Annotated in this window: 159 protein-coding genes, 1 tRNA gene and 2 pseudogenes; 74 read left to right on the top strand and 88 right to left on the bottom strand. The window is 72.7% G+C overall.

Annotated elements, in window-relative coordinates; translation table 11 throughout:
- Position 1: 1 nt before the first annotated feature.
- Genes nudC through LO763_RS19465 form a run of 3 tightly spaced genes read right to left on the bottom strand, consistent with a single transcriptional unit; the run spans position 2 to position 3,485 of the window.
- The gene (gene nudC / locus LO763_RS19475) at positions 2-877 is read right to left on the bottom strand and encodes an NAD(+) diphosphatase (protein WP_230787584.1); all 876 of its coding nucleotides are present in this window, start codon (positions 875-877) and stop codon (positions 2-4) included.
- Complete coding sequence (locus LO763_RS19470; protein ID WP_230787582.1) at positions 874-2,184, bottom strand: M16 family metallopeptidase; 1,311 nt, start codon at positions 2,182-2,184, stop codon at positions 874-876. Before LO763_RS19470 ends, nudC begins: the two co-directional genes overlap by 4 nt.
- Positions 2,181-3,485, bottom strand: coding sequence for a M16 family metallopeptidase (locus LO763_RS19465; protein ID WP_230787580.1), 1,305 nt, complete (start codon positions 3,483-3,485; stop codon positions 2,181-2,183). Before LO763_RS19465 ends, LO763_RS19470 begins: the two co-directional genes overlap by 4 nt.
- A 237-nt stretch (positions 3,486-3,722) precedes the next feature.
- Here LO763_RS19465 and LO763_RS19460 point away from each other — a divergent pair, with 237 nt between their 5' ends.
- From LO763_RS19460 to LO763_RS19445, 4 genes are all read left to right on the top strand, one after another.
- Positions 3,723-4,550 carry a methionine ABC transporter ATP-binding protein gene (locus LO763_RS19460; RefSeq protein ID WP_230787576.1) on the top strand — a complete coding sequence of 276 codons (828 nt, stop codon included), beginning with the start codon at positions 3,723-3,725 and terminating at the stop codon, positions 4,548-4,550.
- Positions 4,543-5,196 (top strand): methionine ABC transporter permease, encoded by a 654-nt coding sequence (locus LO763_RS19455; RefSeq protein WP_230787569.1) that lies wholly within the window; start codon positions 4,543-4,545, stop codon positions 5,194-5,196. The genes LO763_RS19460 and LO763_RS19455 overlap by 8 nt, the downstream gene beginning before the upstream one ends.
- A gap of 29 nt (positions 5,197-5,225) precedes the next feature.
- Positions 5,226-6,059 (top strand): MetQ/NlpA family ABC transporter substrate-binding protein, encoded by an 834-nt coding sequence (locus tag LO763_RS19450; RefSeq protein WP_230787566.1) that lies wholly within the window; start codon positions 5,226-5,228, stop codon positions 6,057-6,059.
- Positions 6,060-6,149: 90 nt separating this feature from the next.
- A tRNA-Trp gene (locus tag LO763_RS19445) sits at positions 6,150-6,222 on the top strand.
- Between the two features lie 109 nt (positions 6,223-6,331).
- Here LO763_RS19445 and LO763_RS19440 read toward each other — a convergent pair.
- Complete coding sequence (locus tag LO763_RS19440; RefSeq protein ID WP_230787564.1) at positions 6,332-7,597, bottom strand: ATP-binding protein; 1,266 nt, start codon at positions 7,595-7,597, stop codon at positions 6,332-6,334.
- A 511-nt stretch (positions 7,598-8,108) separates the two neighbouring features.
- Here LO763_RS19440 and LO763_RS19435 point away from each other — a divergent pair.
- Positions 8,109-9,362, top strand: coding sequence for an ATP-binding protein (locus tag LO763_RS19435; RefSeq protein ID WP_230787562.1), 1,254 nt, complete (start codon positions 8,109-8,111; stop codon positions 9,360-9,362).
- A 139-nt stretch (positions 9,363-9,501) separates the two neighbouring features.
- On the opposite strand, the gene LO763_RS19430 is transcribed toward LO763_RS19435, so the two are convergent.
- From LO763_RS19430 to LO763_RS19420, 3 genes are all read right to left on the bottom strand, one after another.
- The gene (locus LO763_RS19430) at positions 9,502-9,933 is read right to left on the bottom strand and encodes a hypothetical protein (RefSeq protein WP_230787560.1); all 432 of its coding nucleotides are present in this window, start codon (positions 9,931-9,933) and stop codon (positions 9,502-9,504) included.
- The gene (locus tag LO763_RS19425) at positions 9,930-10,316 is read right to left on the bottom strand and encodes a hypothetical protein (RefSeq protein WP_230787559.1); all 387 of its coding nucleotides are present in this window, start codon (positions 10,314-10,316) and stop codon (positions 9,930-9,932) included. Before LO763_RS19425 ends, LO763_RS19430 begins: the two co-directional genes overlap by 4 nt.
- Before the next feature lie 131 nt (positions 10,317-10,447).
- A complete protein-coding gene (locus tag LO763_RS19420; protein ID WP_230787557.1) occupies positions 10,448-11,269 on the bottom strand; it encodes a tetratricopeptide repeat protein in 822 nt (273 codons plus the stop codon).
- 193 nt (positions 11,270-11,462) lie between these two features.
- Between LO763_RS19420 and LO763_RS19415 the strand changes: the two genes are divergently transcribed.
- Both LO763_RS19415 and LO763_RS19410 read left to right on the top strand, forming a co-directional pair.
- Complete coding sequence (locus tag LO763_RS19415; protein WP_230787555.1) at positions 11,463-12,980, top strand: DUF1707 domain-containing protein; 1,518 nt, start codon at positions 11,463-11,465, stop codon at positions 12,978-12,980.
- 195 nt (positions 12,981-13,175) lie between these two features.
- On the top strand, positions 13,176-13,322 hold the full coding sequence (locus LO763_RS19410; RefSeq protein ID WP_230787549.1) for a hypothetical protein: 147 nt from the start codon (positions 13,176-13,178) through the stop codon (positions 13,320-13,322).
- Between the two features lie 139 nt (positions 13,323-13,461).
- On the opposite strand, the gene LO763_RS19405 is transcribed toward LO763_RS19410, so the two are convergent.
- Positions 13,462-13,980: a DUF421 domain-containing protein gene (locus LO763_RS19405; protein ID WP_230787547.1), complete on the bottom strand. Its 519-nt coding sequence runs from the start codon at positions 13,978-13,980 to the stop codon at positions 13,462-13,464.
- Between the two features lie 94 nt (positions 13,981-14,074).
- On the opposite strand from LO763_RS19405, the gene LO763_RS19400 reads away from it, so the two are divergent.
- Both LO763_RS19400 and LO763_RS19395 read left to right on the top strand, forming a co-directional pair.
- Entirely contained in the window at positions 14,075-14,320 is a 246-nt protein-coding gene (locus LO763_RS19400) for a hypothetical protein (RefSeq protein ID WP_230787544.1), read from the top strand.
- The gene (locus tag LO763_RS19395) at positions 14,317-14,955 is read left to right on the top strand and encodes a hypothetical protein (protein WP_230787542.1); all 639 of its coding nucleotides are present in this window, start codon (positions 14,317-14,319) and stop codon (positions 14,953-14,955) included. The genes LO763_RS19400 and LO763_RS19395 overlap by 4 nt, the downstream gene beginning before the upstream one ends.
- Before the next feature lie 99 nt (positions 14,956-15,054).
- Here the strand turns inward: LO763_RS19395 and LO763_RS19390 are convergent, their stop codons facing one another.
- The 5 genes from LO763_RS19390 to LO763_RS19370 form a co-directional block, all read right to left on the bottom strand.
- Positions 15,055-15,354: a hypothetical protein gene (locus LO763_RS19390; protein ID WP_230787538.1), complete on the bottom strand. Its 300-nt coding sequence runs from the start codon at positions 15,352-15,354 to the stop codon at positions 15,055-15,057.
- A gap of 149 nt (positions 15,355-15,503) precedes the next feature.
- Positions 15,504-17,192, bottom strand: a complete 1,689-nt coding sequence (locus LO763_RS19385) for a CDP-glycerol glycerophosphotransferase family protein (RefSeq protein WP_230787535.1) — start codon at positions 17,190-17,192, stop codon at positions 15,504-15,506.
- Positions 17,193-17,203: 11 nt separating this feature from the next.
- Positions 17,204-17,911 (bottom strand): SDR family NAD(P)-dependent oxidoreductase, encoded by a 708-nt coding sequence (locus LO763_RS19380; RefSeq protein WP_230787532.1) that lies wholly within the window; start codon positions 17,909-17,911, stop codon positions 17,204-17,206.
- Entirely contained in the window at positions 17,904-18,584 is a 681-nt protein-coding gene (locus LO763_RS19375) for an IspD/TarI family cytidylyltransferase (protein WP_230787528.1), read from the bottom strand. The genes LO763_RS19380 and LO763_RS19375 overlap by 8 nt, the downstream gene beginning before the upstream one ends.
- Positions 18,585-18,988: 404 nt before the next feature.
- On the bottom strand, positions 18,989-19,198 hold the full coding sequence (locus LO763_RS19370; RefSeq protein WP_230787524.1) for a hypothetical protein: 210 nt from the start codon (positions 19,196-19,198) through the stop codon (positions 18,989-18,991).
- Between the two features lie 245 nt (positions 19,199-19,443).
- Here LO763_RS19370 and LO763_RS19365 point away from each other — a divergent pair, with 245 nt between their 5' ends.
- Entirely contained in the window at positions 19,444-22,884 is a 3,441-nt protein-coding gene (locus tag LO763_RS19365) for a BTAD domain-containing putative transcriptional regulator (protein ID WP_230787520.1), read from the top strand.
- Between the two features lie 44 nt (positions 22,885-22,928).
- Here LO763_RS19365 and LO763_RS19360 read toward each other — a convergent pair whose 3' ends face one another.
- Positions 22,929-23,480, bottom strand: a complete 552-nt coding sequence (locus tag LO763_RS19360; RefSeq protein ID WP_230787511.1) for an NlpC/P60 family protein — start codon at positions 23,478-23,480, stop codon at positions 22,929-22,931.
- 356 nt (positions 23,481-23,836) lie between these two features.
- Here LO763_RS19360 and LO763_RS19355 point away from each other — a divergent pair, with 356 nt between their 5' ends.
- Together LO763_RS19355 and LO763_RS19350 are read left to right on the top strand one after the other, a co-directional pair.
- Entirely contained in the window at positions 23,837-24,394 is a 558-nt protein-coding gene (locus LO763_RS19355; protein ID WP_230787509.1) for an EF-hand domain-containing protein, read from the top strand.
- A gap of 236 nt (positions 24,395-24,630) precedes the next feature.
- A complete protein-coding gene (locus LO763_RS19350; protein WP_230787507.1) occupies positions 24,631-24,873 on the top strand; it encodes a hypothetical protein in 243 nt (80 codons plus the stop codon).
- 16 nt (positions 24,874-24,889) lie between these two features.
- Here LO763_RS19350 and LO763_RS19345 read toward each other — a convergent pair whose 3' ends face one another.
- Together LO763_RS19345 and LO763_RS19340 are read right to left on the bottom strand one after the other, a co-directional pair.
- Complete coding sequence (locus tag LO763_RS19345; protein ID WP_230787504.1) at positions 24,890-26,086, bottom strand: FAD-dependent monooxygenase; 1,197 nt, start codon at positions 26,084-26,086, stop codon at positions 24,890-24,892.
- Positions 26,083-27,477 (bottom strand): MFS transporter, encoded by a 1,395-nt coding sequence (locus LO763_RS19340; RefSeq protein ID WP_230787502.1) that lies wholly within the window; start codon positions 27,475-27,477, stop codon positions 26,083-26,085. Before LO763_RS19340 ends, LO763_RS19345 begins: the two co-directional genes overlap by 4 nt.
- Positions 27,478-27,653: 176 nt before the next feature.
- Here LO763_RS19340 and LO763_RS19335 point away from each other — a divergent pair, with 176 nt between their 5' ends.
- Positions 27,654-28,286 carry a TetR/AcrR family transcriptional regulator gene (locus LO763_RS19335; RefSeq protein WP_230787499.1) on the top strand — a complete coding sequence of 211 codons (633 nt, stop codon included), beginning with the start codon at positions 27,654-27,656 and terminating at the stop codon, positions 28,284-28,286.
- Between the two features lie 12 nt (positions 28,287-28,298).
- On the opposite strand, the gene LO763_RS19330 is transcribed toward LO763_RS19335, so the two are convergent.
- A complete protein-coding gene (locus tag LO763_RS19330) occupies positions 28,299-28,682 on the bottom strand; it encodes a winged helix-turn-helix transcriptional regulator (RefSeq protein WP_230787496.1) in 384 nt (127 codons plus the stop codon).
- A gap of 25 nt (positions 28,683-28,707) precedes the next feature.
- On the opposite strand from LO763_RS19330, the gene LO763_RS19325 reads away from it, so the two are divergent.
- The 3 genes from LO763_RS19325 (at position 28,708) to LO763_RS19315 (ending at position 32,450) form a co-directional block, all read left to right on the top strand.
- Positions 28,708-29,127, top strand: coding sequence for a YybH family protein (locus LO763_RS19325; RefSeq protein WP_230787489.1), 420 nt, complete (start codon positions 28,708-28,710; stop codon positions 29,125-29,127).
- A 280-nt stretch (positions 29,128-29,407) separates the two neighbouring features.
- Complete coding sequence (locus LO763_RS19320) at positions 29,408-31,717, top strand: hypothetical protein (protein ID WP_230787487.1); 2,310 nt, start codon at positions 29,408-29,410, stop codon at positions 31,715-31,717.
- A 4-nt stretch (positions 31,718-31,721) separates the two neighbouring features.
- The gene (locus LO763_RS19315; protein WP_230787482.1) at positions 31,722-32,450 is read left to right on the top strand and encodes a GNAT family N-acetyltransferase; all 729 of its coding nucleotides are present in this window, start codon (positions 31,722-31,724) and stop codon (positions 32,448-32,450) included.
- 65 nt (positions 32,451-32,515) lie between these two features.
- Here LO763_RS19315 and LO763_RS19310 read toward each other — a convergent pair whose 3' ends face one another.
- The 3 genes from LO763_RS19310 to LO763_RS19300 all read right to left on the bottom strand — a co-directional run bounded on the left by LO763_RS19310 (position 32,516) and on the right by LO763_RS19300 (position 35,709).
- Positions 32,516-34,144, bottom strand: a complete 1,629-nt coding sequence (locus LO763_RS19310) for an AbeC-like domain-containing protein (RefSeq protein WP_230787479.1) — start codon at positions 34,142-34,144, stop codon at positions 32,516-32,518.
- 342 nt (positions 34,145-34,486) lie between these two features.
- Positions 34,487-35,236: a CHAT domain-containing protein gene (locus LO763_RS19305; RefSeq protein ID WP_230787478.1), complete on the bottom strand. Its 750-nt coding sequence runs from the start codon at positions 35,234-35,236 to the stop codon at positions 34,487-34,489.
- Complete coding sequence (locus tag LO763_RS19300) at positions 35,233-35,709, bottom strand: DUF6232 family protein (RefSeq protein WP_230787476.1); 477 nt, start codon at positions 35,707-35,709, stop codon at positions 35,233-35,235. Before LO763_RS19300 ends, LO763_RS19305 begins: the two co-directional genes overlap by 4 nt.
- Before the next feature lie 517 nt (positions 35,710-36,226).
- On the opposite strand from LO763_RS19300, the gene LO763_RS19295 reads away from it, so the two are divergent.
- Positions 36,227-36,844 carry a hypothetical protein gene (locus LO763_RS19295; protein ID WP_230787474.1) on the top strand — a complete coding sequence of 206 codons (618 nt, stop codon included), beginning with the start codon at positions 36,227-36,229 and terminating at the stop codon, positions 36,842-36,844.
- Positions 36,845-36,997: 153 nt separating this feature from the next.
- Here LO763_RS19295 and LO763_RS19290 read toward each other — a convergent pair whose 3' ends face one another.
- From LO763_RS19290 to LO763_RS19280, 3 genes are all read right to left on the bottom strand, one after another.
- Positions 36,998-38,101, bottom strand: coding sequence for a hypothetical protein (locus LO763_RS19290; protein WP_230787471.1), 1,104 nt, complete (start codon positions 38,099-38,101; stop codon positions 36,998-37,000).
- Between the two features lie 110 nt (positions 38,102-38,211).
- Positions 38,212-38,790, bottom strand: a complete 579-nt coding sequence (locus LO763_RS19285) for a dihydrofolate reductase family protein (protein WP_230787468.1) — start codon at positions 38,788-38,790, stop codon at positions 38,212-38,214.
- Positions 38,791-38,999: 209 nt separating this feature from the next.
- Positions 39,000-39,605 carry a class I SAM-dependent methyltransferase gene (locus LO763_RS19280; protein ID WP_230787465.1) on the bottom strand — a complete coding sequence of 202 codons (606 nt, stop codon included), beginning with the start codon at positions 39,603-39,605 and terminating at the stop codon, positions 39,000-39,002.
- Positions 39,606-39,692: 87 nt separating this feature from the next.
- On the opposite strand from LO763_RS19280, the gene LO763_RS19275 reads away from it, so the two are divergent.
- The 7 genes from LO763_RS19275 (at position 39,693) to LO763_RS19245 (ending at position 44,223) form a co-directional block, all read left to right on the top strand.
- Complete coding sequence (locus LO763_RS19275; protein WP_230787463.1) at positions 39,693-40,139, top strand: MarR family winged helix-turn-helix transcriptional regulator; 447 nt, start codon at positions 39,693-39,695, stop codon at positions 40,137-40,139.
- Between the two features lie 273 nt (positions 40,140-40,412).
- A complete protein-coding gene (locus tag LO763_RS19270) occupies positions 40,413-40,997 on the top strand; it encodes a hypothetical protein (protein WP_230787460.1) in 585 nt (194 codons plus the stop codon).
- Positions 40,998-41,195: 198 nt separating this feature from the next.
- Positions 41,196-41,645: a DUF5980 family protein gene (locus LO763_RS19265; protein WP_230787454.1), complete on the top strand. Its 450-nt coding sequence runs from the start codon at positions 41,196-41,198 to the stop codon at positions 41,643-41,645.
- Positions 41,646-41,945: 300 nt separating this feature from the next.
- Positions 41,946-42,773 carry an alpha/beta fold hydrolase gene (locus LO763_RS19260; RefSeq protein WP_230787452.1) on the top strand — a complete coding sequence of 276 codons (828 nt, stop codon included), beginning with the start codon at positions 41,946-41,948 and terminating at the stop codon, positions 42,771-42,773.
- 273 nt (positions 42,774-43,046) lie between these two features.
- On the top strand, positions 43,047-43,409 hold the full coding sequence (locus LO763_RS19255; protein WP_230787450.1) for a hypothetical protein: 363 nt from the start codon (positions 43,047-43,049) through the stop codon (positions 43,407-43,409).
- Between the two features lie 85 nt (positions 43,410-43,494).
- Positions 43,495-43,656, top strand: a complete 162-nt coding sequence (locus LO763_RS19250) for a hypothetical protein (protein ID WP_230787447.1) — start codon at positions 43,495-43,497, stop codon at positions 43,654-43,656.
- Positions 43,657-43,659: 3 nt separating this feature from the next.
- Positions 43,660-44,223, top strand: coding sequence for a hypothetical protein (locus tag LO763_RS19245; protein ID WP_230787445.1), 564 nt, complete (start codon positions 43,660-43,662; stop codon positions 44,221-44,223).
- An 86-nt stretch (positions 44,224-44,309) separates the two neighbouring features.
- On the opposite strand, the gene LO763_RS19240 is transcribed toward LO763_RS19245, so the two are convergent.
- Genes LO763_RS19240 through LO763_RS19230 form a run of 3 tightly spaced genes read right to left on the bottom strand, consistent with a single transcriptional unit; the run spans position 44,310 to position 46,037 of the window.
- The gene (locus tag LO763_RS19240) at positions 44,310-45,014 is read right to left on the bottom strand and encodes a DNA alkylation repair protein (RefSeq protein WP_230787443.1); all 705 of its coding nucleotides are present in this window, start codon (positions 45,012-45,014) and stop codon (positions 44,310-44,312) included.
- Positions 45,015-45,069: 55 nt separating this feature from the next.
- Positions 45,070-45,546 carry an SRPBCC family protein gene (locus LO763_RS19235; RefSeq protein ID WP_230787439.1) on the bottom strand — a complete coding sequence of 159 codons (477 nt, stop codon included), beginning with the start codon at positions 45,544-45,546 and terminating at the stop codon, positions 45,070-45,072.
- 20 nt (positions 45,547-45,566) lie between these two features.
- On the bottom strand, positions 45,567-46,037 hold the full coding sequence (locus tag LO763_RS19230; RefSeq protein WP_230787438.1) for a DUF1579 family protein: 471 nt from the start codon (positions 46,035-46,037) through the stop codon (positions 45,567-45,569).
- 115 nt (positions 46,038-46,152) lie between these two features.
- Between LO763_RS19230 and LO763_RS19225 the strand changes: the two genes are divergently transcribed.
- Complete coding sequence (locus LO763_RS19225) at positions 46,153-48,756, top strand: helix-turn-helix transcriptional regulator (RefSeq protein WP_230787436.1); 2,604 nt, start codon at positions 46,153-46,155, stop codon at positions 48,754-48,756.
- Positions 48,757-49,039: 283 nt separating this feature from the next.
- Here LO763_RS19225 and LO763_RS19220 read toward each other — a convergent pair whose 3' ends face one another.
- Complete coding sequence (locus LO763_RS19220) at positions 49,040-51,169, bottom strand: alpha/beta hydrolase (protein ID WP_230787435.1); 2,130 nt, start codon at positions 51,167-51,169, stop codon at positions 49,040-49,042.
- 107 nt (positions 51,170-51,276) lie between these two features.
- On the opposite strand from LO763_RS19220, the pseudogene LO763_RS19215 reads away from it, so the two are divergent.
- From LO763_RS19215 to LO763_RS19205, 3 genes and pseudogenes are all read left to right on the top strand, one after another.
- Positions 51,277-51,654 (top strand): annotated as a pseudogene (locus LO763_RS19215) (sensor histidine kinase); the annotation flags it as partial.
- Positions 51,655-51,687: 33 nt separating this feature from the next.
- Positions 51,688-52,350, top strand: a complete 663-nt coding sequence (locus tag LO763_RS19210; protein WP_230787433.1) for a hypothetical protein — start codon at positions 51,688-51,690, stop codon at positions 52,348-52,350.
- A 74-nt stretch (positions 52,351-52,424) separates the two neighbouring features.
- Complete coding sequence (locus LO763_RS19205) at positions 52,425-53,129, top strand: hypothetical protein (RefSeq protein WP_230787432.1); 705 nt, start codon at positions 52,425-52,427, stop codon at positions 53,127-53,129.
- Positions 53,130-53,200: 71 nt separating this feature from the next.
- Here LO763_RS19205 and LO763_RS19200 read toward each other — a convergent pair whose 3' ends face one another.
- Both LO763_RS19200 and LO763_RS19195 read right to left on the bottom strand, forming a co-directional pair.
- Positions 53,201-53,476 carry a response regulator transcription factor gene (locus tag LO763_RS19200; RefSeq protein ID WP_230787429.1) on the bottom strand — a complete coding sequence of 92 codons (276 nt, stop codon included), beginning with the start codon at positions 53,474-53,476 and terminating at the stop codon, positions 53,201-53,203.
- A 211-nt stretch (positions 53,477-53,687) separates the two neighbouring features.
- Positions 53,688-54,032: a DUF5818 domain-containing protein gene (locus LO763_RS19195; RefSeq protein ID WP_230787426.1), complete on the bottom strand. Its 345-nt coding sequence runs from the start codon at positions 54,030-54,032 to the stop codon at positions 53,688-53,690.
- A 220-nt stretch (positions 54,033-54,252) separates the two neighbouring features.
- Between LO763_RS19195 and LO763_RS19190 the strand changes: the two genes are divergently transcribed.
- The 15 genes from LO763_RS19190 to LO763_RS19120 all read left to right on the top strand — a co-directional run bounded on the left by LO763_RS19190 (position 54,253) and on the right by LO763_RS19120 (position 68,161).
- Positions 54,253-57,537: an AfsR/SARP family transcriptional regulator gene (locus LO763_RS19190; RefSeq protein ID WP_230787424.1), complete on the top strand. Its 3,285-nt coding sequence runs from the start codon at positions 54,253-54,255 to the stop codon at positions 57,535-57,537.
- A gap of 226 nt (positions 57,538-57,763) precedes the next feature.
- The gene (locus LO763_RS19185) at positions 57,764-58,033 is read left to right on the top strand and encodes a hypothetical protein (RefSeq protein WP_230787422.1); all 270 of its coding nucleotides are present in this window, start codon (positions 57,764-57,766) and stop codon (positions 58,031-58,033) included.
- A 192-nt stretch (positions 58,034-58,225) separates the two neighbouring features.
- Positions 58,226-58,492: an uberolysin/carnocyclin family circular bacteriocin gene (locus LO763_RS19180; protein WP_230787419.1), complete on the top strand. Its 267-nt coding sequence runs from the start codon at positions 58,226-58,228 to the stop codon at positions 58,490-58,492.
- 107 nt (positions 58,493-58,599) lie between these two features.
- Positions 58,600-58,986 carry a hypothetical protein gene (locus LO763_RS19175; protein WP_230787416.1) on the top strand — a complete coding sequence of 129 codons (387 nt, stop codon included), beginning with the start codon at positions 58,600-58,602 and terminating at the stop codon, positions 58,984-58,986.
- A 165-nt stretch (positions 58,987-59,151) separates the two neighbouring features.
- Positions 59,152-59,418 carry an uberolysin/carnocyclin family circular bacteriocin gene (locus tag LO763_RS19170; RefSeq protein WP_230787414.1) on the top strand — a complete coding sequence of 89 codons (267 nt, stop codon included), beginning with the start codon at positions 59,152-59,154 and terminating at the stop codon, positions 59,416-59,418.
- Between the two features lie 10 nt (positions 59,419-59,428).
- The gene (locus LO763_RS19165; RefSeq protein ID WP_230787410.1) at positions 59,429-59,986 is read left to right on the top strand and encodes a stage II sporulation protein M; all 558 of its coding nucleotides are present in this window, start codon (positions 59,429-59,431) and stop codon (positions 59,984-59,986) included.
- Positions 59,987-59,990: 4 nt separating this feature from the next.
- Positions 59,991-60,590: a hypothetical protein gene (locus tag LO763_RS19160; protein WP_230787407.1), complete on the top strand. Its 600-nt coding sequence runs from the start codon at positions 59,991-59,993 to the stop codon at positions 60,588-60,590.
- A gap of 16 nt (positions 60,591-60,606) precedes the next feature.
- Positions 60,607-62,175, top strand: a complete 1,569-nt coding sequence (locus LO763_RS19155; protein WP_230787404.1) for a hypothetical protein — start codon at positions 60,607-60,609, stop codon at positions 62,173-62,175.
- On the top strand, positions 62,127-62,783 hold the full coding sequence (locus LO763_RS19150; protein WP_230787399.1) for an ABC transporter ATP-binding protein: 657 nt from the start codon (positions 62,127-62,129) through the stop codon (positions 62,781-62,783). The genes LO763_RS19155 and LO763_RS19150 overlap by 49 nt, the downstream gene beginning before the upstream one ends.
- On the top strand, positions 62,783-63,712 hold the full coding sequence (locus LO763_RS19145; RefSeq protein WP_230787397.1) for an ATP-binding cassette domain-containing protein: 930 nt from the start codon (positions 62,783-62,785) through the stop codon (positions 63,710-63,712). The genes LO763_RS19150 and LO763_RS19145 overlap by 1 nt, the downstream gene beginning before the upstream one ends.
- Positions 63,709-64,506, top strand: a complete 798-nt coding sequence (locus LO763_RS19140; protein ID WP_230787395.1) for a hypothetical protein — start codon at positions 63,709-63,711, stop codon at positions 64,504-64,506. The genes LO763_RS19145 and LO763_RS19140 overlap by 4 nt, the downstream gene beginning before the upstream one ends.
- Positions 64,507-64,525: 19 nt before the next feature.
- Positions 64,526-65,029 carry a hypothetical protein gene (locus LO763_RS19135; protein WP_230787394.1) on the top strand — a complete coding sequence of 168 codons (504 nt, stop codon included), beginning with the start codon at positions 64,526-64,528 and terminating at the stop codon, positions 65,027-65,029.
- Positions 65,026-66,075 (top strand): peptidoglycan-binding protein, encoded by a 1,050-nt coding sequence (locus tag LO763_RS19130; RefSeq protein ID WP_230787392.1) that lies wholly within the window; start codon positions 65,026-65,028, stop codon positions 66,073-66,075. The genes LO763_RS19135 and LO763_RS19130 overlap by 4 nt, the downstream gene beginning before the upstream one ends.
- Positions 66,076-66,293: 218 nt before the next feature.
- Complete coding sequence (locus LO763_RS19125) at positions 66,294-66,971, top strand: ABC transporter ATP-binding protein (protein ID WP_369432034.1); 678 nt, start codon at positions 66,294-66,296, stop codon at positions 66,969-66,971.
- Positions 66,968-68,161 (top strand): ABC transporter permease, encoded by a 1,194-nt coding sequence (locus tag LO763_RS19120; RefSeq protein ID WP_230787388.1) that lies wholly within the window; start codon positions 66,968-66,970, stop codon positions 68,159-68,161. The genes LO763_RS19125 and LO763_RS19120 overlap by 4 nt, the downstream gene beginning before the upstream one ends.
- Before the next feature lie 40 nt (positions 68,162-68,201).
- Here the strand turns inward: LO763_RS19120 and LO763_RS19115 are convergent, their stop codons facing one another.
- Both LO763_RS19115 and LO763_RS19110 read right to left on the bottom strand, forming a co-directional pair.
- Entirely contained in the window at positions 68,202-69,257 is a 1,056-nt protein-coding gene (locus tag LO763_RS19115) for a glucose 1-dehydrogenase (protein ID WP_230787385.1), read from the bottom strand.
- 5 nt (positions 69,258-69,262) lie between these two features.
- The gene (locus LO763_RS19110) at positions 69,263-71,059 is read right to left on the bottom strand and encodes a glycoside hydrolase family 15 protein (RefSeq protein ID WP_439650306.1); all 1,797 of its coding nucleotides are present in this window, start codon (positions 71,057-71,059) and stop codon (positions 69,263-69,265) included.
- A 302-nt stretch (positions 71,060-71,361) separates the two neighbouring features.
- Here LO763_RS19110 and LO763_RS19105 point away from each other — a divergent pair, with 302 nt between their 5' ends.
- Positions 71,362-71,829, top strand: coding sequence for an SRPBCC family protein (locus tag LO763_RS19105; protein ID WP_230787379.1), 468 nt, complete (start codon positions 71,362-71,364; stop codon positions 71,827-71,829).
- 72 nt (positions 71,830-71,901) lie between these two features.
- Here the strand turns inward: LO763_RS19105 and LO763_RS19100 are convergent, their stop codons facing one another.
- The 4 genes from LO763_RS19100 to LO763_RS19085 all read right to left on the bottom strand — a co-directional run bounded on the left by LO763_RS19100 (position 71,902) and on the right by LO763_RS19085 (position 75,446).
- On the bottom strand, positions 71,902-73,113 hold the full coding sequence (locus tag LO763_RS19100; RefSeq protein WP_230787374.1) for an RNA polymerase sigma factor: 1,212 nt from the start codon (positions 73,111-73,113) through the stop codon (positions 71,902-71,904).
- Positions 73,113-73,505 (bottom strand): YciI family protein, encoded by a 393-nt coding sequence (locus LO763_RS19095; RefSeq protein ID WP_230787371.1) that lies wholly within the window; start codon positions 73,503-73,505, stop codon positions 73,113-73,115. The genes LO763_RS19100 and LO763_RS19095 overlap by 1 nt, the downstream gene beginning before the upstream one ends.
- A gap of 91 nt (positions 73,506-73,596) precedes the next feature.
- Positions 73,597-74,274 (bottom strand): response regulator, encoded by a 678-nt coding sequence (locus tag LO763_RS19090; protein WP_230787369.1) that lies wholly within the window; start codon positions 74,272-74,274, stop codon positions 73,597-73,599.
- Positions 74,271-75,446, bottom strand: coding sequence for a sensor histidine kinase (locus LO763_RS19085; protein ID WP_230787365.1), 1,176 nt, complete (start codon positions 75,444-75,446; stop codon positions 74,271-74,273). The genes LO763_RS19090 and LO763_RS19085 overlap by 4 nt, the downstream gene beginning before the upstream one ends.
- A 145-nt stretch (positions 75,447-75,591) precedes the next feature.
- On the opposite strand from LO763_RS19085, the gene LO763_RS19080 reads away from it, so the two are divergent.
- From LO763_RS19080 to LO763_RS19065, 4 genes are all read left to right on the top strand, one after another.
- Entirely contained in the window at positions 75,592-76,512 is a 921-nt protein-coding gene (locus tag LO763_RS19080) for an ABC transporter ATP-binding protein (protein WP_230787363.1), read from the top strand.
- Positions 76,509-77,306 (top strand): hypothetical protein, encoded by a 798-nt coding sequence (locus tag LO763_RS19075; RefSeq protein ID WP_230787361.1) that lies wholly within the window; start codon positions 76,509-76,511, stop codon positions 77,304-77,306. The genes LO763_RS19080 and LO763_RS19075 overlap by 4 nt, the downstream gene beginning before the upstream one ends.
- A 100-nt stretch (positions 77,307-77,406) precedes the next feature.
- Entirely contained in the window at positions 77,407-78,627 is a 1,221-nt protein-coding gene (locus LO763_RS19070; RefSeq protein ID WP_230787359.1) for a hypothetical protein, read from the top strand.
- Positions 78,627-79,196, top strand: a complete 570-nt coding sequence (locus LO763_RS19065; RefSeq protein WP_230787357.1) for a hypothetical protein — start codon at positions 78,627-78,629, stop codon at positions 79,194-79,196. Before LO763_RS19070 ends, LO763_RS19065 begins: the two co-directional genes overlap by 1 nt.
- A gap of 6 nt (positions 79,197-79,202) precedes the next feature.
- On the opposite strand, the gene LO763_RS19060 is transcribed toward LO763_RS19065, so the two are convergent.
- The 3 genes from LO763_RS19060 to LO763_RS19050 all read right to left on the bottom strand — a co-directional run bounded on the left by LO763_RS19060 (position 79,203) and on the right by LO763_RS19050 (position 84,322).
- Positions 79,203-82,004 carry an Hsp70 family protein gene (locus LO763_RS19060; RefSeq protein WP_230787355.1) on the bottom strand — a complete coding sequence of 934 codons (2,802 nt, stop codon included), beginning with the start codon at positions 82,002-82,004 and terminating at the stop codon, positions 79,203-79,205.
- 182 nt (positions 82,005-82,186) lie between these two features.
- Positions 82,187-82,978 carry a hypothetical protein gene (locus tag LO763_RS19055; protein ID WP_230787353.1) on the bottom strand — a complete coding sequence of 264 codons (792 nt, stop codon included), beginning with the start codon at positions 82,976-82,978 and terminating at the stop codon, positions 82,187-82,189.
- Positions 82,979-83,050: 72 nt separating this feature from the next.
- Complete coding sequence (locus tag LO763_RS19050; RefSeq protein WP_230787351.1) at positions 83,051-84,322, bottom strand: PA2928 family protein; 1,272 nt, start codon at positions 84,320-84,322, stop codon at positions 83,051-83,053.
- A 132-nt stretch (positions 84,323-84,454) separates the two neighbouring features.
- Here LO763_RS19050 and LO763_RS19045 point away from each other — a divergent pair, with 132 nt between their 5' ends.
- The 6 genes from LO763_RS19045 to LO763_RS19020 all read left to right on the top strand — a co-directional run bounded on the left by LO763_RS19045 (position 84,455) and on the right by LO763_RS19020 (position 94,701).
- Positions 84,455-85,738: a hypothetical protein gene (locus tag LO763_RS19045; RefSeq protein ID WP_230787349.1), complete on the top strand. Its 1,284-nt coding sequence runs from the start codon at positions 84,455-84,457 to the stop codon at positions 85,736-85,738.
- On the top strand, positions 85,735-86,829 hold the full coding sequence (locus LO763_RS19040) for a hypothetical protein (RefSeq protein ID WP_230787347.1): 1,095 nt from the start codon (positions 85,735-85,737) through the stop codon (positions 86,827-86,829). Before LO763_RS19045 ends, LO763_RS19040 begins: the two co-directional genes overlap by 4 nt.
- A gap of 184 nt (positions 86,830-87,013) precedes the next feature.
- Positions 87,014-88,630: a tetratricopeptide repeat protein gene (locus LO763_RS19035; RefSeq protein ID WP_230787345.1), complete on the top strand. Its 1,617-nt coding sequence runs from the start codon at positions 87,014-87,016 to the stop codon at positions 88,628-88,630.
- Entirely contained in the window at positions 88,624-89,838 is a 1,215-nt protein-coding gene (locus tag LO763_RS19030) for a CHAT domain-containing protein (RefSeq protein WP_230787341.1), read from the top strand. The genes LO763_RS19035 and LO763_RS19030 overlap by 7 nt, the downstream gene beginning before the upstream one ends.
- A 562-nt stretch (positions 89,839-90,400) precedes the next feature.
- Positions 90,401-92,440, top strand: coding sequence for an HNH endonuclease signature motif containing protein (locus LO763_RS19025; protein WP_230787339.1), 2,040 nt, complete (start codon positions 90,401-90,403; stop codon positions 92,438-92,440).
- A gap of 647 nt (positions 92,441-93,087) precedes the next feature.
- The gene (locus LO763_RS19020; RefSeq protein WP_230787336.1) at positions 93,088-94,701 is read left to right on the top strand and encodes an SNIPE associated domain-containing protein; all 1,614 of its coding nucleotides are present in this window, start codon (positions 93,088-93,090) and stop codon (positions 94,699-94,701) included.
- Between the two features lie 3 nt (positions 94,702-94,704).
- On the opposite strand, the gene LO763_RS19015 is transcribed toward LO763_RS19020, so the two are convergent.
- Entirely contained in the window at positions 94,705-95,151 is a 447-nt protein-coding gene (locus LO763_RS19015; RefSeq protein ID WP_255672810.1) for a hemerythrin domain-containing protein, read from the bottom strand.
- Positions 95,152-95,265: 114 nt separating this feature from the next.
- Positions 95,266-95,925 carry a helix-turn-helix transcriptional regulator gene (locus LO763_RS19010; protein ID WP_369432033.1) on the bottom strand — a complete coding sequence of 220 codons (660 nt, stop codon included), beginning with the start codon at positions 95,923-95,925 and terminating at the stop codon, positions 95,266-95,268.
- A gap of 67 nt (positions 95,926-95,992) precedes the next feature.
- On the opposite strand from LO763_RS19010, the gene LO763_RS19005 reads away from it, so the two are divergent.
- The 5 genes from LO763_RS19005 to LO763_RS18985 all read left to right on the top strand — a co-directional run bounded on the left by LO763_RS19005 (position 95,993) and on the right by LO763_RS18985 (position 100,279).
- Positions 95,993-96,835: an aldo/keto reductase gene (locus LO763_RS19005; RefSeq protein ID WP_230787332.1), complete on the top strand. Its 843-nt coding sequence runs from the start codon at positions 95,993-95,995 to the stop codon at positions 96,833-96,835.
- Between the two features lie 80 nt (positions 96,836-96,915).
- Positions 96,916-97,524, top strand: a complete 609-nt coding sequence (locus tag LO763_RS19000; RefSeq protein ID WP_230787330.1) for a TIGR03086 family metal-binding protein — start codon at positions 96,916-96,918, stop codon at positions 97,522-97,524.
- A 393-nt stretch (positions 97,525-97,917) separates the two neighbouring features.
- Positions 97,918-99,006: an alcohol dehydrogenase catalytic domain-containing protein gene (locus tag LO763_RS18995; protein ID WP_230787328.1), complete on the top strand. Its 1,089-nt coding sequence runs from the start codon at positions 97,918-97,920 to the stop codon at positions 99,004-99,006.
- Positions 99,007-99,068: 62 nt separating this feature from the next.
- Positions 99,069-99,821 (top strand): 3-oxoacyl-ACP reductase FabG, encoded by a 753-nt coding sequence (gene fabG / locus LO763_RS18990; protein ID WP_230787324.1) that lies wholly within the window; start codon positions 99,069-99,071, stop codon positions 99,819-99,821.
- A complete protein-coding gene (locus tag LO763_RS18985; RefSeq protein WP_230787321.1) occupies positions 99,818-100,279 on the top strand; it encodes a MaoC family dehydratase in 462 nt (153 codons plus the stop codon). The genes fabG and LO763_RS18985 overlap by 4 nt, the downstream gene beginning before the upstream one ends.
- Before the next feature lie 247 nt (positions 100,280-100,526).
- On the opposite strand, the gene LO763_RS18980 is transcribed toward LO763_RS18985, so the two are convergent.
- Complete coding sequence (locus LO763_RS18980; RefSeq protein ID WP_230787318.1) at positions 100,527-101,750, bottom strand: acetyl-CoA C-acetyltransferase; 1,224 nt, start codon at positions 101,748-101,750, stop codon at positions 100,527-100,529.
- Between the two features lie 181 nt (positions 101,751-101,931).
- Complete coding sequence (locus tag LO763_RS18975) at positions 101,932-103,260, bottom strand: acyl-CoA dehydrogenase family protein (protein ID WP_230787315.1); 1,329 nt, start codon at positions 103,258-103,260, stop codon at positions 101,932-101,934.
- A gap of 89 nt (positions 103,261-103,349) precedes the next feature.
- Between LO763_RS18975 and LO763_RS18970 the strand changes: the two genes are divergently transcribed.
- Positions 103,350-103,778: an acyl-CoA thioesterase gene (locus LO763_RS18970; RefSeq protein WP_230787312.1), complete on the top strand. Its 429-nt coding sequence runs from the start codon at positions 103,350-103,352 to the stop codon at positions 103,776-103,778.
- 17 nt (positions 103,779-103,795) lie between these two features.
- Here LO763_RS18970 and LO763_RS18965 read toward each other — a convergent pair whose 3' ends face one another.
- The 12 genes from LO763_RS18965 to LO763_RS18910 form a co-directional block, all read right to left on the bottom strand.
- Positions 103,796-105,382 (bottom strand): AMP-binding protein, encoded by a 1,587-nt coding sequence (locus LO763_RS18965; RefSeq protein ID WP_230787309.1) that lies wholly within the window; start codon positions 105,380-105,382, stop codon positions 103,796-103,798.
- Positions 105,379-106,617 carry an acyl-CoA dehydrogenase family protein gene (locus tag LO763_RS18960; protein ID WP_230787305.1) on the bottom strand — a complete coding sequence of 413 codons (1,239 nt, stop codon included), beginning with the start codon at positions 106,615-106,617 and terminating at the stop codon, positions 105,379-105,381. The genes LO763_RS18965 and LO763_RS18960 overlap by 4 nt, the downstream gene beginning before the upstream one ends.
- On the bottom strand, positions 106,593-107,648 hold the full coding sequence (locus tag LO763_RS18955; protein ID WP_230787302.1) for a phosphotransferase family protein: 1,056 nt from the start codon (positions 107,646-107,648) through the stop codon (positions 106,593-106,595). Before LO763_RS18955 ends, LO763_RS18960 begins: the two co-directional genes overlap by 25 nt.
- 52 nt (positions 107,649-107,700) lie before the next feature.
- Complete coding sequence (locus LO763_RS18950; protein WP_230787299.1) at positions 107,701-108,954, bottom strand: ABC transporter substrate-binding protein; 1,254 nt, start codon at positions 108,952-108,954, stop codon at positions 107,701-107,703.
- Positions 108,955-108,959: 5 nt separating this feature from the next.
- Complete coding sequence (locus LO763_RS18945; protein WP_230787296.1) at positions 108,960-109,973, bottom strand: branched-chain amino acid ABC transporter permease; 1,014 nt, start codon at positions 109,971-109,973, stop codon at positions 108,960-108,962.
- Entirely contained in the window at positions 109,970-110,848 is an 879-nt protein-coding gene (locus LO763_RS18940; RefSeq protein WP_230787293.1) for a branched-chain amino acid ABC transporter permease, read from the bottom strand. The genes LO763_RS18945 and LO763_RS18940 overlap by 4 nt, the downstream gene beginning before the upstream one ends.
- A 226-nt stretch (positions 110,849-111,074) precedes the next feature.
- Complete coding sequence (locus tag LO763_RS18935; protein WP_230787290.1) at positions 111,075-111,791, bottom strand: ABC transporter ATP-binding protein; 717 nt, start codon at positions 111,789-111,791, stop codon at positions 111,075-111,077.
- Entirely contained in the window at positions 111,788-112,675 is an 888-nt protein-coding gene (locus LO763_RS18930) for an ABC transporter ATP-binding protein (protein WP_230787287.1), read from the bottom strand. Before LO763_RS18930 ends, LO763_RS18935 begins: the two co-directional genes overlap by 4 nt.
- Positions 112,676-112,794: 119 nt before the next feature.
- Positions 112,795-113,529: a glucose 1-dehydrogenase gene (locus tag LO763_RS18925; RefSeq protein ID WP_230787283.1), complete on the bottom strand. Its 735-nt coding sequence runs from the start codon at positions 113,527-113,529 to the stop codon at positions 112,795-112,797.
- Complete coding sequence (locus tag LO763_RS18920) at positions 113,526-114,494, bottom strand: NADPH:quinone oxidoreductase family protein (RefSeq protein ID WP_369432032.1); 969 nt, start codon at positions 114,492-114,494, stop codon at positions 113,526-113,528. Before LO763_RS18920 ends, LO763_RS18925 begins: the two co-directional genes overlap by 4 nt.
- A gap of 40 nt (positions 114,495-114,534) precedes the next feature.
- On the bottom strand, positions 114,535-115,119 hold the full coding sequence (locus LO763_RS18915) for a TetR/AcrR family transcriptional regulator (protein WP_230787278.1): 585 nt from the start codon (positions 115,117-115,119) through the stop codon (positions 114,535-114,537).
- Between the two features lie 12 nt (positions 115,120-115,131).
- Positions 115,132-115,872, bottom strand: coding sequence for an SDR family oxidoreductase (locus LO763_RS18910; RefSeq protein WP_230787275.1), 741 nt, complete (start codon positions 115,870-115,872; stop codon positions 115,132-115,134).
- Positions 115,873-116,332: 460 nt separating this feature from the next.
- Here LO763_RS18910 and LO763_RS18905 point away from each other — a divergent pair, with 460 nt between their 5' ends.
- Complete coding sequence (locus LO763_RS18905) at positions 116,333-117,187, top strand: class I SAM-dependent methyltransferase (RefSeq protein ID WP_230787272.1); 855 nt, start codon at positions 116,333-116,335, stop codon at positions 117,185-117,187.
- Positions 117,188-117,355: 168 nt separating this feature from the next.
- Positions 117,356-117,568: pseudogene (locus tag LO763_RS18900) on the top strand (GNAT family N-acetyltransferase); the annotation flags it as partial.
- A 30-nt stretch (positions 117,569-117,598) separates the two neighbouring features.
- On the opposite strand, the gene LO763_RS18895 reads toward LO763_RS18900, so the two are convergent.
- The 8 genes from LO763_RS18895 to LO763_RS18860 all read right to left on the bottom strand — a co-directional run bounded on the left by LO763_RS18895 (position 117,599) and on the right by LO763_RS18860 (position 128,532).
- The gene (locus tag LO763_RS18895; protein WP_230787267.1) at positions 117,599-118,804 is read right to left on the bottom strand and encodes an ROK family transcriptional regulator; all 1,206 of its coding nucleotides are present in this window, start codon (positions 118,802-118,804) and stop codon (positions 117,599-117,601) included.
- Positions 118,801-119,700, bottom strand: a complete 900-nt coding sequence (locus LO763_RS18890) for a DUF6807 domain-containing protein (protein ID WP_230787264.1) — start codon at positions 119,698-119,700, stop codon at positions 118,801-118,803. Before LO763_RS18890 ends, LO763_RS18895 begins: the two co-directional genes overlap by 4 nt.
- Positions 119,701-119,884: 184 nt before the next feature.
- The gene (locus tag LO763_RS18885) at positions 119,885-120,778 is read right to left on the bottom strand and encodes a DUF6807 domain-containing protein (RefSeq protein ID WP_230787261.1); all 894 of its coding nucleotides are present in this window, start codon (positions 120,776-120,778) and stop codon (positions 119,885-119,887) included.
- The gene (locus tag LO763_RS18880) at positions 120,768-122,276 is read right to left on the bottom strand and encodes a glycoside hydrolase family 43 protein (protein ID WP_230787258.1); all 1,509 of its coding nucleotides are present in this window, start codon (positions 122,274-122,276) and stop codon (positions 120,768-120,770) included. The genes LO763_RS18885 and LO763_RS18880 overlap by 11 nt, the downstream gene beginning before the upstream one ends.
- Positions 122,277-122,314: 38 nt before the next feature.
- Complete coding sequence (locus LO763_RS18875) at positions 122,315-123,217, bottom strand: carbohydrate ABC transporter permease (RefSeq protein WP_230787256.1); 903 nt, start codon at positions 123,215-123,217, stop codon at positions 122,315-122,317.
- Positions 123,218-123,227: 10 nt separating this feature from the next.
- Positions 123,228-124,142, bottom strand: coding sequence for a carbohydrate ABC transporter permease (locus tag LO763_RS29135; protein WP_369432031.1), 915 nt, complete (start codon positions 124,140-124,142; stop codon positions 123,228-123,230).
- A 26-nt stretch (positions 124,143-124,168) separates the two neighbouring features.
- Positions 124,169-125,503 carry an ABC transporter substrate-binding protein gene (locus LO763_RS18865; RefSeq protein ID WP_230787252.1) on the bottom strand — a complete coding sequence of 445 codons (1,335 nt, stop codon included), beginning with the start codon at positions 125,501-125,503 and terminating at the stop codon, positions 124,169-124,171.
- A 371-nt stretch (positions 125,504-125,874) separates the two neighbouring features.
- Positions 125,875-128,532 (bottom strand): GNAT family N-acetyltransferase, encoded by a 2,658-nt coding sequence (locus LO763_RS18860; RefSeq protein ID WP_230787250.1) that lies wholly within the window; start codon positions 128,530-128,532, stop codon positions 125,875-125,877.
- Positions 128,533-128,603: 71 nt separating this feature from the next.
- Between LO763_RS18860 and LO763_RS18855 the strand changes: the two genes are divergently transcribed.
- Positions 128,604-129,323, top strand: a complete 720-nt coding sequence (locus LO763_RS18855) for a siderophore-interacting protein (RefSeq protein WP_230787248.1) — start codon at positions 128,604-128,606, stop codon at positions 129,321-129,323.
- Between the two features lie 60 nt (positions 129,324-129,383).
- Here LO763_RS18855 and LO763_RS18850 read toward each other — a convergent pair whose 3' ends face one another.
- From LO763_RS18850 to LO763_RS18825, 6 genes are all read right to left on the bottom strand, one after another.
- Positions 129,384-129,668, bottom strand: coding sequence for a hypothetical protein (locus tag LO763_RS18850; protein ID WP_230787243.1), 285 nt, complete (start codon positions 129,666-129,668; stop codon positions 129,384-129,386).
- Between the two features lie 11 nt (positions 129,669-129,679).
- Positions 129,680-130,111 carry a polymorphic toxin type 17 domain-containing protein gene (locus LO763_RS18845; RefSeq protein ID WP_230787241.1) on the bottom strand — a complete coding sequence of 144 codons (432 nt, stop codon included), beginning with the start codon at positions 130,109-130,111 and terminating at the stop codon, positions 129,680-129,682.
- Positions 130,104-130,598 carry a WXG100 family type VII secretion target gene (locus LO763_RS18840; RefSeq protein WP_230787238.1) on the bottom strand — a complete coding sequence of 165 codons (495 nt, stop codon included), beginning with the start codon at positions 130,596-130,598 and terminating at the stop codon, positions 130,104-130,106. Before LO763_RS18840 ends, LO763_RS18845 begins: the two co-directional genes overlap by 8 nt.
- 33 nt (positions 130,599-130,631) lie before the next feature.
- A complete protein-coding gene (locus LO763_RS18835) occupies positions 130,632-130,958 on the bottom strand; it encodes a WXG100 family type VII secretion target (RefSeq protein WP_230787235.1) in 327 nt (108 codons plus the stop codon).
- Position 130,959: 1 nt separating this feature from the next.
- Positions 130,960-131,361, bottom strand: a complete 402-nt coding sequence (locus LO763_RS18830) for a hypothetical protein (protein WP_230787232.1) — start codon at positions 131,359-131,361, stop codon at positions 130,960-130,962.
- A gap of 87 nt (positions 131,362-131,448) precedes the next feature.
- A complete protein-coding gene (locus LO763_RS18825; RefSeq protein ID WP_230787229.1) occupies positions 131,449-132,315 on the bottom strand; it encodes a GNAT family N-acetyltransferase in 867 nt (288 codons plus the stop codon).
- Between the two features lie 199 nt (positions 132,316-132,514).
- Between LO763_RS18825 and LO763_RS18820 the strand changes: the two genes are divergently transcribed.
- On the top strand, positions 132,515-133,033 hold the full coding sequence (locus LO763_RS18820; RefSeq protein WP_230787224.1) for a hypothetical protein: 519 nt from the start codon (positions 132,515-132,517) through the stop codon (positions 133,031-133,033).
- A 22-nt stretch (positions 133,034-133,055) separates the two neighbouring features.
- Here the strand turns inward: LO763_RS18820 and LO763_RS18815 are convergent, their stop codons facing one another.
- Complete coding sequence (locus LO763_RS18815; protein ID WP_230787222.1) at positions 133,056-133,652, bottom strand: hypothetical protein; 597 nt, start codon at positions 133,650-133,652, stop codon at positions 133,056-133,058.
- A 583-nt stretch (positions 133,653-134,235) separates the two neighbouring features.
- Here LO763_RS18815 and LO763_RS30000 point away from each other — a divergent pair.
- From LO763_RS30000 to LO763_RS18800, 3 genes are read left to right on the top strand one after another with little or no spacing between them, the layout of a single operon-like run.
- Positions 134,236-135,354, top strand: a complete 1,119-nt coding sequence (locus LO763_RS30000; RefSeq protein WP_230787217.1) for a histidine kinase — start codon at positions 134,236-134,238, stop codon at positions 135,352-135,354.
- Positions 135,342-135,995, top strand: coding sequence for a response regulator transcription factor (locus LO763_RS18805; RefSeq protein ID WP_255672776.1), 654 nt, complete (start codon positions 135,342-135,344; stop codon positions 135,993-135,995). Before LO763_RS30000 ends, LO763_RS18805 begins: the two co-directional genes overlap by 13 nt.
- Positions 135,996-136,048: 53 nt before the next feature.
- The gene (locus tag LO763_RS18800) at positions 136,049-136,732 is read left to right on the top strand and encodes a DNA alkylation repair protein (RefSeq protein WP_230787207.1); all 684 of its coding nucleotides are present in this window, start codon (positions 136,049-136,051) and stop codon (positions 136,730-136,732) included.
- Positions 136,733-136,792: 60 nt separating this feature from the next.
- Here LO763_RS18800 and LO763_RS18795 read toward each other — a convergent pair whose 3' ends face one another.
- The 8 genes from LO763_RS18795 to LO763_RS18760 all read right to left on the bottom strand — a co-directional run bounded on the left by LO763_RS18795 (position 136,793) and on the right by LO763_RS18760 (position 141,195).
- Positions 136,793-137,104 (bottom strand): hypothetical protein, encoded by a 312-nt coding sequence (locus LO763_RS18795; RefSeq protein ID WP_230787198.1) that lies wholly within the window; start codon positions 137,102-137,104, stop codon positions 136,793-136,795.
- A complete protein-coding gene (locus LO763_RS18790; RefSeq protein ID WP_230787195.1) occupies positions 137,088-137,540 on the bottom strand; it encodes a DddA-like double-stranded DNA deaminase toxin in 453 nt (150 codons plus the stop codon). Before LO763_RS18790 ends, LO763_RS18795 begins: the two co-directional genes overlap by 17 nt.
- 528 nt (positions 137,541-138,068) lie before the next feature.
- Complete coding sequence (locus LO763_RS18785; RefSeq protein ID WP_230787192.1) at positions 138,069-138,395, bottom strand: hypothetical protein; 327 nt, start codon at positions 138,393-138,395, stop codon at positions 138,069-138,071.
- 177 nt (positions 138,396-138,572) lie between these two features.
- Entirely contained in the window at positions 138,573-139,022 is a 450-nt protein-coding gene (locus LO763_RS18780; RefSeq protein WP_230787189.1) for a hypothetical protein, read from the bottom strand.
- On the bottom strand, positions 139,015-139,821 hold the full coding sequence (locus LO763_RS18775) for a DddA-like double-stranded DNA deaminase toxin (protein ID WP_230787187.1): 807 nt from the start codon (positions 139,819-139,821) through the stop codon (positions 139,015-139,017). The genes LO763_RS18780 and LO763_RS18775 overlap by 8 nt, the downstream gene beginning before the upstream one ends.
- 5 nt (positions 139,822-139,826) lie before the next feature.
- Positions 139,827-140,066: a DUF397 domain-containing protein gene (locus tag LO763_RS18770; protein WP_230787185.1), complete on the bottom strand. Its 240-nt coding sequence runs from the start codon at positions 140,064-140,066 to the stop codon at positions 139,827-139,829.
- Between the two features lie 29 nt (positions 140,067-140,095).
- A complete protein-coding gene (locus tag LO763_RS18765; protein WP_230787184.1) occupies positions 140,096-140,335 on the bottom strand; it encodes a DUF397 domain-containing protein in 240 nt (79 codons plus the stop codon).
- Entirely contained in the window at positions 140,332-141,195 is an 864-nt protein-coding gene (locus LO763_RS18760; protein ID WP_230787182.1) for a helix-turn-helix domain-containing protein, read from the bottom strand. The genes LO763_RS18765 and LO763_RS18760 overlap by 4 nt, the downstream gene beginning before the upstream one ends.
- A 244-nt stretch (positions 141,196-141,439) precedes the next feature.
- Between LO763_RS18760 and LO763_RS18755 the strand changes: the two genes are divergently transcribed.
- On the top strand, positions 141,440-141,820 hold the full coding sequence (locus tag LO763_RS18755; RefSeq protein ID WP_230787181.1) for a hypothetical protein: 381 nt from the start codon (positions 141,440-141,442) through the stop codon (positions 141,818-141,820).
- A complete protein-coding gene (locus tag LO763_RS18750; protein ID WP_230787179.1) occupies positions 141,813-142,205 on the top strand; it encodes a hypothetical protein in 393 nt (130 codons plus the stop codon). Before LO763_RS18755 ends, LO763_RS18750 begins: the two co-directional genes overlap by 8 nt.
- 24 nt (positions 142,206-142,229) lie before the next feature.
- Here LO763_RS18750 and LO763_RS18745 read toward each other — a convergent pair whose 3' ends face one another.
- The 7 genes from LO763_RS18745 to LO763_RS18715 all read right to left on the bottom strand — a co-directional run bounded on the left by LO763_RS18745 (position 142,230) and on the right by LO763_RS18715 (position 147,957).
- The gene (locus LO763_RS18745) at positions 142,230-143,480 is read right to left on the bottom strand and encodes an MFS transporter (protein ID WP_230787177.1); all 1,251 of its coding nucleotides are present in this window, start codon (positions 143,478-143,480) and stop codon (positions 142,230-142,232) included.
- Between the two features lie 153 nt (positions 143,481-143,633).
- On the bottom strand, positions 143,634-144,236 hold the full coding sequence (locus LO763_RS18740) for a TetR/AcrR family transcriptional regulator (RefSeq protein ID WP_230787174.1): 603 nt from the start codon (positions 144,234-144,236) through the stop codon (positions 143,634-143,636).
- A 202-nt stretch (positions 144,237-144,438) separates the two neighbouring features.
- On the bottom strand, positions 144,439-144,813 hold the full coding sequence (locus tag LO763_RS18735; RefSeq protein WP_230787171.1) for a nuclear transport factor 2 family protein: 375 nt from the start codon (positions 144,811-144,813) through the stop codon (positions 144,439-144,441).
- Between the two features lie 107 nt (positions 144,814-144,920).
- A complete protein-coding gene (locus LO763_RS18730; RefSeq protein ID WP_230787168.1) occupies positions 144,921-145,817 on the bottom strand; it encodes a transglutaminase-like domain-containing protein in 897 nt (298 codons plus the stop codon).
- Positions 145,818-146,002: 185 nt separating this feature from the next.
- Positions 146,003-146,878 (bottom strand): alpha/beta fold hydrolase, encoded by an 876-nt coding sequence (locus tag LO763_RS18725; protein ID WP_230787165.1) that lies wholly within the window; start codon positions 146,876-146,878, stop codon positions 146,003-146,005.
- 243 nt (positions 146,879-147,121) lie between these two features.
- Entirely contained in the window at positions 147,122-147,271 is a 150-nt protein-coding gene (locus tag LO763_RS18720) for a hypothetical protein (RefSeq protein WP_230787162.1), read from the bottom strand.
- Positions 147,268-147,957 carry a DUF998 domain-containing protein gene (locus tag LO763_RS18715; protein ID WP_230787160.1) on the bottom strand — a complete coding sequence of 230 codons (690 nt, stop codon included), beginning with the start codon at positions 147,955-147,957 and terminating at the stop codon, positions 147,268-147,270. The genes LO763_RS18720 and LO763_RS18715 overlap by 4 nt, the downstream gene beginning before the upstream one ends.
- 142 nt (positions 147,958-148,099) lie before the next feature.
- Between LO763_RS18715 and LO763_RS29995 the strand changes: the two genes are divergently transcribed.
- The 4 genes from LO763_RS29995 (at position 148,100) to LO763_RS18695 (ending at position 152,551) form a co-directional block, all read left to right on the top strand.
- Positions 148,100-149,416: a sensor histidine kinase gene (locus LO763_RS29995; RefSeq protein ID WP_230787158.1), complete on the top strand. Its 1,317-nt coding sequence runs from the start codon at positions 148,100-148,102 to the stop codon at positions 149,414-149,416.
- Positions 149,413-150,087, top strand: a complete 675-nt coding sequence (locus tag LO763_RS18705; protein WP_230787155.1) for a response regulator — start codon at positions 149,413-149,415, stop codon at positions 150,085-150,087. The genes LO763_RS29995 and LO763_RS18705 overlap by 4 nt, the downstream gene beginning before the upstream one ends.
- A gap of 194 nt (positions 150,088-150,281) precedes the next feature.
- Positions 150,282-151,106 carry an NmrA family NAD(P)-binding protein gene (locus LO763_RS18700; protein ID WP_230787152.1) on the top strand — a complete coding sequence of 275 codons (825 nt, stop codon included), beginning with the start codon at positions 150,282-150,284 and terminating at the stop codon, positions 151,104-151,106.
- Positions 151,107-151,393: 287 nt separating this feature from the next.
- Positions 151,394-152,551: a S1 family peptidase gene (locus LO763_RS18695; protein WP_230787150.1), complete on the top strand. Its 1,158-nt coding sequence runs from the start codon at positions 151,394-151,396 to the stop codon at positions 152,549-152,551.
- Between the two features lie 164 nt (positions 152,552-152,715).
- Here the strand turns inward: LO763_RS18695 and LO763_RS18690 are convergent, their stop codons facing one another.
- From LO763_RS18690 to LO763_RS18675, 4 genes are all read right to left on the bottom strand, one after another.
- A complete protein-coding gene (locus tag LO763_RS18690) occupies positions 152,716-156,183 on the bottom strand; it encodes a lamin tail domain-containing metallophosphoesterase family protein (protein ID WP_230787142.1) in 3,468 nt (1,155 codons plus the stop codon).
- Positions 156,184-156,343: 160 nt separating this feature from the next.
- Positions 156,344-157,480: a DNA glycosylase AlkZ-like family protein gene (locus LO763_RS18685; RefSeq protein ID WP_230787139.1), complete on the bottom strand. Its 1,137-nt coding sequence runs from the start codon at positions 157,478-157,480 to the stop codon at positions 156,344-156,346.
- Between the two features lie 160 nt (positions 157,481-157,640).
- Positions 157,641-159,185 (bottom strand): gamma-glutamyltransferase family protein, encoded by a 1,545-nt coding sequence (locus LO763_RS18680; protein ID WP_230787137.1) that lies wholly within the window; start codon positions 159,183-159,185, stop codon positions 157,641-157,643.
- 128 nt (positions 159,186-159,313) lie between these two features.
- The gene (locus LO763_RS18675) at positions 159,314-160,465 is read right to left on the bottom strand and encodes a tetratricopeptide repeat protein (RefSeq protein ID WP_500811767.1); all 1,152 of its coding nucleotides are present in this window, start codon (positions 160,463-160,465) and stop codon (positions 159,314-159,316) included.
- Positions 160,466-160,691: 226 nt separating this feature from the next.
- Here LO763_RS18675 and LO763_RS18670 point away from each other — a divergent pair, with 226 nt between their 5' ends.
- The gene (locus LO763_RS18670; protein ID WP_230787131.1) at positions 160,692-161,828 is read left to right on the top strand and encodes a hypothetical protein; all 1,137 of its coding nucleotides are present in this window, start codon (positions 160,692-160,694) and stop codon (positions 161,826-161,828) included.
- The last annotated feature ends 140 nt before the right edge of the window (positions 161,829-161,968 follow it).

Raw genomic sequence — 161,968 nt, 5'->3', positions numbered from 1 at the left:
TCTAGGGCGCCTCCTCGAGCCAGCCTTCGATGAGGAAGCGCGCCACCGAGATCCGCACGGCGCTCGGCACGCCGTCGGCGGTCTCGAGCCACATCTCGCGGACCTCGTCGCGCGTGAACCAGCGGGCGTCGGCGATCTCCTCCGTCTGGAGCGTCAGGGGCTGCGAGGCGTCGGCGCTGGCACGGTAGGCGAGCATGAGCGAACGCGGGTAGGGCCACGGCTGGCTGGAGACGTACTCGAGCCGGTCGAGTTTGATCCCGACCTCCTCGCCGACCTCGCGGTGGACCGCGGCCTCGGCGGACTCGCCCGGTTCGACGAACCCGGCGATGCAGGCGTACCGGCCCGAGCGCGTCGAGCCCTTGGGCTGGCCGCCGTACCGCTGGTGCTGGGCGAGGAGGACGCGGTCGGCGCCGTCGTCGATGAGGACGATCACGGCCGGGTCGGTGCGCGGGAAGACCGGGCGGCCCGAGGCCGCGGCCAGTTCCCAGCCGGACTGGCGGGACGCGAGCGGCTCGCCGGTGGTCGGGTGAAACCGGTAGGTCGCGTGCCAGTTGGCGATGCCGATGGCCTGCACGGCGATCGCGAGGTCGCGCCGGTCCCAGTCGGGCCTGATCCCGCGGCCGGGGAGGCCGTCGGGCAGGTCGCCGAGGACGGCGAACACCGGCGGGTCCTCGCCGCCGAGGTAGATCCGCTCGCCGTCGGGCGCGGTCGCCGCGTCGTAGTAGTGGAGGCCCTCCTCGTCGGCGTCGATGCGGTCGTTGCCGGGGTCGCAGACGACGATCTGCGCCTGCTCCCACGCGGCCGCGAGCCACTCGTCGTCGCCGCGGCGCTCGGCGAAGCGGTCGATCACATCGATCGACAGCGGCGGGTGCGTCATCGCGCCTCGATCTCGCCGAACTGGACGAGGTCGTCGCGGATCTCGGCGCCGTCGCCGAGGACGACGGTGACCGCCCGGTCGGGGTCGAGGCGTTCGGCCGCGACGCGCTGGACGTCGGCGGGCGTGACCTCGCGGATGCGCTCGGAGTGCTCGGTGAGCCAGGCGAGCGGCAGGCCCGCGGCGGCGAGCACCGAGATGTAGTTGGCGAGGCCGGCCTGGGTGGCGGTGGCGAGCTTGACCGAGCCGAGCGCGTAGCGGCGGGCCAGGTCGAGCTCCTCGATGCCGGGCGGGCGCTCGGCCATGCCGCGCAGTTCGCCGCGCAGCTCGACGAGGGCCGGGCCGGTGACCTCGGTGGCGACGTCGACGGCGGCGAGCTGGATCGACCCGGCCGGGGCGTGGTCGACGCGCGAGCGCGGCGAGTAGCCGTAGCCCTTGGTCTCGCGCAGGTTCATGACCAGGCGGGAGGAGAAGTAGCCGCCGAAGACGAGGTTCGCCAGGTGCTGGGCGGCGTTGTCGGGGTGGGTGCGGTCGACGGCCGGGTAGGCGACGCGCAGAGCGGACTGGACCGAGCCGGGCCGGTCGACCAGGACGAGCGGTCCGGGAACGGGCTCGGGCAGCGGCTCCATGGCACGCCCCTCGCCCGCGCCGTTCCAGTCGCCGAGGGCCTTCTCGACGGCGGCGCCGGTGGCGTCGGTGTCGATGTCGCCGACGATGACCAGGCGGGCACCGGCCGGGTGGACGCGGGCGGCGTGGAGGGCGCGGACGGCCTCGCGTTCGACGGCGGCGACCTCGGCGGCGGTGGGCTGCTGGTGGCCGTAGGGGTGGTCGCCCCACAGGCGGGCGTCGAGGACGCGGTTGACCTGGAAGTCGGGCTGCTGCTCGGCGACCGAGAGGCCGTCGATCATGCGGGACCGCTCGACCGCGAACGGCCCCTCGGGGTAGTCGGCGGCCTTGAGGAGGTCGCCGAGGACGTCGAGGAGTTCGGGCAGGCCGGTGGCGAGGCTGTTGCCGGAGACGGCGATCCGGTCGGGGTCGGACCCGGCGCCGAGGGCGCCGCCGACTCCTTGGAGGCGCTGGGCGATCTCGGTCATCGAATTGGTCTCGGTGCCGGAGAAGAGCGCGGCGGCGAGCAGGTCGGCGACGGCGAGGTCGGTGTGCGCGGCCGGGACCGACAGGCGCACCTCGGCGAGCGGGACGCCGGGGCGGCGCGCCAGCAGCACCCGGAGGCCGTTCGGGAGGGTCCGCTCGGTCGGGACGGGCAGGGACAGCGGGACTTCCGGTGCGAGACCGGGGACGGCGTTGCTCACTGCTGGGCTCCTCCTGGGACGACTTCGAGGACGGCGCGGCGCTGCGGTGTCAGCGCGGCGGCGGCCTGGGCGACGGATGCGGCGGTGACCTCGCCGAGCAGGGCGGCGAAGCGGGTGGCGAGGCGGGCGTCGCCGTGGAAGATCTCGGCGGTCGCGAGGCGCCGGGAGCGGCCCATGACCGAGTCGTCGCCGCGCAGGAGCTGGGCGGCGACGCGGGCCTTGACGCGGTCGAGCTCGGCCTCGTCGACGCCGGCGGCGACGCGCGCGAGCTCCTCGTCGACCTGCGCGAGGACGGCGTCGACGGCGGTGCCGGGCGGCAGGAACGCCTGGACGAGCATGGCGGTGGGGCCGCGGGAGGCGAAGGGCTCGGCCATGAAGGTGGTGTGCGCGGCGACGGCGGTCGCGGTGCGGTCGGTGTGGATGAGCCGCTCGACGAGGCGGGAGGCGTCGCCGTCGGTGAGGAGTTCGCCGAGGACCACGTACGGGAGGAAGCCGTCGAGTTCGGCGACCGGGTCGGGGACGCGCCAGGCGACGGCGACGGCCGGGAGGGTGGCCCGCTCGTCCACGTAGGAGTGGCGGCGCTCGTCGGTGAGGTCGGGCTCGTCGAAGGGCGGGTGGACCGGGGCGGGGCGGGCCTCGACGTTCCCGAAGTGGCGTTCGACCAGTTCGCGGGCTTCGACGGGGTCGAAGTCGCCCGCGACGCTGAGGACCGCGTTCGAGGCGGCGTAGTAGTCGTCGAAGAACGACTGGGCGTCCTCGACGGTGGCCGCGTCGAGGTCGACGAAGGAGCCGTAGCCGTCGTGGGAGTTCGCGAAGGTGTCGAACATGACCGGCGGGAGCTTGATCCAGGGGAAGCCGCCGTAGGGGCGGTTGAGGACGTTGACCCGGATCTCCTCCTTGACGACGCTGACCTGGTTGGCCAGGTTCTCCTCGGTGATCGCCGGGCCGCGCATGCGGTCGGCCTCGAGGAAGAGGGCCAGTTCGAGGCCGTTGGAGGGCAGGAGGTTGAAGTAGTCGGTGTAGTCGATGTGGGTCGAGCCGTTGAAGGTGCCGCCGGCGGACTGGACGTGCCGCATGTGCTCGGCCTTGCCGACGTTGTGGGAGCCCTGGAACATCATGTGCTCGAACAGGTGGGCGAAACCGGTGCGTCCCTCGGGTTCCGACCGCATCCCCACGTCGTACACCACCGCGACCCCGACCACGGGCGCCCCCGGGTCCGGCGCGAGGACCACTCTCAGGCCGTTGGCGAGCTTGAACCGCTCGATCGCGAACGCCGGGGCGGGAATCGTCGCAACAGTCATGGGCGAACCCTATCTCAGCTCGGTGTCCTTCCGATGACGCGGCGTTCGTCACAGGAACTTGGATTCGGCACGAATCCCTGCTTGACTTCTGGGCTATGAACGCGCAGCACCTCGACCGCCTCAGCGACGCCCCCGGCGCCGCGGCGCCGTGCTGCCGAATGTGCGCCTGCTGAGGGTCCCCGCAACGCCGCGCCCCGAAGCGGCGATCACCCACAGCGAAAGCGATCTTCCCTTCACATGGACTCCAGTCCCAGCATCCGCCTGTCCGGCGTCACCAAGCGCTTCGGCGACACGAAGCATTCCAAGGGCACTGTCGCGCTCGACGCGGTCGACCTCGAGGTCGCCTCGGGCGAGATCTTCGGCATCCTCGGGCGCTCCGGCGCCGGCAAGTCGACGCTCCTGCGCACCGCGAACCTCCTGACCAGTCCCGACGCGGGCACCGTGGAGGTCGACGGCGCGGAGCTGACGGCGCTGCGCGGCCGCGAGCTGCGGGCCGCGCGGTCCAGGACCGCGATGATCTTCCAGCACTTCAACCTCCTGTCGAACCGCAGCGCCGCCGCCAACGTGGGGCTGCCGCTCAGGTTCAGGGGGGCGCCGCGCGCGGCGCGGCACGCCCGGGCGCTCGAACTGCTCGACCTGGTCGGGCTGTCGGACAAGGCGAAGGCCTACCCGGGGCAGCTCTCGGGGGGCCAGCGCCAGCGCCTGGCGATCGCCCGGGCGCTGGCCGCCGACCCGGCCGTCCTGCTCTCGGACGAGGCCACGAGCGCGCTTGACACCGAGACCACGGACGAGATCCTCGACCTGCTGGCGCGGCTCAACCGCGAACTCGGTCTCACCATCCTGCTCATCACGCATGAGCTCGAGGTGATCACCCGGATCTGCCACCGCGCCGCCGTCATGGAGCGGGGCCGGTTCGTGGAGACCGGCCGGGTCCCGGAGCTCCTCGCGGACGCGGACTCGCGCCTCGGGGGCCAGGCGCGACGCCTGGCGGCGCGCCTGCTCGGCGAAGAGGTCGCGCACTCGGAGGCGCCGATCGTGCCGGTCGGAGGCGACCGCGATGTCTGACCGCCTCGTCGAACTGCTCACCGAAGCGTTCTGGGAGACCCTGCACATCGTCGCCGTCTCGGGCGCGTGGACCCTCCTCGGAGGCCTCGTCCTCGGCACGGTCCTCTACGTCACCTCGAAGACCGGCCCGAGGCCGATCCCCGTGGTGAACGCGCCGCTCGGCTTGATCGTCAACATCGGGCGCAGTGCGCCGTTCGTGCTGCTCATGGTCGCGGTCGTGCCGCTGACGCGCCTGATCACGGGCACGAGCATCGGCACCGAGGCGGCGATCGTCCCGCTCACCGTCGCGTCGATCCCGTTCTTCGCGCGCCTCGTCGAGGGCGCCCTCCTCGAAGTCCAGCCGGGCCTCATCGAGGCGGCCCGGTCGATGGGCGCGTCGACGCCCGCGCTCGTGTGGCGGGTGGTCCTGCCCGAGGCGACGCCGGGCCTGATCCGCGGGTTCACCGTGACGCTCGTGGCCGTCGTCTCGTACTCGGCCATGGCCGGGATCGTGGGCGGCGGGGGCCTGGGCGACCTGGCCTACCGCTACGGCTACCAGCGCTTCCAGACCGAGTACATGATCTGGCCCCTGGTGATCCTCGTCGTGCTCGTGCAGCTGTTCCAGATCCTCGGCGACCGGTGCGCCCGCACCCTCGACCGCCGCTGAAGTAATTTCCCCACCTTTAGGAGAACACCGTGTTCAATCGTCGTGCCCTTTTGGGCGCCTCCATCGCCGGCGCCACCGCCCTGACCCTGGCCGCGTGCGGCGAGGACGGAGGCTCGGAGGCCACTGAGACCAACGGCACCGTGGTCGTGGCCGCGACGCCGGTCCCCCACGCCGACATCCTCAACTACATCGCCGAGAACCTGGCCGAGGACGCCGGGCTCACGATCGAGGTGGAGGAGTTCACCGACTACGTGCAGCCGAACGTGGCGACCTCGGACGGCTCCGTGGACGCGAACTTCTTCCAGACCGAGCCCTACCTGGACGAGTACAACGCCGCCAACGGCACCGACCTGGTCACCGTGGCCGCGGTGCACATCGAGCCGCTGGGCCTGTACTCGGACAAGGCCGCCTCGATCGAGGAGATCCCCGAGGGCGGCCAGGTCGCGATCCCGGGCGACGGCTCCAACGGCGGCCGCGCGCTCGCCCTGCTCGCCGACGCGGGGCTGATCACCCTGGCCGAGGGCGTGGACGCGACCCTCGCCACGGAGGACGACATCGCGGAGAACCCGAAGAACCTGGAGTTCGTCCCGCTCGAGGCCGCGCAGCTCGCGCTCTCCCTGCCGGACGTGGACGCCGCGGTGATCAACGGCAACTACGCCCTGGAGGCCGACCTGAGCCCGGCCGAGGACGCGCTCCACTCCGAGTCGCCCGACGGCAACCCGTACGCGAACTACCTGGTGGCGACCGAGGCGAACAAGGACAACGAGGACGTCCAGAAGCTCGCCGAGCTGCTCCAGTCGGACGAGGTGAAGCAGTTCATCCTCGACACCTGGGCGGACGGCTCGGTCGTCCCGGCCTCGTAACCGGCGACGACGCCCACGCCAACCCGGTTGCACCGGCCTGGAAGCGGCACGTAAGATAGTTGCGGCCAGGCCGGGCGACCGGACGGGCGGAGGAGTGTGGCGCAATTGGTAGCGCATCGGTCTCCAAAACCGAGGGTTGCAGGTTCGAGTCCTGTCACTCCTGCAGATTGTGCGAAGGGCCTCTCCGATACGTCGGAGGGGCCCTTCGCTTTCCCTGTTCGAGTTGCCGGGCGTCCCAAGTTGCCGTGGGCTTCAATACGTCGAAGCGGCGGTCACGGCAGGGGCTCCCCGCTCCAGAGCGCGGAGAGGGGAACGGCTGCCATGTCAGGTCCGAACGGCCTCAGCTCCTCGCCCAGGTAGAGGACATAGCCCGCGTGGAACCGGTCACCGAGTCGATCACGGAGCCAATGGAGGTGCTTGAACGAGTCGGACCGCACCGTCGCCGAGGCCTTGACCTCGATGGCCACTACCGCTCCGTCTCTGCGTTCGAGCACGAAGTCGATCTCGCGGCCGTCCCGGTCGCGGTAGAAGTGCAGCCCGGCCCTGATCGCGCTCACCGTCAGCTGCCGGGTCAGCTCGGCGAACACGAAGGTCTCCACCAGCGGCCCTGCGAGCGGGTGTCCAGGGGCGGACACCGAGGCCAGGTCGGCTCCGAGCAGTGATGCCGTCAGACCCGAGTCGGTGACGTAGGCCTTCGGGGTCTTGATGAGCTTCGAGGTCAGGTTGGTCGACCATGTCGGCAGTTTCGCGGTCAGGTAGACGATGTCGAGATAGCCGAGATAGTCGCGGACGGTGGCGTGGTTGAGTTCGAGGCTCTTGGCGAGGTCGGAGAACACCAGGTTCGACCCGCTACGCGCGGCGACCAAGCGCAGGAGCTGCGGCACCAGGTTGGCATGGCGAATGTCTGCGAACTCCGCGACGTCCCGCAGCACCACCGTGGAAACATAGCTGTCGAACCAGTCCGCGCGAAGCGATTCGGACCGGATTCGGATCGCCTCCGGATAGCCTCCCTCGCAGATGAGTTTGAAGTAGTCGCTCCTGCCCCATTGCGATACCGGAGTCGATTGCAACAGTCGCTCCCGATCGAACAGGAGCGCGGGCGCATCGACCTCTGACCTCGTCCGCTCGGCGGCGCTCAACGGCCAGAGGTCGACGAACACCGCTCGCCCCGCCAGTGACTCTGACAATGTCGGTACCGTCAGAAACCGCGTCGAGCCCGACAACACGAACTGGCCGGGCGCATCGTCGAGATCCATGAGCCGCTTGACCGCGAGCAGAAGATCATCGCCACCGCGTTGGACCTCGTCGAAGATCCGCGGCGCCGAACCATATCCAGCGAATCCCGACGGGTCGGCCCGGACCGTCTGGAGAACGGTCGGATCATCGAGTGTCGCGAAGGTCCCGCCTCGTTCAGCATGCAGCTGTCGCAGCAGCGTGGTCTTTCCCGCTTGCCGAGGACCACCGACCACGACCGCTCGAAACACGTCGACGCGCTCGTTCAGATGGGTGAGCGCCCGACGGGGCAGCAGGTTCGGCATGCGGTGACGATACCAGACGGATCAACGACCATAATAACAGATTCGCCGACGCTACAGTCATAACTTTGCCGTGATGCTGTCCTGAGTTCAGCCGTGGCCGGTACCGGTCGCATTTCCCGTCTTCCGACCAGTCTGACCCGCCATGCGGGCATATACCGCCTCTACCTGCGAAAACAAGTTCCCATAGGCTTCGATGAGGCCTGCAGATGGATTTTATTCGAGCCGCAGCCTCCGGGCTGCGGCTCGATTGCCTCACCCGTTCAGCTCAACGACACGAACAGATCCATGCCATGTATCGATTCGCGGTATGGCTTCGTCACGTTCCAGCGCCCAGTGCACACCCTCACCCTGCGACAGCAGGTTCACTCGATGCCGTCGGCGAGCACGGATCTCTGAATCCCGACGCACGAGGCGACGGCCAGTCCTTGAGCGGAAGACGGTGCGCAGAATTTGCATTGCGACACGTGCAAGATTAGCGTTGAAACCTGTGCGAACTTGGTATTCTACTGGCTTGAGCAGCGCTTATGTCCCAAGGGCCGCAGACCGCCTCATCACCGAACTTCTCGAGGGCTTCCCGGCCATGCTCGTGGTCGGACCGCGGGCTTGCGGCAAGACCACGACCGCCAGTCGATACGCCCGGACACGGATCCGCCTGGACCGCGAGGCGGAAGCCACGGCGGTGAAGGCGGATCCCGATGGAGCGCTTCAGGAGCCCCGGCCGGTGCTCCTTGACGAGTGGCAGGAGGTACCGGGAGTGCTGGGCGCCGTCAAGCGGGCCGTGGACTCGCGCCCGGGACCGGGCTCCTATCTGATCACCGGTTCTGTCCGATCGGATCTCGATGCCGAGGGCTGGCCGTTGACGGGGCGCGCGATCCGAGTCGAGATGTTCGGACTCATGCAGAGAGAGATCGAGGGCGGAGCCGACGTCGAACCGCTCTTCGATCGCATCCGCGCCGAATCGATCGAGGCGCTTCGCGGCCCGGCCACCGACCTCGCTCTGAACGACTATCTCGACTTCACGCTGCGCGGCGGCTATCCCGACGCGGTCCTCGCACCGTCCGAGCCGTTGCGGCGGCGCTGGCTCCGCGCCTACGTCGATCAGGTCGTCAGGCGGGACGCCGAACTGCTCGACAGCGGCCGCGACCCGCTGCGGCTCCGCCGCTACCTCCAAGTGCTCTGCCTCAACTCCGCAGGCGTCCCGACCGCGAAGAGCTTGTACGAGGCAGCCGGCATCGACGCTCGGACCGCCCGTGAGTACGACCGCCTGATGCAGAGCCTCCTCATCGTCGATGAAATGCCCGCGTGGTGGAACAACCGGCTCAAGCGCCTGGTCAAAGCCCCGAAGCGCTACATCATCGATCCCGGCCTCGCCTGCGCGATCCTGCAAGTGGATCGTGCTGGCCTTCGCCGCGACGGCGACCTGCTGGGACGCCTGCTCGATACGTTCACGGTCAGTCAGCTGCGCGCCGAAGCCAGGCTTTCCGAGTCGGACCCCACGCTCTATCACCTTCGAACCGCCGAGCAGCGACATGAGATCGATCTGCTCGCCGAATACCCTGATGGGGCCGTGTTCGGATTCGAGTTCAAATCGGCGGCGGCGGTCTCAACGAGGGACGCGCGCCATCTGGCGTGGCTTCGCGACGAGCTCGGCGACCGATTCCTCGGAGGCGCGGTCCTTCACACCGGTCCACGCTCATTCGCCCTCGGCGACCGGCTGATCGCAGCTCCGATCGCCGCTCTCTGGTCTCGTCCGCCCGCGACGTAGGCCGAACGGTCCCCATCGGGTTCGCACTGTCGCGACCTGCAAGTACAGGTTCCCGTATGCCTCGATGATCCCTGCAGACAGATAGGCCCCGATCGCAAGGTCTGGGCCTATCGCGTTTCATACGACCGAGGGCTGAGGATCATGCCTCGGCTGTCGTTCGCAGGGCCGACTCGTATCGGCCGCGGTCGAACTCGAACGGTCCGAGGTCGCTCAGGTCCCAGGCGGGCCGGTGTCCGTTCCTGAAGGCACGCCATGTCACCGTCGCTTCCAAGACGTCGACCTTCGCGAACAGCGGCCAGCAGCCCCAATCACCGCAGCCGCAGCCGAGCAGCACGGTCTCGTCAGACCGGTCTCCGGGCAGTGCCGGATCACCGAGGAAGTGCCGACTGGGCCAGCGAACCGCCTCCAGGCAAGTCAACCCGCTGTAGGCCCCGGCCAGACGCTCCTGCCGGTCGGCTCTGGCCGAAGGCAGCTCGGCTCGCCTGGCGATCGCTTCGAGCGGCACTCCGTCGATCTTGATCTCCAGGTGCGGTTCGTCGTCCGCCGCGATGTCGAATTCGACGCGGTTCATCTCGGCCTCGTCTCCTCTACGGACGCATCGGCGGCCTGATACTCGCCTACGACTTCGATCGGGCCGATGATGTGGCGGTTGAACTCCTCGAGCTCCTCGGCCGGGACCCAGAGTTCGAGGATGGTCTCGCCGCCGGCCTGCTGGACCGGGTATCGCTGAGCGAAGGCGCGGTCGAGTTCGAAGCGGGTCACGTAGCCGACGCCGTCGCGGGGCGCGTTCCAGTCGCGGGCGATCTTCACCGCGTAGTCCTCATTGAGGACGGGGTAGAAGATCGGCTGCTCAGGGAGGCGCGGCGGCCAGGCGGTCCAGCCCGACTCGCGGACCAGGGCTAGCTCGGCCGGTCCGCATGGGCGCCAGAGGGTCATGGTGTTCAGGTCGGTCATCGCACTGGTTCCGTTCGAAAAGAGGGCACTGCGACCTTCCCACATCCAGGGTTCGGCCCGCACCGGCTTTGTCCGCGAACGCGGATCATCCGGCTCCCGTATCGCACAGTCGTTTCGGCGGGCGTGACGGCCTACCCGCGTTGCGTCGGCGGCTCGGGCTCCGGGGACGAGACGGTGTCGATGAGGGCCTCCGCCGATGCGGGGGTTCCGGCGAGACGTCCGGCTTCGCGGATCTGACGCTCGTCCAGCGCCCCGGACCTGGCCAGTGCTATCGCGTCATGGACGCCGTCCCCCTCACCGTGCGCGAGCATGGTGAACCACCAGCGCACCGCCTGCACCGGATCCGGCGCGCTGCCGAACCCGTCGCGGTACCAGCAGGCGGCCGCGTGCATCGCCCCCGTGTGCCCGCGCTCGGCCGCCCAGACGTACCAGCCCAGCGCCTCCTCGTCGCGGTCCAGCCCCGACAGCCGGTCGGCGAGGACCGCGCCCGCGAGCACGACGCCCCCTTGCGCGGCGGCCGCCAGCAAGCGCATGGACTCCTCGGGGTCGCCGACCAGCTGGGCGAGGTTGAAGGCGCCGTAGGCGTCCCCGCCGTCGGCGGCGGCGCGGAACAGCTCGGCGGCATGCGCGCGGTCGGCTTCGACACCGAGGCCCTGGGCCAGCATGTGACCGTAGACGCGTTGTCCCGCCGGGACCCCCGCCTCGGCCGCTGCGCGAGCGTACTTCAGGGCCGTGGGCAGGGCGGTCTCGTCGGAGTGCTCGAGGTGAATCCCCGCGAGCAGCGCGGCGGCCTCCGCGGATCCGCCCTCCGCCAGCGGCACGAGCTCGGCAGCCGCGTGAACCGCCAGCTCGGCGCCTTCCGTGCCGCCTTCTGCGGCGGCACGGACGAAGGCGTGCCCGGCGGCCAGCCAGTCCCCCGCCGCGGCCGCCCTTCGGCCCTCGTCCAGATGCATGCGGTCACCATATGCCCTCAGGCCCAACGCCCCGGCCTCCGGACACGGCTCGAGCAGGTGCCCGGGAACGGACACCGCTGCAACGTCAGACCCCATCATGGGGGCGGGGCCTCCCCTCCGATGCCGAGCGCACCGAGTACCGCGCGCCGCTCCATCGAAGGCCTCGTTCGCATCAGAACTAGAATCGCGTCTCATGACTCTTGGATGGTCCACCGACGGGCTTCCCGCGCAACGCGGCACCAACGCCCAACGTGACCAGGTACGCCGAATCCTCGATATCGCCCTGGGGGAAGGCCGACTCGACGACGCCGAGCACGCCCGACGGGCCGACGCCCTTCCCGCCGCCAAGACCCGCGGCGAACTCGCCGACCTGGTCGCCGATCTCCCCGCCTCTCGCGGGAGGCGCGACTGGATCCCTGCCGCCCGCCCCCGCCGCGAAGACCGGGACCTGGCGCTCCAGCTCCTGGGCGACGGCGTCGCCTCCGGGCGGTTGACGGGGGCCGAGCACGGCAGACGAGTGCAGGAGCTCGTCGAGTGCACGACCTATGCGGCGCTCGCCAAGGTCCTCAAAGGCCTTCCGGGCTGGCCGGCGGCCGAACCGGCGGACCTGCTCGCGGCCTTCGACGACCGCGCCAGGCTCGTCGCCGAACTCCGGACCGCCGTCGCCGACGGCCGGGTCGGAGCCGACGACCACGACCGCTTCGAGAAGCGGATCGACCGCGTGAAGCGCGTTGCGGACCTGGACGGTCTGGCCGTCGAACTGCACGCTCGCGCGGACGACTCCGAACGGGCGGCGGCGCTGGCCGAAATCGAGGCCGCCTACGGCGACGGCCGGATCGATCTCGAAGAGCGCGAGGTCCGCGTCGAGCTGGCGGTCGAGGCGACCCTCGACAGCGAACTCGCCGGGCTCCTGTCGGACCTGCGCGGCCGCGACCGGCTCCCGAGCCATCGCGAGCGCAAGGACATCGCCGCGCAGCTCAAGAAGGCCCTCGACGACGGAAGACTCGACCTGTCCGAATACGACGAGCGACTCGAGGCGCTCTACGCCTCGACCCCCCTGGGCCGCGCCGAGGAGCTGCTCGCCGATCTGACCGACCCGCCCCGCCCGGCCCGACGCGGACCGCTCGACCGGATCTTCGACTCGGTGGTCGTGAACTCCGCCCTCCTGCCCGAGCCTCGGTTCTGGTGGATGCGCTGGTACCCCAAGGTGTTCTGGAAGACGACCTCGACGGCGGTCCTGGCCGTCTGGGTCTGGCTCATCGCCATCGGCGGCCTGGACATGGCCGGTTGCACGCTCGGAGGCGGCTGGGCCGTGGTCATGCTGCTGCTCACCGGCGTCACGAAACTGGCGCGAATCGGCGCGAAACCCGTCAACGCGAGGCAGGCGCGGCTCCTCGAGGACCTGGAAAGGGACCTGCGCGAGCACCGCCGCGGAGTCCGCAGGGTTCGGATCGAGGTCGAGGACGGCGCCGCGGTGGTCGTGGTCGAACGCCGCGACAACCAGCCCCGAGCACTCGTCACCGAGGTCGGCACCGAAGCCGTCCGCCGCCTCTGGCTCTCCAGGGTCTACCCGCTCAAGGGGATGACGGTCCGCGACCGCTACCACTCCGGTGTCAACGTGGAGGTGACGCTGGACCGCGAGACCGAGGCCCGTCTCCGGCGCGGCTACGGCCCGCGCCCCTACGGTCGCATTCCCGCATCGGAGCGCTGAGACTCCTTGTTCCGGAACGCCGCCCGCCGCCGGCTCCGGGATGCGCGTGAAGGCGTTCGAGAGCGATCTGGGGCTCCGCCGTGCCCGACGCACGACGCGACTCTGTTCTCGATTCACATGAAAGTATGCTTTGACCGTTTTAAAACTTATGAGAAGTCAGTCCGTCTCGAACCAGGCGCCGACGGCGGCGGCGAGATGAGCGCCGAGGAGTTCGTCGGCGCGGTGGTCGAGTACTGGTCGAGCACCGACCCCGAAGCCCCGGCAACTGGTGGATGGGCCGGCCGGTCCACCGGCGCCGAGTTCCACGAGGACGACTCGGATCATCCGCTGACCGGGGGGTGAGTCGGGAACACCGACGCGGCCGGTCCGTACGGCCGCTCCTGCGGCTTCCGGCCCGGAGCCCGAGACGAGCCCTTGCAGGTCAAGGTGGCGCCACGACTCCTGGACCCCAGGGGGCCGTCGGCCACAGGAGGAGATCGGGTCATTCCCGTGGCAGATCCGGCACGTCCTCGAGTGCGCTGAGGTCGCCGGCCGATTCGGACGTGATGACGCTGAACGAACCGTCCGCCTCCAGCACGACCGCCGCCACCCGGTCCAGGTCCCCCACTCCCCGGGAGCGCGCCGCCTGCAGCACCTCGGGGCGTGTCACGCGCTGGCTTCGCAGCGCCTGATCGCGGAACCGCCCCCGCCACACCAGCAGCGTGGGCGCCGCATCGACCGTTTCACGGAACCGCCGCCACCGCACCGAGGCCCAGGCGACCACGAATTGGGCGCCGATCAGCACCGCGAAGCCCAGGACGCCCTCGGCCAGCGCCACATCGGAGGTGAGCAGGATCGTGGCCAGAGTCGAACCCAGCGCCACCGTCACCACGAGGTCGAAGGCGCTCATCTTGGCCAGGGTCCGCTTGCCCGACAGCCGCAGCACCGCCAACAGCGACACGTAGGCGCACAGCCCGAGGACCACCACGCGGAGCAGACCGCCCCAGGAGTCGAAGAACATGCCTTCGCATACCCATGGTCGCCCCTCCGCACGCGCGGCGGCGGCCGGAGGGCGTCGCGGCAGAGCACGGAGTGCCGGCGACCTCTACGAGGTGATGCCCCTTCCGCTGGTCGAGGCCTACGCCTCGGAGGACGGGGACCGCAAGGCCGCCTTCGATGCGATCATGCAGGACTGGGACGAGGGCGCCGCTCCGAGCCGCGCCGAGGACTGGGCGAAGGACACCGACCGCAGCGGCCGGGAGGTCCCGGTCCCGGGGGCTCCCCCCTACGTCACCGACACGACTCCCGGAGGCGACGATGAGGGCGGACCCGAGTACGAGACGGAGTTGAGCGGATCATGAGAGCCCTGGTGCCGGGAGCGGCCGCCGTCCTGCTGCTCGCGGGTTGCGGCGGGCCGGAGGAGCCCGAGGAGGGCCCTTCGCCGTCCGCGACCGCATCGGCGTCGCAGCGGGCGCTCGACTACGCGGCGGTCTGCGACGGTTTCAGCACGGCGGTCGCACTGCCGAACGGGGACGCCGTCGAGTACGTCCTCGACTACAACGAGCCGACGGGGTGGGCGACGAACGCCTCCGTATGCGATGTCGAGCCCGCGGGAGACTACTTCGACGCCGCCGCTGCGGCGGGGGTGTTCGGCCGGGCCGAGCTCAACGTCGGCGTGCTCGCCGAAGAGCAGCTCCAGCAGGCCGGATACCCCGAGTACGACCCCGACGCCGCGGAAGACCTGCTGGCGCTCGACCAGGCGGAGCCGGGGAACATCGAGCGCGAAGGGCCTTGCGACGACGAACCGTGCGACGACTCCCTGTTCTCCTACATGTACCGCTTCCGCTTCGAGACCGTGACGGGCGATGTCGCCGTGATCGCGCAGTTCGACTACATCACCACCGACACCGGCGGCGACCAGCAATCGGACTACCGGGAACTGGCGGTCGAGGCGTTCACCGCCTCGATGGACGCCGTCACCGCCGAACTCCGGTGAGCTGCTCGCGCGCGTACGCCTGAGGAAGCGATGCGGCTCCGACGAGCGTGTGCGGCGATGGTTCTCGGTGGGAAGCCGTGCCGCGTCGCGGGCGGAGCGTCACTCCTCGTCGGGGAAGCCCCAGTCGAGGCCGATGCGGGCCTTCGGCGCGATGGCGCGGACCGAACTCTCGACGTCCTGCTCGACCCGCTTGCTCCACTCGGCGAACCCGCGGACGATGATCGGGTAGGGCTCGCTGCGGGCGGTGACGGAGGGCGGTTCGCGGTGGACGCCCACCACCATCCACGACTCGACCCCGTGGTCCTTCATGACGAGGTCGACCGCCGCCCCGACGCGGTCGGCTTCGTCCGGCGACTCGAGGCCGTCCACGTCGAGGTGCAGATGAATGTTCACTGACATGGCCGTCATCCTAAAGACCGCCGGCAAGCGGAGGCGGGCTCCGCCGAGGCGTCCGCCCATCGCCGCTTCGGCGACGAGAAGGCCCTGTCCGAGGGCCCCGTTCCGGCATCGGGGCTCCTCGGACAGGGCTCCTCAGACCTGGCAGGGGCTCAGGAGGGCGAGCCGCCGATGTAGCGCTGGGCGGTGTCGATGAACGCCTGCTCGTAGGTCTCGGCGGGGAAGTCGCCGAGGTAGTACACCTTCTCCCGGGCCCGCTCGTGCGCGAGTGGGTCGGTCTTGAGCAGGTCGTCGAGCACCGAGGCGAGGTTCGCGCCGGTGCCGTCGATCCGGTAGGCGACGCGGGCGAGGGGGAAGGTCTCCACGAACTTCGCGCCCTCGTCGCGGGCGTCGACGACCGCGAACGGCTTCTCCGTGTAGAGCCAGTCCGAGGCGACGGCGCTGACATCGCAGACGAGGGCGTCGGCGGCGTCCACGCAGTCGAACAGCGTCATCTCCTCGCAGGCCCTGGCCCCCCACAGGTGGGCGCGGCCGGTCTTGGCCGCGTCGGCGCGCAGCAGGTCCTCGACCTCGGCCCGCTTGCGGGCCGCGCCGTCGTCGCGGTCGGTGTACGGGTGCGGCCGGAAGACGACGGTCGCGCCCCGCTCCAGCAGGGCCTTCACCAGCTTGGGGCCCAGCGGGAGCGAGCAGTAGTTCGCGTCCTCGTAGAAGCCGGTCCACGTCGGCGCGTAGAGCACCGTCGGGGCCTTGACGGCGCTGATCTCGGTCCGGGGTATGTCGAGGACCGACACCTGCGGGCGCCCGACGATGTCGAACTTGTCCGCCGGGATCGCGACGCCGTGGTTCCCGTACCGGTCGATGCCGGCCTGTCCGGCGACGAAGATCCGGTCGTACATGCCCGTGACCGGGTTGTAGCTGGAGACCTTGTCGGAGTCGCCGTGCAGCAGCTGGATGTGCCGCAGGTCGGGGTTGCGGACCAGGTGGGTGTTCTTCATGCCGTTGTTGACGTAGAAGACCGTGCTCACCGACGCGGGGATGACCTGGTCGATCGGGCCCTGGCCCTCGATGAACACCACCGGCCGTTCCGTGGCCTCGGCGAGCGCCTGGAGGTTGTGCCGCTCGCGGGTCATGATGAAGTACCCGCCGCGGATCCGCTCGAAGTACGGCAGCCACATCTCGAGCTGGTAGGTGGTGTTCGGCGGCCCGGCGAAGTAGACCATGAACGCCGGTTCGAGCCGGTCGAGCGCCTCCGCCACCGTCAGCGCGGTGTCCTCGGTGGACGGCAGGACGCGGTGGGTGAGGTCCAGGAACTTCGCCGCGGCCAGCACCGCCGTCGGCAGCGCCGCCAGTGCGACCGCGTACGGGGTCGCGGCCGCGGCCCCGGGGAACACCAGCGGCACCTGCACGGCCAGCACCGCGAACGTCGAGAGGTAGTACAGGACGGTCCGGCGCAGGAACGAGTCGGCGGTGGAGGGGTTCGTGGGCAGGTGCGCCGTCGCGATCTTCGCCGCCGACACCACCCGGGCCAGCAGCACCTCCACGGCGATCATCCCGGCCGTGGCGAGTGCGGCCAGCGCCCATGCGGCGGGGACCTCCGAGCCCGCGGCGACGGCCGCGGTGAACGGCGTGAACGCGAGCAGCATCCGGCCCGGGGCGTAGCGGCCCGGCACGTTGGTGTCCCTGGGGTAGCAGTAGAACGCCAGCGTCGCCGCCGACAGCGCCAGGCCCACCGCGGGCCAGGCCCCCGAGACGCCGAAGAGGACGACGGCGTGGCACAGCACCGGCAGCGTGTTCGGCAGGAGCGCACGGATGTATCTGAGCTGTGTGATCTCAAGGAGCATTCGATGGTCTCTTATCGGCGTACGACGAAGTTCTGGCTGTCGACGAGGTGGCCCACGTCGGAGGCGAGCATGTCGATCACCGAGGCGACGTGCTCGGGCTGCATGATCGTCGAGGGGTCCTCGTCCGGGGCGAGTTTTCGGCGCAGGTCGGTCGCGCAGCGGCCGGGTGAGATGCAGACGACGCGGGTGCCGTAGATCGACAGCTCCTCCTTTATCGCCTCGCTCATGTTGATCACCGCGGCCTTGGAGGCGCCGTAGGTGAGCCAGCCGGGCCGGCCGCTCATCCCGGCGGTGGAGGCGATGTTCACGATGAGCTCGAAGGTGTTGCCGCAGTGGAGGAGCTCCTGCACGATCGTGAACGGCGCGTAGACGTTCACCCCCATGGTGCGTTCGAAGTCGGCGAACGAGATCTGCTGGAGCGCGCAAGGGGCCGTGTACCCGGCGTTGTTGATCAGGATGTCGACCTTGCCGGCCTCGGCCATGACGTCGCGCATGAGCCCGACGATGCGCGCGCGGTCGGCCAGGTCGATGAAGTGCGGGAAGACGCGCTTGCCGTGCGGGTTGTCGTCGGCGAACCGCCCGATGAGCTTCTCGAACTCCTCGGATTCGCGGGCGAGGAGGATGAGGTCGGTGATGTCGTTGTCGGCGTAGAAGAAGCGTTCGGCGGTGGCCGCGCCGATCCCTTTGGACGCGCCGGTGATGAGGATGGACTTAGGCATCGTCGTCGCCTCCGAGGAGGAAGCCGGCGAGCTTGACGTCGGTCGGGGTGGTCACCTTGATGTTGGTGTCCTGGCCGTCGATGAAGTGGACCTCGTGGCCGGTCACGGCGCACAGGGTCGCGTCCTCGGTGAACACCAGCCGCCTGTCGCGAGCCTGCTCGTGCGCCTCGGCGAGGTCCGCCTTGAGGAATTTCTGGGGAAGCTGGACGTTCCGCAGCCGGTCGCGTTCGAGCGAGCCGGTGACCAGGGCGGTGTCGGGGTCGACGGGGGCGACGGTGAAGGGTATGGGGAGCATGAGACTCACGTTCTCGCGGGGGTCGGCGACCAGCTGCTTGAAGTCGGCGGTGCCGACCAGCGGACGGGCGGACTCGTGGATGAGGACGCGGTCGTTGCGGCACTCGGGGAGCATGGCGGCGACCGACTCGTGCCGGCTCGCGCCCGCCGCCACGTAGGTGACGGGCGTCTGGACGGCGTAGTCGGCGACCAGGTGTTCGATCTCCTCGCGGAACCCCTCGGGGTAGTTGAGGACGATCTGGTCGATCTCGGGCACGGCGTCGGCGGCGACCAGCGAGTAGACGATGATCGGGCGTCCCGCCACTTCAATGAACTGCTTGGGACGGCCTGCTGCGACGCGGTTTCCGATCCCGCCGTTGAGCAGCATCAGGCTGTACATCTGGGGGTTACCTCCGCGGTGGGCACACGAAGTTCTGAGGGAACTCTCGAACGGACAAAAACGGTGTTCTGCAAAAAGCAGACGATAATGCCGACCACGTCTTGCGGCCTACGCGCTGCAAGACGTTTTCGGTTGTCTCGACGGCCGATGAATTCCGTCACAGTAGCAGCCGGGGTTTCACGATTCAAGCGCGCGTTCACTTGGACGCCACCGCCGATTCGCTTGGAAGCCGCCAGAAATTCCGCAGGTCAACGGCGCAATCCGGCAGCGATAGGCCACATACCGCATCAAAGGCGCAAGCGTTCTCTACGGAACGTCACCGCGGGTTCATCTCAGCGTCAGCACCGGCGAGCGAACCGCGGACTCGCGGGCTCCCGAACGGACCGGCAACGCGGGGCCTGGTCTCATCGCGGCTCGCGCAGCCGCTCGGCGAGACGGCGGCGCCCGGCCTCGGCGGCGAGGCCGGGCGACCGGTCGAGACCGATCGGGTCGAGTCCGAGCCGCTGACGGAACAGGGGGAGGCGCTCTTCGACCTTGTCGGCCTTCGGCGAGCGCGCCGAGGCTGAGCGCGTCCACTCGCTTGTCACGCCGCCGGTGACGGGGACGTCGAGCACGAGCGTCTGGGCGCCGATGCGGACCGCGGCGATCCGATCGCCCTCGCCGAGACTGCCGCATTCCCGCCGGTCCTCCGCCTCGTGAACCGCCCTTCCCAGACGCAGAATCGATGTTGCGGCCTCTCCGCCTCACCAGCGATCCCGCGGCGGGATCGGATCCGGACTCGACGATGAGGAACCGACACGATGCCATCCGCAGTGAAACACAGGCACGACCGCGCCGACGCCGTGGCCTGGACCTGCGCATGACCGTGGGAACACCCGCCGAGGACCGCGTCGCCCGCGGGTCCGACCGCTTGGAACCGCCGGCTCCGTTCGGGGCGCTGCTGAAGTCCTATCGCGAGCGCGGGGGCCTGACGCAGCGGGACCTCGCGGAGAAGTCGGGCGTCAGCCTGGCGGCGATCCGCGACCTCGAGCAGGGGCGCAGCCGCCGGCCTCGGCGCCGTTCGATCCACGGCCTCGCGCTCGCCCTGGGATTGGACGACCGGCACGAGGCCCGCCTCCTCGCCGCCGCCTTCCCGACGGGCGCGGCGGCGGCGTCGGCGGCCCCCCGACCGCCGGACGCGGAGCCGATCGCATCCGGATCGGCCGTCACACTGGGCGTGCTCGGTCCGCTCGCAGTATGGCGCGGCGGCGTTCCCGTCCCGTTGACCGCCGCCAAGCAGAAGTGCCTCCTGCTGCGGCTCGCGCTGAGCGCAGGCGACACCGTCGGGCGCGAAGAGCTGATGGACCTGCTCTGGGGCGAGCGGCGACCGCCCTCGGCGACGAACCTGTTGCACACCTACATCGGACGGCTACGCCGGGTGCTGCACGAATCGACGTCCGGGCGGATGCTCCAGACCGCGGCGGGCGGGTACCGCCTTGAACCGGACCCGGCCCGGCTCGATCTGGCGCGATTCCGGGAGCTGGCCGCCCAAGGCGCCGGGGAAGACGACCCGGAACGGGCGCTGGGCCGCTTCGGCGAAGCGGTCCGGCTGTGGCGCGGCGAAACCGACGTGGACGCCCTTCGAAACGACCCTCTGATGACCGCCGTGACCGACGAATACACCTCCGTTCTCGGCGCTTACGCCGCGATCGCGCGGGAGCTGGGCGAATGCGAGCAGGTGCTGCCGCGCCTGCGTGAGCTGGCCGCTCGCTTCGAACTGCATGAGCCGCTCCATGCGGAGCTGATCATGAGCCTGTCGGCGAGCGGTCGGCAGGCTGAGGCGCTCGCCGCCTACGAGCGGGTGCGCGCCGCGCTCGCCGACCAGCTCGGCATGGACCCGGGCGAACGGCTTCGCGAGGCCCAGCAGGGCGTACTGCGGCAGCGCTGGAGCATGGGACGGCAGGCGCCGCGGCGCCGCTCCGCGGTCAGGCAGGCGCCGGCGCCGCCTGCGGACTTCGTCGGGCGCGGTCAGGAGTTGGACCGGGTCGTCGCGGCGCTCGGAGGCGACCGGCCCGAGGCCGGAAACGCGCCGAGGCCGCGGACCGTCGCCGTGAACGGCGCCGCCGGCATCGGCAAGACCGCACTGGCGCTGGAGGCGGCCCAGCGCCTCCGGGAATCCTTTCCGGACGGTCAGCTTTACGCCGACCTTCGCGGCGCCTCCAGCGCCCCGGTCGCCCCGTTGGAGGTGCTCGGACGGTTCCTGCGCTCGCTGGGCGTGGCCGGGGAGCGGATCGGCACCGACGAGGCCGAAGCTGCGGCGCTGCTGCGCAGCGAACTCGACGGCCGCCGGATGCTGATGATCCTCGACAACGCCAGGGACGCCTCGCAGCTGTCGCCCCTGCTGCCCGGAGCGGGAGGCTGCGCGGTGCTGGTGACCAGCCGGCGGCGCCTGGCCGACCTGGTCGGCGCCGCCACGGTCGACCTGGGCACGCTGCCGGTCGCGGACGCCGTCGACCTGCTGGCCGCCGCCGCGGGCGCGCAGCGGATCGCCGCCGAACCGCAGCCGGCCAGGGAACTGACCGCCGCCTGCGGGCGACTGCCGTTGGCGCTGCGCATCGCCGGGGCGCGACTGGCCGGCCGGCCGGCCTGGTCGGTGGCCGATCTGGCGGGTCGGCTGCGCGACGAGAGCCGCCGACTGGCCGAATTGAGCGCCGGAGAGCTCAGCGTGCTGGCCAGTTTCCAGCTCAGCTACCAGGAACTCAGCGACGCCGCGCGGCGCGCGTTCCGGTTGTGCGCGCTGCACCCCGGGGACGACTTCTCCCTGGACGCGACCGCCGTGCTGCTCGATGCCGCTCAGGCCGAAGCGGACCGGGTCCTCGGCGAGCTGCTGGACGCCAACATGCTCCTGCAGTACTCGGCCGACCGCTTCCGCTTCCACGACCTGCTCGGCCTGTACGCCGACAGGTTGCTCGCCGAACTCGGGCCCGAAGCGTACGCAGCGGACCTCGACCGGTACCACGACTGGTGCCTGCGGGTCACGACGGCGGCGATGGAGTGGGTGTACCCCCAGCTCGTCCGCCGGTCCACCTGTGATGACCGGGGCGCCGTGTTCGACTCGCACGAGGCCGCGCTGGCGTGGCTCCACACGGAGGTGCCGGCGCTGGTCGCCCTCGTGCGGCGCACCGCGGACTCCGCGCCGCACCGGCACCTCGCCTGGCGGATCGCCGACCAGCTCCGCGGGTACTTCTTGACCCACCGGCAGGTCCACCGATGGCTGCGCACCACCGACGCGGGCCTGCGCGCGGCGGTCGCGGAGGACGATCCCTTCGCCCGGGCGGCGATGCACATGAGCCGCGGGCAGGCGATGTGGGCCCTCGGCCGCCACGAGCAGGCGCTCGCCGCCTACGCCGAAGGGGCCCGGCACGCCGACGCGGCCGGGTGGCGGCAGGCCGCCGCCTACCTGCGGCACAACATCGGCTGGGTGCTGGCCGAGCAGGGCCGACTGGCCGAAGCGGAGCAGTCCTTCCAGCGCGCGCTCGAACTCGGCGACGACGAGCTGGGGCACGTGCGCGCGGTGACGCTCAACGGCCTGGGCTACATGTGCGCCGACAGCGGCCGACTCGCGGAGGCGGAGGCGTACTTCAGCGCCGCCATGCGCATCAATCGGCAGACGGGAAGAGAGCAGTCGCTCCTCGCCAACCGCTCGAACCTCGGGATGGTGCTCCGCCAGCTCGGGCACTCGTCGGCCGCCGAAGCGCAGCTGCGCACCGCGCTGGAGGGGCACCGGCGAACGTCGAACCTGCACGGCGAGCTCTCCGCGCTGGAGGAACTGAGTCTGCTGCACACGCAACGCGGCCAAGGCGACGCCGCCGTGAGCGCCGCGAAGCAGGGGTACGACCTCACGCTCATCGCGCGGGACCAGCGCGCGCAGGCGGCGCTGCTGACCACATTGGGCGAAGCGTACTTGGGCGTCGACGACGTCCCGGCGGCCCGCGACGCGTTCCGGCGGGCGCTCGAGCTCGCGGCCGAGTACGCGTTCGTAGCGGTGCGAGCGACCATCGGCATGGCCAATGCGCTGCTGCGGCAAGGAGACGTCGCCGACGCGGGCAGGCATGCGGAGCGCGCTCTGGAAACCGCTCGCGCCCGCGGGTTCGGCGTCCTGGAGGCCGATGCGCTCGCGGTGCGGGCCCGCTGCGCCGCAAGCGGGGACCCGGCCTCGGCCGGACGGCTCGCCGGGGCGGCCGCCGAGCTCTATCGGACCGCCGGGGCGGAGCTCCTGGCCGCGCGCGTCGAGGCGGAGCACTCCCTTCAGCGGCGATGAGCCGGTGCATCGGACACGATGCACCGGCGGGGACCGCTCGCCGGTCAGCCGGCGACGATCCTGTGGTACTGGCGGGGAACATAGCCGCGGGCCCGCAGATCGGAGACCGCGTACGTTTTGCACCGCATGCCGTCGACGGCGGTCGTCAGCTCGTAGGCTCGGATCAGTCCGGGCCCCTCTCCGCTCCACTTCTCGAACAGCATGACGTGTCCGTTGGGGTATGCCGCGGCCTTGTTGAGGATGTCGCCGGGCTTGAGGTTGTCCCACGGCTTCTGCCGGGAGATCTCGGGGAGGCTCCGCGTGCTGTAGCTGCCGGCGGTGTGCCAGCACTGCGAGACGAACCCCGAGCAGTCCTGGCGGTAGGTGTGGTCGCCTTCCCAGTCCCGGGTGTAGCTGCTGCCGTTGTAGTCGACGTTGCGGTCGTACCAGTACCGCGCGCGCGTGATCACACGGGAGCGCTTGATGTTGCCGTTGTAGGCCGCGTGGGCGGGGCTCGCGCCGCCGACGGCGGCGGCCGCCGCAGCCGCCGGGAGGACCAGCGCCGCCTGGAGCATGCGGCGCCGGGAGGGGCTCGGTCCTTCGGTCTGATCAGCCATGTGAGTCTCCTTCGGGGGGTATGGCTCGTGCGGTTCGGTCCGCTGCCGGCTCCTTCTGGTCGCCGAGAAGCCGACCCGCCCGTTGAGACTAGGTCCGACCGGTCGAGCGGATCTGACACGAGAACCCGTACTCCGCCCGTACCGATCCACGTCGACGAGGCTCGCGGCGAGCGCTCCCCGGACGGACGCGGGCGGCGGCCGTCAGGCGGTCGCGCGGGACCGCCGTCCGGGGAGCGGACTCGTCCGGCGGACGCATTCGAGCTCGGCTCATACGAAAGCATGGTTTGACAGTTTTGTCTGTTATGCGAATTCAGATCGTCTCGAAGGCAGGCACCGACACCAGTGGAGGCGCTCGCATGACCGATGACATCCTGACCGCGAAGATCGAGCACGGATTCGACCACCTGGACGCCGACGGCAGCGGCCGGCTCAACGAGGACGACCACGCCATGATGGGCAAGCGCGCCGCCGCGGGACTGGGGCACGCGGACGGCTCCCCCGAGGAGGCCCGGGCCGTCGCCGCCTTCGTGTTCATCTGGAACGACCTGCACCGCCCGCACCTCCCGGAGGGCCGCGAGGACATCGACAAGGCGTCGTTCGTCGCCTCCACCCGGAGCCTCGCCACCGACCCCGCCGCCGCCGAGGCCACCCTGGGCGCGCTCGGGCGGACCTACCTCTCGATCGCCGACATCGACGGCGACGGCGAGGTGAGCGTCGAGGAGTTCGCCGCGTTCCAGCGCTCGCACTCCCCCGGCCTGGGCCAGGACGACATCGACAAGGCCTTCGCCTACCTCGACCGCGACGACCGCCTCACCGCCGAGGAGTTCGTCAACGCGGTGGTCGAATACTGGTCGAGCACCGACCCCCAGGACCCCGGCAACTGGTGGATGGGCCAACCGATCTACGAGCGCTGAGCTCCGCGGCGAGGGCCCTCTCCGGGAGGGCCTTCGCCGCGGGTCCGCCTCGCGCCGTGCCACCGCTTCCGGTGTCGCCCGTCGGCGGGCGGGGTATTCCGGTGCCGATGGGGATTCCGAAGCGGCTGAGGCGGGCGCGCGGCAGGCGTGGGCGGAGGAGCTGGACGGGGGCCGGCGGGGCGACGGCATGGGCGACCGCAGGCCGGGTACCCCTCGGCCCTAGCAGAGGGAGCGACATGTCTGATCGACACACGAATCACGGCGGCGAGCAGGACGAGCCCGTGCCGGGCGGGCCCTTCCCGGGGGAGCCGGGCACGCCCGATCCGGCGCAGCCGGTCCCGCCGCCGAACGAGCCCGACCCGGTGCAGCCGATCCCGGAGCCGAACCGGCCCGATCCGATGCGCCCGTACCCCGAGCCCGGGGAGCCCGACCCGACACGGCCGATACCCGGCGAGCCGAACCCGCCGCGGCCGCTGTGAGGCGGCGGGGACGCCGTCACCACGGCTCCGGCAGCGCCAGGGCCGAGTACGCCGCCCGCTCCGCCGGGGCGGGCATGGCGACGAGGTCGCGGAGCCTGGCGTTGCGCTGCTCCAGGGCCTGCGCGGTGGTCGGGAAGAGCCCGGCCGTGCCGTGGTCGACCAGCGCCTGGTTGGCGGTGGCGAACGCCCGGGTACCGGACTCGTAGGCGGCGAAGGCCGCGGCGTGGTCCGGGTCCGCGGCCAGGGCGCGGGCGAGCATGTAGGCGCCCACCAGCGCGAGGCTGGTGCCCTGCCCGGTCAGGAACGACGGCGCGTACGCGGCGTCCCCGACGAGCGCGACCCGGCCGCCCGACCAGGCGGGCAGGCGGATCTGGCCGACCGTGTCGCAGAACAGGTCGTCCGCCCCGCGCATGGCGTCGATGATCCCGGGGACCTCCCATCCGGCGTCGGCGAAGGCCTCGGCGACCAGTTTCACCTGGGTCTCGGGGTCGCGGAAGGCCTCCGGCGGCTCCGGCAGGTGGAAGTTCAGGAAGGCGTGCAGCGTCGCGTCGTCCTCGCCGGTGGCGTAGAGCGCCGCGGCCCTGCCGGGCGCGTTCCACATCATGAGCTCGCGGGAGAGTCCGAAGGCGTTGGGCATGGTGAACACGGCGAAGCAGTAGCCGAGGTAGCGCTGGAACGGCCCTTCGGGGCCGAGCAGGAGCCTGCGGGTGCGCGAGTGCATGCCGTCGGCGCCGACCACCAGGTCGAAGGTGCGCCGTCCGCCGCCGCGGAAGGCGACGTCGACGCCGCCTCCGGACTGGTCGAGGGTGTCGATGGAGTCGTCGAAGAGGAACTCCACGTCGTCCGCGACCGCCGCGTAGAGGATCGCCGTCAGGTCGCCGCGGGCGACTTCGAGGTCGCGTCCCTCGACGCTCCCGGCGAGGTCGTGCGGCGCGACCGTGGCCACTTCGCCGCCGTCGGGGCCGAGGAAGGTGACCCGCTGCGACTCGATGCGGGCCTCTCGCAGCCGCGGCAGCACCCCCATCCGCCGGACCACCTCTATCGCGGTGCCGCGCACGTCGATCGGGTAGCCGCCGCCGCGCGGCGCGCTCGCCTTCTCCACGACGGTGACCGCGAATCCGTACCGGTGCAGCCAGTACGCCAGCGCGGGTCCGGCGATGCTGGCCCCGGAGATCAGGACCGTGCGCCTCGGAGTGCTGTGGGTGGAGGTCATGCCTGGGTTCCCTTCTTCATGGCGCGGACGACGAGCAGTGAGAGCGCGGCGATGACGCCGGCGGTGGCGAAACCGGTGGTGAAGGCCGATTCGGTCGGCAGGTCCGAGACCGGGTCGGTCCCGGCGGTGAGGATCGCGCCGGCGATCTGCGCCCCCAGGGCGACGCCGACCACGCGGGTCACGACGAGCAGGCTGGTGGCGATGCCGGTGTCCTCGGCGGCGACGGCGGTGGCGGTGGCGGCGAGCAGCGCCGTGGCGCTGAGGCTGACGGCGAACCCGGTCAGCGCCCGCGCGACGATCAGGTGCCAGGTCGCGTCGTGCAGCGACGCCAGGGCGATCAGGGCGGCCGCCGTGGCGAGGGCGCCCGCGGTGATCACGGCGCGCGGGCCGAAGCGCCGCGTCGCGATCCCGGCGACCGTCCCGGCCACCACCCCGGCGACGGTGGCAGGCACCAGGAACAGTCCGATGTCGGTCGGGTCGGCCCCGAACCCGTACCCTTCGCCCGAGGCCGAGAGCAGCTGCGGGACGAGGTAGACCGCCATCCCGAAGCCGAGGCTCATGAACAGGGTGGCCGCGCACGCGCTCCACATGGCCGGCGCGGCCAGCATGCGCAGGTCGACCATGGGCGAGGGCGCCCGGCGTTCGACGGCGACCCATGCGGTGGCGAGGGCGGCGACGCCGATGGCGACGGCGCCGACCGCGAGCGGCGGCAGGCCGCCGCCGGCCACCGCCGTGAACCCGAGCACGAGCGCGACCAGTGTGCAGCTCAAGAGCACGACGCCGGGCCAGTCGATCCTGGCGTCCGATGCGGACGGCGGGTCGTCCGGCATCAACCGGGCCAGGGTCAGGGTCGCGGCGATGATCGCGATGGTGGGCACGGCGAACATCCAGTGCCGGGACAGCCCTTCCGCGATCGGTCCGGCCGTCAGCATGCCGACCAGGCTGCCGCCCGTGAACAGGCCGCTGACGAGCCCGACGGCCACCTGCGTCCGGCCCGGCGGGAGGTGCTTGCGCACCAGGATGAACGAGAGGGGCATCGCGCCGACCATCGCGCCCTGGAGCACCTGGCCGAGCAGCAGCACCGGGAGGTTCGGCGCCAGGCTGGAGAGCAGGCCGCCGGCCGAGACCAGGGCCATGAGCCCCAAGAGGACCCGCTTGCCGCCGTAGCGGTCGCCGAGCTTGCCGGCGATGGGCGCGACGACCGCGCCGGTGATGAGCAGCGTGATGAAGATCAGCGAGCCTTCGGCGGGGCCGATCCCGAGGTCGTGCTGCAGCAGCGGGAGCGAGGGCTCCACCACCGCCTGGAGCGTGCCGAGGGCGAGGGCGAGGGTGCCGAGGGCACCGATCGCCGGTTTCCCGATGCGGACCGGAGGGTCCAGAGTCATGGTCATGGACGTCCTTTCGTCGTCGGTCGCGAGCGCGGGCGCCGTCCGATGCGGCCGCGCCTGCGTGGCACCGGAGGGCCCGCGTCCGCCCAGATTTCACACTACACGGTGTAGTGCATTTTCTGGGTCCGCCGCTCACGGCGACCGGAGGGAGGCCGCGCGAGGTCCGTTAGGATCTGCCTATGCCGACGGAGAAGACGCTGCGTGCGGGGTCCGCACAGAAGAGGGCCGCCATCCTCGCGGCAGCTCGTGAGTTGTTCCTCACCGAAGGCTTCGACCGGTCGAGCGTCGATGCGGTGGCCGCCCGCGCCGGGGTGTCCAAGCGGACGGTCTACGACTACTTCGGGGACAAGCAGACCCTGCTGCACGCGGTCTTCGACGCCGTGGGCCAGTCACTGCTGGCCACGGTCCGGCGCACCATCGACGACATGCTCGAGGGCCTCAGCGACGCCGCCGAGCTGGAGCCGGCCCTGGTCGCGTTCTCCATGCGGATCGCGACCGACATGCTCGACTCCGCGGAGTACACGACGCTCCAGCGGTTCGTGCGGACCGCCTCCGGCCACCTGCCCGAGCCGGACGACCGCGCCCTGACCAACGCGCCCGAGGAGGCCATGGGCGAGCGGTTCGCCGCGTTCGCCGAGGCCGGGCTGCTCGACGTCCCGGACGCGCGGCTCGCGGCCGACCACTTCATCGCCCTGACCTTCGGGGTCACGCTCAGCAGGCTCGGTTCCGCCAACGCCGCCAAGGACTCCCGCGTCCGACCGCTCATCGTGGCGGGCGTGCGCGCGTTCCTGCGGGCGTACCGGCCCGCGTAGCGGCGATCCGGTTCACCGCGCCGGGGTGGTCAGGAGTTCGGTGCCGGTGCGGTACAGCTCGGTCATCAGCGGGCGGAGCGCCTCGCCGCGGGCGGTCAGCCGGTAGACGACCCGGGTCGGGAAGCCGCTCGTCTCGACGCGCTCGGCCAGGCCCAGGGCCGTCAGCTGCGCCAGCCGCTCGGTCAGCACCTTGTCGCTCAAGGCGGGCAGGGTGCGGCGGAACTCCCGGTAGCCGCGGGGACCGTGCAGGAGCTCGCGGATGACCAGGGTGGTCCAGCGGCCCCGGACCGCTTCGAGGGCCGCCTCCACCGGGCACGCCGGGTCCGGCGCGGCCGTGCGCCCGGCGCCGGTCGGCACCAGCGCGCGGTCCCAGTCACGCACCGTTTGGTGAGTCACGCGTCCCCCTGATTCACTCGCTGCCATGGACTCGACAACAGTGGCACTCACCGATGACCCGTGGCAACACCCGCACGTCTTCGCCGCGGCGTTCAACTCCGGCGACCCCGACCGGGTCGAGCACGTCTACGAGCCGGACGGCGTCCTCATGACCGAAGCGGGGCAGGCGCTCTCGGGGGCGGCGCGCCGGGAGGCCAACGCCGGCCTGATGGCGCTCGGGGTGCCCATCCGGGTCGAGCCGCGCTCGGTGTCGGTGAACGGGGACCTCGCGCTGCTCATCGTGGACTGGGCGATCACCGGCCGCAACGCGCAGGGGCGGGACGTCGACGTCCGCGGCACCGCGACGGACGTCGCCAGGCGGGGAGCCGACGGCCGCTGGCGCTACGCGATCGACAACCCATGGGGAGCCTCGGCGCGAATCCGACGCCGCATGACCTCCCGCTAGGCCCGCGCGCGGCGGCCCCGGTGGGAGGCGGACGCCGGGGCCGGCCCCATGACGCGTCGCTGTCGCAATCGCCCGGCGCGCATGCGTTCCCTCGAATGGCGGCACCGGAAAACACGCGGACGCACCCTGCGGCCTCGACATACCAGGATCAACCGTTCGGATCCGTCGCGCGACCGGCGCGACAAATGACCGCCAACTGCCGCATACCAGCGCCACTCAGGACCGTCGACCGTTATTTCTCCGCCCCCTGAACACTCGAAATACGTGCTAGCTTCAGAAAATGGCGAACCCCCCTCTCGCCGACGCCCCTTCCGGACCGGTGCTCGAACCCCCGGTCCGCAATGCGATCGACGAATTCCGCGATGAGAGCATCCGAGGCCTCGAGAAAGTCCTCACCGATCTCGAGATCGACGTGCAAGCCCTTTGGAGCCTGCCGCGGTGGAACGCCGAGACCGAACCCGATCCGGCGGACAGGCCCTCTCCGGCCGAAGTCGACCGAGCGGCCGCGGACGCGGTGGGCGCCGCGATCGCCACGGCGGCCGGCCACCCCGCGGGCGCGGCGCTGCTGGGCCTGTACCTGTGGATGCTGTGCAGCGACGCCTGGGAGCACACCTACCAGTTCCACCGGCTGACCAGCCCGCTCAGGGCCTTCAGGGAGCAGTGGATCAGGCACCGGCGCCACGCGGACGAGCCGTCCAGGGCCGTCGGCGACGCCGTGTCGGTACTGGCCGGGTCGCTGATCATCGAGACCGAGGTCGAATCCGCGCTGTGCCGGGGCGAACTGGACCGGCAGGCCGTCGAGATCCGGCGGGCGATCGCCTGCGGCGAGCGGCTCGGCCGCCTCGGCGAGCACCTCGAAGGCGTGTTCGAACCCGTCCCGGCGGCGCTCGGGGAACTGGCCGAATCCCTCGTCGACTACTACCGCGCCGTCGCGACCGCGGTCGCCACGGCCACCGCGCTGCTCGAGGGACGGCCGGCGCCCGACGGCGCCCTCGAGTCGCTGCGGGAGGCCGAGGAGCACTTCGCGGACGACCGGATCTACCGGAGCGAGATCCGCGCCCACCGCCGCAACCTCGAGCGGATCGCCACGGCGGCGGACCGGGAGTGGCTCACGGTCGACGACGCCAGGGTCGTGTACCTGTACCCGTTCGGCCTCAACGGCATCGAGGCCGCCGACGCGGTCGGCGCCGTACGCGGCGACCCCGGCCCCGTCATCGCCGGCATCGAGGCCGCGGCCGTCCGCCGGTCGTTCGAGCTCGACGACGTGTGGGCGGGCTCCGACTACCTCAACCGGCGCTTCGGCGGCACCGCGATCGAGCTGCCCCCCGTCGTGCTGCGGCATGAGGACGGCGGAGTGATCGCAGAGCTCGACGCCGAAGTGCGCCTCTCCGAACTGGGCAACCACTACCTCCGGCTGGAGACCGATCTGGACGGCTGCGGCCCGCACGAGCTGCATTTCACGATGTTCCGCGCCGCCGCCGAGCACGCGGTCATCACCGTCGCCTGCGACGAGGGGGCGCAGTGGGACCGGCTCTCGGACTTCGCCCGCGACGTTCAGCAGGGCATGGCGGACTGGCTGTCCAGGAAGACGGGGAAGCCCGTCAAGGCGCTCTCGGGCCGGTACCGGGTCCTCCTGTCGATCTTCGACGCCAGCGCCGGACGCGGCCCCGGGGCGCCCGAGGGGGCCCGCCGCCCCGTCGAGTCCGGCATGGAGCTGCTCGACCTGTTCGGATCCCAGGCCGTGCTGCCCGCGGTGCCCAACGGGATCAGCTCGATATGCGACTGGGCGGGCGCGACGGTCGACAAGACGTCCCTGCTCGCGGACGTGGGCGGCGAGGGCGACCTCGTCGCGTCGACGGTCAACTCCACGGTGACCGCGTTCCTCGACAGCCCGAGCTTCATCATCGGCATGTTCGAGACCGTCAGCGAGTTCGTCGGGTCCCTCGACGGCCTGTTCAGCGCCTGGCACGACCGCCTGGCCGACCACCACAAGACGGTCAAGGAACTCATCGCCTCGCACAGCGGCGACGGCGACGCCGCGGACCTGGCCGCCAACGTGAAGCTGCTGCGCGAGGAGCAGCTCGAACTCCACAACTTCGCCGCCGAGGCGAGATCGGTCCTCTCGCTCATCCACTCCCCCAACCTGATGACCTCCCCGAAGGACATCGAGATCCTGCTGAAGCTCCTGCGGTCCGCCGAGGTCGACCGGCAGGAGCTCGACTTCGCCGGCAAGCTCCAGGAACTGCTCGGCGACCGCCTCGAAGTCCACATCAAGGACCTCGCCGCGGACATCGAGACGAGCCTCGAGACCGCGCGGGACGAGCAGGACCGGAAGCACCAGGCGCGGGTGCAGGCGATCCTCGGGGCGGTCGCGGTCTTCGGCATCGCGGGCGGCGTCCAGATCCTCCAAGGGGACAGAGTGGGCTTCGAACCGTCCTCATTGATCGCCGTGATCGGCATCGCGGTGCTGGCGGTGGTGGTGTTCGCCGTCGTCCTGCACTGGAGCGACCGCCCGAAGCGGCCGAAGGGCGAACGGCGCCCCGCGGTGCCCGCGCCGCGGGCCCCGACCGAGGCGCCGGTGCGAGAATGACGCGGTGAACGAACTGCGCATCGTCCGGATCGAGTCGCCGGGGGCCGGACTCGACGAGGTGTACCGGGACCTCCTGGCACCGTTCTTCCCGCCGCACGAGCTCGACTCCCGCGAGGACATCGCCGCGGGCGTCACCGCGGGCACGACGGAGGTCCTGGTGGCCGAGGACGAGCGGGGCCGGCGCCTCGGCGCGGCGGTCGGCGACTGGGACGAGGACGTGCGGGTGCAGCTGCTGTCGTACCTGGCGGTGGACCCGGCGCACCGGTCGGGCGGCGTCGGCGGGAGGCTCCTGGCGGCGGTGGTCGAGCGGTGGGCCGAGCAGTACCGGCCCTGCGCGATCGTGGCCGAGATCGAGCACCCCGCGGAAGCCGCCGCGAACCCCGAGTGGGGCGATCCGAAGCGGCGCTTCGACTTCTACGGGCGCCGCGGCGCCCGGGTGCTCGACCTCCCGTACTTCCAGCCCGCGCTCCGCGACGGCGCCGAGCGCGTCTGGGGGATGCTCCTCATCAGTCTCCACCTCGACCCGCAGCTCACGGCCGGGCCCGACCGCGCGGCCGCCGAACCGATCCGGGGGTTCCTGGAGGGCTACTTCCGCCTCACCGAGGGCGGCCTCCCCGAGGACGCCGCGGGCAAGGCGCTCCTGGCCGCGGCCGCCGACCCGGAGGGCGTCCGGCTCCTGCCGGCCACCACCCCGATCGAGCGCCTGCCGAGGTCGGCCCCCGGCGTCGGCTGACCTCTACGGCCTGCGGCCGCCATCGACGGTTCGGCCGAACGATGCGGCGCAGCGCCTGCTCGGTGTCACCCGCGTCCCGCTTGCTGATGGACCGCACCGCTGCTGCCCGTGCCGATCGCACCGGAGGTCGCCTGGGCCCCAGTACCGACGGCTCCCGCGGTCATCTCGCCGTTGTTGATGACGCCGTAGTTGACGATCGCCGTCATATGGTCGTCGAGCGTCCTGATGTCGATGCCGTGACCGGTCAGGAAGTCCTTGAGCGCCTCGAGGATCTGCTGCTGGACGACGAGGACGTACTGATAGGCCTCTGAGAGGTCGAGGTGTTCGGCGTCGCCGTCGTATCCGAGTTCCCTGACACCGGTCAGGGCACCGCAGTCGGGATGCCTCCACCCTCTGAGCGCAGGGCGGCCGCTGAGGCCGTGCTTGAGCCCCCGCCAGGCGGTGAGCGCCGCGTCGTAGGGGCTGCGGAGCACTTCGATCGGGGCGGTGGCCAGGGCCAGCACGCCTGCCCATGCCATTGCCCGCCTCAGGTTCAGGGCGCCGCCTCTGAAGACGTGGTAGTCCTCTCTCGTGGCGGGAAGCGCGCAGCGGGACAGCCGCATGTACAGCGTCTCGCCTTGCAGGGCGAAGTAAGCGAAGCAGGTGCCGACGGTTTCTCCGCCCTGGGTCGACACCTGGCAGCGGAGATACTGCCGGACCGGGGAGTCCGGGATGTCGGGGAGCGCATCCCATCCTTCCTCGGGACGGAGGCCCTCAGGGAGGTCGACGAGCCGGGTGACGGGCGCGGTGACGAAGCGATCGGACACGAACCACTGCTCGTCGACCTCCAGATCGGGCAGGCCTCGGGTCGCTGTGGAGTCCTCGCTGAGGGCGGTGATCCGCTGCTTGAGGTGGCGGTGGAGATCTGCAACGGTGAACGCGGTCGTCTCCACCGACGCTGCGGCGGGGCGCAGCGGCATCGAGAACGGGATCGATCCCAGGCTCTTGCCGAATCCGGGGAAGTGTCGGTCGACCCGGTCTCTGGGACGGACGATCAGCGAAGAGCGCTGCCCACTTCCGATGGCGCCGGCCCGTTTCCGCGCACGGGAGCGCGAGGCGATGCCTTCGGGAATCCGAGACAGGCAGTACATGCGCGCCAACTCGAACCCCGTGCAGGTGGCGCCGAGCATGGCCAGCCAGGTCCATATCGGCGTGCCTGCGGTGTGGAAGTCGACCCAGAGGAAGAGCAGCAGGCCGACGGCGATCACTCCGGCCCTGCGGACCGTCAGTCTCGCAGTGGCCCAACGCAGAATCTTGTTGGATTCGATACGACGCTGGTTGGAGGAGATCTTGAGGTCGTTACCGATCTTGCGCAGTTTGAGGCCGACCAGCAGCCAAGCGGACAAGCCGATCACGAGCGTGAGGTTGTTGACGGTGGGGGCCGTCAGCAACGACACCAGCATCAAGGCGAGGACTCCTTGCTCTGCGGTGTCGATCACCGTCGCCCTGCGAACGTGCCGGAGCACCGGGACCGCGTCGGCGCCCGGATTCGGAGCAACGGCTCGATCGCGCCGGGCGTAGACCTGCTCGATCACCTGGAGACGGAAGTCCGGGTCGAGATAAGCGGCCGCGCACAGGTGGGCCGTCGCGTCACTGCCGCGGCTCCGCTCAGGTTGCGAGGTCCGGAACAGGGGAACAGGGGTTTCCGAAGTCATGGGGGTCTCGGTGGCGCCGCGACGATCAGCGACGGCTGTCGGCGACGAGGACGGTGGTCATCTGTGGTTCTCCGTGGGGGTATCGAGGGCCTGTGGTGGATGAGCGGCGACCATCTCATTATTGTCATAAATACAAGAATGATTTCTCATCGTAACCGCCAGACTGGCGAACAGTCAAGTTCGGCCATCAACCGTTACGACTCGGTTTCGCTCATCTGAACGAGGGTGGCCTCGCCGATGCGCTGCAACCGCTGTCGGGGGGCGCCAGAAACGGCCTCCGGCCTGTGTCGACACAAGCCGGAGGCCGTTTCTGGCGCCCCGAGGGGAATCCCGCAGGGCCGCTCAAACCGCCGGAGGGCGAACGAGGACGGCGGACTTCGGATCGGCCCCTTCGGCGCATTGCAAGGTCGGCAGATCCGCCCTGCCCAGGCCCGCGAACGACAACGCCGCCCGTCCCGCGGCATGGGAGGCGTCGACGGACCGGCCGTTCGCGATCGAAGCGTAGAACCTCGCGGCGTAGTCGATCGCGCAGCCGTCGCCGATCTTGTCGTTCATGCCGATCGCGAACGGGACCGCCTGATCGGTCAGGGCGCCCAGCAGCGTGTCGAGCAGGGCCGCGGAGCGGCAGGAGTTGAGCAGGATCAGCTGCGGCGGCGCATCGGTCGCCTCGAGCGCCAACCCGAAGGCCTCCACCGTGACACGAGCACCGTAGTGGTGCTCGTCCCGCTCGATCTCGAAGGTGAGCCCGTGTTCGCCGCCGTGCCCGGAGAAGTGGAGCACATGGGGGCGGAACCCGGTGATGCCGTCGAGGAGGTCGTCCGCGGTCGCCGCCGGTCGGGCGTCGAATTCGATCGAGTCGCGGTGCGAGGCGATCTCGACCGCGGTGCGGATGCGCTTCTGCTCGCGGGCGACCCGTAGGTCGCCCTCCGAGGAGGCGCCCAGGAGCAGTATCCGAAGCTTCTCCTGTTCCGGCTCGGGTTCGCGGCCTCCGGTGTTCCGGCCCATGCGGAAGGGCCCCGTGATGTCGCCGAAGACCTGGTTGACGTCGCCGTTCCGGACGAAGTTGCGCACCTCGGGGTGCTCTCCCCTCACCGCCCCACCTTCGCGTTCTCGCTCTTGATCCCGCCGAAGACCTGGTTGACGTCGCCGTCGTTGACGACGTTGTAGATGTTGGTCGTCTTGGTGGGCATGTCCGGGTTGGCGATCGCCTCGGTGAGCTGGCGGACGAGCTTGTCGATCTGGTCCTCGTCCGTGCTCCAGACGGCGGCCCTGTCGGTGCCGGCGGTGTTGAGCACGAGGCCGTACACCGCCGGCACGTTGAGCTTGTTGACCAGACGCCAGATCAGCAACGCGAGTCCGATGAGGATGATGGCGATGCCTGCGGGCTCGGAGCCGACGGTCACGATGAGGCCGACGATGACGACGAGGACGGCCCGCACGATGAACTCCTTCCAGGCGTTCGCGCGGTTCGCCACCAGCTGACGGGTGCCCACGCGGGCGATCTGGCGGAGAGGGTAGACCTCGCTGCCGATCCACAGCGATCCTTGGCCGACTTGCACTTGCACTGTTTCATGGTCCAGCGCCACTGTTGTTCCTTTCCGAGGGGTCGTGGGAGCCGCGACGGTATGACCGTTCGTTTCGGGACGGGGCGGCTCGGCACGCCATGACGACTCTCCCCTGGAATTCAGCGGAGAGATAGAAGGCTCATGTTTATCAGAGCCGAAGTTGATCAATTAGCCGGGTGCCTTTGTGAAATGGAAGTGACTTGGAGTTTCTGGCCTGTCAGAACCGAATCATCGGGGAAAAATAATGGCAAGGGTTTGCTGAAAATTATTTGCAAAGTCTTATTTACCATTGAAGAATTTGAGTCAATCAGGACAGCATCGACCTGGCGCCGCCAGGCTCGTAGATCACGTTGAGCAGAGGCATCGGACTTTCGGTAGGATCGGCTCATGCCGAAGAAGAACAATGAAAAGAAACCCGAGCAACCCCCCTCGGGCAAAGGGGCTTCGCCCAAATCAGGACAGCCCGGAAAGCCTGCTCCGAACAAGTCTTGGGTGGGCACTAAAAATGTTCGCGAGGATGATGACGGGGATCGTCGTTCGTCGAATCGCCGCGTTTCCGGCGATGACGAAAAAACGTCGTCCTGAGCAGGGCGGCGACTCGGCATTCGACGATCAGCAGGGCGCAGAATACGCGGCCTTCATCGACGCGCAGCTCACCGCCGAGGTCGATCGCAGGAAGGCGCACCAGTCGCGTGCGCAGTCGCTGATCACCGTCTCGACCGTGCTTCTGACATTCATGGGCGCGATCGGGGTCTTCGCGCAGTTCACACAGCGGTACGTCATCTCGACGTGGCTTCAGGGAGTGTACGGGGCGGCGATGCTCGCGCTCGTCTTCGCGGTCGGATGCGGGATCTGGGCCGGGCGCAGCCATGTCTACGAGATCGCCGACGACCCCACGCTGTTCGCGATGGTGGAGGATCACTGGGTCGACGACGCCGTCGACTCGCGCAACATCGTGGCGACGCTGCGGGTGCTCAGCATCGTCTCACTCCAGCGGGGCAACCAGGCCGTGGCGAGGTACATCCTCATAGGGCAGTACGCCCAACTGGCGTTCCTGGCCTTGTTCACGATCGCCGTGCTGCTCACCATCACCGGGGCCGAGCGGATCGAGGGCGCCGATCCAACGCTCAAGTGAGTGCGAGCCCCGGCACCGCGGGTGAGGCGATGTGCGCCGCAGCCGCAGTGGTGACATCGGGTGCCGACGGGCGATTCGAGGCAGCGGAGCGGATCGGACCTGGAGGCCCGACCCAACCGCTTCCTTCGCTCGGGCGCCCACCAGCGAGGCGGGTCAGGGCAGTTTCCAGTCGAGTTCGGGGACGGCGATTGCCAGGGCGGTGTAGGTCGAGGCGAGGACGGTCGCGGTGAGGTAGAGGACCATGAGCGGCTTGAGGGGGCCGAACCAGGTGGCCACGAAGGCGGCGCCCTTCTTGAAGTCGGGGGCGTCGTCGGTGCCGCCGCCGGAGTTGACGACGGCGGCGGTGAAGATGAGGACCGCGACGGCGAACCACCAGCGGCTGCCGTCGAGGCCGAGGAGGGCGACGGCCGCGCAGGGGGCGAACTCGAGGATGCCGGGCGGTATGTCGGCGGCCTTGGCGCGGACGGCGGCGGGGAAGGTGACGGCGGCGGCCGCGCCCAGGCCTGCGAAGACCGTGCCGAAGGGGCCGAAGCCGTGGTGCCAGGCGGCGAAGGCGGTCGAGGCGACGGCGGCGGCGGAGAGGGCGAACGGCAGGGGGCCGTGCGCGTAGAAGTCGTCCTCGATGCGGCCCGCCACGGCGGTGAGGACGAGCATGGCCGCGGCGGCGATGAGGAGGCCGAGGTACGGCTTGGCCGTGGTGCCGATCCAGAAGCCGAGTCCGGCGGCGGCGCTGTAGGTGACCAGCGCGTCGAGTCCGGCGCCCTTCTGGCGCGCCTCGCCGCCGTCCCAGGTGAGGTTCCAGCTCTGGGCGGCCATCGCGAGGAGGAGCGCCCAGCCCGCGGTCGCGGCCGGGAGGAGGATCGCGGCGTGCTCGGCCGCGAAACCCTCCAAGGGGATCGACGCGGTGACGGCCGGGGGCGCGGTCGTCGACGCGGCCGTGGCGAGGGCGCAGGCGAGGGGCAGGCGGATGTTGCGGACGGCTTCGAGCGGGTGGCGCGCCACGTCGGTCCAGGCCCACTGCGCGGGGGCGCGCCGCTCGGGCGGTCCGCCCGGCTCCCCTGAGACGATCACGGCGATGATCGAGGCCATGCCCGCCAGGACCGCCCCGGCGGCGGCGATCGCGAGGGCGGCGGTGCCGGTGAGGAGGTTGACCACGGACCCGGCGAAGGTGGCGCACATCGTCAGGGTGCCGACGGCGACGGCGGCGACGAGGACCGGGCGGCGGCCGCGGGGCTCGACGGTCTCGGGTTCGTCCATCACCGCTCCGGCCGGGCGGAGTGGAGGAGCGCTGGGCATCGGTGCACGGCCGCACGGTAGGCGGCGGCGCCACGATTCCGTCATCGATCCGCCATGGGAGGGCGGCGGGGTCAGGCGTGGAGGTGGGGGCGGTAGACGAGTTCCTGGGTGCGGCCGTCGAGGGTGCGGGTCTCGACCAGTTCGAGGTCGAAGTCGGCCGCGCCCTGGAAGATCGGGGCCGCCCCGGTGCGGCCGGTGATCACCGGGAAGACGGTGACCTGGACGAGGTCGACCAGGCCGGCGCCCAGCAGCGCCCGGTTCATCGCCAGGCTGCCGTGCGAGCGCAGCGGCACCTCGGACTCGGCCTTGAGGCGGGCCACGACGTCGAGGGCGTCGCCGGCCTCGAGGGTCGCGTCCGGCCAGTCCAGGGGGCCTTCGAGGGTGCTCGATACGACCGTGGCGGGCAGGTGGACCATGCGGGTGACCCACGGGTCGCGCACTTCGGACTCCTCGGTGCTCGTCGCGAGCATCTGCTGGAAATCGCGGTACGTGTTGGCGCCGAAGACCATCCGCTGCTCCCGGCGGTAGAGGTCGAGGCGGTGTCCGAGCAGTTCGGGGCCCTGCTTGCCCCAGTAGCCGGTCCAGTCGCCGCCGGCGGAGCCGAAGCCGTCGAGGCTGGAGAAGACGTCGAAGGTGTAGGTGGCGGTCATGGTTCGCTCCTCGGATGCGGTTCATCGGTTATACCGGTGCAGACTGGGGAAGCGGGTGGAATTCATCGCCGCGGGGCGCGGGTTCCTGGCGGATAGGTCGGCGCATGGGTGCGGACGACGCGGCGGTGGCGGCGGGGAGCGCGGACTCGGCACCGCTCAGGCCGGGGCGATGACGCGCTCGCCGCGGTCCGGGCGGACGCCGGTCCTCGTCAGGGCCGCTTCTCGGCTTCGAGGCGGGTCGTCTTCATGATCAGGCTCGTCCAGCCCGCTTTGAACGGGCTCCGGCGCACGGCGGCCAGGCCGGAGGCGGTCAGGGCGTCCCACGGCGCGTGCGGGAAGTCGTAGTTCAGGAGGCGGCCACCGCTCTTGAGGACGCGGGCGATCTCGTCGGCGCCGGCCCGCGGGTCGCCCCAGTGGTGGGAGCTGTAGCTGGAGACGACGAGGTCGAAGCGGTCGTCCTCGAACGGCAGGGCGGCCGCGTCGGCGGCGTGGAGTTCCGCCCGGTCGCCGAGGTTGCGCCGGGCGAGGTCGACCATGTCGGCGGCGAGGTCGACGCCGGAGAGGCGGAGGTCGGGGCGGGTGCGGTGGAGGGCCTGGAGCAGGATGCCCGGGCCGGTGCCGATGTCGAGCAGCGCGGCGCCCCGCGGGGCGGACGCCGCGATGTCCGCGGCGATCCGGCGGTAGACCGGCTTCATCAGCAGGCGGGCCATCCGGTCGTAGTTGCGGCTGTGGCGGCCCTCGATGGGCCGGTTGCCGTGCGCGTGGTCGTGGTGCGGCATGGCGGTCCTCCAATGGTTGTACTGTACAACTTTCATTCGAGTCTACGACATACGGTTGCGGAGTACAACTGACGAAGGGGTTACGATGCTCAGTCGCAGGGCACGACCGATGGAGGAGTGACGATGGGCGCCGACGCCGAGCACTTGCACCACCTGCTCCTGGACCTGGTGCGCACCGCCGAGTTCGCCCTGATGGACCGGCTGTTCCCCGACCGGGCGCTGTCGGTGTCGCAGCTGTTCGCGCTCCACGAGCTGGACCACGGCGGGGGCATCTCGCAGCGCGAGCTCGCCGAGCGCCTGGACCTGGAGAAGAGCAGCGTGAGCCGCCTGGTCGCCGACCTCGAGGCGGCGGGCCTGCTGACCCGCCACCGCGACCCGGGCAACCGGCGGCTCTACCGGCTCGAGATCACCGCCGAGGGGCGGCGGCTCCACCGCAGCGCGGCGCACTCGCTCCACGGGCGGTACGAGCGCTGGGCCTCGGCCATGACCCCCGAGGAGCGCGAGGGCCTGGCGCTGGGGGTCCCGGCGCTGCTGCGGGCCATGCGCGCCGACCGGCCCGGCCCCGGCTGAGCGGCCGCCCGATCCGGGCGGCCGCGGCGCCGCCCCGCTCGGGGTTTGCCGGTTCGGGCCGGGGCCTCTCGGCGTTTCGGTTCGCACCGCATCCGCCGTCCAGGTCGAACCGCAGGGGTCCGGGCCGTCGTTTCACCACGGAATGTCTTGTACTGCAATGGTTTCTACCTGCGCATCCGCGAGCCGGCCGTTGCTAGCATTCCGAGCCGGACCATGGGGCGGAACGCGCGTGCTCGCGAACGCCCCCAGAACCCCCGAGAAGGAGCCCTCCGCATGAAACGACTGCTCGCCGCCCTCGCCGTGTGCACCGCCGCCCTGGCTGCCACGGCCTGCTCGTCCGACGAGGCGCCCGCCGAGGAGGAGACCGAGGGCGCCGTCGAGGCGGTCGACGAGGCGACCGAGGCGGAGACCGAGGCGGAATCGGAAGGGCCCGCGGGAGACTGCGGCGACGAGACCGTGACCGCCGCGATGGCCGAGCTCATCGCGGTCTCGGGCGTCGAGCTGTCCGCCGACGACTCGGCCGCCGGCTCGCTCTCGTGCACCTGGGACACCGGGAGCGACGCCGGCGCCCTGGTCACGATCACCGTCACCCCCACCATGGGCGACTCGGGGATGACCGAGGAGCTGCTGGAGTCGATGAGCCAGGAGGTCATCGAGGACGCCCGGTTCGAGGGGATCGGTGCGATCCCGACCGTGGTGCTGGGCTGCGACGACGGCACCGCCTCGTCCATGATGGGCTGCGCGGTCGCCGTCTACGGCCCGGAGTCCGACATCACCGTCCAGGCGCTGCTCTCCGACGCCACTCAGGAGCAGATCCTGGACGCGGCCTGGGCCCTCACCGAGGCGTCCGCCGGTTGAGGCCGGCGGCGCGGCGCGAGAGAAACTGTTTATCCTTTATTTGAAGCTTCAACCAATTGATTCCGTGCAAATCGTCTTGTAGCGTGACTTTCACGAGACCTCGGGGCGACCGGCTACCCGCCCCGACGGGGAGGTCCCACCGGTACCGAGACACGGAGGACGTTCGTGAAGAAATCGGTTTCTCGCACGCTCAGATTGATGCTCGCCGTAGCGATCGGCATGGGGATGAGCCTGGCGTTCAGCCCCTCGCTCGCCTCGGCTTCGGCTCCGGCGACCACCCAGGCCGAGGCGCCCGCCACGGAGGCGACCTGGGAGCTGGCCGACGGCGTGCAGCGCCTCTGCATCCCCGCCAACAGGCCCTACTGGTCCTACTTCGTCGGCTTCCTCTCCGGGCACTGGGACACGACGCTCACGGCCGAGGTGCAGGGCTTCCCCGAGGGCACCGAGGTCGAGATGACCACGTCGGTCCCGCCCGGCGACAACGGCGACCGGTCCATCGGGACCATCTGGATCGGCGTCGACCTGCCCCCGCTGGACTACGGTGACTACCCGGCCACCCTCTACGTCACGGACGGGACGTCGACTCAGACGATGGACATCCTGGTCAGGGCCCAGGACAAGTGGGGCTGCCCCTATCCCCCCGCCTGACCGCCGAGAAGTGAGCGCGCCGCTGCGACGAGGTCGCGGCGGCGCGTCGGCGTCCTCGTCGCCGCGAGCCCGAACCCCCGACCACCGGCCCGCCCGCCCCGGCGGCGCACCGGGATCGGGCTCCCGCTCCGTTCCTCCATCGCTGAGCGCTGCACACCGGCCGAAGACCGACTTCCCCGGCTGAACGGCTCGCGTCCGGGCCGGTGCTCTCGAACACGCCCCGCCGACCGATGACTTTCGACTCCGCGCCTCGTCTGCACGAGTGCGGCCGCTCGGCCGCCGGATCGAAAGGGGCAGTGCATGTCAGAGGACGTCGAACTCGGAGTCGAGCACTTCGGCGACACAGCGGCACCGCTCGTGCTGCTCGCGGGCGGCCCCACCATGCTCTCCTGGCCCGACCCGCTCTGCCGGGCGCTCGCGCGCGGCGGACGCCACGTCGTGCGCTACGACCTGCGCGACTGCGGCACGTCGACGACCGTCGACCCCGAGGCGCCCGCGTACACGCTGCGCGACCTCGCCGCCGACGCCGCCTCGCTCGCCCGCGAACTCGACGACCGGCCCGCGCACCTGGCGGGCATCGGCGTCGGGGGCATGGTCGCCCAGGTCGCCGCGCTCGACCACCCGGAGGCGTTCTCGGCCCTCACGCTCGCCGGGACGCGGCCCGTGGCGCCGGGCCCGGTCGACGACGACCTGCCCGACCACGACGCCGAGACGATGGAGCGCCAGTTCGCGATCCCGATGCCCGACTGGTCCGACCGCGGCGCCGTGGCCCGGTTCGCCGCCGCCGGCGCGGAGATCCTCGGCGACGACCCCGAAGCGGCGCGCGCGAGGGCCGAACGGATCTTCGACCGCACGCCGAGCACGCGGCCCGCGGTCCAGATGGCGAACCAGCTGGGCATGGTCTTCGCCAGGCTCGACTGCGCGCCGCGCTGGCGCGAGCGCCTGCCCGGGCTCGCGATGCCGACGCTCGTGGTGCACGGCCGCCGCGACCGGTTCTTCCCCGTCGGCAACGGCGAGGCGCTCGCCCGCGAGATCCCCGGCGCCCGGCTGCTCGTGCTCGAACAGGCCGCGACCGACCTCCCGGACGCGGCCGCCGACGACGTGGCCGCGGCGATGCTCGCGCTGTAGGCACTCGGTGGGCACGGGAGCCGCCTGCGCAGTTCACCGGCCGGACGACCGAACCGGCAGGCCGCGGCGACAGTCGACCGGAAGCCGTCATGGCGTGTCCGCCGGCGGCGCGGGTCTCCTGGAACGGCTTGGGGCGCAGCGGTAAGCGAGCGGAGCCGGTCTCGGGCGCTGCATGAGGGCGCCGGTCGGGCCGGTTCGGGGCTGCGCGTCACCGGCGCCGAGGCCGCCGATCGCCGCGACGGCGACGGCCGGTGCGCGTGATTGGATGGCCGGATGGCGAAGAAGCAACGCGATCCCCAGCGGTTCCTCGTACTCGCGCGCACCGGCTCCGGCCCCTACCCGCACCCCGTCGAGGTGGGGCTGCATCCGGCCGGCGCGGACTCGTTCCTCGCGTTCTCGATCGGTCCGCACGCGGCGAACGCGGGCGGGCTGGTCCGCCTCCGCACCGTGCTCGACGAAGCGGGGACCGGGCTGAACCCGCTCTTCGCAGAGGAGTTCGACGCGGCGGAACTGCACTGGCTGGTCCCCCTCCTCGTCCGCCTCAGTGCCGGAGAGGACGTCACCGACGAGGTCGTGTCGGCCTACCGGGAACGGCACGGCAAGCGGCCCGAGACGATGTGGATCGCCATCACGTGAGGGGCTCCGGGACGGCGCGGCCGAGAACGCGCAGGCGTGCGCGGTCGCCCCGGTCCGGGACCGCCGCGGCGACGGGCGGGGTGCGATGAACCCGGAGACGTGGTGGACGGTCCCCGGCTGGGGGCTGGCCTTCGCCATGTGGGCGCTGGCCGCCGCCTGCGGGGTCGCGATCGTGCTCGTCTCCGTGATCGTCTCGGGGCTCGTCGCCCTGCACCGGCGGCGCAGGCGCCGCGCGGAGCGGCGGTAGCCGATGGGCGGGCTCGGAACGGCGCTGGCCGTCGCCGTGGCCGGACCCCTCGGCGCCGCGGTCCTCCTCGCGGCGGCGGTCCTGGCGGCCGCGGCGCTGGCCAAGCGGATCGATCCGAGGCCGGTCCGGCCCGTCGCGGAGGAGGTCCGGGAGGCGGTCGAGCTCCGCGGACGGCAGGAGGAACTCGACGCGCAGATGCGCGACATGGAACGGACGCAAGGGAAGACGTCCGTCGACAGCACCCATGTCTCCTTTCCGGTGTTCGGCGTCGTGCTCCTGGTCTGGTTCGTGCTGATCACCTGGGCCGGGGCGGTCGAGCACTACAAGGACCCCGGCGCCGGGTTCCCGCTCGCGCCGGCGCTGCGGCCGCTGTGGGGCGCCCCGGTCGCGGCGCTCCTCGCCGGGACGGCCGCGGGCTGGGGCTACCGGCGCTGGTATCGGCTCCAGTCGCCGCAGCGGCGGGCGGCGATCGAGGCGCGGCGCCGGGCGAAGGAGCGCCGGGACTTCCAGGACCGGGTCAGGTCCGTCAGGGACGCGCCGCTCCGGCGGCGCCGCGGGCGCTACTGACGCCTGGGCGTCCGGGACGGGTCGGCGGGCGGCCTCGCCGTTCGGCAGCCCGAACGGCCAACGGACTCCGAGTCTCCTTGGGGGCCTCAGGTTCTGCGAGCATTGGCCGCTCTCAGCTCCTCGCGGAGGGCCGCCGGGAGCTTCTCCGCGGCGTAGCGGAAGGTGATCGCCGGGACCTCGCCCGCGTGCTCGCGCAGGAAGGCCGCCAGGCGGTCTCGGTCCACCTGGCCGATCTCGCGTAGCGCCACGCCCACCGAGGTGTGGACCAGCGGTTCCTCGTCGCGGAGGAGGAGTTCGGCGAGGTTCAGGGCGTCGTCCACGTCGCCTTGGCGGATGAGCCAGAACGACGCCGTGACGGCGGTGCGCCGCTCCCACGTGTCGCTCGAACGCGCGAGTTCGTAGAGCGGGTCCCGGGGCTTGTCCAGCAGGTACCGGCCGACCACCCGCGGGGCGGCGCGGTCCACGAAGTCCCAGCTGTCGAGGCGGTGGTGGCGGCCCATGTAGAGCTCGTAGAGCTCCCGGCGTTCCTCGTCGGCGAGGCGCTTGCGGCGGGCCTTGAAGTCGAGGATGCTCACCGCGCCCAGCCGCGCCTCGTAGACCGGCTCGTCGAGCAGCTTCGCGACCTCGCCCAGGGGCATGTCCGTGAACCGCTTGGCGGTGTCGAAGAGGTGCTTCATCCGGACGCCGAGCACCTCGGCCGCGCCCTTGTAGTGCTTGTGGGTCGCCGCCGGGTCCTCGGAGCGGGGGAACGCCCGCAGCGCCTCGAGGAACGCGTTCGCGGTCAAGTCCATGGTCGCCTTCCGTTCGTGCCGGGCGGCCCCGCGCCTCCTGGCGCGGGGCCGCCGCCTATGCCGCGGCGAGCAGCGCCGCGATCTTGTCCATCACCTGCTCCTGGCCCGTTCGGGACTGCTCGAGCATCGGGCCGGGCGCGTAGTCGTACTCCTCGACCGTCAGCTCGGTGCCGGCGCCCTGCTCCTGGAAGACGACCACGTGGCGGACCTCCTTCGGGACGCCCGGGGGCATTCCCAGCTGAGCGGGGTCGATCTCGGCGCCCGTCTCATCGGCGAAGCGGGAGGTGAACTCGATGCGGTCGTGGTCGACGATCGCCGTGTAGGTCCAGGTGTTGAAGAACTCCGGTCCGTCCTCCATGGCCATGCCGACCAGCGTCCTGCCGCCCTCGCGGAAGTCGACCTCCGCGGTGGTGCCGGTGAACCCCTGCGGGCCCCACCAGCGGCGGATCTGCTCGGGGTCCCTCCAGGCGTCCCAGACCCGGGCCACCGGGGCGTCGATGCGCCGGGAGACCGCGAAACTCGGGTCGTTCATGTCGCTTCCCTTCCGCGGGTTCAGACCCGGTGCCCGCTCACGTCGTAGGGGACGTTCACTTCCTCGTCGGCGCCCGGGTTGGGGCGCCAGCCGCCGCCGAAGACGTCGTCGCCGCTGAAGCGGCCCGTGAAGGTGGCGTCCATCGGCCCGTGCACGACGGTGATGGTCACGTCGTCGCCGTCGACCTTCCAGGTGTAGGGCAGCGGCTGCGGCGACATGTTCGAGTAGACCTGCGACGGGTAGGTCCCCGTCGCCGGGTCGTAGCCGACCAGTTCGCAGCTGTCGATCTGCGCCATGCCCGCGAAGTCGATCTGGACGTGCTGCTCAAGGAAGAAACCGCCGGGCAGCCAGCGGTAGCTCGCCCTGCCCTTGATGTTCACCTCGTCCGAGCCGACCAGGCCGCCCTCCATGACCCAGTCCCCCACGAACCGGTTCAGGGCCGCCAGGGCGGGGTCGGGGCCGAGCGGCGCCGTCCGATTCTCGTTCTCCATCGTCACTCCTCGGTGTTCTCGCTGTTGAAGACCATGCTGGTCGATTCGGCGGCCCGGAAAATCGGCCAGGTGGCCGATATCGGCGGCGGGCCCGGCCGAGTGGCAGACTCGGGTCATGGACGGGGTGCCACTGGAGCTGAGCGGTTTCATCGGACGCGGGGAGGAGCTGCGGGCGATCGGCGCCGCGCTGGACTCGGCGCGGCTGGTCAGCCTGGTCGGGCCCGGCGGCTGCGGGAAGACCCGGCTGGCGATCCGCGCCGCCCACGACGCGGCCGGTTTCGAGGACGTGCGCTGGGCCGACCTCGCCGCGGTCGCCGACCCGGCGGCCGTCACCGCCTCGGTCGCGGCCGCCCTCGGCGTGCTGCGCATCGCCGACCGGGACGCCGTGGCGGTGCTGGCGGGGCAGCTGGCCGGGCGGCGGCTGCTGCTGTGCCTGGACAACTGCGAGCACGTGCTGGAGGCCGCGGCCGACGTGGTGGGCGAGCTGCTGCGGTCGTGCCCGCGGCTGACCGTCCTCTGCACCAGCCGGGAGGCGCTGCGCCTGCCCGGGGAGACGGTGTGGCGGGTGCCGCCGATGAGCCGGGGGGACTCGGTGCGCCTCTTCGCCGCCCGCGCGCAGGATTCGGCGGGGGCCGCGGACGACCCGGTCATCGCCACCGCCTGCGCCCGCATGGAGGGGATGCCGCTGGCCGTCGAGCTGGCGGCGGCCTGGTCGGGGGTCCTCTCCCCGCAGGAAATCCTGGACGGCCTCGACGACCGGTTCCGGCTCCTCGTACGGGGCCCGCACGGCGTCGCCGCCCGGCACCAGACCCTCGCCGCCTCCATGGAGTGGAGCCACGGCCTGCTCGGGGAGGCCGATCGGGGCCTGCTCCAGCGGCTCGCCGTCTTCCGCGGCGGGTTCACCGCCGCGGCGGCGCAGGCGCTCTGCGCCGGCGAGGAGCCGGTCGCCGTCCTGGAGGGCCTGCGGCGCCTGGTCGAGAAGTCGCTGCTGACGGCCGACACCGGCGGTGCGGTCACGCGGTTCCGGATGCTCGAGACCGTCCGCGAGTTCGCCGAGCAGCGGCTCGTCGACGCCGGTGAGAGCGCGGCGGTGCGCGACCGCCACCTGGCGGCCTGCCTCGCGCTGGCCCGGTCGCTGCGGCCGCTGATCGAGACCGACAAGGACGCCTGGCGGGCCGCCGTCTCGGACGAGTACGAGAACCTGCACGCGGCGATCCACTGGGGACTGTCGCTGGACGATCCTTCCGGCGGGCGGGACCTGGCCGCCGAACTGCCGTGGTTCTGGCATTCCAGCCGGCGCGGCAGGGAGGGGTTGTCGCTGCTGCGCAGGGCCGTCGCGCTCGGGGACGGGGAGCGCACGCCGCTCCAGGCCCGGCTGCTCACCGGGCTGGCGCTGGTCGCCGACACCAACGAGCCGACCGCGGGGAGCGGCACCGCGGCGGCGGCGTTCGCGCTGGCCGAGGAGGTCGGCGAGCCGCGCTCGGCGGCGCTCGCACTGGCGCTGGCCGCGATCGACCGGTTCTACGACGACCTCGACGCGGCCCGCGCCATGGCCGCCGACGCCCGGGAGCGGGGCGCGCGGCTCGGCGACGGCTTCGTCCGCGACAGCGCCGACGTGCTCGCGGGCATCGTGCACCACCTGCGGGACGACCACCGGCAGGCCGCGGCGCTCCTGGAGGCCGGGCGGCGGGGGCTGGTGCCGCGCGGGGACCGGGAGGTCGCCTCGACCGCGTGCGGGCTCCTCGCGGTGAGCACCGCGCACGGCGGCGACCTGCGCCGGGCCGCCGAGCTGGCCCGCGAGGCGCTGGCGCTGGCCGAGCCGCTCGGCGACTACCACCGGGTCGGCGCGGCGCGGGTCGCGCTCGCGACGGTGGAGCGGTGGGCCGGGAGGCCCGAGAGCGCCTGGGCCGCGGTCGAGCCGATGATCCGCGTGGTCGAGGGCGTCGAGCCGCCGCCATTCATGCCCGGGTTCTGCTCCTGCGTCGGCGAGCTGCACCTGGACGCCGGGGACGCCGGGCGGGCCGCCGAGTGGTTCGGGCGGGACCTGGTGAACCCGGGCGGCTTCGCGGCGCACCTGCTGGCCCCGCAGTCGCGGCTCGGCCTCGCACGGGCGCTGCTGCGGTCCGGGGAGGCGGGCGCGGGCGAGCACGCCGCGCTGGCGGCGCGGGCCGGGCGCGAGCTCGGGATGCCCGGGCTCCTCGCCGACGCGTTCGAGGTGGCGGGGCTGCTGGAGACCGATCGGAAGAAGGCGGAGGACGCCCATCATGAGGCGCTGGCGCTGCGCGCCGAGCACGGGCTGCGACCCGGGTGCGTGCGCAGCCTGGAGCAGCTCGCCGGACTGGCCGCGGCGGCGGGCTCCGATGTGGAGGCGGCTCGGCTGCAGGGGGCGTGCGACCGGGCTCGTGAGGAGTTCGGTATGCCTGCGGCAGAAGGGGAGTCGTCTCCGGAGCGGGAAGAGGGCCGGTCGATGTCGCTGGAGGAGGCCGTGGCGTACGCGCGGCGGGCGCGCGGGAGCCGGGCGCGGCCGTCGAGCGGGTGGGCGAGCCTGACGCCGACCGAGCTGAGCGTGGTCGAGCTCGCCGTGACCGGGATGACGAACCCCGAGATCGCCGGGAAGCTGTTCATGAGCCGGGCGACGGTGAAGACGCACCTGTCGCACGCGTACGCGAAGCTGGGCATCGCGAACCGGACCCAGCTCGCGACCGTCGAACGCGACTGAGGCGGAGGAGCCGAAGGCGAACGGTGCTCGATGCGGGACGATGCGGTCGAGCACCCGGTGAACGCCGCTCGCGGCGGTGACGAAGGCTGGGGACGGGACGCGACCGGCAGCCCCGGTTCGCACCCGCAGGGCACCGGGAGCGCCCTGCCGCTTTCGGCGGTGCCGGAGACCGGGTGCGAGCGCGGCCGAACATCACCGACCGCAAGGGGCGGTGCGGTCCCGAGCCCACCGGCAGGCGCTGCGCCTGCCGGTGGCGACGAAGAGCGCGCCGAGCGGCCCCCGCTCACCCGCCCGGGGTGAAGCCGAGGTCGTCGACGAGTACCGCACCGCTCGCCGAGGCGTCGAAGACCAGGGACGCGGTCTGGAGGTCCGCCGGGTCGAGATCCGCGGCGATCGTCTCCAACGGCACCGTGTACGTCTGGAGCACCGGTTCGGTCAGCGCCCCGGCGTGCATCCAGTCGGCCTTCAGGTACCGCCCCGGGATCAGGTCCGCCAGCGGCATGACCTCGGCGAGCGGGAGTTCGGCCGAAGCCCCCGAGCCGTCGGTGAGGCGCACGGTCACGGCGTCGGCGAGCCCCCCGGTGAGGGCGACGGCGTCGAACACCAGGCCGTCCATCCGGCCGGCGGGGGCCTCCGCGGTGAGCACCGGGTCCTCCCCCTCGTCCCATTCGAGCGACCGCACCTCGTCCTCGCCCGGGCCGCCGCGCAGCTCCAGGGCGACCGTCTCCTCCGCGGCGAAACCCGTCGCGGCCGCGTCGACCGGGACGGTCGCGCTGTCGGCGAACTGGTTCACGTACTCGGTGTCCGGCAGGAACGCCGCGGCGGCGCGGTGGTCGCGGAGCACGGCGGCGTCGGACCGGTCGTCGGCCAGGGTCGCGCGCAGGAACGACGACGCGTAGACCTCGGCGATCCGCCGCTGCTCCTCGGGTTCCAGCAGCGCCTCGGTGTCGAGGAACAGCTTGGGGACGCCGTTGCCCACGTCGTGGCTCCCCCAGCGGCTGTTGAAGTGCCCATGGTTCGCATGTCCGATGTAGAGCGCGGCCTTCAGGCGCGGCTCCTCGCCGGAGAACGACACCCGCTCGTACTGGTCGAGTCCGCCGAAGCTGGTGACGTCGGCGTCGTGGGAGCCCTGGAGGACCAGGTAGTCGACGTCCTCGAGCCGGATCGGGCCGTCCTCGGGCACGTACTGGCCCTCGGAGGGCGCCAGCGCCAGGAGCGACCGGATGCCGTGGTCGTGGTCGAGCGCGACCGCCTCGTCGCCGGGCAGGTGGTCGAGCCCGTTGAGGTGCGCGGCGACGGCGACGGCCTCGCCGCCGCGGGAGTGCCCGATGAGGCCGATCCGCTCCATGTCGACGCGGCCGGTGAAGGGCGTGTCGCCCCCTCGGCTCCACTCGTCCCAGACGCGGAGGTGCTCGAGCAGCAGCCAGCCGCGCGCGACCTCGACGCCGGCGAGGCCGCCGGAGCGGTCGAGGGGGCCGGTGTTGAAGAAGTTCTGGTCGATCGAGGCGGTGACGAATCCCCGGCTCGCGAGCAGTTCGCCGAGGTACGCGAAGCCGTCCTCCGAGTTCTCGGCGCTGCTCTTGTTGCCGTGCACCATGAGCACGAGGGGGAAGGGGCCCTCGCCTTGCGGGTGCCACACTTTGCCGTTCAGCGGCAGGTGCTCGATGTCGAAGCCCCACAGGGACTCCCGGTCGGCGTTCCAGCCGGTGACGATCGCGGAGGCGTCCACGGTCGGCGTCTCCAGGTCGACCGCCTCGCCGTACGCCTCCCTCCGGTCGGTGCCGCTGCCGTAGGCGAGTTCGGCGACCTCGAAGGGGCCCTTGGCGGCCGGGTCGTCCTCGATGGACTCCGGGGCGGTGCCGGCGTCGGCGGGCGCGGGCTTCCCGTGGGTCGCCGTGAGCAGCCAGGTGGCGGGCGCCGCCAGCAGGACGAGGGCCAGGGCGAGCGCGAGGGCGCCGCGGCCGGGCCGCATCCGCCGCGACAGAAGGCCGCCGAGGGCGCCGCCCAGGAGCGACGCGCCCGCGACGAGGACCGCGACGGTCGCGAACCAGGCGGTCATGCTCGCGCCCGCGCCGAGGGTGAGCAGCAGGATCAGGCAGGCGCCGAGCGTCCACAGGTACCCCCAGGGCAGCGCCTTGAACCGTCCCGCGGTGACGAAGAGGAGTCCGGTGAGGACCCCCGAGGCCGCCACCGCGATCAGCGCGTTGAGCGCCGTCTGGGAGGCGAGCGCGGCACCCGTGCCGGGGAGGTGCTGGTCCAGGAGGCTCCATCCGACCGCCGCGGCGGTGGCGAGGGCCAGAAGCACGGCGGCGCCGGTCCAGGCCGGACGGGGCCGCTCAGTGATCCTGCCCCAGCGCCGGAGCCCCTTGCGCGTCGGACGGTCTTCGATGCTCGCTTCGGTCGCGGCCGTCAATGCACGGTCCTCTCCTCGGTGACAGCGTGGCCGATGGTAACAGGCGGACTAAAACTCGGAAAAGCCGCGAATGCGGGGCGGGCTCCTCGGAGTTCCCTGTGAGTTCCGGGCCCTGGGAACGGGCGCCGGTGCTCGCGGACGAGGCGCGGCTGCGGCAGGTCGTGGCGAACCTGGTCGGGAACGCGGCCGCCCACACGCCGCCGGGGACCCGCGTCCGCATCGGCGTCGGCACCGCGGACGGGCGGGCCGTGCTGGAGGTGGCCGACGACCGGCCGGGGATGGCCGCGGAGCAGGCGGGCCGCGCCTTCGACCGGTTCTACCGGGCCGACCGGTCCCGCGGCCGCGGCAGCGGCGCCGGCGCCGGGCTCGGCCTGGCCATCGCGAGGTCGATCGCCGCGGCCCACGGCGGCGACGTCGAACTGGAGACGGCCGCGGGCGAGGGCGCGCGGTTCCGGCCGGCGCTGCCGCTGCTGGACCAGGACTGACCGGATGTCGGACCGTCCGTGCACAATGGCGGCATGAGAGCACACGAGTCGCCGTTCCGGCCCTACTGGTGGGGAACGAGCCTGTCGGAGGCCGGCGTCGAGGCGCGGCCCGACATCAGCACCTACGGCCGGTACGCGTTCGAGGACCTGCCCGACGTCCCGTTCCCGATGAGCGGCGACTTCGACTGGCTCGCCCGGCAGCCCGCGCAGGAGTCGTGCGCGATCCGCGCCGACGTCGCGGCGCCGCTGGCGGCGCTGCGGGCCGCGTGCGGGCGCGAGGGGGTGCCGCTCCCTGCGGCGTTCACGCGGTTCATGGGTTCGCCGGACCTCCAGGGGCGCATCCGGTCCAACACCTCCTGCTACCTCGACCTCGACGCCGGGACGGTGCCGGTCGCCGGCGGCGGGCGCCTGATCCGGTTCCTCGCCGACCAGCAGGGCTGCCTGTTCTGGTACCTGTTCCTCGCCGAGGACGGGACCGACCACGCCGTGGTCTGCTCGGTCGAGTACTTCGACTCGGAGGAGGGCCGGGCGGCCGAGGAGCCCGAGGCGATCGGCTTCTGCGCCGAGTCGTTCGAGGCGTTCCTGTGCCGGTACTGGCTGGAGAACGAGATCTGGTTCGCCGCCGACGACGGCACCCCCATGCCGGACGTGGGCGCGGAGTACATCGAGCGGTACCGGACCGTGCCCGGCGACTGAGTGCGCCCGCGCCCGGTCCGGCGGCAGTAGACTGCGAGGCCCCAGCCCCGACCTCCCCCAGGAGCGCACCGGCCATGACCTCGCACGCCGCCCACGAGACCGCCGTGGTCGAACGGGTGCGCCCGCGCGACCTCGTCCTGTTCGCGGTCACGGCCGCGCTGCTCGTCGCCCTCCCGTGGATGCTGGTGAGCGCCGGCTCCGAGCCGGTGTCGTACCGGGACTCCCAGGGCATGGACGCCGAGGCGCCGGCGTGGGTCGGGGTGCTGGTCCTCTTCGTGCCGCTGCTCGGCTGGTCGGGCCTCAAGGCCTTCCACCTGCTGCGGGGTCCGGCCGCGGCGGTGGTCGGACCCGGCGGGATCAAGCTGTTCCCGGAGGCCGTCGGCGGGCTCTACCTGCGGGACGAGGAGCCGGACGTGGACCTGCCGTGGGACGAGGTCGAGCGGGTGGTGCTGTGGCGGATCCGCCGGAAGTGGCTGTGGTTCGTCCCCGTCTGGGAGTCGCGGGTGGGCGTCGAGAAGACCACCGACTGGTACGGGGTCTCGCAGCGGGAGCCGACGGCGAAGCAGCGCCGGAGCCGCGAGGCTCGGCCCGACGGGTCACCGGTCCGCCTGGGGGCCATGTTGAACGCGCGCAGCGTCCGGCTCGCGCCGCGCGGCGCGAGGGCGATCGCCGCGGCCGCCGCCCGCTTCGCGCCCGGCGTCGCCGTGGTCGACGAGCGCTTCTTCGGGAGGCCGCAGGTCGTCGAGGTGCGGCCGGGGCGGGACCGGAGGCGCTACTGAACCGGCGCTCGACCGGGCGGCGGCCCACCATGCCGCCTCGCCGCCCGGCGCCGCGCCGTCCGCGGAGCGGGTCAGACCCGCAGCGGATCCGCTGCGGCGGTGACGCCGAAATGCTCCTCGATCAGAAAGCCCGCGCGGTAGGCGAGCGCGCCCAGCGCCTCCGGCGAGGAGGCCCCGAGTGTGCGGGTCATGTCGCGTATGTCGCGGTTGACGGTGCTCCTCGACAGGTAGAGGTCCTTGGCGATGGCCTCTCTGGTCTTGCCGCGCACCAGGTGTATGAGAATCTGCCGTTGGCGCGGGGTGATGTGGTCTATGGGGTCGAGATCGGGGTAGCGGCTGCCGGGCATAGGAGGTTCTCCTTACTACACGACCGGCTCACGGTCGGCCCGGCGCCGCGGCGCCTCCGGCGCGCGGGTGCGCGCCGGGGCGCCGCGGCGGCGGGAAGGCCGACGGACCGTCCGGATCCCCGCACGGTGCGTCGGCGAGCCGGGGCTTCTCGTGGCCTCCATGATGCCGGGCCCCGCTTACAGCTCCCTTACACGACGCCAGCGGGGGTGTTCATAAGGCGGGGACCACGCTGTGGACGAGGAGCGTCCGGCCCTGCATGCACGGGCCCGCGTCCGCGTTCCACTCGCCGGTCACGACGACCCGCCGCCCCAGCAGGAATTCACTGATCTCGCCGCGCAGGACGTACTCGGCGCCGGAGGCGCGGAGCGTGAAGCACCCGCCTTCGACGCCGCGCTGGAGGACCCCGGTGAGCGTGACGACTGCCTGGGACCGCACGACCTCCGATCCGGTGTCCACAGGGGTCTGATGCGACTGGGCGGGGGCCGCTCCGATCGCCAGGGCGGCGGCGACCGCCGCCAGCGCCGTGGCGGTCCGTGCCGTGGCTGTTCCTCGCATGAAGGGATTTCCTTTCTCGCGCAATCCGATGAGGGGGTGCGTCGAGCATCGGCGCGGAGGCGGCGCGCCGCAAGGATATTCGGGCGATGTGGACCGGGAGGTCAGAAAACGCGCGCATGGGGCGGCTCCTCGTCCACCGGCGCAAGGCGTTCGGTTTCGGCTCCGTACTATCCTGGCCGGTACACGTACCCCCTCGCGAGGCCGGTGACTGGTGCGAGCAATGTCGGACACGCTGCAATTCAAAGTGCTCGGTCCTATGGCGGTCGCCCGCGGCGACGAACCGCTGCTCGTCCGCGCGCCTTTGCAGCGGCGGCTGCTCGCGGCGCTGCTGACGGGATCGGGGCAGGTCGTCACGGTCGAATCCCTCGCCGAGGCGATAGGGGGCGAAACACCGCCCGATAACGCGCGAAACGCCCTTATGGTCTATCTGCATCGATTGCGCCGGACACTCGGAGCGGCGCACCGAATCGTCCGGGAACCGGCCGGCTATCGCATTCTCGTCACCGCGGACGACTTCGACGCCAAGGCGTTCGAGGAATCATCGGCCGCCGCGAGAAGCGAGCGGGGAAAGGGCCGCCTCGACCGGGCGGCCGAGTCGTACTCGCGCGCCATGGGACTGTGGCGCGGCGAGCCCTACGCGGACGTGCCGTCCCTCGGACCGGTCGCCGCCGAGGCCCTGCGGTTGGGCGGGCTCCGCTCACTCGTGCACCAGGAGTCGCTGGAGGTGCGCCTCGACCTGGGGATGCACGCCACCGTGACCGGCGAGTTCGAGGACCTGGCGCGCGAGCACCCCTTCCGCGAGCGGCTCACCGCGCTGCGGGCCGTGGCGCTGTACCGGTCCGGGCGCCAGGCCGAGGCGCTCCAGGTGTGCCGCGAGAGCCGCAAGGCGCTGCGCGAGGAGATGGGCATCGACCCCGGGCCGCTGCTCCAGCGCGTCCACGACGCCATCCTGCACCGCGACGAGCGGCTCGAGACGGTCTCGACCGCCAGCGTCGAAGGCGACTGGGCCCCGCCCGCCGGGCCGCGGATCGAGGTCCGGCCCCCGGCCGCGGCGACGCCCCGGGAGCTGCCCGCGGACGTCGCCGCGTTCACCGGGCGCGAGGGCGAACTGCGGGAGCTCGAGGCCGCCCGGCTCGGCGACGCGGCGGAGGGCATCCCGCCCGCGTCGATCGTCGTCATCTCCGGCATGGCGGGCGTCGGCAAGACCGCCTCGGCGGTCCACTGGTCGCGCCGGATCGCGGACGACTACCCCGACGGGCAGCTGTTCCTGGACCTCCGCGGCCACTCGGCGGTCCCGACGCTCCGGCCGATCGAGGCGCTGGCGGCGATGCTGCGCTCGCTCGGCCTGGCCGACGACGAGGTCCCCGCGGACGCCGACCAGGCCGCCGCGCGGCTGCGCACCGAGACCGCCGACCGGCGGATGCTCGTCCTGCTCGACAACGCGTGGTCGGCCGAGCAGGTCGCGCCGCTGCTGCCGAGCGGCCCGGGCTCCCTGGTGGTCGTCACGAGCCGCAACCACCTCGGCGATCTGCTCGCGCGCCACGGCGGCTTCCACCTCGCGCTCCGGCCGCTCGCCGAGGACGAGGCGGTCGCGCTGCTCAAGTCGCTGCTGCGGCTGCCGCGCTCGGCGCGGAGCACCGACATCGGCGAACTCGCCCGGCGGTGCGGCCACCTGCCGCTCGCGCTGCGGATCGCGGCCGCGAACCTGGCGCACCACCCGCAGGGCGTCGTCGAGTACACCGACCGGCTCGCGACCGGCGACCCCTTGGCGGCCCTCCAGATCGGCGACAGCCCCGAGGCCGCGGTCAGGGCCACGTTCGACCGCTCGTACGCCGCGCAGACCGAGGACGCCCGGCGCCTGTTCCGGATGCTCGGCCTCGCGCCGGTCGGGTCCCTGTGCGTCGGCGCGCTCGCCGCGGTGACCGCCGCCGACCCCGCGGCGGCCGAGGCGGCCGCGACGCAGCTGGTGAACGCCAACATGGCGAACCGGGACACCCGCGGGCGGCTCTCACTGCACGACCTGGTGCGCGACTACGCCAACGGCCTCACCGACCCCGGCGACCCGCCCCGCACCGAGACGCTGAAGCGGCTCTTCACCTGGTACCTCGAGGCCGCCGACGCGGCCAGCGCCAGCCGGTACCCCGCCAATGCGCGGCTGCTGCACCCCGAACCGGTCGAAGGCGCCCCGCGGTTCGACGCTCCGAAGGAGGCGACGCGCTGGCTCGAGGACGAGCGCGAGCAGCTCATCGCGATCGCCCGGTACGCCGCCGAGCACGGGCACGGCTCGGTGGCGTGGCGCCTGGCCGACGCGCTCCGGGCCCACGCGTGGGCGGCCATGGACAGCGTGGACTTCCTGGCGCTCGGGCACGCGGCCCTGATCGGCGCTCGGGAGGACGGGAGCGCGAGGGGCGAGGCGGTGGCCGAGCTGTGCATCTCGACCGCGTACACCAAGGCCCGCGACTTCGCCGAGGTCGTCGAGCACGCCGAGCGCGCGGCCGAGCTGTCCGAGCGCATCGGCTGGGTCGCGGGCCAGGCGTCCTCGCTCCACAACATGACGCTCGCCTGCTGGCTGCTCGGTCGGCTCGAGGTCGCGATCGAGCGCGGGGAGGCGGCGCTCGCGATCAATCGGGCGCACGGCAGGCTGCGCGGCCAGAGCGTCAACCTCGGTGCGCTCGGTGCGGTCTACGGCACGCTCGGGGACCCGCGCCGGAAGGTGCGGCTGCGCGCGGAGGGTCTTCGCATCGCCGAGAGGATCGGCGATGCGCAACTGCGCAGGTCGCATCTGTGCGGGCTCGTGGCGGCGACGGTCGAGCTGGGCGACCTGGACCGGGCCGAGCGCCACATGGACGAGGTCATGCGGATCGAGGCGGCGTCCGGGAACGGCGAGCTCTCGCCGCTCGCGGCCGGAAGCCTCGCGGAACTGTACGCGGCCCTCGGCAAGCACGAGGACGCACTGCCTTACGCGGAGATGGTGGTCCGGGCGGGCAGGGCCAGCGGCGACCGGCGGCACGAGGCCGAGGGCCTGGTGGCGGTCGCATACTCGCTCAACCTGCTCGGCCGGCACACCGCGGCGGTGGACGCCGTCGAGCAGGCCCTGGGTTCGGTGCGCAGCGACCTCAAGGGCACGGAGATCAACGCGCTCGTCCAGCGAGGCGTCGCCCTCATCGGCCTCGGGCGGTTCGAGGACGCGCGGGCGGACGCGTCGACGGCGCTCGGCCTGGCCCTCGACGGCGGCTACCGCGTCTGCGAGGGCATGGCGCTGAACGTGGAGGCCGAGGCGGCCCTGAGGGACGGACGGATCGCGAGTGCGGCCGGTCCGGCCGCCCGTGCGGCGGACCTGCTGCGCGCCGCGGCCCACCTCGCCGGTGAGTCGTGGTCGCTGTGGATCATGTCGGCGATCGCAGAGGCCAAGGGCGACAAGGTGACGGCCAGTCGGTATCGGCAGCGGGTGAAGCGCGCGTACACGCGGATGGGCGCCCCCGCGCCGTCGCGGTTCGACATCTGACCACGGCGAATCGGTCCGCCCGCGGTAGGCGAACGGCCGCTGCACGGCCCGCTCCGACCCGATGGGGCGGCCGGTGACGCAATCGGCTCGAATCGGTCGCCATTCCTTGTGCGCCGATCGCGGCGACTGCGATCGTCTCGGGTACGGACGGGCGCCCGCCCGATCCGTCTGCGGCGGGACCGCGACATCCACGGCACGGTCCCGCACCGAGAGAGGATGAACTCCCATGCAGCACATCTCGAAGAAGACCCGGCTGGCGGCAGCGGCGGCCGGCGCGGTCGGCGCCGTCGGACTGCTCGCCGCCACGGTCGGCCTGATGTGGGTCGCGGCCACCTACGGCGTCTCCCACGCCACCGCGACCCGCATCGTCGACGCGGTCATCGCAGGCGGCGTCGCCCTCACCATCCTGTTCGGCGTGTTCCCGTGGGTGGTCCCGCTCTACGCCACCATCCTCCACGTCACCAACTCCCGCACCAGGGCCGCCGCGATCCGCTAGCGCGACGGCGTGCCCCGCCGGACCGAAACATGGTCCGGTCGGCTCATAACCGCCCGGAGGGCTTGTGCCGCATCGCCGACCGCTGGGAGGGTGAGGTGGCGGCCGGACACCGGTCCGGCCGCGACACAGCGGTTCGTCGCCGCATCGCGGACACCGATCGCGACGCACCGCCCCCACGAGAGGATGACACCAATGCAGCTCAAGAAGATCCTCGGCGGCGCGGCCGCCGGAGCCCTCGGCGTCGCCGGTCTGCTCACCGCCGGCATCGCCCTCGCCTGGGTCGCCGGTTCGCTCGGCATCTCCGCGGCGGCCGCCAGCCAGATCGTCAACGCGATCCAGGTCGGCGGCGCCGCCCTGGCCATCGTCATCGCGCTCTTCGGCGGCGGCGTCATCAGCGCGATCATGTTCACCGTGCGGTCGATCGTGGCCCGCGTGGGCACCGCCGCCGCGGTGGCCTAGCCGGCGACCGACCGGGCCCGCCCCTCCGATCAACGCTTCCCGATCGGAGCGGCGGGCCCGTGCCCGGGACCGCGGCGCCGAGGAGCCGAACCATCGGAGGAGAACCCATGCAGCAGCTCTACACCGCCGCCGTCCGGCCCGCGTTCGCCGCGGTCGCCGTCTGCGCGGCACTCGCCGTCGCGCTCCTGTTCGCGCGCTCGGCTCCCGACACGGCCCCCGTGTGGGGCGCGGTGGCGGGACTGGCCGTCTTCGGCGCCCTGGTCCCGGCTCTCGTCGCACTGCTGCACCGGTCCGGCCGGCCCCGCTGGTGGGTCGGCGCGGCGGCCGTCGCGGCGATGGGCGCGCACGCGGCGGCCACGAACGACCTCGTCGCCCCCTACCCCCAGGCGGCCCTGACGGCGGTCGGCGCGGTCCTCGCGCTCGCGACCGCCACCGTCGTGCTGCTCGCCGCCGCCGAAGCCCGGGCCGACCGGCCCGGGCGCGACCGGATCTGAACCCCCCGACGCACGCGGTGACCCCTTCGGCTCGAAGAGCGACCGAACGATTGCGCACCGCGGCGACGGGATTGAAGACTGATCACAGCCCCGGTCCGCCGGGGTCCACACCGGGCGGCCCAGGAGCGGACACCTCCGAAGCCGCCTCCCACGAGAGGATGACCAATGAACAACGGCAAGAAGGCGCTCGGCGCCGTCGCGGCGGGAATCGGCGCCGTCGGACTGCTCACGGCGGGCGTCGCGCTCGCCTGGATCGCGGCCTCGCTCGGCGTCTCGGTGGTCGCCGCGACCCAGGTCCTCAACGCGATCATGGCCGGCGGCGTCGCGCTGGCGATCGTCATGGCCGCGTTCGGCGGCGGCATCATCAGCGCGATCGTCCTGACGGTGCGCCAGATCGCCATGCAGGCCGGGCGCAACGCCGCGATCGCCTGAGGACCGACCGGTGCTGCTCGCATCGCAGGTCAGGCTCACCGGCGGCACGCGCTACGCCGCGCTGCTGGTGAGCCTGGCCGTCTTCATCATCGGCGCCCTGGTCGGGTACCACTCGCTCAGCGGCCTCGAGGTCTTCGCGGACGGCGGCGAGGGCGGCGGCCACGACCAGTCGCTGCCGGGCATCGTCGGCCAGAACCTCGGCGCGGCGATGCTCCTCTACTCGGGCGTGGTGACCCTCGGCGTCAGCTCCCTGCTGGGGCTGGGGATGACCTCCGCCTACGTCGGCGCGACGATGGCGGTGGCCGTCGGCAACGCGGGCTGGGGCGAGGTCCTCGGCACGGCCTGGGTCTACGCCCCGATCGAGTTCGGCGGCTGCGTGGTCGCCGCGGCGGCCGGCCTCTACCCCGTCCTGTCCGTGATCGGCAGGGTCTTCGCCGCCGAGGAGCGCCTGGCGCTGTTCGGCACCTACGTGCGCGGCCTCGTCGACTCCTTGAAACTGCTCGCCGTCGCGGTCGCGATGATCCTGCTCGCGGGGCTCATCGAGCTGATCGTCATCGTATTGGAGTGAACCGTTGAGCACCCAGGACCAGCAACCGGCCCCCGAGGCCGGGGACGCCCCTCCGATCGAGGAGGAGGCGGCCGCCGCCGAGCGGCCCCGCTCCGCCACCAGCCGACCGCTGTGGCTGCTCGCCTATCTCGTGATCGTCGGCCTCCTGGTGGCGAGGATCCCGCAGCTCCAGGCCTATGTGGACCAGGAGATGCCGCAGGAGTCGCTCGACGCGATCGGCGACCCCGAGCTCGAGCAGCTCGCCGTCCGCAGCGCCATCATGATCGGGATCGTCCTGCTCTCACTGGTCGCGGCCCTGTACCTCTCGCTCGCGGCGGTCCTGGAGCGCAAGGTCTTCACCGCCAGGATCGCGGTCGGGAAGCGCACGACCTTCGGGCTGTACTTCCTCGTCACCGTGCTCTGCCTCGTCCCCGGCAACCTGTTCAGCCTCGTCACCGGCGTGGTCGCGGTGCGCGAGCACCTCTGGTACTTCCTGTACCTCGGCCTGGTCGGGGCGGCGGCGCCGTTCGCGTTCCGCAGCACCTGGAAGGGGCTGCCGGGCCGCAAGATCGCGCTGCTGTTCGCCACCACGATCGGCCTGACCGCCCTGACGGCGGCGGCCTGACCGGAATGGACTCCCGATGAGCGCTCACGCGACGGCGGTGCGGGCCGGCCCGGACGCCTCCGGGCCGGACCGGCCCGGCCGGGCCGCGCTCCGCCGCTTCGGCGCGGTGCTCGACTTCCGGCACCTCGAACTGCTCACCGCGCTGCGGCTGTCGACGGGCCTGCGGCCCTTCCAGACGGCGCTCGGCGGCGCGGTGCTCCTCGGGTTCGCGCTCCTGGCGGCGGCCTCGGCCGCGGCGTTCGCCCTCGCGAACGCGCTGCTGGCCGAGCACGCGGCCTCCGCGCAGGGGCTCCTGGTCGTGCTCGGCGTCGCCAACCTCTACGCGGGCGGCGGCTACCTGCTGCGGGAGGCCTTCTCCGGCAGGCGGTTCCAGGTGTCGAACTCGCCGAACACGGCGTTCTTCCGGGCCCTGGACCTCTCCGCCCGCGACGTGCTCGTCGTCTACTGCGGCATCAGGATCACCGGATACTTCGCAGCCGTGGCCGTGGTGGACGCGATGTTCCTGGCCGCCTTCGCCCCGCGCCTGGACCCCTCGGCCGCCACCGTCGCGGCAGTGCTCGCGGTGCCGGCCGCGGCCTGGGCCGCCACGAATGCGGTCGCCGCCCGGTCGGCGCGGCGCAGCGTGCGCCCGGCGGTCCACAGGCCGTGGGCGGTGCCGGGCCTCGTCGCGCTCGCCTTCGCCGCGGCGTGGGCGACGTCGGCGCTGCTCGTCGAGCCGATGCTCGACGCCGGGCCGGCCGCGTGGCTCGGCCGCGGCGACGCCGGAGCGTTCACGACCGCGCTGGCCCTGGCCTCGGCCGCGGTCGGCGCCGCGGCGCTGATCGCCGCGGCGGTGGACGTGCGGCGCCTGTCGGCCGAGTCCTTCCCGATCCAGCAGGTCCCTCCGGCGAGGGCGTACCGCGGCGCCGCGCCGCGGTCGCTCATCGGCGTCCTCGCCGCGGAGCTGCGGCGCAGCCCCTTCTACGTGCCGGTGCGGCGGTCCGTCGCCGTCGCCGCCGCCGTCCTGGCCGCCGGCCTCGGCGCGCTCGCCTCCGGGGCGGCGTGGCTGCCGCTCCAGGCGGTGCCGGACCGGACCGCGTTCGGGATCGCCGCGGTCGCGCTCGCCACCGCGCTCGGGACCGCCGAACTCACGCTCCGGGCCGTGGGCCCCGTGACCTACTCGGCGCAGTACCGGTTCGCCTACGAGGCAGGGCGTTCGAGCCGGTCGGTCGCGCTCGCCGCGGTCGCCGTCTGCGCGCTCCCGGCGGCCCTCATGGGCATCGTCCTCGATGCCGCCGCCGCGGTGGCGGCGGGCGCCGCGGCCGCCCCGGGAGCCGCGACGAGCGCGGCGGCCGCGGCCGCGGCCGCCGCGCTCGTCGCGGAGACGACCACCCGGCCGCCGCGCAACGCCGACGGGACGCTCGCGCCCAACCTGGTCGGAGCGGTCCTGGCGATGGTCCTGGCGGCCCCGGTGCTGCTCCCCTTCTCATCCGCACTGCCCGCCGGCCGGGCCATGGCCGGCGCCTACACGATCTGCCTGCTAGGAGGTGCCTTCGCATGCGTGGAGCGCAGGATACGCGCGCTGCCGTCGACATCGTCGACCTGACCGCCGGATACGAGCGCGGGAAGCCGGTCTTCCAGGGCTTCTCGGCCTCGTTCCCCGACCGCGGGACGACCCAGGTCCGGGGCCGCAACGGCTCGGGCAAGTCCACCCTCGCGGAGCTGTGCAGCGGCTACCTCCGGCCCTGGAGCGGCACGGTCACGGTGGCGGGCCGCGAGGCGGGCGACCCGGCCGCCCGCCGCCGGCGCCGCGTCTGCCGCACCGAGCCGGCCCTGTACCCCAACCTGACCGCCCGCGACCACCTGTCCTTCGCCTCCCGCGGCATCGGGGCCGATCCCGCCGCCGCGCACGGGCGCGCCCGCGCCTACGGGCTCGGCGACTGGATGTCCACCGAGGCCAAGGCCCTCTCCACCGGGAACCGCCGCAAGCTCTGGCTGGTGATGTGCACGCTCGGCGCCTTCGACGTCGCGATCCTCGACGAGCCGTTCAACGGCCTCGACGACGAGGGCCGCGACCGGCTCGCCGCCGAGATGCGCGACTGGTCCGAGCGGGCCGCGGTCCTCCTCATCGCGCACGCCGCCCCCGCCGAGGCGTCCGTCGACAGGACCTTCGACCTCGGCGGACCCGACCAACCGAGACCAGAGGAGTCCTGATGGCGCGCATCGAAGCCCGCGGGCTGAGCAAGCGGTTCGGCGACAAGCGCGCCGTCCACGACGTCTCGTTCACCGTCGAACCCGGCCGGGTCACCGGCTTCCTGGGCCCCAACGGGTCCGGGAAGTCCACGACCATGCGGCTCATGCTCGGCCTCGACCTCGGGGAGGGCGAGACCCGCTTCGACGGGCGGACCTACCGCGAACTGGAGGACCCGGTGCGCCGCGTCGGCGCGCTCCTCGACTCCGGCGCCTTCCACCCGCGGCGCAGCGCCCGCCACCACCTGCGGATGGTCGCGCGCGGCGCGGGCCTGCCGCCCGCCCGCGCCGACGAGGTGCTCGAGCAGGTCGGGCTGCGGGCGGTCGCCGACCGGCCGCCGAAGGGGTTCTCGCTCGGCATGAGCCAGCGGCTCGGACTCGCCTGCGCGCTCGTCGGCAGCCCGGACACGCTCCTGCTCGACGAGCCGGCGAACGGCATGGACCCGCAGGGGATGCGGTGGCTGCGCGGCTTCCTCGAGCGGTACGCGGCCGAGGGGAACACCGTCTTCGTGTCCTCGCACCTGCTGGCGGACCTGGAGTCCTTCGCCGAGCACGTCGTCGTCATCGGCCAGGGGCGCCTCATCGCCGACTGCGCGCTGGCGGCGTTCATGGCCGAGCACGGGTCGCAGCGCGTCCGCGTCCGCGCCGCCGAGCCCGAGCTGCTCGCGGCCGCGGTCGAGGACGCGGGGGGCGCCGTGTCCGAACGCGACGGCGGGCGGTTCACGGTCACCGGTCTCGACGTCACGGCCGTCGCCGAGGTCGCCGCGGCCCGGCGGCTCCTGGTCACCGAGCTCGTGGCCGTCAGCGGCAGCCTCGAGGAGGCCTTCCTCAACGCCTCGGCCGCGTCGGTCGAGTACGAGCCCGACGCGGGCCGGATCGGAGCGGCCCGATGAGCCGGAACGCCCTCGCCTACGAATGGACCCGCCTGCTGACCCTGCGGTCCACGTGGTGGATCGCCGCCGTCGCCGTGGCCGCCACCGCCGTCGTCACCTGGGGGTACGCGTCCGTGACGGTCGGGGTCGGGGACCTCGGGCTCGCCGTCGGGTCCGCCGAGGCCGTGGTCATGGTCATCGGCCGCTCCTCCTTCGCGCCGCTCGCGGCGGGCCTGATCGGCGTGCTCGCCGTCGGCGCCGAGTACCGGCACCGGACCCTGCGCACCACGGCGCTCGTCACCCCGGACCGGACCGCCGCGCTCACCGCGAAGGCGGTCACGGTGGCCTGCTTCGCGATCGCGATCGGCGCCGCGGGCCTCGCGGCCTCGTGGGCGGTCGGCGCGGCGACCCTCGCCGGCCGGATCGACCTCGCCGCGCCGGCCGGGCTCCTCGTCGGCTTCCACGCCGCGCACCTCCTCCAGGTCGCGGGCTGGGCGCTCATCGGCCTGGCCGTGACCGTGGCCGCCCGCTCCCAGGTGATCGGCCTGGCCGTGATCGTGCTGGTGCCCAACGTCGTCGAGCCGCTGTTCGGGTCGATCGGGACGCTCTCGGGCCAGGACTGGCTCGCCCGCGTCGGCGCGTACCTGCCGTTCTCGGCCGGGCAGGCGATGACCGACATCGCGGGCTCCACCCCGGCGCTGCTCGCCGACGGCGGGGCCAGGGCCGACCCGCTCCTCGCCGGACTCGTGTTCGCCGCCGTGGTCGCGGGCCTCGCGGCCTACGCCGTGGCCGACTTCCGCCGCCAAGACCTCTGAGACGAATGGGGAACAAGTGATGCGACGACACCTGACATCGATCCTCGCGGCGCTCGCCGCGACCGCCCTGCTGGGCGCCTGCTCCGACGACGGCGCGGGCGACCAGGTCGCGACCGCCGGCGGCGACGGCACCGAACCGGCCGCCGAGACCACCGCGGCGAGCGACGACGCCCAGGCGCTCGTCTTCGCCGAATGCATGCGCGACAACGGCATCGACATGCCCGACCCGGAGGCCGGGCTCGAGGGGCTGCTGGAGGCGGCCACCTCGTCCGGCGAGCACACCGAGGCCGAGATCACCGCCGCGATCGCCGCGTGCGAGGACGAGCTGCCCGCCTTCGACGAGGTCGAGGACGTCGACATCGACGAGGAGGCGCTCCTGGCGCACACCGAGTGCCTGCGGGAGCAGGGGCTCGACATCTCCGACGACCTCGAGGACACCGCCCGGTTCGAGGAGATGGACCCCGAGCTCCTCGACGCGGCGTTCGCCGCCTGCGAGCACCTCCTCGACGGGACCGGCGGATGAGGCGGCTGCTGTGGCCGGCGGTCGCGGCCGCCGCGGTCCTGTCCGCGGGCGCGACGACCCTCGTCGTCCTCGGCGCGCGCGGCGGCGCCGCGGAGGAGGCGGCCCCGGCCGACGACATGCCCACGGCCGTCGTCGAACGCGGCGACATCACCGCCGTCGAGACCTGGAAGGGCACCCTCGGCCACGGCGCGCCCGCCACCGTCGGCCCGGCCGCCTCGGGCACCGTCACCCGCCTCCCCGAGGTCGGCGACGAGCTCGGCTTCGGCGACGCCGTCGCCCATGTGGACGAGCGGCCGGTCGTCCTCCTCGAAGGGGTCATCCCGATGTACCGGGGCCTCGGCCCCGGCGACGAGGGCCGCGACGTCGAGCAGCTGGAGCGGGGCCTCGACGCCCTCGGGTACGAGGGGTTCACCGTCGACCGCGAGTTCACCTGGTACACCGCCGAAGCGGTCCGGCGCTGGCAGCGGGACCTCGGCGTGGAGAAGACCGGCGAGGTCGGGGCGGACGCCGTGGTCTTCGCGGCCGAGGGCGGCGTGGTCGACCGCCTCCACGTCGCCGTCGGCGAGACCGTGGGCGCGGGCGACGCCGTGCTCGACCTCAGCGGCTCGGAGGTGCTCGCCGCCATGGAGGTCGAGGTGGGCGACCTCGACCTGGTCGAGACCGGCACCGAGGTGCGGGTCCTGCTCGCCGACGGAACGCCCGCCGCCGGGACGGTGGCCCGGCGGGAGGTGGTCGAGGGGGACGCCGAGGCCGAGGGCGAGGAGGCCGAACCGGTCGCCCGCGTCGAGGTCGCGCTGGCCGAACCGGTGCCGCAGGAGCAGATCGGCGCGCCGGTGAGCGTGGAGGTCGTCGTCGAGCGGCGCGAGGACGTGCTGCTGGTGCCGGTCGCGGCGCTGCTGGCCCTCTCCGAGGGCGGCTTCGGGCTGCAACTGGCCGGGCAGGACACCGTCGTCGCCGTGGAGACGGGGCTGTTCTCGGAGGGGAGGGTCGAGGTCTCCGGCGAGGGCCTGGCCGAGGGCACCGAGGTGGGGACGGCGGGTCGTTGAGCGCCGGACCGCCCGCGGGAGTGCCATGTGCCTGGCGCGGCGAAAGCTGGACACAAGCCGCGCCAGGCCACACCCAGAGAGGATGATTTCTCGTGGACGATCAGACTAGCACCGCCGTACGCGTGCGGGCCGACGCCGAAGCGCCCTCGGCCGGGCGGGCGGGTCCGGACGCGGCGCCGTCGCCGGACGCCGAACCCCCGCGACCGGACCCGCCGCCGGTGGTCGAACTCGCCGGCGTCGACCGGACCTATCCGGGGCGGCCTCCGGTGGCGGCCCTGCGCGGGGTGGACCTCACGGTGCGGCCGGGCGAGCTGCTCGCCGTCGTGGGCCCCTCCGGCTCGGGGAAGTCCACACTGCTCAACATCGCGGGGACCCTCGACCGCGCCGACGCCGGGACCGTCCGCATCGACGGCCGCGACCTGTCGGCCTGCTCGGACCGGCGGCTGGCGGCGATCCGCGCCCACCGCATCGGGTTCGTCTTCCAGCAGTTCTTCCTCGCGCCGGGCGCCGGCGCGCTCGACAACGTGGCCGACGGGCTGCTCTACACCGGCCGGCCCCGGCGCGAGCGCCGCGCGGCCGCCGCCGAGACGCTCGAGCGCGTCGGGCTGGGCGACCGGGCGCACCACCGGCCGGGCGAGCTGTCCGGCGGCCAGCGCCAGCGGGTCGCGATCGCGCGGGCGCTGGTGGGCGATCCGGGGCTGCTGCTGACCGACGAGCCGACGGGCGCGCTGGACAGCGCCACCGGGGAGGCGATCGTGGAGCTGCTGGTGGACCTGCACCGCGGCGGGACCGCGGTCGTCGTCATCACGCACGACCCGCAGGTGGCGGCGGCGATGCCGCGGCGGGTGCGGATGCGGGACGGGCGGATCGAGTCGGACGAGGCGGTGCGGGGATGACGCCGGAGCCCTCGCGCCTGCGGGGCGCGGACCTGGCGGGGCTGGCGGCGGCCGGGATGCGGGCGCGGCCCCTGCGGGCGGTGCTGTCGGCGCTGGGGATCGCGGTCGGGATCGCCGCGATGGTGGTCGTGGTCGGGATCTCGGCGTCGAGCCGGGCGGAGGTGGAGGCGCAGCTGGAGCGGCTCGGCACGAACCTGCTGACGGTGAGCCCGGGGCGGTCGATCACCGGCGAGGAGGCGAGCCTGCCGCCCGAGAGCGTGGAGATGGTGGGGCGGATCGGCCCGGTGACGTCGGTGGGCGCGATCGGCGAGGTCGACGCGAACGTGTACCGCAATGAGGCGATCGACCCGAACCGCAGCAACGGCATCGCGGTGTACGCGGCCACGGTGGACCTGCTGGGCACGGTGGGCGGCGAGGTCGCGGCGGGGCGGTTCCTGGACGAGGCGCTCGCGGCGTACCCGACGACGGTGCTGGGGGCGACCACGGCCGAGCGGCTCGGGATCTCGGTGGCGGACGGCTCCGTCGCGGTGTGGATCGGCGACGCGCGCTTCACGGTGGTGGGCGTGCTCGAACCGGTGCCGCTCGCGCCGGAGCTGGACGCGAGCGCCCTCGTCGGCTGGCCCGCGGCCGAGGCGGAGCTGGGCTTCGACGGCGCGCCGACCACGATCTTCGAGCGCTCGCCGGACGAGACGGTGGCGGCGGTGCGGGAGGTGCTCGCGGCGACGGCGAACCCGGAGGCGCCGCAGGAGACCGTGGTGTCGCGGCCATCGGACGCGCTGGCCGCCAAGGCCGCGACGGACCGGACGCTGACGACGCTGCTGCTGAGCCTCGGCGGGGTGGCGCTGCTGGTCGGGGGGATCGGCGTGGCGAACACGATGGTGATCGCGGTGCTGGAGCGGCGCAGCGAGATCGGGCTGCGCCGCTCGCTGGGGGCGACCCGGGCGCACATCCGCCTCCAGTTCCTGGCCGAGTCGATGCTCCTGGCGGGCGCGGGCGGGATCGGCGGGGCGGTCCTGGGCGGCGCGGTCACGGCGGGGTTCGCGCTGTGGCAGGGCTGGCCGGTCGCGATCCCGCTGTGGGCGCTGGCGCTGGCGGCGGCGGCCACGGTCGCCGTCGGCGCGGTGGCGGGGGTGTACCCGGCGGCGAAGGCGGCCCGGTACTCGCCGACGATCGCGCTGAGCTCCTATTGAGCGGCCGGCGCCCCGGGCCGCGGCCCGGGGCGCCGCCTCGTCAGGACTCGAGGTCGATGACCACTTTGACCTCGTCGCCCGAGCTCTTCCCGAAGGCCTGCTCGTAGTCCTCGAGGGCCACGCGGCGGGTGATGAGGCCCTTGAGCCAGTCGTGGTCGGCCTCCAGGAGGTACTCGGCGGCCTTGTTGAAGTGCGAGTGGTTCGCGTTGACCGAGCCGACGACGACGTCGTTCTCCAGCACCAGCTCGCGGTTCAGCGCCCCCGCGTCGACGTCGATCGTGCGCCCGGCGGGCGAGACGCCCGTCAGGCAGGTGACCCCGTACGCGCCGGTCGCGGCCATGGCCTCGAGCACGAGCGCGTTCGCGCCGGTGGCCTCGATGACGATGTCCGGCTCGGTCCCCTCGATCGCCTTCGCGAGGCCGTCGGTGTGGTAGGTCGCCCCGAGCGCCTTGACGAGCTTCGGCTTGGGCCCTTCGGTGTTGCGGTCGAGGACGTGCACGTCGAGGCCGCGCTGGGCGCCGACGAGCGCGGCGAGGAGGCCGATCGGCCCGGCGCCGGTGACCAGGACCGACTTCGGCTCGAACCAGGAGCGGCCGCCGACCTTGTCGACCTGCTCCCACGCCTTGGCGAGCACGCTCATCGGCTCCATGAGGACGCCCACTTCGGTGAGCGCGGGGTCGAGCTTGATCGCGTAGTCGGACTCCACGACCCAGGCCTCGCTGCCGTAGCCGTGGATCTCCTTGATGCCGCGCTCGGTGTACTCGCCGTTGCGGCAGTTGTCGAACAGGCCGCGCGCGCAGGCGCCGCACGGGACCGGGTCGGGGCGGCGCACGATGCCGACGACGAGGTCGCCGGAGGCGAAGCCGCTGCCCTCGGGGGCCTCGCGGACCCGGCCGAGGGACTCGTGCCCGATGACGAGCCGGTCGGACCCCTCAGGGGCCCAGCCGTACTCGCCGTTCGCGAGCTCCCTGTCGGTGCCGCACACGCCGAGCGCGATCGCGTCCACCAGCAGCTCGCCCTCCGCGGGCGCCGGCTCGTCCATCTCCACCAGCTCCAGCGAGCCCTGCTGCTCGGGCTTGACGGTCAGTGCGCGCATGGCGCTCACCCCTTCCCTTCCGATGTGCCCTGCCGCTCGACGGCGTGCGGGTCCTTGGCCGAGTGCGCGCCGCTGAGGCGGCGCGCCGAGTTCACCAGGCCCACATGGCTGTAGGCCTGCGGGGTGTTGCCGAGGTGGCGGCCGGTGCGGGGGTCGTACTCCTCGCTGAGGAGACCGAGGTCGTTGCGGGTCTTGAGGAGCCGCTCGAACAGCTCCCGGGCCTCGTCGGCGCGGCCGATCCCGTGGAGGGCGTCCACGAGCCAGAACGTGCAGGCGAGGAACGCGCCCTCCTTGCCGGGCAGGCCGTCGACGCCGCTGTCGGCCTCGGTGTCGTAGCGCAGGACGTACTCGCCGTGGGCCAGTTCGCGCTGGACGGCCTCGACGGTGCCGACGATGCGGGGGTCGCTCCACGGCAGGAAGCCGACCTGCGGGAGCAGCAGGAGGGCCGCGTCCAGGCCCTTGGACCCGTAGAACTGGGTGAAGGTGTTGCGGGAGGCGTCGAAGCCCTGCTCGCAGACCTGGGCGTGGACGCGGTCGCGCAGCTCCCGCCACCGCTCGACCGGGCCGTCGAGGCCGAAGCGCTCGACGGCCTGGACGGCGCGGTCGAACGCGGCCCAGGCCATGACCTTGGAGTGGACGAAGTGGCGCTGCTCGCCGCGGACCTCCCACAGGCTGTCGTCGGGGCGGTCCCAGTTCTCGGAGACGAACGCCATCAGCGCCAGCTGGAGGTCCCAGGCGTCCTCGTCGGGCATCCCGTCGGCCTGGCGCGCGAGGTGCAGCGCGTCGATGGTCTCGCCCCAGACGTCGAGCTGGAACTGGCGGGTGGCGGCGTTCCCGATGCGCACGGGGGCCGAGCCCTCGTAGCCGGGGAGCCAGTCGAGGACGTTCTCGGGCAGCCAGTGCAGGCCGTCGAGGCCGTACATGATCTGGAGCTCGGCGGGGTCGCCGGCGGCGGCGCGCAGCAGCCACTGGCGCCAGGCCTTGGCCTCGGCGAGGAAGCCGGTGCCGAGCATCGCCTGGAGGACGAACGAGGCGTCGCGGAGCCAGCAGAACCGGTAGTCCCAGTTGCGGACGCCGCCGATCTCCTCGGGGAGGGAGGTCGTGGCGGCGGCGAGGATGCCGCCGGTCGGGGCGTAGGTGAGGGCCTTGAGGGTGATGACGGAGCGGCGGACGGCCTCGCTCCACTCGCCCTCGTAGCGCAGGTCCTCGATCCAGTCGGTCCAGAACGCCTCGGTGTCGGCGATCGCGTCCAGGGCGTCGGGCTTGGGAGGGCGGTCGTGGTGGGAGGGCTGGTGGGTGAGGACGAACGTGACCTTCTGGCCCTCGCCGACGCTGAACTCGGCGTGCGCGGCGGCGTCCTCCAGGACGAGCGGCACGTCGGCGTCGAGCCAGGCGGCGTCGGGTCCGGCGATGGCGGAGAGGTGCCCCTCGTGGCAGCGGACCCACGGGGTGACCTTGCCGTAGCCGAACCGCAGGCGCATCTCGGTGCGCATGAGGACCCGGCCGCCGAGCCCCTCGACGACGCGGACGACGTCGGCGGCCTCGCCGCGGGGCGGCATCGCGTCGGTGACGCGGACGCTGCCCTGGGGGGTGTCCCACTCGGTCTCGAGGATGAGGGTGTCGCCGCGGTAGCGGCGGCGGGTGCAGCGGCCGCCCTCGGCGGGGCCGAGGCGCCAGGAGCCGTGCTCGTCGCCGCCCAGGAGGGCGGCGAAGCAGGCCGCGGAGTCGAACCGCGGCAGGCACAGCCAGTCGATGGAGCCGTCCGAGCCGACCAGGGCGGCGGTCTGGAGGTCGCCGATCATGCCGTATTCCTCGATGCGCAGCGCCACGTCGGCGCCTCCTCTCGTTCGCCCCGTACCGGTTCCCTCCCAGGCTTACCCGATCGGCCCGTTCGTACGCCCGTCGCGTTCGCGCACGGGCGTCATTGTCCCATCGGGCCGGTCGGCGCAGCCCGGATTCGCCGAACCGGGGACGGGCGGCCGCGCGGCGGTCAGAGTGACCCTGGTCCCGGTCGGGGCCCGATCGGGGCCGGGGACGTGTCGTCTCCGCCCGAGCGGGTAATCGACCGGGGACAGACGATCCACGACAGAAGGAGTTGGGTGCCATGGGCGCCATCACCGAATCAGTCGACGTCCACGTCCCCGTCTCGACGGCGTACAACCAGTGGACGCAGTTCGAGACCTTCCCTTCGTTCATGGAGGGCGTCGAGTCGATCACGCAGCTCGACGACACGCATCTGCACTGGGTGACGAACGTCGGCGGGGTCACCCGCGAGTTCGACGCCTCGATCACGGAGCAGCACCCCGACGAGCGGGTGGCGTGGAAGTCCCTGAACGGGCCCACGCACGCCGGTGTGGTCACCTTCCACCGGCTCGACGACGACAACACGAGGGTCACGGCCCAGATGGACCTGGACCCGGAGGGCTTCGCCGAGAAGGCGGCCGACAAGCTCGGCGTCCTCAACCGGCGGGTCAAGGGCGACATGGAGCGCTTCAAGGACTTCATCGAGAACCAGGGCTACGAGTCCGGCAGCTGGCGCGGCGACGTCCCGCCGCCGGGCTCGGCCATGTGAGACCCGGGGGCGGGTGGAACCGGGGGCGCGTCCGCGCCCCCGGTTCGTCGCGTCCGGGCCCGCGGCGGGGCGTCACCGCTGGTCGAGGGCCCGGGCCCGGCGCGACAGGTACCGCTGCTCGGGCGTGCTCGTCGTGAGCCGGGACGCCTCCCGGTAGGCCTCCCGCGCCGCGGCGACGTCGCCCGCCTGCTCGTGCAGATGGGCCCTGACGGCGTGCAGGCGGTGGCCGCCGCGCAGCTTCGGGTCCTCCAGCAGCGGTTCCAGCAGCCGCAGGGCCCGCTCGGGGCCGTCGGTCATCGCGACCGCGACGGCCCGGTTCATCGTCACCACCGGCCCCGGGGCGATACGGTCCAGCATCCGGTAGAGCTCGGCGATCTGCGGCCAGTCGGTGTCCCCGTACGCGGCGGCCTCGTCGTGCACGGCGGCGATCGCCGCCTGGAGCTGGAAGGGCTCGACGGGGCCGGCCGGCAGGGCCCGCTCCAGCAGCGCGGTCCCCTCGGCGATCTTCGCCCGGTCCCAGCGGGAGCGGTCCTGCTCGGCCAGCGGCACGAGCTCGCCCCGCTCGTCGGTGCGGGCGGCGGCGCGGGCGTCCGTCAGCAGCATCAGCGCCAGCAGTCCCGCCGTCTCGGTGTCGCTGGGGAGGCGGGCGCGGAGTTCGCGCGCGAGCCGGATCGCCTCGCCGGTGAGGGAGACGTCGACCAGCGCCGGGCCGCCGCTGCGGGTGTAGCCCTCGTTGAAGACCAGGTACAGCACCTGCCGCACCGAGCGGACGCGGCCGGGCAGGTCGTCCGCGGCGACGTCCCGCAGGCGCGCGCCGGTCCGCGCCAGCGTCGCCTTCGCCCGGCTGATGCGCTGGGCCGTCGTCGCCACCGGCACCAGGAACGCGGCGGCGATCTGCTCGGTCGTCAGGCCGCCCACGGCGCGCAGCGTCAGGGCGACCCGCGAGGCCTCGGACAGCGCCGGGTGGCAGCAGAGCAGGAGCACGTGGAGCGAGTCGTCCCGGTCGACCGGTTCGGCGGCCGGCCCGCGGGCGGCGTCGCCGACCTCGCGGGCGGCCCTGGCCCGCGCGCTCCGCCAGCCGTCGACGAGCCGCCGGGAGGCGGCCCGGATCAGCCAGGCCCGCGGGTTCGCCGGGAGGCCTTCGCGCGGCCAGTGGACCGCGGCCGCGAGCACCGCCTCCTGGGCGGCGTCCTCGCAGGCGTCGAAGTCGCCGTAGCGGCGGACCAGCGCCCCGAGGACGTGCGCCGACTCGCGCCGCCACACTTCATCGAGGCCCCCTTCCATCAGCCCTCCTCGCCGCCGGGCCACATCGCGGGCCGCAGCTCGACCGTCTCGCCCGGCCCGGAGAAGACCCGCGCGATCTCGCGGGCGCGCTCGGGCCCCGAGACGTCGATGAGGAAGAACCCGGCCAGGTGCTCCTTGGACTCGGAGTAGGGGCCGTCGGTCGCCAGCGGGCCGCCGTCCTTCCAGCGGTAGAGCGTCGAGGTGGTCGGGTCGCCGAGGGCCTCGCCGGTGACGAGCTCGCCGTTCTCGTGCAGCTCGCCCAGGAGCGCCTCGAACTCGGCGTTCAGCCGCGCGCGCTCGGCGGCGGGCAGCGCCTGGTTCTCGGCGACGAACTCCCCCGTGGGGTGCCCCCACGGCTGCGGGTTCGAGTGGATCAGGACGACGTACTTCATGTCGGTCTCCCCTGCAGGTGCCGGCGGTTCCGGCGTTCATGTGGGACGACGGAGCCGCTTCGCGGTTCTCGACATCCTCCCGGAAGTTCTTTCACGGGACCGGGTCGCCCGGCCTGACCAGGCCCGTCTGGTAGGCGATGACCACCAGTTGGGCCCGGTCGCGGACCCCGAGCTTGGTCATCGCCCGGTTGACGTGCGTCTTCGCGGTCAGCGGCGAGAGGTAGAGCTTGGCGGCGATGTCGTCGTTCGACAGGCCGTGCGCGGCCAGGGCGAGCACTTCGCGCTCGCGCTCGGTGAGGACCTGGAGCGGCTCGGGCGAGGGCAGCGGGCCGGGCTCGGCCTGGGCGAGGAAGCGGCCGATCATGCCCTTGGTCGCGGCGGGCGAGAGCAGCGCCTCGCCGGAGGCGACCACTTTGATGGCGCGGACCAGGTCCTCGGGCTCGACGCCCTTGCCGAGGAAGCCGCTGGCGCCCGCGCGCAGGGCGAGGACCACGTTGTCGTCGTTCTCGAAGGTGGTGAGCACCAGGATGCGCACCCCGGCGAGGTCGTCGTCGGCGGCGATCCGCTTGGTCGCCTCGATGCCGTCGACCCCGGGCATCCGGATGTCCATGAGGACGACGTCGGCGCGTTCGGAGCGGGCCAGCTCGACCGCCTCGCGCCCGTCGACGGCCTCGCCGACGATCTCGAGTTCGGGGTCGGAGCCGATGATGAGCGAGAACCCGGCGCGGATGAGCGCCTGGTCGTCGGCGAGCAGGACGCGGATGGTCACGGCGGCTCCTCTGCGGTGGCCGGCAGCTCCGCGTGCACGGCGAACGTGCCGTCGCCGCCGCGGCCGGCGGTGACGGTGCCTCCGGCCGCGGCGGCGCGCTCGCGCATGCCGACGAGGCCGTAGCCGGTGCCCCCGCCGGAGGCGGCGGCGGTGTTGCGGACGTCGACGACGACGGCGGCGGGCGTGTAGGCGACGTCGAGCCGGGCCTTCCCCGTGCCGTGCTTGTGCGCGTTCGTCAGCGACTCCTGGACGATGCGGTACGCGGCGAGGTCGACCACGGCGGGCAGCTCCCGGGCCTCGCCGCGCTGCCGGTGCTCGACCTGGAGCCCCGCGGCGGCGAACGCGTCGAGGAGCTCGGCGAGCCTGGCGAGGCCCCGGGTCGGCTCGGTCGGCGGCGCGAGCTCGTCGGGCCCGCGCAGGACCCCGACGACGGCGCCGAGCTCCTTCATGACGGTGTCGGCGGCGCGGCGGATGTGCCCGAGCGCGGGCTCGACCGCCTCGGGCCGGGTCTTGAGGACGTGCGCGGCGGCCCCGGCCTGCACGTTGATGACCGCGATGTGGTGGGCGACCACGTCGTGCAGCTCGCGGGCGATGCGCAGTCGCTCCTCGGCGACCCGGCGCAGGGCCTCCTCCTCGCGGGTCTCCTCGGCCCGGCGGGCGCGCTCCTCGACCTCGGTGATGTAGGCGCGGCGGCTGCGGGCGGCGTCGGCGATCGCCACGATCGCGATCGGCCAGGCGACGGCGCCAAGGTTGGAGGGGTCGCTCCAGCCGCCGGGGGTGAACAGGCCGCCCGCGAGGTACATGGCCGCGATGCAGGACGCGGCCACGAGCCACGCGCGGCGCCGGCCGGTGCGCCGGACGAACGTGTAGGCGGCGATCATCCACGGCACGATCAGGAGCGGGTGGCGGTCCCCGGTGGCGACCATGACGACGATCAGGACCGCGGTGGCGAGGATCAGGACCCGCTCGGGCCGGCGGCGGCGCAGCGTCAGGACGGCGAGGGCGGCGGCGGCCGCGACGAGGTAGGCCCAGTCGGGTTCGACGCTCTCCGACCGGGGGTGCTCGCCGAAGAAGGCGCCCATGGTGAACAGGCCGACGAACAGGACCGCGAAGGCGGCGTCGGCGGCCGTCGGGTGCGCTCGCACCCGGTCGCGGACCGTCCCCCATGCCATGCCCCAGATCGTACGTGGCGGCGGGTCCCCGGGGCGTCGTCCGTTCGCGGTAACCGCGGGCGGGCGGGGTACCGCGGATGCGGTAGGTCAACGGCCCGCGTCCGGACGACGACGATGACAAGGCCCGGTCGCGAGACTGGACCGCATGATCGAAGTACACGAACTCACCAAGCGCTACGGCGACACCACCGCCGTCGACGGGCTCACCTTCACCGTGGAGCCGGGCGTCGTGACGGGGTTCCTCGGCCCCAACGGCTCCGGGAAGTCGACCACCATGCGGATGGTCCTCGGGCTGGACCGGCCGACCTCCGGCACCGCCACGGTCAACGGCCGCCCGTACGCCGAGCACCCCGACCCGATGTTCCAGGCCGGTGCCCTGCTCGACGCGAAGGCCGTCCACACCGGACGCACCGCCTACCACCACCTGCTCGCCCTCGCCGCGACCACGGGCGTCCCGCGGTCCCGCGTCGACGAGGTGATCGACCTCGTCGGGCTGCACCAGGTGGCCCGCAAGCGGGTCGGCGGGTTCTCCCTCGGCATGGGCCAGCGGCTCGGCATCGCCTCGGCGCTGCTCGCCGACCCCGAGGTCGTCATCCTGGACGAGCCCACGAACGGGCTCGACCCCGAAGGCGTGCTGTGGATCCGCAACCTCATGCGGGACCTGGCCGACCGCGGCCGGACCGTGTTCGTCTCCTCGCACCTGATGAGCGAGATGGCGCTGACCGCCGAGCACCTGATCGTGATCGGCAGGGGCCGCCTGATCGCCGACGTCTCGGTGGGCGAGTTCATCGAGAGCGCCGCCGACGAGAGCGTCCGGGTGCGGTCGCCGCACGCGAACGCGCTGCACGACCTCGTCGCCGGGCCCGGGACCACCGTGCTCAGCGTCGACCGGGGCCTGTTCGAGGTCACGGGCCTGTCCGCCGAGGAGATCGGCGACCGGGCCGCCGCCGCAGGGCTGGCGCTGCACGAACTCACCGTCGTCCGCCCGTCCCTCGAGGAGGCCTTCATGGAGCTCACCAGGGACGCCGTCGAATACCAGTCCGCCACGATCGGAGCCTCGCGATGACCGCCGCAGCCCTCGCCCTCCCCCGCAGGCGGGTCAGCCTGCCGCGGGTCGTCAAGAGCGAATGGATCAAGTTCTGGTCCGTGCGCTCGACCCTCATCACCCTCGGCGTCGCCGTGCTGCTGCTCGTCGGCGTCGGGATGCTCGCCTCGTCGTTGTACGGCACCCCCGAGCAGAGCGGCCCTCCCGGCAACGAGCCCACCGACCCGGTGAGCGCGAGCCTCACCGGCACGAACTTCACGCTGCTGGCGTTCGGCACGCTCGGCGTGCTGGTCATGGCCGGGGAGTACAGCACCGGGATGATCCGCTCCTCGATGGCGGCCGTCCCGAGGCGCCTGCCGGTGCTGTGGGCCAAGGCCGCCGTGTTCACCGCCGTCGTGTTCGCCGTCGCGCTGGCCGCCTCGGCGGTGGCCTTCACCGCGGGCCAGGCCGTGATCGAGGACGGCGCGTCCTGGTCCGACCCGGGCGTGGCCCGCGCGGTGGTCGGGACCGCGTTCCTGCTGACCGGCTCGGGGCTCCTCGGCATGGGGCTCGGTGCGCTGCTGCGCTCCACGCCCGGCGCGATCACCACCCTGTTCGGCGTCATGTTCCTGCTCGCCATGGTGGCGGCGCTGCTGATCCCGGACAGCTGGAGCGACGTCGTGCGGTACCTGCCCTCCGAGGCGGGCGACGCGTTCACGGCCGTGACGCCGCAGGAGGGCGCGCTCTCGCCGGGGGCGGGGCTGGCCGTCTTCTGCGGCTACATCGCCGCCGTCCTCGGCGGCGCCGCCTGGCGCGTCAAGCGCACGGACGTCTGACACCGCGGCGCGAGGCCCCGAAACCGCTGGTTCCGGGGCCTCGCCGCGCCGCAGTATGCTGGCCTTCAATCAATCGGCGCCCCCTCACGAAAGCGACATCATGGGTGATATTCCAGTAGTCAGCACGGGTTCGAGCCTGGCCCAGAACATCTGGGGGACGATCGCCGGCGACGACCGGATCTCCTCGGCCTCGGCCATCCCCGGCGAGATCATGGGCCTGGGCATGGAGGTCCTGGGCGCGATGAAGGACCCGGTCTTCGCCCTGGCGTCGGCCGGTCTGAGCATCGTCCTGGAACTCGTGGACCCGTTCAACGAGGCGATCGAGTACGTCTCGGGCTCCCCGGGCGACATGGAGCGCGTCGAGCAGGCGTGGGGCGAGGTCTCGAGCTCGCTCCAGACGCTCTCCTCGGACACCAGCTCTGCGGTGGGCGCGAACCTCAACTCCTGGCAGGGCCAGGACGCGACCGCCGCGGCCGAGCAGCTCGAGGCGCTCGCGGCGGCGATCGCGGCCGCGGCCAACGAGGCGTCGAACGTGCAGCAGATCGTCAGCTGGTGCCGGATGCTGGCCGAGGCGATCAAGGCGCTCATCGAGTCGATCCTCGCCGAGCTGGTGGCGTGGCTCATCACCCGGGGCCTCATCGCGCTCGCGACCGGCCCGTGGTCGTTCGGCGCGAGCATCGCCACGTACGTCCTGAGCGCGTTCTACAAGGCGACCTCGATGTTCCTGCGGGTCATGAACAAGATCAAGACCACCACGGGCATCTTCGGCAAGATCCTCCGCGTCCTGGTCGACCAGGGGCTCAACCGCAAGGGCGCGTTCCACGTCTCCCCCGGGCAGATCTTCGGCCTGCGCGACGGCATGGGCTACGCGCTGTGGAAGGGCGTACTCGTCAAGGCGGCCGTGGGCGCGGGCGCGAGCCTGGCCGCCAACGCGCCGCAGGCGGCGATGGACCAGCTCGGCGCGATGACCGCCGGGGGCTCCGGCGGCGGGGCCGGGGGCGGCGGCGCGATCAATGTGGACCTGGACGAGCTCGACGGCCTCCAGTCGGCGCTCCAGGGCCTCGCGGGGCAGGCGGGCCCGATCCAGTCGCAGGCCTCGGAGACCATGGCCGAGGAGGCGACCTGGGGCGTCCCCGGCTGGGTGGGCCTGGAAGGCCACTACATGTCGACGGCCGAGGGCCTGGACGAGGCGATCGGCGAGATCGTGTCGGCGTTCGACGGCCAGGCGATGCTCATCGGCGAGTGCCGCGCCGACCACGCCGCGGCCGACCAGGAGGCGGCCGACGCGCTGAACAAGCTGCTCAGCGAGTTCAACTCCTGATGAGCGGCCGCGAGTACGACCTGTACGAGGACGCTCGCAGCCTGGTGACCGGGCAGTGGCTCCGGGAGGGCGAGCGCCTGCGCGGATTCGCGGCCACCAAGCGCGGCAACTACCAGTCGGATATCCGCGGGCATCCTTCGGCGGCGTGGAAGGCGATGACCGCGGCGGGCTGGGCGGCGGCGAAGCTCCTGAGCCCGTTGGGGCTCCTGACCGGCGCGCCGTACTGGAACGCGGTCCGCCGGTTCGAGGGCCGGCCGCCGGGCCTGGTCGCGTTCGGGGACGGCAAGGGGTGCGAGGCCGCGAGGCTGCTCGGCACCGGGCCGCACCGCGAGGGCGTCTGGGTGCTCTCGCACGACCGGTTCGGCTACGCCGCCGAGCGGCGCGCCGCGCCCGGGCCCGGGCATCCGCCAGGGGCGCTCGTACGGTCCGACACGGTCGTGCTGCTGGACAAGGTCATCGAGGTGCCCTCGGCGCGGTTCGCGTTCGAGGGCGACGTGGAGCGCGAAGGCGCCGTGTACCTCCGCATCCGGTTCCGCGACGGGTCCGGAGTGGACCTCTACAATCGCTGAGCCGTCTCAGAGCCCTGGGACGGTGTAGACCAGGGCCCGCAGGTCCTTGGACAGGACGACGCAGAGGTCCCCGGCGATGGAGGCGTGCTCGGGCAGGTCGGGGCCGATGAGCGCCGGGGCCGTCCGCGCCCCGGTCGCCATGTCCACCACGGCGGCGTGCCAGCCGTCGGTGCCCGAGGCGACCATCACCGCCCGGTCGCCCCGCACGGCGAAGACGAACGAGCCGAGGCCGCCCTCGGCGAGGGACCGCCCTCCGAAGTCCAGCAGCGCGGCGGTGTCGACCGTGTCGAAGACCTGGTTGCCGAAGACCAGGCCGCTCGGGCCGCTGTACCAGTTGTCGTCGAAGGCCCAGTCCACGGGCCGCTCCCAGACCTGCTCGCCGGTCGCGGTGTCGACGGCGATGGTCTTGTACTGGTCGTCCGCGTCGGTGTGGTCGATCGCGGCGCAGACCAGGTGCGGGCCGCAGGGCTTGACGTGCTTGATGCTGTAGGCGACGTCGAGCGGGAGCTGCCAGGACTCGCCAAGGTCGGACAGCGAGTGGGCGATCAGGGTGTGGCGGCCGGGCGAGGCCTCGTCGGAGGCCTTGCCGATGACCAGGTCGTCGAAGACCGTCCAGATGTTGGCGTCGACCGGGATGTCGCCGCTGGTGACGGCCCCGCCGTCGGCGGCGTCGCGGACCGTGCCGGTGCCCTCGTACGGGTCGAGGTCCACGATCCGGTCGCCCGCGAGCAGGTTGTCGTAGAGCGTGTTGGAGTTCGGCGGGGTCGTGCCCGCGGCCTCCTGGCCCTCGTCCCAGACGGTGGCGGCGCGGACGCGGTACTCGTCGATGATGAACAGGTCGTAGGGCCCGCCCTTGCTCCAGACCTCCTCGCCGGTGCGCAGGTCGATCCGGATCGCGGCGTTGTCCTCGAAGCCGTCGCGCTGCTCCACGAGGACGTCGGTGCCGTAGAAGGCGACGTCGTTGCGGACCAGCGGCGACCACGCCCGCTTCCAGAGCAGTTCGCCGTCCTCGAGGGAGGCGACGGCGCGCATGTCCTCGCCCTCGTCGGCGGCCGACGCGGTCGCGTCGATGACCAGCAGGTCCTCGACGACGGTGAGCGCGAGTTCGGTCGGCTCGAGGTCGTAGGCCTGCGTCCACAGCGCCTCGCCTTCGGGCGTGAGGGCGCTGACGACGGTCTCGCCGCCGACCACCTCGGCGAGGATCGCCTTGCCGTCGGCGGCGGCCACCGCGGCCGCCCCGCCCGCGTTGAGCTGCTGCTCGTAGGCGGCGGTCAGGGCCTCGCCGGTGTCGCCGTCGGCGGCGTCGCCGTCGCCGTCGCCGTCGAGGGCGTCGACGGCGTCGTCGATGGCGCCGCCCGGGTCGAGGTCGCCGGTGAGGCCGCCCCAGTCGATCTGGTTGAGCGCGAAGACGACCGCGATCACGATGGCGATGACGAGCGAGGAGACGATGGTGAGCGCGGCGAAGCGGCGCGGCGGCGGGCCGCCCACCGGCAGGGGTCCGGTGTGGACGGGCGGCAGGCCGGAGCCGGGGGCCTGCGGGGTCACTGGCGGGGGGAAGCCCTGGTGCGGGGCCTGCTGGGTCGGGGCGTTCGGCGGCATGGCGCCGGTCGCGTCGGGCCCCGTGGCGGGCGTGGAGGCGCTGCCGGGGGGCGGGACGGGCACGTACGTCACCGGGGACACCGGGGAGACGGGCGGCGACGGCGACGGCGTCGTCGCGGCCGGGGCCTCCGGTTCGGCCAGGGCGTGGCGCAGCGCGCCGAAGGCCACGGGCAGTTCGGGCTGCTCGGGCACGGACGGCGCGATGCCGAAGCGGCCGTGCAGCCTCGTGGCGACCAGCGGCATCCGGCTGGAGCCGCCGACGAGCAGCAGCGCGGTGAGCGCGGCGGGTTCGACGCCCGCGCGTTCGAGGGTGCGGCGCGTCTCGTCGACCGCGCGCGCCACCAGCGGATCGGCCAGGCTGGTGAGCTCGTCGCGGGTGAGGTGCAGGCCCATCGGGTTGTGGCCGGGCAGGGCGACCGGCGCGGTGGAGGTGCGCGAGAGCATCTCCTTGGCCGCGCGCACCTCGCCCCAGAAGGCGAGGCGGTCGCGCAGGTCGGCGGTGGTCTCCGGTTCGCTGAGGCGCTGCCACAGCTCGGGGTCGCGGCCGGCGACGATGCGGCCGAGGTGCGCGGCGAGGGCCATGTCGACGTCGAGCCCGCCGAGGTCGTCGAGGCCGCCGACCGCGAGGGTCCGCAGGCGGCCGTCGTCGGCGCGGCGGACGACGGCCGCGTCGAAGGTGCCGCCGCCGAAGTCGAAGACGACGACGGTGCCGCCGACGGGGATCTCCTGGCCGAGGACCTCGGCGCAGTAGGTGGCGGCGGCGATCGGCTCGGGCAGCAGGCGGGGCTTGGGCAGGCCCGCGATGCCCGCGGCCCGCTCCAGGGCGGCCCGGCGCACCGGCCCCCAGTCGGCGGGGCAGGTCAGGACCGTCTCGGCCGGGCGCATCCCGGAGGCGGCGGCCTCCTCGGCGACGCGGCCCAGGCCGGTGGCGAGCAGCTCCTCGACGGGGACCTCGCGGTCGCCGAGGAGGACCGTGCCGTCGTCGATGCGGCGCTTGGGGTGCGGCTCGAAGCGCGCGGGCTCGGACGCGGCGAGGCGCTGCGCGTCGCGGCCGGTGTGGAGCTCGCCGCTCGCGTCGAGGAACACGCCGGAGGGCAGGAGCGGCGAGCCGTCGAAGATCAGCGAGCGGGGCTCCTGGCCGTCGCGGCCGACGACGGCGACGGTGTGGGTGGTGCCGAGGTCGACGGCGAGCCAAACGGGGGTCTGCACGGTGTCCTACTCACTCGGTCGGGGCCGGGGTCCGAGGCGGGAAGCGCTTGGGACGGAAAAGGGCGGGTCTGGGGCGAATGGTCACTGCGGGTGCGGTCGGCGGTGACCCAACGCGAGGATACAGCGCGCCGGTGACGCCCCGGTCGGCCGCGGCGCCCGGTGGCGCCGCGGCCGACCGGGCCTCAGGGCTGGAGGGCGGTCAGGATGACCGCCTCGGACTCGTCGTAGGGCAGGTAGCGGACCTTGACGACCATGCCCGGCTGGAGCTGGGGGATGGCGCTCGCGTCGATGGGCCTGCGCTGGTCGAGGTCGAAGGTCGACAGGTCGGGGCGGGTGATGCGGAGCCTGACGTCCATGACGGCGCGGTCGCCGCTGATGTCGCCGGTCGGGGTGAGCGCCAGGACGACCGCCTTGGCCTCGGTGCCCTGCTCGGCGATCTGGAGCTGGCGGGGCGTGACCAGGCCCTTGGCGAGGCGCACGCGGTCGAGCGCGGCCTGGAGCTCGGCCTGCGGGGCGTCGGCGGCGATCGCGACCACGCCGTCGGTGCTGCCGGGGCGGTAGCGGACGGGGAGCATCGCGCCGGGGACGACGGCCGCGAGCTCGGTGAGGTCGACGATGGTGCGGGCGACGCCGCGGAAGGACTGGCCGTCCGCGGTGTCGACGTCGAGCAGGATCTCCAGCTGGGGCTGGTCGTTGATGCTCAGGCCGGTCCGGTCGGCGGAGACGACGGTGCCCATGGCGAGCGGGGCGCCCTCGAAGCCCTTGGGGGCGAGGCCGCGCAGCTGGCGGAGGGCGCCGTCGGCCGTGCGGCCGACCGAGGCGGTCGTCGGGAGGACGAAGAGCAGGATGATGGGCCCGACCATCCAGCCGTTGAGCCATGCGAAGGGGTCGTCGCCGCCGAGGCCGGTGAGGACGTACATGACGGTGCACAGGCCGCCGGCGGCGAGGAGGGTCCAGTTGATGACCTTGAACATGGCGGGTTCCTTTCGTTCGGTGGGTTCAGTCTCGGACCGGTGCGGTCGCTACCGGTCACAGGTTTCGGGTCCTCATTCGAGGACGGGTTCGCCGAGGAGGTCGGTCTCGCCGAACTCGACGCGGTCGATGGAGCCGTCGGGGGCGACGACCACGAGGTCGGAGTGCCGGGGGTCGTCCGGGGGCGCGGTGATCACGACGGTGCGGCCGCCGGGCGAGGTGGCGGCGCGGCCCAGGTGCGCGGCGGTGTCGAAGGAGGCGGTGACCCGGCCGTTCTCGAGGGAGACGACGTGGAGCGCGTAGGCGTCCCCGTTCGGCTCGGGGCGGTGCTCGACGAGGACGTGGCCGGAGGCGGCGCCCGCGGCCGTGTCGCCCAGGCCGGTCCACAGGTCCGCGGCGGCGCCGGCCGGGTCCTCCGCGAACTCCGCGATCAGGTCGTCGACGTCGATCTCCAGGGTCGTGGACGCGGGCGCGGTCTGGTCGAGGACGATCGCGGCCTCGTAGAAGACGCGCGTGCCGAGGGCCCGGCGCCCGCCGTCCGGGCCCTCGACCGCGAGGGTGGCGCCGAGCGCGCCTTCGGCGGTCGGGGTGACGCTCACGGTGCTCTCGCCGTCGGCCAGCAGCGCCCGGGTGGTGGTGAGCCCGCCGATGTCGGGCACGCCGCCCTCGGCGGTGAGCCGCCCCGACCAGGCGGCGGCGGTGTCCGCGTCGGCGGGGGCGGCTTCGAGCGCGTCGAGGGCGATGGTGTGGAGGCCGCCGTCGACGTCGAGCGCGACGACCGCGCCGAGTGCGGGGTCGAAGCCGTAGGCCGCGCCCGAGGCGGCTTGGGCGCCTTCGAGTCCGGGGACCGACCCGGGTTCGGCGGCCACGGCGCCGTCGTCGAGCCCGAGGACGGTGAGGCCGTCGTCGGTGGCGAGGTAGGCGTAGGTCTCGCCCGCCGCGACGACGGCGGCGCCCCAGCCGGGCTCGTCCGCGAGCTGCACGTCCCACCGGAGGTCGCCGGTGGCGAGGTCGACGGCGGCGATGCGGACCTGGAACGCGTCGTTCGCCAGGGAGTCGACCAGGCCGCCGGATCCGGTGCGGTCGTAGGGCACGAGCGCGAGCTCGCCGGCGAAGCCGAGGCCCGACCGGAGGGTGATCTGGGGGTCGGGGGCGGTGAGGTGCTCCCCGGCGACCGCGACGGCGCCGATGGCCAGGGGCGGCACCAGGACCATCGCCAGCATGCCGGGGACGCGGGACTTGAACGGGCCGCGCCTGGGGGTGAGCGGGCAGTCGGGGGTGCCGTACGGGGACCGCACGAGCTGCCCGTGCGCCGGGAGCGGGTTCCGTGGCGGGTCGTAGTACATGGCGGGCCTCCTTCGGCGTCGGCGGGTCGACGCGCACAGCGTCGCCCGCCGCGCGCCCCTACCGGTCACAGGTTCGCGATCGCGAACCGCGGGAGGAGCCGGAGGCGGCGCGGGGCGATTACACTTCGCGGCATGGTGCAAGGCATCGCGCCCTCGGCGGCCGTCCCCCGGGGCATGCTCATCGCCGACGCGTGGGCCCAGCTGGGCGATGCCGTGGCGCCCTTGAGCAACCCGTCGGGCAGGCCGCTCGCGAGGACGGTGAAGCTGCTGCTCGACCCGCTGGTGCTGCGCCCGACCCTGAACGCGCGGTTCGCGGGCGGGGTGATCGACGTGGAGCACGTCGACGAGCTGCGCGCGGCGATCCTGGACGCGGGGCCGGTGCTCGCGGCGACCGCGACGTGGTTCCAGCTGGTGAAGAAGGCCCGGCGGCGCGCCGGGATCACCGAGGGGCACCCGCAGGACCTGTACTTCCAGCGCTGCTTCGAACTCGCGCATCGGTACGGGGACCCGAAGTCCATGTCCGGCGCGGCCGGTGTCGCGGCGGGCGCCGTCGCGGAGGTGCACGCCGAGCGCGGCTCGGTGACGGTGAACCGGTTGCGGGCCTTCGTGACCGACCCCGAGCGCACCGCGGAGCTGGCGGGGCTGGTGCGGTCGGCGTGGGAGGCGCGCCCGGACGGGGGCGCCGCCGCGCCGGCTCATGCGGAGCTGCGCGAATTCCTCGACACCTGCCCGACGGCGCCCGACGAGCGCCTGTGGCGGCGGCTGGTGGACGAGCGGGTCGGGACCGCCGAAGGAGCGGGGCTCGACCGGCCGGGGGTCGCCCGCCGGTGCGGCCTGTCGAGCCGCGAGCGGCCCGCGCCGCCGGAGATCGGCGACCGCGCCTCGAAGCGGCGGCTGCCGAGGCCGTTCGACCGGTCCATCATGGAGCGGTTGTTCGCGGCGTTCACGTCGGCGTTCCACCGCGAGTCGATGGGCGACATCCCCGCGCTGGTGGTGGGCGAGATCCACCGCTCGGCGGCGCCGTGGCAGCTCGCGGAGGAGCCCAGCCGGATCACGATGGCGCTCGGGCGCGAGGCCAGTACCGGCATCGACTACTTCGGCGGCAGGGTGGCGGCGTCGGCCGCCGAGAGCCGCCTGCAGGCGCGGTGGGGGCGCGAATCGTATGTGGCGCATGTGCTGCGGCTCCCCGACCCCGAGGCCTCCGGCATCCCCGAGAACCTGCGCGACGACATCCTCATCATGCCGCTGTCGTACATGCGGCGCCTGTGGGCGAGGCTGCACGGGCGCGAGCTGCGCCGCGAGGCGACCGAGGCGGACGGGGTGTGGGACCTGCTCGACGGCGTGCTGCGCTCGGTGATCCTCGACCAGCGCGACCGGCTGCGCCGCACCCTCGAACGCGAAGGGGGCGGGACGTGACCGAGTTCCCCGTCGAGCGCATCCACTCGGTGATCGTCATCGGGTCCCTCCTGCATCCGCCCGGCTCGCCCCCCGACCACCGGCCGCTCCACCCGGAGCGGGCGGCGCTCGTCGAACCGCGCGGGGCGCTCCTGTACTGGGACGTGCTGGAGCCCCGGGCGCATCCGTACGCCGAGATCCACGAACCCGGACTCGCCGCCGACTGGCTGTGGGAGGTCTACGGGCCGGAGGCGGCGGACGCGATCCTGGGCGGCGCCGACCGGATCGCCGCCGAGGCCGAGTCCCCCGTGCTCGACGCCGCCCGCGGGCTGGCGCACCTGCGCTGGGCCGAGGCGTGGTGGCCGTCCTCGCACGAGGCGGCCGTGCCTGCGCTGTCGGCCGGGCTGCTGCGGGCCGAGATCGCCTGGCGCACCGCCGGAGTCGAGCACCTGCTGGACGACGAGGAGGCGGTGGAGCGGGCCCTCGCCGCCGTCGACCTCGGACCGGTGGCGGCGCTGGAGCGCCACCCGGTGCTCGGCGCCGAGGCCCGCGACCTCGCGGCGAACCTGGCCGGGCTCGCCGAGGACTACGGCGTCGTCCTGCGAACCGCCGAAGTGCGTGCGAGGCCGCAGGACTGGGCGCTCGCGGCGGGCGGCGAGGACGAAGCAGGCCCGGCGCTCGCGGGCGGCGAGGCGCCGGTGTCCTGGGAGGCCGTTCCCCAAGGGCTCGTGGACGCCGTGGGCCGGGCGCGCTGGTCGCTGGTGCAGCGCGCGGGCGCCTTCACGGTCGCGGTCGACGTCCCCGCCGCCCCGAAGGTCCGCGGCGGTGTCCTGACCGCCCGCATCGGCGGCGCCGAGATCGCGCTGCGCCACGACCCGGACACCGGCATGTTCACCGGCGAAGCCGAAGTGCCGCAAGGGCTCCTGGCGCACCTCTCCTCGCAGCGGACGGTCCACGTGTTCGACCCGGCCTTCGGGACCGAGGCGATCGAGGTCGATCCGGACGCCCCCGCCCGCCGCGCCGCGATCGTCGCGCACGCCTACGGACGCCTCGCCGCCGCGGACGCCTCCCTCGCCGAGCGGGCGGCGGCCCTCGGGATCGACGCGCCATGAGCGACGACCTGATCGATACGGCGAGACGGTCCGCGCCGGGACCGGCCCCGGGCATCGAAGACCGTCGCGTGAGCGGCGGACCCGGCGACCTGCGCGGCCGCGGTCCGTCCCGGGCGGGACTCCTCTCGGGGAGCTCCGCGGACGATGGCCTCGGCGGCCCGAACGGCCTGCGCGGAGGCCGCCCGTGACCGACGACCTCGGCGACCTGATCGGCGTGCGCGGCAAGGAGACCAGCGGCCCGCGCTGGGACCGGTTCCGCGAGTTGAACAACAACGCCGCCCGACTGTCCAGCGAGGGCCGGGTCGCGGAGGCGGCCGCGATGTTCCGGGAGGCGTACGAGCAGACCCTCGTCGCCGACGTGGACGCCGCCGGGCTCGACGGGCGCGCCCGCGCCCTCGCGAACCTCGCGGCGCTGGCCGAGGGCCGCGGCGACACCGCCGAGGCGCTGCGCCTCGCCGACGAGGCGCTGGCCTCCTGCGCCGCGGCCGAGCAGGCGGCGGGCGACCGGTACGGGACGGTCGCGGTGCGGGCGTCCGTACTCGTCAACCGGGCCCAGACCCTCCAGCTCCTCGGCCGCCTGGACGAGGCGCTCGCCGACCTCGACGCGGCCCTGGAGCTCACTGGCGACGCCGTCGCGGGCGACGAGGGGCTCGTGGCGGTCATGCTCCACAACTCCCGCAGCGTGCTGCTCATCGGCCTCGAACGCTGGGAGGAGGCCGAGGCCGCCGCCCGGCGCACCCTGGAGCTCGCCAATGCCCGCGACCCGCGCCTGGCCGGGCACCCGTACTCGAACCTCGCCGTGATCGCCCAGGCCCGCAACGACAACGACGCCGCCATGGGGTACCTGCGGCTCGCCGAGCAGATCCACCGGGGGGACCCGGCCTCGGCGGCGCTCGCGGTCGCGAACCAGGGGCGGCTGGCCATGCGCCGCGGCGACGTCGGCGAGGGCCGACGGCTCCTCGAGGAGGCGGAGCGGGCGTTCGCCGACGGCGAGCAGCCGCTGCGCGCGGCCGAGATCCGCTACAGCCGCGCGCACGCCGCCTTCCAGGGCGGCGACGCCGCGCTCGCGCAGACGCTGCTGCCCGCGGCGATCGACGTGCTGCGCGGCGCGGGCCACGCCGCGATGCTCGCCGAAGCCCTTGCCCTGCAAGGCGACCTGCTGGCGGCCAGGGCCGCGTTCGAGGAGGCCGAGGCCGCGTACCTGGACGCCCGGCACTGGCTGGAGGCCCAGGGCGCCCGCTACCACCTGGCGCGCATCGACATGCGGCGCGCGTTCGCCGCCGCGGCCCGGTGCGCCGTGGCGGTCACGGGGACCGAGCGGGAGCGCCTGCTGCGCACGGCGCTCGACCTCGCGCTGCCCGCCGCGCTGGCGACCGATGCGATCCGCCACCAGTTCGCGCCCGGGCTGCCCCGGGAGCAGTGGGCCTCCACCGTGGCGGTCCCCGCGATGGCGCACGCGCTGCACCTGGCGGCGGCCCTGCGGGACGGCGCGCTCGTCTCCGAACTCCTGGAGCACATGAGCGCGACCGTGTCCCTCCACGCCCCGGCCGCCGCGCCCGCGGAGGCGGTGCCCGAACCGCCCGATCCCGCGCCGCCCCCGCCGGAGGCGCAGGCGCTGCCGTTCGCCGCCGCAGGACTGGTCACCGCCGCCGCGGGCGGGTTCCCGGCCCCGCGGTTCGCGCTCCCTCCCCGGCTGCGCGTGAACCCCGGCCGCCCCTCCGCACTGGAGCCGTGGATCGGGGAGACCGAGCGGCGCTACGGGTTCGCGATCCGCTCCGACGAGGTGGTGGACACGTGGTGAAGCGGCCGACCGTGCAGGTCAAGATCGTCGACGCCGACGGGTTGTTCTACTCGTGGCGGTGGGAGCACGACCTCGCCGCGATCCAGAACATCATGGTGCCCGCCGAGACGGTGGTGCCGGCCCTGAGCGCGCTCGCGGGGGCGCTGCCGACGCCGCTGCCGGGCGAGAGCGTGGAGCGGGCCCTGGAGCGCTCGCTCGGCGGCCCGCTCACGGACCGGGACCGGGAGGTCGAGCTCGCGGCGGCCCTGGCGCGGGCGCTCGTCCCGTACCAGTTGGCGATGGAGCTGAACGGGGTGCTGGAGCAGGGACTGCGGCCGCACGTGCGCCTCCAGCCCTCGCTCTCCACGGGGCAGGTGCCCTGGGAGGCGCTGCGCGTCGACGAGGGCGAGCGGTTCGTCACGAACGCCGACGTCTCGGTCCTGCCCGCGGCGACCGTGCGCAACGCGCCGGAACGCCGGGTCTCCACATGGGACCCCGAAGGGCCGGTGGTCGCGGTGCTGGACCCGAGCGTGCCCGGGGCGACGGCCGCGCTCGGCTCGGTCCTGGGCCCGGTCGGTCCCGGCTCCCCGCTGGCGGCCCTGGTGGAGCGGCTCGGCGACCGCCTCGCCCCTCCCTCGGACGGCTCGGCCTTCCGCAGGGGCGACCTGAACAGGGACGCGATCGAACCGCTCCTGGAGGGCGCGGGGCGCTTCCTCTACGTGGGGCACGTGACCATCGCCGACCACGGTCTGGACGCGCGGCTGCACCTCAGCTGCGGGCCGGCCACGACCGGCCGGGCCGCCCTCGTGCGGGGCCACCGGCCGCTGACGGCCGCCGACATCGTGCTGGGGCACCGGCCGGGCGACGCCGCGGGCTGGCGGATGCCGAACCGGGTGGCGCTCATCGCGTGCGAGAGCGGCGGCGAGGTCCGCTTCGCCGAACCGGTGGGCCTGGTCGCCGCGGCGGTCCACGCGGGCGCGCAGTACGTGACCGCGACCCGCTGGACCCTCCCCACGGACGCGGGCCTGCGCCGCTTCGCCCCGGGCGCGACCCCGGAGACGGCGGTCCTGCCGGAGGCGGTGGCGGCCGTCGACGAGGCCCACGACCGGCCCGATCCCGTGGCGGCCCTGAACGACTGGCAGCGCCGGAAGGCCGAGCGCTGGGAGGCCGAGGGCCGCCTGGAGGACGCCCCGGTCGTCTGGGGCGCCTTCGCGACCACCCATGGCTGAGGGCCGCCGAGGGGTTCAGTGATGCCCGGCGCAAGCGGGGGTGCCCGCTCTAGACCGCCGGCCCGTCGGGTCAGTGCCGGCCCAGGGCCGCCCTCGCGACATGAGGCAGACGGTCGGGCGGCGTGCGTGAGTGCGGGGCCAGGACGGACAATGGCAGATGAGCCCCTTTTGGACCGAGTGGTTGCCGGGGCGCGGGTGGTGGCGACGTGGCGTTAGAGCGGGCGGCGACGGTGTGGCTCCCTTGGATGAGGCTGGGCCTCGGGGTGCGGGTGGCGGGCGGGTCGGAGTCAGAGCGGGCAGCGACGAAGAGGTGGGTGGGCGCCCGGGGGTGGGGTGGCGGGCGTCTGGCCGCGGTAATCGGGGTGCGGGGGTGTGGTGGGGGTGGTGGTTCGTGTTGGGCCGCAGGGGGCCCTGACGAAAGTTAGGGGTGATCGGGCGGTTTTTCATACCTTCGACCGATGACAGTCCGGAGTCGTTCTGTCACACTTGATGGAGTACGAAGGAACGACAACCGAGAACACATTCGAGAACAGCGGCACTGCCGAAGGGAGGCGAGCCCCCGATGAACACCACCACCACCGCGGACGCTCCCTCTCTCATCGGCACGGACCGCGCCACTCAGGCCCGGGAACTGCGCGCCACCCTCGATACAGCGGCCGCCGGTATCAATGCCTTCCACGCCCAGGTGCTCGCCGCCGTGATCGACATGAAGCAGCGGAACCTCCACCGCTCGGCCTTCGGGTTCTCGGCGCTGCGGGATCTGTTGCTGTCGCAGTTCGATTTCACGTTCAACACCGCCGGAGCGATCGCCGCGATCGCGCGCCTCTCGGGCAAGTTCCGGATCCTCACCGAGGCTGCTACGTCGGGCCGGGCGCGGATCGATCAGGTCGCCTACGCGGTCCGGCAGTTGGACCAGACTCCGGCGATGCGCCTGTTCGCCCGCACCCCCTTCCGCGAAGCAGTCCCCTCCCCCTTCGACCCTGCTGTGGAGTGCGCGACGCCTGAGGCGATGGTGGCCCAGTACTGCCAGCACGCTTCCTTCGCCGACCTTCAGCGTCACCTCGAAGGGCTGTGGGCGACCATCGCCGAGGAATCGGAACTGCTCGACGCGCTCGGGGAACAATCCCTGCAGCGGCTGGACCTGGTCGAGACCGGGAACGGCATGTGGCACCTCGAAGGCGAACTCACCGCCACCACCGGCAGGCTCCTCGACAAGTATTTGAAGACCGCCTGCCCACCGCCCCGCCAAGACGAAGAAGACGGCGACGGGGTCCTGCCCCCGCAAGCGAACCGGCACGCCGAAGCCCTGCACCAGCTCCTCGCCGGGTACGGATCCTCACCGGAGGCCGCGACCCGGCACGGGCACACCGCGACATTGAACCTGACCGTGGACATCGCGACCCTGCGCGGGGAGGACACCGGGCGGGTGCCCCTGCTGGACGGCGACCCGATCTCGCTCGCCCAGGCCCGGCTCCTCGCCTGCGAAGCCCTGGCCATCCCCAGCGTGTTCAACTACGCCACCGGCGAAGCGGTCGAACTCGGCCGCGCCCTACGCCTGCCCAACACCGCCCTGCGGCGCAAGCTCGAACTCGAGCAGCCCGGAGGGTGTGTTTGGCACGGCTGCGACCGGCCCATCGCGTGGACCGAAGCCCACCACATCCAGCACTGGGCCGACGGCGGCCCCACCGAAGCCGAGAACCTGATCCTGGTGTGCCGGTTCCACCACGGCCGCCTCCACACCGAAGGCTGGACCGTCACCAAGACCGGCCCCGGGCGAGCCGTCATCACCCACCACGACGGCCACGACGGCCGCGAGAACGCCCCTGACACGACCGCCGGGTGCGGGTGCGCGGACTGGCGCACCGATGCCGACATGGACACCGCACACGCCGACTCCGGCTGGGACCTGTTCCCCACCGGCCTCTACCGGACCGAATGGTCCGAGACCCTCACACCGGACCTCGACGGCCACGCCGCCATCATCGAACACCAACACGCCCGAGCCGCCATGCGCGCAGCCAGGGCCAAAGCACGAGCACGCTTCACCACCAGGACCACCGGCAACGCCGACACCACCACCGGCAGCAGCGCCAGCAGCGCCGACCGCAGCGATCACAGTGAGCAGGCCCCGGCCACCACACCGACGCCACCGGCCGCACCGACAGCCGAAGCATCGTCACCAAGGGAACCCGCCCTCACCGGCACGGCCACGACGATCAGGCCAGTGGTCCCGATCGGGCCCATCGACTACGGCGAACCACCGTTCTTACCCTGCCCCAGCAGGCGACTGCTGGGGGACGCGAGGCCCACCACACCACCAGGCCCGCAGCCCGAACCCCGACAGGGGCCGGGCCCTCCAGCATGCCCACACCCCGAAGCCGCCAACACGCCCCCGACCCCACTCCACCCCGCCGTCAACGCCCGCACTGAGAGCGCCCCTCCACCACCCCAAAGCCGCAGCACCTACCCCGTACACCACCACCCCTTCATCGCCGCCCGCCCGAACCGCGAACGGCCCGCCACGCCAAGACCGAAGCACCACCTTGAGAGCGACCCTCTCTTCATCGCCGCCCGCCCTGACCGCCAGCCACCGCCACCCTGAAGCCCGAAAGCCCCTCCCAGTGCGCAATCACCCCGTTGTCGCCGCCCGCCCTGACCGCACGCCATCACCATCCCAAGCCCGAAGCCCCCACCCAGTGGACGATCACCCCGTTGCCGCCACCCGCCTGAACCGCGGCTACCCGCCATCTGAAGGCCGAAAGCCCGCTCGGTTCGCGATCACCGCTTCGTCGCCGCCCGCCCTGACCGCGACCCTTCACCGCCCGAGACCGCAGCACCGACCTGAGGAGACAACCGCCTTGTCGTCGTCGACCGCATGAACCGGAGGCACTCGCCAGCCTCGATGCCGACGACTCCATCCGACAAGCGGTCCCAGCCTCACCACCGGCCTTGACCGCGAGCCTCCGCCCACCACGTCCGAAGGCCCACGCGAAAGCAGATTCTCGCCGCCTCACCGCCACCCCGCTCCAGCACCGTGTTCGGCACCGTTACGGCTGATCGTCACAGGAACCGATAACTGGTGCGCTCAACGCCCGTACCCGAACACCGCGTCTGAACGGCCGCGTCGGACCGGCCGATCGGTCGGTATGGTCGGCCCGATCATGCATTCCCCGCCGCAGGCATTGCGGCCGCTCGGGCGAGGTGCCATCGTGTTGTGACTCAGTGCGGAGTGGACAGAGGAGCGATCCGATGACGTATCGATTCAACGCGCCCCCGGGATGGCCGGTGGGACCGGAATGGGCTCCTCCGGCGAACTGGCAGCCGCCGCCCGACTGGCCGGCCGCGCCGCAGGGCTGGCTGTGGTGGGTGGCCGAGCCGGTCCGTCCAACCGCTCCCGCGCCGATCGCGAGCCCACCGCTGCCTCCGCAGCCGCCCTCCGAAGCGGGACCGCAGCTCAACGCCGATCTCCAAGCGCTGCTGAACACCCCGATCGCCGCGGTCGCCGCATCGGGCTCCGGCAAGTTCAGCCGTAAAGGCCAGCTCGAAGAGCAGGTCAAGGCCATGGAGCAGTTCGCCGGCCGGCTTCAGCGGGCCCTCGTCGCCACAGTCGGCGAGTTGAGCGCCCTCGGCGCCCTCGAAGCCTCGGAGCTCGCAGTGGAGACGGGGCGGCGCCGGGCGATGCTCGACCACCTCGAGGCCCAGGCCGAGGAGCGGAAACACGCCGTCGAGGCGCAGGGCAGGAACCAGCTGCACCAGATCGGCCTCCAGGTGAACGCCGCGAACGCCGAGCTGCACCGCATCGGCCTCGAACGGGAGAAGGCCCGGGAGTCCCTCGTGGAGACCCGCGACAGCCTCCTGCTCCAAGAGGTCGGCGTCTACGAGTACACGCACCCGCTCGAGGACGCGGTGGCGTACAAGGCGAGGCTCGAGTCGATCAAGGACCGGTACAAGGCGCTCGCCAAAGGCGACAACGCCATCTCGAGCATCACGAACTGGCAGGTCAACGGCTCCTCGGCGGCGGGAAGGAAGATGGTCCGCGAGTTCTCGAAGCTCATGCTGCGCGCCTACAACGCGGAGGCCGACAACCTCGTCCGCACCATGCGCCCGTACAAGCTCGACTCGGCGGTGACCAGGCTCCGGAAGACCCGCGAGACCATCACGAGGCTCGGCTCGACGATGGAGATGAGCATCACCGAGTCCTACCACCGGTTGCGGGTCGAGGAGCTCCAGCTCACCGCCGACTACAAGGCGAAGGTCGAGGAGGAGAAAGAGCGCCTCCGCGAGCAGCGCGCCCGCGAACGCGAGGAGGAGAAGGCCCAGCGGGAGTTCCTCAAAGAGCAGGAGAAACTCGAGAAGGAGCGGTCGCAGATCCGGTTCGCGCTCGCGAAGGCCACCGAGAGCGGCAACGAGGAGGCGATCGCCGACCTGACCGCCAAGCTCGAGAGCAACGGCGCCGCGCTCGAGAACGTCCATGCGCGGCAGGCCAACACGTCTATGGGCACCGTCTACGTGATCTCCAACTATGGCGCCTTCGGCTCCGACATCGTGAAGATCGGGATGACCCGCAGGCAGGAGCCCCTGGAGCGGGTGGCCGAACTCGGCGACGCCTCGGTGCCGTTCCGGTTCGACGTGCACGCGCTGATCCACAGCGACGATGCGCGGGGATTGGAGGCGCGGCTGCACGAGACGTTCGCCGAACAGCGGGTCAACAAGGTCAACCTGCGCCGCGAGTTCTTCTACGTCACCCCGCAGCAGGTCAAGGAGGCCTTGGTGAAGATGAAGGGCGAGCACCTGCTCGAGTTCGCGGACGAGCCCGAGGCCTACGAGTGGCGCGCCAGCGGCGGCGAGTCGCGCAAGGCGTGAGGCTCAGGCGAGGTCGCCCAGGAGGTCTCTGGGTGCGCCTTCGAGGGCGAGGGCGTCGAGGACGGTGAGGAGCTGGCGCTCCTCGTAGCCGAAGTGGGTCTCCATGATCGCGCCGATGCCGTCGAGGTGGCGGTGGAGGGTCTCGGCGTCCTCGTCGGCGTCGATCGCCGCACTGAGGTTCCCGATCAGGTGCTCGAGCATGTTGTGGTCGGTCATGAGGTTCGCGATGACCGGTTTCAGCTCGGGGTGCTCGGCGGTGATCTGCGGGAAGAGGCCCGCGTCCTCGCTGCGGTGGTGGCCGCTCAGGGCGGAGCAGAACCCGCGACAGAACAGGAGGAGGTCGTGGCCGGGCGGGGCCTCGAACTCCCCGTCGATGGAGCGTCGGGCGAGGTCGAGCGCCTGCCGGAGGCGCTGGTGGACGGAACGGAGCTCATCGCTGAACGCGACCAGGCGGTCGGTGTCGGAACTTATGGCGGTCTCCTCGGATCGGGGTCCAAGGCTACTGGAGCGGCGCGTGCGCGGCGTCCCGGAGGCGCCGCGCGATGGCCGCGGCCACGCCGCCGCTCAGCCGGGCAGGCCCAGTTCGCCCGCGCGGAGCCCGGCCTGGAAGCGGGAGTCGGCCTCGAGCCGGGCCATCAGCTCGGCCACGCGGCGCCGGTAGGTCCGCAGCGAGACGCCGAGGCGCCTGGCCGCGGCCTCGTCGGTGAGGCCCGAGCCGAGGGCGTCGAGGACCGCGCGCCCGGCCTCGTCGAGGTGCGGGACGTCGCCGCGCAGGTAGTCGTCGAGGTCGGCGGCGGCGTCCCACAGGCCCCGGTACAGCGACTCGACGCCGTCGATGAGGGTCTTCGAGGTCGTCACGGTGTACTCGCGGCCGCCGGGGGCGTCGCGTCCGGCGAGGATGAGCACCCGCCGGTCGATGAGGATGACCTCGTGCGGCAGCGGCGAGCGGCTGATGCGCACCAGCACGCCCAGATCCCGCACCTCCCGCAGGTGCGCGCGGGCCGACTCCTCGGTCAGCGCGACCGGGCTGAACAGCTTGCGGACGGTGCGGCCGCCGACGCCGCCCACCCGGTCGCCGATGGCGGCCTTGGCCTCCGGCCGCGACCAGGTGTCGAGGTCCCTGGCGGCGCACATGAACTCGCTCTGGAGCGACGCGAAGAGGTGGCCGGCGCGCGCGATCAGCTCCGCGTCGCCCCGGACGGAGAACACCGGTTCGCTCTGCACTCCCCCAGTGTGGCAGCTTGCTGCCAAGTGCTCGCCGGGGACCGCGGCGGTGGACAGACTGGGTCCCATGACCAACACGACATTCGACATCGGCGGGGACCTCCGCGTCAACCGTCTCGGCTTCGGCGCCATGCGCCTGCCGGTCAGCACCCTCGACGGCCCGACGCGCACCCCGGAGAACGGCATCGCGGTGCTCCGGCGCGCCATGGAGCTCGGCGTCGACCACATCGACACGGCCGGCTTCTACGAGCGGGACGCCGTGCGGGCCAACGAGCTGATCCGCAAGGCGCTGCACCCGTACCGCGACGGCCTGGTGATCGCGACGAAGGTGGGCCCGCTGCGGGGGCCGAACGGCCTCCCGAGCGGCGAGGCGCCGCCCGAGGGGCTGCGCGCGCTCGTGGAGGCGGACCTGCGGGACCTCGGGCTGGACCGGCTCGACCTGGTCTACCTGCGGGTCGGCGGGAGCCTCGAGCTTGGCACGGGGTCGATCGGGGACCGGTTCGCGGCCCTCGCCGAGCTTCGCGAGGAGGGCCTGATCCGGCACCTGGGCGTCAGCAACGTCGACGCCGCCCAGCTCGCCGAGGCCCGTGCGATCGCGCCGGTCGCGGCGGTGCAGAACAACAACGACGGGGACGCGGGGCTGCTCGCGGCGTGCGAGGCGGCGGGCATCGCGTTCGTGCCGTTCTTCCCGATCGGCGGCGGCGGCAGGCCGCTCGACGCCGAGCGGCTCGGCAAGGTCGCCTCGCGGCTGGGCGCGACCGTCCCGCAGGTGGCGATCGCGGCGCTGCTGGCGTCCTCGCCGGTGGCCCTGGCGATCCCGGGCACCGGCGACCTCGGGCACCTGGAGGAGAACCAGGCGGCGGGCGGCCTCGAGCTGAGCGACGAGGACCTCGCGGACCTGCGGGGCTGACCGATGCAAGGGCGGCGCCCCGCCGTGGGGCGCCGCTCGCGTCGCCACCGGGGCGGGCGCGACGGCCTATGATCGCGGTCATGAGCGAACTCCTCGACATGCACCGCCGCGCCATGGAATACGCCGCCTCGATCGTCGCCACGGTCGGACCCGACCAGCTCGGACTGGCGACCCCTTGCACCGCATGGGATCTGGGGCAGCTGCTCGCGCACATGACCGGGCAGAACCGCGGGTTCGCCGCCGCGGCGAGGGGGGAGGAGTTCGACCCGGCCTCCTGGGCCGAGACGCCGCTGTCGGAGCGGTTCGCCGAGACGTTCGCCGCCTCGGCCGAGGACGTCGTGGCCGCGTTCGCCCTGGAGGGGGCGGCGGAGCGGGAGTGGCTGCTCCTGGTCGGCGGCGACCGGCCGGTGCCGGTGCCCGGCGAGATCGGCGTCGGGTTCCACCTCATCGACTACGTGGTGCACGCCTGGGACGTCGCGGTGTCCGTCGGGCGCGAGCCGGAGTTCGACCCGCTGGTGCTCTCGGCGGTGCTCACGCTCGCCGAGGAGGTGCCGCAGGACGGCCCGACCCGCCTGGGGCCCGACGCCCCGTTCGCGCCCGCGCTGGAGCTGGAGGGCGGCGAGGGGCTGCTGGAGCAGCTGCTGATGACGCTCGGCCGCGACCCCGAGTGGCGCCCCGAGGCGGCGTAGGGCCTGTCGGCGGCCCGAGCCCGGGGGCGATGAACGGAATCCCCGGCGCCGCAGGGCGTGTGTCGCTGCCACGCGGCAGTCGCCGCCCGGTCTGCGTCCCTACCGGCCGCCACGCAGCGGCCGGCGCCCGGTCTCCCGCCTTCACCAGCCGACCCCGAGACGGTCACCGCCCGGTCCCTGCGGCGATGTCGTACCCCTCGGGCACTGTTGATTCGGGGGGACCTGCGAACCGCGATCCTCTTCAGTGCGCCCGCAATTCGCTCCCGCCCCGCCTCCCCCATGGCGCCGCCACATGCGCGGCCGCACTGCCCCGGCTTCGCTCGAGGGTGCGGGTAGCATCACAAACCGACTGGACGGTATGCTACTAAGAGTCCCGTCGACGAGGAGGTCGCCGTGCAGATCACCGGTGCCGTACTGGAGCGCTGCGGCGCGCCCGCGCCCTTCGCGCGGTCGCGGCCGATCACGATCGGACCGCTCGAACTCGACCCCCCGGGCCCCGGCGAGCTGCTGGTGCGCATCGAGGCCGCGGGCGTCTGCCACTCCGACCTGTCCGTAGTGGACGGCAGCCGCATCCGCCCGGTGCCGATGCTCCTGGGCCACGAGGCCGCCGGGATCGTCGAAGAGGCCGGGCCCGGCGCGGGGATCGCGGCCGGGCGGCGGGTCGTGATGACGTTCCTGCCCCGGTGCGGGCAGTGCGCGGAGTGCCGCACGAACGGGCGGCTCCCGTGCGCGACCGGCAGCGCCGCGAACGCCGCCGGGACCCTCGTCGGCGGCGGCGTCCGGTTGCGGCGCAACGGGACCGCGGTCAACCACCACCTCGGCGTCAGCGCCTTCGCCACGCACGCGGTGGTCGCCGCCGCCTCCGTGGTGCCCGTGGACGACGACGTGCCGCCCGACATCGCCGCGCTCCTGGGCTGCGCCGTGCTCACCGGCGGCGGCGCGGTCGTCAACGCCGGGCGGCCCGCGCCCGGCCAGACCGTCGCCGTGGTGGGCCTCGGCGGCGTCGGCACCGCCGCGCTCCTCGTCGCGAAGGCCCTGGGGCACGAGGTGATCGGCGTCGACACCGTGCCGGCGAAACTCGCGACCGCCCGGGAGCTCGGCGCGGAGGCGATGACGCCCGAAGCGGCGGCCGGACTGAAGGCCCCGGTCGTCATCGAGGCCGCGGGCGCCGCCCGCGCCTTCGAGACCGCCTACGCGCTCACCGCGCCCGGCGGCACCACCGTCACCGTCGGCCTGCCCCGCCCCGACGACCGCGCCGGCATCGCGCCGCTCTCGCTCACCGCCGAGGCTCGCACCGTCATCGGCTCCTACCTCGGCTCGGCCGTCCCCGGCGACGACGTCCCGCGGTACGTCGACCTCTGGCGCGCAGGGCGACTGCCGCTCGAACGGCTCGTCTCCGACCGCATCGGCCTCGACGGGCTCCCCGCGGCGCTGGACCGCCTCGCCGCGGGCGAGGCGCTGCGCCAGCTCATCGTCTTCTGAACCGGGCGTTCCGGTTCCCGCGAACGACCATCGACCAGTCCGCACAGAAAGGCAAGACCGCCATGACTTCACGCACCGCCGTCGTCACCGGCGCCGCGCGCGGCATCGGGGCCGCCACGGCCCGCCGCCTCGCCGCCGACGGCCACGCCGTCGCCGTCCTCGACCTGAACGAAGCCGACGCGCAGGCCACTGCGAAGGCGATCGGAGCGGCCGGGGGCACCGCGCTCGCGGTCGGCGCCGACGTCGCGGACGAGGCCGCCGTCGCGAGCGCCGTCGAGCGCGTCGCCGCCGAACTCGGCCCGCCGCAGATCCTCGTCAACAACGCCGGGATCCTCCGCGACAACCTGCTGTTCAAGATGACCGCGGGCGACTGGGACGCGGTGATGGGCGTGCACCTGCGGGGCGCGTTCCTCATGAGCCGCGCCGTCCAGGCCCACATGGTCGAGGCGCGGTGGGGCCGGATCGTGAACCTCTCCAGCACGTCGGCGCTCGGCAACCGCGGCCAGGCGAACTACGCGGCCGCGAAGGCCGGGATGCAGGGCCTCACCAAGACGCTCGCGATCGAGCTGGGGAGGTTCGGGATCACCGCGAACGCGGTCGCGCCCGGGTTCATCGAGACCGAGATGACGAAGGCGACCGCCGAGCGCATCGGGGTGCCGTTCGAGGACTTCCTCGCGCACGCGGCGAAGGAGGCCCCGGTGGGGCGGGTCGGGCGGCCGGAGGACATCGCGGCCGCGGTGGCGTACTTCTGCTCGGAGGACGCCGGGTTCGTCTCGGGTCAGGTCCTCTACGTGGCGGGAGGGCCGAAGGCGTGAGTCCTCAGATCAGCGTCCCCTCCCCCGCCGGGCTCGCCGCCGCGGTGGGCGCCGAGGCGACCGGCGAGTGGCTCGCCGTGGACCAGGCGCGCATCGACGCGTTCGCCGATGCGACCGGGGACCACCAGTGGATCCACGTCGACCCGGAGCGGGCGAAGGCGGGCCCGTTCGGCGCGCCGATCGCGCACGGGTACCTGACGCTGTCGCTGCTGCCGCGGCTCACGAAGGGGCTGTTCGACATCGGCGGGCTCGCCATGTCGGTGAACTACGGGCTCGACCGGCTCAGGTTCCTCCAGCCGGTGGCGGCCGGGTCGCGCGTGCGCGCGGTCGTGAAGCTCGCGTCGGCGGAGCCGACCGGGCGCGGCGTGCGCGCCGGGTACGCGGTGACGGTGGAGATCGAGGGGTCCGGGAAGCCGGCGCTCGTGGCCGAGACCATCACCCTGTACGTGCCCGCCTGAACCGGACTGACGAGCGTCGCTCCGCGCTGCCCCGAAGGGTTCGAGGGCAGCGCGGAGCGGGGGTTAGTCGGCGGGTTTCCCGACTTATTCGCGGGCCCCCGGTTCAACTACCGTGCCACAGGGGTGTGACAGCGCCGCGTGCGTCGCTCGGTTCACGTGTTGGCGAGCGCAGGTCCCGAGTACTGCTCGCGTCTGGTGGCGCAAGAGCGGCGCGGCCCTTGTGGAGCCGCGCCGCTTTCCGTGTGAATCAAAGTCGTTCGAGCACCATCGCCATGCCTTGGCCGCCGCCGACGCACATCGTCTCCAGGCCGTAGCGTCCGCCGGTGTCGGCGAGGGCGTTCAGGAGCGTCGAGGTGATCCGGGCGCCGGTCATCCCGAACGGGTGCCCGACCGCGATCGCGCCGCCGTTGACGTTCAGCCGGTCCTCGTCGACGCCGAGCTCCCTCGCGGAGGGGATCACCTGCGCGGCGAACGCCTCGTTGATCTCCACCAGGTCGATGTCCCCGATGCCCAGGCCCGCCAGGGCGAGCGCCCGCCGCGACGCCTCGACGGGGCCCAGGCCCATGATCTCCGGGGACAGGCCGCTGACGCCCGTGGAGACGATGCGCGCCAGCGGCTCGACGCCCAGCTCCTCGACCATGCGCTCGGAGACCACGACCACGGCCGCGGCGCCGTCGTTGAGCGGGCAGGCGTTCCCGGCGGTGACGGTCCCGTCCGGGCGGAACACCGGGTCGAGTCCGGCGAGCTTCTCGACCGTGGTGCCCGGGCGGGGCCCGTCGTCGGCGCTGACGACGGTGCCGTCGGCGAGGGTCACCGGCGTGATGTCGCGGGCCCAGAAGCCCGCGGTGATCGCGCGCTCGGCCCGCTGCTGGCTGCGGGCGGCGAAGGCGTCCTGCTCCTCGCGGGTGACCCCGCAGCGGGCGGCGACGTTCTCGGCGGTCTGGCCCATGGCGATGTAAGGGTCCGGGAGCAGGCCCTTCTCGCGCGGGTCGGTCCACTCGGGATCGCCGCCGCCCGCCCGCCTCGCGGTCCGGCTCAACGCGTCCGCGAAGACGGGGTTCTCCAGTACGGCCCCGGGGATGGCGTCGCTGGAGCCGATGTCCATGCCGCTGACCGATTCGACGCCGGCGGAGACGAACACGTCGCCCTCGCCGGCCTTGATCGCGTGGAAGGCCATGCGGGTGGTCTGGAGGCTGGAGGAGCAGTAGCGGGTGACGGTGGCGCCGGGCACGGTGTCCCAGCCGAGCATGACGGCCACGATGCGGGCCATGTTCATGCCCTGCCTGCCGCCGGGCAGGCCGCACCCGAGGAGCAGGTCGTCCACCATGGACGACTCCAGGCCCGGGACCTTCGCGACGGCCGCGCGGACCATCTGCGCGGCGAGGTCGTCGGCACGGGCGTCCTTGAGCGATCCTTTGTGGGCGCGCCCGATGGGCGAGCGCGCGGTCGCGGCGATGTAGGCCTCGGTCATGGCGGTTCCTTGTCGTGTGGTCGGAGTGCGGATGCGGCGGTTTCGGAGTGCGGATGCGGCGGCTGTCGCCGGCTCGGGTCCGGCGTCCCGCGGATGTCGGACCCCTCGCGTACGTTCGAGCCGGGGGCGCCTGAGCGAGTCCGTTTTGCGAAGACGCTCCCGGACGCTCCCGACCGCCGGGCTACGGGACGAACGCCTGGACGCCGGTGATCGCCCGGCCGACGATCAGGGTGTTCATGTCGCGGGTGCCCTCGTAGGAGTAGACGGCCTCGGCGTCGGCGAAGTGCCGGGCGACGCCGTGGTCGAGTTGGATGCCGTTGCCGCCCAGTACTTCGCGGCAGCGGGCCACGACCTCCCTCATGCGGGTGGTGCAGAAGGCCTTGGCCATCGCGGCGTGCTCGTCGCGCTGGCGCCCTTCGTCCTCCATGGCGGAGACGCGGGCGCACACGGCGATGGACGCGGTGACGTCGGCGAGCGAGTCGGCGAGTTTGGCCTGCACGAGCTGGTAGGAGGCGATGGGGCGGCCGAACTGCTCGCGCTCCTTCGCGTACCGCACGGCGGCCTCGTAGGCGCCCACGGCGATGCCCACGGCCTCCCAGGCGACCCCGGCGCGGGTCAGGCGCAGGATCTTGGCGACGTCGCGGAACGAGTCGATCCGCTGGAGGCGGTCGGCCTCGCGGACCTCGACGCCCTCGAGGGTGATGTCGGCGTTCTGGACCGAGCGCAGCGACTGCTTGCGCTCGATCTTGCGGGCGGTGAAGCCCGGCGCGCCCTTGCGGACGAGGAAGCCCTTGACGCGGTCGTCGGCGGTGTCCTTGGCCCAGATGACGACGACGTCGGCGAAGGTGGCGTTGCCGATCCAGCGCTTGGCGCCGTCGAGGACCCAGGTGTCGCCGCGGCGGGTCGCGGTGGTGCGCAGGCCGCGGGAGACGTCGGAGCCCGCGTCGGGCTCGGTGAGGCCGAACGCGCCGATGGCCTCGCCGCTGCCCATGGGCGGCAGCCATTCGGCGCGCTGGGCCGGGGAGCCGCCGACGCCGATGGCGCCCATGGCGAGGCCGGAGGTGACGCCGACGAAGGTGGCGAAGGAGGCGTCGACGCGGGCGAGTTCGAGCGCGGCCCAGCCGCGGAAGACGGCGCTGTTGGGGAAGCGGGCGGTCTCGGGCCACATGGTGCCGATGACGCCGGTCGCGGCGATGCCGGGGATGAGGTGGTGGGGGAACTCGGCGCGTTCCCAGTAGTCGTCGGCGATGGGGCGGACCTCGGTCTCCATGAACGCGCGCAGCCGGAGCGCGGCCTCGCGCTCGACGGGGGTGAGCAGGTCCTGGAAGGCGTAGAAGTCGGCGTCGAGCACGGTCCCGGCGCCGTCGCCCCCGGCCGGTGCGGCGCCTGCTGCCGCGCCGGCCGCCTTCGCTTCCGCCGTCTTCGGCGACGCGGCGGCGGGCGGCGCCGCAGCGGGCACCGCCTCGGCGGGCGCTGCCCCGAGCGGTCCTGTCGTGGGCGGCACTGTCATCGTGGTGCTCCTCTCGTCGCGAGCCGGTCGAACCGACCGGTCGGTATGCAGCTAGTATGCGTGGGACCCTCTCCCCGTAAGGAGCGCCAGTGACCTACCGCCATCCGTTCCCGCTGCGCTGGAACGACAACGACCAGTACGGCCACATGAACAACACCGTGTACTACGAGGCGATGGACTCCGCGGTCAACACCTGGATGATGCGCCGCGCGGCCCTGGACCCCGCCGGGGAGGTCATCGGGCTGGCCCGGGCCTCGTCGTGCGAGTTCCTGGCCCCGGCCTCGTTCCCCGAGTCCCTGGAGGTCGACGTGGCCGTGGCCCGCCTCGGCACCACGTCGATCACGTGGGACCTGGCGATCCTGCGCGAGGGCGCGCCCGACCGGGGCGCGCCGCTGGCGCTGGGACGGTTCACGCACGTGTTCGTAGACCGCGAGCGGCGCCGCCCGGTGCCGGTGCCCGCGCCGATCCGCGCCGCCGTCGAGGCGGAGCTGCGGATCGGCGAGGACGCCCGGGCATAGGCGGCGCGGACCACGGCCTAGCCCCCGTACGTCTTCTGGAGCTCGCGCTTGAGGACCTTCCCGCTCGGCCCGAGCGGGAGCTCCCCCACCACGTGCACCACGCGCGGGTACTTGTAGGCGGCCACCTTCTCCTTCATGTACGCCACGACCTCGGCGGCGTCGACGTCCGCGCCCTCGGCGGGGACGACCGCGGCGTGCACCTCCTGGCCGTGCGTCTCGTGCGGCACCCCGAAGACCGCCGCGATGGACACCGCCGGGTGGCGCGCGAGCACGGCCTCCACCTCGGTCGGGTACACGTTGTAGCCGTTGCGGATGATCATGTCCTTCTTGCGGTCGACAATGGTCACCACGCCTTCGGCGGAGACGGTGCCGAGGTCGCCGGTGCGGAACCAGCCGTCGATCACGGCCGCCGCGGTGGCGTCGGGGCGGCCGAGGTAGCCCTTCATGAGGTTGTGGCCGCGCACCACGACCTCCCCCAGCTCGCCGGGTTCGGCCAGGAGGTCGATGCGGTCCTCGGTCTCGGCGTCGGCGACCGCGACGTCCACGCCCCACAGGCTCGTGCCCACCGTGCCGGGCCGGATCGGGGCCCCCACGTTGTTGAACGTGGCGGTCGGGGAGGTCTCGGTGAGCCCGTAGCCCTCGTGGACCTGCGCGCCGAAGGTCGCCTCGAACGCCTCCAGGAGCGCCACCGGCAGGGCCGCGCCGCCGGAGACGGCGTAGCGCAGCGGCGGGCGCTCGGGGTTGCGCTTGGCGGCCTCGACGATCTGCGCGAAGTTGGTCGGGACGGCGGTGAAGACCGTGGCCCGGTGCTCGACCAGGAGCCGCAGCGCCTCGTCGGGGTCGAACTTGGGCAGCAGGATGATCGCGGCCCCGCGCCGGAAGCCGATGTTCATCACGGCCATCTGCCCGAAGGAGTGGAAGAACGGCAGCCCGCCGTAGAGCACGTCGTCGCGGCGCACGTCGAAGGAGTCGATGAGGGCGCAGTGGACCTGCTCGATCATCGCCAGGTGGGAGCCGACGGCGCCCTTGGGGGTGCCGGTGGTGCCGGAGGTGTAGAGCACGGTGGCGGCCGCGAGCGGGTTCACCGCGACGTGGCGTTCGATCGGTTCGGCCTGTGCCGCTTCGGCTTCGAGGCGCGCGACGGGGGCGCCGCCGACCTCCAGGCCCTCGGGGGCCAGGACCGTGGCGAGCGGGACGCCGGCGCGGGCGGCGGCCGGGGCCGCCTCGGCGAGGAGCGGCGCGGCGGCCACGAGGAGGTCGGCCTCGGCGTCCTTCAGGACGAACGCGATCTCGTCGGACTTGAACAGCAGGTGGATCGGGACGACGACGGCGCCGAGGGCGAGCGCGGCGTAGTAGACGCGGGGGAAGTCGGGGACGTTGGGCACGAGCATCGCGACGCGCGAGCCGCGCCCGACGCCGCGGGCGGCGAGCGCGCCCGCGTAGGCGCGGGTCTGGTCCCACAGGGCGCCGTAGGTCACCGTGTGGCCCATGAAGAGCAGGGCGGGCGTGTCGGGCCTGCGGCGGGCGGTCTCGGCGAGGATGGCCGCGATCGAGAGGGTCCCCTCGCCGGGTCCGTCGATCGCCTGGTCGTGTTGGTGCGTCATTGCACGACTCCTTCCAGAGTGGATTTCGGCCGGAGCTCGGCTCTGCCGAGTGCGGCCAGGTGGACCTCGTCGGGGCCGTCGGCCAGTCGCATGGCCCGGCTCGCGGCGAACATCTCGGCGAGCGGGTGGTCGCCGCTGAGGCCGGCCGCTCCGAAGAGCTGGACGGCGCGGTCGAGGATGCGCTCGACGGCTCGGGGGACGGCGATCTTGATCGCCTGGATCTCTCGCCGCGCTTCGCGGTTGCCGACGGTGTCCATGAGCCAGGCGGTCTTGAGCACGAGGAGGCGCAGGGCCTCGATCTCGACGCGGGCCTCGGCGGCCCAGGTGCGCACGACGCCCTGGCGGGCGAGCGGCCCGCCGAAGGCGATGCGCTCGTTGGCCCTGCCGCGCACCAGGTCGAGGGCGCGTTCGGCCATGCCGAGGGCCCGCATGCAGTGGTGGACGCGGCCGGGGCCGAGGCGGGCCTGGGCGATCGCGAAGCCCTCGCCTTCGGCGCCGAGGAGGTTCGCGGCGGGGACGCGGACGTCGTCGAAGACGATCTCGGCGTGGCCGCCGTGGTCGCGGTCGTCGTAGCCGAGGACGGTGAGCGGGCGGACCACGGTGACGCCGGGGGTCTCGCGCGGGACGAGGACCATGGACTGCTGGCGGTGGCGGGCCCCGTCCGGGTCGGTCTTGCCCATGACGATGAGGAGCCGGCAGTCGGGGTTCATGGCGCCGGTGGCGAACCACTTGCGGCCGTTGACCACGTACTCGCCGCCTTCGCCGTGGATGCGGGTGCCGATCTGGGAGGCGTCCGAGGAGGCGGTGCCGGGTTCGGTCATGCAGAACGCGGAGCGGATGCGCGCCTCCAGGAGCGGCTCGAGCCACTGCTCGCGCTGCTCGGGGGTGCCGAAGTGGGCCAGGAGCTCCATGTTGCCGGTGTCCGGTGCGGCGCAGTTCATCGCGGCCGGGGCGAGGCGGGGGCTGCGGCCGGTGAGCTCGGCGACGGGCGCGTAGCGCAGGTTGGAGAGGCCGCCGCCGTATCCGTGCTCGCCGGGCGGCAGGAACAGGTTCCACAGGCCCCGCTCGCGCGCGGCCGCCTGGAGCCCGCGCACGACGGGCCGGACGGTCCAGTCGTCCGGGGTCGCCGCGACCTGCGCGGCGAGCACGGGTTCGGCGGGCAGCACGTCCTTCTCGATGAAGGACCGCGCTTCGTCCGCGAAGGCGCGGGTCATCTCGTCGGGTCGGAAATCCACAGGCCCTCCTCGGCCAGGGGCGCGACGAGCGCGCCGATGCGGTCGAAACCCTCGCCGACGGTCTGCCCGCCGACGAAGCGGTAGTGGACGCCTTCGAGGATCACCGCCAGTTTGTAGCAGGCGAAGGCGCGGTACCAGCCCAATTCGGGGACGTCGACGCCGGCGCGGGCGGCGTAGGCGTCCACGACCTCCGCGAACTCGGGGTAGCCCGCGCCGGGGACGATCGCCCCGGCCGCGGCCTCGCCGCCGGCCAGTTCCCTGATGTGCCAGTACATGCCGAGCATCCCCAGGTCCACGAGGGGGTCGCCGAGGGTGGCCATCTCCCAGTCGAGGACGGCGGCGACGCGCGGTTCGCCGGGGGGCCCGGCGACGAGCATGTTGTCGAGCCGGTAGTCGCCGTGGACGATCCCCGAGCGCGCCCGGCCGCCCGGGACGGTGGCGGCCAGGCGCTCCTGGAGCCGGTCGAGGGCGGGCTGCTCGCGCGAGCGCGAGGCCTCGTACTGGCGCCGCCACGTCCGCATCTGCCGCTCCAGGTACCCCTCGGGGCGGCCGAAGCCGTCCAGGCCGACCGACCCGGGGTCGACCGCGTGGAGGTCCGCGAGGATCTCCGCGACGCCGATCCCGAGCCGGTGCAGGCCCTCGGGGGTCCAGGACGCGTTGCGCGAGGGGTCGTCGAGCACGGTGCCCTCGACGTGCTCCATGACGAAGAAGACCGTGCCCGTGACCTCGCCCGCCGCGACGTCGTCCACGACGTCCACTGTAGATGGCACGGGGACGAGGCCGCGCAGGGCCGAGATGACCCGGTGCTCGCGGCGCATGTCGTGCGCCGTGGGGAGGGCGTGGCCCAGCGGGGGGCGGCGCAGCACCAGGGGCGTCTTCGCGCCGTCCACCCGGTAGGTGAGGTTCGAGCGCCCGCCGTCGATGAGGGACGCGCGCAGCGGCCCCTCCCCGGCGAGCCCGGGGTGCTCCCGGGCCAGCCACCGGCCGAGCCCGGCCACGTCCAGGCCCGGCACACCGTTCGCCTCGGTCATCGGTCTCCTTGCTCCTCTGGGGGTCTCGCGACCCGGATGGGTTCGTCCGGGGCTATCCCGGGATGCCCTCGTTCTCCAACGGGACGGGGCTCGGCTCGACGGGCGCCACGGCGCCGCCGGACACCTCGTAGGCGGTGCCCACGTAGTCCTGGACGCCCTCGTCCACCACCGTGATCCCGACGCCCCGGTAGGCGGCGTGGTCGTCGGCGCCGTACGAGAGCGGCAGGATGCCGTTGCCGAGCAGGTCGCCCGACTCGACGGCGTCCACGAGGGACTCGCGGGTGGGGTCCTCTCCCGCGGCGGCCAGCGCCTCGGCGAACAGGTAACCGACGCTCATGCCGAAGACGGTGTTGCCGGTGAACGGCGCGCCGTCGTTGTACTCCTCGTTGATCCGCTCGAACAGCGCGACCCACTCGCCGTCGGGGCTGAACGGCAGGTAGTTGACGCTCACCATGCCCTGGAGGAGGGCCGGGGCGAGGTCCTCGCCGAGGTATCCGGCGAGGGTCGGGTAGTCGGCGCCCGAGGACGAGACGTACCACTTGGGGAACCACTCCATCTGCGCGGCCGTGCCGACCGCCATCGCGGTGAACCCGTTGATGGTGCCGAGCACGTTGACCTCGCACCCGGCCGCCATCATGGCGCCCGTCTGGGCGGTCAGGTCCTCCGCCGAGGTCGTGTAGGTCTGGACCTCGGTGACGGCGTTGGAGCCGATGACGGTCTCGACGCCCTCGACGATGCCCTCGCCGTAGTCGTCGTCCTGGCCGAGCACGCAGATCTTCGCGTCAGGGGCCTGCTCGACCGCGTACTGGGCGAGGGCGGCGCCCTCGGTGACGTAGTCGGCGTTGAACGCGAACGTGTTCTCGTAGACGCCCGGCTGGTTCCAGGTGAGCGAGCCGGAGGAGACGAACAGGTCGGGGACGCCCTGCTGGTCGAGGTAGTCCAGGACCGAGGAGTGGGTGGGGGTGCCGAGGCCGTTGACGACGGCGAACACCTTCTCCTCGGTGACGAGCTCGCGCACGGCGGTCTGGGTCGCGGCGGGGTCGTACGCGTCGTCCTTGACGACGTACTCGATGGAGCGGCCGTGGATGCCGCCGTTGTCGTTGACGTAGGCGAAGTAGGCCGCGGTGGCGGCCGAGATCGTGGAGTACCCGGCGGCGGCCGGGCCGGTCAGCGGCTGGTGGGTCCCGATGGTCACCGTGTCGTCGGTGACGCCGGGGACCGACTCGTCGCCGCCGGGGGTGCTGCACGCGGTCAGCGCGAGCGCCGCCGCGGCCGCGGCCGCGGTCCTGATGGTGGTGGTTCGCATTCCGATCACCTCTCTGTGGTCGTGGAAGGGGTTGCGAAGCGGGAGGGCCGGGCGGCGCGGAGCCGGTCGAGCAGGCGGGCCGCGCCGCCCGGCCAGGCGAGGGTCATCGCGACGAGGCCCGCGCCGAAGAGCAGCACGGCGAGGTTCCCGTCCAGGCGCTGCCCGAAGTCCGAAGGAGCGAGGGCCACCAGTTCGTCGACAGCCCAAGGGAGGACGACCACCAGGACGGACCCGATGGCGGCCCCGCCGATGCTGCCGAGGCCGCCGACGACGGCGGCGACGACGAGCAGGAGGGAGAACGCCAGGCCGTAGCCGCCGGGGGTGACCTGCTGGGTCGCGACGGCGAGGACGGCGCCGCCGAGCCCGGCCGGGATCGCGCTGATCCAGAACGCTCCGGCCTTCACCAGGCCGGGGTCCACACCGGACAGGCGGGCGGCGGTCTCGTCGTCCAGCACCGCCCGCATCCGCAGTCCGGCCCGGCCGGAGCGGAGCATGACCAGGGGCGTGACGGCGAGGGCGGCGATGGCGACGGCGAGCCAGGCGTGCCACTGCTCGACCGCGATGAGGGCCGAGAGCCCTTCGGGGACGGCGAAGAACGGGGCGCGGGCGCCCTGGTCGCCGCCGAGCGGCAGGGTGCTGGCGGCCGAGGGCAGGGCGATCACGAGCGCGAGCGTCAGTCCCGCGAGGTAGGGGCCCCGCAGCCGCGCGGCGGCCATGCCGAGCAGGAGCCCGAGCAGGCCCGAGACCGCGGCGGCGGCGGCGAGCCCGGCGAGGAGCGCCAGCGGCCAGGGGGCCTCGACCGCCGTGGCGGCGAACGCGAAGCCGTAGCCGCCCGCGGCCATGAGGACCGCGTGGCCGAGCGAGAGCTGGCCGGTGAGTCCGACGAGGACGGTGAGCCCGGCGACGGCCGCGAAGCACGCCGCCGCGGTGGCGAGCTGGTAGTTGCGGAAGGGGTCGAGGCCGAAGGTCGCGCCGATCGCGATCGCGGTGACGAGCAGGGCGCGCAAGGGGGTCTTCATGCGGTCCGGGCCTCCTTGGCGCTGAAGACGCCGCCGGGTCGCACCAGCAGCACGAGGGTGAGCAGGGCCAGCACCGCGAGCGGCGCGGCGGCCGCGGAGGCGTAGCCGGTGACGAGGCTGACGAGCAGGCCGACGCCGATCCCGGCCAGGAGCGCGCCGGCCGGCGAGTCGAGGCCGCCGATGACGGCGACGGCGAACGCGTTGACGAACAGGAGGTCGGCGGCGTGCGGGTTGAGCCCGAGCTCGGTGGGCACCAGCAGGAGTGCGGCGAGGGCGGCCGTGGCGACGGCGAGGGCCCAGCCGAGGGTGACCATGCGGGGCACCCGCACGCCCAGGAGCCGGGAGGTCTCGGGAGCGAAGGCGGCGGCCCGCAGCTGGAGCCCGAGGGAGGTCCGTCCGAACAGGAGCGCGAGACCGCCCATGACCGCGGCGGCGGCCACGAGCGTGAACAGGTCGTAGGGGGAGAGGACGGGGACGCCGCCGATGATGAAGGGCCGCTCGGAGAACGGCGGGTGCATGGGCCGGTGCTCGGGCCCGAAGGCGATCGCGAGGCCCGCTTGGAGGACCATGACCAGGCCGATGGCGACGATGATGCCCGGCAGCGGGGCGTGCGCGGGGAGGCGGCGCATGAGGCCGCGTTCGACGGCGGCGCCGAGGAGCGCGCCGGAGGCGAGCCCGGTGAGCAGGCCGGCCCAGTAGGAGCCGGTGGCGGCGGTGACGGCGAAGGCCGCGTAGACGGCGGCCGCGGCCATGGCCGCCTGCGCGAAGTTCACGACGCGGGCGGCGCGCCAGACGATGACCAGGGAGAGGGCGAAGAGCGCCAGGACGGCGCCGCGCGCGAGCCCGGCGGAGAACAGGAAGACGAAGCGGTCCATCAGCGCACCTCGGATTCGCGCGGCAGGGGGGCGGAGCGTCGGACCGCCGGGACCCGCCGATCGCGGCGACCGGCGGCGGAGGCCGACGCCGCGAGGCGTCGTCCTCTCGGCGGCCTCGGGTCGCGGCGACGGGCCGGGGAGGCGGAGCGGACACGGCGTCGGTCTGTCAGCCTCGCCCGGTGGGGTCGAAGGTCGGCGGATGCGGAGCGGGTTTGGCGTCGGTCCATCAGAACCCCAGGTAGGCGTGGCGGAGGGCGGGGTCGGCGGCGAGGTCGGCGGCCGGGCGGTCGGCGACGACCGCGCCGAGGGCGAGCACGACGCCGCGCCGGGCCACCGACAGGGCGCCGGTGACGTTCTGCTCGGCGAGGAGCACGGTGAGGCCGGTGCGGGCGGCGGTGGCGCGCAGGACGCCGAGGAGCTGCGCGGTCGCCTGCGGGGCGAGGCCGAGCGACGGTTCGTCGAGGAGCAGCACCTCGGGCCGGGCCAGGAGGGCGCGGGCGAGCGCGAGCATCTGGCGCTCGCCGCCGGAGAGGGTGTGCCCGGCGGCGTGGCGGCGCCGGTCCAGCGGCGGGAAGAGGGCGTACATCTCCTCGACGGCGGCCTTGCGGGCGCGGGCGCGGTGGCGCCACAGCCCGCCGAGGCGGAGGTTCTCGTCCACGGTGAGCTCGACGACGACGCTGCGGCCCTCGGGGACGAGCGACAGGCCGGAGCGCACGCGGTCTTCAGTGGACATGCGGGTGAGGTCGCGGCCGCCGAGCAGCACGCGGCCGGAGCGGGCGGGTTCGAGCCCGGCGAGGGCGCGGAGCAGCGTGGTCTTCCCGGCGCCGTTGGCGCCGAGGAGCGCGACGACCGAGCCTTCGGCCACCTCCAGTCCGAGCCCGTCGATGACCGGGGCGCCGCCGCCGTAACCGACGGTCAGGTCGTGAAAAACCAAGGCGCTCATGCGGTCCCGCCTTCCCCGGCGGGCCCTTGCGGTTCGCTGCGGTGGGCATGCGCTTCGGTCGCAACGGAGATGTCGGCGGTGCTGGGGCGCGGTGCGCCGCCCCGCGCGGGCGGGTGCCCGGCCCCGCCGCTCTGCGGCGGCTCGGCCGCCGCGTTCACCGCCTCCAGCCCCAGGTACGCCGCCTCGACCGCCGGGTCCCTCCGCACCTCCTCCGGGCTTCCCGCGGCGATGACCTCGCCGAAGTCCAGCACCACGATCCGGTCCGCCACGTCCATGACGAAGTCGACGTGGTGCTCCACCAGCAGCACCGCGCACCCCTCGCCCGCCACTCGGCGCACCGTCTCGGCGAGCGCCTCGATGTCGGCCGCGCCCAGGCCCCCGGCGGGCTCGTCGAGGAGGAGCAGCCTCGGGTCCGCCGCGAGCGCCCGCGCGAGGGCGACCCGCTTGCGCTCGGGGTACGGCAGCGTCCCGGCGGACCGGTCGGCCAGGTCCAGCAGGCCGAGCTCCGCGAGCCGGTCCCGGGCGCGCGCCGCGGCGTCCTCGGCGCGCAGGCTCGAGAGCGGCACGAGCACGTTCTCGAGCACCGTCATGCGCTCGAACAGCCCGAGGCCCTGGAGCGTCCGGGCCACGCCCGCCGCGAGGAGTCCGGTGGTCCTCGCCGGGGCGGGCCGTCCGCCGATGCGCACGTTCCCCTTGCGGGGCTTCACGATGCCGCACACGGCGTTGAACACGGTGGTCTTGCCGGCGCCGTTGGGGCCGATGAGGGCGACGGTCTCGCCGTCGCGCACCTCGAAGGAGACGCCGCCGAGCGCGGTGAGGCCGCCGAAGGCCACTTCGAGGCCGTCCACTTCGAGCCTCGGGGCGGTGGGGGGAGGGGTCGTCATCGTCGTACTCGCACCTCTTCGTGTCGGAGTAGTGTCACCATACCCTGAATACCGACCGGACGGTATGTGCTGAGGACAGTGAATCCATATCGATATCTCGGCAGGTCTGAACAGGGGGCTTATGTGTGCGGGATGCCGGCGGTCATGCCGCCGTCCACCACGATCTCGGTGCCCGTGAGGTACGCCGAGGCGTCGCTCGCGAGGAACACGACCGCGCCCGCCGGGTCCCCCGGCGCGCCCGGGCGCCCCAGCGGGATCACGAGCCGGTCGGGGTCGATCCGGGTGGTCATGTCGGTGGCGATGAAGCCGGGGTGGACCGAGTTGACCCGGACGCCGTCCGGCCCGAGCTCCACCGCGAGCGACTTCGTCAGGCCGCGCACCGCGAACTTCGAAGCGGTGTAGCCGTGGAGGCGCACGCTGCCGCGCAGCCCCTCCACTGAGGAGACGTTGACGATCGAGCCGCGCCCGGCGGCCTTCATCGCCGGGACCACCGCCCGGCAGCCCAGGAACGTCCCGGTGAGGTTCACACTGATGACCGCGTTCCACTTCTCGAGGGTGAAGTGCTCGATCGGCGCGGCGTTGGCGATCCCGGCGTTGTTCACCAGGACGTCCACCGCCCCGAACGCGTCGAGGGTCGCGGCGACGGCGCGCTCCCAGGCGTCCTCGTCGGTGACGTCGAGCTCGACGAAGCGCGCCTCATCGCCGAGCTCGTCGGCGAGCGCCTTGCCCCGGTCGGCGAGCACGTCGGCGACGACCACGCGCGCCCCGGCCTCGCGGAGCGCGCGCACGTACGCCTCCCCGATGCCCTTCGCGCCGCCGGTCACGATCGCCACGCGCCCTTGCAGGTCCGTCACGCGTCCGCCTTGACCACGAGCCGCCCGGTCGTGCCGCCGCCCGCGAGCCGCTGCACGGCCGCGGCCGCCTCGGCGAAGTCCACGACCTCGCCGACGACGGGCCGCACGGCCCCCTCCCCCGCGAGGCGGGTCAGCTCGGCGTGGGCCTCGGCCACCAGGTCCGGCCGGCGCTTCTGGTACAGGGCCCAGTGGAGGCCCAGGACGCTGTAGTTCTTGACCAGGGCGAGGTCCGCGCGCACCGGCGGCACCGCGCCGGAGGCGAAGCCGACGACCACGATGCGGCCCTCGAACGCGACGCAGCGCGTCGAGCCCTCGAAGGCCTTGCCGCCCACCGGGTCGAAGACGACCTCGGCGCCGCCGAAGCCCTTGACCGCCTCGATCCACGCGTCGTCGCGCAGCAGCACCTCGGCGGCCCCCGCGTCCTTGGCGACCGGCACCTTGGCGACCGAGCCGACGACGCCGATCACCGTGGCCCCCGCGGCGGCCCCGAGCTGACAGGCCGCGGTGCCGACCCCGCCGGCGGCGGCGTGCACGAGCAGCGTCTCTCCACGCTGGAGCCGGGCTCGGCGGTGGAGGCCGAACCACGCGGTCTGGTAGGCGATGAGGAGCGCGGCCGCGGCCGCGTCGTCCAGCGCGTCGGGCGCCGGGTGCACCGACCACGCGGGCACGGCCGCGTACTCGGCCATCACGCCGATCTTGGAGGCCACGACCCGCTGCCCCATTTGGACACCGGTGACGCCCTCGCCGAGGGCGACGACATCGCCGCACAGCTCGATGCCGGGGATGAACGGGAGGTCGGGCCGCTCCTGGTACTGCCCGCGGGCGAGCAGCACGTCGGGGAAGTTCACGGCCACGGCGCGGGTCCGCAGCAGGACCTCGCCGGGCCCGGCCTCGGGCCGCTCGACCTCGTGGAGGCCCATGACCCGCTCGGGTTCGCCGTGGGCGGTGACCCGCCAGGCGCGCATGGTGTCGGCCATCGGTGCTCCTTACTCGTCGAAGGGGTGCTCAGGCATCGCCGCTCCTGATGCCGCGCAGGAACAGTTCGGTGAGCTGTGCGGCCACCTCGCCGCCGTCCTCGGGGCCGTCCGCGGAGAACCAGTTGGGCAGGTAGTGCACGTCGGAGAAGAAGTGCGCTATGAGGACGGAGGTCGACACGTCGGTGCGGAAGCGGCCCTCGGCCTTGCCGCGGTCGATCAGCTCGGCGAACTTGTCGTGGTACTCGCGCCTGCGGCGCTTGACCTCCTGCTGCCGCTCCGGGGTCAGCATGTGCTGGCTGCGGAAGAAGATCGTGCCCTCGGGGAGGAAGTCGATCGAGGTGAGGACCACGTCCTCGCACACGGCCCGCAGCACGTCCTCGGTCGCGCCCCCGGCGGCGGTGATCTCGTCCAGGCGCCGCTTCTGGAGCGAGAGCATCCGCTCGTAGATGGCGAAGAGGAGGTCGTCCTTGGAGGTGAAGTAGTGGTACATGGCGCCCTTGGTGACCCCCGCGGCCTCCACGATCTGCTGGACGCTGGTGTTGGCGTAGCCCTGCTCGGCGAACAGGCCGAGGGCGGCGCGCAGGACTTCGTCGGCCACGTTCTTGGTCTTCATGGATCTCATCCTTCACCAGGTGCGGCGGGCGCTCGCGCCGCCGTCCACCAGGATCGTCTGGCCGGTGACCCACGCGGCGTCCTCGGAGAGGAGGAACGCGGCCGGGCCGGCCACGTCGTCGGGCTCGCCGAGCCGCGCGAGCGGGTAGGCGCGGGCGGCCTGCTCCTCGCGGCCCTCGTAGAGCGCCTTGGAGAACCGGGACTTGACGACGGCGGGCGCGAGCGCGTTGACGCGCACGGCCGGGGCCAGCTCCTCGGCGAGCTGCTCGGTCTGGTTGATCAGGGCGGCCTTGGAGATCCCGTAGAAGCCGATGTTCGGGCTGGCGGCGGTGCCCGCAATGGAGGCCATGTTCACGACCGACCGGAGGCGCCCGGCGGCGACGGCCTCGCGCGTCCACGCGAGCGCGGCGATCACGTTGACCTCGAGGATCTTGCGGGCCGCGTCGAGGTCGAGCTCGGTGAGGGGCCCGTACGCGGGGTTGATCCCGGCGTTGTTGACGAGGTGGTCGAGGCCGCCGAAGCGCTCGACGGCGTGGGCGACGGCGGCGGCGCGGTGCTCGGCGTCGTCGGCCTTCCCGGCGGCGCCGGAGGCGCGGTCCTCGCCGAGCTCGGCGACGGCGGCCTTCAGGGCCTCCTCGTCGCGGCCGGTGATGACGACGGACGCGCCCTCGGACACGAGGCGGCGGGCGACGGCGAAGCCGATGCCCCTGCTCGCGCCGGTGACGAGGGCGACGCGGCCTTCGAACCTCTGCATGAACCACTCCAAACCGTCTGGTCGGTATGTGGATGACGGTACCATGTCCCGATGCTTCCCGAAAGTCTCAGGACCGATCCGGTTCACGCCACCGAGTCCAGGACTCGACCGGCCCGGGGCACCGGCGATCAGCGGCGAAACGGCGAGAGGTCCCTGCGGGAGCGCGGCTGAGGCCCGGCCGCATCGGACAAAGGCATCGAAAGCCCTAACTTAAGTATCGGACCCGCTACGCCGCAACAGGACTCGCGATCGTCCCCGCGCCCGGGCGTGTCGACCCGCGCCCGGAGACCATCCTCAGACACCACGCCCCACCGCCCACCCCCCTCGTCGCCGCCCGCCCGGACCCCGGCCCCACACGGCCCGTCCCGTCCCGCTGCTCGCCTCTCCGTCGCCGACCCTCCGAACGACGGCCGGCCCCGCACACCGCTCCGAAGCGCTCCCCTTTGGCTAGGGTGTCGGCATGGCGAATGAATCGATGCGGGAGAACTGGGCGACCGGCGCCGCCGGATGGGTCGCGAACCAGGCGCTCTTCGACGCCGTGTACGCGCCGGTGACGGCGGCGATCCTCGCGGAGGCCGCTCCGGCGGCCGGGCAGCGCGTGCTCGACGTCGGCTGCGGGACGGGGACGCTGCTGGAGCAGAGCGCCGCCGCGGGCGCCGAGGTCGTCGGCGTGGACATCGCCGAGGAGATGGCCGCGGCCGCGCGCCGCCGCGCCCCCGAGGCGACGGTGCTCGTGGCCGACGCGCAGACCGCCGACCTCCTCGCCGAGGCCCCCGGCGCGCCGTTCGACCGGGTCGTCTCGCGCTTCGGCGTCATGTTCTTCGAGGACCCGGCGGCCGCGTTCGCGAACCTCCGCCGGGCGGCCGCGCCCGGCGCGCGGCTCGTGTTCGCCTGCTGGCGGAGCGAAGCGGAGAACCCGGTGTTCAGCCACGGCACGAGCGTCCTCGCGGACCGGCTCGACCCGAAGCCCGAACCCGCCGATCCCGACGCGCCCGGGCCGACCGCGTTCGCCGATCCCGAGCGGCCCGCCTCGGTGCTGGCGGCCGCCGGGTGGGGCGCGGTGTCCGTGGACGCCTTCGACTTCATGTGCGACTACGGGATCGGCGGCAGCGACGGCGTCGAGGAGCGGCTCACCATGATCCTCGACGGCCGCACGGGCCGCCTCGCCCGGGAGCAGCTGGTGCAGCGCCTCGGCCCGGAGGGCTGGGAGTCCGCTGTGGACGAGGTGCGCGCCGAGCTGATCCGCCGCCTCGTGGACGGCGCCGTCAGGTTCCCGGTCGCGCTCTGGCTCGTCACCGCGACCAACCCGGCCTGAGCGGCGCGAGACCGCTGGCGCCGTGCCGCTCGACCGCACCGCTCGACCGCACCGTTCAACTGCACCGTTCAACCGCGCGTCGCGGGCCGCACGGTGATCGGCGCCCGCGCCGCGGCGACCTGCCGACCGCCCCTGACGAACTGAGCATGTGATCGCCGCCCGCGCGGCGTCGGCGACCTGCTGGTCGGCGAGGTGATCCGATGGGCCGAGGAGGCGGGCGCGTCGGTGCTCCGGCTGGCCGTCGCGGACGGCAACCGGGCCGCCGAAGCGCTCTACCGGCGGAACGGCTTCCGCGACACCGGCGGCCTCGGGGACCCGATGCCCGACGGGGCGGGCCGGGAACGACTCATGGAGAGGGAACTCGGCGCAGCGGCCGGATAGCGGCGCCCGGAGCCGGGCGGGCAGGACCCGCTACCGCTCCCTGGCGGCCAGCCAGGCGGCCGGGTCGGCTCCGATGTGGTCGATGACCGTCGCCGCGGCGCCGATCGCCGCCGCGTCCGGTCCCAGCGTCGCGGGCCGCACGGTGATCGGCGCCCACCCCGCCGAGAGCACCCGCTGGTTCACCTCGGCCTCCACTCCGGCGACGAGCCACGACGAGAGCAGCGCGTACGTCCCTCCCAACAGGATGGTGTCGATGTCGAGGAGGTTGAGCACGTTGGCGAGCGCGACCCCGAGCGCGTGCGCCGCGGCCTCCAGGGCCGCGAGGGTCTCGGGCCGTCCCGCGTCGGCCCGCGCGAGGACCGCCGCGTCCGCCGTGACCCCGGGGGGCGGGGCCTCGCCGCCGAGGATCGCCGCGAGGCTCGCATAGGTCTGGAGGCATCCCCTCGCGCCGCAGCGGCACGGCTTCCCGTCCGGGTCGACGGTGAGGTGCCCGAGCTCTCCGCCCCAGCCGTGCGACCCGCGCAGCGGGCGGCCGTCGAGGATGATCCCCGCCCCGATGTCGAGGCTGCCCGAGACGTACACGAAGTGGTCGGGCACGCCGTCGGTGTGCGACCTCGCCGCGCGCAGCTCGCCCTGCGCGGCGAGGTTCGCCTCGTTGTCGACCGCGCACACGAGCCCGAGGTGCCCGATCCGCTCGGTGAGGAGCGCCCCCGCGTCCACCGACCGCCAGCCGAGGGCGGGCGCGGTCCGCACGATCCCGCCGTCCGTGGGGCCCGGCACGGCGAGGGTCGCGGTGACGACGGTGAGGCCTTCGCGCGAGGCGGCGTCCACCGCTTCGGTCGCCATGCGCCCCAAGCGGTCGAGCACGGCCGGGGCCTCGGTGTCGGTGAACGGCGCGAACGCGAGGTGGCGCACCGAGCCGGTGAGGTCGACGACGCACGCGGCGAGGCCGTCGGTGCGGATGTCGAGCCCGAGCCCGGCCGGGCCGGAGCGGGAGAGCCGGAGCCCCATGCGGGGGCGGCCGGCGCGGCCGTCGGAGGTCGCGCCGGTCTCGGTGACGAGGCGCCCGGCGATGAGCTCCTCCACGATCCGCGTGATCGTGGGGCGGGTGAGCCCGGTCGCGGCGGCCAGTTCGGTGCGCGAGACCGGGGCCTCGGCGGCGAGCAGGCGCCGGAGCACGAGTTCGAGGTTGATGGCGCGCAGGCGCTCCTGCCTGGCGGGGTCGTCGGCCCTCATGCGGGCCGCGTCGCGTCGGCGAGCGCGGCGGCCGCGTCCGCGCTGAGGGTTCCGTCTGCCACGACAGCGAGGATATGCCGAGTGATCTGGGCGCCCGGCTCCAGCACCAGGGGGCGGTCCCAGGTGAGCGAGGAGCCGACCCCGAGGTAGTCGCGGGCGCGCACGAACCACCGGTCCCCGGCGGTCGTCGCGTCGGCGGCCAGGAACAGCACGGTCCACTCGCGTTCGGCCGCGTCGGCGCCGGAGACGGCCACCCACGGGGCGGTGGTGCCGTGGACGGCGCGCACGCCCGTCCCGGCCGGGCTGAGCACGCGCACGTCCCCGGTGGCGGCCGGTCCGCGCCAGAAGAAGCCCCCGTACCCGGCGCCGACGCGGCCGAGCGCGGCCGGGCTGCGGATCGGCAGCGGCCGGTCCGTCGCGTTCGTCAGCCTGGTCCGGAAGCCGAGGGTCCAGGCCTCGTCGTTCAAAGGGGCGCAGTCGATCGAGCGGCGCTCGCGCAGCAGCGCGGCCCCGTCCGCGTCGACCCACTGGAGCGTGTGCGCCAGCTCGGAGTCGGTGTGGCGCAGCCACCGCCGGTGCCGCTGGGCGCCGTGGTCGTCGAGCCAGGCGGGGCCGTGCCCGGCGACGAAGGTGCGCCCGCCCCAGAAGTTCCGCCCGCCGATGTCGGGCGCGGCGATCGAGATGCCGAGCTGGTGGGTGTGCGAGTGCGGCCTCGCGTCGGTGACGAGGCACCCGGCGAGGGTGCGCACGGGGTGGAGGAAGGGCCGGGGCGCGGTCGAGGCGGGCAGCTGCGAGCGCCACACGTAGCTGGCGACGTCGCGGCCGTCGACCTGCATGCGGACGGTGTCGGGCGGCCGGTCCGCGACCATCGACCGGGTCGTGCCGGAGTGCTCCATCGCGCCTCCAAGTCTCACGGGCGCCGCCGGTGCGGCGTCCGGCCGCGCGGGCGGCGTCCCATAGGGTCCGCGGTCCGTGTCCGGGCCCCGCGAGGCGCGGGGCCGGCGGCGGGCGTCGCCGTCGGCCGAAGGGTCCGGCCCGTCGACCGCATCGGATACATCCTATAGGATTTAACGTTCATATTCACGCTTCTCGAAGCGTGAAATCGGCGGTCGCGGTCTCGACCAGCTTCTCGACCGCCCGGGAGTCGAGCGCGCCGTCCGCGACCACCGTGATGATACGGCGCCGGGGGCCTTCGCCGGGGAGGGCTTTCAAGGGCTGGGACCAGGCGAGCGAGGGGCCGACGCCCACGTAGTCGCCGCCGCGCACGAACCACGGCTCGTCCGGTCCGGGCTCGGGGACGAACACGAGCGTCCACGGGTCGGGGCCGCGGGCGCTGAGGGCGAGCCAGGCGGCGCGGGCGCCGTGGAGGCGCTCCTCCCCCGCGGCGCCGGGGCCGAGGACGCGGACGCTGCGCAGGCCCCGCCGGGCCCGCCAGAAGAACCCGCCGTACCCGGCCCCGGTGCGGCCCTTGGCGCCCGGGCTCGAGATGAGCAGCGGCTCGTCGGTCAGGTTCCGCAGCGAGTACCGGAAGTCGAGGGCCCAGGCGCGGCCGTCGACCGGGCGGGCGGCGATGCGGCGGCGCTCGCGCAGGATCGCGGTGCCGTCGATGCGGGTCCAGCGCAGCTCGTGCGCGAGCACGGCGTCGGTACGGGCCTCCCAGCGGTGGTGCCGCTGCACGCCGTGGTTGGGCAGCGGCACCGACCCCTTGCCCCGCACGTAGGTGCGCCCGCCCCAGAAGTTCGCGCCGCCCACGTCCGGCACCGCGAGGCTCGCGCCGAGGTGGTGGAGGTGGTCGGGCGGCATCGCCTCGGTCACCTCCGTCCCGGCGAGGGTCCGCACAGGGTGCAGGAAGGGCCTGGGCGACAAGAGGTTCGGCGCATGGGGGCGCCAGACGTACTCGGCGACCGCCCTGCCGCCGAGCCGCAGCTCATGGGTCCGCACGAGGGAGGCCGCGTCGTCGGGCCTAGCCTTCATAGTCGCCCGCGCGGCCCTCGGTGACGCGCAGCGGGCCGAACTCCGCGGTCCCGGACACCAGCAGGTCCGCGGTGGTCGCGAACAGGCCGAGCGCGGCGCCGACCCAGCGGCCCTCGGTGGCCTGGAAGACCGGCCCGACCTGGCGGGGGACGGCGCCGGTGAGGAACCGGCAGCGGCCGCCGGCGTCGACGTCCACGCCGATGGCCGCGACGTCGTCGGCCGGTTCGCGCGCCGCGTCCTCCTCCGCGCCGCCCTCGCGGACCCGGTAGACCAGGTCGACGCCGTTCTCGGTGCGCTCCAGGCCGATCCACGCGTAGGTGTCGCCCACGACGGCGAGGCCCGCCCGGGCGCCGGGGCCCGCGTCGAGGCGCAGCAGGGTCCGGGCCTGGAACCGCTCGGCGGGCAGGCGCTGCCCCAGGAGGTTCGGCAGGAGCCGCAGGTCGCCGTCCGAGGGGAGGCAGGCGAGGCGCAGGCCGGAATCGGCGTTGCCCCAGTGGGGTTCGGGGTTGGCCTGCCAGGACCACTGCGGACCGATGCCGGTGGCGAAGTCGTCGGCGGCGTCCGGGGCGGCGACGGGCCCGCCCTCGCACGGCTTGGCGTGCGAGGCGACCGGTTCGCCCCCGTCGCCGATCACGGGCCAGCCGTCCTCGCCCCAGCGCATCGGCTGGAGGTGCACGACCCTGCCGTAGGGGCCCTTGTCCTGGAAGTGCAGGAACCAGTCCGATCCGTCCGCGGTGTCGACCCACGCGCCCTGGTGGGGACCGTTGACGTCGGTGCCGCCCTGCGCGAGGACGATGCGCCCCTCGTAGGGCCCGAAGGGGTCGCGGGAGCGGAACGCCGACTGCCAGCCCTCGGTGACGCCCCCGGCCGGGGCGAAGATCCAGTACCACTCGCCCCGCCGGTAGAACTTGGGGCCTTCGAGGGTCCGGTATCCGGGGAGCGCGTCGCCGTCGATCACGACGGCGCCCTCGTCCAGGAGCTCGGTGGCGTCGGGGCTCATGCGGTGCACGGTGAGGCGGTTGTTGATCCCGGCGCGGCTCTTGGCCCAGCCGTGCACGAGGTAGGCGCCGCCGTCCTCCGTCCACAGGGGGCAGGGGTCGATGAGGCCCTTGCCGGTCTTCAAGGCGTGCGGCACGGTCCAGGGGCCGACCGGGTCCTCGGCCGAGGTGACGAACAGGCCCCGGTCCGGGTCGGGGTAGACGATCCGGAAGCGGCCGCCGTGGTGGCGCAGGGCGGGGGCCCACACGCCGCCGCCGCGCTGCGGGGCCTGGAACTCGGCCTCGGGCTCGAGCCGGGCGAGGGCGTGGCCGATGATCGTCCAGTTCACCAGGTCGCGGCTGTGCAGGATCGGCAGGCCCGGCACGCGGTGGAAGCTGGAGGCGGTCATGTAGAAGTCGTCGCCCACCCGGATCGCGTCCGGGTCGGACCAGTCCGCGTGCAGGACGGGGTTGCGGTAGGTGCCGTCGCCGTTGTCGGCGGACCGGTGCGGTTGCTTCAAGTCGTTCCGTTCGTGATGCGGCCCTTGCGGGTCCGGTGCTATTTGAGGCCGGTGGTGGCGATGCCCTTGACGAGGTACTTCTGCCCGGCGATGAAGAACCCGATGATCGGCGCGAGCGACAGCACCGACATGGCGAACATCGGGCCCCACGCGGACTGCCCTTCGGAGTCGACGAACTGCCTGAGCGCCAAGGGGACCGTGTACAGCTCGGGGTCGGTGAGGTACAGCAGCGGCCCGAAGAACTCGTTCCACACCGAGATGAACGTGAAGATCGCCGTGGTCGCGAAGGCCGGGCGGCACAGCGGCAGGATGATGCTCCAGAAGGTGCGGAACGGGCCGCAGCCGTCGATGCGGGCCGCGTCGTCCAGCTCGGTCGGGAGCGAGCGCATGAACTGCACCATCAGGAAGATGTAGAACGCGTTGGTGGCCAGGAAGTTCGGCACCAGCAACGGGTAGTAGGTGTTGAGCCAGCCGAGTTTCGCGAACAGGATGTACTGCGGGATGAGCAGCACGTGGCCCGGCAGCATCATCGTCCCGAGCATGAGCGCGAAGAAGAGCTTGCGGCCGGTGAAGTCGAGCCGCGCGAACCCGTACGCCGCCAGCGAGCACGAGAACAGGTTCCCGATGATGCTCAGCACCACGATGACCAGCGAGTTCGAGAAGTACACGCCGAAGTCGTACTCCAGGGCGGTCCAGCCCTCGGTGTAGTTGGCGGGGTGCCACGCGGCGGGCCACAGCGACAGGTCCGAGAAGATCAGGCCGTTCGGCTTGAGGGAGCTGGAGACGAGCCACATCAGCGGGTACATCATGAACAGGCCGATGGCGCACAGGATCACGTGCCGGGAGAAGCGGCTGCGCCGCGAGGAGCCGAACCGCTCGACGAGGGCGTCGTCGTCCTCGCGCCCCGCCTGCTGCCGCGGCGATTGCATGGTCGTTGACATGGGTGGGACCTCAGTTGTCGTAGTTGACCCAGTACTTGGCGGAGATGAAGGTCAGGGCGGTGAAGGCGGCGATGATCACCAGGAGGGTCCAGGCCATCGCGGAGGCGTAGCCCATGTTGAACTGGTTGAAGCCCTGCTGGTACAGGTACAGGTTGTAGAACAATGTGGAGTTCGCCGGTCCGCCGCCGCCGTTGTTCATGACGAAGCCCTGCGTGAACGTCTGGAACGAGGCGATGAGCGACTGGATCAGGTTGAAGAAGATGATGGGGCTCAACAGCGGCAGGGTGATCGAGCGGAAGCGCCGCCACCTGGAGGCGCCGTCGACGGCCGCGGCCTCGTAGTACATGACCGGGATCTGCCGCAGCCCGGCCAGGAAGATCACCATCGGCGAGCCGAACGTCCAGATGTGCAGGATGATGAGGGTGGTGAGCGCGTAGTCGGGGTCGGAGGTCCAGGCTATGGCCTCGACGCCGAACCGGCCGAGGAACGCGTTCACGATTCCGTCCAGGCCGAAGACGTAGCGCCACAGCAGGACCACGGCGACGCTCGCTCCCAGCAGCGAGGGCAGGTAGAACACGGCCCGGTACCACGGCAGGCCCCTGATCCCCCGGTTGAGCATCATGGCGACGCCGAGGGCGGCCGCGAGCGAGAGCGGCACGGACACGAACGTGTAGACGAACGTGACCTTGAGCGACTGGAGCAGCGCCGGGTCGGAGAACATCGCGGTGAAGTTCTCCAGGCCGATCCACTCCGGAGGGGTCAGCAGGTCGTAGTCGGTGAACGCCAGGTACAGCGAGGCGAAGAACGGGACGATCGTGAAGAGCATCCCGATGAACCAGGGCAGCAGGAACAGGTAGCCGGCGCGGTCCCTTCGCGCCCGCCGGCGCCCTCGCAGGGGCGCCGGCGGGCGGACCGCCTCCGGCATGACGGCGGCTTCGGCGGCGGAGGCGGTCACCCTGCGAGCGCTCCTTCGGCCTCCGCGATGAACTGGGCGGCGCCGTCGGCGGGGGTCGTCCGTCCGAACTCGACCTCGACGGCGATGACGTCGAGGACGTCGGCGATGGCGCTGCCGCCGGGCGGGTACGTGTAGGAGCGCGGGAGCTCCTCCTCCTGGAGGGCCATGAGGTACTCGGTGGCGAGCTGGTCGTCCGGTTCGAGCGAGGGCTTGATCTCCTCGGCCACGTCGGCGTTGGCGGGGACGCCGCGCGTGGTGCCCGTGGCGAGCGAGGCCTCGGGGTCGTTGGTGAGGAACTCGAGGAGCTTGACCGCCTCCTCGGGGTGCTTCGAGGCCGAGGCGACCGACCACAAGTGCGGGCAGTCGACGGACTGGCCGCGCCGCACCGATCGGGTCTCGCCGGGGATGCGCAGCAGCGCGAGGCTGCCGCCGCAGGCGGCGTTGTAGCCGAGGAAGTTGTTGGTGGGGATGATCTGCGAGGCGAGCTTGCCCTGGGCGATGTAGGACTGGTCGGGGCCGCCGCCGATCTCCTCGAAGAACCCGGCGGGCGGGTAGGCGCCGGACCGGCGCATCCCGTCGATGAGCTCGAACCAGGACTGGACGGTGGCCGCCGAGATGCCGAGCTCACCTGCCTCAGTGAAGAAGTCCTCGCCCTGCTGGCGGCAGTAGACGACGATGTTGGCGAGGGTCTGGGCGTCGAAGCCGGTGCCGTAGACCTCGCCGCCGCTGGCGTCGGAGACGGTCTGCGCGAAGGCGGCGAGGTCGTCCCAGCCCCAGGTGTCGCCGTCGGGAATGTCGGCGCCGTACTGCTCGGCGAGGTCCTTGCGGACGACGAAGCCGATGGTGTTGAGTCCGGCGGGGACGCCGAAGACGCTGTCGCCCACCGCGGCGAGGGTCGCGGCGCTGTCGGAGAGCCCCGAGAGGTCGAGGTCGCCCTCGTACTCGCCCAGGTCGAGCAGGGCGCCGCGGTCGGCGTACTCGCGCAGGGAGTCCATGCGCATGGCCATGAGGTCGGGCGCGTCGCCCGCGGCGAAGCGGGTGGCGAGCTTGTCCTGGTAGGGGCCCGAGTCCTGGTACTCGACCTCGATGGCGACGCCCTCGTTCCGCTCCATGAAGAGGTCGAGCGCGGCCTGGGTCTTCTCGGCCCGGGCGGCGTCGCCCCACCAGACCATGTTGAGGGTGACGCCGTCGCCGGAGTCGTCGTCGCCGCCGAAGCCGCGGCCGCACGCGGCGAGGGCGGGCGCGGCGGCGAGGCCGAGGCCGGCGGCCTTCATGAGGTTCCGGCGTCCGAGCGCGGCGCGGGAGGGGTGAGGGGGTCGGTCGTTCTGCACACTTGGTCCCTTCGAAGGGTGATCCGGGAGCATCGATCGGACTCGATGGCTGGGGGTCAGGTTAGAACCGCGGCATTGATTATGTCAAGTCATGAAATAAATTGGTCCGCGGTTACCGCAAGCCATTGACCCTAATAGATCGACCTGCTTAGACTGGCTCGTGACGCCCTCCGCCCCGCCCGGAGGAGCGTCGCGTGAGCTCTTGGGAGACAAGAGGATGACGAGGCCGGGCGGCGGCCCCCGCCGCGCCCGCGCGGCCTTCGTGAGCGAATCCGGCGGCCCGCGGCGCGCATTGGGACCTGCGCCGCGGACCCGCCGGATTCGGGGGGCGGCCCTCGGCACGGATACCGGGGGCCGCCTCCTCGATGACGCTAGGCGGCGTCCTCGCGGCGCAGGAACGCGAGCTGCGCGGTCTTGTCCGGCAGCCGGATCTCGGGGCCGAGCGTGAACCCGAGGCGGCGGATGCGGGCCCGGGCCTGGTCGTTGCGGGCGTCGGGCTCGACGACGATCCGCCGGTGCTTCGGGTCGTCGAAGAGGTACGCGGTGAGAACCTGCATGAGCCTGCCCGTGAACCCGACCTGGGCGCGGCCCTGCGGGGCGGCGACCAGGAGGTGGGCGCCGATGTCGCCGGGCTCGACCTCGTAGCACTCCCCCACCGGGTCGGCGTCGGGCTCGTAGGTCTGGAACAGGGCGATCGGCGCCCTGTCGCGCAGCAGCAGGAACGCGTGGTGGGTGCTCAGCGCGTCGAGGTACTCGTAGATCTCCAGCACGTGGTCGCGGGAGTGGCCGGTCATGCCCCAGAACCGGGCCCGCTCCTGGGTGACCCAGCCGTAGATGAGGTCGAGGTCCTCGGCGGGGCGGACGGGGACGACGGCGACGGTGCCGAAGCCCTCCAGGCGCCGTTCGAAGACGGCGGGGCGGTCGATCATGCGGTGCTCCTCTCGCAGCAGGTGCCAGTCGGTGACGACGGGGGCGAGTTCGCCGCGCCGCCACAGCGGGAACTGGTCGCGGTGGTGGGGCCCGAGGGTCCCGGAGGCTCCGAAGGGGACGATCCAGCGGCTCCGGCGCCGGTCGGCGAGGTCCCAGACCCAGCGGGCGGCGGGGCCGCGGGAGAAGTCCTCGGTGACGCCGGGGACGCCGGAGGTCGACAGGACGCAGTCCGCGTCGCCCGACATGCCCGTCAGGGGCTCCGACTCCTCGGCGCCGGGCGGCAGGTCCTCCCAGGGCACGAGCCGGTGGACCTCGCCCCAGGCGGCGGGAGGGTCGGCGGCGACCTCCTCGAGGGCGCCGCGCAGGGCGGCGTCGCGGTCGGCCGGGTCGATGAGGCGCTGCGCGGCGCCCGGGCCGGTCGCCTCCCCTGGAGCGGCCGCGTCGAGCACGTGCTCCAGGGCGAACCCGATGCGGGGCCGCAGGGCGAGCCAGGGCGCGAACACCGGCGGCAGGCCCGAAGGCCCGTCGAGCGCCCGGAACCGCGGCAGCGCGGCGAGGCGGCGCACGAACGCGGCCCGGACGGCGGCGAAGGCGGCGGCCTCGGTGCTGTCGGCGTCCATCCGGCGGTCCCAGGCGAGCAGGGTCTTGCGCAGCGAGGCGGCGTCGCCGTCAAGGTCGAGGCCGGGGAGCAGGTCGAGCACGGCGCCGGCCGTGGGGAGCCGGGTGTCGGCGTGGATCGCGGCCATGTCGGCGGCGGTCCAGTCCGACCGGGCCTCCAGCAACGAGCGGATGCGGTCGGCGCGGTGCGGCGGGCAGAACTCGACGCCGAGGGGCGCGGCGAGGGCGCGGTCGTTGGCCATGACGGCGATCCGGTCGACCTGCTTGCGGGGCATGCGCTTCCAGCCGTCCCAGGCGTGGCGGGGCTCCCAGGCGGGCACGGGGCTGCGGAGGTTCGCCGCGTCCCGCTCGGGCACGCGCCCGGCGGTGCGGTGGAGGAGCCCGCCCCGGGTGTCGGCGGCCATGACCACGTTGACCGGGAGGACCCAGTCCTGAAGCGCGGCATCGACATCGGTGACGATGGAGGCGTGCAGCAGCCGGGGCAGCGCGGCGAACCCGAGGTCGGGGAGCGCCTGGGCGGGGCCGCGCAGGCTCAGCGCCGTCCCGAAACTTTGCGGCCCCTCGGTTTCTTCGGGCCCTCCGGCGACGACCGGGCCGCGGGCGGTCTCGACGACCTCGACGGTCTGATCGGGGCCGTCGGCGACCTGGAAGCGCTCGGTCCGCGTGAAGACCGGTTCCCAGCCATCGGGGCCGAACGCCTCGACGGAGCCGTTCGCGTTGCGGCGCAGGCGCTCCCGGTAGAGGTCCTGGGTGTCGGCCATGGCGTTGGTGATGCCCCAGGCGACGCCGCCCGCGTGCCCGAAGTGGGCGATGCCGGGGATGCCGGGCATGGCCAGGCCGACGACGTCGAACTCGTCGCAGGCGAGGCGGATCTGCTGGTAGGAGCCGGGGAGCTGGATGAAGCGGTGCGGGTCGCCCGCGAGGAGGGGCGAGCCGGAGGCGGTCATGGACCCGTCGAGGAGCCAGCCGTTGGAGCCGACCGGCTCGGGCCCGTCCAGGGCGAACCGGTCGACGGCGTCCTCCCCCAGGGCGTCCCGGACCCGCTCGCGCCACAGCTTCGCGGGGAACCCGGCCCCGAAGAGCAGGTGGTCGGCGTGCCAGAAGGCGAGCGGCGTCCAGGGCTCCCAGGGCTCGCAGAGGCGTTGGGCCTCGTCTCCGGCGCCGGAGGCGGCCCCTTTCGCCAGTCCGTCGTTGACTCCCGCGACGAAGGCGCGGACCCAGTCGGCCGTGGCGGAGTCCAGCGCGTCGAAGGCCGCGACCGCGGTGTCGACCACGCGGGCCTGCCGGACCAGGCGGTCCCAGCCGATCCAGTACTCGCCGAGGAGGGCCGAGGCGGTGCCGGTCGCGCGGCGGCGCGCGGTCTCGATCTGCCAGGCCCGGTCGGCGGCGGCGTTCCATCCCTGCGCGAACGCCAGCGCGTTCGCGTCGGGCGCCCGCAGGTGGGGGATCCCCCAGGCGTCCCGGTAGCACATGAAGCTCATAGTTAGGTTAGTCTAACCTAAGACATAATGACGACTCGCATCTCCACAGGGGACGACCAGGGAGGCCCGGGATGGGACACGGCTGGGAAGGCGCGGTACTGAAGCTGTTCCGCGCCAAGGACTTCAAATTCACCGTGACCGGTGCCGAGCAGGTCACCGAGCACTACCGGCGCCTCACCTTCACCGACGGCGGCCTGCTCGCGGCACTCGGCGTGCACCCCACGATGTGGGTGCGCCTGTGGTTCGACAACGACGGCAGGCCCCATCAGCGCGGTTACACCCTGGTCGACCCGGACGTCGAGAACGGCGCCTTCGCCATCGAGTTCGCCCTGCACGACGGCTGCGCCAGCGACTGGTCCCGCACCGCGAAGCCCGGCGACGTGATCGAGGCGTCGGTGCAGGGCACCGGCTTCACCGAGCCGGACCCGAGCCCCGAACGGCTCCTGGTCGTGGGCGATGCGGCCTCGCTGCCGGCGATCAACTCCCTGCTCGACGCGTTCCCCGAGACCCCCGCGACGATCTGGTTCGAGACCGCGGACGACGACGAGCTCCCGTTCCGCGTCGACCCGATCCGCCACGACCTGCGCAAGATCGCCAGGGGCGAGGACGGCGCCGCACTGCTGGAGCAGGTCCGGGAGGAGCTGCCGCACTTCACGAAGGAACCGGAGCGGATCTACCTCTGGATCGCCGCCGAGGCGAAGTCCACGAGGGCCCTGACCGCCTTCGCCCGCAAGGAACTCGGCGTCCCCAAGCAGCGCGCGCACACCCTCGCCTACTGGCGGGCCGCCTGACCCGCGCCGCTCCCGCCCTTTTCGACCCGAGCGGCGGCTCTGGAGAGCACGTTGCGTTCGCTACGGCCGCTGAGGGGGGTTGTCCTCGACGATCTCGGCGTGGCCTTTCTCGTCCACGGTCACCTTGACGCTCCCGCCCGGGAACATCTCGTCGGGGGACGCCTTGTCGCCGAGCGACTCGAGCTGGTCCCCGGGGAACATCACCACGTCGTCGTCCTCGAACTTGACCGCGTAATAGGTCACTCCGTCGGCGCCGTCGCTGATGCCGCCGACGACGCCGACTCGTCCGGCGTACTCGGCGAACGACGCGTTCTGCCCGACCTTGACCTTTTCGTAGAATTCCACCTTGAGCATCCTCATTTATGGGTTATGTGGCCGCCCAGAGACACGTTCGCATGCGAACCGTCCCGGGTCGTCCAGCCGATCTGGTTCCGGCCCTTCGAGCTGAGCTGCACATCCCATTCGTACGGCTCGCCCTTGGTGCGCGAAGGGCCCTTGACCCACTCGTTCCCATGACGGTCGAAGTACCCGCCGTTCGGGCCCTTCGGAAGTCCGGTGGTGGGCGTGACCCCCTTGGGCGGAACGTATCGTATCCGACCGGAGGTGGGAAGGCCAGCGTCCTTGAGCAGACCTTTGACACCGGTGCGCGGAGCACTTGCGTCGGCGCCGTCGCCGCCTTTCTTGAGGCCGCCCTTGCCGTTCTTGAACAGGCCGCGGACGGGCTTCTTGATGAGTTCGGCCCCGCCCTCGGGGAGCTCGGGGTTGTTCCGTCGCCTTTTGCTAGCCATTGAGCACCATGTCCAGGGCCATGCCGATCAGCTGATCGATGATCATGCCGGTGATCATCTTGAAGATCGGGATTTGGACGAGGGACGCTCCGAAGGTGACCGCTGCCGTGGCGATCGCCTGGGCGATCTGGAACGCCAGCATCATGAGCTGGACGATCACCTGGACTTTGAGTGCGAGGACGATCCCCGCGGCGATCGTCAACCCGATGTTGATGATGCCCGCCGGGTCGGCGGCCCCTGCGAGGTTGCGGGCGGCCGACTCCGCATCCTCGTACTCCTCCCTGAACGCCTCGATGTCGGCGCCGGTGTTGTTCTCCAGCAGCGTGGCCGCGGCGCTGTTGAGCCGTTCGACCTTGTCGCCGATCTGAGAGGCCATCCCGGTCCACTCGCCGGCGAGGTTGAAGATCGACTCCTCGTCGGATTCGGGCCAGTCGTAGCCGAGCATGCTCAGCAGACCTGCGAGTTCGCCGGGTATCTGCATCCCCATGGGGCGCACCTCCTGGTGACGGGGCGCGGCGGGTCAACCGCCGAGTTCGGTCAGAAGCTGATTGAAGAGCTGCGCGTTCTCGTTGTCGGCGGCTTCGTGGCCGTCCGCCATGTCGCGGATGGCCTCGGCGTAGTCGGCGATCTCCTCGATGTTGGTCGTGAAGCACTCGTTCAGGACTTCGGTGCAGGCGTCGTGCGCCATGCCGACGAGCATGCCGATCTCGTCACCGCCGAAGGCGTCGGCGAACTGCGCCAGAGTGCCGGTGAACTGGTCGAGGAGCGCCTGCACCTCTTCCTTGGCGGCGTCGAACTCATCGGCGGCACGGCGAAAGGACTCGAGGTCGAGGTCCAGATCGGCCATGTCAGCGTCCTCCTTGCAGGCGCGCCATGGTCTCGCTGATGGAGGCCCCCATCGCCTGGAACTGTCGCAGGGAGCGGTCCTGGATCTCGGCGACCGATTCGTTGATGGCGTTCAGGTCCGGCGTGGGCTCATCGGTGCCGAGGGCTTCGGCTCGCTGGTCGAGCGCGGTGTTGACCATCCGCTTGATCTCGGCGAAGAGGTTCTCGGAGCCGAAGTTCATGACACGGGGGTCGTACTCGATGGTCTCCACGCGGCCCTCGGCGCTCAACATCAGCTGGAGGAGACCATCGGCTCCGTCGACGGTGATCGGGTCGATCCGGTGGGCGCCAGGGGTGTTGACCGCACTGCTGAGCGCCGCGCGGGCGTCGGCGAGCTGCTGGGCGATTACTTCCTCTCCGAACATTCGGCCTCCGTTCACATCGATTGGCGGGAACGATGCTCAAGGTACATTGAGGATGCAAATGGGGCGCCCTGCCGGAACGGCGTGCCGTTAGGCGTCCCGGTGCAGGTCGCGAACTTCGGGGAGCGGCTGGAAGCCGGCCGACTCGTAGGTGGCGACGCCGCCGGCGTTGTCGCTCGGGGTGCACACGATCGCGCTCGAGGAGCCCATCTCCCGGAGCGCGGCCGCCGCGGCGACGGTGATCGCCCTGCCGTAGCCGCGGCCGCGGTGGTCGCGGTGCACGCCCATCGGCTCGATCAGTCCGGGTCGGCCGGGACCGGCCGACCAGACCGTCACCGTCGCCACCGCCTCGCCCTGGTCGTCGTAGGCGAGCAGGCAGCGGGCGTCGGCGTACAGCGGTCCGGAGGCCATCGCGTGCCATCGTTCGTCGGTGAACGTCGAACCGTCGAACGCGGCCCGCTGCACGGCGGCCCGTTCGCGCACCTGCTCCGGTCCGGCCGCCTCGATCCGCACGCCGGGGTCCTCCACCGGCTCGGCGAGGTCGCGGCGCAGCGGAGTCCACGGCTCGTCGACGCTCCAGCCCGACTCGGGCAGGAGGTCTTGCAGGAGCACGCCCTTGGGCGCCTCGATGTTCGCCTTGCCCGCGGGGAGGACGCCGCGCCCGGGATCGGTCACGTCGGCGACCAGCCGCCGCGCGAGCTCGTCGTCCCGGTAGGCGTCGGGGGCGATCGTCAGCCGCAGGAGTTCGGGGCCGTCGAGCAGCCCGATCGCGAGTATGCGGCCGTCGCGGCTCCAGGTGCGGACCGCGGCGGCCGCCGCCTCTGCCCCGAAGCGGTAGAACCAGCCCACGTCCCCCGGGTGCAGCTGCATCGGCGCCGCGTCGTACTGCCACTCGCGCAGCACCGCTGCGATGCCGCTCAGTTCATCGGCTTCCGGCCGGTTCAACGTCACTGCCATAGGAGTGATCACACCTCATCGCAGCGGCGGTGCACAACCGATTTGCGAAGGCGGCGCTCCGCGGCCTCCGTCTGCCGGAGCAGTACGCCGAGAGTGGGCGGGATCATTTTTGAACAGGTTCAACCGGGGTGTAGGCTACCGACAGAAAATGAACACGTTCAAAAACCTTGCCCGGTGAGACCGCTCGAATGGAGCCGCGATGGAAGCCCCCGCCTACCGCCCTGCGAACGGCGCCCGCCGAGCACCCGGCTCCGCCGGCCGGGCCCGCGTCGCGCTCGCCGCCGGAGCCGTCCTCACGGCGGCCGCCTGCGGGTTCGCCGCCCCCGTCCAGGATCCTCCCGCCGATCCGGTCCCCTACGGCGAGGTGGTCGGGCTCTGGGAGAACGGCGAGGGAGGGACCATCGAGTTCCGCGAGGACGGCACCTACACCGCCACCGGCTCGACCTTCGGCGCAAGCGGCGAGACGGAGGTCCCGGCGGGCGAGTTCGACGGACGCTGGAGCCTCTGCGAGAGCATCTACACCACGACGGGCGACGGCGAGGAGATCCGCAGTCCCGAGTGCGTCGAGTCCGAAGCAGGCGAGTGGATCGCACTGGGCGACGCCGGCGCGTTGAACGCGAGCCACCTGCTCTTCACCGGGAACGAGCACCTCGAGCTCTATCCCTATGCGCTCGAGACCCACACCCGCGATAGCGACTACTACGCCAAGGCCGACTGAGCCCCGCGACGGATCGCGCCGCTCACTCGCCCGTGGGCAGCTCCGTCGGCCATTCGAGATTGTCCACCTGGCATCCGTCGGAGCCGTTGTCCGCGCATCCTTCGATCGACGCCTCGTACACGTCGACCATGTCCTCGAACAGGTCCGCGGACTCGATCTGGATCCACTCCTCGCGGTTCGCGATCGTCCCCTCGGTGAGGGTGAGGAGGCCGTCCTCCAGGGTGGCGGCGAGGGGACGACCGTCTTCGAGCCTTTCGAGCTCGAAGGAGTCGCCGGATCTCGTGCCGCCGAACTCGTTCAGCACGTCCCGGTCCTCAATGCCCATGGAGTCGGAGAAGAACACCCTCGTCTCGGTGCCTTCGATCTGCCCGGCCGGGTCGACCTGGAGCTCGAGCAGGTAGAACGTATGGGTCTGCGAACTCAAGGCGTAGAAGAAGAGCGCTCCGGAAGCGTCCGACGGGCTCTCCGAGGCCGATGCGGAGGAGTCGTTCGGCGACTCGGGCCGGTCCCCTGAGCAGCCGGTCAGGGCCACGGCCGTCATGGCGGCGAGGGCGACCGCCGCGGCCGCGAGGCGGTGTGGGGCGGTTCGTCGGTCGGCGTTCGGCATCGCGCGGTTCACGGCGGCGTCCTTTCGCGAGGGAGGTCTGGTGCCGCAGCACGGCGGTCCCGGCGAGCGGCCGTCACGGCCATTGGGATATTTGCGTGCGGCTATGCATGAACGCCATCGTATGGGACCCCGGCCACCGGGCCGGAGTTCGCGCTCGCGGACCCGGCCTCCAGGAGGCGGCCGCGGCCCGGCCGACCCGCCGGTCGCCCCACCCGGCCCTCGTGCCGAGGCCGGACGCGACGCGACCGAAGTGATGCCGCCTGCGCGAAAGCCCAGTCGGCACGGGCACCGGCGGTTCGCCCGCGACCATGCGCAGCAGAAAGAGGACGGTGCCGGCGCGTTCGCGTAAGGAAGGCGGGGTGGCCGAAGGGGAGGCTCATCGGCGGGCCGGACCGTTGACGGCGAGGAGCCGGCGGGTTCGCGTGCTCACGCCGAGCATCCGGGCCCGGGCCGTGCCGCATCAGCCGCGGCGGGGGGGCGACTTGCGTACGGATCTCATCGGCCGGCGCAAAATCCGGCGCCTCCGGCCGCGGAAGGGGGCGACTCCTACTTTCGGAGGTGACGGCGCAGGCCGGGCCGTGACTAGCATGACCCCGTGATCTACCGCCGTCCTCCCCGCACCGCCGAGCTCGTCGGCATGGCCGTCGCCGTCGGCGGTCTCACCGCCCTGACGCTCTGGTCGCGACCCGACCCCGGCCCGCTCGACGTCGCCGTCGCGGTTCTGAGCCTGGCCGCGGGGATGCTCCAGTTGTGGCGGCCGGTCGGCGGCGCGCTCGTCGCGACCGTCCTCGCGGTCGCCTCCCCCGTCGCGACCCCGGCCGCGACGACGGGGGCGCTCCAGGTCGCCTGGCGCACGCGGTTCCGCACGGGCGCGGCGGTGGCGCTCGCGGGCGTCGCGGCGCACCTGCTCCAGTGGCTCCGGTACCCGAACCCGTCGCTCGGGTTCGACTGGTGGGCACTGCTGGTGACGGTCGCGTACGGGGCGCTGCTGGGGTGGGGCACGCTCGCCCGCTCGCACCGCGACCTCGTGATGTCCCTGCGCGAGCGGGCCCGCCGCGCCGAGGCCGAGCAGGGCCGCCTGGTCGCCGAGGCGCGGGCGGCCGAGCGGCGCGGCCTCGCCCACGAGATGCACGACGTGCTCGCCAACCGGCTCTCGCTGGTGGCCACGCACGCCGGCGCGCTGGAGTTCCGGCCGGACGCGCCGCCGGAGAAGGTCGCGCTCGCCGCGGGCGTGGTGCGCTCGGGCGTGCACCAGGCCCTCGAGGAGCTGCGGCAGGTGATCGTGCTGCTGCGCGAGGACGAGCCGGCCGGATCGGGCGGGCCGGGCCCGACCGCGTCCGACTTCGAGGCGCTCGTCGCGGAGACCCGCGAGGCCGGCCAGCCGGTCGGGGTCGACGGCGGACTGCCGTGGGAGGAGATGCCGCCCTCGCTGGGCCGCACCGCGTTCCGCGTCGTCCAGGAAGGGCTCACGAACGCCCGCAAGCACGCCACCGGGAACGAGGTCGCCGTGTCGCTGAGCGGCGCGCCGGGGGCCGAACTGGAGATCACGATCGTGAACGACCTGGCCGCGCCCGGGACCGGCCCGGCCGCACCCGGCGGCGGCCTGGGCCTGGTGGGCCTCACCGAGCGCGTGCGGCTCGCGGGCGGACGCCTCGACCACGAGCGCATCGACGGCCGGTTCCGCCTGCGGGCCCGGCTACCATGGCCGACGTGATCCGCGTGCTCCTCGTCGACGACGACGCCCTCGTCCGCGCCGGCCTCGCCATGATGCTCGACGGCGTCGGCGACATCGCCGTGGTCGGCGAGGCCGGGGACGGGCGCGAGGCCCTCACCGCCGCCGACGCGCACCGCCCCGACGTGGTCCTCATGGACCTCCAGATGCCCCGCGTGGACGGCATCGCCGCCACGAAGCGGCTGCGCGCCAAGCCCGATCCGCCCGAGGTGATCGTGCTGACCACCTTCGACACCGACGAGAACGTGCTCCACGCGCTGCGCGCCGGGGCCGCCGGGTTCCTCCTCAAGGACACCCCGCCCGCGCGGATCGCCGAGGCGATCGCCCGCGTCGCCGCCGGGGACCCGATCCTCTCCCCCGCGGTTACCTGGCGCCTCATGGAGCGGACCGTCGCCCAGGCCGGGGCCTACGAGCGCGCCCGCGCCGCCCTGGCGGCGCTGACGCCGCGCGAGCACGAGGTGGCGGTGGCGATCGGCGGCGGGGACACGAACGCCGAGATCGCCGCAGCGCTGGGCATGAACGTCACGACGGTGAAGTCGCACGTGTCGAGCATCCTCACCAAGCTCGCGCTCGACAACCGGACGCAGATCGCGCTCCTCGCGCACGACGCCGACCTGGTCTGATCCGCGGCGGCGAAGCCCTGGCCCGTGTCGGTGGTCGGTCGTAGGGTGGGGTCGTGAGCGAAGAGCGGAGCGCCGAGACCGTGCCCGGGCTGCGGGCCGAGCTCGCCGCGCTGGAGGACCCGAAGCTGCGCGCGGTCAACGAGCGCCGCGGCGACGACCACGGGGTGAACCTGTCGAAGCTGCGGGCGATCGCCAAGCGGCTCAAGGTCAGGCATGAGCTGGCGATCGAGCTGTGGGCGACCGGCGACACGGCCGCGCGCCTGCTGGCCCTGCTGGTCTGCCGCCCGCGACTGTATTCGCGGGAGGAGCTGGACCGGATGCTCCGCGAGGCGGGGTCGCCGAAGGTGCACGACTGGCTCGTGAACTACGCGGTGAAGAAGGGCCCGCACGCCGAGGCGCTGCGTCTGGCCTGGTTCGACGACCCGGACCCGGTGGTCGCGAGCGCCGGGTGGGCGCTCACGTCGGAGCGGGTCGTCAAGCGGCCCGAGGGCCTCGACCTGGACGGGCTGCTCGACCGGATCGAGGCGGAGATGAAGGACGCGCCGGAGCGCCTCCAATGGGCGATGAACGAGTGCCTGGCGAGGATCGGGATCGCCGACCCGGGCCGACGCGCCCGCGCGATCGGCATCGGGGAGCGCCTGGAGGTCCTGAAGGACTACCCGACGCCGCCGAACTGCACGTCCCCGTTCGCGCCGATCTGGATCGGCGAGACGGTCAGGCGCCAGGAGGCCGCCTGAGCGGCGCCCGGGGCCCGACGGGGCGATCGCGGTCTTCTGCGTTCTCGCCGGGCCCGTAAGTCATCCCCAAGGGTCGCTCGCTGCGGCTTCGTCATCGCCGGACTCGTCGCCCTCGGCGGGATAGTCCTCGCCGCCATGGTCCGGTTGGGGGCCGAGCCAGTAGAGCACTCCGGTTCCGAAGTCCTCGTCGGGGTAGGCCACGACGATCTCCCACCCCTGGTAGCCCGCAGGCTCCTGCGGAGGAGCGAGGCCGAGCCCGAGGGCGAGCCGGGTGAGCTCACGCGTGTCGAGCTCGTCGGCCTTTGCACGCAAGTCCGCCAGCACTTCCGGAGCCGCCTGTACAGGGCGGTGCGGTTCAGCTTCGCCGGTCATCCTTGATTCCCTCTCCAGTGCCCGTGATCCTTCGGCGGTATGGCAAGCCGCGCCGGGGAACCACGTGAACGTACACCACGTTGCCGGCCGGAATGATGTGCTCGAAGTTGGCGTAGCAGCGCTTGGGGTCAGGCTGCTCCGAACCTTCGACGGGTTTGCCGCAGAGCGGCACGTTCAAGTACAGCGCGGCATCGTGCAAATCGTCTTGGCGCACCTTGGCCGCCGCGTCGCCCTCGACATGCCATGTCGTCGTCATGGCCGTGTCCGATGCCCACGGTTCTTTCAAGTCCTCGCGGACGGGGGCTCGGCCGGGCGGATACGCCTTGAGCGGTCTGGAGTTGAGCTGCTTCCCGTCGGCCGTGTAGAGGTATCCGCGCGCGGCCGTGTTTCCCTCCCGGTTGGTGGGCCATCCGGCCTCTCTATCTTCGCCGCGCATCGAGGATCCAGGCGTCGGGCATCGAAGTTCTCAAGTTCCGGCGGCGAATCCCCCGGGGACGGCGGCCTTGTTGCGGACGGCCCCGAAGAAGGGCTCGGAGACGCAGAAGGCCCGCTGCCGCCCGCGATGGAGGCGATGTACTCGCCCATCCGCTCGGTTCCGGCGGCGATGAGGGCGAGCGCTTCGGCCAGGCGCTCGCGCGCAGTGCGCCACTGGCTCAAGCCCTCGCGGGTGAGCGGGCTGGACGAGTCCGAGAGGTCGGATTGCAGCGACCCCGACGCGCCCTCCAGGCGGTCATCGGCCGATTTAGCACGCGCGGCGACTTCCTCGATCAGCGTGAGTACGGCGCGGAGCCTAGCGGCCACATCGCCGATCGAGGCCATCGAAGCTCCTTACTACACGTATCGGGCTTGCCTCGCAGCTCTGCCGACGTCGCCGCATCCGCTTCGATCGGCACCGGCTGCCTCTTCGACCATGTGGTCTCCTTGCCGGCGGCTCCCGGTTCCGCCTCTGTCCCTGCCCAGGCCGTCAGCCTGACACGGGTTCCCATGCCACGCCCTCGGCTTCGGGCCGCTCACCTGATTCGACGTAGACGCGGGCGAGCGCACGCGCTGTCGCAAAGCTGAGCCGTCCGAGGCCGGCCGGTATGTCGACGAGGTCCTCGTCTGAGGACTCGCACACGCGCAACGCCGTCGGTTCACACCCGGCTTCGACCGCCTTGTGGTTCGACGGCAGCCATCGTGCCGCCGCCGCTCCGGTCGCCTCCGGATCGGTCTTCAACCGGAGGCTCGCCTCCTCCTCGGTTGCCGCAGGCGGCATTCCGGGATCGGCGTCGAGGTCGAAGCGCAGCGGCATGTCATCGATCGCGGATCCTGACGGGCCCACGAGGAGCGGTCACGAGCGCGCCCCTTGGGGCGCGATCATGGTGTTGTGCTCGCGAATGAACCCGTCCGACTCGTCGACGGAGGACAGCTCGGCGTCCGAGATGTCCCACCAGATGCGCACGCTCATTCGATACCTCTCCCCGCGCCCTCATTGGCTTTCGGCGGGTCGCCATACGGTGTCTTCGGGGAGGCGGCCGGTCAAGGCGTAGCCGAGAACCGCGTCTTGAACCCATGAAGGGGTGCAGAGCAGGCTCGTGCCGCTCAAGGTCTCCACCTCGTCCATGAGGTTGTGGACGAGTCTCGGATTCGGCGATCGAACCTCGGCCCGGAGTGCCCCCGACTCATTCAGCAACCCCGGTTCCACGGCGATCTCATCGTTGCGGCGGAGGTACGCGCAGTCCTCGAACAACGCGAATTCGATCGCCACATCGCCCTCAGGCGTGATGATTTCAGCAGTGGATCGCTCCCCGCTCGGGCCGGCGACAGCTGCGGCCCTGTCCAGGAACTTGACGACCTCGGCGCGAGTACGGAGGTCGTCGTAATAGTGACCGCCGAAGGCCGCACCGAAGGTGGCGAAGGTCGCCTCCATGTCATTCATCGCGGCTCCGCCCTTCGTAGGTCTGCTCGCCGCCCGGCCAAACGACGGTCAGCTTAGCGCCCGGCTTCAGAAAGCGAGGCAGAAGCCGGTCGCATCCGAAGCGGTAGTTCGGTTTGCCGTATCCGCAAGGGCCGTCCGGATTGTTGATCACGATCCGTTCCTCGGTCATGTCATGACGGCGCATGAACATCGCAAACTTGATCTCGACATCCTGAGTGACGCTGATCGCGGAGGGCTCGCCCGGTGCCCGAATCGACTTCCAGAAGCCTTCGGCCTCATCGAACTCTGGGTCACGCTGACCGCTGGCCCAGTCCCGATGCTCGGTGTCGCCGCCGACCCATCGCCCTTCCGTCTTGCCGCGGTAACCACGCGGCGCCTCCGCTCGGCGAGGCATTCTCGGCATCTCATCGAGATACGGTTTCGGATCGAAGATGCGGTGCGAAGCCGTCGACACCTGGTTGTCTCCGCCGGTCCCGGACCGCTGCGTCCGGGCTGCGCCAAAGATGGAGTCCGGGCTTGGGACCACGCTCCCTCCGCCTGCGATGGAGGTGACGTACTCGCCCATCCGCTCGGTTCCGGCGGCGATGAGGGCGAGCGCTTCGGCCAGGCGCTCGCGCGCGGTGCGCCACTGGCCCAGGCCCTCGCGGGTGAGCGGGTTGGAGGAGGCGGCGAGGTCGGATTGCAGCGAAGCCGATGCGCCCTCCAGACGGTCATCGGCCGCTTTGGCATGCGCGGCGGCTTCCTCGATCAGTGTGAGTGCGGCGCGGAGCCTAGCGGCCACATCGCCGATCGAGGCCATGCGGGTCAGTCGGTGAAGTCGAACTCGCCGTCTTTGGCCCCCGCGAAGAAGGCGGTCCACTCGGCACGGGTGTAGACGATCAGCGAGCCCTCAGGGTGACGGGAGTGCCGAACCGCAACCCGCCCCGAACCATCGGCAAGAGGACCGGCTTCAACGCAGTTGCCTCCGTTGTTGGTGCTAAGAGTGCTGGTTTGCCAGTGGATGCCAGCTAGTTCTATCGCTGAAAGCTGCTGCTCGGTACTCATCAACGCTCCTCAAGTTGCCGTCATGGCCCCTAATCGGTGAAGTCGAACTCGCCGTCTTTGGCCCCGGCGAGGAACGCGGTCCACTCGGCACGGGTGTAGACGATCAGCGAGCCCTCAGGGTGCTGGGAGTGCCGAACCGCAACCCGCCCCGAACCATCGGCAAGAGGACCGGCTTCGACACACTGACCACCGCCGCTGTCGCTGCGAGTACTGATGTGCCAGCGGACACCAGCAAACTCCCTAGCCGAGAGCTGCTGCTCGGTGCTCATTCAATCTCCTTCAGGCGCTTGGTGATCAGATCAGCCGACCGTGAAGCAGACAAGGCCGATCTGTCAAGATCTTGCCACACGACTTCGAAGTTACTCGCCTTCGGTTCTTCGGCATACAGGGCACCAGCCGTGGTTTCGACATAGGCAACCGCAGAGTACGGTTCAGGCAGCTTGAAGAGGTTGAAGCTGCCGCTCAAACCGGTATGCGGTCCGGTGTCGGTCGGGATGAACCGGATCGTGACATCGCCACGTTCGCCCAGTTCCAAGAGGCGCTGGAGCTGTGCTCGCATGACTGCCTTCGAGCCTGTTGCACGCTCAAGTACCGAGACCTCGAATACCGCATCGATGTGCGGTGGATTTTCGGCCGCCAGGATCCGTTGTCGTTCCATGCGGAGATCGACCCATCGCTGGATCTGATCGTGTGATGCCTTGCCCTCCTCCAAGCGGGTGATCACTGCCTCGGCGTACTGACGGATCTGGAAGAGTCCATACACAAGGAAGTGCTGATAGGTGCAGATCTTGTTGGCCCGGCTCTCCAACCAGGGCACATTGAGGAAATCGCGGCCGAAGTCATCCTTGTGCTGGTCCCACCAGTCTCGTTGCCAAGCGTCTTCGCAGATCTGTTCCAGGTCCCGGCGCTGCTTGGGGTCGGACACGTCGTAGAGGGTCATCAGCGCGGCCAGATCCGCGCGCCGAAGCGGATACTCGCCGTTCTCGTAGCGGCTCATGGTGCTGGCGTCTCGCTGAAGGTACTCACCAGCGACTCGCAGGGACATCTTCTTCGCTGCGCGCAGCTCCCGGAGTTTTTCGCCGAGCCACTGCGAGCGGAGGGAGGGGCCGGGACCGGTGATGATCGCCATCGCTACTCCAAACCTCTGTCGGGGAGCCGACAGAAAACTTTGCCAGAATCGAGCGAGGCAATATTGCTTCGATCGATGGTGTGTGTCATGATACCAATCAAGCACGAGAGGCTCATCACGGGATTCTGGTGACGGAGTTCTTGAGAACGGGCATTTCGCGCCCTCCATAGAAGCCGACCGGGGCGGGGCCCAAAGTTTGGCGACCCAGGCCCGCCCCGGTCTCAGACACCGGAGGTTGATTTCCGTGTCCAGACCCATTGTCGCGCACTCACCCGACAATCCCAACCATGATCCGCGCAGCGGCGGTCCCGCCGACCCGCTCGTCCGCGGGACCTTCAGCGACGGCCACAGCTCCTTCACCGTCCGGGCCTCCAGCGCCGCCTCGCCCGACTCCTTCCAAGTCGCCGCGAGCGGCAACCCGGCCGACCTCGTCCTGATCGTCTCCGGCCTCAACACCGGCCACCTGCACGCCACCTGGGGCTCCGGCTGGCGCGCCTTCGCACCCGACTGGAAAGTCTGGATCGAAGACGCCGCCTTCAAGGTCTTCTACAACGGCCACACCATCGACAACCGCTCCAACCCCGGCCCGCTGGGCTCCGGCTCCGTTCGGCACTGCGATGGATGAACCCACCGCAGACGCCACCGGCCCCGACCAGGCACCAGAACCGGCATCCGGCCCGGAACCCTCCGCGAAGGCGGAGCCCGAGCCGGATCACGAGAACTGGCTCGGCGACTTCCGCCGCGGCCCGGCCGTCTTCTCCGTCCACCGCGAGACCGCCGGCGCGCACCCGCTGGTCCCGCCCGAGTACCGCATCGAATGCAACGACGGCGCGGGCCCGCGCGTGATCTGCCGCTTCACCGACGAACCCGACCCGGTCCCCGAATGGTTCGGCGCCTGGCGCGGCGACGAATGGTGCACCTGGATCCTCAAGCAGACCCGCGCTCTCATCGCGAACCCGCAACGCGACTTACCGGGCCGCTGCGATCGGGACGCGCGGATCACCGCATGACCGCGCGTCCCTCTCCTGTCTCCCTCACCCCACCTGCTCCAGCCGCGCGTCGCGAACGTCCAATGCGGCGTCCGTCTGCAGGCCGCCGCTCGGTCGCGGACGGCGCAGCGCGGGCAGGATGACGGCGATCGCCGAGACGGCCATGACGATCCCCAGCACGATCGGCGAGCGCAGGCCGTAGTCGGGGATGAGGAGGGAGCCGATGGCCGAACCGAGGATCACGCCGAGGGTGATGAACGAGGAGTGCACCGTGTTGACGAGCGGCTGGGTGCCGCCGGCGCGTTGGACGCGGACGGCCATGGCGGGGTTCATGGTGACGCCGACGAGTCCGACGCCGAGCACGAAGGCGAGGGCGAGCGGCGGCACGTCGGTGAAGAGCGCGAATCCGGTGAGGCACGCGGCGTTCAGCAGCGTGCCCGCCAGGAGCGTCGGGCCGGTGTGCCGGTCGGCGAGTCGGCCGACCACGGTGTTGCCCACGACGGTGGCGGCGCCGTAGGCGAGCAGCAGGAACGGCACGGTGCCGTCGTCGAAACCGCTGACCTCGGTCAGGATCGGAGTGAAGAAGCTGAACACCGAGAAGGTGGCGCCGATGATGAGGGTGCTGGAGACCAGCGCGAGGAGCAGGTGCGGGCGGCGGAACACCGTGATCTGCGCGGCGAGCGAGGCGCCGCCGGGTCCGTCCGGGACCGGCCCGGCCGGATTGCGCACGATCGCGGCGGTGAGGGCGGCGGCGAGCGCGGTGAGGACGGCGATGGCCCAGAAGGCGGCCTGCCAGCCGAGGCGGCCGCCGATGTACGTCGCCATCGGCAGGCCCAGGAGGGTGCCGAGCATGAGGCCGTTCATCACCACGCCGACGGCCCGTCCGCGCACCCGTTCGTGGACCAGTTGCGAGCACAACGAGATCGCGATGCCGAAGAACGCCTGCGAGGCGACGCCGCTCACCACGCGGGCGGCCACCATCGCGGAGTACGAGGGGGCGAGCGCGGCCAGCAGGTTGCCGGCGAAGAAGACCGCGAAGACGGCCATCAGCGCCGTCTTCGGGCGCAGGCGCAGGAGCGCCAGCGTCAGGACGGGCCCGCCGACGGCCATGGCCACGGCGAAGACGGTCACGAGGTAGCCGATCTGCTGGATGCCGACGCCCAGCCCCTCGGCGAGCTGGGGCATGAGTCCGGCGACGGCGAACTCACTGGTCACCATGGCGAAGACGCCGGCTCCCAGCACGTAGACGGCCGTCGGTACCGCGCGGGCGGGCCGGGCCGGTGGATTGGTGGTCAAAGTGGACTCCTGTCATCGATATGTAATGTTCGTTCCAGAATTTGGCCGCGAAAGGGCGCGAGAGCATCTTGAAGATAGGAGGACCGAGTCGGCCCCGCGGTCTCGATCAGCGCACGGCAGGGGCGCGCCGCGGGGCGCCGATCACCGGCGCGGTCAGGGGGCCAGGGCCCGCAGCGTGGCCACGACGATGTCGTCGAGCCGGCCCGCCGCCGTGCCGCCCTGGGAGGTGATGCGCAGGCCCGCGATCGCGGCGTTGACGAACGCGGCGAGCCCTTCGGCGCTCACCGCGTCGGTGACCTCCCCGGCCGCCTGGCCGACGCGCAGCGCGTCGGCCAGCAGGCGCAGGCGCGCGGCGGTGTCCTCGTCGACGCGTCGCATGCTTCCGGCGTACTCGGGGTCGTCGGCCAGCTCGGCGACGGTGTTCACGGCCAGGCAGCCTCGCGGCTCGCCCGCGGCAACGCGTTCGGCCTCCTCTACGGCGATGCGCCTGAGCAGGATCGCGATGCGGTCCCGAACGGGGCGGGCGGTGTCGCCCAGGATCGTCTCGGTGCGCTCCAGCGTCTGGTCCAGGTAGGTGCCGAGGCACTCGTCGAACAGCGCGTCCTTGCTGCCGAAGCTGTTGTACAGGCTACTGCGCCCCAGTCCCGTCGCCCGGCACAGCTCCTCGGCGCTGGCGGCGTGGAGACCGTGCTGCAGGAACGTCCTCGTCGCCGCCTCGACGACGCGGTCGCGCCGGAATCCCAGTGGTCTGGCCATGGGCACACCGTAACAGATTCTGTAACGACATGTCCATAACGGTTCGGGCGAGGCGTCGGCCCGGCGGCGGGCACCGCTCCAGGAGCTGCCCGCCGACCGGCGCGGCCCCGTCTCCCAACGGCGCCAACGGGACGGCCGATCCCCGGTTCGCCTGATCGGCGCTCCGGGGTCGCAGGCCGCCGCGGGGATTCCGATCCGCCCGTCAGGCCCGGTCGGGGATCGCCGTCTGCTGGTACAGCGCCAGCCGCCAGCCGTCGTCGGTGCGCACGTACGCCGAGGACATCAGGGCGTTGAATTCCGGTTCGGACCCGTCGCGCCAGGCCCGACCGGTGTAGCCGAGGACGGCGTTGTGGCCGCCGAGCCGGATGAGGTACGCGTCGGTGATCTCGTAGCCCGCCCAGGGCGGGGCGTCGGCCAGGGAGGCGATCACCTGCGAGCGGTCCAGCGCGAAGCCGTGGGCCAGGATCATGCGGCCGTCGTCGGTCATGATCGAGCCGTAGAACTCGGCGCCGGTGCCGTCGCACAGGGAGTCCCAACCGGAGCGTTCGAGCTTGAGCAGTTCGTCGAAGTCAGCCATGCGCCCCACGGTATCGCCGCCGGCCGCGGTGTGCAGCCCAACGCGCACAGGACTTTTCAACCTGCTTCGCCGTCGTTCTCGCCTCCTCTCGTGCTGCCGATGCCGTTTCAGCGCTTGGGGAACACCGGTTCGTCCGTGCCCCGGTTCGCGTTGCGGACCGTCTCGGGGACCCGCAGCCACTCGTGGCCGGCGTAGACCTCCCGCACGTCGGCGGCGGTCTCGGGGTCGAAGGTGAGGTCCGCGAGGTGGTCGAACAGCGCGAGCCGCTCGGCGCCGATCCCGTCCTCGGGTTCGGGGATCGGCCCCCACACGTCCCACGGCAGCATCTCGATGCCAGCCAGCGAGGCCGTGTCGCGCACCAGGTTGCCCGCGATCCACCAGTCGCCGAACTCCTCAAGGCTGTTGAGCCCGTAGCGGTTCGGGTCGTCCTCGCCCGCGCGGCAGCGCCGCCAGGCCTCTCCGGCGACGAGGAACCGGTCGCGGGGGACGTCGGTGCAGTCGAAGTCCGCGTCGATCGCGAACAGCTCGCGCTGGCGGGCGTCGATCTGCGCGTCGGCGAGGGCCCAGCGCTGCTCGTCGGCGTTCCAGTACTCGGCGACCCAGTGGTCCTCCATGGTGGGCACCGGGAAGTAGTCGCCGAAGCCGCACCGGGCGCGGGCGGGGACGCCGCGGGCGCGGAGCGCGGCGACGGTGACGAGGGTGAAGTCGCGGCAGGTGCCCGCGATCCGGTCACCCGGTGCGCGGGGCTCGGCGAGCGGCCTGCCGTCCGCGGTCAGGCGGCCGAGGATCTCCTGCGCCGCACGGAGGTTCGCGGTCTCGTCGTGCTCGGGGCGGCGCTCGACCTCGTACGCCCAGGTGAGGTGCACGTGGATGAGCAGGCCGTGGAGGGCCTCGAGGAGGGCGCCGACGTCGCCCGGGAGCGCCGCGAGCGCGGCGCGGTGGGCACCGGGGTCGGTGAAGGGCCCGGGTTCGGTGTAGTGGGCGAGGGTGTCAGTGGCGGTCAAGGTCGCTCCTTACTCGGATCGGGCGACCGTACCGCCTTGGTACGACAATCCGGTCCGACGTGGACCGAACCGTAGCGACATTCAGGCAGGGATTTCAACATTTCGATCCGCGGCGGCTCCGGCCCCGCGCCCGCCATGGCGCCGCGGTGCTCGCGGGCCGCCCGTCGACCGGGGCGGCCGGGCGCCTACCGGCCGGGGGCGGCGTTGGCGAGGAGCGAGGCGAGGATCGGTTCGGGGTGCGTCCACAGCAGTGCGCCGCCGATCCCCGGCACGAGGCGGCGCCGGGCGCCGGGCACGCGGGAGGCGAGCAGCGCGCCGTTGTCGGGCGAGTGGGTCGCGTCCTCCTCGCCGTACCAGAGGTCCACCGGGACCGCGATCGACTCCAGTGCGAACGGCCACCGCCCCATCGCCAGGACCGTGTCGCGGGCGTACCCGGCCGCGCCCTGGGCGAAGCCCTCCCGCAGCGCCGCGCGATAACCGGCCGCGAAACCGGGATCCCGGTAGACGGCGAGGTCGCACTCCGGGCTCGCGGCCATGACCATGTCCCACATGGCCTCGGCGGTGAAGGCCGCGAACGCCTCCTCGGCGCCGGCCGGGTCGCGCACGGCGCGCTCGACCAGGCCGCGCAGGCCCGGTTCCAGGGCGTCGGCGAACGCCGGCGCGGCGACCTCGTCCGCGCCGGAGACGACCGCCAGCGCCGAGGCGACCCCTTCGGCGGCGCAGGCGAGCGCGAACGGCGCGCCCTGCGAGTTCCCGACCACGGCGGGGCGGCCCAGGCCGCGCAGCTCGCAGAGCAGGCGCATGTCGCGGGCGAAGTCGGCGAAGGTCCGGCCCGGCGCGGGCGTCGACGCCCCGAGGCCGGGGCGGTCCACCGAGACGAGGCGGACGCCCAGGGACGCCGCCGCGTTCGGGCCGAACCCGAGCCGTCGGCTCGTGGCCGCGCCCGGGCACAGCAGCACGGGCGCGCCGTCCGGCGGACCCCATTCGGCCCAGCCGAGCCGTCGTCCATCGGGCAGTGCGCTCTCGCCGAGCCGCGCGGGGGCGGCGGTGTATCGGGCCATGGTCGACATGGTGGGCGGGGGACGAACGCGCCGCAATCGTTTTTCGCCATGGACCGCGCAGCCTGAGCCGGGAGTCCGTTGCCGCGACCTCGGCTCAACGCCCGAACCCGGCCTCGGCGGCGCTCGACCGGTGAGCGGACCGCACGGACGGGGCTCCTACCGCGACACCGCCGTCGCCGTCGCGGCCGACCGTGAGCGGATCTCCCCGGCGGGACCTCCCACGACCCCCTGCCGCGGGCCGGACTACAGCCAGCTGCCGAAGCTCGGGCCCGGCGGCGGCCCGCCCTCTCGCCGGAACACCGTCAGGTCCTCCCGGGCCCGGCGCAGCTCGCGGCAGCCCACGGCGATCCGGGTGCGTTCGAGCGCCGTCCGCAGCCGCTTCAGGCCCTTCACGGCCGCGATCCCGCCAGCACCGGCACCGCGCGGGCGTCGGAGGCCGGCGCTGGCACCGCTGCCGCGGCCCGGTTCGAGTTCGCCACGAGGATCCACAGTAGTGCCGACAGGACCACCAGGAGCACGCGTTGCGGGACGCCGCGCCAGTCCCCGCCGTCGGCCAGGCCCGGCAGGAACGTGTTCACCGTCGTCGTCAGGAACGTCAGCGCCGCGAGCACCGTCGCCCACCAGGTCCCGTACCGCGCCCACGCGGGGGCGTCCGTGCCCCGCAGCCGCGCCGCGCACACCGCGGCCGCCACCGTCAGCAGCACGAACGCCGCCCCCGCGCTGTAGCGGTGGACCTGCGCCCACCAGGTCAGGCCCGACTCGGGCGTCCCGGTCCGGAACACCGCCGCGCACACCAGCGTCACGGCGGTCGCGCCCAGCAGGAACCGGACGAGGCCCTCGCGGGCCAGCCCCACCCCGCGCCCGGCCAGGACCGCGCAGGCGAGGGCCATGCCCAGGACCGAGGCGGGGAACAGGACGACCCCCGGCCAGGTCAGGGCGTACGCGGAGACGGGCGTCGCGACCGGGTCGACCGCGCCGGACTGGGCCAGGTGCATCACCGCGAAGCCCGCCTGGCTGGCGGCGACACCCGACATGGCGCTCACTTCGGCTGCGCGCGTGCGGAACAGGGTTCGAGTCATGCGGCGACGGTAGGTTCCGGGAAGTCCCCTTCCCTCAAGCTGCGGCGTGGAATCGGCCCTCATACCCAGGGGTGAGACGCGCGCCCGGAGCCCGTACCGGGGAGTGAGGCCGCCCGGGCCGCGGGCGGCATAGGTTGGTGCCGTGACGTCCGAGGCCGCCGTGAGACCGCATCCCGCCCGCGCCGCGATCAGCTGCCTGATCGCCACCGGGCCGGTCGGCGACGGCGCCTGGCGCTGGGGCTTCGCCACCACCCTCGCGGTCGTCGGGCCCGGCTCGGTCCCGTTCGGGCTGGTGCTGTTCGCCGTCCAGAACCACATGCTCACGGTCGACTACCGCATCGCCTGGGGCGCGCTGCCCGCGCTGGCCACCGGGGCCGCGGTGGTCCTCGCGCGCTTCCGGCCGGTCGAGGCCTGGCTGCTGGTCATGGCCTCGTACGCGGCGACCCTGCACACCGCCCGCCTCGACGGCTGGTACCCGTGGCCGCTGACCACCGCGAACCTCCTCGCGCTCCTGGTCGCGCTGTACGCGCTCGGCCGCGACCGCCGGGCGTGGGTCGGCGTCGTCTGCTGGTCGCTGTACCTGCTGGGGGCGGTCTTCGCCGTCTGGACGTCGAACCGGGACCCCGTGCCCTTCGTCCCCGGGTCGGCGGAGTACGCCGGCCCCTCCCCCGCCGACGACAACCTGGCGCTGGGGTCGATGCTCGGCGCGCTGGCGTTCCTGGTCGGCCTGACCGTGCGGATCTGGCGGCAGGGCCGGGCGCGCGTCGCCGAGGAGGAGCGCGTCGCCGAGTCCGAGCGGCAGCGGCGCCGGCTCCTGGAGGAGCGCACGCGGATCGCCCGGGAGCTGCACGACGTCGTGGCGCACCACATGTCGGTGATCACGGTGCAGGCGTCCACGGCCGAGTACCGGCTCGCGGGCCTCGGCGAGGACGCGAAAGCGGAGTTCCGGTCGATCAGCGACCAGGCGCGCGAGTCGCTCGCCGAGATGCGGCGGCTGCTGGGGGTGCTGCGCCGCGAGGACGAGGCGGTCGCGCGCGAGCCGCAGCCGGGCCCGGAGGGCCTGCGCGGCCTGGCCGAGGCGGTCGACCGGGCCGGGACGCCGGTGGCGCTGGAGGTCGCGCAGCTGCCCGGGGACCTGCCGGAGTCGGTGGCGCTCACGGTGTTCCGGGTGGTGCAGGAGGCGCTGAGCAACGTGGTCCGCCACGCCCCGGGGGCGCGGACCGCGGTGGCGGTCGCGTGCGAGGGCGGGCAGGTCGTCGTTACGGTGGTCAACGGCAGGCCGCCCGGGGGCGCGCCCGATCCCGACCCGCACGGGTCGGGGTTCGGCCTGGTGGGGATGCGCGAGCGGGTGGTGCTCGACGGCGGGACGCTGGAGACCGGCCCGACCGGCGAGGGCGGCTTCCGCGTGCGCGCCGCGCTGCCGGTCGAGACCCGCCCGAACGCAGAGGAGGCCCCGTGACGATCAAGGTGCTCATCGCCGACGACCAGGCGATGGTGCGGGCCGGTTTCGCGGCGCTGCTGAACGCGCAGGAGGACATCGAGGTCGTCGGCGACGCCGAGGACGGCGTGGGGGCGGTGACCGAGACGTCCCGGCTGCGGCCCGACGTGGTGCTCATGGACGTGCGCATGCCGGTGATGGACGGCCTGGAGGCGGCGAAGCGGGTGCTGTCGGCGCCCGAGGAGCGGCGCCCGCGCGTGCTGATGCTGACGACCTTCGACATCGACGACTACGTGTACGAGGCGCTGCGCATGGGCGCCGGCGGGTTCCTGCTGAAGGACGCGCCGCCCGGGGACCTCATCGCGGCGGTGCGGGTGGTCGCGGCGGGGGACGCGCTGCTGGCGCCGTCGGTGACGCGGCGGCTGATCGAGGAGTGCTTCAAGGCGAAGCCGGCGCTGAAGCGCTCGGCGGCGCTGGACTCGCTGACGCCGCGGGAGGAGGAGGTCCTGCGGCTCATCGCGCGGGGCCTGTCGAACCCGGAGATCGCGGCGGCGCTGTTCGTGTCGGAGCAGACGGTGAAGACGCACGTGGGCAAGGTCTTCGCGAAACTGGGCCTGCGCGACCGGGCGCAGGCGGTGGTCTGCGCCTACGAGACGGGCCTGGTGACGGCGGGGGACCCGAGGACCAGGTGAGCGGCGGGCGCCTCGCCGAGATCGTCGGACCCGTCGTGCGCTCTTGCGTCGGGGCCTTCGCTTCCGGCACACCCGGCCCCGGGGCCGGGACCTCCGGTCGCGCCTTCCCCGAACCCCTACTGGAATAGTTCATTCCGCTCTGATATTATTGGAACAAGTCATTCCGTTCCAGGAATTCGAGCGAGGGAGCACCCATGCGCATTCTCATCACCGGCGCCACCGGCACCGTCGGCCGCAACGTCATCGAGCAGCTCCGGGCCCTCGACCCCGGCGTCGAGCTCCGCGCCCTGTCCCGCAATCCCGACGCCGCGCTCCCCGAGGGCGTCGAGCTCGCGGTCGGCGACCTCGCCGCCCCCGAGACGCTCGCCGAGGCGTTCAAGGGCGTCGACGCCGCGCACTTCATCAACTTCGCGGGCGACCAGTACGCACCCCTTCCCGATGCCGGCGCCGTCGTCGCCCTCGCCGAGGCCGCGGGCGTGCGCCGCGCGACCGTCCTCGGCGGCCGCGCCGAAGGCGACCTCGAGCAGGCCCTGGCCGCCAGCGGCGTCGAGACGACCTTCCTCCACCCCGTCGAGTTCATGTCGAACACGCTCATGTGGTGGGCCGCCGCGGTCAAGGCCGAGGGCGCCATCCGCGAGCCCTTCGGCGACCGCGTCAGCGCGATGGTCCACCCCGCCGACATCGGCGCGGTCGCCGCGAAGGTCCTGCTCGACGGCGGCTACGACGGGCGGTCGCTCGTGATCACCGGCCCCGAGGCCGTCACCGTCCAGGAGAAGGTCCGCCTCCTCGGCGAGGCGATCGGCCGCGAGCTCGCGTTCGTCGAGCTGACCGTGGAGGAGGCCCACGCCAAGTGGCGCGGCGAGGGCATGGGCGACGACATGATCGCCTTCCTCACCGAGGCCCTCGGCAACACGCCCGAGGAGGGGAAGACCGTGGCGCCCACCGTCGAGCAGGTCACCGGCCGCAAGGCCCGCGGCTTCGCCGAGTGGGCCGCCGAGCACGCGGAGGCCTTCCGCTAGAACGGAAACGAGAAGAGGGGCGCCGTTCCGACCGGAGCGGCGCCCCTTTTGCGCGCAATCCTGTGAATTAACAAGCGGGGCAACATTTCTGAAATGACACACCACTTAGACCGATATTCACTGAATTATTTCTATCTTTCGTTTTGTGCGATTTACCTCTAACCTCCATGTATGGCGAAGGTCACCGACCGCACGGCCGCGAACGCGGACCGCGCATCGGTCCCGCCCCGCCACGGCAGCCGCCCATCCTCGGCTGTCGATGCCCTCACCCGAAAGGCATGCATCAGATGAAACGCCAACGCGCACTTGCGGTCACCGCCGCCGGCGCACTCGCCACCGCACTCTCCCTGGCCGCCGGTTCCGCTCCCGCCTCGGCCGAGATCCTCGACGCCAAGGCCGAAGCGGCCCGCGCCGAACTCGTCGGCGAGGTCTCACCGGACCTCGTCGAGGAGCTGTCGGACACCTTCGGCATCACCGAATCCGAGGCCTACGACCGCCTGGCGGTCGAGGCGGTCGCAGCCGACCTCCTGGTGGAGGCACCCGAATCCCTCGACGAATCCTTCGCGGGCCTGTGGGTCTCCGAGGACGCCGACGAGGTCTTCATCGCCACCACCGACGCGGCCGAGTCCACCGGCATCCGCGCCGACGGGGCCACCCCGGTCCTGGTCGAGCACGACCTGGCCGAGCTCGAGGACGCCGCGGGCGACCTCGACGCCGTCACCGCCGAGGGCCTCTACGGTCACTACATCGACCTCCAGTCGAACACCCTGGTGATCGAGGCCGCCGACGAGGCCGCCGCGGCCGACGCGATCGAGGCCGCCGGGGTCGACCCCGCGCTCGTCACCGTCGACGCGGAGGCCGAAGCGCCCCAGACCTTCTTCGTGCGCGGCGGCGACGCCTACAACATCGAGAACGCCTGGCGCTGCTCGGTGGGCTTCTCCGTCCGCCAGGGCTCGACCCCGGGCTTCGCCACCGCGGGCCACTGCGGCTCGGCCGGCGACTCCGTCACCGGCGGCGAGGCCGCTCCCGGCACCTTCCGCAACTCGGTCTTCCCCGGCAGCGACGGCGCCTGGGTCGCCGTCGGCTCCGGCGAGCAGCTCCTGGACGACGTGAACATGTACTCCGGCACCCGCGACGTCGCGAACGCGAACACCGCCGCGGTCGGCTCCTCCATCTGCCGCTCCGGTTCGACCACCGGCTGGCACTGCGGGACCGTGCAGGCGTTCAACCAGACCGTGCGGTACGCCGAGGGCGCCGTCTACGGCATGACCCGCACCAACGTGTGCGCCGAGCCCGGCGACTCCGGCGGCTCGTTCATCTCCGGCAACAGCGCCCAGGGAGTGACCTCGGGCGGCTCCGGCAACTGCTCCTCCGGCGGGACGACCTACTTCCAGCCCATCGGACCGATCCTGAACACCTGGAGCCTGACGCTCGTCACGAGCTAGCACCGGCGTGACCTGAAACAGGAGGGCCCTCCCGCCGGGAGGGCCCTCCTTCGCCGTCCCCGCTGTCGGACCCCCGTGTCACCCTCGAACCGGGGGCGCTCACGATGCCCGATTCGCGAAGACCCTCCGAGACACTCCCGACGACAACGGCCGATCCGCGCCGCTCAGTCGCATTCGCGTCCGCCGCGGCCGGGGACCTCGAGCAGCGCGGCGGCCGACCGCGCGGTGCGCCCGTGCGCGTCCGAGGCCTCGGCGCTCCACACGTACGCGGTGCAGGACCGCAGGCCCTCCCAGGTGACCGTGCCCGCGGCGCCGTCGCCGGCGACCGCGCTCCCGATCGCCTCGGCCTCGGCGTGCGGGGCGACCAGGGCCGTCTCGATCCGCTTGTCGTAGCCCGTGTTCAGGTCGACCTCGACGGTGAACTCGTCGGTCGCGTCGTCGTAGGCGTCGGGGATGTCGTCGGGCCTGTACTCCCAGGCGTTGTGCTCGCCGCGGATCGGCGAGTAGGTGTTGACGGCCATGAGCCCCGCGTCGAGATCGAACTGGAGCAGGCGCATGAACCCGGTGTTGCGGCGGCCGTTCGGGTCCTCGAACCCCTGGTAGTTCGCCATCATCTCGACCACGGTCCGGCCCGCGGCGCCGCCCGCGTCGCGCTTGACGTTGAGCGCGACCCCGTGGTGGTGCCCGGCGAGGACCATGAAGACGTTCTCGTTGGGCACGACGATCTCGTTCCAGTACCGGTCGGCCATCGACGTCCACCGGTAGTTGTCCGGTGTGGACAGCGAGCCGTCGGGGTTGAGGTACTCGTGGGTCGCCAGGACCACATTGTGGCCCGGGTGGGCGCCGATGACCGCGTTCGCCCACTCGATCGCGGCGTCCCCGGCGAAGAACCCGAGGTGGACGAACAGGAACTTCGCGCCGCCGGCCTCGATCACGTCGTAGTGGTGCTGGGCGTCGTCCTCGCGCCAGGCGCCGCCGTACCACTCGCGGTCGCGGTAGCGCTCGGCCGGGAAGTACCGGTTGTACAGCTCGCCCTCGCGGCCCCACTTGTTGTCGTGGTTGCCGGGGAGGACGCCGTAGGGCGCCCCGGCCCGGTCGAGGATCCCCATGGCGTCGGACGCGAACGCGTACTCGTCCTTCGCGCGTTCGAAGGAGTGGTTCCCGTTGAGCCAGTTCTCGACCAGGTCCCCGGTGTGCACGGTGTAGGCGATGCGGCGGGCGTCGGCGTTGGCGGCGATCCAGCGGCTCATCTCGGCGTAGGCGTCCCGGTAGCCCTCGGTGAGGAACTGGGTGTCGGTGACGTACCCGAACGCGACGTCGTACTCGGCGGGGTCCTTGAACGCGAGGTCCGGTTCGGCGGCGTCGTCGCTGAACCCGGGGGCGGTCTCGGGCCCGTCCATGACGAGGACGTCGAACTCGCGGCCCCCTCCCGTGTGCGCGTCGAGGTCGATCCGCCCGGTCAGCGTGATCGGGCCGCCGGCGAGGCCGCCGCCGGCGTCGAGCAGGTCCCAGCGCCCGTGCCGCCGGTTCCAGGCGTACATCTGAAGCTCGCCGGCGCCGGTCGAGGCGCCCGACCAGGTGAGGGCGAAGTCGCGCAGCTGCCGGTCTTCGGCGGTGAACGCGAAGCGCTGGAACGGGAAGCCGTCCACGGTCTCGGTGACCAGCGGCCCCTCGTCCCAGTCGGCGCGCCGCTCCCCGGGGATGGAGCGGGCGGCGGGCGGGGTCGCGCCGGTGGTGCCGGTGTAGACCGTCGAGGCCTCGAGGTCGACGACCGGGCCGCCGGTGAAGGCCAGCTCGGCGGCCTCGCCGGTCGTGTGGGCGGCGGTCGCGGTCAGTTCGGCCCGCGAGCCGCCCTGGACCTCGGCGCCGACCGCGGGGCCCAGGGGCCTGGGGGCGGGGTCGACGGCGACGGGTTCGAGCTCGGCGCCGGTGAAGTCGGCCGGATGCCGCAGGTCGTCGGAGAGCGTCCCGGGGCTCTGCGGGGCGGGCACGAAGTCGTCGGCGTCGTAGGCGGTGTGATCGAGGCGCTGGAAGGTGTCGCCGTACTCGGACTCGACGCTGTTGAACAGCGCCAGGCCCTGCGTGCACGGGCTGTAGCGGGCGCTGTAGACGCCGACCGAGTCGACCGGGCGGCCTTCGGCGTCCAGGACCATGAGGCCGAACCCGCCGGGGTCGAGCCCGGTCTCGTAGGCGGCGTCGAAGTCCCCGCCCCGGTGCAGGCTCGATCCGGTGTGGACGGCGAGGAAGGTCTCGCCCGGCTCCAGCACCACGTCGCCGAGCGCGGGGAACTGCGGCGCGGGGTCGCGGCGCCCGTCCTCCCTGCAGCGGTGGACCCGCCACCCGGCCAGGTCGACCGGCCGGTCGCCGAAGTTCGCGAGCTCGAAGAACTCGTCGGAGGCGCCGCCGGGTCCGGCGTTGACCAGTTCGCTGACGCGCACGCCGGTGTCGACCGGCGCGGGTTCGCCGACCGGGTCGGGCGCCCCGGTAGTGCCGAGGGTGCGTTCGGCCTTCACGAAGTCGGAGGCGTTGTCGCCGGTGAAGGCCGCGCGCTGGTAGGTCTCGTTCCAGCCGAAGTCGAGCCGGTTGGGCAGTGCGGTCCCCCGCGTGCAGGGACTGTCGGTGGCGGGCTGGTGGTAGCCGTCGGCCTCGTAGACGGCGACGGCGTCGCGGACGGCGCCCTCGGCGTCGACCAGGAGCGCCCCGAAGCCGTCGTCGGCGAGGTCCGCCGGGAAGCGGACGGCGCCGACGCCGGGCGGGACCGCGACGGCGGTGTGCGCGGCGACGACCGACTCGCCGGGCTCGAGGACGGTGCCGGACGGGAACACGGCCTGGAGGCCGGCGTCATCGGTGCGGCCGGAGCCGGAGCAGCGGTGGAACCGCCAGCCGCCGATGTCGATCGGCGCGTCGCCGTAGTTGGTGAACTCCGCGAACTCGTCCGAGCTCCCGGCGGGGCCGCCGTTGGCGAGCTCGGAGACGAGCACCGGGCTGTCGACGGGCCCGGGGTCGGGTTCGGTCGCGTTCGGCGCGTCGGGGGTGCGGGCCGCTTTGATCCAGTCGTCGGCGAGGACGCCGGTGTCGCCGGTACGCTGCCAGGTCTGGTCGCGGGCCCCGTCGAGGTCGTTGGGGAGCGGCGTCCCCCCGGGCGCGCATTCGCTGTCGCCGGGGGCGGCGTAGACGGCGACGGCGTCCATGAGGACGCGGTTCGGGTCCTCGAGCCAGACGCCGAAGCCGGTGTTCGCGAGGCTGGACGTGTAGTGGGCGTCGGCGTCGGGGAAGGCCCCGGCGGCGTTGGCGATGAGGAAGGTCTCGCCGGGGTCGAGGGTGACGCCGTCGAGCGGGGGCAGCTGGGGCTCGTAGGCGCGCGATCCGGTGGCGGCGCAGCGGAAGACCTGCCAGCCGGTGAGGTCGGCGGGCGCGTCGCCGTAGTTGGCGAGCTCGATGATCTCGTCGAAGCTGCCGAGCGGACCGCCGTTGCTCACTTCGCTGACGAGCACGCGGGGACCGGTCTGCGCCCGGGCCGAGGAGGCGGCCCCGTGAACGGGGAGCGAGAGGAGCAGCGCGGCGGCGAGGGCCAGTGCGAGGGCGAGCGGGCGCCGATGCGTGCGGTGGCGCGCGGTCATAGGGCGCGGCATGTCCGAGGAGCGTGAATCACGGGTGAATCGTAGGGTATGTCCACACTGCACGCCGGCCGTATCGGGGACATTGCCTGGTCTGCTCGGCGTGTCACGGCTCCGCGCTGAACGGGGCGGGCGAACGGAAGGCGATGGGCCCCAGGCCGAAGGCCCCGGCGGCTCAGGCGGGGTCGGAGGCGATCGGCTGGACCTCGGCCTTCCAGCGGACCTCGGCGTCGACCCAGGCGGCGGCGCGCTCGACGGCGGCGTGCAGGTGCTCGCGGTCGGCGCGGGCGTCGTCCCACTGGACGGCCTCCACGACGAGCTCGCCGTTGCTGCGGCGCAGGGCGACCCGGCCCGGCAGGTCCTCGCCCACGAAGATCGGCAGGCAGTAGTAGCCGAAGGTGCGCTGCGGCCCGGGCACGTAGATCTCGATCTTCCAGCCGTGGCCCCACAGCCGCTCCATGCGCTCGCGCAGCCACACCAGCTGGTCGAACATGGACACCGCGACCGCGCGCTCCGCGCCCGTGACGCGGGTGCGGCGCACCTGCGGGTCGATCCAGGCGGGGCTCTTCCAGCCCTCGACGGCGACCTGCTCGGTCTCCAGCTCCCGCAGCACCCGCTGCGTGTCGGCGATCTTGAGGCGGAAGTAGTCGGCGACGTCCTTGGTGGTGCCGACGCCGAGGTTGCGCAGCGCGGTGGCGACCATGAAGCGCAGGCACGCCTCGTCGTCGGCGTCCCGGAAGTGGGCGGCGGGGATGGCGCGCCCGGCGAGCTGGTAGACGCGCTTGAAGCCGACCCGGTGGGTGCAGGCGACCTCGCCGAACCACAGGAGCCGCTCGACGGCCTGCTTGTGGTCGGTGCGGAAGTTCCAGCTGTCGCCCATGTTCCCGGTGCCCTTGGCGCGGTGCATGGCCCCGGAGGGGAAGTCCGAGACGGTGATGGCGCCGCGCTCGGCGAGGAGCGCGAGGACGTCGGCCTCGGCGGCGGCGAGGGAGTCGTCCTGGTAGCGCTCGCGCCAGGCGGCGCGGCGGCGGGCCATGTAGGGCCAGGCGGAGACGGGCAGGACCGACATGGCGTGGGCCCAGTACTCGAACCCGACGGCGGTGCGGCGGCGCCCGAGACTGCCGACGGCCTCGGCGACGTCGAGGTCGCGGGCGAGCAGCGTCAGCTCATGGGCGCGGCGCACGGCCGAGATGGTGTCGAGCTGGATGCAGCCGAGCCGCTCGAGGACGGTCTTGTAGCGGGCGGCCCTGGGCCGCAGCTGCGCGGCCAGGGCGATCCGGCGGGCATCGGCAAGCCGCAACGACTCAGGCACTGGGCGGGTCCTTTCCGAACATCGACGGCCCAACCGTACAACCAGCCTCCGACAATTCGTCCCGCCGGAACGAGCCGAAGCCGACGCCGGTGAAAACCGCCGACGCTGAAGGGCGGCCGCGCCGTCGCGCGAACCGCCCTTGCTCGAAACCGCCGCCGCACTAATTCGGCGCGAGCGCCACCGTTCCCGTCTCGGCCCTCGGGTCGGCCGCGCCCTCGGCGTGGCCGTCCTCGTCCACCTCGATCAGGTGCGCATGCCCGAAACCGCTCCCGGCCTCGGCGCCCTGCACCGCGAAGCCGCGCTCAGCGAGCCCCTCGCCCCAGGCCTCGGGACTCCCGGCCTCCAGCTCGACATCGGTCTCGTACACGCCCGTCCACGTCCCGAACCCGGTCTCCCCCGGATGCAGACGCCACCGCGGCGCGCCCACCGCGGCCTCGACCGACTCCCCGCCGTGCAGCACCCGCGCGATGATCTGCGACACGATCTGCGGCTGCGAGTCGCCGCCCATCGACCCGGCGACCAGCCGCAGCGAGCCGTCCTCCCGGGTCACCAGCGCCGGCACCAGCGTGTGCGGCGGGCGCTTCCCCGGCCCGAACTCGGCCGGGTGCCCCGCCTCGAGGTTGAACCCCGTCCCGCGGTTCTGGAGCCCGATCCCGGTCCGCGGCTCGAACAGCCGCGTCCCGAACCCGGCCGCGTTCGACTGGATGTACGAGACGCCCATCCCGTTCCCGTCGAGCACCGCCATGTACGTCGTCCCGCCCGCGGCCTGGTGCACCGGCACCTCGGCCTTGCGGTCCGCGCTGATCCGCGCCGCCCGCTCCCCGGCCGCCGCCAGCAGGTCCGCCACGTCCGCGCCCTCGAACAGCCGCTCGGGCCGGTCGTACCCGGCCTGCCGCGCGGCCTCGACCAGGTAGTGCGCCCACAGCGGGTCGGCCGCGTCCACCGGCAGCTCCAGCCGGTCGGCGATCGCCAGCGCGAGCAGCAGCAGGTAGCCCTGCGAGTTCGGCGCGGCGGCCCAGACCCGGTGTCCGAACGCCTCGACGCTCAGCGGCGCTTCCCAATCCGCTTGCGACGCCGCCAGATCGGCCTCGGTGAACAGGCCCTTCCCCAGCTCCACGAGCCCCTTGCCGAACTCGCCCAGGTAGAACCCGTCCCGCCCGTCCTCGGCGGCCGCGCGCAGCGCCGCGGCGGTCCGCTCGCGCGTCACCGTGCCCCCGGCCTCCAGCCCGACCAGGTCCTCCGCGCCCTCCGCGCCGTCGAGGGTCCGCCCCGCCTTGGCGAGCATCGCCGTCGCGGGCCAGCCGCCGGACGCCAGCGCGATCGCGGGCGCCAGCAGCTCGGCCATCGGCCGCGTCCCGTACCGCTCGTGCAGCGCGAACCAGCCGTCGACGCAGCCGGGCACCGTGGCCGAGCGCACGTCGTTGCGGAACGGCATCGCGCGGTGCCCCTCGGCGCGCAGCCCTTCGGGGTCGGCGCCGGAGCCGGCCCGGCCCGAGGCGTTCAGATAGGCGGGGGTCGCCTCGCCGGGCACGTGGACCAGCGCGAACAGGTCGCCGCCGAGCCCGCACAGGTGCGGGGCGACGATCGTGAGCGCCGCACCGGCGGCGATGGCGGCGTCGACGGCGTTGCCGCCGCTCGCGAGCACGTCGCGTCCGATGCCGCTGACGAGCGGATCGACCGAACACACCACACCCTGATCGACCACGGGGCCTCCTTCTGCGCGACCGGCGGGCCGCACCTCGGCCCGTCCGGGGGGATCGAATCGCGCCGAACCGCAGGTCCCGCGCGATTCCGAAGCCTACCTTGCCGCGCGGCTAGTGGCGACTGAGCGGGTCACGCCCGCGCGACCGCAGGCTCCCGCCCCCATGCCCGGGCGCCCGCCGCCCGGGAGATCCTCACCGCCCCGAAGTACCACTCCGCGTACCCGCCGGCGATGAGCGCCAGCACCCCCAGGTGCTGCCATCCGGTCGGCTCCCCGAGCAGCACCAGGACGATGACGCCGAGCACCAGGGCCGTGCGCGCCAGCGCCCCCGCGAGGAAACCGCGCCTGCCCCGCCCCGCCAGGTCCCGCCTGCACTGCCGCGGCAGCGCGAGCAGGGAGCGGGTCCAGACGATCGCATACCCGGCGACCAGTACCCCGGCCAGCACCGCGCTCCCCGGCACCGGCGTCGGCGCGACCCAGTCGATGACGTTCAGCATCAGCGCCGCCCGCAGCACCCACTCGTACCAGCGCCAGGACCAGCGGCGCAGCGTCGCGTCGTACAGGGCCGCCTCGCCGTCGGCCTCCCGCTCGTCGTCCGCCGCCTCCCAGGCCACGCGCACCCCCGAGCTGAGCCGCCCGCGAGTCTGGAGGATCTCGGCGAGATCCCCGCGCACCCCGGGCTCGTCGGGATCGAGTTCGAACGCCCGCGCGTAGTGGGCGTGGGCGAGCCGGTGCCGCAGGTGGTGGTCGTAGATCCGCGCGGCCGTGCAGTGGACCCACGCGTCCTCGGGCGAGCGCTCGAGCGCCTGCTCCACCAGCTTCCGGACCTTGGCGTACTCCTCGTGCTCGTAGACGACCCAGGCCAGCTGCATGTAGTACCGGCCGTTGTCGGGCATGAGCTCAACGGCCCCCCACAGCACCCGGGACGCCTCGTCGGTCCGTTCCAGTTCGAGCAGGGCATTCGCGCGCATCCAGTGCGCGTCGGCGTTCCGCGGCTCCTCCTCCACGGCCTGCTCGGCCCGCTCCAGCGCCTCGGCGGGCCGGCCGGCCATGAGCAGGCACCATGCCAGCAGCAGCGGCGGCACCGATTCGGGCCCATAGCGTTCGATACCGCGCTCGAGCACCTCCACGGCTTCAGAGTATTGATCCGCTTCGATAAGATCGTGTGCGCGGCCTTGAACGGCGCCGGAGAGGAAACCCGGCCAGGTCTCGGCCACGGCCCTGAGGACCCGGCCCTCCGCTCGCGGAGAGGGGCCCTCAGTCGGATCGGCGGCATCACGCATTCCGACTCCAGATCACTCAGGGGAACATCGATTCAGGTGAGACGGCAGGTGAGCGACGCGAACCGACGCGGTTCCCAGCATTCGGACCGCGTGCCGGTGCTCACGACAGGTGTTTTTGTCCGCCGGCGCACATAGCATAGAGGCAGACCGCCTCCACCAGTACGGCCAAGTCTCTTGTACCGTGGAGTGACTGCGGTGGGGACGAGAGGAAAGATCGGAACTGGTCATGGAAGAGCCGATACAGCCTGCTGATTCAGCCGGGCCGATCTCGTCGACGGTGCACCGTTGGCGGCGCCTCGCGATCCGCCACGACCTCGAATGGAGCGAACTCCTGCTGATCGCGTTGAACCTCTACGGTCTGCGCGGCAACAACACCGAGGGCATGCGCCTGCGCCTGAACTCCGACGACGAGGAGTTCATGCTGGTCCTGCCCGCCGACCGGGCCACATCGCCGTTCAGCCTCCGGGCCCACGTCGACCCCTCCTCGCCCCAGCACGGCCTGAGCGAGCTGTGCGTCGACGGCACCCCGGTCGCCGAGATCATCGAGGCCGAGCCCGGTGAAGAGGTCCGCGGCTACCTCCGCGCGGAGGGCACCGCGGCGACCCTGCTCCTCCAGGCGGACGCGGAATCACCCGATCTGGTGAAGGTCTACCGCGACCTGCTGGAGGCCCTGGCCTCCGACCTGGCCGACGACGGTGAGCAGCACCTCTTCGACGAGGTGACCCTCTCCGCCGGCCACGCCCACGACGAGACCCTCGTCGTCGAGCACCTCACGGCGGTCCGCGAGGCGATGACCTCGGCGGGCATGCCCGAGACGACCACCCTCGGCGTCCTGACCCCGGCGCTGCGCAGCAGCTCCGCATTCGCGGAGCTCGCCGCCAAGGTCGGGCCGGTGCTGCTGTTCCTCACCACCGAGAGCTTCGAGGGCGACGACACCGAGACCCCCGCCGAGCCCTCGGTCCCCGAGGAGGCCGCCGCGGCCGACCCGCTGGTGCCGGCCGAGAACCACCAGTCGGAACGCCTCTCGGAGATCCTCGCCGCAGCCCGTGAAGCCGGCCACCGCACCTCCTTCACGTACACCGTCGGCAGCGAACCGCTCGACGAGATGCGCGCCTGGCTCCTGCCCCTGGCGGAGCAGACGACGATGTGGCCGTCGCTGACGATCCTCCCCGCCGAAACACCGGTGGACGACTCCCAGCACATCGCGGCCCCCGACGAACGCCTCGACTTCTTCCTGGAAGCCAGGCGCCTCCTCGAGCAGATCTTCGCCCCGACCCAGCTCCGCCCGCAACCCTGGCGCTGCTACCGAGGCCTCTGGTACCGCCAGCACGCCGGCGAGCACCTCGAAGGCCCGTACGTCTAAGGCGAACGGCAACAGGGCCGCAACTCGATGAGTTGCGGCCCTTTCCGTATGGCGAAGACCGAGGCCTGCAAAGCCCATGAACGGTTTCCGGGCACGAAAAAGCGCCCCACCGCATCGCGGTGGGGCGCTTCTATAAGTAA

It is taken from the genome of Glycomyces amatae, assembly GCF_020991375.1.
GTDB classification, from domain to species: domain Bacteria; phylum Actinomycetota; class Actinomycetes; order Mycobacteriales; family Micromonosporaceae; genus Glycomyces; species Glycomyces amatae.
This window is presented reverse-complemented; position numbering and strand designations above follow the sequence as displayed.

Excerpts from the sequence above, each read along its gene's own strand:
- LO763_RS19190 (WP_230787424.1), top strand. The coding sequence starts at position 54,253 with ATGTCGGACACGCTGCAATTCAAAGTGCTCGGTCCTATGGCGGTCGCC.
- LO763_RS19085 (WP_230787365.1), bottom strand. The coding sequence starts at position 75,446 with ATGGCATGGGGGACGGTCCGCGACCGGGTGCGAGCGCACCCGACGGCC.
- LO763_RS19290 (WP_230787471.1), bottom strand. The coding sequence starts at position 38,101 with ATGGACGAACCCGAGACCGTCGAGCCCCGCGGCCGCCGCCCGGTCCTC.
- LO763_RS19380 (WP_230787532.1), bottom strand. The coding sequence starts at position 17,911 with ATGCCTAAGTCCATCCTCATCACCGGCGCGTCCAAAGGGATCGGCGCG.
- LO763_RS18805 (WP_255672776.1), top strand. The coding sequence starts at position 135,342 with ATGGCCGACGTGATCCGCGTGCTCCTCGTCGACGACGACGCCCTCGTC.
- LO763_RS19110 (WP_439650306.1), bottom strand. The coding sequence starts at position 71,059 with ATGATCGGCGACCTCCAGACCGCCGCCCTGGTCGGCTCGGACGGCTCC.
- LO763_RS19145 (WP_230787397.1), top strand. The coding sequence starts at position 62,783 with ATGGCGCGCATCGAAGCCCGCGGGCTGAGCAAGCGGTTCGGCGACAAG.
- LO763_RS18885 (WP_230787261.1), bottom strand. The coding sequence starts at position 120,778 with ATGAAGGCTAGGCCCGACGACGCGGCCTCCCTCGTGCGGACCCATGAG.
- LO763_RS19130 (WP_230787392.1), top strand. The coding sequence starts at position 65,026 with ATGAGGCGGCTGCTGTGGCCGGCGGTCGCGGCCGCCGCGGTCCTGTCC.
- LO763_RS18690 (WP_230787142.1), bottom strand. The coding sequence starts at position 156,183 with ATGCCGCGCCCTATGACCGCGCGCCACCGCACGCATCGGCGCCCGCTC.
- LO763_RS18835 (WP_230787235.1), bottom strand. The coding sequence starts at position 130,958 with ATGGCCGATCTGGACCTCGACCTCGAGTCCTTTCGCCGTGCCGCCGAT.
- LO763_RS18765 (WP_230787184.1), bottom strand. The coding sequence starts at position 140,335 with ATGAGCACCGAGCAGCAGCTCTCGGCTAGGGAGTTTGCTGGTGTCCGC.
- LO763_RS19255 (WP_230787450.1), top strand. The coding sequence starts at position 43,047 with ATGGCGAAGAAGCAACGCGATCCCCAGCGGTTCCTCGTACTCGCGCGC.
- LO763_RS19205 (WP_230787432.1), top strand. The coding sequence starts at position 52,425 with ATGACCTCGCACGCCGCCCACGAGACCGCCGTGGTCGAACGGGTGCGC.
- LO763_RS19115 (WP_230787385.1), bottom strand. The coding sequence starts at position 69,257 with ATGCGCGCACTGACCGTCAAGCCCGAGCAGCAGGGCTCGCTGGAGCTG.
- LO763_RS18820 (WP_230787224.1), top strand. The coding sequence starts at position 132,515 with ATGGAAGCCCCCGCCTACCGCCCTGCGAACGGCGCCCGCCGAGCACCC.
- LO763_RS18975 (WP_230787315.1), bottom strand. The coding sequence starts at position 103,260 with ATGACAGTGCCGCCCACGACAGGACCGCTCGGGGCAGCGCCCGCCGAG.
- LO763_RS18915 (WP_230787278.1), bottom strand. The coding sequence starts at position 115,119 with ATGAAGACCAAGAACGTGGCCGACGAAGTCCTGCGCGCCGCCCTCGGC.
- LO763_RS19225 (WP_230787436.1), top strand. The coding sequence starts at position 46,153 with ATGGACGGGGTGCCACTGGAGCTGAGCGGTTTCATCGGACGCGGGGAG.
- LO763_RS19325 (WP_230787489.1), top strand. The coding sequence starts at position 28,708 with ATGGACTCGACAACAGTGGCACTCACCGATGACCCGTGGCAACACCCG.
- LO763_RS19375 (WP_230787528.1), bottom strand. The coding sequence starts at position 18,584 with ATGTACAGCCTGATGCTGCTCAACGGCGGGATCGGAAACCGCGTCGCA.
- LO763_RS19345 (WP_230787504.1), bottom strand. The coding sequence starts at position 26,086 with ATGACCTCCACCCACAGCACTCCGAGGCGCACGGTCCTGATCTCCGGG.
- LO763_RS19275 (WP_230787463.1), top strand. The coding sequence starts at position 39,693 with ATGGGCGCCGACGCCGAGCACTTGCACCACCTGCTCCTGGACCTGGTG.
- LO763_RS18890 (WP_230787264.1), bottom strand. The coding sequence starts at position 119,700 with ATGGAGCACTCCGGCACGACCCGGTCGATGGTCGCGGACCGGCCGCCC.
- LO763_RS19140 (WP_230787395.1), top strand. The coding sequence starts at position 63,709 with ATGAGCCGGAACGCCCTCGCCTACGAATGGACCCGCCTGCTGACCCTG.
- LO763_RS19440 (WP_230787564.1), bottom strand. The coding sequence starts at position 7,597 with ATGCCGAACCTGCTGCCCCGTCGGGCGCTCACCCATCTGAACGAGCGC.
- LO763_RS19025 (WP_230787339.1), top strand. The coding sequence starts at position 90,401 with ATGAACACCACCACCACCGCGGACGCTCCCTCTCTCATCGGCACGGAC.
- LO763_RS18740 (WP_230787174.1), bottom strand. The coding sequence starts at position 144,236 with ATGGCCAGACCACTGGGATTCCGGCGCGACCGCGTCGTCGAGGCGGCG.
- LO763_RS19055 (WP_230787353.1), bottom strand. The coding sequence starts at position 82,978 with ATGTTCAAGGTCATCAACTGGACCCTCCTCGCCGCCGGCGGCCTGTGC.
- LO763_RS19320 (WP_230787487.1), top strand. The coding sequence starts at position 29,408 with ATGGCGAACCCCCCTCTCGCCGACGCCCCTTCCGGACCGGTGCTCGAA.
- LO763_RS18735 (WP_230787171.1), bottom strand. The coding sequence starts at position 144,813 with ATGGCTGACTTCGACGAACTGCTCAAGCTCGAACGCTCCGGTTGGGAC.
- LO763_RS19235 (WP_230787439.1), bottom strand. The coding sequence starts at position 45,546 with ATGAACGACCCGAGTTTCGCGGTCTCCCGGCGCATCGACGCCCCGGTG.
- LO763_RS19365 (WP_230787520.1), top strand. The coding sequence starts at position 19,444 with ATGACCGTGGGAACACCCGCCGAGGACCGCGTCGCCCGCGGGTCCGAC.
- LO763_RS19285 (WP_230787468.1), bottom strand. The coding sequence starts at position 38,790 with ATGACCGCCACCTACACCTTCGACGTCTTCTCCAGCCTCGACGGCTTC.
- LO763_RS19180 (WP_230787419.1), top strand. The coding sequence starts at position 58,226 with ATGCAGCTCAAGAAGATCCTCGGCGGCGCGGCCGCCGGAGCCCTCGGC.
- LO763_RS19000 (WP_230787330.1), top strand. The coding sequence starts at position 96,916 with ATGAGCGAACTCCTCGACATGCACCGCCGCGCCATGGAATACGCCGCC.
- LO763_RS19065 (WP_230787357.1), top strand. The coding sequence starts at position 78,627 with ATGAGCGGCCGCGAGTACGACCTGTACGAGGACGCTCGCAGCCTGGTG.
- LO763_RS19260 (WP_230787452.1), top strand. The coding sequence starts at position 41,946 with ATGTCAGAGGACGTCGAACTCGGAGTCGAGCACTTCGGCGACACAGCG.
- LO763_RS19460 (WP_230787576.1), top strand. The coding sequence starts at position 3,723 with ATGGACTCCAGTCCCAGCATCCGCCTGTCCGGCGTCACCAAGCGCTTC.
- LO763_RS18905 (WP_230787272.1), top strand. The coding sequence starts at position 116,333 with ATGGCGAATGAATCGATGCGGGAGAACTGGGCGACCGGCGCCGCCGGA.
- LO763_RS18875 (WP_230787256.1), bottom strand. The coding sequence starts at position 123,217 with ATGTCAACGACCATGCAATCGCCGCGGCAGCAGGCGGGGCGCGAGGAC.
- LO763_RS19405 (WP_230787547.1), bottom strand. The coding sequence starts at position 13,980 with ATGTTCTTCGACTCCTGGGGCGGTCTGCTCCGCGTGGTGGTCCTCGGG.
- LO763_RS18980 (WP_230787318.1), bottom strand. The coding sequence starts at position 101,750 with ATGACCGAGGCCTACATCGCCGCGACCGCGCGCTCGCCCATCGGGCGC.
- LO763_RS19150 (WP_230787399.1), top strand. The coding sequence starts at position 62,127 with ATGCGTGGAGCGCAGGATACGCGCGCTGCCGTCGACATCGTCGACCTG.
- LO763_RS18855 (WP_230787248.1), top strand. The coding sequence starts at position 128,604 with ATGGGACACGGCTGGGAAGGCGCGGTACTGAAGCTGTTCCGCGCCAAG.
- LO763_RS19295 (WP_230787474.1), top strand. The coding sequence starts at position 36,227 with ATGATGACGGGGATCGTCGTTCGTCGAATCGCCGCGTTTCCGGCGATG.
- LO763_RS18700 (WP_230787152.1), top strand. The coding sequence starts at position 150,282 with ATGCGCATTCTCATCACCGGCGCCACCGGCACCGTCGGCCGCAACGTC.
- LO763_RS19340 (WP_230787502.1), bottom strand. The coding sequence starts at position 27,477 with ATGACCATGACTCTGGACCCTCCGGTCCGCATCGGGAAACCGGCGATC.
- LO763_RS18935 (WP_230787290.1), bottom strand. The coding sequence starts at position 111,791 with ATGAGCGCCTTGGTTTTTCACGACCTGACCGTCGGTTACGGCGGCGGC.
- LO763_RS18955 (WP_230787302.1), bottom strand. The coding sequence starts at position 107,648 with ATGACCGAGGCGAACGGTGTGCCGGGCCTGGACGTGGCCGGGCTCGGC.
- LO763_RS18910 (WP_230787275.1), bottom strand. The coding sequence starts at position 115,872 with ATGCAGAGGTTCGAAGGCCGCGTCGCCCTCGTCACCGGCGCGAGCAGG.
- nudC (WP_230787584.1), bottom strand. The coding sequence starts at position 877 with ATGACGCACCCGCCGCTGTCGATCGATGTGATCGACCGCTTCGCCGAG.
- LO763_RS19270 (WP_230787460.1), top strand. The coding sequence starts at position 40,413 with ATGAAACGACTGCTCGCCGCCCTCGCCGTGTGCACCGCCGCCCTGGCT.
- LO763_RS18930 (WP_230787287.1), bottom strand. The coding sequence starts at position 112,675 with ATGACGACCCCTCCCCCCACCGCCCCGAGGCTCGAAGTGGACGGCCTC.
- LO763_RS18670 (WP_230787131.1), top strand. The coding sequence starts at position 160,692 with ATGGAAGAGCCGATACAGCCTGCTGATTCAGCCGGGCCGATCTCGTCG.
- LO763_RS19100 (WP_230787374.1), bottom strand. The coding sequence starts at position 73,113 with ATGGAAGGGGGCCTCGATGAAGTGTGGCGGCGCGAGTCGGCGCACGTC.
- LO763_RS19265 (WP_230787454.1), top strand. The coding sequence starts at position 41,196 with ATGCTCGCCGTAGCGATCGGCATGGGGATGAGCCTGGCGTTCAGCCCC.
- LO763_RS19455 (WP_230787569.1), top strand. The coding sequence starts at position 4,543 with ATGTCTGACCGCCTCGTCGAACTGCTCACCGAAGCGTTCTGGGAGACC.
- LO763_RS19005 (WP_230787332.1), top strand. The coding sequence starts at position 95,993 with ATGACCAACACGACATTCGACATCGGCGGGGACCTCCGCGTCAACCGT.
- LO763_RS18825 (WP_230787229.1), bottom strand. The coding sequence starts at position 132,315 with ATGGCAGTGACGTTGAACCGGCCGGAAGCCGATGAACTGAGCGGCATC.
- LO763_RS29135 (WP_369432031.1), bottom strand. The coding sequence starts at position 124,142 with ATGCCGGAGGCGGTCCGCCCGCCGGCGCCCCTGCGAGGGCGCCGGCGG.
- LO763_RS18945 (WP_230787296.1), bottom strand. The coding sequence starts at position 109,973 with ATGAAGACCCCCTTGCGCGCCCTGCTCGTCACCGCGATCGCGATCGGC.
- LO763_RS19385 (WP_230787535.1), bottom strand. The coding sequence starts at position 17,192 with ATGCTCCTTGAGATCACACAGCTCAGATACATCCGTGCGCTCCTGCCG.
- LO763_RS18780 (WP_230787189.1), bottom strand. The coding sequence starts at position 139,022 with ATGAATGACATGGAGGCGACCTTCGCCACCTTCGGTGCGGCCTTCGGC.
- LO763_RS19050 (WP_230787351.1), bottom strand. The coding sequence starts at position 84,322 with ATGTACTACGACCCGCCACGGAACCCGCTCCCGGCGCACGGGCAGCTC.
- LO763_RS18830 (WP_230787232.1), bottom strand. The coding sequence starts at position 131,361 with ATGTTCGGAGAGGAAGTAATCGCCCAGCAGCTCGCCGACGCCCGCGCG.
- LO763_RS19245 (WP_230787445.1), top strand. The coding sequence starts at position 43,660 with ATGGGCGGGCTCGGAACGGCGCTGGCCGTCGCCGTGGCCGGACCCCTC.
- LO763_RS18790 (WP_230787195.1), bottom strand. The coding sequence starts at position 137,540 with ATGCGCGGCGAAGATAGAGAGGCCGGATGGCCCACCAACCGGGAGGGA.
- LO763_RS19390 (WP_230787538.1), bottom strand. The coding sequence starts at position 15,354 with ATGTCAGTGAACATTCATCTGCACCTCGACGTGGACGGCCTCGAGTCG.
- LO763_RS18775 (WP_230787187.1), bottom strand. The coding sequence starts at position 139,821 with ATGGCCTCGATCGGCGATGTGGCCGCTAGGCTCCGCGCCGCACTCACA.
- LO763_RS19095 (WP_230787371.1), bottom strand. The coding sequence starts at position 73,505 with ATGAAGTACGTCGTCCTGATCCACTCGAACCCGCAGCCGTGGGGGCAC.
- LO763_RS19200 (WP_230787429.1), bottom strand. The coding sequence starts at position 53,476 with ATGCCCGGCAGCCGCTACCCCGATCTCGACCCCATAGACCACATCACC.
- LO763_RS19135 (WP_230787394.1), top strand. The coding sequence starts at position 64,526 with ATGCGACGACACCTGACATCGATCCTCGCGGCGCTCGCCGCGACCGCC.
- LO763_RS18845 (WP_230787241.1), bottom strand. The coding sequence starts at position 130,111 with ATGGCTAGCAAAAGGCGACGGAACAACCCCGAGCTCCCCGAGGGCGGG.
- LO763_RS18725 (WP_230787165.1), bottom strand. The coding sequence starts at position 146,878 with ATGGCCCGATACACCGCCGCCCCCGCGCGGCTCGGCGAGAGCGCACTG.
- LO763_RS19120 (WP_230787388.1), top strand. The coding sequence starts at position 66,968 with ATGACGCCGGAGCCCTCGCGCCTGCGGGGCGCGGACCTGGCGGGGCTG.
- LO763_RS19410 (WP_230787549.1), top strand. The coding sequence starts at position 13,176 with ATGAGCGCCGAGGAGTTCGTCGGCGCGGTGGTCGAGTACTGGTCGAGC.
- LO763_RS19240 (WP_230787443.1), bottom strand. The coding sequence starts at position 45,014 with ATGGACTTGACCGCGAACGCGTTCCTCGAGGCGCTGCGGGCGTTCCCC.
- LO763_RS19465 (WP_230787580.1), bottom strand. The coding sequence starts at position 3,485 with ATGACTGTTGCGACGATTCCCGCCCCGGCGTTCGCGATCGAGCGGTTC.
- fabG (WP_230787324.1), top strand. The coding sequence starts at position 99,069 with ATGACTTCACGCACCGCCGTCGTCACCGGCGCCGCGCGCGGCATCGGG.
- LO763_RS19195 (WP_230787426.1), bottom strand. The coding sequence starts at position 54,032 with ATGCGAGGAACAGCCACGGCACGGACCGCCACGGCGCTGGCGGCGGTC.
- LO763_RS19425 (WP_230787559.1), bottom strand. The coding sequence starts at position 10,316 with ATGACCGACCTGAACACCATGACCCTCTGGCGCCCATGCGGACCGGCC.
- LO763_RS19395 (WP_230787542.1), top strand. The coding sequence starts at position 14,317 with ATGAGAGCCCTGGTGCCGGGAGCGGCCGCCGTCCTGCTGCTCGCGGGT.
- LO763_RS18920 (WP_369432032.1), bottom strand. The coding sequence starts at position 114,494 with ATGCGCGCCTGGCGGGTCACCGCCCACGGCGAACCCGAGCGGGTCATG.
- LO763_RS19170 (WP_230787414.1), top strand. The coding sequence starts at position 59,152 with ATGAACAACGGCAAGAAGGCGCTCGGCGCCGTCGCGGCGGGAATCGGC.
- LO763_RS19020 (WP_230787336.1), top strand. The coding sequence starts at position 93,088 with ATGACGTATCGATTCAACGCGCCCCCGGGATGGCCGGTGGGACCGGAA.
- LO763_RS18760 (WP_230787182.1), bottom strand. The coding sequence starts at position 141,195 with ATGGCGATCATCACCGGTCCCGGCCCCTCCCTCCGCTCGCAGTGGCTC.
- LO763_RS18840 (WP_230787238.1), bottom strand. The coding sequence starts at position 130,598 with ATGGGGATGCAGATACCCGGCGAACTCGCAGGTCTGCTGAGCATGCTC.
- LO763_RS19350 (WP_230787507.1), top strand. The coding sequence starts at position 24,631 with ATGTCTGATCGACACACGAATCACGGCGGCGAGCAGGACGAGCCCGTG.
- LO763_RS19430 (WP_230787560.1), bottom strand. The coding sequence starts at position 9,933 with ATGAACCGCGTCGAATTCGACATCGCGGCGGACGACGAACCGCACCTG.
- LO763_RS18965 (WP_230787309.1), bottom strand. The coding sequence starts at position 105,382 with ATGACGCACCAACACGACCAGGCGATCGACGGACCCGGCGAGGGGACC.
- LO763_RS19155 (WP_230787404.1), top strand. The coding sequence starts at position 60,607 with ATGAGCGCTCACGCGACGGCGGTGCGGGCCGGCCCGGACGCCTCCGGG.
- LO763_RS18940 (WP_230787293.1), bottom strand. The coding sequence starts at position 110,848 with ATGGACCGCTTCGTCTTCCTGTTCTCCGCCGGGCTCGCGCGCGGCGCC.
- LO763_RS18750 (WP_230787179.1), top strand. The coding sequence starts at position 141,813 with ATGGATGAACCCACCGCAGACGCCACCGGCCCCGACCAGGCACCAGAA.
- LO763_RS18675 (WP_500811767.1), bottom strand. The coding sequence starts at position 160,465 with ATGCGTGATGCCGCCGATCCGACTGAGGGCCCCTCTCCGCGAGCGGAG.
- LO763_RS19045 (WP_230787349.1), top strand. The coding sequence starts at position 84,455 with ATGGTGCAAGGCATCGCGCCCTCGGCGGCCGTCCCCCGGGGCATGCTC.
- LO763_RS19415 (WP_230787555.1), top strand. The coding sequence starts at position 11,463 with ATGACTCTTGGATGGTCCACCGACGGGCTTCCCGCGCAACGCGGCACC.
- LO763_RS19080 (WP_230787363.1), top strand. The coding sequence starts at position 75,592 with ATGATCGAAGTACACGAACTCACCAAGCGCTACGGCGACACCACCGCC.
- LO763_RS19400 (WP_230787544.1), top strand. The coding sequence starts at position 14,075 with ATGCCCCTTCCGCTGGTCGAGGCCTACGCCTCGGAGGACGGGGACCGC.
- LO763_RS18770 (WP_230787185.1), bottom strand. The coding sequence starts at position 140,066 with ATGAGTACCGAGCAGCAGCTTTCAGCGATAGAACTAGCTGGCATCCAC.
- LO763_RS18785 (WP_230787192.1), bottom strand. The coding sequence starts at position 138,395 with ATGCCGCTGCGCTTCGACCTCGACGCCGATCCCGGAATGCCGCCTGCG.
- LO763_RS18715 (WP_230787160.1), bottom strand. The coding sequence starts at position 147,957 with ATGACTCGAACCCTGTTCCGCACGCGCGCAGCCGAAGTGAGCGCCATG.
- LO763_RS19250 (WP_230787447.1), top strand. The coding sequence starts at position 43,495 with ATGAACCCGGAGACGTGGTGGACGGTCCCCGGCTGGGGGCTGGCCTTC.
- LO763_RS18860 (WP_230787250.1), bottom strand. The coding sequence starts at position 128,532 with ATGAGCTTCATGTGCTACCGGGACGCCTGGGGGATCCCCCACCTGCGG.
- LO763_RS19175 (WP_230787416.1), top strand. The coding sequence starts at position 58,600 with ATGCAGCAGCTCTACACCGCCGCCGTCCGGCCCGCGTTCGCCGCGGTC.
- LO763_RS19075 (WP_230787361.1), top strand. The coding sequence starts at position 76,509 with ATGACCGCCGCAGCCCTCGCCCTCCCCCGCAGGCGGGTCAGCCTGCCG.
- LO763_RS19185 (WP_230787422.1), top strand. The coding sequence starts at position 57,764 with ATGCAGCACATCTCGAAGAAGACCCGGCTGGCGGCAGCGGCGGCCGGC.
- LO763_RS19070 (WP_230787359.1), top strand. The coding sequence starts at position 77,407 with ATGGGTGATATTCCAGTAGTCAGCACGGGTTCGAGCCTGGCCCAGAAC.
- LO763_RS18950 (WP_230787299.1), bottom strand. The coding sequence starts at position 108,954 with ATGCGAACCACCACCATCAGGACCGCGGCCGCGGCCGCGGCGGCGCTC.
- LO763_RS19355 (WP_230787509.1), top strand. The coding sequence starts at position 23,837 with ATGACCGATGACATCCTGACCGCGAAGATCGAGCACGGATTCGACCAC.
- LO763_RS19360 (WP_230787511.1), bottom strand. The coding sequence starts at position 23,480 with ATGGCTGATCAGACCGAAGGACCGAGCCCCTCCCGGCGCCGCATGCTC.
- LO763_RS19210 (WP_230787433.1), top strand. The coding sequence starts at position 51,688 with ATGAGAGCACACGAGTCGCCGTTCCGGCCCTACTGGTGGGGAACGAGC.
- LO763_RS19280 (WP_230787465.1), bottom strand. The coding sequence starts at position 39,605 with ATGAAAGTTGTACAGTACAACCATTGGAGGACCGCCATGCCGCACCAC.
- LO763_RS18695 (WP_230787150.1), top strand. The coding sequence starts at position 151,394 with ATGAAACGCCAACGCGCACTTGCGGTCACCGCCGCCGGCGCACTCGCC.
- LO763_RS19420 (WP_230787557.1), bottom strand. The coding sequence starts at position 11,269 with ATGCATCTGGACGAGGGCCGAAGGGCGGCCGCGGCGGGGGACTGGCTG.
- LO763_RS18795 (WP_230787198.1), bottom strand. The coding sequence starts at position 137,104 with ATGACCGGCGAAGCTGAACCGCACCGCCCTGTACAGGCGGCTCCGGAA.
- LO763_RS19105 (WP_230787379.1), top strand. The coding sequence starts at position 71,362 with ATGGGCGCCATCACCGAATCAGTCGACGTCCACGTCCCCGTCTCGACG.
- LO763_RS19230 (WP_230787438.1), bottom strand. The coding sequence starts at position 46,037 with ATGGAGAACGAGAATCGGACGGCGCCGCTCGGCCCCGACCCCGCCCTG.
- LO763_RS18895 (WP_230787267.1), bottom strand. The coding sequence starts at position 118,804 with ATGAGGGCCGACGACCCCGCCAGGCAGGAGCGCCTGCGCGCCATCAAC.
- LO763_RS19310 (WP_230787479.1), bottom strand. The coding sequence starts at position 34,144 with ATGACTTCGGAAACCCCTGTTCCCCTGTTCCGGACCTCGCAACCTGAG.
- LO763_RS19335 (WP_230787499.1), top strand. The coding sequence starts at position 27,654 with ATGCCGACGGAGAAGACGCTGCGTGCGGGGTCCGCACAGAAGAGGGCC.